The following is a 230686-nucleotide window of genomic DNA, read 5'->3' on the forward strand; positions in this document are numbered from 1 at the left end:
TTTCAGGATGCGAACCAGAATATGCTCACCTTCTCCGTCCGGTTCAAAACCTAAGTCTTCAACAACCACAAAGTCTTCCGGGTTCGCTTTCAGCAGACCGCGACCTTGTGGTTTACCGTGGAGATAAGTCAGATTGTCAAACTCTGTCATTTCGGTGCCTTTATGAGTAACGCCACCGCTTCACAGGCAATCCCTTCCCCCCGCCCGGTAAAACCGAGTTTTTCCGTGGTGGTCGCTTTTACGTTAACATCATCCATATGGCAGCCGAGATCTTCGGCAATAAATACACGCATTTGCGGAATGTGCGGCAGCATCTTCGGCGCCTGAGCAATGATCGTCACATCCACATTACCAAGGGTATAACCTTTAGCCTGAATACGCCGCCAGGCTTCACGTAATAATTCGCGACTATCAACACCTTTAAAGGCGGGATCGGTATCCGGGAAGAGTTTACCAATATCTCCCATTGCTGCCGCGCCCAACAAAGCGTCCGTCAACGCATGTAACGCAACATCACCATCCGAGTGCGCCAGCAGTCCTTTTTCATACGGGATACGTACGCCACCAATAATAATGGGGCCAGCGCCGCCAAAAGCATGCACGTCAAAACCGTGTCCAATTCGCATTATTCATTTTCCTTATGGAGAGTTCGGGTAAGATAAAATTCCGCAAGCGCCAGGTCTTCCGGGCGCGTCACTTTGATATTATCAGCCCGCCCTTCGATAATCTCTGGATGAAATCCTGAATATTCCAGCGCTGAAGCCTCGTCCGTAATAGTCGCGCCTTCGTTTAATGCCCGGGTCAGGCAGTCATGTAACAACTCACGCGGGAAAAACTGCGGCGTCAACGCATGCCATAAATCTGTGCGATCAACCGTATGGGCAATGGCTGCCTTGCCCGGCTCCGCGCGTTTCATCGTATCGCGCACGGGAGCGGCCAGGATACCGCCAGTGCGACTTGTTTCACTGATTGCCAACAAGCGGGATAAATCATCCTGATGCAGACACGGTCTGGCGGCATCATGTACTAATACCCACTGGGCTTCTCCGGCCGCGCGCAGCCCCGCAAGGACGGAATCGGCACGCTCGATGCCACCATCGACCACGGTAATTTGCGGGTGTTGTGCCAAAGGAAGTTGGGCAAAGCGGCTGTCGCCAGGGCTGATAGCAATGACGACACGCGTCACTCGGGGATGCGCCAGCAGCGCATGGACCGAGTGTTCAAGAATGGTTTTATTGCCGATCGAGAGGTACTGCTTAGGACACTCTGTTTGCATTCGGCGGCCAAATCCGGCAGCCGGCACCACGGCGCAAACGTCCAATAAAGTGGCTGCCATGTTAGATCCCTGGAGATGGTTTATCGATTGTTTTGCCCTGCCGTCTGAGCGCGTTTAGACGCGTCAGGTACCAGACGATAAAAGGTTTCGCCCGGCTTAGTCATACTGAGTTCGTTGCGTGCGCGCTCTTCAATCGCTTCCTGACCGCCATTGAGATCGTCAATTTCGGCGAAGAGCTGATCGTTACGCGCTTTAAGCTTCGCGTTTGTCGCTTGCTGCGCGGCCACATCATCGTTGACGCGGCTAAAGTCATGTATGCCGTTCTTACCGAACCACAGCGAATACTGCAGCCAGACCAATAAAGCCAGCAACAGCAACGTTAGTTTACCCATCCTGCCCCCTGAAAAACGGCATCAATATCCCATAACTTCTGTAGGCGACGTTACGTCCACAGGCGGGAATGCCGCGACAACGCGGGCAAATGTACCACATTTGGCCGTTGTTACGTATACCCCGTGTAAGGAGAACATAATCTCATTGTTGGTTACGGTTTGAATTATGACCAGCCCGAATTTCATACTGGTAGTGATAAAAAGAAGGAAGTGAACTTAACCCAGCAGCCACATGTACAACGCCCCAAACATTAACCCTACCACCAGCACCGTCAATGTCGCGCTCAGCAGCAGTTTGCCCTTCACTAACGAATGCAGGGCGATACCCGTTACAATCGCAACGGGCAGCAATGCCAGGAAGAACGGCCAGGTATAAATAAAGAAAAACAGCGTGTTAGGGCCATAAATAAGAAACGGGACACCCAGCGCCAGCAACCACGCAACAAAACCGACCACGGCCCCTGGTAGCGACCAGGTGGTCTCATCATCGGTTTTAAAGGTATCTGATTCTGTAATAGTAATGTTATGGCTGTTACGCATATCTAATCCTGTGACCTTGACTGACCGGGCATGCCTGCTCTCAATCATTCACGTTGTCCAAAAGCGGCAACGTGAAGAATGACGAGTGCTCCGGTGGTGTCTCAGGATCTGATAATATCTTCCTGCCTCAGCAGGTCTAATAATTGAGAGACCAAATTTGTTACTAATTGTTCACCATCCAGGTGAATTTCAGGCGATTCAGGCGCTTCGTACACCGAATCAATTCCGGTGAAATTGCGCAACTCGCCGGCCCGCGCTTTTTTATACAGCCCTTTCGGATCGCGCGATTCACATATTGCCAGCGGCGTATCGACAAACACTTCAATAAAACGTCCATCGCCGACACGTTCACGCACCAGTTGTCGCTCCGCGCGATGCGGGGAAATAAATGCGGTCAGGACGACCAGCCCCGCATCCACCATCAGGTTAGCCACCTCACCAACCCGGCGAATATTCTCCTTACGATCGGCGTCACTAAAACCGAGATCGCGACACAGGCCGTGACGCACATTGTCGCCATCCAGCAGATACGTACTGACGCCCTGCTGGTGGAGAGCTTCTTCCAGCGCCCCCGCCACCGTGGATTTACCGGAGCCGGACAGCCCGGTAAACCACAGCACAACACCACGATGACCGTGGTGTTGTTCCCGCTGTTGCGGCGTGACGGGATGGGCATGCCAGACGACGTTTTCGTCATGCAGAGCCATTATTGCCCTCCCAGCAGATCGCGCGCACCCCAGTGTGGGAAGTGACGACGTACCAGCGCGTTCAACTCCAGCTCAAATGCGCTGAACGAAGAGCCCGTGGCGTGATCCTGCTCGATAGGCTCGCGCACCAGGCCTGCGCCGACGGTGACGTTAGTCAGGCGGTCAATGATAATCAGGCCGCCCGTCACCGGATTGTGTTGATAGGTATCAAGCACCAACGGCTCATCGAAAGTTAAATTGACCAGACCAATCCCGTTGAGCGGCAATGCCTCAACGTCACGATGCGTCAGATTATTGATATCGACCTGATACTGGACACTGTCTACACGCGCACGCGTCTTCTTACCCGCCACTTTGATGTCATAGCTCTGCCCCGGCGACAGCGGTTGTTCCGCCATCCACACGACATCCACGGCGGCGCTTTGCACCGCAGGCAGGGCTTCGCTGGCATCCAGAAGCAGATCGCCACGACTGATGTCGATTTCATCGGTCAGGACGAGGGTAATCGCCTCACCCGCATAGGCTTGCGATAAGTCGCCGTCGAACGTGACGATCCGCGCGACGCTCGACTCAACGCCGGATGGCAGCACTTTAATTCGCTGTCCAACCTTCACGCTACCGGAGGCCAGCGTTCCGGCGTAGCCACGGAAATCCAGATTCGGGCGGTTAACGTATTGCACCGGGAAACGCATCGGCTGACTATCAACCGTGCGCTGGATTTCAACCGTTTCCAGGACTTCCAGCAGTGTCGGGCCGCTGTACCACGGCATACTGTCGCTTTGCGAAGCCACATTGTCCCCTTCCAGCGCCGAGAGAGGGACGAAGCGAATATCCAGATTGCCCGGTAACTGTTCCGCAAAGGTCAGATAATCTTCACGAATGCGGTTGAAGGTCTCTTCGTTGAAACCCACCAGATCCATTTTATTGATCGCCACGACCAGATGTTTGATCCCCAGCAGCGTAGAGATAAAGCTGTGGCGACGCGTCTGATCCAGCACGCCTTTGCGCGCATCGATCAACAAGATTGCCAGATCGCAGGTCGAGGCGCCGGTCGCCATGTTGCGCGTGTACTGCTCATGCCCGGGAGTATCGGCAATAATGAATTTTCGTTTCTCGGTAGAGAAATACCGGTAGGCCACGTCGATAGTGATGCCCTGCTCGCGCTCGGCCTGCAGACCATCGACCAGCAGTGCCAGATCGAGCTTTTCACCCTGGGTACCGTGACGTTTACTGTCATTGTGCAGCGATGAGAGCTGATCTTCATAAATTTGGCGCGTATCGTGCAGCAGACGCCCAATCAGCGTACTTTTCCCATCATCCACGCTGCCGCAGGTTAAAAAACGCAGCAGGCTTTTGTGTTGCTGAGCGACCATCCAGGCTTCGACGCCGCCTTCATTAGCGATTTGTTGTGCGAGTGTTGTGTTCATGGCGGCTCCTTAGAAATACCCCTGACGTTTCTTCAGCTCCATGGAGCCCGCCTGGTCGCGGTCAATCACGCGCCCCTGACGTTCACTGGTGGTTGAAACCAGCATCTCTTCAATGATTTCCGGCAGTGTCTGCGCATTCGACTCAACGGCGCCCGTCAGCGGCCAGCAGCCGAGTGTGCGAAAACGTACCATCCGTTTTTTAATCACTTCACCGGGTTGCAGATCGATACGATCATCATCCACCATCATCAGCATGCCATCGCGTTCAAGTACCGGACGCTCCGCGGCCAGGTACAGCGGAACAATGTCGATATTTTCCAGCCAGATGTACTGCCAGATATCCTGCTCTGTCCAGTTGGAGAGCGGGAACACGCGAATACTTTCGCCTTTATTAATCTGCCCGTTGTAGTTGTGCCAGAGCTCCGGTCGCTGGTTTTTGGGATCCCAGCGATGGAAGCGATCGCGGAAGGAGTAGATACGCTCTTTGGCGCGCGATTTCTCTTCATCCCGACGCGCGCCGCCAAACGCAGCATCAAAGCCGTATTTGTTCAGCGCCTGCTTCAGCCCTTCGGTTTTCATGATATCGGTATGCTTGGCGCTGCCGTGGACGAACGGATTAATCCCCATCGCCACCCCTTCCGGGTTTTTATGCACCAGCAATTCGCAGCCATAGGCTTTCGCGGTACGGTCACGAAACTCATACATCTCGCTGAATTTCCAGCCGGTATCAACGTGCAGCAGAGGGAACGGCAGCGTGCCGGGATAAAACGCCTTGCGCGCCAGATGCAGCATGACGCTGGAATCTTTACCGATGGAATACATCATCACCGGATTCGAAAACTCGGCGGCCACCTCACGAATAATATGGATGCTTTCCGCTTCCAGTTGTCGCAGGTGGGTAAGTCGTTTTTGATCCATAACCATTCCTATGCAATGCCGTTATTTTGCTAACCATACGTAGATAAGCTGACTATAGGGAGGGCTGGAGAGCGAATGAAATTACGAATTGGAATGAGTAGTTCCTCAAAGGAATAACGATCTGGAAAAGCAAATATCAAAAAGTGCTTAAGCTACCGAAATTCGGGCATTTAGGAGCAAATGAAATTGTTTTACCGCGATCACGGTTTCATACTAGCAACTGAAAATTTCTGCTTGGTATTTAAGGACTCATTATGTTTTCCGCATTGCGCCATCTTCCTGCTGCCCTGGCGCTCGGCGTGTGCTTTATCCTTCCCGCTCAGGCAACATCTTCGAAGCCTGGAGAGATTGCAAATACCCAGGCCCGTTATATCGCAACGTTTTTTCCAGGCCGGGTCACCGGTTCGCCAGCAGAAATGTTATCTGCCGATTATATCCGTCAGCAATTTCAGCAGATGGGCTATAGCAGTGACATTCGGACCTTTAATAGTCGCTATATCTACACCGCCAAAGACAACCGTAAAAACTGGCATAACGTCACGGGCAGCACCGTCATTGCGGCACACGAAGGCAAATCGCCACAACAAATTATTATCATGGCGCATCTCGATACCTACGCTGCGCAGAGCGATGCCGATTCCGATGCCAATCTGGGTGGATTAACACTGCAGGGTATCGACGATAATGCCGCCGGTCTGGGTGTGATGCTGGAACTGGCAGAAAAACTGAAAAATGTCCCGACGCAATACGGCATTCGCTTTATCGCCACCAGCGGCGAGGAAGAAGGCAAGCTTGGCGCGGAAAATGTGCTCAAACGAATGAGCGCGGCAGAGAAGAAAAATACCCTGCTGGTGATCAATCTCGATAACCTGATCGTCGGCGATAAGCTCTATTTCAACAGCGGGAAAAAGACACCGGAAGCTGTACGAAAACTCACGCGCGACCGGGCGCTGGCTATCGCGCACAGTCGCGGTATTAAGGCTACGACTAATCCGGGTCTGAACAAAGACTATCCGAAAGGAACAGGATGTTGTAACGACGCAGAGGTCTTCGACAAAGCGGGGATTTCCGTGCTCTCCGTTGAAGCAACCAACTGGAACCTGGGCAAAAAAGACGGCTACCAGCAACGCGCCAAAACTGCATCCTTCCCTGCTGGTAACAGCTGGCATGATGTACGGCTGGATAACCAGCAGCATATCGATAAGGCGTTACCGGGGCGGATTGAACACCGCAGCCGCGACGTCGTACGCATCATGCTGCCGCTGGTCAAAGAGCTGGCGAAAGCAGGCTAATACATAAGCATTGCGCCCGGTAACAGCAGACCTTTACCGGGCATTTTATCGATCAGCCTTCGTGCAGACCGCACTCACGTTTCAGCCCGAAGAAGCGGGTTTCCTCCTCCGCCATCCCCGGTTCCCATTTACGCGTCGTATGCGTATCCCCGACTGACAGATAGCCCTGATCCCATAGTGGATGGTACTTCAGACCATGTTTTTGCAGGTACTGGTAAACCGTACGGTTGTCCCAGTCGATGATCGGCAGAACCTTAAACACGCCGCGCTGAATAGCCAGCACCGGTAAATGCGCACGGCTACCGGATTGTTCGCGACGCAGACCGGCAAACCAGGTTTGCGCGTTCAGTTCTTTCAACGCCCGGTTCATGGGTTCCACTTTGTTGATGTCATTGTATTTCTCAATGCCCTCAACGCCCTGCTCCCAGAGTTTGCCGTAACGCGCTTCCTGCCAGGCAGCGCTCTCGGTCGCGCGATAAACCTTCAGGTTCAGTTTGAGCTTATCGGTTAACGTATCGATAAACTGGTAGGTTTCCGGGAACAGATACCCGGTATCGGTGAGGATCACCGGAATATCCGGGCGGATCTGATTCACCAGATGCAGACTGACCGCCGCCTGAATACCAAAGCTTGATGAAAGCACGTATTCACCCGGCAGATTCTCCAGCGCCCACGCCACACGTCCTTCCGCATCGCGTTTTTCCAGCTGGCTGTTGGTTTCCGCCAGTGCCATCACACGTTCAACTTTCGGTAACTCGTTCAATGCGTTGAGATCGAGTCTGGACATACGTTCCTCACTTTTTGCCTTGCCAGATAGCGCTATGCTTATCAGGCCTACAGCAGTCCTGTAGGCCATGAGATGTTATTCCCAGAGATCACGCGCCGGATCGAGCACCGGGCGAATAATACCCGCACGGATCGTAAAGTCACCGAAGCCTTCACCCGCTTCGCGCTCTTTCGCCCAGCGCCCAATCAGCGCATCGAGAGCCGCCAGAATTTCCGGCTCTGTGATATTTTCTTTGAACATCCGCGGGATACGCGTACCAATACGGTTTCCGCCTAAATGCAGGTTGTAACGGCCTGGCGCTTTACCGACTAAGCCGACTTCCGCCAGCATCGCGCGCCCACACCCGTTCGGACAGCCCGTTACACGCATCACAATATGTTCATCGCTCACGCCATGCTTTGCCATCAGCGTATCGATGTTGTCGATAAACGTCGGCAGGAAGCGTTCCGCCTCTGCCATCGCCAGCGGACAAGTCGGGAACGAGACACAGGCCATCGAGTTTTCACGCTGCGGGGTGACGGCATTCATCAGACCACTCTTCTGCGCAATCTTCTCGATCTTCGCCTTATCACTCTCAGGCACTCCGGCAATGATCAGGTTCTGGTTCGCCGTAATGCGGAACTCGCCCTTGTGGATCTTCGAGATCTCCAGCAGGCCTGTTTTCAGCGGACGCCCCGGATAATCCAGAATACGGCCGTTCTCAATAAACAGCGTCAGGTGCCATTTATTATCGATCCCCTTCACCCAACCAATACGATCGCCACGACCGGTAAATTCATACGGACGAATCGGGTCAAATGTGATCCCCGCACGGCGTTCCACTTCCGCTTTGAAAGTCTCAACGCCCACACGTTCCAGCGTATATTTGGTTTTGGCATTTTTACGGTCTGTACGGTTACCCCAGTCACGCTGGGTCGTCACTACCGCTTCCGCCACGGCTAAAGTATGCTCCAGCGGCAGGTAACCAAACTCGCTCGCGGTGCGCGCGTAGGTTTTCTTGTTACCGTGCTCAATAGACAGACCACCGCCCACCAGCAGGTTAAAACCGACCAGCTTGCCATTTTCTGCTACGGCGACAAAGTTCATGTCGTTGGCGTGCAGATCGATATCGTTCTGCGGTGGAATAACAACCGTTGTTTTGAACTTACGCGGCAGATAGGTTTGCCCGAGGATCGGCTCTTCATCCGTCGTCGCGACTTTTTCCTGATCCAGCCAAATTTCCGCGTAGGCGCGTGTGCGCGGCAGCAGATGTTCGGAAATCTTTTTCGCCCACTCGTAGGCTTCGGCATGCAGCTCGGACTCATACGGGTTGGATGTGCACAACACGTTACGGTTCATGTCGTTGGCGGTCGCCAGTGCGTCCAGCCCAACGGAGTGCAGCATCTGATGCACCGGCTTGACGTTCTTCTTCAGAATGCCGTGGAACTGGAACGTCTGGCGGTTAGTCAGACGAATGCTGCCGTAAATCGTGTTGTCATGGGCGAATTTATCAATCGCCTGCCACTGTTTGGTGGTGATAACGCCACCCGGCAGTCGGCAGCGCAGCAGCATCGCATGACGCGGCTCCAGCTTTTGCTCAGCACGCTCGGCACGAATATCGCGGTCATCCTGCTGATACATACCGTGGAAACGGATCAGCAGAAAGTTGTCACCTTTGAAACCACCGGTGAGACCGTCATTTAAATCTTCGGCAATGGTGCCTCGCAGATAGTTGCTTTCCAGCTTCATACGTTCCGCGTCGGACAGCTTACCTTCGACCACCAGGGGTCCTGGATGTTTTTCGCTCATTAGTAGACATCTCGCTGATAACGGCGCTCAACGCGCAGCTCACTTAAAAATTCGTCCGCCGCTTCGGTATCCATGCCACCGAAATCGGCAATCACTTCCAGTAATGCCTGCTCAACGTCTTTCGCCATGCGATTGGCATCGCCGCAGACATAAATGTGCGCACCGTCGTTAATCCAGCGCCACAGTTCTGCACCTTGCTGGCGCAGTTTATCTTGTACGTAGACTTTTTCTTTTTGGTCACGGGACCAGGCGAGATCGATACGGCTCAGTACGCCCTCTTTGACGTAGCGCTGCCATTCCACCTGATACAGGAAATCTTCCGTAAAGTGCGGATTGCCGAAGAACAGCCAGTTTTTACCCGATGCTTCATCGGCAGCACGCTGCTGCATAAAGGCGCGGAAAGGCGCAATCCCCGTACCCGGTCCAATCATAATCACCGGGGTTTCCGGGTTAGCAGGCAGACGGAAGTTGTCGTTATGCTCAATGAACACGCGCACTTCCCCCTCTTCTTCCACGCGGTCGGCGAGGAAACCGGAGGCGCCACCGGCGCGAGCACGACCTTCCACCTCAAAGCGCACGGCACCGACGGTGATATGCACTTCGCTTTCGACTTCTGCCTGCGAAGAGGCAATGGAGTACAAACGTGGCGTCAGCGGACGCAACAGCGCGATGAAAGCCTCAGCGTCCAGTTGTGCCGGAGAGAAGCGCAGCATATCAACAATCGGCGTGGTCGCGGCGTAATGTTGCAGTTGCGCTTTATCGCCCACCAGCGGCAGCAGCGTTTCACTGCGCGTCAGGGTGGCGTAGTTCTCCACGATATTGGCGGTATTCACCGTCAACTCGAAGTGCCACTCCAGCGCTTCGGCAAGCGGCAATAACGTCCCATCAACCGTGACAGGTTCATCCCCTTTCAGCCACAACAGCTCGACGATCTCTTTCACTAAGGCCGGATCGTTTTGATACCAGACACCCAGCGCATCGCCGGGCTGGTAGCGCAGGCCGGAATCACCCAGGTCGATTTCGATATGGCGTACATCTTTTTGGGAATCACGACCGGTAATTTTCTGGTTCACCGAAAGCGAAGCGGTCAACGGCGCTTCTTTGGTGTATGGGCTGGTGTGGACTTCGTTTACCGCACCGCTCGCGGCGGCCTGTACAGACGTTGCCGCTGGCGCACGCGATTTCAGTACATCAACCAACCTGGCACGCCACTGCGCGGCGGCGGCCTGATATTCAACGTCCGCATCCACGCGATCAAGTAAACGCTCACCGCCCAGCTCAGCCAGTTTCGTATCGAAGTCTTTTCCTGACTGGCAGAAAAATTCGTAAGAGGTATCACCAAGACCAAACACGGCGAACGCGGTGTTATCCAGTTTCGGCGCTTTTTTAGAGAACAGGAATTTATGCAACGCCACGGCTTCTTCTGCCGGCTCACCTTCCCCCTGGGTCGATGCCACCACAACCAGCAATTTCTCGTTAGCAATTTGTTTGAATTTATAGTCGCCAGCATTGATCAGGGTGACATTAAGCTTTGCCGCCAGCAGATCGTCGCGCAGGGCTTCCGCCACGCGACGGGCATTACCGGTTTGTGAGGCAGAAATCAGGGTAATGCCCGGCATTTCAGCCGCAGGTGCCGGAACAACAGCATTGCTGCCTGGCTGCTGATTCAGCACGCCCCAAAAATAGCCAGAAACCCACGCAAGCTGCGAGGGCGTGAGATCGGTCGTGGCCGCCTGAAGGCGTGCCAGTTGCTCCGGGTTAAGCGGAAGCAAAGCGGAAGGTGGGGCCTGTGTCGTCATGCGTTGTCATGTTCCAGTAAGCAAAGCTGTTTTTCGCGCCCAAATGGCACCAAAAAAAGAAATGAAAATACTCTAAATAATTCGAGTTGCATGAAGGCGGCAAGTGAACGAATCCCAGGAGCTTACTGAAGTCAGTGACTGGGATAAGAGAGTGAAGCCAACGCACATGCAGCTCGAAGTATGACGAGTATTAGGGTAACGGCGGTGATAGTAACAATTAAAGAAGGGATGGAAATAACAAATAACCAAATGGACTAACCTGTTTTAGTTATAGTTATTAACGACAAAAGCGATTTAATAAATATTTGATATATAAATGGTTATTAAATACTAACTGTATAAATATGGCGTTCTGATACGCAGCGCCCTTTTAACTAATGATAAAAATTGTACTTTACGGTACCCTACGGCGGTTTTTTTCATTCTTGAGAGTAAATAATGTCCACCACCTTGTTTAAAGATTTCACCTTCGAAGCCGCTCACCACCTGCCGCATGTACCACAAGGGCATAAGTGTGGCCGCCTGCATGGTCACTCGTTTATGGTGCGTCTTGAAATTACCGGTGAAGTCGATCCACATACCGGTTGGATTATGGATTTTGCCGAGCTTAAAGCGGCGTTTAAGCCGACCTATGACAGGCTTGATCACTACTACCTGAACGATATTCCTGGCTTAGAAAATCCCACCAGTGAAGTGCTGGCAAAATGGATTTGGGATCAGGTTAAACCTGTTGTCCCTCTGCTGAGTGCCGTCATGGTGAAAGAAACCTGCACGGCAGGCTGCGTATATCGCGGCGAGTGATGTTGTACATGTGCCGGATGGCGACGCGTCGCATCTTATCCGGCCAACACATATCAACAAGCCCGGCCGGGCAAGCGAACCGCACCCGGCAATATTTATCAGGCGATATTCAGATACTTGTGTGTTTGCATCGACAGACGCCAGTTACGGGCGATACAGGTATCAATACATAAACGCGTGGCATCTTCTTTCTGACTGATGGGCTGCAGAGCAATAATGCGTGGTTTCTCATCGCTCAACGTCGCCAGCAGTTCATCCAGCGCTTCAATATCGCGAACGCGACCTACCGGATGTTTGATTTCATTGGCACGTTCCAGCGCCTGTGACAGCACGTCATAGCCGCCGCGCATATTCACCTTCGGCGATACGGTCACCCAAGTATTCGGCGTACAGCGCACTTCATGTGTGCCACTGGTTTCGATCTGACAACTGAAGCCATTCTTTTCCAGCAAATCGGTCAGCGGCATCAGGTCGTGAATACAGGGTTCGCCACCGGTGATCACCACATGACGCGCGGTATAGCCCTGACGCTGAATCACAGCCAGCAGATCTTCGCTGCTCGCCGCGCCCCATTTATCACTCTCTTTCGTTTTCGCCAGGATGCTGTAGAGGGAGACTTCCCGATCCTCAAGCTTATCCCAGGTGTGTTTGGTATCGCACCAGGCACAGCCGACCGGGCATCCCTGTAAACGAATGAAAATAGCGGGGACGCCGGTAAAGTAACCCTCGCCTTGCAGGGTCTGGAACATCTCGTTAATCGGGTACTGCATAGCATTCTCAATAGGGGGATAAACGATAATTATCGCAGATCCCCGCCAAAGTATCATGCCCCATCGATGCTTTACGAGGCGATCGCCGCGACAAAGCGTGCCGTTATCTGCTGTGGACGTGTGATAGCCCCTCCGACCACCACGGTGTGTGCGCCTAATGCCAGGCATCGTGCGGCACGTTCCGGGGTATCGACGTTCCCTTCCGCCACCACCGGTACGCTGACCGCGGCCAGTACCTCACGTAAAAAACCGCAGTCGTTTTCCGCCAGCACATGTCCGGCGGTTTCTGCTGTATAGCCGTAAAGAGTGGTTCCCACGCAGTCAAAACCCAGGCGCTCAGCGGTAACCGCTTCATCTACGCTGGCGATATCCGCCATCAGCAGCACGGACGGGTAGCGAGCGCGGATCTGCGTGACCAACTCTGCCAGCGTTTGTCCTCCGGGACGCGGACGCGCGGTGGCGTCCAGGGCAATCATCTCCGGCTCAACGGACATGAGTTCATCCACTTCCTGCAACGTAGCCGTGATAAACACGTCACTCCCCGGATAATCGCGTTTGATAATCCCAATGACCGGCAGAGAGACACTCTCTTTGATGGCGCGAATATCCACGACACTGTTCGCACGAATCCCTACCGCACCACCCTGTGCTGCCGCCAGTGCCATACGCGACATAATAAACGGGCTATGCAGGGGCTCATTTTCCAGCGCCTGGCAGGAGACGATTAATTTACCTTTCAGGGAATCCAGTACAGTTTTCATTACGATAAGATCTCTTCAACTTCATTTTTAATGATGGTGACATGCGGGCCATAAATCACCTGAACACCGTTGCCGCGAATAATTACGCCACGCGCTCCTGTCGCTTTCAGCGCCGCTTCGTCTACCTTACTGCCCTCTTTCACCGTCACGCGTAAACGTGTGGCGCAACAGTCCACCTCTTCCAGATTCTCTTTGCCTCCCAGACCAGCGATGACTGCCGCTGCGCGTTCGCTTTGAGGCAGAGCGGATTCCGACACAGTGGCGTTTTCACGACCAGGCGTCAGCCAGCCAAAGCGATTAATCAAATAGCGGAAGGTGAAGTAGTAAAGGAAGAACCACGGTACTCCCACCATGGGGACATACATCCAGTTGGTTTTAGCTTCCCCCTGTAGCACGCCAAAGAGGAGGAAATCGATAAGCCCACCCGAAAAGGTTTGCCCAATGGTGATATTCAAAATATGCGCGATCATAAACGCCAGACCATCGAAGAAGGCGTGAATGACATATAACACCGGCGCGACAAACAGGAAGGAGAACTCAATCGGTTCGGTTATCCCGGTCAGGAATGAGGTCAGGGCTGCCGACAACAGCAGTCCGGCGACTACCTTTTTGTTCTCTGGCTTTGCAGTGTGGTACATCGCCAGACATGCGCCCAGCAGGCCAAACATCATGGTGATAAAACGCCCAGACATAAAGCGCGAAGTGCCCGCATAGAACTGCTGCGTATTCGGATCGGCAAGCTGAGCAAAGAAAATACGCTGCGTCCCTTCAACCAGTTGACCGTTGACGATTTCGCTACCGCCCAGCGCCGTTGTCCAGAACGGCAAATAAAAGATATGGTGTAAACCCAGTGGGCCAAGCATACGCAGAATGAAGCCATACAGCAGCGTACCCAGATAGCCCGTTGCATCAACAAGCCCGCCCAGACCAAAAATAAGTTTTTGGAAATGCGGCCAAATCACTGTCATCGCAGCACCGACGACAATCGCGGCAAGTGAGCTAATAATCGGTACAAAACGCGAGCCGCTAAAAAAGCCGAGGAACTGTGGTAATGAGACCTTATTAAAGCGGCTATGCAGCGCGCACGTTACAAGGCCAATGACGACGCCACCAAATACGCCCGTCTCCAGTGTCTGAATACCCAGCGTCATCCCCTGACCAACGGCACCTGGATTCTCGTGCGCCAGCGTTCCGTTGAGTGTTAGCAACGCGTTGATGGTGGCATTCATCACCAAAAATGCCAGTAATGCCGCAAGCCCTGCGGTGCCTTTATCCGTTTTCGCCAACCCCACCGCGACCCCAACCGCAAAGAGCACTGACAGATTGGCAAACACAATGGAACCCGCACTGGTCATGATAGTGAAGATTGCCTGCAACCAGTCAACATCCAAAAACGGATAAGCCGTCAATGTGTTTGGATTCGATAGCGCCCCACCAATACCTAACAACAGGCCCGCTGCAGGCAGTACCGCAATCGGCAGCATGAACGATTTGCCAAACCGCTGCGCCTTTTCAAACCAGGCGCCTGACGAGGCACCGCTAAATATTTGCATCATTTTTTCATCCCCTCGACTAATGATGAAAATTTTTACCACATTAATTATTAAAAATGAAAATTATCATCAAAATCCAGGAAGCCGATCATACTTTTTTAAAATGACTGGCATCTCTCCCCTGCTTTCCGCCACACTATCAACAGAGAAACGCATTAAGGATTTTGCATGTCAGAAAATGAAAACCTGTTGCTGAGATTGCGCCAGAGCATCGATGGATATAGTCGGACACAACAGAAGTTGGGAGAGTTTGTGCTGAGCAACCCGGCAAACGTTGTCTACCTGACGATTACCGAGCTCGCTCGTGAAAGCGGCACCAGCGAGGCAAGCGTCACGCGTCTGTGCCGCACGCTGGGGTGTAAGGGCTATAACGAATTCAAGATGGCGCTGGCACTTGATCTCCAGCAAGGACAGCCGGTAGAGCACAGCGGTGATGAGATTGACAATGTGGTCAATGAATCAGTGCAAGCGCTGCAGGACACAGCAAAATTACTCGACAGGACATTACTGGAAGCGGCAGCCCTTGCGCTGCATCAGGCCCAGTCGGTACAGATTTATGGCGTAGCGGCCAGCGCCATACTGGGAGAGTATCTGCATTACAAACTCCTGCGTCTGGGTAAACCCGCGCAATTGTTCAGCGACATGCATCGTGCAGCCATGAATGCAACAACGCTGAGCAAAAACACGCTCGTGGTGGCGATTTCCAGTTCAGGCTCTACTCGCGATCTGCTGCATGTCGTAAAACTGGCGCGTAAGCAAGGCGTACGCGTACTGGCGCTGAGCAATACGCCAAGCAGTCCGCTGGCTTCGCTGAGTGATATTCAACTGGTCGCGGCTAAACCAGAAGGTCCACTGAGTGCCGGCGCGCTCAATGCCAAGGTAGGCGTCATGCTGTTGGTAGAATTGCTCACGACTTCGCTTATTGCGCTGGATGAAAACTACAGCGATGTGAGCCAGCAAACCGCCAGCGCTACCCTACCGCTACTGCTTTAACGACATAAAAAAACCCGCCGAAGCGGGTTTTTATTAAGCGTTAAAAGCGGGCGATTATGCCTGGCCTTTAATCTCTTTACGACCGTTGTACGGAGCTTGTTCACCCAGTGCTTCTTCGATACGAATCAGCTGGTTGTATTTAGCAACGCGGTCAGAACGGCTCATAGAACCCGTTTTGATCTGGCCTGCAGCGGTACCAACAGCCAGGTCAGCGATGGTAGCGTCTTCAGTTTCGCCAGAACGGTGAGAGATGACAGCAGTGTAGCCAGCGTCTTTCGCCATTTTGATCGCAGCCAGAGTTTCGGTCAGAGAACCGATCTGGTTGAATTTGATCAGGATGGAGTTAACGATGCCTTTCTCGATGCCTTCTTTCAGGATCTTGGTGTTGGTTACGAACAGATCGTCACCAACCAGCTGGATTTTGTCGCCCAGTACTTTAGTCTGGTATGCGAAACCGTCCCAGTCAGACTCGTCCAGACCATCTTCGATGGACACGATCGGGTACTGTTTGGTCAGTTCTTCCAGGAAGTGAGTGAATTCTTCAGAGGTGAATGCTTTGTTGCCTTCGCCAGCCAGAACGTATTTACCGTCTTTGTAGAATTCAGAAGCTGCACAGTCCATCGCCAGAGTGATGTCTTTGCCCAGCTCGTAGCCTGCTGCTTTAACCGCTTCAGCAATAACAGCCAGCGCTTCAGCGTTGGAACCCAGGTTCGGCGCATAGCCACCTTCGTCACCAACAGCAGTGTTCATACCTTTCGCTTTCAGAACTTTAGCCAGGTTATGGAACACTTCAGAACCCATGCGTACAGCTTCTTTCAGCGTTTTCGCGCCAACTGGCTGAATCATGAATTCCTGGATGTCTACGTTGTTGTCAGCGTGCTCACCACCGTTGATGATGTTCATCATCGGAACCGGCATGGAGAATTTGCCCGGAGTACCGTTCAGCTCAGCGATGTGAGCATACAGCGGCAGACCTTTAGCAGCTGCAGCCGCTTTGGCGTTAGCCAGGGACACAGCCAGGATGGCGTTTGCACCGAAGTTAGATTTGTTTTCAGTACCGTCCAGATCGATCATGATCTTGTCGATGCCAGCCTGATCTTTAGCATCTTTACCCAGCAGAGCCTGAGCAATCGGGCCGTTAACCGCGCCAACTGCTTTCAGTACGCCTTTACCCATGAAACGGGATTTGTCGCCATCGCGCAGTTCCAGTGCTTCGCGGGAACCAGTAGAAGCACCTGACGGAGCTGCTGCCATACCAACGAAACCACCTTCCAGGTGTACTTCGGCTTCAACAGTCGGGTTACCACGGGAGTCGATGATTTCACGACCGATGATTTTAACGATTTTGGACATTAGATTTTCCTCAGTACAAGTTAAACTAAAACTCCAGACAAACAATGCACCCGAATGGGTGCATTGCCGTTCTAACTTTTTTACTTCTTACTTCGCCTGACGCTTTTGATATTCGCTGGCGGCTTTCACAAAGCCGGCGAACAGCGGGTGTCCATCACGAGGCGTGGAAGTAAATTCCGGGTGGAACTGACAGGCCACGAACCACGGATGATTCGGTACCTCAATGATCTCGACCAACTGATCATCACCGGAACGGCCTGCAACACGCAGACCCGCATTTTCAATTTGTTTCAACAGCATATTGTTGACTTCGTAGCGGTGGCGATGACGTTCAACAATGGTCGGCGCGCCGTACATCTGACGAACCAGACTGTCATCGCTCAACTGACACTGCTGCGCGCCAAGGCGCATTGTGCCACCCAGATCGCTCTTCTCGGTACGGACTTCAACGTTGCCGTCTTCATCACGCCATTCGGTAATCAGAGCCACCACTGGGTACTTACAGTCTGGCACAAATTCCGTGGAGTTGGCGTTGTCCATTCCCGCTACGTTACGAGCAAACTCAATCAACGCAACCTGCATACCCAGGCAAATGCCCAGATAAGGAATATTGTTCTCACGCGCAAAGCGCGCCGTCGCGATTTTACCTTCAACACCACGGTAGCCGAAGCCGCCAGGGATCAGGATTGCATCAAGACCTTTCAGGATCTCAACACCGCGCGTTTCGACATCCTGCGAATCAATCAGCTTGATGTTAACGGTGACACGATTCTTCAGACCACCGTGCTTAAGCGCTTCAATCACTGACTTATAGGCATCCGGCAGTTCAATGTACTTGCCGACCATACCGATAGTCACTTCGCCTGCCGGGTTCGCTTCTTCGAAGATAACCTGTTCCCATTCTGACAGATTTGCTTCCGGACAGTTCAAGCTGAATCGTTTACAAATATAATCGTCAAGACCCTGAGATTTCAACAGGCCTGGAATTTTATAAATAGAATCGACATCTTTCATCGAAATAACGGCTTTTTCTGGCACATTACAGAACAATGCAATTTTTGCACGTTCGTTGGCCGGAACCGCACGATCTGAACGACAGATCAGAATGTCAGGCTGAATACCGATAGATAACAGCTCTTTTACGGAGTGCTGAGTCGGTTTAGTTTTGACTTCACCAGCCGCTGCCAGGTAAGGCACCAGGGTCAGGTGCATAAACAGCGCATGCTCACGACCGATATCTACCGCTAATTGACGAATCGCTTCCAGGAACGGCAGGGATTCGATATCACCGACCGTACCGCCGATTTCAACCAGCACGACATCGTGCCCTTCGCCACCGGCAAGGACGCGTTCTTTAATCGCATTGGTGATGTGCGGGATAACCTGAACGGTCGCACCCAGATAGTCGCCACGGCGCTCTTTGCGCAGGACATCGGAGTAGATACGCCCGGTAGTGAAGTTATTGCGGCGAGTCATTTTGGTACGAATGAAACGCTCGTAGTGACCCAGGTCCAGGTCGGTTTCAGCGCCGTCTTCAGTAACGAACACTTCCCCGTGTTGGATTGGACTCATAGTACCTGGATCAACGTTGATATACGGATCCAGTTTCATCATGGTCACGTTGAGGCCACGTGCCTCAAGAATGGCTGCCAGGGATGCTGCGGCAATGCCTTTACCCAGAGAGGATACGACCCCGCCGGTCACAAAAATATAGTTCGTTGTCATGCTGGACCTGAGAAGTTAGGGTGAAACGATGGAATAACCAAGACGGGAAAGTAGTATACCCGAACATGACGAGCGCCACAAACTTTCATTATTCCTCCTCTTCACCAGGCTCACATTAACATCGGGAGTGAGAAAATAGCCCCTTTGAGGTAAATGTTTTTGACGTAAATCAATCGCTTGTTATTTAAAAAATCACACAAATCGCGCTTGACCGACGAAACCCCTTAGAGATCAATTTCCTGCCGTTTTACCTGTTGCCAGACTTCTTCCATGGTTTCCAGATCAATACCTGTCATTTCCAAACCCCGAGCGGCTACAATTCGCTCAACCTCACGAAAACGTCGTTCAAATTTCTCGTTTGCTTTTTGCAATGCAGTCTCTGCTTTGGTGCCCAAATGGCGTGCCAGGTTAACCGTGGCAAACAGCAGATCGCCCATTTCCTCCTCCAGTTTAGCCTGGTCTATAACGGCCTGCTTCGCCTCAAACATCACCTCGTCGATCTCTTCATAGACCTTATCGACGACCGGTCCTAACGTCGTCCAGTCGAAACCGACATTTGAGCAACGTTTCTGGATTTTCTGGGCGCGCATTAATGCCGGTAAACTGCGAGGAATATCGTCCAGCGCTGAATGCTGCGCTTTCTCTGCGCGCTCTTCGGTTTTGATTTGCTCCCAACGAGTCAGTACCTCAGTGCTGTTGCTGGCAGTAACATCAGCAAATACATGGGGATGACGACGTTCGAGCTTATCGCTGATGGCCGCGCAAATATCATCAAAATTAAACCGCCCTTCTTCCTGCGCCATCTGTGCGTAAAACACTACCTGGAACAGCAGATCGCCCAGCTCGCCGCGCAGATCGTCGAAATCTTCCCGCGCAATGGCGTCAAGCACTTCGTAGGTTTCTTCAAGGGTGTAAGGAGCAATCGTGGCGAAAGTCTGCTCTTTATCCCACGGACAGCCGTTTTCCGGGTCGCGCAGGCGCTGCATAATACCGAGCAGTCGGTAGATTTGGTTCATGGGTGTGTCCTGAAAACAATTCAATATGTAGGCCGGAGGATGAGGCAATAGCAGCACCCTCCGGTCTATGAGGAAATATCAATTACCGTGAAGACGACGAGCGTCGATCACATCCGGTACCTGGTTGAGCTTGCCGAGCACGCGTCCAAGCACCTGCAGATTGTAGATTTCGATAGTCATATCGATAGTGGCGAGCTGCTGTTTGGTATCGCTACGGCTGGCAACACCCAGTACGTTCACCTTCTCGTTAGCCAGAATCGTGGTGATATCACGCAATAAACCGCTGCGATCGTTGGCCTGCACGCGAACCACCAGCGAATACCCCGCCGAGTAGCTTTCGCCCCAAACCGCATCAACAATACGTTCCGGCGCATGTGATCGCAGCTCGGCCAGTTGTTCGCAATCGGCCCGATGGACAGAAATACCGCGCCCCTGAGTGATAAAACCGACAATTTCATCACCCGGGATCGGTTGGCAGCAACGGGCAATGTGGTGCATCAGGTTTCCGACCCCTTCCACCACGACACGACCATCGTCTTTGCGACGGTTTTGCGGCGCCTGCGTTTTCTGCTGAAGCTGTTTCAGTGCGGCAGCATCCTGCTCGGCAGCGCTCGGCTTATTGAACTGAGCCTGCAGGAAATTCACCATCTGGTTCAGACGGATATCCCCACCGCCAATCGCGGCCAGCAGCTCATCGAGTTCATTAAAGCTGTAGCGTGGAAGCAGGTGTTTTTCAGCCTCTTTCAGGCTAATCCCCAGATGCGCCAGTTCATCATCAAGGATCTGTCTGCCCGCCAGGATGTTCTTATCGCGATCCTGCTTACGGAACCAGGCGTGGATTTTCGAGCGCCCGCGGCTGGTGGTCACGTATCCCAGGTTAGGGTTCAGCCAGTCGCGGCTGGGGTTTGGCTGCTTCTGGGTGATAATTTCAATTTGATCGCCCATCTGCAGCTGGTAGGTAAACGGTACAATACGCCCACCTATTTTTGCGCCAATGCAGCGATGCCCGACATCACTATGAATGTGGTAGGCGAAATCGAGCGGCGTGGAACCTGCAGGCAAGTCCACCACATCACCTTTTGGCGTAAAGACGTAAACCCTGTCGTCAAAGACCTGGCTACGGACTTCATCCAGCATTTCACCGGAATCCGCCATCTCTTCCTGCCAGGCGATCAGCTTACGCAGCCATGCAATCCGATCTTCATGACCGGAACGCGCGGTACCGGAAGCCGTACCTTCTTTGTACTTCCAGTGCGCCGCAACACCCAGTTCTGCATCTTCGTGCATCTGTTTGGTGCGGATCTGAATTTCAATCGTTTTACCGCCCGGCCCCAGCACCACGGTATGGATTGACTGGTAACCGTTGGGTTTCGGGTTAGCGACGTAGTCATCGAACTCATCCGGCAGATGGCGATAGTGAGTGTGCACTATCCCGAGAGCGGCATAGCAGTCCTGTAAACGCTCCGCCACGATACGCACCGCGCGCACATCGAACAGTTCATCGAAGGCCAGCTGCTTTTTCTGCATTTTGCGCCAGATGCTGTAGATATGCTTCGGACGTCCGTAGACTTCCGCTTTCACGCCCTCGGTTTTCATCTCTGAGCGCAGGTGCCCGACGAACTCTTCGATATAATGTTCGCGATCGATGCGACGTTCGTGCAGGAGCTTTGCAATGCGCTTGTATTCAGCCGGATGGAGATAGCGGAAGCAGTAATCTTCCAGCTCCCATTTTAACTGCCCAATACCTAAACGGTTGGCCAGCGGCGCATAGATATTTGTACACTCTTTTGCCGCCAGTACGCGTTCGTCTTCTGGCGCGTCTTTGACTTCACGAAGGTGAGCGATACGTTCGGCCAGTTTGATGACCACGCAGCGGAAATCGTCCACCATGGCCAGCAACATGCGGCGGACGTTATCAACCTGTTCTGAAGAAACCGAATCGGTGTGCGTTGCCTTAAGCTGGCGTATCGCCGCCATATCGCGCACACCGTGGATCAGATGAACGATAGACTTGCCTACGCTCTCACGCAGAACGTCTTCGCTAACGACATTGGCATCGGCCAGAGGGAACAGCATTGCTGCGCGCAGGGTATCGATATCCATACTCAGCATGGAGAGTATTTCCACCATCTCCACACCGCGCCACAGCAGCAGATCCGCATCCGGATGCCCCTGTGTCTGCAGCAGGCAATACGCCCAGGTTTCGGCTAAGCGTTCACACGACTGCTGGCTGGAGATCCCCAGACTCGCGATCCATTTTTTAGGATCAAATTCGCCAGCTTTATTTATATGTGCACTTCTTACCGCAACCATCGTCCTCTCCTTAAGGGGCCAGGCCTGTCGAAGTCGACAAGCCATACCCGTTGTCTTTCAAGCCCAAATGCAACCCGAAATCCACTGGGTATACGTTTTATTACCTATGCTCAAACAAGACCATCGACTCCAGATGTCCAGTGTGCGGGAACATATCGAGCATCGCCAGTCGTTGAATGGTGTATCCCGCGTTGAGCAACACTTCGCTGTCACGAGCCAGCGTAGCAGGATTACAGGATACATAAACAATGCGAGCAGGGCTTAATTTTATAATATGTTGCATCACACCTGCAGCCCCCGCACGCGCAGGATCGAGTAAGACTTTGTCAAACCCATTCCTTGCCCAAGGCTGGAGCGTCACATCCTCCTCAAGATTTTCATGAAAGAATGTCACGTTGTGCAATCCGTTATTCAGCGCATTTTCCCGGCCTTTCTCCACCAACGCGGGCACACCTTCAACCCCCACCACGCTTGCCGCTTTCGCCGCCAGTGGCAGCGTAAAATTCCCCATGCCGCAGAACAGATCGAGTACGCGATCGTCGGGTTGCACATCCAGCCATTCCAGCGCACGGGCAACCATCTGTTGGTTTACCCCTTCATTGACCTGGATAAAATCGCGCGGGCTGAAGGTTAAACGTAGTCCATTTGAGTCATACCAGGGGGAATCCCCTGACAGAGATTCAAGTATCTCGCTTTGCGGGGCCAGAAACAAAGAGAGTCCCTGAGAATGCGAAAAGCATTCCAGTTTTTCTTTATCGCCTGCACTCAGCGGCGCCGTATGGCGCAGAATCATCAGGGTGCCGCTGCCAGCCTGCACCAGTTCGACATGACCCAGTTGTCGCTGCCCTTGCAGGCTTTCCAGGCAGGCTCTGACCTGAGGCAAAAGCGCCTCAAGTTGGGGCACCAATATGGGGCACTGCATCACATCGATAATGTCACTGGAGCCGGATTTGCGAAATCCCATCTGCAGTTGCTTTTCTTTAGGCCGATAGTTCAGGCTTAAGCGCGCGCGACGACGATAGCCCCACGGCGTATCCGCAATGACTTCTGAAACGTCGCATTTCATTAAACGTGACAGCGCCGCGCTTTTACTACGCTGCTGCAAAGGGATACTGGCGTGCTGCTGCTGACAGCCGCCGCAAACACCAAAATGCGGGCAACGTGGCACTTCACGCTCAGGGCTGTCGTTTAAACGGCGTTTGACTTGCGCTCGGGCAAACTGTTTTTTATCTTCGGTTATGACAACCTCTGCGCTTTCCTGGGGCAGCAATTCCGGTATAAACAGGGCCTTTCCATGATGTCGAGCGACGCCCTGACCAAAGGGATCGAGGTCATTGACGGTAACGGTTATGATCTGACGCGTCGTCACGCGTCGTTTTGCAGAGTAGAATTGCGCCATCGACGAGATGTTTCTCTATTTAACAGTGTGACCCTAATTGTCCCATAACGGAACTCCATGACCAACTACAGCCTGCGCGCACGCATGATGATTCTGATCCTGGCCCCGACCGTCCTGATTGGTTTGTTGCTCAGTATCTTTTTTGTTGTGCACCGCTATAACGACTTGCAGCGTCAACTGGAAGATGCTGGTGCCAGCATCATTGAGCCACTTGCGGTCTCCAGCGAATATGGCATGAACCTGCAAAATCGGGAATCCATCGGCCAGCTTATTAGCGTACTGCACCGTCGCCATTCCGATATCGTGCGGGCAATTTCTGTCTATGACGAACATAACCGACTGTTCGTCACGTCCAATTTTCATCTTGATCCCTCGGAAATGCAGCTTGCGACCGGCTCGCCGTTTCCCCGAAAGCTGAGCGTCACCCGGCTCGGGGATATCATGATCCTGCGTACCCCCATTATATCGGAAAGCTATTCTCCCGATGAATCTGCCGTCAGCGATGCGAAAAATACACAAAATATGCTCGGGTACGTGGCGCTGGAACTTGATCTCAAATCCGTGCGGCTTCAGCAGTACAAAGAGATTTTTATTTCCAGCGTGATGATGCTGTTTTGTATCGGTATTGCGTTAATTTTTGGTTGGCGCCTGATGCGTGACGTCACCGGACCTATCCGCAACATGGTGAATACCGTTGACCGTATCCGAAGAGGGCAGCTCGACAGTCGTGTAGAAGGATTCATGCTGGGCGAGCTGGATATGCTAAAAAATGGCATCAACTCAATGGCGATGTCTCTCGCGGCCTACCACGAGGAGATGCAGCACAACATCGATCAGGCGACCTCTGATCTGCGCGAAACGCTGGAGCAGATGGAGATCCAGAACGTCGAACTGGATCTGGCGAAGAAACGCGCCCAGGAAGCGGCTCGTATTAAGTCAGAGTTTCTGGCCAACATGTCGCACGAGCTGCGTACCCCGCTCAACGGCGTCATTGGCTTTACGCGTCTGACGCTCAAAACGGAGCTCAACTCGACGCAGCGCGATCATCTGAATACCATTGAACGTTCTGCAAACAACCTGCTCGCTATCATCAATGATGTGCTCGACTTCTCCAAACTGGAAGCCGGCAAATTAATTCTGGAAAGCATCCCGTTCCCGCTGCGCAGTACGCTGGATGACGTGGTAACGCTTTTAGCGCATTCCTCCCATGATAAAGGGCTTGAGCTGACGCTCAATATTAAGAATGACGTACCGGACAATGTGATCGGCGATCCGCTGCGTTTACAGCAGGTCATCACTAATCTGGTCGGCAATGCCATCAAATTTACCGAGAGCGGTAATATCGATATTCTGGTCGAGAAACGCGCCCTCAGTAACACCAAAGTCCAGATTGAAGTACAAATTCGCGATACCGGCATTGGTATCCCTGAACGGGATCAATCACGCCTGTTCCAGGCCTTCCGCCAGGCGGATGCCAGTATTTCACGTCGCCACGGCGGCACCGGGCTGGGTCTCGTGATCACCCAAAAACTGGTTAACGAAATGGGCGGGGATATCTCGTTCCACAGTCAGCCAAATCGAGGTTCCACCTTCTGGTTCCACATTAGCCTGGATCTCAACCCCAACGCGCTCAGCGAACGTTCGGCAACCCGCTGCCTGGCCGGTAAACGGCTGGCCTACGTTGAACCTAACGCCACTGCGGCGCAATGTACGCTGGATATATTGAGTGAAACCGCACTGGAGGTGATTTACAGCCCTTCCTTCTCCGCGCTGCCGGCAGATCACTACGATATTTTACTTCTTGGCGTACCGGTGACGTTCCGGGAACCGCTCACCATGCAGCATGAGCGTCTGGCAAGCGCTGCGGCGATGACCGATTTCCTGTTACTGGCTCTGCCTTGTCACGCGCAGATTAACGCCGAGAAATTAAAACAGGGCGGCGCCGCGGCTTGTCTGTTAAAACCACTCACCTCAACGCGCTTGCTGCCAGCGCTGACAGAGTATTGTCACTTGAATCACAGCGCTGAGCTGCCGATGTTCGATGAAAACAAAATCGCGATGACCGTGATGGCGGTGGATGACAATCCGGCGAATCTCAAACTGATCGGCGCGTTACTGGAAGACAAAGTCCAGCATGTTGAACTCTGCGACAGCGGGCATCAGGCGGTAGATCGCGCCAAACAGATGCAGTTTGATCTGATCCTGATGGATATTCAGATGCCCGACATGGACGGCATACGGGCCAGCGAACTCATCCATCAACTCCCTCATCAACAGCAGACGCCTGTCGTGGCTGTGACTGCGCACGCCATGGCTGGGCAAAAAGAGAAACTGCTCAGCGCCGGGATGAACGACTATCTGGCCAAGCCCATTGAAGAAGATAAACTGCATAGTCTGCTGTTGCGCTACAAGCCCGGCGCAGGCGCATCAACCCGGGCAATCGCCATTGCGCCACCGGAACCGGTCGTCAATCCGAATGCGACGCTGGACTGGCAACTGGCGTTACGACAAGCCGCCGGGAAAAACGATCTGGCGCGAGATATGCTGCAAATGTTGATCGATTTTCTGCCAGAAGTCCGTAACAAGATAGAAGAACAGCTGGTGGGCGAAAATCCCGAAGGTCTGGTGGATTTAATTCACAAACTGCACGGCAGTTGCGGCTATAGCGGCGTACCCCGTATGAAGAAACTGTGCCAGCTTATCGAACAACAGCTTCGCAGCGGCACCAAAGCAGAAGCGCTGGAACCTGAGCTGTTAGAACTGCTTGATGAGATGGATAACGTCGCGCGCGAAGCGAAGAAGATGTTGGGATGAGGGATTCATTGCGTGAGTACCAGGCCCGGTAAACTTAGCGTCGCCGGGCACATCGTCGGATAGGGGCATCACCGCCTTATCCGACTTATACGCATGAACATTTAACGTAATTGTTGCCCGACGTTAAGCGTTGCGGCCACATTTCGCGCCGTCATCCTGACGTTGTCGCGCGCATTTTCCAGCGCCTCATCCAGCGTACAAATGGTATAAATCACGCTATAGACGGCATCAATACCGTGTTCATGCACCACGCCTACATCGGCTGTGAGGCTGCCCGCAATCCCGATAACGGGCTTGTTATAACGCTTTGCGACCTTCGCGACGCCGACCGGCACTTTGCCATGAATCGTCTGGCTATCGATACGCCCTTCGCCTGTGATGACTAAATCCGCATCGGCAACACAGGCATCCAGATGCAACGCATCCGTCACGATCTCAATGCCGCAGCGTAACTCTGCACCGCAAAACGCATACAGCGCCGCGCCCATCCCTCCGGCCGCGCCACCGCCAGCCAGCCCTGACACCTCCAGGTTGAGATCACGGTGAATCAGTTGAGCGTAGTGCGTCAGCGCCCGATCCAAACGCTCAACTATTTCCGGCGTGGCTCCTTTTTGCGGGCCAAATACCGCTGAGGCACCTTCTTTACCGGTTAACGGGTTCGTCACATCGCAGGCTACGTCGATACGACACGCCGCCAGACGCTGATCCAACGCCGAGATATCAATCTTTGCGAGCGCTTCCAGGCCTATGCCGCCTTGTGCAATCTCATGACCTTGTGCATCCAGTAACCTTGCGCCCAGCGCCTGCACCATACCGGCGCCGCCATCGTTCGTCGCGCTGCCGCCAATCCCGATGATGATATGTTCAACACCCGCATCCAGCGCGTGGCGGATCAACTCGCCTGTGCCCCAGGACGTCGTTTTTAGCGGATCGCGTAACCCCGGAGGAACCCATTCCAGCCCGCTGGCTGCCGCCATCTCGATAAACGCAGAGCGCTTGTCGCCCGATAAACCATAAAATGCCTGAACACGGGTCCCCAATGGCCCCGTAACATCAACATGCACAAGATGCCCTGCCGTCGCGGCAACCATTGCTTCAACCGTTCCCTCGCCGCCATCTGCAACCGGAATTTTTACATATTCCGCATCTGGCCAAATTTCACGAAAGCCCTGCTCAATGGCCGTTGCGACTTCAAGCGCACTCAAACTTTCCTTATAGGAATCCGGTGCGATCACTATTTTCATAAAGCATCCTTACGCATGTTGACTGTGTTAAGCATATACCAGGAGAAAAACCGCTCCATGGGAGCGGTCCCAGATAGCTTAGCGTACCATGCACGGACGCTTATTATCAAACGTCCAGTTTGGGATCAGGTACTGCATTCCTATCGCATCATCGCGCGCGCCCAGGCCGTGTTTCTGATACAGCTCATGCGCTTTCATCACGTGATCCATATCCAGTTCCACGCCCAGACCCGGTTTTGTCGGAACCTGCACCATACCGCCTTTAATTTCAAATGGCTCTTTGGTCAGACGCTGATTGCCCTCCTGCCAGATCCAATGCGTGTCGATGGCCGTAATTTTACCGGGTGCCGCTGCTGCGACATGGGTGAACATCGCCAGGGAAATATCGAAATGGTTATTAGAGTGAGAACCCCAGGTCAGGCCAAACTCATGACACATTTGCGCCACCCGCACAGAGCCCTGCATGGTCCAGAAATGCGGGTCTGCCAGCGGGATATCCACCGACTGCAGCGATAACGTATGCCCCATCTGACGCCAGTCGGTGGCGATCATATTGGTTGCCGTCGGCAAACCGGTTGCGCGACGAAATTCTGCCATCACCTCACGCCCGGAGAAGCCCTGCTCTGCGCCACAGGGATCTTCCGCATAGGCCAGCGAACCTTTCAGGTATTTACCTATTTTGATCGCTTCATTCAGTGACCAGGCACCGTTAGGATCCAGTGTGACGCGCGCCTGCGGGAAGCGTTTAGCCAGTGCCACAATGGACTCTGCTTCTTCTTCCCCTGCCAATACGCCGCCTTTCAGTTTGAAGTCGTTGAAGCCATATTTTTCATAGGCCGCTTCTGCCAGGCGTACTACGGCATCCGGCGTCATCGCCTCTTCGTGACGCAGGCGATACCAGTCGCAGGCGTCATCCGGCTGACTCTGATACGGCAGTGGCGTCGCTTTACGGTTACCCACAAAGAACAGATAACCTAACATTTCGACTTCGCTGCGCTGTTGCCCCTCACCCAGCAGCGATGCGACGTTTACCCCCAGATGCTGGCCGAGCAGATCCAACATGGCCGCTTCAATCCCGGTCACCACATGTATCGTGGTGCGCAAATCGAAGGTTTGCAGGCCGCGTCCACCAACATCACGATCGGCGAATGTATTACGCACGGCGTTCAGCACGTTTTTGTATTCACCCAGCGTTTTCCCCACCACCAGCGGGATAGCATCTTCCAGGGTCTGACGAATCTTCTCCCCGCCAGGAATTTCACCCACGCCAGTATGACCCGCGTTATCTTTGATAATCACAATATTACGCGTAAAGAACGGGGCATGTGCGCCGCTCAGGTTCATTAACATGCTGTCATGACCCGCGACCGGGATCACCTGCATAGCGGTAACGACAGGGGTAGAAAATTGTGCGCTCATCGTAGTGTCCTTATTCAAAATCAGTGACGGCCGAAAACGGGACGTTTACGGTCAAAAGTCCATCCGGGGATCAGATACTGCATCGGGCCTGCGTCGTTACGCGCGCCGCCAGGCAAGGTTTTATAGGCCTCATGCGCTTTTTGTACCTGTTCCCAGTCCAGTTCCACGCCCAGTCCTGGCGCGTCCGGAACCGCAATTTTTCCATGCTTAATCTCCAGCGGATTTTTGGTCAGGCGGCAATCGCCCTCCTGCCAGATCCAGTGCGTGTCGATGGCCGTCGGGTGACCCGGCGCTGCGGCACCCACGTGGGTAAACATCGCCAGCGAAATATCGAAGTGATTATTCGAGTGGCAACCCCAGGTCAATCCCCAATCATCACATAACTGTGCCACGCGCACCGCACCGGAAAGCGTCCAGAAGTGCGGATCGGCAAGCGGAATATCGACCGAATTCAGCATCACCGCATGGCCCATTTCGCGCCAGTTGGTGGCGATCATATTCGTCGCGACCGGAAGTCCCGTGGCCCGACGAAACTCCGCCATCACTTCGCGCCCGGAGAAACCCTGTTCAGCACCACAGGGATCTTCGGCATAGGTCAGAACATCGTTTAACCCTTTGCATAACGCAATGGCTTCATCGAGCAACCAGGCCCCATTGGGATCGACCGTAATACGCGCATCGGGGAAACGTTTTTTCAGTGCGCGGGCGGTTTCAATTTCCTGCTCGCCCGGCAGCACGCCGCCTTTGAGTTTGAAATCTTTAAAACCGTAACGATCCTGAGAGGCTTCTGCCAGACGCACCACGGCATCGCTGCTCATCGCGTGCTGGTGGCGCAAGCGATACCACTCATGGTTGCCCGGGGTACGTTCCAGATACGGCAGGTCGGTCTTTGTGCGATCGCCCACATAGAACAGATAGCCCAGCACGGTCACCGCATCGCGCTGCTTACCCGGTCCTAACAGTTCGCAGACCGGCACATTGAGCGCTTTGCCCAGCAAATCCAGCAGCGCCGCCTCCAGCGCCGCAACCGCATTGACCCGCAGTTCAAAGGTCCAGGCACCTTTGCCAAAGGTATCGAAGTCAGCGCTCTGATTACCTTTATGCACCCGCTGAACCACTTTATTCAACCGGGCCACTTCCTGACCCAGCACCATCGGCATAGCCTCAACCAGGGTCTGATATATCACTTCACCGCCCGGCGCTTCGCCCACGCCAGTGTTCCCGGCATTGTCAGTAAGAACGACGATATTGCGCGTAAACCAGGCGTTGTGCGCGCCACCGATGTTGAGCAACATGCTGTCATGTCCGGCCACCGGGATGACCTTCATATCGGTAATTACGGGACTCGATTGTGTTGTCATCATCATTGTCCTGCGACAGGTTTCAGTTCGATACGTTTAATATCACCCACCAGCACCAGATAGCTCAGCACGGCAATCAGCGCGTGAACACCAACGTAGATCAGCGCGCCGTTAAACGACCCGGTGGTACCCACGATGTAGCCAATGGCAATTGGCGTCACGATGCCGGAGATGTTGCCAAACATATTGAACAGACCGCCGGAAAGACCACTGATCTCTTTTGGCGCGGTATCGGCCATCACCGCCCAACCCAGCGCACCAATACCTTTGCCAAAGAAGGCCAGCGCCATAAAGCCGATGATCATCCATTCAACGTTGACGTAGTTACAGAAGACCATCACCATCGATAACAGCATTCCCAGCACGATTGGCGTTTTACGGGCAATATTCAACGAACCGGTACGACGCATCAGCCAATCGGAGATAATGCCCCCGAGCACGCCCCCTACGAATCCACAAATGGCAGGTACAGAGGCGACAAACCCCGCTTTCAGAATCGACATGCCGCGTGCCTGCACCAGATAGACCGGGAACCAGGTGATAAAGAAGTAGGTCAGCGCGTTAATGCAGTACTGCCCGATATACACGCCGATCATCATGCGTGAACCCAACAGTTGCTTAATTTGCCCCCACTTCACGCTGAACGGGACTTTCGTTTTGGTCGCAGCCTGATCCATGTTGATCAACGCACCGCCGGCGGCAATGTACTCCAGCTCTTTTTGGTTCACCCCCGGATGCTGGTTCGGTTCGTGGATCACCTTCAACCAGACAAAACTGATCACGATCCCAAGTCCGCCCATAAAGAAGAACACATGCGACCAACCCACTTCATGGGTCAGCCAGCCCATGATTGGGGCGAAGATAACGGTGGCAAAATATTGCGCGGAGTTAAAGATAGCAACCGCTGTTCCCCTCTCCTGCGCCGGGAACCACGCCGCAACGATTCGACTGTTACCCGGGAAGGAAGGCGCCTCAGCCAGACCGACGAGAAAACGCAGGGTAAACAGCGCAACGATAATGCCGAAGCCGCTAAAGATATCGACGAAGCCTTGTAACAGGGTAAACAAGGACCAGATAAAGATTGACCAAAAATAAACACGTTTTGAACCAAAGCGGTCGAGCAGCCAGCCGCCGGGGATCTGGCCGATCACATAGGCCCATGAGAAAGCAGAGAACACATACCCCATACCGACCGCATCAAGGCCAATATCTTTGGCCATTTCTGAGCCAGCAATCGATAAGGTCGCGCGGTCGCCGTAGTTGAAGGATGTGACGATAAACAGCATCACCACTATCCAGTAACGAGCGTTAGTGCGTTTTTCCGCACTGCTCGCTGCCTGACTTAATGAACTCATTGTTGCACTCCTGAATTTTCGCGTTAGCCACGCTCACTCTGAACTGCACAACCGGTAGGGAATCAGAGGTGACGTTTTGTATGTATGCAGCTTTTTATGAGGTCGTTCGCCTTGCATGCTGCGTTTTTTATCACTGGCATGCGCAGTATAAAAAGCGTCCGGCGCGCGCTCACCGTGCAACAACACAACATTTCGGCAACGTATTACGTATGTTTGTGGCAAAAGCCCAGGCCAATGGAAGCGACTTCACGGAAATGAAAAACGACAGGCGGAAAAAGGGGAATTCAGGTTTGAAATGAGAGGAGTGTGAAACAGGTCGCTTGACCCCAGGGAAACGTCCGTAAAATCCCTTATTAATGAAAGGGTTTTACAGGCATTTGCCTAAAGCAAGTGCGGGACTGTTTTATTCGAATAGTGTCAGGTTGTTCTTTTGCTAGCTGGCACAGGCATGACGCCCTCCCGCCAGGGGGAGGGTGAGTCTTAAGACAGGAGGGTTCCCCAGTTTTCTACCCAGGGATTGGATTCGCTTTCCGGCTCAGGGTGCTCGCTGGCATCAATCAGCAACATTTCCCCCACACGCTGGGCACTTTGTTCCTGCAGCAGCGCATCGAACTGTTTGCCACCATTGCAGAAATTAACGTAGCTGCTGTCGCCGAGCGCAATAACGCCGTAACGCAGATTCGGCTGGAATCCGAGGTTATCTTTGATCCCCTGAAACAGCGGCACAATGCTATCCGGCAGATCGCCCTGCCCGGTCGTTGAGGTGACCACCAGGACATATTTATCCTGATACGCCTGCCAGTCCGTCAGTTCTGGATCTTCAAACACGGTGGCTTTATGACCTTGTGCGGTCAGGATAGCCTCAGCCTCTTCAGCGACCAGCAGCGCGTTTCCATACATCGTACCGACAAAAATTCCAATTTCCGCCATAACCTTTATCTCCTGGGACTTAAGAATCTATCTGCTCATCCTGACCTGACAGCGCGCTTAACTCAACCCTTTCATTCTCAGGGAGAAGTCCTCGCCAGCCAAACTGTGATAACGCCTGCATCCAGACATCATCCAGCCCGGCGCGAATCACCAGCGGCTCACCCGTAAACGGATGCGTGAGCGCAAGCTGACTGGCATGCAGCATTAATCGCTGGCAGCCGAAATGCTCGGCGGCACTCCGATTTTGGCGTAAATCACCGTGCTTACTGTCACCTATAATCGGATGACGCAGGTGAGCAAGGTGGCGTCTGAGCTGATGCTTACGACCGGTTTTAGGATCGAGTTCCACCAGTCCGTAGCGGGTCGTTGGATAACGCCCGGTCGCCACCGGCATTTCTACCGTTGCCAGACCGCGATAGTGCGTAACCGCAGGCTGTGGACCTTTATCATCGCGGGCAAATTTATCGGCGATTTTGTCCAGTTCTTCCACCAGCGGATAATCCAGCACCGCGTCATCCATCAGCCAGCCGCGAACAATCGCATGGTAGCGTTTTTGGATTTGATGCTGTTCAAACTGCTGCGAAAGCAAGCGGCCTGCTTCGCTGGACAGCCCCATCAACAGGACACCGGATGTCGGTCTGTCGAGTCGATGTGCGGTAAACACATGCTGACCAATCTGGTCGCGCACGGTTTGCATGACGACCACTTTTTCATCACGGTCGAGCCAACTACGGTGGACCAGCCAGCCAGAAGGTTTATTTACCGCCACCAGCCATTCGTCCTGATAGATAATTTCCAGCATCAGGCGTTATCACTGCTAAACAGCGCATCCAGATCCTGCAAGGCCAGCAGGATCACTTCGCGCTGCGGGTGATCGGCGGACAGCGCCATTTCATAATACGGCGCGATGGCAAACGCCTCTGGAAGCGGCTGCGCATTATCCAGCAAAGCATGCATACGGGGGATCAACACCCACTGCAGCCATTCAACGGGTTCCATGGTATCCATACAAAAAGGCTGCGTGCTGGTAAACAGATGCGCCTCTGGCTCGTCCATCCGCCAGTGATGATGTTCACGCAGCAGCGCTTCAAGCGCATGCAACTGCTCGCGCACACGGTCATGAGTTGTCATGAAATTAACCTCAATGATGAAAAATCTGGCGCGAAGAATAGCACTAGTCGGAAGGAAATAAAAAAAGGGAGCACTGTATAAACAGTGCTCCCGGTTCGTTTCGCAGCATTCCAGCTACTTTTAGTGCTCCCTGCTCATCCATGACAACTTTTCCTGTGGTCTTGCGACCTGTTCATCCTGAACAGTTGCATCCTGCTCACACCACCCCGGTGTGTAAACTTCATCCTGAAGCGTCCTGGCCATCCTGACCCGCCGAACATCCTGACCGGCTCTCGTTCTCCCTCCTGGAGGTGTCCTTTAACGCATCCAGCGTCTTCCACTTTGCTCCATCCTGAAGCCTTTCCTTGCAGCACCGTCCTGGTGTGTCCTGCTGAAGTGTCATCATCCTGATGTTCACTTCGTTGTGCGACTCCTTGTCGACGGAGATAGAATCGCCTTTTTTGCCTTATCTTACAAGACGCTTACAGGCATTACCTTATGGTTTTTTTCATATGAAAGTTGACAATAAATAGATAACAAATTGAATTATATGAGTTTGTTATTTTGTCACTCCCTATAATCTTCCGTTATCACCTGGCAATCTCCTACAGGGTTTGTAAGAGATCTCTCACACGCTCAAGGGCAAACTGGATTACAGAACTGGCTTAAGTTGAGTCAGGAATTCCGCAAGTGAGGCGGCCAGTACCGTTCGTTTGCAGGTTCCGAGTGTTTCTTTGCACACCTCACCAGACAGGTTGCACACCGAAATGACATCCAGTTCATTGTCCTGGGTAGCAATAAAAAGCGTAGGCGATAACTTAAGACGTTTTTGCGTAACCAGGTGGCCAATCAGGTTTTCCTGAACACGGCGGAAGTCATCCTCACTCCAGGTTTGCAGCAGCGTCAGCTTCTCCTCCGCAAACTGTGCATGCATATCCCCGGCGAATTGGCTGGTGTAAAACGCATGAACGGCAGGTTGGATCACCAAATCAAATGCCCGTTCAACCGCGTTTATGTTCGCTTCGCCCACAAAAGGCTGCGGTTGCCAGTACACCGCATCGCTGGTGGAGGAAATAATGCACGGAGAAGGTACGCCATACAGCTCTTCACTGAGCGGCCAGCTGTTGTGTTGTTCATGCCATGCGTCGCAATAGCGTGTCGTAAAGGCTGTTAGCGCCTGCGCAGTCAATTCGTCCACTGATTTCTCTCTTAACAAAAGCCAGGATACACTTGTCGAATAGTGTATCTGGTTTATGACGGTGAAACATGTCTTCTTATGAAAACCATCAGGCGCTTGACGGCCTGACCCTCGGGAAATCAACAGATTACCGGGATAATTACGATGCCAGTTTGTTGCAGGGCGTGCCACGTAGCCTGAACCGCGACCCGCTGGATTTAAAAGCCGATAATCTGCCGTTTCGCGGTGCGGATATCTGGACGCTGTACGAGCTGTCATGGCTGAACGCCAATGGCTTACCGCAGGTTGCGGTGGGTCACGTGGAACTCGATTACACCAGCGTGAATCTGATTGAATCGAAAAGCTTTAAGTTATACCTCAACAGTTTTAACCAGACCCGTTTTGACTCATGGGAGGCGGTTCGCCAGACGCTGGAAACCGATCTACGTCACTGCGCGCAGGGTGATGTCAGCGTTGCGCTTTATCGTCTTGATGAACTGGAAGGCCAGCCGATTGCCCATTTCAATGGAACCTGCATCGACGATCAGGATATCGTTATCGACAATTACCAGTTCAGCACCACATATCTGGAAAACGCCGTTAGCGGCGAGAAAGCGGTGGAAGAGACGCTCGTCAGCCACCTGCTGAAATCCAACTGTCTGATTACCCACCAACCCGACTGGGGCTCCATACAAATTCAGTATCGTGGACGTAAAATCGATCGCGAGAAACTGCTGCGCTATCTGGTCTCTTTCCGTCATCACAATGAATTCCACGAACAATGTGTGGAACGTATTTTCAATGACATCCTGCGCTTCTGCCAGCCGGAAAAACTGAGCGTTTATGCGCGCTACACGCGACGTGGCGGCCTGGACATTAATCCGTGGCGAACCAACACCGATTTCGTTCCGGCGATCGGCAGACTGGTGCGTCAGTAATCTTTTTTCTCAATTTTGCGTGTCGGATTCCGCACACAAGGTTGTGAAAGGTCATAAGCCAGGGCTATTGTAATCAACAGGGAATGACGTGTTGCGTCCCATAAGGAGTTTACTTGATTACACATATTAGCCCGCTTGGCTCAATGGACATGTTGTCGCAGCTGGAAGTCGATATGCTTAAACGCACGGCCAGCAGCGACCTGTATCAACTGTTTCGTAACTGTTCACTTGCCGTCCTGAACTCCGGCAGTTTAACCGACAACAGCAAAGAGTTGCTGTCCCGCTTTGAAAGTTTCGATATTAACGTGCTACGCCGCGAGCGTGGCGTGAAGCTGGAACTGATTAACCCACCTGAAGATGCCTTTGTCGATGGACGCATCATCCGCGCGCTGCAGGCCAACCTGTTTGCCGTGCTGCGCGACATTCTTTTCGTCAACGGTCAGATCCATAACGCCGGTCGTTTCCAGCATCTGGATCTTGAAAGCTCGGTTCACATTACCAACCTGGTCTTCTCCATCCTGCGTAACGCCCGGGCGCTGCATGTCGGTGAAGCGCCAAACATGGTCGTTTGCTGGGGCGGTCACTCCATTAACGAAAATGAGTATCTGTATGCCCGCCGCGTCGGTACGCAGCTGGGTCTGCGTGAACTGAATATCTGCACGGGCTGCGGTCCGGGTGCGATGGAAGCGCCAATGAAAGGCGCGGCGGTCGGCCACGCGCAGCAGCGATACAGAGACAGTCGCTTTATCGGCATGACCGAACCGTCAATCATTGCCGCTGAGCCGCCTAACCCGCTGGTTAACGAGCTCATCATCATGCCGGACATTGAAAAACGTCTGGAGGCGTTTGTGCGTATCGCGCACGGCATTATCATTTTCCCGGGGGGCGTAGGGACTGCAGAAGAACTGCTGTATCTGCTGGGGATCCTGATGAATCCGGCGAACAAAGATCAGGTTCTGCCGCTGATCCTGACCGGACCAAAAGAGAGTGAAGATTACTTCCGCGTGCTGGACGAATTTATCGTGCACACGCTGGGTGAAAGCGCGCGTCTTCACTACCGGATTATCATCGACGATGCCTCAGAAGTGGCGCGGCTGATGAAAAAAGCGATGCCGCTGGTGAAAGAAAATCGCCGCGATACCGGTGATGCCTACAGCTTTAACTGGTCTATCCGTATCGCCCCGGATTTGCAGATGCCGTTCGAACCATCCCATGAAAATATGGCGAACCTGAAGCTGTATCCTGATCAACCCGTTGAAGTCCTGGCGGCAGACCTGCGTCGCGCCTTCTCCGGGATCGTCGCGGGTAACGTGAAGGAAGTCGGCATCCAGGCCATTGAAAAATTTGGTCCGTACAAAATCCACGGTGACCGCGAAATGATGCGGCGCATGGACGATCTCCTGCAGGGCTTTGTCGCCCAGCATCGTATGAAACTACCCGGCACGGCGTACATCCCGTGCTATGAAATCTGCGCGTAGCGTTCGATGCCGGGTCGTTGAGGCGACCACGGTGACAGTTTTGTCCATATTCAAGCCGGGTCAGGCCCTTAAACCTCCCGGCTTTTTTAGTGATACCAGTCACATAGCTCACCTAACTAATATAAACGACGATTATGATTCATAAGAAAGGGCTTAAAACGCAAACGTTTCCCTTTTGAGACTGACCGTGATTTATCGGCATAAAATATCATTAGTCATCAGAATCCACTAAAAACAGCACTTTTCACAGCGCAACACTCGTATCTTCTTGCCTTCGCTTTTATGCCATATGTCGTTAATGGTAGCCTTCGCGCCCGTAAATTCGATTTGGATATTTTTTAACAGATTAATGGTCCGAATTTATCCACATAAAAAGTGGATTATTGCATTTGAGATCGCGATCACTGATACATTCATTACTTAACTGTATCTTTCCGCCCGCAAATTATTACGGCGAAAAATTACATAAAAAGTCGCTAAACGAATTTCATTTTACAGTCAGGTCCTTTTTCATTGGATTGAACCCAAACCTGGCTTTTTAAGCTTCCTCCAGGAGAAACAGATGGAAAACACGCAAACCAGCACTATCGTTACGGGCCAGACCCGCAGCGCATGGCGCAAGACAGACACCATGTGGATGCTGGGCCTTTACGGCACGGCGATTGGCGCAGGTGTATTGTTCCTGCCAATTAACGCAGGCGTTGGCGGCATGATCCCGCTGATCATCATGGCCATTCTTGCCTTCCCGATGACCTTCTTTGCACACCGTGGCCTGACTCGCTTCGTGTTATCCGGTAAAAATCCGGGTGAAGACATCACTGAAGTTGTAGAAGAACACTTTGGTATTGGCGCAGGTAAACTGATTACCCTGCTCTACTTCTTTGCTATCTACCCAATCCTGTTGGTATACAGCGTCGCGATCACCAACACCGTTGAAAGCTTCCTGACCCACCAGCTGGCAATTACACCGCCGCCGCGTGCGATTCTTTCCCTGATCCTGATTGTCGGCATGATGACCATCGTGCGCTTCGGTGAGCAGATGATCGTAAAAGCGATGAGCATCCTGGTGTTCCCGTTTGTTGCAGCCCTGATGCTGCTGGCGCTGTACCTGATCCCACAGTGGAGCGGTGCAGTTCTGGAAACCCTGTCTTTTGACTCTGCAGCAACCACCGGTAACGGTCTGTTGTTGACCCTGTGGCTGGCCATCCCGGTTATGGTGTTCTCCTTCAACCACTCACCGATCATCTCCTCCTTCGCAGTCGCGAAACGTGAAGAGTACGGTGATGAAGCTGAGAAGAAATGTTCCAAGATTCTGGCATTCGCTCACATCATGATGGTGCTGACCGTTATGTTCTTCGTCTTCAGCTGTGTGTTTAGCCTGACTCCGGCGGATCTGGCTGCGGCGAAAGAACAGAACATCTCTATCCTGTCTTATCTGGCGAACCACTTTAACGCACCGATCATTGCCTGGATGGCACCGATCATCGCGATTATTGCTATCACCAAATCCTTCCTGGGCCACTACCTGGGCGCACGTGAAGGTTTCAACGGTATGGTCATTAAGTCTCTGCGTAGCAAAGGCAAAACCATCGAAATCAACAAACTGAACAAAATCACTGCGCTGTTCATGCTGATCACCACCTGGATTGTGGCAACGCTGAACCCGAGCATCCTCGGTATGATTGAGACCCTGGGTGGCCCAATCATCGCGATGATTCTGTTCCTGATGCCGATGTACGCCATTCAGAAAGTACCGGCAATGCGTAAATACAGCGGCCATATCAGCAACGTCTTCGTTGTGATTATGGGTCTGATTGCTATCTCCGCTATTTTCTACTCTCTGTTTAGTTAATCCCCTGCGCCGCCTTCGGGCGGCGCACCTCGTTATACAATGGACGCCTAATGATTAGCGTATTCGATATCTTCAAAATCGGCATTGGCCCTTCCAGTTCTCACACTGTCGGCCCAATGAAAGCAGGCAAACAATTCACGGATGACCTGATTGCACGCGGAATACTCACTGACGTAACCCGCGTAGTGGTTGATGTTTATGGCTCACTGTCTCTGACGGGGAAAGGCCACCACACTGACATCGCGATTATTATGGGCCTCGCCGGCAATCTGCCGGATACCGTAAACATCGACGCCATCCCGGGTTTTATCCAGGATGTGAATACTCATGGACGTTTGCTGCTGGCAGATGGTCAACATGAAGTCGAGTTCCCTGTTGATAAGTGCATGAATTTCCACACAGACAATCTGTCTCTGCACGAAAACGGGATGCGTATTACCGCACTGGCGGGCGAAAAAGCGATTTACAGCCAGACTTACTACTCCATTGGCGGTGGGTTCATCGTTGATGAAGAACACTTTGGTCTACCGAACAATTCACCGGTGACCGTACCGTATCCGTATAAGTCCGCAGCCGATCTGCAAAGACATTGCCAGGAAACTGGCCTGTCGCTTTCCGGCCTGATGATGCAAAACGAACTGGCGTTGCACAGCAAAGAAGAGCTGGAACAGCACTTTGCAAACGTCTGGGAAGTGATGCGCAGCGGAATTGAACGCGGTATCACCACCGAAGGCGTATTGCCGGGCAAACTTCGCGTTCCGCGTCGTGCAGCGGCGCTGCGTCGTATGCTGGTCAGCAGCGACAAAACCACCACCGACCCGATGGCGGTCGTTGACTGGATCAACATGTTCGCGCTGGCGGTTAACGAAGAAAATGCTGCCGGTGGACGCGTGGTTACCGCGCCGACCAACGGAGCGTGCGGCATCGTTCCTGCAGTACTGGCGTACTACGACAAGTTCATCCGCGAAGTAAATGCTAACTCACTGGCACGCTACATGCTGGTCGCCAGCGCCATTGGTTCACTGTACAAGATGAACGCCTCTATCTCTGGCGCCGAAGTGGGTTGTCAGGGTGAAGTCGGCGTCGCCTGCTCCATGGCAGCGGCAGGTCTGGCTGAGCTGCTGGGTGGTAGCCCGATGCAGGTATGTATCGCCGCGGAAATCGGTATGGAACATAACCTGGGGCTGACCTGCGATCCGGTTGCCGGACAGGTTCAGGTACCGTGCATTGAGCGTAACGCCATTGCTTCGGTAAAAGCGGTTAACGCCGCGCGTATGGCACTGCGCCGTACCAGCGAGCCGCGCGTCTGCCTCGATAAAGTTATCGAGACGATGTACGAGACCGGTAAAGACATGAACGCTAAGTACCGCGAAACCTCTCGCGGCGGCCTGGCGATGAAGATTGTCACCTGCGATTAATGCCCTTCAAATTGCCGGATGGCGGTTGACGCCCCGTCCGGCAAAATGTCACTTCCCGATATTCGCCTCGCTTCGCCTTGAATGTTACCCTACACCCTGATTTATAAGGGAGAACACCATGGCCGTCCATCTGCTCATCGTTGATGCACTGAATTTAATCCGCCGCATTCACGCCGTTCAGGGATCGCCCTGCGTGGAGACATGCCAGCGCGCGCTCGATCAGTTGATTGTGCACAGCCAGCCCACGCATGCCGTGGCGGTCTTTGATGACGAGGCGCGTAACAGCGGCTGGCGTCACCAACGACTCCCAGACTACAAAGCGGGTCGTCCACCGATGCCCGATGAATTACATAATGAAATGCCCGCCTTACGCGCCGCATTCGAGCAACGCGGGGTCTGCTGCTGGGTTTCCAGCGGCAATGAAGCCGATGATTTAGCCGCAACGCTGGCGGTGAAAGTCACCCAGGCCGGGCATCAGGCCACCATTGTCTCGACCGATAAAGGCTATTGCCAGCTGCTCTCTCCCACACTGCGTATTCGTGACTATTTTCAAAAGCGCTGGCTGGACGCCCCTTTCATTGAAAAAGAGTTTGGCGTGCTGCCTCAGCAACTGCCTGATTATTGGGGACTGGCCGGGATAAGTAGCTCAAAAGTACCGGGCGTTGCGGGTATTGGCCCGAAAAGCGCCACTCAGTTGTTAGTCCAGTTTCAACATCTGGAAGGGATTTACGCACAGCTTGATGCCGTGCCGGACAAGTGGCGCAAGAAGCTTGAAGCACATAAAGAGATGGCGTTTCTGTGCCGCGATATCGCGCGCCTGCAAACAGACTTACATATTGACGGAAACCTCCAGCAGCTACGGCTGGCCCGATAGGGGAATAACCTCGCTTATCCGGCCTGCATGCCGTACAACGTTGCAGGCCAGATAAGGCGTTCACGCCGTCACCCAGTGCGATTACCAGGCCGTATGGTACAACTCGACGATATCCGCAAGGTTCGCTTCACGCGGGTTCCCGCCAGTACACACATCGTCAAACGCCGCCTGCGCCAATGCAGGAATATCGTCTTTGCGTACACCAACATCACGTAAATGCGAGGGGATCCCCACATCACGGTTGAGCGCAAACACGGCATCAACAGCGGCTTTACGCGCCTCTTCCCGCGTCAGGTTTTCGACTTTCACCCCCATTGCCCGGGCGATATCACGGAACTTCTCTCCCGTATATTCAGCGTTGTACTGCATGACGTGCGGCAACAAGATTGCATTGGCGACGCCGTGCGGCGTGTTATAAAACGCCCCCAGTGGGTGCGCCATGCCATGCACCAGCCCCAGACCCACGTTTGAAAATCCCATTCCGGCAACGTACTGACCCAACGCCATCGCTTCACCCGCCTGGCTTTCACCGGCGACAGACCCGCGTAACGCCCCGGCGATGATCTCGATGGCTTTGATGTGCAGCGCGTCCGTTAACGCCCAGGCCGCACGGGTAATGTATCCTTCAATGGCGTGGGTCAGCGCATCAACGCCGGTGGCGGCTTTGAGTGCAGCAGGCATGCCGTCCATCATATCGGCATCAATAAATGCCACCTGCGGGATATCATGCGGGTCAACACAGACAAATTTACGCCGATTTTCCTCATCGGTGATCACGTAGTTAATGGTGACCTCGGCTGCCGTACCCGCCGTCGTCGGGATGGCCATAACCGGAACGCTCGGTGTGTGCGTCGGCGACAACCCTTCCAGGCTGCGCACATCTTCAAACTCAGGGTTATTGTGAATAATGCCAATCGCTTTACAGGTATCCTGAGGGGAGCCTCCGCCAATGGCGACCAGATAATCTGCGCCACTGAGCTTAAACACCTCCAGCCCTTTCTGCACCACCGCAATGGTTGGGTTAGGGATAACGCCGGAAAAAATGGCCCATTCCAGACCTGCCGCATCCATCCGCGACGTCACCTTATCAACCACACCGCATTGCACCAGATTTTCGTCTGTCACAATCAGTGCTTTTCGGTAACCACGACGGATGACTTCATCGGTTAATGCGCCAACGGCTCCCCGACCAAACCATGCCGTTTCGTTCAAAATCATTCTGTTCGCCATCGCTTTTCCCCTATTCTTCAATACGTAATCCGTAAGATTTGAATTTCTCCAGCACAACGGCGATTTCCTCATCATCCAGTACCGGTACCGGGTCAACGATCGCCAGAGTGCTCAGATAAAGACGGGCAAGGACTTCCACTTCCTGGGCCAGCCACAGCGCTTTTTCCAGATTCACCTCACAGGCAATCAGCCCATGGTGCTGTAACAGCGTTGCTTTACGGTTTTTCAGGGCAACCACGACATGCTCTGATAACTCACGAGTCCCAAAGGTCGCATAGGGCGCACACGGAATCGAGTTACCGCCCGCAGCGGCAATCATGTAGTGGATGGCCGGGATAGGACGGTTAAGAATCGATACTGCGGTACAATGAATCGCGTGATTATGGACGACCGCATTCGCATCGGGTCGCGTCTGGTAAGCCGCCAGGTGAAAACGCCATTCGCTGGAAGGTAATTGTCCCTTATCGTATTTTCCGTCGTTATCTACATAGACGATCATATTTTCCGTGAGCCTTTCGTAAGGAATGCCGCTGGGCGTAATCAGCATGCCGTTCTCATAACGTGCACTCACATTCCCTGCCGTTCCCTGATTCAGCCCCAGGCTGGTCATTTCAAGACAGGTTTCAATGATTTCTCGCGATAAACGCATTCTTTCCATAATAATTCTCCGGGTACAGTTTCCCCTCGTCTTTATTGCGAAAAAGGCAACCGCAGAATAAGACGGGTCAGGTTTCAGATATGAGCAGCCACTGAAAATGTTATTCAGTTTCAGTTGGCCGTATTATTTGTCGCGATGTATTATTGTTGTCTTACACGCTTAATGAGTTTCATCGCTACTTTTACCGTTTCTTTAACGGGATGGTCGTCAATTGCACTCATCATCATATCGAATGCTTTTTCCGCCCAAAGATTTTCATCCTGCTGCATTGACCAGACATTATTGGCAAGGAATCCCAGCATAGGATGTTCATCGAATGTCCCGATATTAATTTCCGGTGGAATCACGCCAAAACGATTACGGATAGCAACAACCGCCCCTTCCAGTACAGGTAATGACGAGGCGATAAATGCCTGCGGGCAACCCTGTTCGTTAATCAGTTTTTCCATCAACCGGTACCCCCCCTCTGGCGTGTTATCCGGCCCTTCCCGCACCCAGTTCTTGTGGTTAATACCGTTATTACTCAATGCATTAATGTAACCTTTTAAACGATCGCCAATACTGGGCAGACCGGTATCGCCCACCAAAAACCAGATGGGTGATTTTCCTGCTTCAAACAAACTCTGTGTGAGCTTTTCGCCCCCCATAATATTATGGCTTTCGACCAACGCGTTATCGGTGTACTTAAAATCACGATCAAGTAACACCATCGGTTTCCTGACCTTACGTAAATGATGTTGCTGATTTTCTAACGTTGAAGGAACAATAAACAGGCCATCAACATTACGTGCAATTAACGCCTTCGTTAATTTATTCTCATAATCAACATCATCATAAGTACAGCTAATCGTTAACTGATATCCGGAACGGCGACAACGTTGTTCCAGTTTTTCAGCAAGCGTCGCAAAAAAGACGTTGGAAATATTAGGCACAATCAGACCCAGCGTGTCTGTTTTATTCAGTTTCAGGCTACGGGCCGAATGATTTATAACATAACCATAACGTTCAACGTATTCATTAATGCGCGTCTGGGTTTTAACGCTGATGCGATATTGCTCAGCTTTCCCATTCAGCACCAGTCGCACGGTCGTCACCGATAAATTCAGATCGCTGGCTATCTGTTCTACTGTTTTAGCCATTTATATGTCCCAGTTCACATCCAAAACGTCCATTCACAATCATAAAAGTATTTTAATCTTTTGTCTTACTGCATGAGTTGGTTAAGCGTCTGCTGTTGATCCCACATGGTCAGATAGGCCTGATACTTGCGAGCATAAAAATCCTGCCGCTGCGGGTTAGCCTTAATGACAGCGCCCGGAACCACCATCGCCTGACAGGCTGCCGGGAAATTTGCCCACATGCCGCTCGCGACCGCCCCCGTAATCGCCGCCCCCAAGGTCACGGCATCCTCTTCTTGCATAAGATGGATATCGCATCCGGTTGCATCGGCATACTCACGCAACCACAGCGGGTTGTGTGTGGCTCCACCGCACAACGTCAACCGCGTAATGGTGTGCCCGTTTTCGCGCATCACCTCCATAATGTGCCGCGTACCGCAGGCAATGGCCTGCAATGTCGCCAGATATAAACGGGCAACCTGCCTCTCCCCTCGTTCAAGCGTCAAACCGTAAACGCTCCCCCGGGCATCGGGTCGCGCGCGCGGTGAGCGGTTACCGTGATGATCGGCCAGCACATGCAGATAGCGCCCCGGTTCTGACTCACTCTCTTCTAACGCGGCAACCCATTCATTGACCAGGACAATAGGATGACACCCACGCGCTTCGGCCTTCTGAAATAACTCAGCGCTGGCACCCGACTCCTGCAGCGTCCAGTCAACTAACGCGCCGGCGGCGCTTTGTCCGCCTTCCGTCAGCCAATACCCCGGCAGCATGGCAGACCAGTACGGTCCCCACACGCCCGGCGTATGAATTTCCTGCTCACTACACAACATGTGGCAATTTGACGTCCCGCTGATCAAGGCCAGCGTTCCCACAGGTTGCGCACCGGCAAGCGCTACGCCGCCCGCATGAGCGTCAATCATCCCGCTGGCGACCACAACGTCAGTCGTCAGCCCCAGCGCCTGTGCGGCCTCCGGGCTCAGCGTGCCAACGGCAGCGCCTGGCGGCAGGATTTTAGACGGAATTTTGTTAAGCAAATCAGTCAATTCAACGGCATCAAGCAAAGCGTGGCTAAAACGTTGCTCATGCGCCAGATAGTTCCATTTGCAGGTCAATGTACACAGACCGGCCACATCGAAATCCGTCGCTTTCCAGACCAGGAAATCCGCCAGATCGTAGAAGCGGTGCGCGCTCTGCCATGTCTCAGGAAAGTGATTCTTCAACCAGAGCACCTTGGGCAGCTCCATTTCCACACTGACTTCGCCGCCGACATAGCGCAGAGCTGGATCCTGCGTGTCATTAATTCTTTTCGTTTCCAGACCAGCACGGTGATCCATCCACATGATGATGTTATGGTCTGGCGACTCACCTGGCGAAACCGCCAGCCCCTTCCCTTGTGCATCCAGCGCAACCAGAGAGCAGGTCGCATCAAATCCCAATGAGCGGATCTCCTCGACGGGAATGCCCGCGGACGACACGGCACCTCTGACGGCATGACAAACCTGTTGCCAGATTTCAGCAGAGGATTGTTCGACCCGCTCTGGACCCGGTCGAAACTGCGAGATGGGGAATGTCGCAAAGGCCAGGCGTTTACCGCTGGCATCGAATACCCCGGCTCTGACGCTAGCAGAACCGACATCCACACCGAGGAAATATCCACTGCTCATAGTAACTCCCTGACGCTGGCTAAAAAGGGGGGCGAGGGTTTCGCCCCTGGAATCTTATTTTTTTCCGAATGGGTGTAACAGCTTCTCGATTTCCGGCGTATTAATGTTCTTCGCATTAACAAATTTCACTGGAATATCAATCTCTTTTGGAACAGATTGACCTGATACCGCCGCATTCAGTGTTTTGATGCCCTGATAGCCGATCTGGTAAGCATCCTGTACGACGAAGCCCTGAATCACCCCAGACTTCAGGAAGGCAATAATCGCTTCGGTGCTGTCAAAACCAATCACCTTAACTTTGCCTTTCAGATTCTGACTGTCGATGGCGTTCGCCACGCCCAGCGTTGACCCTTCGTTGGTTCCATAGATCCCCGCAATATCAGGGTTCGCCTGAACCATATCGATGGTTTTATCCATCGCTTTTTGTGGATCACCATCGCTGTATTGAACAGGCAGTACTTTGATATCCGGGTATTTTTCCTTCATGCGTGCAATAAACCCTTCGGAGCGCTCAATCGCTGAAGAGGTCCCCGCCACATGCGCGATGATACCGACTTTCCCTTTATTCCCCACTTCAGCCGCCAGCGCATCGGCGGCTTCGGCACCGGCTTTACGGTTATTAGTGGCGACAAAGCTGACCGGGATATCAGAATTTACGCCTGAGTCGAACGTTACGACCTTAATACCGCGTGAATTGGCCGTTTCCACCAAAGGCGCCAGCGCATTGGCGTCTAATGCCGCCAGCAACAGCCCATTGGGTTTTTGCGCCATCGCATTTTCAACTAACTGAATCTGCTCAGCGATTTGAGTTTCATCCGCCGGTCCGACATAGCTGGTTTTATCGCCCAACTCTTTCGCCGCAGCCTCCGTCCCCATTTTCACGGTTTGCCAGAACTCATGCTGGAACCCTTTACTGACAACGGGAAGGTTCATATCTTTAGCCAATACGCTGGATGTCATACAAGCCAGCAGAGATAACGCATAGACAAAATTCCTGGTTCTCATTGTTGTACTCCGTTCTGAGTGAGTCACCCTAAACGTCAGGGTTATGATGCCCCGTGACTTCCGGGAGCGTAAATCAACGAATTTTTTTACGTAATGTATCGAGATAAACTGCAGCAATAACCACGACACCCATTGCGACCATCTGCCAGAACTGGGAAACCCCCATCAGGTTCAGGCCATTTTTCAACACGCTCATAATAAATGCGCCAATGATGGTGCCGCCGATGGTGCCAATTCCGCCCATCAGGCTCGTACCACCAATCACGACCGCAGCGATCGCTTCCAGCTCATAACCTACCCCGACGGTTGGTTGTCCAGAGTTCAGACGCGAAGCCAGAATGACCCCGGCAATCCCGGTCAACAGACCGCAGAAGGCGTAGACAAAAATTTTGACGCGCTGGACTTTAATCCCGGACAGGTGTGCGGCAACTTCATTGCTACCGACGGCGTAAACGTAACGACCAATAACCGTTTTCTTCAGGATATACGCGGCAATCAGCGCCACGATGACCAGGTAAAAGACGGGATAAGGCAGCACATCAAATAAGCGTCCCTGAGCCAGCATTTTGAAAGAGGGGTAATCGGCAAAGTAGATAGCACGGCCATCGGTCATCACCATGTTGATCCCCCTGACGGACATCATCAGACCCAACGTGGCGATGAAAGGCGGGATCGTCATTTTGGTGACCAGCATCCCGTTGATATAGCCACATAATCCACCGGCTAACACACCAGCCAGAATGCAAACCGGCAGTGGCAGACCCAGCGTGGCGCATATGCCTACCGCAACACCGGAAAACGCCACCACGGAACCGAGAGAGAGATCGATCCCTGACGTGATGATGACGAAGGTCACGCCAATCGCCATAATGCCAATGACCGACGTTTGCAGAGCAATCGTCATAATGTTTTCAGTATTAAAGAAAAAAGGTGATCCAAAACTAAAAAATATCACCAAAATAATCAGACTAAAAAGCGGCGCAAGGCGCATTAAAAGTTCTTTGTTAATTTTTACTTTCTTATTATTGCTGTCTGAAGAGGTTACAGAGATAGTCATAAATTAGTCCTCTAACGTCGCGTATTGCATGATTTTTTCTTGTGTGGCGTCATCAGAAGCTAATTCCCCGGTAATACGCCCATTCCGCATCACTAAAATGCGATCGCACATACCCAGCACTTCCGGTAATTCAGAGGAGATCATGATTATTGATTTCCCTTTTGCCACCAGTCGATTCATCAATTCATAAATTTCAAGTTTGGCGCCCACATCAATCCCACGGGTGGGTTCATCAAAGATGAGAATATCGGTGTCTTTACATACCCAGCGGGCAATAATGATTTTTTGCTGATTACCCCCGCTCAAATTCAATGCAGCCTGCTCGAGATGTGGCGTTTTAATTCGCAGGGCTTTCACCTGTTCCAGGCTGGTTTTCTGACAACGCTGACTATCAACGTTGCCATAGCGGTCGGAATACTCCGGGTAGTTACCCAGCATAATATTACGCTCAACGGACAGCCCTAATGCCAGCCCCTCTTTTTTTCTGTCCTCAGTTAAATAGCTGATACCTTGTCTGATAGCGTCAGGGATATCTTTAATCACGGTTTCTTTGCCGTTCAGTTTTAGGGTCCCGCTATCGATCGCGTCTGCACCAAAAATCGCACGCGCCAGTTCAGTTCGTCCTGCGCCCATCAGACCGGCAAAGCCTAAAATCTCTCCCTGATACAGGGTAAAGTCGATGTTATTCAATACCCCTTTACGTGTCAGACCGCTCACTTCGAGCACCGGTTTGCGCTGAGCGAGCGCCTCACGGCGGGGGTAGATATTGCCGAGATCGCGCCCAACCATCATGGCGATGAGATCGCTGATTTTGACCGCATCATAATCGACGGTGGCAATAAACTGCCCGTCACGCATTACCGTCGCGCGATCGGCAATCAACGCCAGCTCTTCCAGACGGTGCGAGATATAAACAATGCCGGTGCCCTGCTCTTTCAGTAAACGGGTCACACGAAATAAGCTGTCAATCTCCGTCTCTGTCAGCGCCGCCGTCGGTTCATCCATAATAAGAATTTTGGCATTCACCGATATCGCTTTTGCAATCTCAACCATTTGTTGTTGAGCGACAGTGAGGTCAGCCACCAACGTTTCAGGGGAGATATTCAGGTTTAATTTTTGCAAAATATCGATAGCAGCCAGACGTTGTTGCTTTTCATCCAGACGCCAGCGATTATTTTTGCAAAATTCCCTGCCAATAAAGATATTTTCTTCAACCGTGAGTTCAGGAAACAGATTGAATTCCTGATGGATAATAGTGATCCCCAGATTTTGGGCACTCAACGGGTTTTCGAATGAAACGGATTTATCCTCAAAAATAATACTGCCTTCATCAGGTTGATAAACGCCGGATAAAATTTTCATGAGGGTAGACTTTCCCGCGCCATTTTCGCCAAGCAGCGCGTGAACCTCACCTTTGCGTAAAGAAAAATCCACATTACTCAACGCTAAGGAAGGTGCGAATAAGCAGGTCATTTCTTCCCAAGCTGACTCGCTGATTAAAATTTCGCGGATCTGGGCCGATTTTTTTCCCGCAAACACATCGAATCAGCCTATTTAGGCTATTTTTTCCACCATTTCTGGCGTTATTTCCGGTTTTTACTGAGATCTCTCCCACTGACGTATCATTTGGTCCACCCGAAACAGGTTGGCCAGGGTGAATAACATCGCCAGTTGGTTATCGTTTTTCAGCAGCCCCTTGTATCTGGCTTTCACGAAGCCAAACTGCCGCTTGATGATGCGAAACGGGTGCTCCACCCTGGCCCGGATGCTGGCTTTCATGTATTCGATGTTGATGGCCGTTTTGTTCTTGCGCGGATGCTGCTTCAAGGTTTTTACCCTGCCGGGACGCTCGGCGATCAGCCAGTCCACATCCACCTCGGCCAGCTCCTCGCGCTGTGGCGCTCCTTGGTAGCCGGCATCGGCTGAGACAAATTGCTCCTCTCCATGAAGCAGATTACCCAGCTGATTGAGGTCATGCTCGTTGGCCGCGGTGGTGACCAGGCTGTGGGTCAGGCCACTCTTGGCATCGACACCAATGTGGGCCTTCATGCCAAAGTGCCACTGATTGCCTTTCTTGGTCTGATGCATCTCCGGATCGCGTTGCTGCTCTTTGTTCTTGGTAGAGCTGGGTGCCTCAATGATGGTGGCATCCACCAAAGTGCCTTGGGTCATCATGACGCCTGCTTCGGCCAGCCAGCGATTGATGGTCTTGAACAATTGACGGGCCAGTTGATGCTGCTCGAGCAGGTGGCGGAAATTCATGATGGTGGTGCGATCCGGCAGGGCGCTATCCAGGGATAATCGGGCAAACAGGCGCATGGAGGCGATTTCGTACAGGGCATCTTCCATGGCACCGTCGCTCAGGTTGTACCAATGCTGCATGCAGTGAATACGCAGCATGGTCTCCAGCGGATAGGGCCGTCGGCCATTGCCCGCCTTGGGATAAAACGGCTCGATGACAGCGGTCATATTCTGCCATGGCGGAATCTGCTCCATGCGGGAGAGGAAAATCTCTTTTCGGGTCTGACGGCGCTTAGTGCTGAATTCACTATCGGCGAAGGTGAGTTGATGGCTCATGATGTCCCTCTGGGATGCGCTCCGGATGAATATGATGATCTCATATCAGGAACTTGTTCGCACCTTCCCTAATACGCCGGGAAAACGTTTCGTAATATGGCTCATCTGTAAAAATGTTTCAGACATTGCTGCTTTCCTCAATATACAGAAACTGCAGTCAGTGAATCAGGCGAAAACAGCGTAGTCAGGGAGCCATCGTCACCGTTAATGCGAATACGTCCTAAAAGCTCATATACGTTTTATCAATTTTGCTAACTCGAGTTAGCGATTTGCCTTTTAAAGCTATTTTAGCTGCTAAAAATAGCCAAATCATTTGGTTTAAAATTGTGATACCGGACAGGGAATTTATTGTATCTCACTAATTTAAAAGAATATTAATCAAACTTATGGGTTTTATTTATTTGACGTAGATCGAATTTTAACCAGTTCTCGTGAAGCCTCTCACAGTTCCACAACAAAAAAGTTGTGCAAAAAACTCTCAGAAACCTAAGCTAACTCGAGTTAGCAAATGTGAGCAATTCAGCCAACTGCGGCGGTCGTGTCCTACATCCGCTTCAGCAGCACGGCATCAAGTGAGATGAGGAACCTCGAATGAAGAAAATCAACTTACCGAAAATTGGTATTCGCCCGGTTATCGACGGACGTCGCATGGGTGTACGTGAGTCGCTCGAAGAGCAAACCATGAATATGGCAAAAGCCACCGCCGCACTGATCACCGAAAAACTTCGCCACGCCTGCGGCGCACAAATTGAGTGTGTTGTCGCGGACACCTGTATTGCCGGCATGGCGGAGTCTGCCGCTTGTGAAGAGAAATTCAGCTCGATGAACGTTGGAGTGACCATTACCGTCACCCCATGCTGGTGCTACGGCAGCGAAACGATCGACATGGACCCCATGCGTCCGAAAGCCATTTGGGGCTTCAACGGAACAGAGCGCCCAGGCGCCGTTTACCTGGCGGCGGCGCTGGCTGCGCATAACCAGAAAGGTCTCCCCGCCTTCTCCATTTATGGCCATGACGTGCAGGATGCTGGCGATACCACGATCCCTGCGGATGTCGAAGAAAAACTGCTGCGTTTCACCCGAGCAGGCCTGGCCGTTGCCAGCCTGAAAGGCAAAAGCTATCTGTCCGTGGGCGGCGTATCGATGGGGATCGCAGGATCTATCGTCGATCATAACTTCTTCGAATCCTGGCTGGGAATGAAGGTTCAACCCGTTGATATGACGGAACTGCGTCGCCGCATTGATCAAAAAATCTATGACGAAGCCGAGCTGGAAATCGCACTGGCCTGGGCGGATAAACACTTCCGCTACGGCGAAGACCAGAATGCGCAGCAGTATAAGCGTAACGCAGAACAAAGCCGTGCAGTGCTGAAAGAGAGCCTGCTGATGGCAATGTGTATCCGCGACATGATGCAGGGCAACAAGATACTGGCCGACAAAGGTCTGGTGGAAGAATCGCTGGGCTACAATGCGATTGCCGCCGGTTTCCAGGGCCAGCGTCACTGGACCGATCAATACCCGAACGGCGACACCGCCGAAGCGCTGTTGAACAGCTCATTCGACTGGAATGGCATACGTGAACCGTATGTCGTGGCGACCGAAAACGACAGCCTGAACGGCGTGGCAATGCTGTTTGGCCATCAACTTACCGGCACCGCGCAAGTCTTTGCTGACGTTCGTACTTACTGGTCACCGGAAGCGGTAAAACGTGTCACGGGTCAACCGCTGACCGGGCTTGCTGAGCACGGCATCATCCACCTGATTAACTCCGGTTCTGCTGCGCTGGATGGCTCCTGCAAGCAGCGTGACAGCGAAGGCAAACCAACCATGAAACCACACTGGGAGATTTCCCAGAAAGAAGCGGATGAGTGTCTGGCGGCAACCGAATGGTGTCCGGCCATCCACGAATACTTCCGTGGCGGCGGTTACTCCTCTCGCTTCCTGACCGAAGGCGGCGTGCCGTTCACCATGACCCGCATTAATATCATCAAAGGTCTGGGGCCCGTGCTGCAAATTGCCGAAGGCTGGAGCGTTGAGTTACCGGAAGAGATGCACGATCAGCTTGATGCGCGTACTAACTCCACCTGGCCAACCACCTGGTTTGCACCGCGCTTAACCGGCAAAGGTCCTTTCGCTGATGTCTATTCCGTGATGGCGAACTGGGGGGCGAACCACGGCGTACTGACCATTGGTCACGTGGGTGCAGACTTTATTACCCTCGCCGCCATGCTGCGTATTCCCGTGTGCATGCACAACGTGGAAGAAGAGAAGATTTATCGTCCTTCTGCATGGGCTGCGCACGGTATGGACAGCGAAGGTCAGGATTATCGCGCCTGCCAAAACTACGGTCCGCTGTACAAGCGTTGATACGCCTCTGCCCGGTGGCGCAAGCTTACCGGGCCTACAACGGTGTGTTTTGTAGGCCGGATAAGCACAGCGCCATCTGGCGACGTTTTGGGAAGAGATTATGAAACAAGAGGTCATCCTGGTCCTCGACTGCGGCGCGACCAATGTGCGGGCCATTGCCGTTGACCGTCATGGAACCATCGTTGCCCGCGCCTCAACGCCCAACGCCAGCGAGATCGCCAAAGAAAACAGTACCTGGCATCAATGGTCGCTGGAGGCCATTTTGCAACGCTTTGCCGACTGCTGCCAGCAGATCGCAACCGAACTGGCGACCTGCCATATCCGTGGCATTACTGTCACCACATTTGGCGTTGACGGCGCCCTGGTCGATAAAGACGGCAAGCAGCTTTATCCGGTGATCAGTTGGAAGTGTCCCCGCACCGCCGCCGTCATGGAAACGATTCGTCGCTATATGCCAGCGCAGCAATTACAGGAAATCTCCGGCGTCGGCGCCTTTAGTTTCAACACGTTGTATAAACTGGTGTGGCTCAAAGAGAACCATCCCCAGTTGCTGGAGCAGGCACACGCCTGGCTTTTTATCTCGTCACTGATCAACCACCGCTTAACCGGTGAATTCACAACGGATATCACCATGGCGGGTACCAGCCAGATGCTGGATATCCATCAGCGAGAATTTAGCCCTGACATCCTGCAGGCAACCGGCATACCGCGTCGACTGTTTCCACGCATCGTCGAAGCGGGTGAGCAGGTCGGCATGCTGCAAAACGACACTGCAAAACTGCTTGGGCTTTCGACTGGCATTCCAGTGATTTCGGCCGGACATGACACGCAGTTTGCGCTGTTTGGCGCAGGCGCGCAGCCGGACGAACCGGTGCTTTCTTCCGGCACCTGGGAAATCCTGATGGTGCGCAGTGCGCAGGTTAATACTTCCCTGCTTAGCCATTATCCAGGCTCCACCTGCGAGCTGGACAGCCGAAGCGGATTATGTAACCCCGGTATGCAATGGCTGGCTTCCGGTGTGCTTGAATGGGTACGCAAACTGCTGTGGACGCCACAAACTCCGTGGCAAACGCTGATCGACGAGGCTCATGCCATCCCGGCAGGTGCTGAAGGTGTGAAAATGGAGTGTGACCTGCTGGCCTGCCAGCACGCAGGCTGGCAAGGCGTTACGCTCAATACCACCCGCGGACACTTTTATCGCGCGGCGCTGGAAGGGTTGACGGGACAACTTCAGCGAAATTTGCACACTCTGGAACAAATCGGTCACTTCCAGGCCAGCGAACTGTTGCTGGTCGGCGGTGGAAGCCGCAACGCGCTGTGGAATCAGATAAAAGCCAACGTGCTCAATATTCCCATCAAAGTGCTGGATGACGCAGAAACCACGGTTGCCGGCGCCGCCATGTTCGCCTGGTCCGGTGTGGGCGAATTTGCGACCCCGGAAGACGCCAGAGCGCAGATCAGCTATCAGTATCGTTACTTCTATCCGCAAACCGAACCCGAATTTACAGGAGCCGAGTGAAATGCTAAAAACGATTTCGCCCCTAATTTCCCCCCACCTTTTGAAGGTACTGGCTGAAATGGGACATGGCGATGAAATCATCTTTTCCGATGCCCATTTCCCTGCGCACAGTATGGGACCGCAGGTCATTCGTGCTGACGGTTTGCTGGTCAGCGATCTCCTGCAAGCTATTATTCCCCTGTTTGAACTGGACAGCTATGCGCCACCGCTGGTGATGATGGCAGCCGTAGAGGGCGATGCCCTCGACCCGGATGTTGAAGCGCGTTATCGCCAGGCGCTTTCATTACACGCGCCCTGCCCGGATATTACCCGCATTGACCGTTATGCGTTCTATGAACGCGCACAAAAAGCATTTGCAATCGTCATCACCGGGGAACGGGCAAAGTACGGAAATATTCTGTTGAAAAAAGGCGTCACACCGTAAGCTCTGGTCAGAATGCCCGTCAGGTACGGGCATTCATCAAATAAAAAGGATCAGAAGAATGAAAGCGGCGCGTCAGCAAGCGATAGTCGAATTGCTCATCAGCCATAAAAGCCTGACGACAGAGGCGTTGTCTTTGCAACTGAACGTCTGCAAAGAGACGATCCGTCGCGATCTCAGTGAACTGCAGGAACAGGGCAAAGTGTTACGCAACCACGGGCGCGCCAGGATGATCCATCGGGAAAATCAGGACAGCGGCGACCCGTTTCACATCAGATTAAAAAGCCATTATGCGCACAAAGCAGATATCGCCAGAGAGGCGTTAACCTGGATAGAAGAAGGGATGGTTATCGCCCTGGATGCCAGCTCAACCTGCTGGTATTTGGCGCGCCAGTTGCCGGACATCGATATTCACGTCTTTACCAACAGCCAGCCCATCTGCCAGGAATTGGCCCGGCGCGAACATATCCAGCTTATCAGCTCAGGCGGCCGGCTTGAGCGTAAATACGGCTGCTACGTCAATCCGTCGCTCATCTCACAGCTCAAGCCACTCGACATCGATCTGTTTATTTTTTCTTGTGAAGGGATAGACAGCAACGGCGCTCTCTGGGACTCCAATACGATCAATGCCGAGTTCAAATCGACACTCCTCAAGCGAGCAGCACAATCACTACTGTTGATTGATAAGAGTAAATTTAATCGTTCTGGCGAGGCGCGCATCGGATATCTAAATGATGTAACGCATATTGTTTCAGACGAGGCTGGCCTGATAAGCGTAGCGTCATCAGGCATTTAGCCGCACATACCGGATACGACGCGAACGCCATATCCGGCATGGATGAGATGACTTATCTTTCGTCGCGACGACCGCCGACGGCAGCCCATAAACGACGCACGTGCACGGTCACTTCTTCGCGGTCATGATAAAGCTGACGCGCCTGAATCTGGGCATTCACGCCATGTTCATCCAGTTGCGCCTGGATATAAGCCAGATTCTGCGACACCTCTTCGTAGCGCTTTTTCATCGGCAACTTCAGGTTAAAAATGGTTTCACGGCACCAGCCATTAACCAGCCACTGCGCCATCAGCGCGGCAACTTTCGCAGGCTTTTCCACCATGTCACAGACCATCCACGAGATGTTGTTGCGATTCGGACGGTACTTAAATCCGTCTTCACGTAGCCAGGTCACTTGTCCGGTATCCATCAGGCTTTGCGCCATCGGGCCATTATCAACGGAGTAAACCCACATATTGCGTTTGACCAGTTGGTAGGTCCAGCCGCCGGGGCATGCGCCTAAATCCACTGCATACATCCCATTTGCCAGGCGCTCGTCCCACTCGTCGGCCGGGATAAACACATGCAGCGCTTCTTCCAGCTTCAGCGTGGAACGGCTCGGCGCATCGGCCGGGAACTTCAGACGCGGGATCCCCATGTAAAACGGTGAGTTGTTATCAGGCCAGGAATAGCCGGTGTAACAACAACCCGGTGCAATAAAGAAGACGTGGACGACCGGACGTTTTGGCGTTTCATATTTTGCCAGTACGCCGGCTTCGCGCAGAGCGGCACGCAGCGGTACGGTAAATTTACGGCAAAACTTAACCAGCTCTTTGCTTTCGTTGGTATCAGCCACTTCGACACGCAGATCGCCGCCTTTCTCTACCACGCCCTGCAACATCCCGACAATCGGCGTAATACGGTCTTCCGGGGGTAAATATTGCAGCAACTCACCAACGACAAACATTTGACGAGCAAAAATCAGCGAGCTGAACGGCAGCTCTTTCACTAATTTTTCCGCGTCGTCCTGCTGATAGCACTCAAAAATGACGTAACCCGCGTTATCTTTCACGCGAGCAAAGCCAAAAATTTCCCGACGCCCTGCTTTATCTGTAATTTCTGCAGCGCACTCTTTTTCAAAACCCGGGCGACACAACAATACAACCTTATTCATGGCTAACGCCCTTACGTTTCAAACGAATAGCACCCACTAACATCAACGCCCAGCCTACCAGGAAGCTGAAGCCACCGACTGGGGTAACAAACGCCCACAGGCGTAAATGAGACAATGCGAGGCAATACAGACTGCCGCTAAACAGCACCGTTCCTAATGCCAGAAACACGCTGCTCCAGTAAAACCAAATGCTAATACGTCGCTGCATGGCGACGGCCAGACCAAAGATAGCCAGCGTGTGAAATGCCTGATATTCGAGACCGGTCTGGATCCACCCCATTTCAACGACCCCGAGGGTTTTACTCAGAACATGTGCCCCAAAGGCGCCCAAAGCCACAAAGATAAAGCCACTTACGGCGGCAAAAATCAGCATAAAACGGCTGGTCATGTTAATACCCTACGTAAATTATTGTTCATAACGAAAGCGGAATTTTTCTTGTTCAGTGGCCGCTTTTGCCAGTATCCACTGACGGAAGGCGGCTATTTTACCCAGTTCTGCCTGACTGTCATGACAAACCAGATAAAACGCGTTCTTGCTGACCAGAACATCATTAAAGGGACAGACTAAACGTCCGGCTTCAATTTCGGACTGCGCCATGACGTTATTGGCCAGCGCGATCCCTTGTCCATGAATAGCGGCCTGGAGCACCATGGCGCTATGGCTGAAGATAGGTCCCTGCTGCACATTGATATGATTCAGGCCAAGCTGGCGCGTATAGGCTTGCCAGTCACGCCGTGAAGCATCGTGCAATAACGTGTGTTTTGCCAGATCTTCAGGCGTCTTCAACGGTTTATCACCGGTGAGCAACAAAGGTGAACACACCGGCAGGAGATATTCTGCGTACAATTTTTCAACGCGTAAGCCAGGCCAGTTGCCACGACCGTAAAAAATCGCGACATCGACATCGTCAGCCAGTTTGTCTTCCTGACGGTCTACCGCCTGGATCCTGACATCAATTCCCGGATAAGCTGAGTTAAAGCTAGAGAGTCGCGGCACCAGCCATTGAATCGCAAAACTGGGCAATAAACTAACAGTCAGCGCGCCCTTCGCACTGCGAGCCTGAAGTTTACGCGTCGCGTCGGTTAATTGCGAAAAAATCTCTTTGATGTCGAGGAAATAGCTTTGGCCTTCTTCCGTGAGCAGAAGAGATCGATTGCGCCGACGGAATAGCTTAAGTCCTAAAAAATCCTCAAGGGACTTGATTTGATGACTTACTGCGGCCTGCGTCACAAAAAGCTCTTCGGCTGCGCGAGTAAAGCTCAAATGGCGTGCCGCAGCATCAAAAACACGTAACGCATTTAAGGGTGGTAATCGTTTTGACATGACTTTTTAGGCTTTGATGTTAAAAGAATTTAACAGTTAAATAACAGGCTGTAACCTATTAGTTTTTTTAATCTGAGCCATTATAAATTGTCCGTTGAGGTTCTACCAGCAAATACCTATAGTGGCGGCACTTCCTGAAGCCGGAACGAAAAGTTTTATCGGAATGCGTGTTCTGGTGGGCTTTTGGCTTACGGTTGTGATGTTGTGTTGTTGTGTTTGCAATTGGTCTGCGATTCAGACCATGGTAGCAAGGCTACCCTTTTTCACTTCCTGTACATTTACCCTGTCTGTCCATAGTGATTAATGTAGCACCGCCAAATTGCGGTGCTTTTTTTTGTCTCTATTTCTCTCGATGGCTGACCGACTATTTCTCCAGTTCTACCATCTCTTTCACGTCAGTACGGTTAATCTGCTGTTTGTTGCCGTTAGCGTCTTTATACGAAATCATTCCCGTTTCATCATCGGTCTTTGGCTTACCATCAGACACGATCGTCCTACCATCATTGGTGTGCATTACATAATTCGGACCAGAACAGGCGCTCAGGGCAAAAGTCAGCATACAAGCAGAGATAATGGCGGCAGTCTTTTTCATAGTCTTCTCCTTAAAGCGATTTATGCTAGATAAAACCGATTCCATAACAGGCAAAAATATTTGCCTAACACTATTCAGCATAAGGCACTGGTCGGATTTCGCCAGGATATCCAGAGGATTCCGATGGTTAGGGAACCCCTTGTGTCTGCGCCCTTTTTGCGCCACGATCGGTTTACTGAACTGAGGAATACCATGAACGCTTTTAACCCCGCGCAGTTTCGCGCACAGTTTCCCGCACTCACTGATGCTGGCGTCTATCTCGACAGCGCCGCAACGGCACTGAAGCCACAGGCAGTGATTGAGGCCACTCAGCAGTTTTATAGCCTGAGCGCCGGGAACGTCCATCGCAGCCAGTTTGCCGAAGCCCAGCGTCTGACCGCCCGCTACGAAGCCGCGCGGGAAAAAGCCGCACGCCTGATCAATGCGCCGGATGACAAAACCATCGTCTGGACCCGTGGCACGACGGAAGCGATCAACATGGTTGCCCAAAGCTACGCTCGTCCACGTTTACAACCGGGCGATGAGATTATTGTGAGTGTGGCGGAACATCACGCCAACCTCGTCCCCTGGCTGATGGTGGCGCAACAAACCGGGGCAAAAGTCGTCAGGCTTCCGCTCAACGCCCATTTACTGCCCGATGTCGCGCGTTTGCCCGAACTTATCACGCCTCGCAGCCGCATACTGGCGTTGGGACACATGTCTAACGTGACCGGCGGCTGCCCTGATTTAGCCCATGCCATTACGCTTGCCCATGAGGCAGGGATGGTGGTGATGGTGGATGGTGCCCAGGGCGTCGTGCATTTCCCCGCCGATGTACAGCAACTGGACATTGATTTTTATGCTTTTTCTGGCCACAAACTGTATGGGCCGACCGGAATCGGCGTGCTGTATGGTAAGCCAGAACTGCTGGAGGCCATGTCTCCCTGGCTTGGCGGCGGTAAGATGATCAGTGAAGTCAGTTTTGACGGCTTCACCACCCAATCCGCCCCCTGGAAACTGGAAGCGGGGACACCTAACGTTGCAGGCGTCATCGGCCTGAGCGCTGCGCTTGAGTGGCTGGCAGATATCGATATCGTGCAGGCCGAAAACTGGAGCCGCGGTCTGGCAACGCTTGCTGAAGAGGCGCTGTCAAAACGACCGGGATTTCGTTCCTTCCGCTGCCAGGACTCCAGTCTGCTGGCCTTCGATTTCGCCGGGGTACACCACAGCGATATGGTGACGCTGCTGGCTGAATATGGCATCGCGCTTCGCGCCGGACAGCACTGTGCGCAGCCGTTATTGGCAGAACTTGGGGTATCAGGGACGCTGCGCGCCTCGTTTGCGCCTTATAATACCCAGAGTGATGTGGATGCGTTGGTCACCGCCGTTGACCGCGCGCTGGAAATATTGGTGGATTAATGACAAGCCCTCTGCTCGCCGGACACCCGTTTGGCACAACCGTAACCGAAGAGACATTGCGTCTTACCTTCATTCCGCTCACCCAGTGGGAAGATAAGTATCGTCAGCTTATTCTGTTGGGGAAACAGCTTCCGGTGCTGTCGGAGCCCCTGAAAACGCAGGCAAAAGAGATAGCGGGATGTGAAAACCGCGTCTGGCTGGGGTATACCCAGCTGGAGAATGGCACCCTGCACTTCTTCGGTGACAGCGAAGGTCGCATTGTGCGGGGACTTTTGGCCGTACTGCTCACGGCCATCGAAGGTAAAACCCCAGCCGAGTTACTGGCGCGCTCGCCAATGGAATTTTTTGATGAGTTAGGTTTAAGGGCGCAGCTCAGCGCATCGCGTAGCCAGGGGCTGAATGCGCTTAACGAGGCAATTCTCGAAGCCGCGCGGCAGGTTGCCTAACCGTATTGCCGGATAAGCGCCTGCGCCATCCGGCAACCATTCTTAAGCCTGGCGCGCCGCCTTCGCCATCATCTTCTTCAGCGCATGGGACACCGCCACAAAACCAAACGTCGCCGTCACCATCGTCGCAGCACCAAACCCGGAGGCGCAATCCATACGCTTCGGCCCTTCCGCTGTCGCTTTCATCGCGCAGACAGAGCCATCAGCCTGCGGGTATACCAGCGCTTCAGTTGAAAACACACAGTCCACGCCCAGCTTGCCTTTGCTGTTTTTAACCACGCCAAAGTCGCTTTTCAGCCGCTCACGCAGCTTCGCCGCCAGCGGATCCTGGATGGTTTTTGCCAAATCGACGACCTGAATCTGCGTAGGATCTATCTGCCCACCCGCACCGCCGGTTGTCACCAGTGGAATTTTATTGCGACGGCAGTATGCGATCAGCGCGGCTTTCGGGCGCACGCTGTCAATCGCATCAATGACATACGAGAATCCCGCGCGCATATACTCTGCAACGTTATCCGGTGTGACAAAGTCATCCACAACGTTAACCTGGCACTCCGGGTTGATCTGGCGGATACGCTCGGCCATCACTTCAGCTTTCGCCTGACCCACATTATCGCGCAGAGCATGGATCTGACGGTTAGTATTGGTGACGCACACATCATCCATATCAATGAGCGTGATAGCGCCAATGCCGGTACGTGCCAGCGCTTCCGCTGCCCACGACCCCACGCCGCCAATCCCGACCACGCAAACGTGCGACCGGGCAAACAGCTGCAGCGCATTTTCGCCATACAAACGCGCAGTACCGCCAAAACGCTGACGCCAGGCATCACTTATCACAACAGACATACGACCTCAGAATAGAAAATCTTAAAAGCGGTAATCGCCACATAACGTGGCGACAACACCGTTCTGCGCCGGATAACGCTTCGCTGACCGGGCCTACCCGATAAAGCGATTAACCGCTAAAGACGTTACCCGCACCGGCACCATTTTTCAGTACCCAGACGCGACCGTAGTGATTATACCAGCCTGCGCGGTGTCCGGCATCGGAACCAATTCCCTGGTAAATATCAAAGTGTTGACCTTTGATTGCGCCGCCAACATCTAATGCCACCATCAGGCGCAACTCATACTGGCCGGTAAATTTCCCGTTATTATCCAGCAACGGGACTTCTGCCAGTAACGTTGTACCTGCAGGAATAATGCTGCGGTCAGATGCAACGGATGCGCGGCCAATCAACGGCACGGCGCTGGCACCTTTAACTGGCGCAAAAGATTGCGGTTTAAAGAAGACAAATGATGGGTTCTGCTCCAGCAGCTCACGCACCTCAGCTTCACTGTGTGTTTCACCCCAGTGGCGGATCGCCTGCATCGACATATCTTCTTTCTTCACTTCACCACGGTCGATCAGCACCTTACCAATACTGCGGTAAGCGTGACCGTTTTTCCCGGAATAGCTAAAGAAATTGAGAGGGCTACCGTCACCGAAATCGATGTAACCGCTGCCCTGCACATCCATAATGAAGTTATCCATCAGGGAGTTACTGTACGCCAGAATATAGTTGTCGCTCAGAGCACCGGCGTAGATTTCCGCGCGGGAAGGTAAACGCCCGCGTTTTGGCGGCATGCGATAGATAGGGTACTGAAACTCGCCCTGACGTGTATGACGCGCCTGGATCACCGGCGTGTAGTAGCCCGTAAATTGCACGTTGCCGTAGTTGTCCGCGCCTTCCATTTGCCAGGCATCAATACCAAACTGGCGCATATTGCGCGTATCACCGCCTGCACGCAACCATTCCTGGATAGCGTTATAGACGCTGCTTTGGCTGCCATACAAACGCGGCGAGGCACTGCGAATCTGATTAACCTGCTCGGCGAAATCACCGGCGTTGATAGGGGCGCCAACCGCGTCAGGTTGGTTCACCAGTGAGAAAGGCTGGGTAAATTTCCCGTCTTTATACTGCTGCCCACGATCGGTGGGTTTAGAGGAACACGCGGCGAGCATCGCGACTACGGCTCCCGCCAGAAGATATTTTGCCCAACGTCCTTTCATTATTCTCGTCTTAAGTTGCCTGAATGCGAGATGAAGATAACAAACCCCCGAACCTAATGAAATGCGAATGCTTAACCCAACGCAAATTTTGAACAAAAATAGACCAAAGCGCGTTGTTTTTGTTCATTTTCATCTGAAAACCGTGATCAGGGTGAAAAAAGGGTTGCATGAAAATGTTAGCAGAGTATAGTGCGCATCCACGGACGCGGGGTGGAGCAGCCTGGTAGCTCGTCGGGCTCATAACCCGAAGGTCGTCAGTTCAAATCTGGCCCCCGCAACCAATTAAAATCAGAAGTAACGTTACTCGATGGAAGAGTAATGACGGACGCGGGGTGGAGCAGCCTGGTAGCTCGTCGGGCTCATAACCCGAAGGTCGTCGGTTCAAATCCGGCCCCCGCAACCAATTAAAATCTGATGCACATTTACTCGATGAAGAGTAAAGACGGACGCGGGGTGGAGCAGCCTGGTAGCTCGTCGGGCTCATAACCCGAAGGTCGTCGGTTCAAATCCGGCCCCCGCAACCAATACAATAGACACCCTGACGGGTGTTTTTTTGTTTCTGCAGTCCGTAAAAAAAGCGCTTTTCAGCGCTTTTTTATTATCCCCTTCTCGCCAGCGTTGCCCCATCGGCAAAGTACGCCTTAATCCCGGCCAGAATCGACTCTGCAACTTCCTGCTGGAAAGATGCCGTCTTGAGCTTCCGTTCCTCTTCAACGTTACTGATGAAGGCCGTTTCTACGAGGATAGAGGGAATATCCGGCGCTTTCAGTACAGCAAATCCGGCCTGCTCAACCTGATTCTTATGCAGATTGTTGATCTTACCGAGCTTATTCAGCACGGCTTTACCAAACTTAAGGCTGTCGGCGATCGTCAGCGACTGCACCATATCGAACATCGTGTGGTCAACGTAGCGGTCACCGCTCTTGCTGACACCACCAATTAAATCCGAGGCGTTCTGGGTTTGCGCCAGATATTTTGCCGCGGTACTGGTCGCGCCTTTGGTCGAGAGAGCAAACACCGACGAACCGCTGGGCTGCCGGCTGGTAAATGCATCGGCGTGAATAGAGACAAACAGATCAGCACGCTGCTTCTGGGCTTTCGCCACGCGCACTTTTAACGGAATGAAGATATCTTCATTCCGCGTCATATAGACCTTCATATTGCCTTCTTTCTCGATCAAAGCACGCAGGCGACGGGCGATCTGCAACACCACATCTTTTTCACGCGTGTTGTATTTCCCCACGGCGCCGGAGTCTTCGCCGCCGTGACCGGGATCGAGCATAATAACAATCGGACGGTCGCGCCCTGCTTTACCCGGCTGTGGGCCGCTTTGCGCAGGGGGCACCTGTTTTTCCAGATCGCCCTTGTTGTAGTCTTCAAGCAGTGCCAGAAGAGGATCCTGCACATCCTGCGCATTGGCAGGATACAGATCCATCACCAGACGTTCTTTAAATCCTGCCACGGGTGCCAGAGCAAACAGTTGCGGTTTCACATCCTGTTTCAGTTCAAACACCATGCGCACAGTCTGTGGATCAAACTGCCCGACTCTTGCCGACTTAATGTAAGGATCGTCAGGACGGATCTGTGTCCCAATGCCCTTGAGCACCGAGTTCAAATTCACGTCTTCTATATCCACAACCACACGCTCAGGATTACTCAGGGCAAACTGTTTGTATTTCAGCAGACGGTTGGATTCCACTGTGACGCGGGTATAACTGGACGCAGGCCAGATACGCACTGCAACGACCTGACTCACGGCAGCCAGACCGACCTGGCTGACGCTCAAAAGCCACATAGCACCCGCACCTTTCAGTAAACGGCGACGACTGATTGCTGAATTGGATCCCGACATGCTTCTCCCGAGCAAAAGAAATCTTTATTGAGGTAATACGTAAAACGTCCGAATTGACCGGAAACTTTAGCGAATGACGCATAATCTGTCATCAACAAAAGGGTAAACATTCTTTTTATATTCACGGCATTACTGAGAAAAATCTTCAGTTGGGGTAAAAATTACGCTTGCGCATGACACAAAAACAGAATAAAAATACATAAATTACGAATAATCATGCAATGAGGGTGTGCCGTGGTGAAGGAGCGTAGAACCGAACTGGTACAGGGATTCCGCCATTCAGTTCCCTATATCAATACCCATCGGGGAAAAACGTTTGTCATTATGCTGGGCGGCGAAGCCATCGAGCATGAAAACTTTTCCAGTATCGTCAATGACATTGGCCTCCTTCATAGCCTCGGCATCCGCCTCGTCGTGGTGTATGGCGCGCGGCCGCAGATTGATGCCAATCTTGCTGCGCATCATCATGAGCCGGTGTACCACAAAAATACGCGCGTCACTGACGCGAAAACGCTGGAGCTGGTCAAGCAAGCTGCAGGGTTACTCCAGCTCGATATTACCGCCCGTCTGTCGATGAGCCTGAACAATACGCCATTACAGGGCGCGCACATCAACGTGGTCAGCGGTAACTTTATTATCTCTCAACCGTTGGGCGTGGACGACGGTGTGGATTACTGCCACAGCGGACGTATTCGTCGTATAGATGAAGATGCCATTCATCGTCAACTGGACAGCGGCGCCATCGTCCTGATGGGGCCGGTGGCGGTTTCTGTGACCGGCGAGAGCTTTAATCTGACCTCAGAAGAGGTCGCTACTCAATTGGCTATCAAGCTGAAAGCAGAGAAAATGATCGGCTTTTGCTCCTCTCAGGGGGTCACGGGCGATGATGGCGAGATTGTTTCCGAACTGTTCCCTAACGAAGCCCAGGCGCGCGTTGAAGCCCAGGAAGAGCAAGGCGACTACAGCTCCGGCACCGTACGTTTTCTGCGTGGCGCGGTCAAAGCCTGCCGCAGTGGCGTGCGTCGCTGCCACCTGATTAGCTATCAGGAAGATGGCGCGCTGTTGCAGGAACTGTTCTCACGTGACGGGATCGGGACGCAAATCGTGATGGAGAGCGCCGAGCAGATCCGTCGCGCCACCATTAACGATATCGGCGGTATTCTGGAACTGATTCGCCCGCTGGAGCAGCAGGGTATTCTGGTTCGCCGCTCCCGCGAGCAACTGGAAATGGAGATCGACAAGTTCACCATTATTCAGCGTGATAATCTGACCATCGCCTGTGCCGCACTGTATCCGTTCCCGGAAGAAAGAATCGGTGAAATGGCGTGCGTGGCTGTGCATCCTGATTATCGTAGTTCTTCGCGCGGTGAAGTATTGTTGGAGCGGATTGCGGGGCAAGCCAAACAAATGGGACTCAGCAAGCTGTTCGTTCTGACAACGCGCAGCATCCACTGGTTCCAGGAGCGCGGTTTCACGCCGGTCGATATCGACCTGCTGCCGGAAAGCAAAAAAGAGATGTACAACTACCAGCGGCGCTCAAAAGTGCTGATGGCGGATCTGGCGTAACCGTCGTTGCCGGATGGCGGCATACATGCCTCATCCGGCCAACATCACTACCCGGCAACACCCTCATTAAACAGCGCCGACAGCCCGCTGCGGCGTTCGGTACGGGTGACGACAGCCCCACTCAATATCCGTTCATCGGCGTACAACGACAGCCGACGGCGCGCACGGGTGACGGCAGTGTAAACCAGCTCACGGGTTACGACGGGCGAGTGCTGGGTGGGTAGAATCAATGCTGCATGATCGAACTCAGAACCTTGCGATTTATGCACCGTCATCGCCCAGGTCGTTTCATGCTCTGGTAAACGGCTGGGCTGCACCGACTTGATCGAACCATCCGGCAGTGCAAACCACACTCTCAGCCCCTGTCCCCGATCGAGTGCTACCCCAATATCCCCGTTAAACAACCCCAACGAACTGTCATTACGCGCAATCATCACCGGCCGCCCCTCATACCAACGGGTATGGGCGAAACGGTGAATTTTACGTTTTTGCACCATTGTCTGTTCAATGCGTTCATTCAATCCGCTGACGCCGAATGGACCTTCACGCAGCGCACACAACAGTTGATATTCATTGAATGCCTGAATAATGACATCCGGCTCCGCACGTTCACGCAGCAAGTCCAGATAGCGACCATAGCCCGCCAGTGCGTCGTCCAGCATGGCAGCGTAATCTTCGCCGCTGTGCAGTGTGCGTTTTTCGATATCGCTAAATCCCTGCTGGAAAACCGCTTTTATCCCGGCTTTATCACCCCGATTAATGGCCGATGCCAGTTGGCCAATACCGGAATCACTGCCAAAACGGTAGCTCTTTTGCAGCAAGCAGAGGCTGTCTCGCAGCGAAGCCGCCTGGGTACCCACGCCAGCCGGAATGCTACTCCCGGTCAACCGACTCAGTTGTCTGGCGCGTTCCGGGGTAAATCCGGCATTCACAAAGGCACAAATATCCCCCAGCACCGCCCCCGCCTCAACGGAAGCCAACTGGTCACGATCGCCCAGGAAAATGACCCGCCCGTGCGGCGGTAGTGCGTCGATTAAGCGCGACATCATCGGCAAGTCAATCATCGACGCTTCATCCACCACCAGCACATCAAGGTGCAGTGGATTGCCCGCATGGTGGCGCAGACGCTGGCTACCCGGTTGCGCACCCAATAATCGGTGCAACGTGCTGGCATCATCGGGAATACGTTTCTTCTGCTCATCGGTCAGCGGGAGTTCACGTAGCGCCGCGCCGAGCGATGCCGTCAGACGGGCAGCGGCTTTCCCGGTGGGAGCAGCAAGACGAATACGACAACGCTCGCCGTCCGCCATTTGAATCAATGCCGCCAACAGTCTGGCAACCGTTGTCGTTTTCCCGGTACCCGGTCCGCCGGAAATCACCGATATACGACGGGTTAACGCCACGGCCGCCGCCACTTTCTGCCAGTTTACGTCTTCGGTTTGGGGAAACAGCGACTCAAGCGTGTGGGCCAGTCGCACTTCATCCAGTTCAATGGCCTGGTTTACCTCGCTGAAAAAGCGCGCTACCGTTCGTTCGTTATTCCACATCCGGTTCAGGTACAGGCGATCGTCGTGCAGCACCAGCGGCGTTGGGCGCTCACCCCGACTTACCGCACCGGAGGCCAGTAGGCATTCAGCCCAGTCCTCAGGTTCACCCTCTTCCTTCAGCCAGGCACTCAGCAGCGGATGAGCATCTTCACGCAAGGATAAACGCGACAGCGGCAAACAGACGTGCCCCTCTCCCGTTTCACGGCTGAGCAGCGCCGCTGCCAGCGTCACCGCGGGATTGTCATTGCCGGCAACGGCCAGCGCAAACTGGGCGTCCAGCGGCCGTAGCTGTTTCTGCTCCACCGCCTCCAGTAATCGTTTCTGGATTGTCATGGCATCTCCTCCAGTACCTCACCGGCAAACATCTCGTCCATTAAAGCGATCAATTCTCCATCTGGCCGGGTGGCGTAAATTCCCTGTTGTGGATGTTCACTGTCAACGCCGCGCAGGAAGAGATAAATAACGCCGCCAAAATGGCGTTCATAGTCATAGTCCGCAATGCGATGACGTAAATAGCGATGCAGCGCCAGAGTATAAAGCTGATATTGCAGGTCATAGCGGTGCGCCTGCATTGCAGAGGCCATTGCCTGCTGGGTGTAAGCACTGCTGTCTTCTCCCAGCCAGTTCGATTTGTAATCGAGCAGGTAATAGCGCCCCTGATGGCGGAACACCAGGTCGATAAAACCCTTCAGCATGCCGCGCACCTGCATGAAGTCTAACGGTGGACACCCCGCCGAAAGCGGATCGTACTGGCGAATCAACGCATCAAGTTGGCTCGCCATCAACGGCTGCGAAATGGGCAGATAAAACTCCATCTCGACCTGTTTTTCACGGGCGCTGAGTTGGCTCAGACTCACGCCTGTCTCATTGAGTGGCGCACGTAAGATCGCCTCCAGCCACTGGGTCAGCACTGGCTCCCAGTGCGCGTCATAGCCGCCCAATGTGAGTTTTTCCTGTACCCAAAGCGGCTGTACAGGTTGGGTAAAATCAAGATCTTCAAACAAGCTGTGCAGAAATGTGCCCGGCGATGCGCCACGTGGAAACTGGTGCGGCGTCAGTCCTGGCACTTCAATCGTCTCACCGACCCCTGCAGCATCAATATCCAGGCGAGGAATCAGATCCTGTGCCACACCATGCCCACGCTGTTGCAGGCCGGAATAGCTGGTCACTCGCCAGCTGTCAGCAGGGGTGCGCTGCAGAACTCTCGCACTCAATGCCGAACTTACCGGTTGTGAAATCTGCCAGCGTTCACCATCCGGTGCTTTTGGCGTCAGGCAGGCAATATCGTCGTTGCAAATCGCTTCGATAGCGGCGCGAAGCCCTGCCGCATCCTTCGGCTCACCTTTTTGCAATAAGCGACCCAGCGCGCTTTGATGCACATCGGTATCCCCTTTTTTATCACCACGACGGCGTACCAGCGGCGCGACGCCGAGGCTACAGTGCCATACCGAACGGGTCAGCGCGACGTAAAGCAATCGCAGATCTTCTGCCAGACGTTCAGCTTCGGCCAGTTCGATACTCTCATCGGCTTCGCTGAGATCCAGTACGGCGTCAAAAGAGGCGCGATCGTGGTAGAACGCCTGATCCTGAACGCGGAAATTGGTGATAAAAGGCAGCCAGACCAGCGGATATTCCAGCCCTTTGGATTTATGGATGGTGACGATTTTGACCAGATGCTTATCGCTTTCCAGCCTTAGCTGCTGGCTGGAAGCATTGCTATCAGGTTCCAGAATATGTTGGGAGAGCCAGCGCACCAGCGCATGCTCACTTTCCAGTTGAGATCCTGCTTCCTGTAGCAGCTCACTGATATGCAAAATGTCGGTCAGACGACGCTCGCCCCCCGCCGTTGCCAGCAGGTTTTCCGCAATTTGACGCGCTGACATCAGCGCGCGCAGCATCGGCATGACACCCCGCTTATGCCAAAGCTGGCGATAACCATCGAACTCTTCGACGACGGCATCCCAGGCCTTCTCGTCATTATTCAGCGTTTCGATATCCAGCGCATTCAGCCCCATCATAGATGTCGCCAGCGCACTGCGCAGCGAGTTTTCGCGCTCCGGTGTCATCACCGCCTGAAGCACCCACAACAGTTCCTGCGCTTCCAGCGTTTCAAAAACGCTGTCACGGTTGGAAAGATAGACGGACGGAATTGCCAACTGGGTTAGCGCATCGCGAACCAGCGCGGCTTCCTGGCGGCTACGAACCAGCACACTGATATCCGATGCACGTACCGGATTCGATGTGTTACCGCTCACCAATAGCGCATCACCGGACTGACCGGCTTTAAGCCAGTCACGGATTTGCGTCGCGCAAACCTGCGCCATCTCATTCTGGTAGTCACCCACGCCACAGCTTTCCCCTTCCATCAGCCACATGCTCATCGCAGGCTGGGTCTCTCCGTGCAAAACAAAGCGCAGTGATTGGTTCTTCTCTGCGGATTTCACCGGACTAAAGGGGATTTCGCGAAACATAAAGGCGTCGCTCATCTGGCTGAAGAGCGTGTTCACACTGTTGATCATACCGGGAGCGGATCGCCAGTTTGTATCAAGCGTGTAATGCGCACTCACTTCACTGCGCGCCTTCATATAGGTGAAGATATCCGCGCCGCGAAACGCGTAGATCGCCTGTTTTGGATCGCCAATCAGCAGCAATGCGGTATCCGGCTGATGCTGCCAGATGCGACGGAAAATGCGGTATTGCTGTGGGTCGGTATCCTGAAATTCATCAATCATCGCCACCGGGAAACGGGTACGGATCGCTGCGGCCAACGCATCGCCGCTTTCACTGCGCAACGCCGCATCAAGACGACTGAGCATATCGTCAAACCCCAACTCGCCCCGCCGGCGTTTTTCCTGGGCAACCGCGTCACGGATCTCCGCCAGCGCCCGGGTGATCACCAGATCGCGGATCGTCAGCGGCTCGCCAAGCAGTTCATCAATGGCGTCAAAAAGAGGATGCCGGGGCGTTATGCCACCCGCTTTGGTACGTTCTTCTAAAAACCGTTGGGAAAACTTTTCCAGCGCATCAGGGAGTTGGTAGCTCTGTGTTTCTTCCTGCGCCCAGGCGCTGACCTTCTCGATCCACTTCCCCTGATTGCCACGGTTAAATTTGCGACGGTCGATCCCGGAAGCTTCCAGCAGAGCGTCCAGATCATCAACCGAATCACGCCATTGCTGTTTAATCTGATTAATGCGCGCGAGGATCTTTTCATGACGGGAGGCCAGGGTTTCCTCTGCGGGCGGCGGCGCTTTAATGACCGGCGCTTCACCCTGCAGGTAGCGATCGATATCCCTCAACAGCGCCTGCGGACCTTTCCAGGTTTCAAAAATCACCTGGGCAACGTCACGAGACAACGGGTAACAATGCCGACGCCAGAAGTCCGCGCAAGCCTGATAACGCAGTAGCGATTCATCCTCAATCAGCTGCTGTTCAAACAGCATGCCCGATTCGAAGGCGTTCAGACTCAACATTCGCTGGCAAAAACCGTGGATGGTAAACACCGCGGCCTCATCCATCTGTCTTTCCGCTAACAGCAGCCACTGTGCGGCCTGCTTTTTATCGGCGATTTCATCCAGCAAACGGGCGTACAGCGGGTTATCCGTCGTTTCACGCAGGCAGGCAATACGCAGTTCATGGATGTTGCTACGGATTCGACCGCGTAGCTCTTCAGTCGCTGCCTCCGTAAAGGTCACAACCAACAGCTCTTCGACGGTCAGAGGACGAGGAAAGGCGGCAGAGCCGCCCAGTCCAAGCAGTAAACGTAAATAAAGGGCGGCGATGGTAAAGGTTTTACCGGTGCCTGCGGAGGCTTCAATCAGGCGCTCGCCCGTCAGCGGCAAGCGTAGGGGATCAAGGGACTCAGCGGCATCATTCATTCTTTTCACTCATCAGAGGTAAGGTTTGCTGCAACGCGCTGACGGTCTGCCACACTTTCCAGCCTTGCGGGTGCACATAATCTGCTTTCCCGTTCTGACTGCCGGAAACCTGTGACAGTATCGCCATGCCTTGCGGCTCAACCACCGCCTGATGGAAGAAATCGGCAAGCTTTTGCGGCGTCAGCAGTTTAATCTGAGCCACGATTTTATCACGTGAATCGAAGCGCATATTACCCCGATCAAAATCTTTGCTTAACTGTGACGCCTCAGCCCCAAGCGTTTGTGGCGCCTGCAGCATTTGGGCAATGATAGCCTGCTGAATTTGCGCAAACTCTTCAGGTTTCATCGCCCGCAGCTTCGCTTCCGCCGTCGGGAAAAACGCTTTATAACGTTCCCAGAGGTAAGACGGTTGCTTATCACTGCTTTGCAGAAGGAACCCCATTCCCCACTGACGGCCAACGCTCATTGGGAAGGCAAAGACGGCGTAACCTAACTGTTCTTCAGTACGCAGCTGATTATAGAACCACGGCTGCACAATCTGCCCCAACATGGCGCTATAAGCAGAACCGGCGTATTCGTCATAGCCGGTTGGCACAAAGACTGCCGCCAGTGCGGAATCCGTGCTGCTGCCTGCTTTTTCAAAGATGACAGACTGCTTTTTGTCCACCACAACATCTTTGTTTCGACACCATTCCGACCCGTTCGCACCCAGTTGTTTCTGGATATCCCGCGCCATGGTCATCGCCTGCGCTTCGCTCATGTTGCCAATGACCAGGAACTCAGGACGCGCACCGGTTTTTAAGGCGTCGCGGTAGGCCATCACCTCTTTTAAGGTAATCGAGGGCAGCAGCTTACGGCGTTCATCGCGCGAGAAATACGGCACCTGGGAAAGCATTTGTACTGGCATGATCGCCTGATCGTACGCCTTCCCTTTCTCGGCGGAGTCCATCATCTGAGCGTACCAGGATTTCGCCTGCTCCAGCTGTTCATCCGTTGAGCTGTAGCTGAAATAGCCGGTCAGCAACGCCTGAAACAGCTGCGGTAAACGTTGGGTATAGCCGTTAGCGTTGAGCATCAGGCCGTTGTTCGCGTTGGTTGAAAAACCAATGCCCCCCACCGCGGCCTGGTTGCTTAACTGGTCGAGCGCGATGCCAGCCAGATAATCATTCAGTGCGAACAACACCTGGTTTTTGGCGCTGTCCATCGCTTTCGGGTTACGCAGTATCACGCTGACGTCAGCCTTTGGCTCACTGGCAAAATACTGGCTCGGTGCATACACCACGCGTAAATCAGGCTCATCAACGATCAGATCAGGATGGGCATATTTTTTATCCGGCTTAATCAGTGTGAAATCATCCGGGATATAGGGGTTCAGCTCCGGCAAAGAGAGCACAATGCCCTGGGCTTTTTGCTGCCAGTCGGCGAAAGTTTTTTCGCTAATTTTATCGACCTGGTAAGGCGCATCGACAAAGTATGCGATTTTATTGTGTGGCTCTTTCGGGCTGATATACCAGATACGCGCGTTTTGCGGCGTCATCATCGCCAGTCTTTCCTGAACGGCTTTCGCGTCGTATTGATCGGCAATATTCACCGCATCCAGTGTATGTTCCACCGGGACGCGGATCATGGTGTCTGCCAGCCACTCCACGTAGTCCATATCACGCGTGATGGACGGATAACGGAAGTCGAGATCCAGCACGTGCGCCAGTTCGTCGAAATAGCGTTTATCGACGCCTTTTTCGCGTAACAGGTTGAGATAACTGAAGATAGCAGCAACAACTTCATCGCGATTAGCCAGACCTTTGTCGGTTAATGTCGCTGAAATCGCTAACACACCGCTGTTGCCATTCACCACCGGATCGGAATCCGCACGGATACCTTCGACCAGCCCCTGCTTCTGCAGCCAGTCAGAGAGCGTGCCCGGGCTGCGGTTGCCAATCAGGTAAGTCACCAGCTCATCGGTTTTACTGCGAAACTGCGCGCTGTTGTTATCAATGCGAAACTCAACGCGCAGCACTTTGCGCGGCATTGCCGGGACATAGTGAATAAGGATGCCTTTTTGCGCATCGGTAACCACCGGTACGGTAATTTCCGGTTTTTCGATGCTTCTGTTCGGCACGCGTCCGAAGGTATCAGCCGCTATTTGTGCCAACTCTGGCAAGGGTTTATTACTATAGATAACCGCCTTCATCAGGTTAGCGGAGTAATATTTTTCATGGAATGTCTGTAAGGCCTGCAACACCGGATTACCCGGTTTGTCGCTCAATGTCTGCAGATTTCCGCCAGAGAAGCGTGAACCCGGGTGTGCCGGGTTTATTGTTTCTGCACTGACTTGCGCCATGCGCATACCGTCCCGGGTACGCGCCATCGTCAACTCTGAGTTGACGGCGTTTCGCTCGCGATCGGCATACTTTTTATCGAGCAGCGGCGAAGCAATGGCATCCGCCAGACGATCCACCGCCCCTACCAGCGCATCGTTTTCGACCTCAAGATAGAAGGCCGTACGATAAGGCGCCGTACTGGCATTGTGGCTGCCACCGTGCATTTTAAGGAATTCAGCTAAGCTGTCTGGCTGCGGATATTTTTTAGATCCCATCAGCGACATGTGCTCAAGGTAATGCGCCAGCCCCTGATGATCGTCGGGATCTTCCAAAGACCCAACCGGCACCACCAGTGCAGAGAGTGATTTCACGGCCTGAGGATCGGATACCAGCAAGACGACCATGTCGTTATCCAGGCGCACAGCCTGATACTGACGGGTATCTTTATCGCTTTTACGGATGGTTTCAGCTAAAGGCTGCCAACCGGTATCTGCCTGACTTACGGGCGCCCAAAGGGCGATAAACAACAGTAATGCGCTGAACCAGGTGCTGCGGGGCATTCACAAACCTCATCATTAACGTATTCACCTGTTCACAGCAAACGGCGCATAAATGCGTGGTCTGAACAGGGTAAGACTTTGTGCTGAACGGGTCAGCATCTTCTTTGTGTAAGAATCAGTCCGTGACAGAAAGCGCATCATAGAGGAAGCCGTCGAGTTGCGCAATTTTTATACAACATTCATGACTGATTAAAACGAAACAGCGGGAGCAAATAGCGTTGAGACTGCGACACAATGGCCTCCAGCGTTTCAGGCTCCAGTTGACGCCACAGGCGCTGATACCAGATATCATCACCTTCACCACGTACCATCATGTTGCCTTCATAGGCCTGTAAAAACTTGCTGCGCGCTTTTTGCAATGTCTCGTCATCATCTAACATGGCATCATTTGCCGCGTCATAACAGGTTTTTATCCACGCGCCACCACTTTCCGGTAGCACCAGCAGCGGTGATGACATGCCTTCCCGATAACCTTCAATCAGTTGCGACAGATACCGTAACGCCTGCTCAGCCTCCAGTGGCGGGAAACGCCATTCCCCGTCTTTACGCAGGAACAACCGGCTCTCCCCCGTACCACCACTGGCACAATAGACAAGATGTTCCAGCCAAAGTTGCACGCCCTGAGAAACGCTTATCAAAGATGGGCGCCAGCGCAATAAACCGTCCGCCTGAACCTGTGGGAGCCACCCCGTGATTTGCACCCCGTTGCAGGTCAGATCGACTTCCATGCTCTGACAAGGCTGGCGACACGCGATAATGCGATCCGCCAGTGTCTGCATCTCCTGACGTTGGGTATCCCACAGAATCTCACCGAATGCCCCATAAGGAAGCGAGCCAGCCGCACGAAAGCGGCGGAACAAACGATCATCATCGTGCTCTTCAACCAGGGTATTGAGCAGTTGCTGATTAAGCTGATAGCGAGTTAACCCTTCGAGGATAAACGGTTCCGTTTCCGGGATATCGCTCTCTTCAGAACGGAAATTCACCCGTAACCGCATCTGGAAAAAGGCCCGTACCGGATGAGCCCAGAATCGCTGGAGCGCTTCCAGCGTCAACGTTTCAGGCATGGTGTAAGGCAGCGGTTGAACAAAATCAGTGTGCGCCTTCCCTGCCAGACTCGCCGCCGGCAACCACTCACGGGCGTAACTTTGCTGTTCGCCCGGCTGATAGTTTTGTGCGTCAAAAGGCATACGCGTGTGCATCCGGGTAATGTGCGCTTTTACCCGCGTTTCACTTTCATCACAGGTCAGCGACTCATCGCCCGGGAGATAGTGGCTTTGCCCAATGTAGTCCATCAATTCCTGTACCAGGACCGACGGAAAGCGTTCACTGTTATCCTGGATTGAACGGCCAATGTAGCTGATGTAGAGCGTTTGCTGTGCTGAGATCAACGCTTCCAGAAACAGATAGCGGTCGTCATCGCGACGGCTTCGGTCGCCACGCATCGGCTTTTGGCTCATCAGATCAAAGCCCAGCGGCGCAAGCTGACGCGGATAAACCCCATCGTTCATCCCCAGCAGGCACACCACTTTGAACGGAATGGATCGCATTGGCATCAGCGTACAAATATTCACCGGCCCTGCGAGGAAGCGCTGGCTGATACGCTCCTGATCGAGGCGCTGTGCAAGCTCATCGCGTAACAGTGAAAGCGGTACGGCATCGCCATATTCAGCCCCCAATCCATCGGCAATAATGGCCTGCCATTGCTGTTCGATGAGCGTCATCGCCGCTTCGGTGTCTGCATCCGGCAGGAAGAAATCATTCAGCATGTCACGACAAACGGGTAGCCACTCTTCCAGCGGACGCTCCTGCGCCAGCCCCCGACGCCAGATATTGAGTTGCATCAATAGCGAAGCCAGATGTCCCACCAGCTCGGCAATCAACCCGCTGGACTCATCATATGGCAGAACGGACTGCCACTCGCCCTGCTCGCTCTCCATCGCATAACCCAGCAACATTCGCGTCAGACCAAATTGCCAGGTGTGCTGGCCTGTCGGCGGCAGTTCCAGTTCGCGAACGTTGTCGTCGTCAATTCCCCAACGAATACCTGACTCATTCACCCACAAGCGGAGATAGCGCAGCCCCTCTTCGTTGATATTAAAGCGCGCCGCCAATACGGGAACATCCAGTAAGGCCAGCACATCCTCCGAAATAAAACGACTGTCCGGTAGCGACAGCAGACTAATAAACGCCTGCAAAACAGGATGGGACTGACGCGCACGACGGTCGGAAATCGCATACGGCAGGTAACGTTCGGCTGGCGCGCTGCCAAATACCGCCTGAATAAATGGGCTGTAGCTGTCGATATCAGCCACCATCACGATGATGTCACGCGGGGTGAGCGTTGGATCTGCCTCCAGCATCGCCAGCAGCCGGTCGTGGAGAATTTCCACTTCACGTTGCGGGCTATGACAGACGTGAAAAGTCACACTGGTATCATTCGGCTCAAGCCGTCGTTTGTTGTCGCTGCGCGAATATTCTTCCAGATTAATGCCCGCCACCGCCCTGCTTTGCAGTTCGAGGATATCCGACTGGATATTGTGCAGCAGGTTGTCGGGGGTAATATCGACAAACGCGTCCAGTTCCTGGCTGTTTTCCAGCTCTGAGAGCAGGTAAATATAATCGCGACCCAGTTTGCCCCATGAGGCCAGCATAGGGTTGCCCACATCCTGCTCGCCGTCGCTGTTAAACAATCCTTCAGCATTCTCACTATCACGAAACAGCGGCAGATGACGCTCTTCAAAACTGTGTCTGCGCTGACGTGCCAGCAGCTTAGCCAGATAAGCGGGATCTTTAATGTCGCCCCAGTAATAACGACAAGGGTTGGTAAACAGCAGATGAATGTCGATGTGCTTACCCAGTGCTTGTAACGCCTGCAGATACACGGGCGGTAGCGCCGAAATGCCGCAGATAAAGACGCGTGAGGGCAGCCCCTCCGGGCGGTTTGCGGCCGTTTCCAGCGTCTGAATAAATCGCTGGTATAAATTGGCGCGATGCCAGCGTGGTTGCCCGAGCTCAGCGGTATATTCCACCAACGCTTTCCACAACGGCGCCTGCCAGGCCTGAGACTCCCCCAACCCCTCAACCTGCTTTCCCGCTTCCCACTGCGTTAACCAGTCAGGGCGATAAACCAGATATTGGTCGAAAAGGTCAGCTGCACGTGAAGAGAGCTGGAACAGTTTTCGTTTGTCAGTATCGTCAGTCAGATAGTGTCGCAGTAGCGTAAAGTCATCGTTATCCAGTAATTGCGGCAGCAGCGTCATCAACTTCCAGCTCATGCTCTGCTTACTGAACGCGCTCTCTTTCGGGATATCCGGCAAAACCCGCACAAACATATCCCAGATAAAACTCGCGGGCAGCGGGAATTCAATATTCGCGGCAATACCAAATTTCTGTGCAAGGGTCATTTGTAGCCACTGGGCCATACCGGTGCTTTGAACCAAAATCATTTCAGGTTCAAAAGGGTCGTCCAGACGCTCGCGCTCAACGATAAATTCCATTAACGCTTCCAGCACATCCAGACGATTGGAGTGGTAGACCCTTAACATAGCAACTCCTGACTACTGACGGTTCGGACAGTGCAGACGCGTCATTTGACCCTGCCTGCCCAAGGGTGAAGAAAGTTTAACGTTGATGCTGACACATCCCGCCTGCGTTGTCTGCATTCGGTTGACCTGCCAGCCCAACGGCGGTGAAAACATAGACAACTGCGTTTGCTGCCATGCGTGACGCCAGAGCTGCTGATACTGATTTCTGAGCACAAAACTGTTCATCAGCCCCCGCTGATACCCCGATAATGCGGTCACTATCATGATCATCAGCACCATCGCCAGCATCACTTCCGGCAGACTAAAGCCACGCTGCCTGCTCAGGGGATCTGACATAACGTCTGTTCCCTGAGCGGGCAGAAGTCGCTCCAGCCATGCGCAGAAAAAACGATACGCCCCTCGACAACCTCGCCCAGTCGCCATAATGACATCCCTTTATTGTGAGCAATAAGTAACACGTTATTATCGGCAAGAAGACGCAGGCAAACGTCCGCCTTCGCGATATCGCGTCGGCACTGCACGCCAGGCTGCAACAGCCAGTGCTGCATGCGCCCCCACTCCATCGCCGATTGCACCACCGCCTGGCGTTGCAATGACTGGCTTTCCAGTGCTACACGAGAAGCAAAACTGGCCTCCTGCAAACGCACCCCCTGTAACAACAGACTGCCAAGCACCAACAGCAGCAACACAAGAGATAGGGATGACACACCTCGCTCCCGGTTCACAGATTAAATCCTGTCACGCTGTACAACGCCTCCATCACCCTCTGCGGGTCGGCGTTGTGAGTCGCACGCAGACGCAACGTAAAAACGGGCGCGAACCCGCTCACATTCAGGCGTTCAACCTCAAATGCCTCAATGTTTATGGCTGCCGGATCGGTCATTTTATCCCACCCCTTTCCTTCGCAGGACGTTGCACCACGTAAGGTTTCAAGCACGTTGTCTTGTAAACGAAACCCAATGACATCAGCGTCTTTCGCGGGCGTTGTCTCCCAGACGCCGTTGCTGTTTGCATCCCACCGCGCAATGATGCAATCCCCCTTGCCAGCAATCATCACCCCTTCGCCGGCACAGTTTCCGCGACAATAACCCGCCCGCTGGAGATGTTTCGCCACTGTATAGACTCGCTGCCAGACCTCATTTTCAAGCGCTAAATAGCGTGTGTTACGTAAAATATCGAGTTGTAATGCGGGTAGAAAACGTGTGGCCCCGAGCAGTAAAACACTGCTTATCGCCATCGCAATCAGTACCTCCAGCAGTGAAAAGCCGCGTTCGTTTATCGACATGCTTCTGTTTCTCCACGCGCACAAAGTCTGATTCGACCCGAGCTGGATATCACCAGCCACCACTCGCCCGCGGCATTTTTCAGCCGGATGTGCCCCGCCCATGCCGTGTTGCGCAGGCCAAAGAAAGTCAGTGAAGGCGTGATTTCCACCATCTCAACATCGTCCCAGTGCGGTAAAAACACCTCTGGAGAGACAGGCTGGCATGCTTGCTGAGAAACGGCGGAGCTGACAATGCACCACGACCGCCCTTCTCTGATAACGCTGAGGGCGTGATCGCGGTTATGCCAGTTGGCATCCTCACGCAATTGCAGCAGGTAGTCCCGTACCTGACAGGCGGTTTGCCACAAGCGTTGCTGCTGCTGCCAGTATTGCCAGCCGTACAGCCCTGACGCACCAACAACCGTGACAATGAGCATCACCACCAGGGTTTCAATAAGGGTGTAGCCTTGTTGTTTTTTCATGCTGGCAGTATGGCGTGGACATAAAAAATAACGAGGCTGGAATTCAGCTTATTCGGCGAGCTACGAAGAATATTTATCGCGTTGCATGAGATTGCATTCTTTCAGGAACCCGAGCCGAAGAACTGAATATGAGGTAAAAAAAACCGACGCGCGATGGCGTCGGTCATGGCAGGATGGCTTCGGTCAGATAGCGACCGGCGCTTTAATGCCGGGGTGCGGATCGTAACCTTCAATCTCGAAATCTTCGAAACGGTAGTCGAAGAGAGAGTCGGGCTTACGTTTGATAACCAGCTTCGGCAACGCACGTGGTTCACGGCTGAGTTGCAGGTGAGTTTGCTCCATATGGTTGCTGTACAGGTGCGTATCGCCACCGGTCCAGACAAAATCACCCACTTCAAGATCGCACTGCTGCGCCATCATATGAACCAGTAAGGCATAACTGGCGATGTTAAACGGCAGGCCGAGGAACACATCACATGAACGCTGATACAACTGGCAGGAAAGTTTGCCGTCCGCCACATAGAACTGGAAGAACGCGTGGCACGGAGCCAGCGCCATTTTATCCAGCTCACCCACGTTCCAGGCGGAAACGATAATGCGGCGAGAGTCCGGGTCATTTTTCAGCTGGTTGAGCACCGTGGTGATCTGGTCAATATGGCGGCCATCCGGCGTTGGCCATGCACGCCACTGTTTACCGTAGACCGGGCCAAGGTTGCCGTTTTCGTCAGCCCATTCATCCCAAATTGAGACATTGTTTTCATGCAGGTAGGCCACGTTTGTGTCGCCCTGCAAGAACCACAGCAGCTCATGAATGATTGAGCGCAAATGGCAGCGTTTAGTCGTAACCAGCGGGAACCCTTCCTGCAGATTAAAACGCATCTGATGACCAAAAATGGAAAGCGTTCCGGTTCCGGTACGGTCGTTTTTCTGTGTGCCTTCATCCAGCACTTTTTGCATCAGTTCTAAATACTGTTTCATGGTTCCTCAGGAAACGTGTTGCTGTGGGCTGCGGCGATACGCCCAAACCATCATAATAATACCTGCGACAATCATCGGGATGGACAGAATCTGTCCCATGCTGATGTACTGCACCCATGTACCGGTGAACTGGGCGTCCGGCTGGCGGAAGAACTCGACGATGATACGGAACGCGCCGTAGCCGATCAGGAACAGACCGGAAACCGACCCCATCGGGCGTGGTTTACGAATGAACAGGTTCAGAATGATAAACAGCACAACCCCTTCCAGCGCCATTTCATAAAGCTGAGAAGCATGGCGAGGCAGTGAGCCGTAAGTATCGAAAATGGACTGCCACTGCGGGTTAGTTTGCAGCAGTAGGATATCTTCAGTGCGGGAGCCAGGGAACAGCATGGCATATTTGAAGTTCGGATCAACGCGCCCCCACAACTCGCCGTTGATAAAGTTGCCCAGACGCCCTGCACCCAGACCAAATGGAATCAGCGGCGCAATAAAATCAGACACCTGAAAGAACGAGCGCTTGGTACGTTTGGCGAAGATAATCATCACCAGAATTACGCCGATAAGACCGCCGTGGAAGGACATACCACCGTCCCAGACGCGGAACAGATACAGCGGATTATCCAGGAAGAGCGGGAAGTTGTAGAACAGCACGTAGCCGATACGTCCACCGAGGAAAACCCCAAGGAAGCCTGCATAAAGTAAGTTTTCGACTTCGTTTTTAGTCCAGCCACTCCCTGGGCGGTTAGCGCGGCGCGTCGCCAGCCACATCGCAAAAATAAACCCCACCAAATACATCAGGCCGTACCAGTGAAGTGCGACGGGTCCAATTGAGAAAATGACCGGATCGAAATCCGGAAAATGCAGATAGCTACTGGTCATCTGTCACCACAAGTTCTTGTTATTTCGCTGAAGTCAGACAGCAATTGATAAGCGCGCCTGCATAATGCAGGCGCTCCAAAGGTGCGAATGATAGCACAAGGGGATCGCAGCGGATGCCGATTACAGTTAAAAGATATGTATACCCGTCATACTTCAAGCCGCATGTGCGTTGGCTACGCTCGCTCCCCCCAGTCACATAGTTCGCTATGTGACTGGGGATTCACTCCCTTGCCGCCTTCATGCGGCTCGAATTATTTAGGGTAGATACCTGCTGTTACCAGCCCTGGATTCACAATCCCCCGCGTATTAACCCACCCATGCCACGACGCTCCATAAACGCCGCTACCTGATGACGCACTTCTGTCGCTAACTGCGCCTCCAGGCTACGCTGTGCCAGCGTTTGGGCTTCGTTAAAGTCGATATGCCGCAGCAGGTATTTCACACGCGCCACCGAACGCCCGTTCATCGACAAATGACGAAAACCCAGACCGATAAGAATGGTGACGCACATAGGATCGCCTGCCATTTCACCGCACAAACGCAAATCGATACCGCTTTTCTCGGCTTCCTGCGCAATCATCGCCAACGCACGTAACATCCCCGGATGCAGGCTGTCGTAAATGCTGGCTACCCGCGTATTGTTACGATCGACGGCCAAAATGTATTGGGTAAGATCGTTCGTCCCGACCGAGATAAAATCGATCCGGTTCGCCAGATGGGGCAGCATGAAGACCATTGAGGGGACTTCCAGCATGATGCCGATACGCGGTTTCGGGATCGCATAACCGATCATCTCTTCCACTTCGCGTCCGGCGCGCTCAATCAAACGCCGCGCTTCGTCCACTTCATCAATACTGGTCACCATCGGCAGCAGAATGCTCAGGTTGCCGGTTGCGGCATTTGCACGCAGCATCGCGCGCACCTGGATCAAAAAGATCTCCGGCTGATCGAGCGTAATACGGATCCCGCGCCATCCCAGACAAGGGTTCTCTTCGCTTATCGGCATGTAAGGCAGTTGTTTATCCGCCCCGACATCCAGCGTTCGCAGCGTGACGGGTTTATCGTTAAACATCTGCAGCATGCCCTGATACTGCGCAACCTGCTCTTCCTCAGACGGAAAACCGCTTTGCAACATGAACGGGATTTCGGTGCGATACAGCCCTATGCCGTCGATCCGACTTCCCAACTTCTCTTCATGTTCCGGGCTAAGCCCTGCATTAAGCATCACCTTTACGCGCTCGCCGCTTTTCAGCTGCGCGGGCTGATTAACGTCATCTTCCGCCAGACGGCTCAGTTCAATTTCTTCGCTGATAAGACGCTGATATTCCTGAATCAATACAGGTTCAGGATCGACCAGCAGTTCGCCACGATAACCGTCCACCACCAGCGTACGGCGATGTAACACTGACGGCTGGATATCGGCGCCCATCACGGTGGGGATACCCAGCGCACGAACCATAATCGCTGCATGGGAGTTGGCGGCGCCATCCCTGACGACGACACCCACCAGCCGATCCTGCGGAAGCTCCGCAAGCGTAGTGGCTGAGAGTTCGTCGGCCACCAGAACGAAGCGTTCCGGCCAGGCGTTTGGCCCCTGGATCGAGTCGTCAAGATGGAACAACAGACGTTGACCAAGCGCGCGTAAGTCTCCGGCGCGCTCTTTCAGATAGCTATCGCTTAGCGCAGCGAACTGTTCGGCAAACTTTTCGATGATCGTTTTAACAGCCCACTCGGCCACCGACCCCTTATCCACTTCAGCAAACAGCTCACGGCGCAGGCGGGTATCGGAAAGCAAGTGCGAGTAGAGATCGAAGATCGCCGCGGTTTCTTTTTGTGCCCCGGCGGTAAAACGCTTGCTGTAGCGACGAAATTCGCTCGCCGCTTCTTCCAGCGCGCCGGTCAGTCGTTCACGCTCAAGGGCAGGATCCAGCGTTGAAGCCTGGTAGACCTGCTCCATTAACGGCAGCGTGGCATCCTGCCAGCCTTCTGCAATCGCGACGCCGGGTGCTGCAGGCAGCGCACGGATACGCGTCTGGCGATATTGCCCGAACAACGCGGTTAACTGCGATTGAGAAAGAATGGCGGCCATTTGCGTGGCGAGCGTGACGAGGAAAGACTCTTCGCTTTCATCATACTGGCGCAACTCGCGCTGCTGAACGACCAGCACGCCTAGTAACTGGCGGCGCTGAATGATCGGTACGCCTAAGAATGCGCGGAAACGCTCTTCTTTGACCGAAGGAATATATTTAAAGCTGGGGTGTTTTTGCGCATCAGCGAGGTTGATCGGTTCCGCCAGCCTGCCAACCAGGCCGACGATACCTTCATCAAACGCGAGTGCAACAGTGCGACCACGTGGTTTTTTGAGCCCCCGGGTCGCCATGAGGTAATAACAACGTCGGTCGTGATCGGCCAGATAGACCGAGCAGACCTCTGTATCCATCGCAAGACAGATGTCGGTAACCAGAATATTCAGCGCTTCATTCAGACGCGGAGCACTGGCCACCTTTTCGACTATTTCGCGCAGGCGGGTGAGCATAATTTGCGTAGCTTAACCTCTTTTACGTCTGTACGCAGGTGCGCTCTGCGGCTTCGGGGTACTTTCCTGAAGCGCCATGACAACACTTGCGAATTCTTTCATCACCCTGCGATAGACATCGCGTTTAAATGACACCACCTGTCGAACCGGATACCAGTAACTCACCCAGCGCCAGCCATCAAACTCAGGTGTACTACAGGTTTGCATATTGATTTCGGCATCACTGCTGATCAATTGCAGTAGAAACCACTTTTGTTTCTGGCCGATACAAACCGGCTTCGTGTCCCAACGCACCAAACGTTTCGGTAACTTGTAACGCAACCAGTTACGAGTAGAAGCAAGGATCCGTACATCTTTACGACTGAGACCCACTTCTTCGAAGAGTTCCCGGTACATCGCCTGTTCTGCTGTCTCTCCTGGATTGATCCCACCTTGTGGAAATTGCCAGGAGTGCTGACCAAATCGCCGGGCCCACATGACCTGCCCCTGGCGGTTACAAATTACTATCCCTACATTCGGGCGGTAGCCATCGTCATCAATCACCGGACTACCTCAACATAAACCTTATATACAAACGATTGTTTCACACTCCAGAGAGGCGGTAAACCACTCTGTTAAGGGCGCGGGATTCTAATAACAATTGAATAACTCACAGTTAAGGCCAGAGTTATAAACAGAGAAAGCCCTTCTCTCACGATTTTATTCACCTTTTCTGTGGATATAGTTGTGAAGAAGTACGGAATTACTATGGGAAAACCCAGAACAGTCTGAATAAGACATACGTCACACTTAAAAAATAGTCGTCTATATTCATTAAGTTAAAAGCAAATCCGACAGATAATCACACAGAAACGTGACGATCATCACGCATACGATCTTTGGGCTGATGAAAGATCGACCAGCGTTGGTTTTATCCACAGATTATGCCAATAAGTTAGGCACAATTTGTGTAAAAATTCGATTTTCGTCGCACGTCAAGGCTGTAAATTGAAACAGTAGTCGGGGTTTTTCACAGTTATCCCATCTTTCTGTGGATAACATGGTGTAAGATCCTGTTCATTGTCAGTGACCAGAATTGGAAAACCCGGTTTGCTGTTGCGCAACACGTCGAGTCGAAATCTAAAAACCAATATAAATCATATAATTGAATATAGCATGTGGAAAAAGATAAACTCTGTCCACACGGTATAAAATCATTGTTCATTTTTTCACCTAAGGGTTACCCCGATGCCACAACTCCAGCCATTACTTTCGCCTCCAGAATCAGAGACTCAGTTACTGACTCAGGCACGTCTGCTCTCGGGCTACACGTTGGGTGAACTGGCGGGGATGGCGGGTCTCGTTACGCCAAAGGATTTAAAGCGTGATAAAGGCTGGATTGGCGTGCTACTGGAGATTTGGCTCGGCGCCAGCGCAGGCAGTAAACCCGAACAGGATTTCGCCGCGCTGGGCGTGGAGCTCAAAACGATCCCTGTGGACAGTCTTGGCAGACCGCTGGAAACCACCTTTGTCTGCGTAGCGCCACTCACCGGTAATACCGGCGTTACCTGGGAAACCAGCCACGTCCGACACAAACTCAAACGCGTGCTGTGGATCCCGGTGGAGGGTGAACGCACCATTCCGTTGGCTGAACGCCGCGTGGGTTCGCCGTTGTTGTGGAGTCCGAATGAAGAAGAAGATCGGCAGCTGCGCCTGGACTGGGAAGAATTAATGGACATGATCGTGTTGGGTCACGTCGAACGCATCACCGCCCGACATGGGGAGGTTTTACAGTTACGCCCTAAGGCCGCGAATTCGCGGGCACTTACCGAGGCCATTGGTGCCAGCGGCGAGCCGATCCTTACTCTGCCGCGCGGGTTTTACCTTAAAAAGAACTTTACGCGCGCGCTCCTGGAGCGGCACTTTTTATTCCAGATGCAATAGACACAGCCTGCCCTTTCACCCGTCGCGTTCCAGGCCTATAATTACCGCTTCTTTTTTTTGGCAGGACTTTGTTCGATGTTATTTGCATGGATAACCGATCCTAACGCCTGGCTGGCGCTCGGTACGCTGACGCTGCTGGAGATCGTTCTCGGGATCGACAATATTATTTTCCTTTCTCTGGTCGTCGCTAAACTCCCGACAGCACAACGCAATCACGCACGACGCATCGGGCTGGCGGCTGCAATGATCATGCGTTTGGCATTGCTGGCGTCTATCGCCTGGGTAACGCGTCTGACAAACCCGTTATTCGAGGTATTTGGCGAGGCGATCTCAGCACGTGATCTGATCCTTCTGCTCGGTGGATTGTTCTTGATCTGGAAAGCCAGCAAAGAGATACACGAGTCAATTGAAGGTGAAGAAGAGGGGCTGAAAACCCGTGTTTCCTCTTTCCTCGGCGCAATTGTACAGATCATGTTGTTAGACATTATCTTCAGTCTGGACTCCGTCATCACTGCCGTTGGCTTGTCCGATCATCTGTTTATCATGATGGCCGCGGTGGTTATCGCCGTGGGTGTGATGATGTTCGCAGCGCGTCCTATAGGCGAGTTTGTGGATCGTCACCCTTCCGTGAAAATGCTGGCGCTCTCTTTCCTGATTCTGGTTGGTTTCACCCTGATTCTGGAAAGTTTCGATGTGCATGTGCCGAAAGGCTACATCTATTTCGCCATGTTCTTCTCTATTGCGGTAGAGACCCTGAACCTGTTGCGCAATAAGAAAAATCCTCTCTGATACACCGTTTCGCTCCCTGCAAGGGGAGCGAAACGTGACAGCACCGTCACCTTCTCACAGATTAAGATTTTCCTGCTTTTATCCTGCATAACTTCACGTTATTACTAAACTATTGTCAGACGCAGGCCATGTGAGGGTAAGCAAATGAAAAAATGGGCAGTTTTAATTTCCGCCGTAGGACTGGCTTTTGCCGTTTCTGGTTGCAGCAGTGATTATGTCATGGCGACAAAAGATGGTCGTATGATCCTGACCGATGGAAAACCCGAAATAGACGACGATACCGGTCTGGTGAGCTACCACGATCAGCAAGGCAACGCGATGCAGATTAACCGCGACGATGTCTCTCAAATTATTGAGCGTTGATGGTTGAGGTCAGCAACGCAGCTGGCCTTAACAATTTTGCTTCCCTTTTTCCCTTCCCTCAGCCATTTTTATAATCCTTATGTCGTGATTATAAAAAGGAAACGGCTATGCAATATCACCGTATACCCCACAGCTCGCTGGAAGTCAGTACACTGGGGCTGGGCACAATGACGTTTGGTGAACAAAACAGCGAAGCCGACGCCCATGCACAGCTCGACTATGCCGTCGCGCAAGGCATCAATTTAATTGACGTTGCCGAGATGTATCCGGTACCGCCTCGCCCTGAAACCCAGGGGCTCACAGAAACCTACGTCGGTAACTGGCTTGCCAAACACGGCAACCGTGAAAAACTGATCGTTGCCTCGAAAGTCAGCGGCCCGTCGCGTAACAACGACAGCGGCATTCGCCCCAATCAGGCGCTGGATCGTAAAAATATCCGTGAAGCACTGCACGACAGCCTGAAAAGACTGCAGACCGATTATCTCGATCTGTATCAGGTTCACTGGCCGCAGCGCCCGACAAACTGCTTTGGAAAGCTGGGCTATAGCTGGACAGATTCCGCGCCGGTGGTTTCTCTGCTGGATACGCTGGACGCGCTGGCAGAGTTTCAGCGGGCAGGAAAGATCCGCTACATCGGCGTTTCCAATGAAACGGCATTTGGCGTGATGCGCTACCTGCACCTGGCAGACAAACACGACCTGCCGCGTATCGCCACCATTCAGAACCCCTACAGCCTGTTGAACCGTAGCTTTGAAGTCGGTCTCGCCGAAGTCAGCCAGTACGAAGGGGTTGAGTTACTGGCTTACTCTTGCCTGGGGTTTGGCACCTTAACCGGTAAATACCTCAACGGCGCAAAACCGGCCGGCGCGCGCAATACACTGTTTAGCCGCTTCACGCGCTACAGCGGTGAACAGACGCAAAAAGCCGTGGCGGCCTATGTGGATATTGCGAAACGCCATCATCTCGATCCGGCCCAGATGGCGCTGGCATTTGTTCGTCGCCAGCCCTTTGTCGCCAGCACCCTGCTGGGCGCAACGACAATGGCGCAGTTGAAAACCAACGTCGAAAGCCTGTATCTGGAATTGAGCGAAGAGGTACTGGCGGAGATTGAAGCGGTACATCAGGTTTATACCTACCCTGCACCGTGATGAAGTCATGCGATGTTCCTGCCGGATAAGGCGCAAATGCGCCTTATCCAACTCACGCACTGTAGAGACTAATGGCGGCGTTGCCAGATCCACAGCGCCGTGATCGCCAGCGCGAACAGCGCGCCGAACCCAATACCAATGGCTACCGCCGGTATCCCCACCAGTACCGCCAGTGAGTAAATACCGAGCATTAACAGCATGGCGCTGTTTTCGCCCAGGTTTTGTACAGCAATGGCATTGCCCGCACCGACGCTTTTTTTGCCTCGCTCCTGCAATAGCGCATTCAGCGGCACCACAAAAAAGCCCCCCAGCATCCCGATAAGCATCAGCAGCGCGTAGGATGGAAGCAGCGCATGTTGCAGGGATAAGAACAGCACCCCGACGCCAATTAAGATCCCCGCAGGCATGCAGCGGGACACCGTTTCCAGCGTTACCAGCTTCGCTGCCGCACCCGCGCCTACCACAATCCCGATGGCGACCATGGCATTGAGGTAGGTCGGCGTGGCGTTATCGGTGATACCCAGCGCCACCGGCACCCACAGCACCAGCAGAAAACGTAGCGTCACGCCTGCCCCCCAGAAGAGACTGGTGCCGACTAACGAGAAACGCGTGTCGCCGCTACGCCACAATGAAGATGCCGCACAGAAAAAGCTGCGCGTCATTTTTCCCAGATGCCAGGACTGACCAGGACGAGCCGCAGCCAGCTTAGGGATAAACAGGTTTGCAACAACGGCACCGGCATAAGCCAGCGCGCAGGCAGAGAGCGCGGCGATCACATGCCAGTCGGCCAGTACGCCGCCCGCAACCGAGCCAAGTAAGATAGCCGCAATGGTTGACGCTTCCATCAGACCGTTGGCTTTCACCAGTTTGTCGCCGGTCGTCAGCTCGCCGAGAATGCCATACTTCGCCGGAGAGTAAGCCGCCGCACCAATCCCCACCAGCGTATAGCCGAGGAAGGGGTTAACACCGAAGCAGATGCTCGCTGCACCTAACAGCTTGAGGCCGTTAGCAAACATCATCACCCGACCTTTGGCAAAGCTATCCGCAATCTGCCCCACAAAAGGCGCAAACAGAATGTAAGCACCCACAAACACCATTTGCAGGATCGGCTGACTCCAGTCCGGGTAAAACTGCGCTTTCAGCAACGCCAGCGTGGCAAATAACAGCGCGTTATCGCCAAATGCCGACAGAAACTGCGCAGCAATGACCGACAACATGCCTTTAGACCAGATTGAAGTGTTAGTGTGTACTGACTCACGCATGTTGTTCTTCCGGTTCATCTACCCAGCGTTTCAGCGTCACAAAATCTGGCTTACCGCTACCGAGCAGTGGGAGTTGTTTCAGGTGCCGTATATCACGCGGTACGGCAAGTTCAGGAACGCCGTGCGCTCTTGCGTACTGCAGCAATTTTTCGCGGTTCAGCTCGCTGTCCGTGGTGAACAGCACCAGCGCCTCTCCTTTGCTGGCATCGCTCTTGATGGCCGTGGCGTGCATTTTGTCAGCTGAGACCGCCAGCGCCAGCTGCTCCACCATTTCAAGTGAGACCATCTCACCGGCAATTTTGGCAAAACGTTTGGCGCGCCCCTGAATCTGCACAAAACCGTTCTCATCAAAGCGCACAATGTCACCGGTGTCGTACCAGCCATGCTCGATAACACCCTGGGCATTTTCCGCCGTCGGCACTTCCAGCACGCCCGGTTTTTCAACGCGCAAATAGCCGCTCATAATATTAGGACCTTTAAGCTGTAACCGCCCACCGTCCTCAATACCTGGCACCGCCAGAAGCCGGGCATCCATACCAGGAAGGATGCGCCCTACCGTTCCCGATTTTGCCGCCATCGGTACGTTAATAGACACCACCGGCGCACATTCCGTCACGCCATAACCTTCCAGTACGCGCAGTCCAAATTTTTCCTGCCACAGCTGTTTGGTACTGTCTTGCAGTTTTTCAGCGCCCGCCACCACATAGCGCAGGCGGTGAAAATCATAGGGATGGGCAAACCGCGCGTAGTTACCAAGGAATGTCGAGGTGCCAAACAAAACGGTGCAGTTACGGTCGTAAACCAGTTCCGGCACAATACGGTAATGCAGTGGGCTGGGATAAAGGAAAACCTCAGCCCCGGTCAGTAACGGGGTGAACAACCCGACCGTCAGACCAAAGGAGTGAAACAGCGGCAATGCTGACATAAAACGATCGTCAGCAGTGAAATCAGCAATCGTTTTAATTTGTTCGACGTTCGCCAGAATACTCTTGTGGCTGTGCACCACGCCTTTTGGATTTCCCTCTGAGCCTGAAGTAAAGAGGATCACCGCGGCCTCTTCTGGCTGTTGCTTCACCTGTGCCAGATGCGGCATCAGCAGATGAGAAAAAATCCACAGCTTATCGCCCAGGGTCACATCAGCTTTTAAATCTTCCAGATACACCCAACGCACCTGAGTCAGTTGCTCCGGCAGATGCCAGAGTTTGCCTTTATCAAGAAACTGTCGGGAGGTAAAAATGGTTTTGATTTCAGAGGCCGTAATCGCGCTGGTTAATCCTTTCACACCCGCCGTGTAGTTCATCATTGCCGGGATACGTCGGCGAGCAATGGCACCAAAAATAACGGCAGCGCTGATCCCCGCGTTTGGCAGCATCAGGCCGATTTTCTCGCCTTCCGCGCTGTATTTTTCCAGGATACGGGCAACAAACAGCGTTTTTGTCAGCAATTTGCGATAGCTATCGGGGGTGAAATTAATGTCTTCAATGCAGTTTTTACCGGCGCCAAAGCGGTATTTCGCGGCCAGCAGAGATTCATACAGCGTTTCCCGCGGGCGCACAGCCATACGCGCTTCCATCATGATCTGATGCAGCATTTCACCCGCCATCTTGCGGCGATCGCGGGCGCGCGGCGCTTCTGGCATAGGTAATGTGGTGGGAGGCAAGATGTGAAGCCGGATATGCGGGAAGAGTCGCTGCTTCACCAGACCTTTCAGGCGGCTAAAGCGGGTCAGTTCAGCACCTTCAATGCGTATCGGAACGACCGTCGCTCCCGATTTGGCAGCGACAAATCCGGCACCATCATAGATTTTCATCAGTGAGCCGGTCGTTGAAATGCGTCCTTCCGGGAAGATAACCACCGGGCGGCCCTGCTCAACCAGACGCACCAGATGTTTAATCGACATCGGTTTGGTCGGGTCTAACGGCACGAAATCAATCAGCGGGGTGAGCCAACGCATATACCATTGCTGGCTGATGGAGGTGTAAACGGCAAAGACGGGACGAATCGGTAAAAATAGCGCCAGCAACATCCCATCAATAAATGAGACATGATTGGGCGTGATTAAGACACGCTCTCCCTGTAGCGCACGGATATCGCCCGTGACGCGAACCCGAAAAAGCACGCGAAACAGATTGCGAAAAAACCCTAATAGCATCTCAACTCCCTGTACCATCAATTATCTAAAGATGAATGGTGGCAGATTATACGAGTTGGGGGGTGGGCGCGACAGGTAAATAGAATCCCAAAAAAAACCTGCGCATCCGCGCAGGTTGGTGCAAGAGACAGGGTACGAAATGCGTACCGAATAATCTCACCAATCAATACCTCTGGGATCTTGATTGTGGCTGCCACGTGACAGATACGCCAGTACGAAAACGCAAAGGAATGAACCCAAATGCAACGAGTTGTGTAAATTATTAGTTACTGTTACAGATGCCATTCGGGCAAAAAAAAACCTGCGCATCTGCGCAGGCTGGTGTAATTCTAGTGATCAACTCGAAAGTCGATTTCACCTATCAATACCTCTGGGATCTCAACTCTAGCAATCAGTTCTGTTTTCTCACCAGCGAACAATCGCAACAGGTCATCGCAAAGTGTAAGCAAAGATTTTCATTTTCTATTTTCTGTCTTACTTCGCTCGTGCCCGCTCACATTTGCGAAGTCCTGACGGGCAATCTGCTTGAACAGCCAGCCGTTTTCCGTAACACTGACGGAATGTAAGCGTTTACCCACAACAGGTACTATCATGGCGACCATAAAGGATGTAGCCCGACTAGCTGGTGTATCAGTCGCCACCGTTTCTCGAGTGATCAATGATTCCCCCAAAGCCAGCGAAGCATCGCGTCTGGCTGTAATGAGTGCAATGGAATCACTCAGCTACCACCCCAACGCCAATGCGCGTGCGCTGGCGCAACAATCCACAGAGACCATTGGTCTGGTGGTGGGTGATGTGTCCGATCCGTTCTTCGGGGCAATGGTTAAAGCTGTCGAGCAGGTGGCCTACAACACCGGTAACTTCTTACTGATTGGCAACGGCTACCATAACGAACAAAAGGAACGTCAGGCGATCGAGCAGCTCATTCGCCACCGCTGCGCAGCGCTCGTTGTTCATGCCAAAATCATCCCGGACGCGGATCTGGCGTCATTAATGAAACAGATCCCCGGTATGGTGCTGATCAACCGAATTCTGCCCGGTTTCGAACAACGCTGTGTCGCCCTGGATGACCGTTACGGCGCATGGCTTGCCACCCGACACCTCATCCAGCAGGGTCATACGCGCATCGGTTATCTCTGTTCCAATCACACCATTTCGGATGCAGAAGATCGTCTGCAGGGCTATTACGACGCGCTGGCGGAAAGCAACATACCGGTTAACGACCGGCTGGTGACTTTTGGCGAACCGGATGAAAGCGGCGGCGAGCAGGCGATGACCGAATTGCTCGGGCGTGGTAAAAATTTCACGGCGGTCGCCTGTTACAACGACTCGATGGCGGCTGGCGCCATGGGCGTATTAAATGACAATGGCATCGACGTGCCGGGTGAAATCTCACTGATTGGTTTTGATGATGTGCTGGTTTCCCGCTACGTACGTCCACGGCTGACGACGGTACGTTACCCTATCGTGACGATGGCCACTCAGGCTGCCGAACTGGCGCTCGCGCTGGCAGAAAAGCGCCCTGTGCCCGAAATTACCCACGTCTTTAACCCAACTCTGGTGCGCAGGCATTCCGTTTCAACGCTACCAGAGTCAGGGAATTCTTCGTCAAACGATTAATCAGGGTAGCGTCATGACAACGATGTTGGATGTTTCACGTCATGCTGGCGTATCAAAAGCGACCGTTTCGCGTGTGCTGAACGGAACAGGTCAGGTTAAAGAGAGCACTCGCCAGAAAGTCTTTAAGGCCATGCAGGCGCTGGACTATCGGCCCAATTTTTTGGCGCGTTCGCTGGCAAACCGCACCAGTAACAGCATTGGCCTGGTGGTCTCCACATTTGATGGATTCTACTTTGGCCGTTTGCTGCAACAGGCGTCACGCCAGACTGAATCCCACGGTAAGCAACTGATTGTGACCGACGGCCACGATACGCCAGAACGCGAGCAGGAAGCCGTGCAAATGCTGGCCGACCGGCAGTGCGACGCCATTATTCTCTACACGCGCTATATGAGTGAAAAGGCGATCATGTCGCTGATGGACAGCATTGACATGCCCTTGCTGGTCATCAACCGTGATATCAGCCAGTCTCGCGACCGCGCGATTTTCTTTGAACAGGAAGATGCCGCGTACCAGGCGGTCAATTATCTGATCTCACAAGGGCACCGCGATATCGCCTGTATCACCGTGCCGAATCATACGCCGACCGGTAAATCCCGGTTGCTGGGATATCGTAAGGCGCTGGAAAAAAACGGTATTCCCTGGGATCCCAGTAAGGTCAAATATGGCGATTCAACGATGACACGCGGCTACGAAGCCTGCCGTGAATTGCTGGAGGAAGGGGTGACATTCAGCGCCCTGTTCGCCTGTAACGATGACATGGCACTCGGCGCATCAAAAGCATTACATCAGGCCGGGCTGAAGATCCCAGAGGATATTTCGCTGTTTGGCTTCGACGATGCGCCCAGCGCAAAATGGCTTGAACCGGCATTGTCTACCGTGTACCTGCCGATCGATACCATGATAACCACGGCGATTGACCAGGCCATCCGCCTGGCAAACGGCGAAAACGTAGAGCCGATCCCCCCGTTTACAGGCAAACTGGTATTGCGCGAGTCGGTGATCCACGGGCCGCATTTTACGTAACGTACCGTCGATACCAGAAGAAACGATCAGCCCGAGAAGCGCAACGCCATCGGGCAACCCCTTAAAACAGTTCCAGCGCTAACAGCTCTTCAATGGTCTGGCGGCGGCGAATCAGTCGCGCCACGCCGTTATCAAACAGGACTTCCGGCAGCAGCGGACGGCTATTGTAGTTCGATGACATCGACGCACCGTAGGCTCCCGTGTCATGTAAGACCAGGTAATCCCCCGGAACGACCGCAGGCAACAGGCGAGTTTCCACTTTGCCGCCTTCCTGCTGAGTAAACACGTCACCGGATTCGCACAGCGGCCCGGCAACCACCGTTTCCAGTAACGGAGTCTGTTCCAGCGAACGGCCATCGCCTGCCAGCACGGAAATATGGTGATAACTGCCGTACATCGCCGGGCGCATCAGATCGTTAAAGCCCGCATCGATCAACACAAAGTGACGGCTTCCCATCTCTTTTACGCTGCGCACTTGGGCCACCAGTACACCCGCTTCCGCCACCAGAAAGCGACCAGGTTCAATCTCCAGTTTGACAGGGTGCCCCAGATGACGCGCAATGCGTTCACGCGCGGCGTTCCACAGGCCGAAGTAGTGATCGGTATTGATCGCCTCTTCGCCTTCGCGATACGGGATCGATAAACCGCCGCCAGCGGAGATCGCTTCAAGATCCTGGTCAAACTCAATGACCTGACGCACCATCGCGCCGCACACCTGTTCCAGATGACCATAGTCCACGCCAGAACCGATATGCATGTGAATCCCGACCAGTTTCAGCGCGTAGCGCTGAATCACCTCCAGCGCCGCCGGAAGATCGCTGTACCAGATACCGTGCTTACTGTTCTCGCCGCCGGTGTTGGTTTTCTGGCTATGCCCGTGGCCAAAACCCGGGTTAACACGTAGCCATACGCGGTGCCCCGGCGATACCTGACCCAGTTGTTCAAGCATATCCACCGACCCGGCGTTTACCGGAATGCGCAACTCATGCACTCTTGCTAAGGTCGCGTTATCAATCATATCGGCGGTGAAGACGATCTCATCATTACCCGGCACATAGCCTGCCGCCAGCGCACGTTCAATTTCGCCTAACGATACCGAGTCAACCTTCACGCCCTGCTCGCGCATCAGACGCAGAATATGCACATTCGAACACGCCTTCTGGGCAAAACGCACCACATCAAACTGATTCAGCTTGGCAATCTGCGCGCGAATAATCTGTGCATCATAGACCCACACCGGGCAGCCAAACTCGGCAGGCAGGCGTAGCAGGTTGTCGGCGGTCAGGTCAGTGTCAGTGCTGTTGAGTGGGCGTGGCATGGTGTACTCCGGTATTGGCTTTTTTAGGATTACGCCACAGGCTGAAGAGAATAAAAAATATCGTTTTATCGTGAGTCTATGCAAAAATGATATGGACTGGTTTATTCGAGGATCGCCCATGCCCGCCGTTAACCTGCGCCACATTGAAATTTTCCATGCCATCATGACCGCAGGCAACCTGACGGAAGCCGCGCGGATGCTGCACACCTCGCAACCTACCGTCAGCCGGGAACTGGCTCGATTTGAGAAGGTGCTGGGCTTAACCCTGTTTGAACGCACACGCGGCCGACTGCATCCGACGGTGCAAGGGCTGCGACTGTTTGAAGAGGTGCAACGATCCTGGTATGGCCTTGACCGCATCGTCAGCGCCGCCGAAAGCCTGCGCGAGTTCCGTCAGGGGGAGTTATCGATTGTCTGCCTGCCGGTATTTTCACAATCCTTTTTGCCCACTCTGTTGCAGCCCTTTCTGGCACGTTACCCGGATGTCAGTCTGAACATCGTGCCGCAAGAGTCGCCGTTGCTGGAGGAGTGGCTTTCAGCCCAGCGCCACGATCTGGGGCTGACGGAAACGCTGCATACGCCCGCAGGCACAGAACGCACTGCGCTGCTCACCTTGAATGAAGTGTGCGTCCTGCCATCGGGACATCCGCTGAGCGCGAAAGCGGTGCTGACGCCGGAAGATTTTCAGGGCGAAAATTACATTAGCCTGTCGCGCACAGACAGTTACCGCCAGTTGCTGGACACGCTGTTCAATGAGCATCAGGTAAAACGCAGAATGGTCGTGGAAACGCACAGCGCAGCATCCGTGTGCGCAATGGTCAGAGCCGGTGCAGGGATCTCAATCGTCAACGCCCTCACCGCGCTGGATTATGCGGCCAGTGGCGTTGTCGTTCGACGCTTCAGTATTGATGTCCCGTTTACTGTCAGCTTGATCCGCCCACTCCACCGTCCCGCATCTGCGCTGGTCGATGCCTTCACGGCGCATCTGCAAACGCACCTGCCGCGTTTGATTGCGCCGCTGGATTCGATTCTGGACCCGCTTACGAAAGCATGAATTCGACCGCATCCGCCGCGTGGATCGCGGCCGTATCAAACACCGGCAGCGGACTCAGCGCAGCCGGTACCAGCAGACCAATCTCTGTACAACCAAAAATCACGCCCTGCGCCCCCTGACGCGCCAACCCGGCAATCACACTCAGGTAATAATCGCGTGAAGCCTCACTGAATGTCCCCAGGCATAACTCTTCAAAGATGATTTGGTTAATTTTCTGCCTGTCATCCTGCCCGGGAATCAACGTGCTAATGCCAAATGCGTCCTGCAGACGTCCGCGATAGAAATCCTGCTCCATGGTGTAGCGCGTACCGAGCAGCGCCACATTAGACATGTTCTGCTGGCTGATGGCTCTGCCCGTCGCATCCGCAATGTGCAGGAACGGCACATCGCAGGCCGTTTCTATCGCCCCGGCGACTTTATGCATCGTGTTGGTACACAGGACAATGCCTTCTGCGCCCGCCTGCTGAAGCCCTGTTGCGGCCTGTGCCAGGATCTCTCCGGCCTGTTGCCAGTCACCGCTTGACTGACAGGCTTCAATCTCGTGAAAATCGACGCTATGCAGCAAAATTTGCGCCGAATGCAGCCCGCCCAGGCGCTGCTTCACCCCTTCATTAATGAGCCGATAGTAAGGGATGGTGGATTCCCAACTCATGCCGCCTAACAGACCGATCGTTTTCATTTTTTTTCCTTGTTCGTTGTCATCACTCCAGTGAACCAAAGATGTGATCAACTTTCCACATCTGTAAGTGCACGTTTCTTTTTGAGCACTTCTGATATAAATTTAATGAAACATTGTTTCAACATAATACAGGACTGCCAGATGTTTATTTTTCATAAAGATACGATGCTTGAAGATCTGGGCAATGGCGTGACTCGCCGCATTCTGGCTCACGATGGCAAAATGATGGCCGTTGAAGTGAACTTCGAGCAAGGTGCAATTGGCCCGATGCACAATCACCCGCATGAACAGTTAACCTATGTTTTATCCGGCGAGTTTGAATTTTCCATTGGGGAAGAAAAGCATGTCGTTCGCGCAGGTGACACGCTTTATAAGCAGCCCAATATTATGCACGGCTGCGTTTGTATAAAACCCGGCACATTACTGGATACCTTCACACCGGTACGCGAAGATTTCCTGAAAGCGTAATTTCTCCTGTTCTCGGGCCTTCCCTGTGGGAAGGCTTTTTTTTGCTCTGAATAGAATTGTTAGCCAGTAAACAATATAACTTTCGATGTTTTATCTGCAATTAGCGCTGCCATACATGTCATCACAATCCTGAAAAAACTGGCATGTATTGTCCAAATTTGACGCCCGCCTCACCTATTTGAAACACCGTTTCGACTTTGATCACATTTCCATCATTATCTGAATGACGTAGAAACAAATCGCAATAAAATAAATTAAAACGATGTTTTACAAATTAAGAACAGTGGTTCACCAAACTTAAAAAGAGGTTAACCACCCGTTCAGGAAAGAGATGAAAAACACCATATATCAATAAGTAACAGGGAGCGTTGCTATCGCAAACAGGCACAGAACGCAGACATCCCGGACAACCCAAAAGTATGTCTGGTCAGTTACAACTGAATCCGTATTAAACCATTACTTGCCAGGTAGGTCGCTATGAATGAAAACAGAATGCTGGGGCTGGCGTGGATATCACCCTATATCATCGGGTTGATAATCTTTACAGCTTTCCCGTTCGTTTCATCTTTCTTCCTCAGTTTTACTGAGTACGATTTGATGAGTCCGCCCGTATTTAACGGGATTGAAAACTATCGCTACATGTTTACCGAAGACGCCCTCTTCTGGAAATCAATGGGTGTCACCTTTGCCTATGTCTTTTTAACCATCCCGTTAAAACTGGCATTTGCATTAGGGATCGCATTTGTTCTGAATTTTAAATTACGCGGAATCGGTTTTTTCCGTACGGCTTATTATATTCCGTCCATTCTGGGTAGCTCCGTTGCTATCGCCGTATTGTGGCGCGCGCTATTTGCCATTGACGGCCTGCTAAACAGTTTTATTGGCGTGTTCGGTTTCGACCCGGTCAACTGGCTCGGCGAACCTTCTCTGGCGCTGATGTCCGTTACCCTGCTACGTGTCTGGCAGTTCGGTTCCGCGATGGTTATCTTCCTGGCCGCGCTGCAAAACGTACCGCAGTCTCAGTATGAAGCGGCGATGATCGATGGCGCATCCAAATGGCAGATGTTCATGAAAGTGACCGTACCGCTGATCACGCCGGTTATTTTCTTCAACTTTATTATGCAAACCACTCAGGCCTTCCAGGAGTTTACCGGCCCGTATGTGATAACCGGTGGCGGACCGACCTACTCCACCTATCTGTTCTCACTCTACATCTACGATACCGCGTTTAAGTACTTTGACATGGGTTACGGCGCCGCGCTGGCATGGGTCCTGTTCCTGGTAGTGGCTGTCTTTGCGGCAATTGCCTTCAAGTCTTCGAAATACTGGGTGTTCTACTCCGCCGATAAGGGAGGCAAAAATGGCTGATATCCAAGAAATCTCAGAAGCGCGGAATATCGCTGAGCGTGAAGTGGCCCGCACCCTGCGCCGGGAAAAAATTAACGCCGCTATCCGTTACGTGATCCTGCTGCTGGTCGGTCTGTTGATGCTGTATCCGCTGGTGTGGATGTTCTCGGCATCGTTCAAGCCGAACCACGAGATCTTCACCACCCTGAGCCTGTGGCCTGCACACGCGACCTGGGATGGTTTTGTCAACGGCTGGAAAACCGGTACCGAATACAACTTCGGCCATTACATGCTGAACACCTTTAAGTATGTGATCCCGAAAGTGATTTTGACCATTATCTCCTCCACCATCGTGGCGTACGGTTTTGCCCGCTTCGAGATCCCGTGGAAGAAATTCTGGTTCGCCACGCTCATTACCACCATGTTGCTGCCGAGCACCGTGCTGCTGATCCCTCAGTACCTGATGTTCCGTGAAATGGGCATGCTCAACAGCTATATGCCGCTGTACCTGCCGCTGGCGTTCGCCACGCAGGGGTTCTTCGTCTTCATGCTGATTCAGTTCCTGCGCGGCGTACCGCGTGACATGGAAGAAGCGGCGCAGATTGACGGCTGCAACTCCTTGCAGGTGCTGTGGTACGTGGTGGTGCCGATTCTGAAACCGGCCATTATCTCTGTCGCACTGTTCCAGTTCATGTGGTCCATGAACGACTTTATCGGCCCGCTGATTTATGTCTACAGCGTCGATAAGTACCCGATTGCACTGGCTCTGAAAATGTCCATCGACGTTACCGAAGGTGCGCCGTGGAACGAAATTCTGGCAATGGCGAGCATCTCCATTCTGCCATCCATCATTGTGTTCTTCCTGGCACAACGCTACTTCGTACAGGGCGTTACCAGCAGCGGAATTAAAGGTTAAGAGGGAAATATCATGGCTGAAGTTATTTTCAACAAACTGGAAAAAGTCTACTCCAACGGCTTCAAAGCGGTACATGGTATCGACCTGAAAATCGCAGAAGGAGAATTCATGGTGATTGTCGGCCCGTCCGGCTGCGCCAAATCCACTACCCTGCGCATGCTTGCGGGTCTGGAAACCATCAGCGGCGGCGAAGTACGCATTGGAGAAAAAATCGTCAATAATCTCGCGCCGAAAGAACGCGGTATTGCGATGGTGTTCCAGAACTATGCGCTGTATCCGCACATGACCGTGCGCGAAAACCTGGCGTTCGGCCTGAAGCTGAGCAAACTGCCGAAAGACCAGATTGATAAGCAAGTTGATGAAGCGGCGAAAATCCTCGAGCTGGAAGAACTGCTGGAACGCCTGCCGCGCCAGCTCTCCGGTGGTCAGGCACAGCGTGTGGCCGTCGGCCGTGCGATCGTGAAAAAACCGGACGTGTTCCTGTTCGACGAACCGCTGTCTAACCTTGATGCCAAGCTGCGTGCGTCCATGCGTATCCGTATTTCCGACCTGCACAAGCAGTTGAAGAAATCAGGAAAGCCTGCCACCACCGTTTACGTCACCCACGATCAGACTGAAGCCATGACCATGGGCGATCGCATCTGCGTCATGAAGCTCGGCCACATCATGCAGGTGGACACCCCGGACAACCTGTACCACAAGCCGAAGAATATGTTCGTCGCCGGTTTTATCGGCGCACCAGAAATGAACATCCGTGCCAGCAAGCTGGTTAATGAAGCCGGCCGTCTGGCCTTCGTCATCGGCAATGAAACGATGCCATTAACTGCTGCGTTGCAGGACAAGGTTGCCGACCATCAGGCACAGGAGATTTTCTACGGCATCCGCCCGGAATTTGTCTCTCTTTCTGACGAGCCGTTTGCGCAAGGGGGTTGTAGCGGCGAAATGGTGCGCGTGGAAAACATGGGGCATGAATTCTTCGTGTACCTGAAAGTTGCCGATTATGAACTCACTGCCCGCATTCCTTCTGATGAAGCTAAGCCCATGATTGAAAAGGGTCTTCATCGCAAGGTGTATTTCAAGTTCGACATGAATAAATGTCATATCTTTGACGCAAAAACTGAAAAGAACATCTCTCTCTAATTGGAGTTATAAAAATGAAAAAAGTGCTTTTAAGCGCAGCTATCTCCGCAACTCTGGGCCTGACCGCGCTGCCTTCAATGGCAAAAGATGTTGATTTACGTATGTCCTGGTGGGGAGGCAATGGCCGCCACCAGGTCACACTGAAAGCGCTGGAAGAGTTTCACAAGCAAAACCCGGATATCAACGTCAAAGCCGAATACACCGGCTGGGATGGACACTTATCTCGCCTGACCACGCAAATTGCGGGCGGTACAGAGCCAGATGTGATGCAAACCAACTGGAACTGGTTGCCGATTTTCTCGAAAAATGGCGACGGCTTTTATGACCTGAACAAAATGAAGGATGTTATCGACTTAACCCAGTTCGATGCCAAAGAGCTGCAAACCACGACGGTGAACGGCAAGCTGAACGGCATTCCGATCTCCGTGACCGCTCGCGTGTTCTACTTTAACGACGAGACCTGGAAAAAAGCGGGCGTCGAATACCCGAAAACCTGGGAAGAACTGATGGCTGCGGGCAAGGCTTTTGAAAGTAAGCTCGGCAAGCAGTACTACCCAGTGGTTCTGGAGCACCAGGATACGCTGGCGCTGCTGAACTCTTACATGACGCAGAAATACAATATTCCAGCCGTCGATGAGAAAGCGAAAAAGCTCTCTTACAGCAAAGAGCAGTGGGTCGAGTTTTTCCAGACCTACAAAAAGCTGGTCGATAGCCATGTCATGCCGGATACCAAATATTATGCCTCCTTTGGTAAGAGCAACATGTATGAGATGAAACCGTGGATCGAGGGTGAGTGGGGCGGCACCTATATGTGGAACTCGACCATTAAAAAATACTCCGACAACCTGAAGCCACCAGCCAAACTGGAACTGGGTAGCTACCCGATGATGCCAGGCGCAACGGATGCCGGTCTGTTCTTTAAACCTGCGCAGATGCTCTCCATCGGTAAATCGACGAAAAACCCGGAAGCGGCAGCTAAAGTCATTAACTTCCTGCTGAACAGCAAAGAAGGCGTTGAAACGTTGGGTCTGGAGCGCGGTGTACCGCTGAGTAAAGCGGCCGTCGAGATCCTGACGCAAAGCGGTGCCATCAAAGAAAACGATCCGTCGGTAGCCGGTTTGCGTCTGGCGCAGTCTCTGCCCGCCAAACTCTCCGTGTCGCCTTACTTTGATGACCCGCAGATCGTCGCGCAGTTCGGTACTTCCCTGCAATACATCGACTACGGTCAGAAAACCGTTGAAGAAACGGCTGCTGACTTCCAGCGTCAGGCGGAACGTATTCTGAAACGCGCCATGCGCTAAAGTAAAAAGGCCGGGTCGCGCTCGCGCTTACCCGGCCTGCAGTGTCCGTGAAAACCAGGCCGGATAAGGCGTTACGCCATTATCCGGCATTGATTCAAACGCCAATATTCCTTAACTTTTCTCCCGCCATCAGTCGACGTTCAATATGTTCCAGCGTGACGTTTTTGGTTTCAGGAATCAGCCAGAATGTGATCCCGATGAACGCGACGTTCAGCACGGTGTAAAGCCAGAAAGTACCGGCTGCGCCAATGCTGTCGAGCAGCGTCAGGAACGTGGCACCGATGATCATATTTGACACCCAGTTAGTCGTTGTCGAGCAGGTAATACCAAAGTCACGGCATTTGAGCGGCTGAATTTCGGAGCACAGGATCCATACCACTGGCGCGGCACTCATCGCATAGCCTGCAATACACATCATGGTCATTCCAACCGACAGCCAGGAAAGACCGCTGGAGGCCGTGCCGTTATCAAACTGCATCAGGCAGTAACCCAGCACCAACGTTCCCAACGCCATGACGGTAAAACCGATTTTCAGCGCCGGTTTACGCCCTGCTTTATCCACCGTAAAGACCGCAATAAACGTCGCAAACATAAAGGTTAAACCAACCACCAGCGTGGCGATCATCTGTTGCTCGGTGGTGGTAAAGCCCGCCATTTTAAAAATGCGCGGCGCGTAGTACATGATGATATTCATCCCGGTGAACTGCTGCATCGCCTGGAGCAGCATGCCCAAAAAGACCGCGCGACGCACGTTGCTGTTGGCTTTGAAAAGCGCCCATCCCCCCTGCTTGAGTTTCAGGCTTTCACGAATTTCATTCAGTTCATCACGGGCTTTTTCTGACGTGTCACGCAGCATACGCAACACCTCTTCGGCTTCAATATGCCGCCCTTTTTGTGCTAACCAGCGTGGACTGTTAGGTAAAAACACCACCAGGATAATCAGCACAACGGCGGGTAGCGCCAGCACACCCAACATGGCGCGCCAGTTGCCGGTGTAACTGAACGCCGTATCCGATAGAAAAGCCAGGACAATGCCCAGCGTCACCATCAGTTGATACATACTGATCATTTTGCCGCGCACATTTTCGCTGGCCATTTCGGAGAGATAAAGCGGAGCGGTATACGATGCAATCCCGACGGCAACACCCAGCACCACGCGGGCGAAGATCAGGATCCCGACGCTGGTCGCAAAGGCCGATCCCAGCGATCCGAGAACAAAGAGAATCGCACCGACCATCAGACTGTATTTACGCCCCAGGCGGAATGAGAGCCAGCCGTTGAAAAGCGCGCCAATCGCCGCACCGAGCATCATGCTGCTGACCACCCACTCCTGCAGACGGCTGTTCAGTGCAAAGTGATCGGTGATAAAAGGCAGCGAACCTGAAATCACCCCAATATCCAGACCAAATAACAAACCTGCGACGGCAGCTGAAACCGAGACAAACAGATTCATCCGTCGCGTGTCGCGTAGAGTGCGCGGCGCTAAAGCAGCATCATGATTAATTGAGACCATTTTTTCCTGCCTGATAATGAGTAACCCTGACAGTGAAAGTAAGGGATCCCTTATAGAAGGCGTCAGGCAGGAAACGGCAAAAACATGGATGAAACAGCTACGCTATAGCGTTATGTGATGGATATTCCAATTTTAAAATTTATCAATAAACGATCAATTAAATTTAATTCACTGATATTTAATAGTATTAAATAGAAATCATTGAACCTTGCGGCATTACATATGGATTAATTTATAGACACAATATGGATTAAAATAACAAAGGGCATAAAAAAACCCCGCCAGATGGCAGGGTTGCGTAGAGAGAATAACGAATTAACGCGCCAGCCAGCCGCCGTCTACCGCAACGGTGTAGCCATTGATGTAGTCAGATGCGCTGGATGCCAGGAACACAATTGGCCCTTTCAGATCGTCCGGCAGTCCCCAACGACCCGCCGGGATGCGATCGAGAATTTCTGCGCTGCGCTGCTCATCAGCACGCAGTTGTTGCGTGTTGTTGGTCGCCATATAGCCCGGCGCAATCGCATTGACGTTGATGTTGTGTTTGGCCCACTCGTTGGCCATCAGACGGGTTACGCCCATTACGCCGCTTTTTGATGCGGTGTAAGACGGAACGCGGATACCGCCCTGGAAGGAGAGCATGGAGGCGATGTTAATAATTTTCCCGCCGTTACCCTGGGCGATGAAATGTTTCGCCGCAGCCTGAGACATAAAGAACACGCTCTTAATGTTCAGGTTCATGACGTCGTCCCAGTCTTTTTCACTGAAGTTGATCGCATCATCACGACGGATAAGACCCGCGTTATTGACCAGAATATCAATGTGACCAAATTCTGCCACCGCACGCTCTAGCAGCGCCGGGATACCGTCAATTTGACGCAGATCGGCGGTCAGGCTTAAAAAGCGACGACCCAGTGCGGTAACGCGTTCGATGGTTTCCTTCGGCTCAACGATGTTGATACCGACGATATCACAACCTGCTTCAGCCAGACCCAGCGCCATCCCCTGACCCAGACCGGTGTCACAACCTGTCACAACGGCGACTTTACCTTTCAAAGAGAATGCATTCAAAATCATTATAAGTCCTTATTTTTTATAGTGCCCGTCACAGACAGGCAGGGTTGCCGCCCGCGACTAGCGCAGATCTTTTACTGCAACGTGGTCCATGTCATCAAAGACCTGGTTTTCGCCGACCATGCCCCAAATGAACGTATAGGCTTTTGTGCCCACGCCAGAGTGGATCGACCAACTTGGAGAAATCACCGCCTGCTCGTTGTGCATCACAATATGACGCGTTTCCTGAGGCTGACCCATCATATGGAAGACACATGTGTCTTCTTCCATGTTGAAGTAGAAATACACTTCCATGCGGCGTTCATGGGTATGGCACGGCATGGTATTCCACAGATTACCCGGCGCCAGCTCTGTCAGCCCCATGCTCAACTGGCAGGTTTCCAGTACGTCCGGCACGAAGTATTTGTTGATGGTACGGCGGTTGCTGGTGAGGTCATCACCCAGGGTCACAGGCGCAACGTCTGCTGGCGTCACTTTTTTGGTTGGATAAGTGGTGTGTGCGGGTGCGCAGTTGTAGTAGAACTTGGCCGGTTTTGCCGCATCGATGCTGGCAAAAACCACTTCTTTCGCGCCTTTACCGACATACAGCGCATCGCGATGACCAATCTCATAGCACTGTCCGTCTACGGTAATGGTGCCAGGGCCACCGATATTGATCACGCCTAACTCGCGACGCTCCAGGAAGTAAGAGACGCCCAGCTGTTTGCCGACTTCACCGCCCACGGATACGGTACTGGCCACTGGCATAATGCCGCCCACAATAATACGGTCGATGTGGCTGTAAACCATGGTGTATTCGTCGGCAACAAACACTTCTTCTACCAAAAATTCATTACGCAGCGCCTGAGTGTCCAGGGTTTTAGCATGCGCACTGTGGATACTTTGTCTTACGTCCACATTTACCTCCAGTGATAAATTGACCGTGAATGCTTAAACGGATTACAAAACACCGTTCCGTTTTACCTAATGCGTTAATGATATCCCTCCCGGAACGTGTTTTCAATTACAACTAAAACGTTGTTTCACTTTTTCTGCATCTTATTATCAAAAATGCAGTTGCGATCACGCTAGCGACGATAAATAACGAGAACACATCCGATTAATGCAAATAAAATTCATATAAAACATTAAGATAGAAAAACAACAAAAAACGTAGCTCATTAGAGGTAGAGATAACGCGTTGAAAAAACAGCGGGGTTAAAGACGGACTGACACATCTTATCTTACAAAGTGCGTTATCAATCACACACAATGAAACATTGTTTTGATAAATTAATACCTGTTTTTTAAATCATTCATAAATCTGGGTACTGGCGCAGAGCGTTCACCTCCTGCGCACGGTAAAAGGAGTGCATTATGGCTAAAGGCATGCGGGTCAAACTGAACTATGAAGTCAGTCGCGATCCGGATACAGGCGTGGAAGTCACCCGGCTGACCCCACCGGAAGTCACCTGTCATCGAAACTATTTCTATCAGAAATGCTTCTTTAATGATGGCAGCCATCTGCTGTTTGCTGGGGAGTTTGATGGTCACTGGAACTACTATTTACTGGATCTCGCCAAAGCCGAAGCTGTTCAGCTTACCGAAGGTGCGGGCGATAATACCTTCGGCGGTTTTTTATCCCCGGACGATAGCGCTCTCTATTATGTAAAAAATGACCGTACCTTACTGGAAGTCAATCTAAAAACGCTGGCGGAACGCGAAGTGTATCGCGTGGCGGATGACTGGGTGGGATACGGCACCTGGGTGGCGAACAGCGACTGCACAAAACTGGTCGGTATCGAAATCGCCAAAAGCGACTGGACCCCGCTGAATAGCTGGCAGCTTTTCCACGACTTCTTCCATAAAAACCCGCACTGCCGGTTGCTGCGTGTCGATTTACAGACCGGCGAAAGCGCGGTGATTCACGAAGAGAAAAACTGGTTAGGTCACCCCATTTACCGTCCGTTCGACGATAACACCGTCGCCTTCTGTCACGAAGGGCCGCACGATCTTATTGATGCGCGGATGTGGCTGGTCAATGAAGATGGCAGCCATGTGCGCAAAGTGAAAGATCATGCGGAAGGTGAAAGCTGCACACATGAATTCTGGGTGCCCAACGGCTCTGCGCTGGTGTATGTCTCTTATCTGAAAGGTCAGCAAGGGCGTACCATCTCCAGCTTTAACCCGGACACCGGCGTAAACGAAGCCGTCATGTTGATGCCAGCCTGTTCACATTTAATGAGCAATTTTGATGGCAGCCTGCTGGTCGGTGATGGCTCCGGCACACCGGTGGATGTGAAAGATACCGGTGGTTACACCATCGATAACGATCCGTATCTGTACGGGTTTGATGTAGCGAAGAAAAGTTGTTTCCGTATCGCTCGCCATGATACCTCATGGGCGACGGTGGCAAACAGCCGTCAGGTAACCCATCCGCATCCGTCATTTACACCTGACGATCGTGCGGTGCTGTTTAGTTCAGATAAAGACGGTAAACCGGCGCTTTATATTGCAAAGCTGCCTGAACAACCGGAACTGTTTCAACTGTAGTCCCCGTAAGTGTAATGCCCTGTATTTGAGTTAGTGTTTCTGTTACTGGTCTTGCCCTCCTTACGGAGGGCTTTTTTTATTCCTGGTGAACGTCTGAGTGCTGAATAATAAGCAGCAAAAAACCCCGGCTAACTGCTCCGGGGTATTTCGATAAGGGAGATGCTTTTATTTAGAAGCTATAAGCAACGCCGACACGATAACGGGTTTGACGCTCATCGGTTTTTTGCACGCCGACATTACCCACTTCAACATACGGTGCCCAGTTTTTATCCCACTTATACGCTAACTTGGCATTATATTCATTGGAATAAGGTTTATTATTGTTACGGCTGAAGCCTTCAGAGCTTCGCGCATAAACATAGTTCAGCTCAGTACGCCAGTCACCCAATACGAAGCCTACCCAGGCATCACCACGGTTAACTTTGTCATCTTTTTTGTCCGGGTTTGAAGGATAACGCGTATATTCATAACGATAACGCGTGGCTACGTAGAAACCATTATCAAAGCTATATTGCAGGTGCAGGTTAGGTTTGTAGATGGTACGGCTATCATTGCTTTCAAGCGTAAGACCCGGTGTAACCGCAATATTGCTGGTTGCTTTCCAGCGCCAGTTAATTGAATCTTCATGACCATTACCGACCACATCAGCAAAAGGCTGGTCGGCTTTATCACCGCCTGATTTCCATTTTGCTTCCACGGTAAAACCTAAACCATTTTCAAAACGATGTGACACGGACACACGGTCAGCATTCGCTCCGCTATCAATATATTCATGACGTAAGTCTACGGTTACCGCTTGCGCGGCAAAGGATGCACCAATTAAAGACGCGAGTACCAGAGTTTTTTTAAACATTTGCTATCCTCAAATTAAAATGATGTTTCTTTTTTATGGAATTGCATTTTATTTTTTTAACACCGATATTTTAGTGATCATGATCGTAAATATTTGTTTCAAAAAAAATGGACACTCACGCCGTGATGAATATCAAATAAAATTCGCGATAACGTTCAAAAAAGAGGATAAGGTTCACATTTCATTTTAATTAAAACGCATGGAGAGTAGACCTGTAATGAAAACAAATCATAAAAAACAATGAGTTAAACAATAACGCGCAATAGTGACTACGGTTACCTTAATCATGGTAATAATATTATTGGTTATATAGTTAAGATGAAGAGAAAGAATGACTGGCGAGAGAGTCCGTCAGAATGTTTCAGAGTGAATTTTACTTATTTCAGGATATAACACAGATGCGCTGCCACCTGATTCGCGTCAGCGCAGTGAAAAAATCTCGAGAAGGGAGAAGCCGTTAAGCGGTTTAATCGCGTTCGATAGCCAATGCAACACCCTGGCCGCCGCCGATGCACAACGTCGCCAGACCTTTGCGCGCCTGACGTTTAACCATCTCATGTACCAGTGAAACCAGAATACGGCACCCGGATGCGCCAATGGGGTGACCCAGCGCGATGGCTCCGCCATTGACATTGACCCGACGTTCGTCCCATTCCAGTACTTTTCCCACCGAGAGCGCCTGCGCGGCGAAAGCCTCATTGGCCTCGATCAGATCAACATCCGCCAGTTGCCAGCCGACCCGTTCAAGGCAGCGGCGGGTGGCGTAGACAGGCGCAATCCCCATCAATGCGGGATCAACCCCGACGCTGGCAAAAGCGCGAATGCGTGCCAGCACCGGCAAATTCAGCGCCTGCGCCTTGGCTTCACTCATCATCATGACCGCAGCCGCGCCATCGTTGATGGACGACGCGTTGCCCGCCGTGACCGATCCCAGGCGATCAAACGTGGGATCCAGACGCGCCAGCCCTTCAGCGCTGGCGTCCGTTCTTGGCTGTTCATCGGTATCGACGATGAAAGGTTGTCCGTTACGCTGGGTAATAACCGGTACAATCTCATCTTTAAACCGTCCGGCGTCGATCGCCATGCGCGCTTTATGCTGAGAGCGCAGCGCGTAGGCATCCTGCAGTTCACGGCTAATACCGTATTCCCGCGCCAGGTTTTCGGCGGTGACGCCCATATGATAATCGTTGAAAGCATCCCACAAGCCGTCATGCACCAGACTGTCCACCAGCTGGCTATTACCGAGTTGCGCCCCGGTACGGCTGTCGGTGAGGACGTGCGGTGCGCGGCTCATGTTCTCTTGCCCACCCGCTATCACAATATCCGCTTCACCACACTGGATAGCCTGTGTCGCCAGATGCAGCGCTTTCAGACCAGAACCACACACATCGTTAATCGTGATAGCAGAAACGGTATTGGGTAATCCCCCATTGATGGCGGACTGGCGCGCCGGGTTTTGTCCTGCACCCGCCGTGAGAACCTGACCGAGGATCACTTCATCAATAGCGTGGATGTCCACTCCTGTCCGCTCCATTAACGCTTTGACCACCATACTGCCTAACTCAACGGCAGAGTGACGCGCCAGCGTTCCCTGGAAGCAGCCAATCGGTGTCCTTAACGCCCCCACTATCACAACCTCTTTCATCACCACCTCTGCGCAAAATAACATCGCAATAGTAGATGATTGTTAAAAATAGTTATCATGGTTGTTTAAAAATGGTGATTTTTATCACAAAGGAAATGGGGATCACCGGACCGTCCGCACACCGCTGCCCTGACGTAAATGGTCACGAAGCCAGCTTCCCGCCACGCCAGGCGGCGATTTCTTATTCCACAGCAGATCGATAGAGATAGCCCTTGGCCAGCCGGGCATCTGCAACTGCACCAGCGGTTTTTCTGCCGCAAACTCTTCCACCAGCGCACAAGGTAGCGCACACCAGCCAAATCCCTGAACCGCCATACTGAGCAATAACAAATAGTTAGGAGCAGACCACACGGGTCCACGCGCCACGTTCGTGCTGCTCTCCAGATAGGTATTCAGGCGCAATTCACGCCAGGTATGTAGCTGCTCCCATTGCAGTTTTTCCTGCATCGCCAGCGGATGCGAGGCGGCAACGTACAGTCCCATCCAGCTTTGCATTGGCAGACGGGTGACGCCCATGTCCGTGGGATAATCCTCTCGCGCCTCAATTAACCCAACCTGCGCGCGCCCCTTTTGCAGCAGATCGATCACATCCTCGTCTTCGCCGATCAGGCATTCAAACTCGGTGTGCGGAAACTGTCGGTCAAACTGCACCATCAATTCTTCCAGTACATCCGGGTGCAGCGTGTCCGAAAGCACGAACGTCAGGCGCGCTTCCGTTTCGCCCGACAGTGAAATCGCGGCTTCGTCCAGGCGATCGCTCGCCGACAAAATCGCCTGAACGTAGCCAAGCACCCGCTTGCCTTGTTCGGTCAGCGTCGGCTGGCGCGAGGAACGGTCAAACAGTGCAAAACCCAGATCGGCTTCCAGATGTGCAATCGCCGTGCTGATCGTGGACTGGCTTTTACGCAGCCGCCGCGCCGCTGCCGAAAATGAACCACAGGAAACGGTCTCGACAAATGCCGTTAATGCTTCAGGAGAGTAACGCATGAACTATCTACTTTATCGATGGATACTATCTTTTAGATATCACATAAAACGATAAAATTTCCACCATTCCGTTATCCGGGCATCAAAGAAGGTTTTTACGTTATGCAACACGATACAGTCCAACGTCGCTCGTTAGTGGAGCGCATTTTTCACGCCGTCTGTTTTGAGGGCATTGCCACCGCGATCCTCGCCCCCACCACCGCCTGGCTGATGCAGCGTTCGGTGCTGGAAATGGGCGGATTGACCGTACTTCTGGCCACCACGGCGATGATCTGGAATATCATTTATAACGCCCTGTTTGACCGCCTGTGGCCATCACACCTGGTGAAACGTACGGCAAAGGTACGTGCATTTCACGCCTTAGGGTTCGAAAGTGGTTTTATTGTTATTGGGGTCAGCATCGTGGCGTACGTCCTGAACGTCAGCCTGCTTCAGGCGTTCACGCTGGAGATCGGCTTCTTCCTGTTCTTCCTGCCGTACACCATGTTCTATAACTGGGCTTATGACACATTACGCGCACGGATGGTGAAACGTCGCCAGCAGCGCGTTACTGCCTGATAATTCAGTGAATAGTCGGAATTTTCTCGATTCCGGCTATTCAACTCGCCACTCGCTCCCTTGTTCACGCCTCCCCCAGCCCCTCTCATTTGTGGTAAATTGCGCTTCTTTTTGTTTATTTTATAGTTGATACGTTCACATAATGTCGAAAATTTGGTCAAAAGAAGAGACTCTCTGGAGCTTCGCGTTATATGGTACTGCCGTCGGCGCAGGAACCCTTTTTCTCCCCATACAGCTGGGTTCTGCGGGGGCTGTCGTTCTGTTCATCACCGCTCTCGTCGCCTGGCCGTTAACCTACTGGCCGCATAAGGCGCTGTGCCAGTTTATTCTGTCATCGAAAACCTCTGCAGGCGAAGGCATCACCGGTGCGGTTACGCACTACTACGGCAAGAAGATAGGTAACCTGATTACCACGCTCTATTTTATTGCCTTCTTTGTGGTGGTGCTGATCTACGCCGTGGCGATTACCAACTCGCTCACCGAGCAACTGGCAAAACATCTCACTGTGGATCTGCGTGTCCGCATGCTTGTCAGTCTGGGTGTGGTGCTGGTGCTGAACCTGATCTTTTTGATGGGGCGACAAGCGACCATCCGGGTCATGGGTTTTCTGGTCTTCCCGCTTATCGCTTACTTTTTATTTCTTTCGCTCTACCTGACCGGAAGCTGGCAGCCGACGTTACTGACCGGCCAGATGTCTTTCGATCAGCACACGCTTCACCAGGTATGGATCTCTATCCCCGTGATGGTTTTCGCTTTTAGCCATACGCCAATTATCTCCACGTTTGCCATCGACAGACGCGAGAAATACGGCGAGCAGGCCATGGGTAAATGCAAAAAAATCATGAAGGTCGCCTACGTCATCATTTGCCTGAGCGTGCTGTTTTTCGTCTTCAGCTGTCTGCTTTCAATTCCGGTGAATTACATCGATGATGCGAAAAACGAGGGCGTGACCATTCTGTCGGCGCTGTCGATGATGCCAAATGCCCCGGCGTGGCTGTCGATTTCCGGGATTATCGTGGCCGTTGTGGCGATGTCAAAATCGTTCCTGGGGACTTACTTTGGTGTGATTGAAGGCGCGACGGAGGTGGTCAGAACATCGCTGCTCCAGGTCGGTATCAAGAAAAGCCGGGCCTTTAACCGCGCGCTGTCCATCATGCTGGTTTCTGCCATCACGTTTATCATTTGCTGCATTAACCCTAATGCTATTTCAATGATTTACGCGATCAGCGGACCGCTTATCGCCATGATTTTGTTCATCATGCCAACGCTGTCCACTTACTTGATTCCGGCGCTGAAACCGTACCGTTCAGTGGGCAATCTGCTTACCCTGATTGTCGGGCTGCTCTGCGTTTCCGTGATGTTTTTTGGCTAGAACGTCTCTTCAACGGCTCATTCCCTGGTACGAGGATGAGCCGTTTTCCTGCTTTATTTGATATACGAATCCAGCACTTTCAGGACCACATCCAGATCCTCTTCGCGCTTTATTTCATCGCCCTGATGCACAATATGCTCGGTCAGATGCCCTTTAATCACTTCACGCATTAAGCCGTTTACGGCACCACGAATCGCCGCAATCTGCTGTAACACGGCCGCACATTCATGCGGTTCATCAAGCATGGTTTTCAACGCCGCTACCTGTCCCTGAATCTTACTGGCACGGGCTTTGAGTTTTTGTTTGTCGCGGATCGTATGTGACATAGCTAAATCCCAGCTGCATAAATCATGATTAACTATACCTTGCCGATCTACTGGGGGGTAGTATTTGGTACTGGGGGGGAGTAGAATCAGGCGAAACATAACAACTAAGAATCATTCTCATGGGTGAATTTTCGACGCTTCTTCAGCAAGGTAACGCCTGGTTCTTTATTCCCAGTGCGATTTTATTGGGGGTGTTGCACGGCCTGGAGCCGGGGCATTCCAAGACAATGATGGCGGCATTTATTATCGCCATTAAAGGCACCATCAAACAGGCCGTGATGCTGGGGCTGGCGGCCACGCTGTCGCATACGGCCGTGGTGTGGTTGATCGCGCTGGGCGGAATGTATATCAGCAAAGCGTTTACCGCCCAGGCCGTTGAACCCTGGCTGCAGTTTGTCTCGGCCATCATCATTTTGGGAACGGCATTCTGGATGTTCTGGCGGACATGGCAAGGTGAGCAAAACTGGCTGGCAGAAACGCATCACGACCATGATCACGGGCATCATCATCACGACCATCATCACGACCATCATGACCATCACCACGGTCACGACGACGATCATGACCACCATCATCATCATCACCACCATGAACACGAGCATGACCATGCTGCGCTAAGCGGCTTTGCCGAAGGCTCAAAAGCGTATCAGGATGCACACGAACGGGCGCATGCCACGGACATTCAGCGTCGCTTTCAGGGTAAAGAGGTCACCAACGGGCAAATTTTGCTGTTTGGCCTGACCGGCGGGCTTATCCCCTGCCCAGCCGCCATCACGGTATTGCTGATTTGCATTCAGTTGAAAGCCTTCACGCTGGGGGCAACGATGGTGCTGTGCTTCAGCCTCGGGCTGGCGTTAACCCTGGTCACCGTGGGCGTCGGCGCAGCGGTTAGCGTACAACAGGCGGCAAAACGTTGGAGCGGATTCAACACGCTGGCGCGTAAAGCACCCTATTTTTCCAGCGCGCTTATCGCCATGGTCGGACTGTATATGGGAATTCACGGTTATATGGGGATCGTGGGCTAAGGCAGGAAGTGAACGATGCGCAGCGACGCTCGCCGCTGCGCATAAAACGGGGCTAGCTCGCCACATTCCCCCAGACCAACTGGCCTTTATGGAAAGTCGCAGTCCGCGGTGAAATTCTGGCGACAGCTTCCGCCGAACAGGAGGCATCCACCAGCACAAAGCTGGCTTCATCCTGCGCTTTGGGCCAGACGCGCTCACCTTTATCATTCAGCGGCAGCACATCTCCCGTCGCCAGGAACAACGCCCGCGACAGATTAAGCTCATTCGGACGAATATAAAGCTGTGCGTACAGATTCGCTTTCTCCAGCATATCCCCCAGTCCGTATGGCGACCAGTGGTCGATCACGCTGTCGGTACCGGTAATCACCTCGACACCTTTATCACGCAACTGTTTCAGCGGCATGTGCATCGTGCCAATTGGCACCGTCGAGGCAATGGTAATCTGCTGCGCCACCATGCGGGTCGCCAGTTCATCAACCTGCTGCTCGTTAAGCGTAGACAACGCGAACGCATGACTGATGGTCAGCTTGCCCTTCAGTTGCGGCGTTTTTTCCACGGTTTCCACCATGTAATTCACCGCCGCAACGCCTGCCGGGCTGGTCTCATGCAGATGGATATCCACGCCTTTATTGTAATCCAGCGCAATCTGGAACATGGTGTCGAGGGATTTTTCCATCGCGCCATCCACGCTGGTCGGATCCAGACCGCCAACGTAGTGCGCCCCCGCCTGCATCGCTTCGCGCATCAGCGGTTCAGACTTCGATAACAGCAGGCCATGCTGCGGAAACGCCACGATTTCACAGGCGAACCCCGGCTGGCGGCGCGCCAGTACCGCTTGCAGGTTCTCGAGGTTTTTCAGCCCGGAAACCGGCTCAATATTGCAATGGCTGCGGGCGATGGACGTCCCTTTTGACTGCAACAGATCGATGAGCTTTTCCGCGCGCTCCTGCGTATAAGGCTGGAGTTCAGGCAGCAGCTTTTGCTCAAGGCGGATCATATCCTGAATGGTGGTGCCCGCCGGACGGTTCAGCGAACGCCATGGCCCCCCGTAAAACGTTTTATCCAGATGAATATGCATATCGCGCATGGCGGGCAACATCAGCTTTCCGCCGGCATCGTAATGCGGCAGCGTCGCATCCGGGTGCTGCTTATTTTCACGCAGCGCAACGATTTTCCCGTCCTGAATTTCAACGGTTTGCAGCGCGGTACGGGTATGTACCACCACCGCGTTTTCGTAATCGAACCCCGCCTCCAGCAGGACGTTATCCAGGTAATAATGTTTATCGTTAATCGTCATCGTGCTTTTTTCACCACGGGTTGTCCCGACAGGATTAGCAGCATACGCGACCGGAGCGACTGCGCCAAACAACGCGGCAGCCGTCACCATTTTTCCGCTCTGACTTAAAAACTCACGGCGGCTGTTATTTTCCTTCATTCACATATCCTCTCAGGAATGGACAATATGGGTGCCCGTTTCGCCGCGCAATGCGGCAGGCAGGCACTCCGGCGTGGTAATGATGACCCGCTTACCGCCACGCGCCAGGAACGTCAGACTGGCGACAATTTTGGGCAACATGCTGCCCGGCGGGAAATGCCCTTCCTGCATATAGCGGGTCATCGTCGCAACATCCACCGTATCCAGCGCCTGCTGGTTAGGTTTACCAAAGTGAATACAGACCCGTTCCACGCCAGTGGTGATCACCAGGATGTCAGCGCGGATCTCCTGCGCCAGCAGCGCTGTAGAGAGATCTTTATCAATCACCGCATCCACGCTCTGGTAATCGCCCTGCTCGCTACGCACCACCGGGATCCCGCCGCCACCTGCGCCAATCACCACAAAACCTTGTTGGGTCAACGCTTTGATCGCCTCAGCTTCAACGATTCGCTTTGGCTCCGGAGAGGCGACCACCCGACGGTAGCCGCGCCCGGAATCTTCAACAAAACGCCAGCCCGGATTGACCCGCTGGAGCTCATCACGCTGCGCTTCGCTAAAGAATGCGCCGATGGGTTTGGTCGGGTGAGCAAACCCCGGATCGTTTTGATCCACTTCAACCTGGGTCACCACCGTCACCGCTTTCTGTTCGCCGCGACGCGCCAGACGGTTATTCAGCGCCTGTTGGATCAGATAGCCAATGCCGCCCTGGGTGTCAGCCACACAGTTGGCCAGCGGCGTGAGCGGCAACCCCTCACGCTCATGGGCAATTTCCGCACGCCGCAGGTCGAGTCCCACCTGCGGCCCATTACCGTGCGTCAACACGATGTTGTAGTCCGATGCCAACATCTCCAGCACCGTATCCGCGACCGCTTTCACCGCCTCAGCCTGGTGCTCAATCGACTGACTGGCGTTATCTTTGATAATGCTGTTGCCGCCAATGGCAACGACCACAAGTTCTTTCATAGTGTTATCTTCCGCTTGCAGGCGATTCAGGTGGTTTTTGTCGGTTCCTGCTCAGGGGCAGTCACCGCTTCACGGCTGTCGAGCACATGTTTCAGAACAAACATGCCGCTCATCATCAGGTAGGCCGTCACAAACATCAGCGAACTGCCTTCGGCAAATCCCACCGCCGGGGAGTGGATCACGCCAAACAGCGATAACAGCGCGCCAAAGGCGGCGGCAATGGCCCCACGCAGCGGTTTGTTCATAATGGCGAAGATGGCAACACAGCCCCACAGCATACTGGCCAGCGGCGCGCCGCTACCAAGGTGCACCAGCCCGTCGTAATAGACGCCTTTGCTGTGCAGCAGATCGCTACCCAGTTTCCCCGCAGATGTGCCGGCGGCGCCCATCACGCTATTGACGATGGTCAGCGCCCAGTTGGCAATCCACGGGAACAAACAGATAAAGATGACGGGAACCTCGACTTTGGGTGTTTCTCGCACCACCTGGTTGGCGGTCACCACGCCGATGAACACCAGAATCGGTACTATCGCGGTCATCGGAATGATGGCGAGCATAAACGCCCCCAGACCAAACAGCGGCACCAGGAACATGGTGATACCCGACGCCAGGGTATAACCGATACTGGCGCCCATCGCTTTCCAGCCTGCGTGTCCGACATAGACGGTCACCGGGAACGGGTTACCGAGCATGCAGCCGAGCATGGAAGCAAAACCGTTCGCCATCATGACTTTACGGGTGTTGTATTCATCACCTGCCGCGTGCGCACTTTCAATATTCTCAAGGTCAAAAATATAGTTCGCCAGCCCCAGCGGTACCGCAGAAGCCAGATACGGCAGCGCGTGCGGCAATCCCTGCAGGAAGCTATCCACATGCACTTCCGGTGGGTTGAAGCCAAAGGAGGACATCGAGGCTTTAATGGCTTCCGGGCTTTGCAAACCGGAGATCCACGCCAGCGCCGTACCGGCAATCAACAACAGCAGACCGGTGGGAATGCGGGCAAAAATCGGTTTCTTACCGAACCAGTTAATAAAAATCAGCAGCAGGACGATGAAAGAAACGGTAGGCGCTTCAAAGGCCTGCAGCATCGGGTTCATTGCCAGCAACAGCAGGCCAAGACCGGATAAACAAGAGAGCAGTACCGTGCGCGGGATCATCTTGCGAATGGTTTCGCCAAGGAAAGAACCGCCCACCAGGATCAACGCTTCCACAAAGCACCACACCAGGGCTATCTGAATGGCGAAGTTGGCATCTTTGGTCTGCTGATACACCGGCATCAGCACCAGGAAAGTCACGGTAAAGATCGACGGCGCACTTGGCCCGGACGGCAGCGCCGTCACGTCGCTACGCCCGGTTTGTTTTGCCATCTGCAGGCCAAACCAGGCATAGCAGATACTGGCCACCAGCACCGCCAGACCGAAAGCGGGCGCTATCCGGCCGTAAACAATTTCAACAGGGATCCCGACAACAAAAATGAGCAGCCCCATCATTGTTAGCAGGTTAGTCAGGTTGTTGGTCATCAGCCCGAAATAAGCCGCCCAGTCACCACGTTTCCATTCTAGTTTTATGCTGTTCATGGAATATCCTTTACAGGTTAAGCATCATTTGCGATCCCAGAGATCGCCCGGCCCTGCAGGTAAGCAACGTTTTCGCTTCGCTACCGTGGGGCTAACGGCGTTAGCCCCTGTGGTTGTTATTGGCAGTAGCGGTCGCGCCAGTTGAGGATCGCCTTTTCAAAACAGGCGAACGGCGGATGTACGATCCCGGCGCCGATCATGCCGATCCCCGCGTCTTTATGCGCAATGGCGGTGTTGATGACCGGCAAAATGCCGGTGCTGCCCACGCGCGTAATGTCGATAGCGGTCGGTACGCCCATAAAACCGAGCAGCGGAATGGTGACGTTCGGGTTTTCGCCCAGGGTGATTTCTCGCATTTGACGCGAAAAATCGACCGCTTCTTCAACCGTTCCGCCCACCAGCGCCACAATGGCTGGCGCCGTCGCCATCGCAAATCCGCCAATGCCGTAGGTTTCCGTAATGGCGCTGTCGCCAATATCGCGCCCGGAATCTTCCGGCTTATAACCCGCAAACATCGGACCGATAACCTGTTGCGCCGGACCGGTAAACCACTGCCCCGGTAATCCGCTGATGCGCAGGCCAAACTCGACGCCGTTACGCGCCATCGTTGTCACCACGGTGCTGTATTCAATCCCGTGCGCAGCATCCATCGCGGCTTTACACATCGCCATCCACGTAGGACCAGAGAAGTAGTCGCTGCTCAGGACGAATTCGAAGACTTCACGCTGCTGTTCAACCGGATAGCCGGTCTGGATGATCCATGGCGTCAGCGCCTGAATCAGCAGCGCCGTCCCGGCGTTGTTGCGGTTATGGCACTCATCGCCCATGTGCAGCGCCTGCGCCAGCATCAGACGCAGATCGATTTCGCCCGCCAGTTTCATCGCATCACGCAGCATCGGCCCCATCACATCGCGCATCCAGTTCAGGCGATCGATAACGCTCTGATCGTTCGCCCCCATGCGCAGGATTTTCGCCATCTGCTCGCTCATATTGGTATATGCGCGGTTACCGTAGGTTTTGTTCTCCACGATATGCATGAACATGGAAGCCGACGTCACGCCCGCCATCGATCCCACACAGTCGTGCTCGTGGCATGGCGAGAAGATAATGTCGCCAGACGCGGCCAGTTCGGCGGCCTCATCCAGATCTTTCGCCAGCCCTTCAAATACCAGCGCGCCGGTGACGGCACCTTTCATCGCGCCGCACATTTTTTCCCAACGGATGGGCGGCCCGGCATGCAGAATCGTGTTACGGGTCATCCCCGGCACCACGTTGATCGCCTGGTCATAGCCAATCAGAACCGGATGCGACTGAATAATCCGTTCCAGCGCCAGTTGGTTGGCGGCGGCAATTTTGTCGGCCAGCGGTGAATCAGCAATCTGATCCAGCGCGTCAACCACCTGCATATTGCCCTGACCCGGTGGTGTCCAGTCGAGCTGGGTCACGGATACGTTCTGCTTTTTCAGGTCATCGCTGAACATCGCGATACCGACGTTAATCACATTCAGCGGCTGGTTAAACAGTGTCTGGCTCATCAGGCTTCCTCCCCTTTACAGATAAATTCACGCGCCAGCAATCCGGTGTTGGTGCTACTGCTTGCCCAGATAACACCGGCATCGGTCAGCATCTGGCACTGTTTTTCCAGCGACGGCGTATCCTGATCGGTTCCCAGCACATAGCCGAGAATTTCCAGCGGACGACCGTCTGCGGCAGCGATGGCTTTCGCTTCATTGATCGCGTCGATCATCACGCCTACCGGATCGTCATGCGATCCAAAACCGAGGACAAAATCCATCACGATCACCCCCACTTCAGGATCCCGTGCTTCCTGCAACAAACGGCTGATGCGGTTGGTCGGGTCGATCATCGGATGCGGTTTACCGTTGGTGAAATCGTCATCACCAAAATCGAGGAAGGTATTCGCCACGCTACGATTGAGATCTTTCAGGCGAAACGCCGGGTCCGGGTGGATGTTGCTGTACACCTCGGCATGTTTTTCCATGGCGGCAAACATCGCCTCATCGCACAGCGTGCCGCCGCAAAACAGACCGCGGATATATTTTTGCTGCGGCGTCAGACGCGCGCGGACTTCTTCAATCAACGGCCAGTTGAGCGGATGCAGGTCAAGGCTCTCTTTTTTGATACCGCTCAGTAATACCGCTCGCAGCGCGGCATCTTTGGTGCCACGCGCAAACTGCAGACCGGGTTCATCCGCAGGTGGCGCTTCGCGTCCCAGGAAGCAGACCACCACCGGTTTATGGCAGGCGCGTGCACGATCCAGCACTTTACGCGCCACCGCAGGCGCAGGGGGTTTGGAGATCAGAGCAATGATCTCGGTTTGCGGATCGGCTTCCAGCATGCCAATCGCATCGAGCATCATCAGGCCACCGATTTTCTCACTCAGATCGCGTCCACCGGTACCGATCAACTGGGAAATGCCGCCACCAAACTCATGAATACGCACGCTGAGCTCCTGGCTACCGGTACCGGATGCCCCGATAATACCGATATTGCCGCGGCGTACCGCGTTACCAAAACAGAGCGCCGCGCCGTTGATAATGGCGGTGCCGCAGTCTGGTCCCATCATCAACAGCCCTTTTTCGTGCGCCAGCTGTTTAAGCGCCAGTTCATCCTCAAGGGATACGTTGTCAGAAAACAACATCACGTTGAGGTTGTTTTGCAGCGCCTGACGCGCTTCACGCGCCGCGAACAGACCGTTGACCGAGATCACCGCCAGGTTGCTGTCAGGCACGTGCTTTTTCGCACTGGCGAGCGTGGCATAGCGCGCTTCGTGCTGACCACTCTGCTCTTTATGTGTAAACAGATCTTCAATCGCCGCCAGCGTTTGTTCGTTTGCCGCCTCGCTCGCGCCTTTAATGACAATCATCAGATCGCCACTCTTCGCCTCTTCTAACTCCGACGTCAGAAGACCCAGGTTCTTCAGTACGCCTTTGTTCATTTCCGTTGCCATCGCCACAAACGCCTGCTCAACGCCATCAAGCTTATTGGCGCGCGTTGAGATAGACATCAGTGAGACAGAATCAAAATACGTGTTCTTTTTAACAACTATCCTGATCGACATAATTCCCTCCGGACCGGTGGCTCAGGGCGCAGGCGTCCGCCATGCCATACAGCATGTCGCAGCCAGAACTTGAGCCAATATTTTTAATGTCAGTAATAAATTGCGTAGCAACGTGTTGTTGCTCAGTAATAATATGGGTCACCAGTCGCGTGACACTTTCCCGATAACGCTGATGAAATGCTTCTTCCAACGTTATTTTGCTCAGTAACGTCGTATTATTTCCGGCAGTTTGTAATGCCGTTAAAAAACGCTTCCGATATTGACTCAGTGGATGTCCATTAATAAAAATAATCGTACTCAGACCCACTAAATAATCATCGGATGACGGTGTCAGTCCAATGCCTAACCCGATTAAATCGCGGACGGCTGCTGAGATATTTTCTCCCGTGAGTAGCGCCGTGATTAATATTTGGCGACGCCGTTGTAATTCACGGGCAATCTCCTGGTAAAACGGATTATCCCCCTGGTACAGAAATAATGTGTCGTCATGATGAAGCTGTTGGTGGATAACCTCTGCCCAGTGACGCCAGCAGACGGCGGCGAAGCGCTCTGCATCTGGCGTCCATTGCGGCATTTGCCACTCCTGACTGCAGGCGGTCTCTATCCATTTATCATTGCCAACAACAATCCCCGACTGCGTAAAACTGACCCGCTCACCGGGGCGAAACAGGTCTTCACAATGCGTCAGTGCCAGCCGACAGCTGTTGGGCGCGTTATCGCAGCACTCGCTCAGTAACGTAAAAAGTCGCTGCTGCTGCGGTATCAACAGGTTTACCGCGCGGGAAAAAACCTGTTCAACTCGCCCTGTTCCCCGGTATGCGAGAAACGCGCCGTCAGCGGTGAGCGCCCGTACGCATCGCCGTGATGGCGTCGCGATAGTGCGCTCCTCTGTCAGGCTCCGGCGGCAATCAGCAGCTCGGCAATTTCGTGGTAGCCTTTCTCCCGCGCCAGTTCCAGCGGGGTCTTGCCATATTTATCCGTCATGTGTGGGTTAGCGCCGTTATCAAGCAGCAGTTTGACGATCTCTTGCTGCTTCGCGCCGCCATCATTCAGGACAATCGCTTCCAGCAGCGGCGTCCAGCCGACAAAATTGGTGTGGTTAACGTTGATTTCGGTACGCTGCACTAATTCACGCACAATCTCCACATGACCTTTTTCGCTGGCAGGCGTAATACCCACACCGCCAAAACGGCTCAGTCGATCAAGATCAGGGTTGGCAGGTAATACTGTACGCAGTAGTGTTAAATCGCCGGTCAGGCAGCTAATCAGGAAGGGATTAAAACACGTTTGATCCTGTTTATTAATATCAGCACCCGCAGCAATCAATAAAGAAACGCAGTCGTAATGTTTATTCAGGCTGGCAATAATAATAGCGGTACGCCCCTGACGATTAGTGGCATTAATATCCACATTTTTTGCCAGACAGGATTTTAATCCCTGCGCGTTACCCTGTTCTGCCGCCAGCAGAAATTCAGTAATAAGTTCTTTCTCTGACATCATCCCTCTCCTGCAATTTTCAGACTTTATAAAATTCCGATAACCTGAGAATAGCAACAGAGTGCGGAGAAAAACATCCGCTTAAATTTCATTCATCGTAAGCGAGTCAATTATTGAAGCAAATTTAACAATGAGGACAAAATGTGCTGTAGTGCAATCTTTCCCTTATGGCTGGCGGTATTTTGGCCTTTAATCATAAGTAAAGGAAATCAGGCGGTATGCAGCACGGGTAGCGGCCTGCAACTAAAAGCCAGAAGTGTGATTGCCTTCAAATCAAATGTAACTTTAGTGTTAAATCTTGTTCAAAACTGATTGCCCTGCATAAGGATTACAAATACATTCAACAATCATCGCATCGCGGGTTGTGGTCTTATGGCCTGAGGGGAGAAAGGATGAATTCAATTTTTACCGAGGAAAACCTGCTGGCGTTTACCATGGCTGCACGTTATAGCAGTTTCAGTAAAGCCGCTGAAGAGTTGGGTTTGACCACTTCAGCCATCAGCTACACCATTAAGCGAATGGAGACAGGGCTGGACGTGGTGCTGTTTACTCGCAGTACCCGCAGCATCGAACTGACCGAGTCCGGGCGTTATTTATTTCGTAAAGCCACCGACCTGCTGAACGACTTCCACGCCATTAAACGCAGTATTGATACCATCGCCCAGGGCATCGAGGCCCGGGTGCGGATTTGTATTAATCAGTTGCTGTATACCCCGCAGCACACGGCGAGATTGTTGCAGGTGCTCAAAAAGCAGTTTCCCACCTGCCAGATAACCGTCACGACGGAGGTGTATAACGGTGTCTGGGATTCGATCATCAATAACCTCGCCAATATCGCCATTGGCGCACCCGACACGCTACTGGACGGCGGCGGGATTGATTACACCGAAATTGGCGCGATCCGCTGGTCATTTGCCATCGCCCCGGATCATCCGCTGGCGTTTATGCCCGAGCCGATCTCCGAAAGCCAGTTACGGTTGTATCCCAACATCATGGTGGAAGATACCGCGCACACCATTAACAAGAAGGTCGGCTGGCTTCTGCACGGACAGGAATCCATTCTGGTGCCCGATTTTAATACCAAATGTCAGTGCCAGATCCTCGGCGAAGGGATTGGTTTTCTCCCCGACTATATGGTGCGCGAAGCGATGGAGAAATCCTTACTGGTCACGCGCAAGATCCACAACCCGCGTCAGGATTCACGCATGTTGCTGGCAACCCAGCACTCGGCTACCGGCCGTGTGACCCAGTGGATAAAAAAAGAGTTTGGCCCACAAGGGGTACTGACCGGGATTTATCAGGATCTGCTGCATCGGGAGTGATGCGCTGAATGAAGAACCGACCGGATGCGCATTGCGCCATCCGGTGGGAAATCACGCCTCAGGCACGAATGTCGTCGTACTCGCGGGTTTTGTCGAACTCATGTTTGGCAAACGGGCACAGTGGGATCACTTTACGGTTTTCGCGGCGCATTTTTTCTACGACCTTCGCCACCAGTTGCTTCCCTACCCCCTGACCTTTCAGGCTGGGATCAACATCTGTGTGTTCAATAATGCTCAGGTGCTCACCCGTCGGCACGAAGACAATCTCAGCAACCTGATTGCCCTGGGCATCATTCACGTAAAATTTGTTGTGGCCTTCAAGAATGTCCATGGTTCCCTCACTCATTTCTGGCGATATTTCAGCGCACCGCTTGGACAGGTATCGATGACCCTGATGACCGTCGCAACATCGACTTCATCGGGGATGATCCACGGTTTACGTTTCAGGTTGAACAGCTTCGCGCTTCCCCGCACGCATTTCCCCGAATGCTGGCATATTCCCGTGTTGAAGTAGACATCGATCTTTTCGCCGGTATAGGCCCGGTAGCCAGACTCCAGTAACGCTTTATCCATGACATTGCCTCGCTATTTTTATTGTCCTGGGTCTAATCATAGACCCAGGCGAGTCTGAAGGCTGCTACTGACGGCAGAAAAACATCACTCAGGCATTGTCTGCAACGCCGGCTCTGGATTTGGAGATAAATACTCAAGCATCGCAGGCGTCGGCGGTGGCAGGCGGTTATCGGCAATGTGCCTGTCCACATCGATATGACTGATTTCACCACTTTCATGGTGGTGAACCGTCAGTACCCTCGCTTTGTTCAGCTCCATCACCAGTTCCGGGGTAATACGCAAGCTCTCTGCCAGTTCATGATCTTTAAGCCCAGGACGGCGGCTGCGGCGTTCTACCCGAAAACGATACTGGTTATATTTCGCCCAACCAATCAACACCAGACCGTTTATCAAGGCGATAAGGATGTAGAACGTCACGGTATCCAGGGTGGTGAAAAAGGGGCGTACACCCATATAAGGTGAATGAGCCAGAGCCGTGATGAGACCTTTATAGATCAGATACAGAAACCCAACCCAGGCCAACAGCGTCAACAGTACGTCGATCACGCGGGGCAGCAGGCGTCGTTCGGTAAAGATAAGTGGCTGGCTCATGGTTCTATCCTCCCAATTCCGCGGTCAGGGCTGACCCAGCGCGCTCGCCCACGTTTGCGTTTGAGCATCACTTTGGGGAAAGCCACCAGCGTGGTAAACAGGCTCAACATCCAGTAGACCACCGGGAACCAAATAATCCAGAACAACGAGGCGCCAATGCCTTTTTCATAGCGTCGTTCAATCATCAGGCTCACCGCAAACTGCAACAGGCAAACCACGCCGAGTATTAAGCCGGTAAAGGCTGGCGGGAACAGGTTTTGCACATACAGCGCCTCTGGCATGGGGAAAAGCAGCCCACAAAGAAACAGCACAATACTGACCGCATAAGCGAACGACCAGGCGGTAGAAAAACAGAACTCAAGGAACAGCGGCCACATGCGACGGAACTCCCACGACCACAGGCGGCGCATATTGACAATAAACACTTCTGCGCCACCTTGTGCCCAGCGCAGACGCTGTTTCCACAATCCCTTTAACGTTTCCGGCATCAGGATCCAGCACAGTGCCCGTGGCTCAAAGAATACCGACCAGTGGCGCAATTGCAGCTTCCAACTGATATCGATATCTTCGGTGATCATGTCCGGGCTCCAGTAACCGACCTCAGCCAGCGCGCGACGACGAAACGCCGCCACCACACCGGAAACGGTAAAGATCTGCCCATAGACGCGCTGGGTCCGCTTAATCAGACCGATAATTGAGGAGAACTCCCCAACCTGTACGCGGCCAATAAGTGTGGAACGGGTGCGAATGCGCGGATTCCCGGTGACGGCGCCAACACGCGGGAACTGGATCAGCGGCGCCACAATATAGGCAACAGCATCACGATCCAGTAACGCGTCACCATCAATGCAGACGAGGTAGTCACTGCGAGCCGCTGCCGCACCGGTCTTGAGCGCCAGGGCTTTGCCCTGGTTCTCAGCTAAATGGATCACGCGCAGACTGGGGTTCTCTATCGCCAGCTGTTCCAGAACGTCATGGGTGTTATCGGTAGAGCCATCATTGATGGCAATCACTTCAATATTTTTATAACGCTGCGCCAGCGCTGCGCCGATTGTTTCACGCGCATTAAGCCCTTCGTTAAAGCACGGGATCAAAATCGACACCAGCGGATTTCCCTCCAGTGTCGGAGGCGGCGTGTCATCTCCCCATTTCCAGTGGCGCTCACGGTAGAACCAGAAATAGACCCCACCGCTTATCCATAAGGCAGACATAAACAAGGGCCAGAAGAAGACGAAGTTCAGCATCACTTCACCTGTAAAGACGACAGCCACGCCAAACGGCAGGCTGAACATCAGGCAAAGTATCAGGAAAGCAATAATGCGATCGGTCATTTTTGCGGGTACCAGTATGATGAGAACGTCGAGCGAATCTCTGACATCTCGGGTTTGTCGCTGATGAAATCATCCGGGTAATAGCCATAGTTACCTGCACCGCTTAATTTAAGCTGGCGCATCCACTCGGCGATTTGTTTACCACTGATTTCGGCTTGTTCCCCGGACTTACGCCAGTCGCGTGCTTGCAGTTCAAACACGGTCTTATCCAGCGCGCCGGGGGTCTGTGCAACGGCATTCACCAGTCTGTCCAGCCAGGCGTTAGCATCATTGGCTGGGATCTTCTCCATATAGGGCATCGCCATCGGAGCAGTCCAGTCATAGGTATTCAGAAAATCATTCAGGTTCTGTGCAAACCAGGCTTCACTTTCAGGCTCCAGCACCGGCATGGCGTAGATATTACGGGCGGTTTGTACCTGTGGACCACGAATATCACGTACCGAGCGGGTCAGTTGCTTCGTGAAGTCGATCAACATCTTACTTTTCAGGCGAGTCCAGCGTTCGAACGCCTGAGGGTCATTACGAATTTGCTCAATGCTGCCCGGTAAACCGGCGGCGCGGTATGCCGCTAAGGCCTCTGGTGAAGCATCTTCAAAGTCCGTCAGGAAAGCATCATCATGAAACAAAATGCCTTTGAAGCTGGCATGCTTCGCCAGGTCTTCATAGATTTCGGTGATGCGCTGACGCGCTTCGCTGCTCCACGGAGAAAGACGAACGTACTGTTCATGATCAATCGCGGTGCGACCCGTTTTCGGGTTCCATGCCGTGACGCGAGGAATAGAGGCGTCGAGATCGAAAGCCAACACCGGCATCCAGGCATAGACAGTAACCCCGGCCCGCGTTTGTAACTGCCAGGAGATATAGTTAAAGAGATCGGCACGCATCGGCAGCCAGCGGTTAGGGAAATAAAGCTCGCGGATGTTCCCGTCACCTTCTGGATCGGCGTACGCCTGCAGGAAGACATGAGAGATACGCATGTCATAGACACGCTGGATCAGCTTATCGATGTTTCGCTTCTGCTGAGCAGGGTCTTTGTCATACACATAATCCAGATCGACATGCATCACGCGCATCGTCTGAGGTTCACGCACCTGAGCAACCTGGCTGGCAAAACGCTTCAGAGAGGGGTTATCAGAGATCAGCACACGCGGGATATCATCCAGGAATGCCGCATTCGCCAGACCCTCGTTGAGGGTAAACGCCATTTTATAACCCTGCTCTTTTGCCAGACTTAAGGTCGTGCCATTCGCTGCACCGTATGGCCAGACCCATGCGCGCGGCGATTTCCCTGTCACAGACTTTATTTTGTTGGTGATCAAAGAGATATCGGTGTTAATACGGCGAGTATACTGCTCGTCGGTTTCGTAAGTTCCCGTTTTGCTATCGTACAGACGGTTCGCCACCGCAGGTTCTTTACTTCCCTGCGGGTTCGCCTCGCCACCGAAGTGCGATGCCCAGGTGTGAGCGCCCACTTCAACCAGCGGCGATTTCCCCATCTCCTCGACCATTTTCCAGGTCGCGAATTTATCTCGCGCCGTCATCAAGCCGCCAAAATCAACTTTCTTATTGGCAGGCGCATCCACCCAGCTCCCGACCGGCGCCCAGAGTGCCGGCCAGTTGTACGCTTTCAGCAGCGGCCAGACGCGGGTATAAAAACTGCTATAGCCGTCATCAAAGGTGAGCAGTACCGCTTTTTCCGGCAGCACGATTTTACCGTCATGCGCATCAAGAATTTGCTGCACGCTGATCGGGTTATAGCCATTATCCCGCAGCCAGCCCATTTGATCGCTCAGCGCACTGGTTCGCACCGAGAGATAGCGCTGATCGGCCGCGCCATCTTCAACGTCGTGATAGCCCAGCACCAGGAAGCTATTTTTCGGCCATGGATGATCGGCCGCAAGCGGTGCGCGCTCTGACGGTGGCACATAGCGAGGTGTGGTATTGTGCGCGCTGCTGCACGCGGTAATCATCATCCAGCCAGCGATTAACGCGCTAACCCATAGACATCTTTTCAACATAAACAGTCCTTAAAACCTGACATTCAAATCGAAAGCGAGGGAGATATTCCGCTCACGTTTACCGTCATAGGGACGTTTATCCCACATCAGCATGACCCCGCCATCGACGACGTTATTCCATTTGAGCCGTTGCCCATATCCAAGCTGAACTATCGCGCCGTTATCTTCACCTTGCTGCCAGTAGCTACCCACGCCAGCCACACCTTGCTGCGTCCACACGGTGTCGTAGTGTCGGTAAAGAACCTGTTCCGCAGTCAAGCCAGGTACAACAGAGAAATCGCTTTTCGGGTTGTAATACGGCACATTTTCTTTGGTGTTGGTGCTTCCGCCGATTCCCGGGGTGAAATCCAGCGTGAAGCGCGGCGTCGTCCATAAGCGTTCTTTTCCGCTAAGTCCGTACTCGATGCGATCGTTTCCATCCGAGAAATGTGATGCGGCAAACGACAATTGATACTCTCGCCGTTCGTTTTGATACCAGCGGACAAACATATCACCGCCGTTTGCATACACACCGCTACGTAGCGCACGCAGAGGGGTGTTGCGAGAAAGGCGCTCCGCCGAGCCACCGACGCGCCAGTTGTCATTGAAATCATGCCACCCGGAAAGGCGTCCGCCGATCTTCTGACCGTCGCCATAATTACGACCGGAAACTTCCATTTCCGCCCAGTAATCGCGTGATGTCCATTCGGCACCCGCAGCCAGATCCCGGCTGATTCCTTTTCCTTCTTCAAATTCACCGGTGGCGAAGTTGAAGCCGGTAAACAGTCGCCAGTTGTCATTGATGGGCGGGCTGTAAATGGCAGTATTGATGTTGAAGTCGTTCTTACCGCTGACCGGGCTATCCGAGGAGATCCCCTGGGTTCCGCTGATCCTCAGTTCTGACATTTTGTGCACATCGCGCATACGGGCAAGGCGCAACGTCGCTTCATCATCCGGGCTACGGGCAATGACGTCATCGGTCAGCTCATCAGCCTGTTTCCATTCCTGAAGATCCAGCGCCACATAAGCCTGTTGGCGTTCCAGTTCCAGATTGCTTGGCTCAATCACTTCCGCAAGTTTAAGCTCTTTCTCGGCCGCGCGCGGCAATCCACGCGCTTCCAGCACGGAAGAATAGGTGATGCGCAGTCCCTGGTTGCCTGAACCGGTACGCGCCAGATGTTCTGCCAGTTTTTCCGCCTCGGGCAGTTCATTGGCCGCAATGTGGTATTGCGTGAGCATGGTCTGAGCAAGCAGCCAGTTATCATTCGGCTGCGGCGTTGGCGAGCCATAGATCCGCCGTAAATACGGGCTCTCTTTGATGAGCGCATCGACCTGTTTTTTTGCCGCATCAAAGTTTTCATTATCCAGATGCGCGTAAAACAGATCCTGTTGATCCTCTGGCGTCAGAGGGGTGACCGGAATCGGCCCGTTTGGATAGTAGATGCTCGCCAGCATCGCTTCGGTTTTTTCCGGCTGACGTTCGCTCAGCCATGCGGAAGCCACCCAGCGTTTCGCATAGTTTGGCACTTCGCCGCTCGCAGAAAGGGATTCATATTCCTGAATCACTTCGGCCGTCCGTTTACGTACCAATAAGGCACCCATCCGGTCAATTCTGGCGCGGCGGACATCATCCTGGGCAGACGGTTCATCTCTCCAGGCCGCAAGCAGTTGGGCGTAGCGGGCAAGGGCTTTATCCGCCACGATAAAACGTTCCTCTTCATTACGTGCGGACGTATAAGAGGAACGAACGATTTCTGCTGCCGCATCAAGCTCAAGACGGCGTTTCACCGGATCAGTGGTCGGAACAACCTCCGCCAGCCCCAGCGCCGGGCCAGAAACGCGGTTAGCAGACAAAGCAGACAACAGCGTGGATTGCGCATTCTTGTTACCCGGGTCAACGTCATCCGCCTGACTGGCAACTAACAGCGCATCCCAGTTTTTACCTTGTGAATGATAAACATAGGCCAGCAGTGCATCAGAGTCCGCCCCGGGATGCGCCCTCGCCCATTTGTTCGCTTCAGTCAGGGCTTGCTGATTGTAACGCGCATCGGCAAGCGTCATGATCCAACCGGTACGTATATCAACGTTGTCAGGCTCTTCCTGCAAAACGTTTTCCCAGATGGCCAACGAATCGTCCCACTTTTTCTGATTACGAAAAGCGCGAGCCGCCGCGACTTTCCCACGTGCAGGCACATCCATCTGTCCGCGATAGCGCTGCCAGATATCAATCGTTTCTTTATCGCTATTATTGGCCCAACTGGTGACTTGCAACCAATCAGCCACCTGATTAGGTGTGAGTGAGGCTTTCTTTTCTTGCTCCTGAAGATAGCGCAATAGCGGCGCGCTATTCCCTTCACGGGCCTCAATAATCAAACCGTCATAATCAGAACCGACTGCAGAGGCTTGTAGAGGAAAAAGAACACTGACCGTAAATAAACAGGTTACAGACTTAAAGCGTTTAATGAATTTTGCATGTCGACGCATACTGAACATATCTGCCCTTATATCTTACAACAGAGTAAAAATAAGCGTTATCAATAAGTTATCGTCATTCCGTGACGGGTGCCGATCATGTAAGATGCATTTCCGCTTATTTCGTAATAGGGTTGGAAACCATTTAGTTCTTTAGTCTTATTGACCACCCGTACTTCATTATCTACTAACTGGAAGTCGGGCAGAGACTGATGAATATTAACATCCCGTTCACCTTGTGGCTATCCGATAAGAAAACACTTAGGCAAAAAAAGAATTTTAGACCAGATAATCCTAATACTCTTAGGATTGAAGACTGGACTTTCATCAGAGTCAGTCGAAAAAATTATGTAACTCTGTTTATTATTAAATAAAAGTATAAAAACACAACGTAATTGTACGCCTGTTAACGATGTTAAGAATAAACCGAATTCACTACAAAAAATAAGGATTATACGCTCAGAATTTATGGCTGAATTATAAATAAAAACGCATTCAATTTGCATAAATTCGCTATGACAATTAACGATGGAAACTGACCAGAGCCTGGAGTCAGTAAGCCAAAAAGACAATCACCATTAAATCAAATGGTTACATATTTAATCCCACCTCAATACCGCTCTCTGTAACATTATCCTGGCGTTTTGCCCGCATCGTTAACCGTTCCTGCAGTCGCCACAAACACAAAGACAGTTTGATCTGACGAAAAATCGGCGTGGGGATGACGGAAAGGGTTTTCATTGTCGTAAAACGAGCGAATAAAAAAACACCAGACAGAATACAAAAAGGAGAATGCAATGATATTGATGACCATCCAGGAATTTTCTTTAATAATAAAGAACCCCCTCCTTTAAATAAAAATCACACAGAAAAAGACAAGTATCAATATTCATAATAATCACACAAGCATTGTCTGTAAAATCGAAGGGGATTGAACATCTAAAACCACAGCATTCAATAATATTTAATTTTATTCAAACAATGATGTTATTTAAAACAATTCGCATAACAAAACATTTTAAACTTACACAAACAATCGCATGTTACTGATTAGCATGTACTTTTAAAAAGCACACCCTATCTACATCCAATCATCAAAGTCTCTATATCGTTAATGGCTTTACCTGATGATAAATTATAGTAGAGTGTTATTTTTCCGAAGAAAAAAATAGGGAAATTAAGATTAAGATCTTAATAAACGTTCTTTTCAACACATGTCAGACAATATCGCGGAGTAGCGAAGGTCGTCGTGTACGTTTAAACAATTACCCAATTTGGTACCGCTTTATATAGCAGCGTAATGATAACGCTATAAAGCGGTTCGCATATGGTGTAGAGGTAATATCATGCCGTTTGGTCTGTTAAAAAAGCGTCGCTTCAGGCATCGATTAGTCCGCGCCATTCTTGCGAGTTTGCTTTGCATCCTGCTGGGGTTAATCAGCACGATCTGGCAGGCAGCATCCAACCTCAAGCTTACTACCCATATTCGTATGATGAACGCCCGCCAGCTGGTAGAAAACACGTTGGATAGTGCCAACCACGCCGCGTCTGTCGTCAAAGAACATCTGGGCAACCCCTGCCTTGAACCTGTAGAGCTGCAGCTCAGAATGCAGGTGGCTTACTCCCAGGATGTGCGCAGCGTAAATCTGGTCCGGGGAAATAAAATCTATTGTTCATCGCTGTACGGTAATCATGAAGAGAATATCCACGTGGATGGTTACACCAACGGCATGCTCTACCTGATGAGCGACACGCTGATCAGAAAGGGGCAACCCTTGATTATCTACCGGATGGTCGTTGGCAATGACAGTATTGTCGTCAGGCTATATGGCGACCATATCCTGTCTGAGCTGAACGTCATGAGCATCAATCTGCCTCTCGGTCTGGCGGTGGGGAATCAACAGTGGCAGGCGCATGCGGTTCCCCCCTTTTCTCCCGACATGCCTGGTTATCTGGAGCTGGCATCGGCCCGTTATCCTTTTCGGATTGTCGCCGCGATCGCGCCTGCCGATTACGCCCATTACTTCTGGGTCTTCTCCCGGTTTTCGCTTATCGCCTGGCTTTTGCTGGCCACGATTATTGGTTGTGCCGTATTCCGCTGGTCGGGTCGTCTGATTACTGCCGAACATGAATTACGTGAGGCGCTGGAGCTGCAGGAATTTATTCCGTACTTCCAGCCCGTGGTCTGTGGGGAGACCACACACTGGACGGGTTGTGAGGTTCTGATGCGTTGGTCACATCCCACCCTCGGGATCCTTCCACCGGACAGTTTTATTCCTTTGGCTGAAAACTGTAACCTGATTATGCCGATGACCCAGGCATTAATGATTCAGGTGCGTAAGCAGTTCGTGCCTTTAGCCCATTTGCTGCCGAAGGACTTTCATTTCGCTTTCAATATCAGCGCCAGGCACTTTAAGGACTTCAACCTGGTGGAGGACTGTCGGGTATTTATTCAGGCGTTCAGCAGCAACCCGATTCGGCTGGTACTGGAGTTAACCGAACGGGAACTCCTGGTGGCAGATGACACGACGGAACGACTTGTCGCAGAACTGCACAAACTGGGGGTACTGATTGCCATTGATGATTTTGGTACAGGTAATTCCAGTCTGAAGTATTTGCAAAACTTCAATGTCGATGCGCTTAAAATCGACAAAAGTTTTGTCAGCAATATTGGTATTGACGCGCACTCCGTCCATATCATTGACAATATTATTGATCTCGCTTCCCGTTTAAATCTGCAAACCGTCGCGGAAGGCGTCGAAAATGAGGCTCAGGCGACCTATTTAAAAGAACACAACGTGACGTTTCTGCAAGGATATTTATACGGCAAACCTATCCCTATGGAGGATTTCGCCAGACAATTTTATTCCTGAAGGTAAAGCGTAAACGCGTCGCTCAACCACCATCCTTTTATGGAGACATTTTCGAATATATTAACTATCGCGTTTTTGATAGGGGTAAAGACAGATGAAATGTTCAAAAAATAATTCTTTTACAAAAGAAGTGTCACACCAGTTGATAGCATTTATTAATGAGAATCGCGAAGAGAGATTACAGATTGATGATTTGGCCGCTATTTCTGGTTTTTCAAAATTCTACCTGCAATCTTTTTTTAAAGCCCACATGGGCATTTCACTGGGTCGTTTTGTTAAAGAGACCTACCTGAATTACGCTGCCCTTGAATTAATACATACCCAGAATAGTATTCTGTCCATTGCATTAAATGCCGGATATAGTTCTCAGCAATCATTTTGCCGAGCCTTTCGGCAAAAATTTAATACGACGCCTAATGCGTTAAGGAAATCCGGGAAAGAACATAACCTGGTCGCCAACCACACCCGGATAATGTGAATAGCATGATACTCGCATGACTTAACCCTGTTATTTCAGAAGCGCACTGTGATCAAGGCATAAAAAAAGACCGCACGGGGGGCGGTCAACATGATGCTTCAAAAATAATAATTATTAATCTCTCTCTCTCAGACACATTGGCGCACGTTCCATAAATCACAGAAAGTCAGGTTCTTTTCTCTGGGACTTAAGAGGTTTTATGAAACAATTTCAATATAGAGGCTAAAATCTCACCACGCAATTTATTTACAGAGATTAAGTTTTATATAATAAAATCATTACGTAATGCTAAACGATTAATACTAGCAGGACCAGGTGAATAAGGTATCCTACCTTCATTATGGATTTAACAAGGCGTTTTTAAATAAGTGGAATTAACAAAACCATCACTAAAACGGCACTAAATAAAAACAACACATCCGGTTTTATCACTTTGTGAAGCATAACCACGCAGTCCCCCATCGTATTATTCCCTCAAGACACCACTACGGGGTAATAGGTCAATAAAAGCGATGGGGCGATCTTCGTTTTACCAACCCGACGGAGGCAGGAGGAATCGATGTTCCTTAATTATTTTGCACTTGGTGTTTTAATCCTGGTGTTCCTGATCATTTTTTACGGCGTCATTATCATTCATGACATTCCGTATGAAATCGCTAAAAAACGTAACCACCCGCACGCCGATGCTATCCATGTCGCCGGATGGGTAAGCTTGTTCACGTTACATGTTCTGTGGCCGTTTCTGTGGATCTGGGCCACGTTGTATCGCCCGGACCGTGGGTGGGGAATGCAGACCACACCGCAGCCACAGTACGAAAACCTGTTGTTACGGGTTGCCGAACTTGAACGGCAATTGAAAAAACAACCACACGCTGATTCTGATAACACTCAAGGTAATTAATTGTGGATTTATTAATTATTCTGACTTACGTGGCTCTGGCCTGGCTGGTCTTTAAAATTTTCAAAATACCTGTCAATAAATGGAGTATCCCAACTGCCGCACTGGGCGGGATCTTTCTGGTTGGCGCATTGATTCTTTTAATGAACTATAACCACCCTTACACCTTTAAGGCGCAAAAAGCGGTGGCATCGATTCCTATCACCCCGCAAGTGACAGGGATTGTTCGTTCAGTTACCGATAAACCCAACGAACTCATTAAAAAAGGTGAAGTTCTGTTTGAACTGGACCCGACGCGCTACCAGGCGCGTGTGGCGAGACTTGAGGCCGATCTGGTTACGGCGATTCATCATTCTGAATCACTGCAATCGCAACTGGATGAAGCCGTCGCCAATACCGCCACGGCAACCGCGCAGCGTGACCGCTTGTACCAGGATTACCAGCGCTATTTGCAAGGTAGCAAAGCGAAGGTGAATCCGTTCTCTGAAAGCGACATCGATCATGCCCGGCAGAACTATCTTGCGCAGGATGCGGCGGTTAAGTCATCCGTAGCTGAACAGGCGCAGATCAAAAGCCAGCTTGATAGCATTCTCAACGGTGAACAATCGCAAGTCGCGAGCCTGCGCGCCCAGCTTGCTGAAGCAAAATACGATTTAGAACAAACCGTTGTCCGCGCACCCAGCGATGGCTATGCCACTCAAGTGTTGATTCGCCCAGGTACGTTTGCCGCGGCGCTGCCGCTGCGCCCGGTCATGGTGTTTATTCCCAAACAGAAGCGACAGATCGTGGCGCAGTTTCGCCAGAACTCATTACTGCGTTTAAAAGCCGGTGATGAGGCGGAGATTGTCTTTAACTCTTTGCCCGGACAGGTCTTTACTGGAAAACTGGCCAGCGTTCTGCCGGTGATTCCAGGTGGGTCGTATCAGGCACAAGGCGCACTGCAATCGTTGACGGCAACGCCGGGCAGCGAGGGTGTGCTTGCCCTCATTGATCTGAGCCCGAATGCCGATATTGATGCTTTACCGGACGGCATCTACGCGCAAGTGGCTATCTACTCTGATCATTTCTCTCATGTGGCCATTATGCGTAAAGTTTTACTGCGTATGACCAGCTGGATGCATTACCTCTATCTGGATCACTAAGCGGTTCATTGTGCCCTGTTGAGATCGGGCAATTATTTCAGACCGTAGATCATCTACACTGAAAGCAGGGCACAATGTTTACAGAACAGACATAATGAAACAGTTGAAAATCCGAGATTTAAAAATCCTCCTGGATCTTGTTGAAACCAAAAGTTTCAGCCTGTCTGCGAAAAATGCGGGTCTGACCCAGGCCAGCATCAGTAAAAGCATTGCGGCGGTGGAGGACACGTTAGGAATCAAAATCATTGACAGGGAAAGCCGTCCGGTAAAACTCACGGCCTTTGGCGAAACGCTGCTGCCTCGCATCAGGAAGCACATTATTGACAATGATGAGCTGTTTGAACTGGTCGAGCATTACAAGAAAGCCCCTTCAGGCGAGGTGAATATATTTTGCCCCTCGGGTATGCAGGTTTATCTTGCAGAGAACATCTTGCAGCCGTTGTTTCAACGGTTCCCGGAATTGAATGTCACCATCACCACATCCAATCACTATAATGCAGACTATTTTAAAGGAGTGAGTTTTAATCATTCCTGTGACATGCTTATTTCTTATTCCCCACCGCATAACCAGAACCTGATTGCCCGTAAGGTTAAGCGGATCAGAATGGATGTGTTTGCCACGCCGGAGTTTCATGAACGTCACCCCTTCACGACACCAGAGACGTTATCTCAGCACCCGTTCATTTTATTAAGTTCAATGGCAAATAACAGCTATGAAAATACGCTGGAGTTTACCCATGATAAAACGGCTGAAGTAAAATCGGTCACCGTAACGGGAAAACTAAAATTCGACAATGTCTATACGGCTATCAACTGTTGTCGAAATGGAATGGGCTACATGGTCACATCCCATTTACTGCTTAAAGAAACCACCGGGATAGTGTCAGTCCTTCCTCCCGAATGGGGCGTTTATATTGATTGCTACGTTATTTATCGCAGCCGAAAGAATCTACCGCTCCGTGTACAATTGTCGCTGGACTATATTATCGAACTGATGTCCCAGGAAAAGTAAGGCCTCACGGCTATAGAAATCACTTCATTCATGACTGACTTGTCATGGCGGATAAACAAAGTCTGACTTATTTAAATACGTTAATTTTTGGTGATTCATCACTCATCGCGATAGAGAACTTGAGGAATGTTTCGCCAATCATTTTATCCAGTTCTATCGCATATTTTGTTGGGCTCAGGCAACGCCCTTCCCGCTCAAAAAGCGGAACAGGAAAGTAAGAACAAAAACGCTTTAGCATAATACTCACTGTCGGTGCTGAGCAGTTTAATACTACACTGGCATTAAATATTGTTTTATAATTCATCACCGCTGAAAAGTAGAGTGCAGAATTAAAATCAATATTTTTAATACATTCATAATCATGTTTTTCAAGCATATTATTATTCTCGGTGCTATCAATATTCACTTAATCAGTCTCTCATATGGCAATACGAAATATAAGTGTTTTAAATTATTAATCAAACAATCACTTACACCACAAACACTATAAATTTAAACGACATTACGCCAGATAAAGTTATATAAGCCGGTGATTTATTTCAAATATAACAGTGCTGTCAAACAATAATTCCGACACTTTAAGCGGATTAAAATGTTTTATAAATAAAAATAATATTTATATTACTAACATTTTTCAGGAAAGTTCCAGAATCAAATGCAGTCCACGAAGATTATCAAAACTACAAAAAAGATAAACAATTAAAAGATACGAAACAGTGAATACTATTATTCCAAAATTATCATAGCGCCAGCCTGATAACGGATTCGCTTTCCTGCGCAGTGCGCAGCTATCGTGTTACACCTCAAACTGAGAACAACGTAACGGGCAAAGCCGTGCAATCCTTCGCACGGCTTTGCAACGGCTTTTAGTACTGGTGATCCGGTCTGCCGAGCAGATGATCCAGCGAATGTACGCTCATGCTGTGATCGCCATGCCCAGCGTGCGTTTCCACCGGCGCACCTGACTGCTCGGCTTTCACGTGCTGAGCCGGTTGCGGAGCGTTGCCTCTGACAGGGTCATCACTGCCTGCAATCATGCTGGTGATGTCGCTTCCATGATGAAGCTCGTGATACAGCGTACTCAGATCGATGCGCTCTCCCGTGCCGCCCTGCATATGCTCCCCTGCATGTGCACCGTGATGCCCGGCATGATTCGGATGATTCAGTGAGTTAAAAGAGAGCTGTTCATGGCTACTATCAAACAGATTATTCAACGCATGTAACTGCGCCCCACCCGCATGATGACCGGGCTGCCCGTGTTGATCGTAGGGACCATGATGACCGTGTGGCCCATGCTGTTCTGGCGGCGCGACCGTCACATCCACATGCTGCGATTGCTGGGTGATGTTACCGTGCTGATCACGCGCATCCACCGTCACTTTCACGTCGTTAAGCCCGGGGTGGAAGTCGTCGGCTAATACAGAAATGTCGTAGGTCAGATGACCATTAACATTGTGCAACTGCCCGGTATAGTCCTGATCACCAACCGTCACCGTTACGGAATCATTGTCATGAACATCTCCGTCCATGCTTCCGGTAATGTGGATCTGATCATGATGCAGTTCCCGATGGCTGAGATGGTTATCCCCGGTGACCTTATCAATCACGATATGTGCATCCGCATGGGAATCCAGCGTCACCTGGTGAGTCTGCGTCGCGGTGAAGTGGTTGTGCGCATCATCCGACACCAACACGCTCACTTTCACATCATTCACACCTTCGTGTAGCCAGGATTTATCAAGACTGACGTCATAGCCCAGGTGGTTATTCACTATCGCCACTTTAGTGGTCACTTCATGGTTATTGACGTTCAGCGTGACGGTATCACCCAGTTTTGCATCGCCATCAACCTGCCCGGTCACGGAAATATGTTGTGACTCAAGATCATTGATAACATCATCACCAGCCACGGCGTTGATGATGACAGATGCATCCGCATGGGAATCCAGTGTCACCTGGTGAGTCTGCGTGGCGGTGAAGCGGTTGTGCGCCTCATCCGACACTGACACACTCACTTTCACATCATTCACACCTTCATGTAGCCAGGCTTTGTCAAGACGGACGTCATAGCCCAGGTGGTTATCCACCATCACGACTTTAGTGGTCACTTCGTGGTTATTGACGTTCAGCGTGACGGTATCCCCCAGTTTCGCATCGCCATCAACCTTTCCGGTCACGGAAATATTTCGCGACTCACGACCATTGATAACATCATCACCGGCCACAGGATTGATAGTCACAGACGCATCCGCATGGGTATCCAGCATCACCTGATGGGTCTGTGTGGCGGTGAAGTGGTTGTGTGCATCGTCCGACACCGACACACTCACTTTCACATCATTCACACCTTCATGCAGCCAGGCGCTGTCAAGACGGACGTCATAGCCCAGATGCCCGTCAACCGATACCACTTTTGTCGTAACAGTATGGTTATTGACTTCAAGGGTAACCCTGTCACCTTCCCGCGCATCTCCCGTCACCTGTCCGGTAATGGAAGTCATGCCTGCCGACTCTTTGGAGTTGATAATGTTATCCTGGGACACGGCATTGATGCTGACAGCCGCGTCAATATGCGTATCGACAGTAATAATATGCGTTTCGGTCGACGTTGCAGTGTTACCCGCCGCATCTTTTCCAGTAACGGAAACGGTAATACTATTATCACCTTCGGTAAGGTCTTTATTATCAACCGCAATATCGTAAGTCAGCGTGCTATGGTGCTTGTCAGTATGCTCAGCAACAGTACCTTGATAGGTGTGGCCGTTTACAACGAGCGTCACCTTATCACCCGCATGTACATCACCGTGAACAGTGCCTGTTACCTGCGTTTGTCCTGAAGCAAACTCCGCAATATTGACTCGGTTATCTCCAGCAACCGTATTAACGTGAATGCTATTTTCTGCGTGTTGATCGAGAATTAATTTATTATTTTCGGTGATAGTCACGGTATTCCCTACCGCATCAACGCCTGTCACTGTGTAAGTAATTTTAGGATCTTGCAGGAGCTCCGAGGTATTAACGGATACTTTGAAGGTTAATTCACCATTCGGACCGTTTTCTATTTTCGCATTCAAATCATTGCCGTTGACGTGCACAATAACATTATTACCCGCATGCACATCACCGGTGACAGTACCACTGATCTCCGTCATCGCTTTATGGCTATCGTCCAGACTCAGCACATTGTCGTCAGAGACGTTATTAATATGCAAAGCGACATCGGCATGATCATCAATAGTCAACGGTCTGGATATGCTTTGACTAAAGGTATTCCCCGCATCATCGGCTCCAGAAATGGTCACTGTGATCGTTGGTTTATCGCCGGGATGCGCTTTTAACTGCGCATCCAATTCTGCGTTAAGATCGACAGTGTTAACCTTCATCGAATAGCCTAACTGCCCATTCATATTAGGCAATTCTATCACTTTTACGGTGGTAGCATGACCATTGAGTGAAACTTTTACCTCATCTCCCACTCGCGCGTCGCCACCCACTACACCGCTAATTTCAGTTTGAGGTGCGCTAAGATCTTTCGCACTGAGAATGTTATCACCTGAAACCGTATTTATAGTGATGGTACCCGCAGCAGTGGTATCGACAGTAAAGGCATGTGATTCTGTGTGCGTAATACTGTTTTGCGCAGCATCATACCCGGTGACTTGCGCAACAATGTTATGATCAGCTTGCAGATCGGCGGTTTTAATCTCTGCTTTATAACTAAGATCGTCAGCCACCACGGCGTGATACTTATGACCATTAACCATGAGCGTCACAGAGTCACCCGCGTGAACATCACCACTCACTTTACCGGTGATTTCGGTTATTGGATTTTTTGTTTCATCCAAATTCAGGGTGTTATCTGATGTCACCTTATCAATGGTGACATGCGCTGAGACATCGGTATCAACGTTAACTTTCGTGTGATCCGAAACGGTCACCACGTTCCCTTTGTCATCATTCCCGGTAACACTCACGGTTACCGTTGGATTTTGGCGCAGATCATCCACGCTGACCTCTTTGCTGAATTTCAAATCACCATGAGTATCTGCAAAGACCTGCGTTGTAATATCATGACCGTTAACATTGATGGTCACGTTGCTGCCAACGTGCACATTGTCGCCACTTACCGTTCCACTCACGATAGTGGTGCCTGATTGTGACTCGACAATGTTGATTGTGTTATCGCCTGCAATGTTATCGAGCTGGATATGTGCGTTCACATCGGTATCAACATCTACCGTTTTCAGCGCGTTAAACTCGTGAGTCACGGTACCGCCGTTATGCGCCGTTACGCTTGTGGTGATGTCCGGATGGTCCATGAGATTTTGCGTATCCACCCTGACTTCATAGCTCAGTTCACCCGGTAGATTTGGTCGTGCAGAGACAATAGCGTCATAGTCTTTATTGCCAACATGCACTGTCACATGATCGCCCGCATGTACATCACCCGAGACCGTTCCACGCACGAGCGTAGTCGGCGACGCAGACTCGGTTTTGTTAATCGTGTTGTCACCGGCTACCGTGTTAATCGTGATAGTGGCGTGAGGATCAGCGTATTGCGGTGGATTCGTATTGCTACCGTTATGGTGCGTACCACTGTTATCCGTTGGCCATGGCACATTTGCATGCAGGTGAGCGCTTGCCGTTTCATGGTTACCATACGGGTCTGTGCTGGTTATTTGCACAGTAACATCCGCATTATTGTCAAGATCGTGAGCATTGATGTAGACAGGGCTGCCGGTAACGGGGTCTGTTAATTTATCGCCACTAAACCCAAGATGCCCATCAGGATATGCATGAACGGTCGTTTCATAGGTTTTTCCACCGGCGAATATTTTAACGACATCCCCTACTTTCGCATCACCACCAACGGTTCCTTCAATAACCCAAAAATCTCTGGAGCCGTTAAGTTCTAATGAACCTATTTTTATCTCTGCATCTGCACGTGTATCAATATTCACAACGCGATCAAACTCAGCCAGAACGGTATTCCCTGCCGTATCAGAACCGGTCACCGATGCATGAATCACCGGCTTATTGTTGCCTGAAATCAAATCAGCGGTGCTGACATCAATTTTATATCCCAGACCATTCTCTTGATGACTCACGCTACCGTAGTAATGTTGCCCGTTGACGACCAGATCAACCTGATCACCGATGTGCACATCTCCACTCACATGGCCCGTGATGGATGTAAAATCTTTGTGGGCTTCATCATTGTTAATCGTGTTGTCATCCGTCACACGATCGATGGTGATTTTGGCTACCGCACCGTCATCACGCGAAACGTCGTGCGTCGCCCCGGCCGTTATCGTATTACCCGCCGCATCTTTTGCATCAACCGTTGCCACTATGTGCGGGTTGTTTAGCAAGACTTGTGTTTCTACAGGAATGGAGTAACCCAGACCACCACCGAGGAAAGTCTGCGGCTCAACGACTGCATGATAAACATGGTCGCCGACCTTCACGTTGACCACATCACCATTTTTAACATCGCCGCCAACTCGGCCATTAATGATGGTCGTATCCGACAACTGATCATTATGATTAAGAATATCGTCACCAGAAACGATGTTGATTGTCAGTGACGCATTTGCATGATCGTCAATAACCACCGCATGGTGGTCAGTAGCGACAACATTGTTGCCCGCTTCATCCGTCACGCTAATACTGGCGTGAATGGTAGGATCGGCATGGATATCCCTGGTTTCTACCAGCACCTGGTAGCCCATAGAGCCATCCGCGTGAAGTTCTACCGTTCCGTTGTACTCATGCCCGTTGATCTTCAGCGTCAGTGGATCGCCCGCATGCATTTCACCAGAGACTTTACCCGTTACCAACGAGTAACGATGGTTCAATTCCTCGCCGTTCAGGGTGTTATCGTCAGTAACGGAATCAACCGAGATATGCGCAATCGCTTTGGTATCGACGATAATAAGTTGTGTCGCCTGAGCCATTGCTGCGTTATTCGCCTGATCGGTTACGTGCACTGTCGCTGTGATGTGCGGATCGGCCATGAGATCATGCGTACTGACGTTAATACTGTAATGATGATTAGCGTCCACTTTCCCCGTCAGGTCGATGCCATTGACATGCAACGTAACCAGATCGCCTTCTTTTGCATCACCGCCTACCGTACCCGTTACAACGGTAAACTCATTTTTCGACTCTTCACCATTGATCATATTGTCATGGTTAGTCGTGACAGGATCGATAGTGATAGACGCATCGGCTTGCAGATCGATAATTAAATCTTTCGACGCTTCCGCTACGTGTTCGTTACCCACGCTATCTTTGCCTGTGATACTCGCCGTTACAGTGTGAGTTGGATCAGCCAGCACATCTTTGGTGAGGACATCGACGTTATACCCCAGCGCCCCATTTTGATGAGGTAGCAACACAACGGTCGTTTCATAATCATGCCCATTCACCGTGACAAACACTTTATCGCCCAAATGAACATCGTCACCGTTCACGGTTCCTGTAACTTTGGTAAGGTGTTCCCTTGATTCTGTATGGTTAATGGTGTCATCACCCGTCACCAAATCCACAGTGATATGCGCGTCCGCATGGTTATCTATATGGACAGTATGTTCGGAAATCGCCGTCACAACGTTATTCAAATGGTCTGACGCAATGACAGAAACAGTCACTTTGACATCTGTATCAATATTGCCGCGATTATCGCTAAACGCGTAAGAATCAACCGCGATACTGTAGCCTAATTGTTTATTAGGCAACTCAATGACCTGTCCTGGATATTTATATCCATTAATCTCAATAACAACGACATCACCCACTTTTGCATCACCGCCAACGCTTCCGGTAATCACTTGTTTTGGCGCATCCAGCTCAGTATGGTTTAGCGTGTTGTGATCGGTGAATGGATTGATGGAGATAGTGGCCTGTGCCTGAGTATCCACGGTGACATGATGAGTCAGCGAAGCATGTGCAACGTTACCCACGCCATCACGGCTGGTCAGCTTCACATCAACAGCATTATCCCCCTCAACCAGTATCCCGCGCGGAACGGCGACTTCATAGTGTAGGTTACCGTTGGCATCTGCAAACACGGTTCCGGTATAGGTATGGTTCTGAACCTTGACCGCCACGGCGTCACCCACTTTTGCATCCGGCCCGCTAACATCCCCGGTAATGAATGTTGGGCGGTTTGATTCAGCAGCACTGACCCAATCATCACCGGATATTGCATCGATCGTTAACGCGTTCTCAGCATGGTTATCGATATGCGTCGTATGTTCGGCGGTGGCAATGGTCGGGTTGCCATGGATGTCGGTCGAGATCACCGACACGGTGAACTTCACGTCCGTATCAATTTTGCCCTGATTATTGCTGAAGGCGGAAGGCGGCACATCAATGCTGTAGCCGAGCTTGCCATTGATCACCTTCACTTCATCATAATAATCATGGCCGTTGATCTGCACATGCACAGTGTCATGCAGCTTGGCATCACCGCCAACGGTGCCGGTAATGGCCTGTTTACCCGCACTCAGTTCACTGTGATTAAGCGTGTTATCCAAAGTGACATCGTTAATGGTGATGGCCGCTTTGGCATGGGTATCCAGAAGCACCGTTGTGTGGGAGTGTGATTCACTGGTATTCCCCACATTATCGTGGCTGTAAATCGAGACCCCGACTTTATTATGACCTTCTTTCAGGACACCGACCGGGACAGCAATATCATAGCCAAGCTGACCACCCGCCCCTTTCACCACTTCACCGGCAAACTCCTGCCCCTGCACGCGCACCACTACGCGGTCGCCCTCACGCGCATCGCCGCCGACGTCGCCCTGAATGTGCGTCGCCATACGGTTTTCCGCACCGTTAACCACGTTATCGCCTGCCACGTCGTGTATATGGATCAGCGTATTTGAATGGTTGTCGATATGGGTGGTGTGTTCCGTGGTGGCAATCACCTGATTGCCGTGGTTATCGGTGGAGATCACCGACACGGTGAACTTCACGTCCGTGTCGATTTCGCCCTGGTTGTTGCTGAAGTCGGCAGATTTTACGTCAATGCTGTAGCCGAGACGGCCTTTGCCCAGTGGGATCACTTCACCGTAATAGTCATGGCCGTTAATCTGCACATGTACCGTGTCGTGTATCTTCGCGTCACCGCTGACGTGCCCGGTAATGGTCTGTGTATCCGTCGTCAGTTCATTGTGGTTGAGCGTGTTGTCCGGGGTGACATCGTTAATGGTGACATCCGCTTTGGCATGGGTGTCCAGGGTGACCACCGTTTCGGTGTGCGCCTTGGTTTCGTTGCCCACATCGTCATGACTGTAGACGGTCACGCCCACGGTGTTGAGCCCCTCTTTCAGCCCACCGACAGGCACCGCCACGTCGTAGCTGAGATGACCATTGAGGCCTTTCACCACCTCGCCGGTATATTCCTGCCCCTGCACGCTAACCACCACGCGATCACCCTCGCGCGCATCGCCGCCAACGTCGCCCTGAATATGCGTCGCCATGCGGTTTTCGGAGCCGTTGACCACGTTGTCACCCGCCACGGTATGCACGCGGATCTGCGCATCGGCGTGGTTATCGATATGGGTGGTGTGCTCGGAGGTGGCGATCACCTGATTACCGTGATTGTCGGTGGAGATCACCGACACGGTGAACTTCACATCCGTGTCGATTTCGCCCTGGTTATTGCTGAAGTCGGCAGATTTTACGTCAATGCTGTAACCGAGACGGCCTTTCCCCAGCGGGATCACTTCACCGTAATAGTCATGACCGTTGATCTGCACATGTACCGTGTCGTGTACCTTCGCGTCACCGCTGACGTGCCCGGTAATGGTCTGTGTATCCGTCGTCAGTTCATTGTGGTTGAGCGTGTTGTCCGGGGTGACATCGTTAATGGTGACATCCGCTTTGGCATGGGTGTCCAGGGTGACCACCGTTTCGGTGTGCGCCTTGGTTTCGTTGCCCACATCGTCATGACTGTAGACGGTCACACCCACGGTGTTGAGACCCTCTTTCAGCCCACCGACAGGCACCGCCACGTCGTAGCTGAGATGACCATTGAGGCCTTTCACCACCTCACCGGTATATTCCTGCCCCTGCACGCTAACCACCACGCGGTCGCCCACGCGTGCATCGCCACCGACGTCGCCCTGAATGTGCGTCGCCATGCGGTTTTCGGTGCTGTTAACCACGTTGTCACCCGCCACGGTATGCACGCGGATCTGCGCATCGGCGTGGTTATCGATATGGGTGGTGTGCTCAGAAGTGGCAATCACCGGGTTGCCGTGGTTATCGGTGGAGATCACCGACACGGTGAACTTCACGTCCGTGTCGATTTCGCCCAGGTTGTTGCTGAAATCGGCAGATTTTACGTCGATGCTGTAACCGAGGCGGCCTTTGCCCAGTTGAATCACTTCGCCGTAATAGTCATGACCGTTGATCTGTACATGTACCGTGTCGTGTACCTTCGCGTCACCGCTGACGTGCCCGGTGATGGTCTGTGTATCCGTCGTCAGTTCATTGTGGTTAAGCGTGTTGTCCGGCGTGACATCGTTAATGGTGACACCGGCTTTGGCATGGGTGTCCAGGGTGACCACCGTTTCGGTGTGCGCCTTGGTTTCGTTACCCACATCGTCATGACTGTAGACGGTCACACCCACGGTGTTGAGCCCCTCTTTCAGGCCACCGACAGGCACCGCCACGTCGTAGCTGAGATGACCATTGAGGCCTTTCACCACCTCACCGGTATATTCCTGCCCCTGCACGCTAACCACCACACGGTCGCCCACACGCGCATCGCCGCCGACGTCGCCCAGAATATGCGTCGCCATGCGGTTTTCGGAGCCGTTGACCACGTTGTCACCCGCCACGGTATGCACGCGGATCTGCGCATCGGCGTGGTTATCGATATGGGTGGTGTGTTCCGTGGTGGCGATCACCTGATTGCCGTGGTTATCGGTGGAGATCACCGACACGGTGAACTTCACATCCGTGTCGATTTCACCCTGATTGGTGCTGAAGTCGGCAGATTTTACGTCGATGCTGTAACCGAGACGGCCTTTGCCCAGTTGTATCACTTCACCGTAATAGTCATGGCCGTTGATCCGCACATGTACCGTGTCGTGTACCTTCGCGTCACCGCTGACGTGGCCGGTGATGGTCTGTGTATCCGTCGTCAGTTCATTGTGGTTAAGCGTGTTGTCCGGCGTGACATCGTTAATGGTGATGGCCGCTTTGGCATGGGTGTCCAGGGTGACCACCGTTTCGGTGTGCGCCTTGGTCTCGTTGCCCACATCGTCGTGGCTGTAGACGGTCACACCCACGGTGTTGAGCCCCTCTTTCAGGCCACCGACCGGCACGTCGTAGCTGAGATGACCATTGAGGCCTTTCACCACTTCGCCGGTGTACTCCTGCCCCTGCACGCTAACCACCACGCGGTCGCCCTCGCGTGCATCGCCACCGACGTCGCCCTGAATGTGCGTCGCCATGCGGTTTTCGGAGCCGTTGACCACGTTGTCACCCGCCACGGTATGCACGCGGATCTGCGCATCGGCATGGTTATCGATATGGGTGGTGTGCTCAGAAGTGGCAACTACCTGATTGCCGTGGTTATCGGTGGAGATCACCGACACGGTGAACTTCACATCCGTGTCGATTTCGCCCTGGTTGTTGCTGAAGTCGGCAGATTTTACGTCAATGCTGTAGCCGAGACGGCCTTTGCCCAGTGGGATCACTTCGCCGTAATAGTCATGGCCGTTGATCTGTACATGCACCGTGTCGTGCACCTTCGCGTCACCGCTGACGTGCCCGGTGAGGGTCTGCGTATCCGTCGTCAGTTCATTATGGTTGAGCGTGTTGTCCGGGGTGACATCGTTAATGGTGATGGCCGCTTTGGCATGGGTGTCCAGGGTGACCACCGTTTCGGTGTGCGCCTTGGTTTCGTTGCCCACATCGTCGTGGCTGTAGACGGTCACGCCCACGGTGTTGAGACCCTCTTTCAGGCCACCGGTTGGGACCGCCACGTCGTAGCTGAGATGACCATTGAGGCCTTTCACCACCTCACCGGTATATTCCTGTCCCTGTACGCTAACCACCACGCGGTCGCCCACGCGTGCATCGCCACCGACGTCGCCCTGAATGTGCGTCGCCATGCGGTTTTCGGAGCCGTTGACCACGTTGTCACCCGCCACGGTATGCACGCGGATCTGCGCATCGGCATGGTTATCGATATGGGTGGTGTGCTCAGAAGTGGCAACTACCTGATTGCCGTGGTTATCGGTGGAGATCACCGACACGGTGAACTTCACATCCGTGTCGATTTCGCCCTGATTGTTGCTGAAGGCTGAGGAATCCACGTCGATGCTGTAACCGAGCTTGCCATTGATTTCCTGCACTTCACCATAATAGACATGGCCGTTAACCTGCACATGCACCGTGTCATGCAGCTTCGCATCACCGTCAACGTTGCCGGTAATGGTCTGTTTTCCTTCGCTCAGCTCATTGTGATTGAGCGTGTTATCACGAGTAACATCATTAATCGTGACGCCAGCATCTGCGTGGGTGTCGAGCAGAACGGTGGTTTGCGTATGCGCACTCGCCGTGTTACCCGCCTTATCCTGGCTGAACACCGTAACATCGACCGTATTCTCGCCTTCTTTCAGCCCACCTACGGGGATGGAAATGTCATACCCCAGCTTTCCGTCACTGCCTTTAATGACTTCGCCGGTGTAATCCTGCCCCTGAATTCGTACGACGACCCGGTCGCCGAGCTGAGCATCGCCGCCAACGTCACCGGTAATATGTGTCGCCATGCGGTTTTCAGTACCGTTGACCACATCATCGCCCGCCACGGTATGGACGGTTATCGTATCCTGCGGCCCAGTCACATCAATGATCGCGGAGGTCGTGCTATGCGCAACCCGACCAGCGACATCCGTGGCGGTCGCTTCAACGGAAATATGCCCTTCAGCAAAGGCGCTTAAATCTAACTGAGTTTCCCAGTGCCCATTGATGACAGGCACCTCTACCGTCAGGGTGTGATTCTGGCTGTCGGTAAACTGCAGAACCACATGATCCTTGTTACTGGTGCCTTTAATGTCCGCATGATGAATTTCGTCCCGGTTAACGTAGTTATCGTTACCGGCAAAGAAATCGATATGCACCAGCGGAGGAAGTACAGAAGAAGTGTGGTCGCCCTGGTCACCGACGGGCAAATCGTGCCGCCAGCCAGGTTCACCAATGCCTGTGGTTTTAAATCCTGCATTCGGATCGACAATCAGTCCGGTTAATTCCGTCTGGACAAGCGTATGACCACCGCCGCCACCTTCAAGGTGCAGCGGAGGCTCATTGCCCGCCGCAGTGGCTTCCAGTGTTTTTGTCGGGTCAGCGCCGTCGGCAATCGCTTTTTGCAGAGCAGCGACATCCTGAGACTCGGTGTGCTGCGGTGCAACTGTATTCAGCCCGTGCTCGCCCCAGTGGCTGCTTCGACCAATATCCACCGTTTTACCATCAGGCAGGGAGAGGCTCACCGCGCCGTTATCGCTGGTGACAACCTCTTCTCCGGTATAAATTCTGTCCCCTTCTTTCAGAAGACGCTGCGAGCCATCGGGTTCCACGACATATACCAGTCCAATGACAGCTTTAACTACACCGAGTAAATTGCTCACAGCATCCTCTCCTGAATATCATCATTATTTTATTGCAGCCGCCACCAGGGTTTAAAAACGAATTACATTAGGGAAGGTGCGAATAAGCAGGTCATTTCTTCCCAAGCTGACTCGCTGATTAAAATTTCGCGGATCTGGGCCGATTTTTTTCCCGCAAACACATCGAATCAGCCTATTTAGGCTATTTTTTCCACCATTTCTGGCGTTATTTCCGGTTTTTACTGAGATCTCTCCCACTGACGTATCATTTGGTCCACCCGAAACAGGTTGGCCAGGGTGAATAACATCGCCAGTTGGTTATCGTTTTTCAGCAGCCCTTTGTATCTGGCTTTCACGAAGCCGAACTGCCGCTTGATGATGCGAAACGGGTGCTCCACCCTGGCACGGATGCTGGCTTTCATGTATTCGATGTTGATGGCCGTTTTGTTCTTGCGCGGATGCTGCTTCAAGGTTTTTACCTTGCCGGGACGCTCGGCGATCAGCCAGTCCACATCCACCTCGGCCAGCTCCTCGCGCTGTGGCGCTCCTTGGTAGCCGGCATCGGCTGAGACAAATTGCTCCTCTCCATGAAGCAGATTACCCAGCTGATTGAGGTCATGCTCGTTGGCCGCGGTGGTGACTAGGCTGTGGGTCAGGCCACTCTTGGCATCGACACCAATGTGGGCCTTCATGCCAAAGTGCCACTGATTGCCTTTCTTGGTCTGATGCATCTCCGGATCGCGTTGCTGCTCTTTGTTCTTGGTAGAGCTGGGTGCCTCAATGATGGTGGCATCCACCAAAGTGCCTTGGGTCATCATGACGCCTGCTTCGGCCAGCCAGCGATTGATGGTCTTGAACAATTGACGGGCCAGTTGATGCTGCTCGAGCAGGTGGCGGAAATTCATGATGGTGGTGCGATCCGGCAGGGCGCTATCCAGGGATAATCGGGCAAACAGGCGCATGGAGGCGATTTCGTACAGGGCATCTTCCATGGCACCGTCGCTCAGGTTGTACCAATGCTGCATGCAGTGAATACGCAGCATGGTCTCCAGCGGATAGGGCCGTCGGCCATTGCCCGCCTTGGGATAAAACGGCTCGATGACAGCGGTCATATTCTGCCATGGCAGAATCTGCTCCATGCGGGAGAGGAAAATCTCTTTTCGGGTCTGACGGCGCTTAGTGCTGAATTCACTATCGGCGAAGGTGAGTTGATGGCTCATGATGTCCCTCTGGGATGCGCTCCGGATGAATATGATGATCTCATATCAGGAACTTGTTCGCACCTTCCTTAGGTTTTCAGGCGCGCATTATCCTCGCACACGAAAAAATGCCCATTAATGGACATTTTTCTTGCGGGTGATTTTAAAATTGTAGAAAAAAATACATTTATTAAGCCTCTGCGTCGCATAAGCTCAACTCTGCATTAAATATAATTAAAAAAGGCCAGGAAGTGAACATTATCACCAAAACAAGACTTCTTTCTCCGAATGAAACCGCTCAGGTTTATTGATATTATTTTGTTAATCACAGACATTATTTGTTAAAACACAAAGACTCGATTTCCTACAAACTTTTTTCATTCTGAATGATGACGTGTTATCCGCTTTCTGAAAAAAGTATACAGGCCTGAATATCGCGCTAACTTTGCAGTCGCCCGGCTATCCCGCCTGTGCGTCATGCAACACACATCATCGATGAGTAACTTATTCTTTATCTTTAATACATTGATATATCACCGAATCTATTCCTTCTATAGCCCCGCCATTTTCCCTATACGCACTGTCATCTAAAGGCCGTGCTGAGTCAAACGCCCATCCCTGACATATTACGCTTGCTCGCTGCTGCGCCTCTTCACCAAATTTCGGACTCCACCATACTGGAGTGGATGAGGTATAATGGTAAGCCATCGTCACAGTACCTTCCGATTTGCTTGCATTCGCTGTATACAGAGAGGGATTCATATTACATCCTGATAAAGCTAACAAAGACACTGCAACAACAGCAATGTTGACATTCATTTTATCACCGTGAAGTTTGAATTAAATAAAACAGGTTTGCACTGTTTCCAAAGACCTCAACATCCGTTAATACAGAAGTAACCAAAACGACGACCACCACAAAAGTCGTTTGATACTTTTTAGTATCGCTGATGAAAGGATCGTGGGTCATTTTACGCAGTGTAACCCGTACCAAAAATAAAAAACTCACCTTTATTTGATCAAGGCAGGCAAACCGCTAGCAGACATCCCTTCAGTTGGATTAGCAATTCGTGCGATAATTTTTGTAAATATATTACATATAAACATTCACGCTATGAATTCATCCTCTGTGCGCGCCTTTGCGGCGTTACTCCCTCTGTGGTTCTCTCTGAGCATTGTTGCGGCTGTTAACATGCTGTTTTCACCCATGCATGTGATGTTTCAGCGCTTATTCATCTTTGCATTACTTATGCTTTCATTTTCACTCATTAAGCGACGCAGTGTGCGTTTAGCCATTGCGGCTTTGCCAATGATGGTGGTCGCATGGGATGTGATGTTGTCTTTGTATGCGCATGCAACATTTGACAGCGCTTTTAGCTATGGTTTTGCCATGAGCGTGCTGGAAAGCTCCACCCACGAAATGATGGCTATGCTTGGCTTGTATATCCAGTATGGGCTGGGATTTATCGCCTTAACGGCCCTGTTACTCAGCGCGGTCTGGTACACGCCGAGGCTCCCCGGCAAGTGGCGTCCGCGTTTACCACTGTATTGTCTGGTGCTCACGCTGACGGTCAATGTCACTCAGGCGGTGGCGCACAGTGTGCGGAAAAACAGCCACGGCAGCATCTCCGTGCGGGTCATTAACTACACCCCGATCAGCAACCTGAAATACTTCGTGCAGGCCTGGAATGATAAGCAGCTGATTGCCCAAATTTCACGTACGATCCCGGATTACCCGATCCGCACATGGGATACCGGCATTGATACCTACGTCGTGGTGGTGGGTGAGTCAGCCCGATCAGAGAACATGCATTTTTACGGCTATCCGAAAGAGACCACGCCAGTGCTTGATAGCCAGCGAGCGCAGGTGCTCTCGTGGAATCAGGCGATCAGCCCCGCTCCGGTGACCATCACGGCCGTTCCTCTCGCACTGAGTGTGGATTTCGTCATCGGTCACGACCAGAAACATTATTCGGACAATATTATCAATCTTGCGAACCGCGCGGGTTATTACACCTCCTGGTTTAGCAAGCAAGGCATTATCGGAGACTACAACAATGCCATCACCGGCATTGCCACCAATGCCCGGGATAAAAAATGGCTGACCAGTGATTACGACGATACCTTGATTCCAGAATTAAAACAGGCGCTTAACCGAAGCGGTAAGCAGGTCATTGTGTTGCATCTTTATGGTAGTCACGAACCGGAGTGCGTGCGTTTCCCACAGCAAGAAGCCGTCTTTGATCAGAAAGATAGCGGCATTGATGCCTGCTATGACAACTCGATTCGTTATACCGACAAACTTCTTGGGCAGATGTTTTCCTTGCTTGAAGGGCGTCGTGCTTCGCTGATTTACTTTTCCGATCATGCCCTTGAGCGCGATCCACAAAAACGCGTGGTCTATTATCACGGCGGCGTTAAGCCAAGCCAGCACGCCTACCAGGTACCGATGTTTGTTTGGTACAGCAAGCAGGTCGCAAAACCTGAAACTGGCGAGGTGAAGGCGCTTTACTCAACGGCGAATAATTTCCAGCTAATGCGCTACTGGTTAGGAATAAGCCTGCCAAATGAACCCCTGCCGGGAACGTTAAAAGCACGCGCATCACAGCTCACAGGTCAGGTTCCGGTGCTGGACACCACCAACACCGTTTATGACTGGAAAACGCTTCGTCGCTGAAGACCTGAATAACTGAATAGACCCAAATCTATTCAGTTTGACTTAATTCTGTAATGGGTTACTGAATTTGATCACCTGAACAGAGGTGATATGCACGTAGGTCATATCAGGGTTACAGTCATCGACTATCAGGAGGCGCTAAGCCATATCCCTTAGGATTCAGTAAGTTGGAATGCTTTAAGAAGTGTCATGGAGCGGGCGAAGGGAATCGAACCCTCGTATAGAGCTTGGGAAGCTCTCGTTCTACCATTGAACTACGCCCGCATTGAAGTGCGTAAGGGATTATAAACCTTACGCTATTCTTGGCAAGGTGCAGGGCGACTGACTGGCGATTAATTCACCGTCAGCATTTGGGTTTACTGCCCTGCGGGGGTAAATAACGCAGCGGATCGATAGCCGTCGCGCGATAGCGAATCTGGAAGTGAAGACGCACAGAAGCCGCATCTGAGTTACCCATCGTGGCAATTTTCTGCCCCGCCTTCACGCTTTGCCCATTATTGACCAGCAAGGTGTCGTTATGTGCGTAGGCGGTGATGTAGTCCTCACTGTGTTTGATCATAATGAGGTTGCCGTATCCTCGCAGCTGATTGCCGACATAGACCACCTTCCCGGCACCGGCCGCATAAATTGGCGTGCCGCGCGCAGCAGAAATATCAATGCCTTTGTTGCCGCCGTCTGCGGTGGAATAAGGCAGTATCACCTTACCGCTGGCGGGCCACTGCCAGCAGCGTTGCCCCACTGGCGGCCAGGATGACTGAGGCACCGATGAAGACGGTCTGGCTGCTGCCGTTTTGGTGGAGGATTTCGTTTTTGTTTTGCCAGCTGTCGTACTGGTTTTCGCTCCGCCGCTGACCTTCAGCTTTTGCCCCACTTCGATGGTATAAGGAGGCGAAATGTTGTTCAAACGGGCGATCTCTTTTACGCTGGTCCCGGTGGCGCGTGAAATACGATATAGCGTATCTCCCCGCTTCACGGTATACACGGAGCCGGAATAACTTCCTGTATCAGACGACTGACTCCCGGAGCAGCCTGCTAACAGCAGACCCGCACTCAGCAGCATCGCAATACCTAAGCCATTTTTCTTCAGGCGTCCTGCACTCAAAACAATTCCTCGCAACATTTTCAGACGCTTTATCATAGCAGCCAGAGGCCGGATGCCAAATCATATCGCGACACGGCCCACCGTCCCGGGCATATCATCCCCCGCACGTGGCGTATCATAATGAGTTGATGAGGCTCATTATGATACGCCGTATCCTCTTTTTTCAGGACGTTAGCGTGCTGACGGGCCCACATTTATTAACAGCGTCACAATTCCACGACTCCCCGCCGCTGATTTCCGCTTCTGGCGTAATTATTGCCTGATCCCGGTATTCGCTTAAAAGGCAAATCTTCATATCAGGGGGACAACTATGGAAGCGCGGAAAGCAACCGCCACCGGTGAATCATGTCTGCGCGTGGATGCCATCGCCAAGGTGACAGGGCGAGCTCGATATACCGATGATTACGTGATGGCGGGAATGTGTTACGCGAAATATGTTCGCAGCCCTATCGCCCACGGTTACGCCACCCACATCAACTGCGACGAGGCCAAAAATTTGCCCGGCGTGCTGGCGGTGTTTACCTGGGAAGATGTACCGGCTATCCCCTTTGCGACGGCCGGTCACGCCTGGACGCTGGAGGAAGGAAAGCGAGATACCGCCGACCGTTACCTGTTGACTCGCCATGTACGCCATCATGGCGATGCGGTGGCCATCGTGGTGGCAAGGGATGAACTCACGGCCGAAAAAGCCGCGCAGTTAGTCAGCGTCGAGTGGCAATCGCTGCCGGTTATCACGACCCCGCAAGCCGCGCTGGCCCCCGATGCTGTCGCGATCCACGCCGGTGGCAATCTGCTTAAACAAAGTGAAATGTCCACCGGCAACGTTCAGCAGGCCATCGATGCGGCAGATTACCAGATTCAGGGGCATTATCAGACGCCGGTGATCCAGCACTGTCATATGGAAAGCGTCACGTCGTTTGCGTGGATGGAGGATAGCTCGCGCATCTCCATTGTTTCCAGTACGCAAATTCCCCATATCGTGCGTCGTGTCGTGGGTCAGGCGCTCGGGATCCCCTGGTCGTGCGTACGCGTCATCAAACCCTACGTCGGCGGAGGTTTCGGTAATAAACAGGACGTACTGGAAGAGCCGATGGCGGCGTTTCTGACCAGTAAACTCGGCGGCATTCCGGTAAAAGTCTCGCTCAGTCGCGAAGAGTGCTTTCTGGCATCACGCACGCGCCACGCGTTCTCGCTGGACGGAAAACTGGGCATCAACCGTGATGGCACCTTAACAGGCTACAGCCTGGATGTGCTGTCGAATACGGGCGCATACGCGTCGCACGGACACTCCATTGCCTCGGCGGGAGGCAATAAAATCGCCTACCTTTACCCCCGCAGTGCATATGCTTATCGCTCAACAACGGCCTACACCAATCTGCCTTCTGCCGGTGCGATGCGCGGATACGGCGCGCCACAAGTGGTCTTCGCCGTAGAATCAATGCTCGATGACGCCGCAGCTGCGTTAGGACTCGACCCGATTGATGTGCGTTTACGTAACGCTGCCCGCGAAGGGGATACCAACCCGTTGACCGGCAAAACGATCTACAGCGCAGGGTTGCCGGACTGCCTGCAAAAAGGCCGTGAACTGTTTGAGTGGGATAAACGCTACGCGGCATGTCAGAGCCAGCAGGGCAACATGCGCCGGGGCGTGGGCATCGCCTGCTTCAGCTATACCTCCAACACCTGGCCGGTAGGCGTCGAAATCTCCGGTGCGCGTCTGCTGATGAATCAGGACGGAACCATCAATGTTCAAAGCGGCGCCACGGAAATTGGTCAGGGCGCCGATACCGTTTTTGCGCAGATGGTGGCAGAGACCGTCGGCGTACTGGTCAGTGATGTGCATGTGATTTCAACGCAGGATACGGATATTACCCCTTTTGATCCTGGCGCATTCGCCTCGCGCCAAAGCTATGTTGCCGCGCCTGCGTTGCGGAAAGCCGCTCAGCAGTTAAAAGAGAAAATCCTTGTTCATGCGGCGCAGATGCTGCACCAGTCCGCGATGAGCCTGACGCTTATCGCTGGCAATATCGTCCTTGCCGACCGCCCGACAACCCCGCTGTTAACGCTAAAAGATCTGGCGATGGACGCGTTTTACCATCCAGAGCGCGGGGGGCAATTGTCGGCGGAAAGCTCAGTGAAAACCACCTCCAATCCCCCGGCCTTTGGCTGCACGTTTGTTGACCTCAGCGTCGATCTTGCCCTGTGTAAAGTCACGATCAATCGCATCCTCAATGTCCACGACTCGGGTCATATTCTTAACCCGCTGCTGGCAGAAGGACAGGTTCATGGCGGCATGGGGATGGGTATTGGCTGGTCATTGTTTGAAGAGATGATAATTGACGAACAAAGCGGCGTGGTGCGCAACCCCAACCTGCTCGACTACAAAATGCCAACCATGCCGGACCTTCCGCAACTGGAGAGCGCATTCGTCGAAACCCTGGAGCCGCAATCTGCCTACGGCCATAAATCGCTGGGTGAACCGCCCATCATTCCCGTCGCCGCCGCCATTCGTAATGCGGTGAGAATGGCAACCGGCGTCGCGATCAATACGCTGCCGTTAACGCCAAAGCGTCTCTACGAGGAGTTTCACCAGGCGGGACTGATTTAAGGATAACATCATGTTTGATATTGCGACTTACCATCGGGCCACGGATATCGCCAACGCCATTGAACTGCTGGTTAAGCACCCGCAGGCAAAACTGCTCGCCGGTGGAACCGACGTATTGATTCAACTTCATCATCACAACGCCCACTATCGTCATATCGTGGATATTCACGGTCTGGCCGCACTGGGCGGCATCACGCTCACCGATGACGGCGGTCTGCGTATCGGCTCCGCCACCACCTTCAGCGAACTGATAGAACACCCTTTAGTCCAGCGCCATCTTCCCGCGCTGAGCGCTGCCGCCGCGTCCATTGCCGGGCCACAAATCCGCAATGTCGCGACCTACGGCGGTAATATTTGTAACGGCGCGACCAGTGCCGACTCCGCCACGCCCACGCTCATTTATGACGCCATGCTGGAAATCCACTCCCCGGCCGGCGTGCGCTTCACCGCCATGAACGGGTTTCATACCGGTCCAGGGAAGGTCTCGCTCGAGCACGATGAAATCGTGGTGGCGTTTCACTTTCCGCCCCAGCCGACAACACACATCGGCAGCGCACACTACAAATACGCCATGCGCGATGCCATGGATATTTCGACTATCGGCTGCGCGGCGCGTTGCTGTCTGGAGAACGGTCATTTCCGCGATCTGCGGTTGGCCTTTGGCGTCGCCGCGCCTACCCCTGTTCGCTGCCAGCACGCCGAGCAAACCGCGCGCAGTGCGCCATTGACCCAGCAAACGCTGGAATCCATCAGTGAAGCCGTATTACAGGACGTTGCGCCGCGGTCGTCCTGGCGCGCCAGTAAAGCGTTTCGTCTGCATCTCATCCAGACGATGGCCAAAAAAGTGATTAGCGAAGCCGTTATCGCGGCAGGAGGAAAACTGCTATGAATCACACCGACAGAATCGCACTCGAATGCCAGATTAACGGTCTGCCTTTTCAACTGAGCATTTCTCCGGGCATGCCCCTGTCCGAGCTGCTGCGCGAGCAGGGGTTACTGAGCGTAAAACACGGCTGCTGTGTCGGGGAATGCGGGGCATGCACGGTGCTGGTCGATGGAACGGCGATTGACAGCTGCTTATATCTGGCAGCGTGGGCGGCGGGAAAACATATCCGCACGCTGGAAGGGGAATCGCAGGGTGGACAGCTTTCTCCTGTTCAACAAGCCTATGCCGAATCCGGCGCTGTCCAGTGTGGGTTTTGCACGCCAGGACTGATCATGGCGACAACCGCTATGTTAGCGAAGCCACGCAGCCAGCCCCTCACCGTGCTGGAGATTCGTCGCGGGCTGGCGGGGAATCTGTGCCGCTGCACCGGCTATCAAATGATCGTTAACACGGTGCAGGCCTGCGACTCACAGGAGTAATGCAGTTTCTCCCTTATCCGGCCTGAAGTCTGGCCGGATAAGGCAAACATCACATCCCCATCAGCTCATATTTTTTAATCTTGCGATACAGCGTGGCAATCCCGATCCCCAGTTCATCCGCGGCCTGCTTTTTATTATTGTGCCGGGATAAGGCTTCGCGGATCATCTGCTTCTCCATCTCCTCAAGCGCCGTGCCATTCGCATCATCGGTTAGCGTAGACATCATGTTCACAACGGGCATATCCCGCTCTGGCGCTTTCGCGTTGTTGATCAGGTTCGGCGGTAAAAGCGTACTGTCGATCACCTCGCCGGAAGGCACAACGTTAACCAGATACTCCATCAAATTACTTAACTCGCGCAGATTACCGGGCCAGCGGTGTTGCTTTAACAGCGCCACGACGTCGGGTGTCACGCCTGGATACACCAGCCCTAATCGACGGGTGTGGAGATGCAAAAAGTAATGCACCAGCAGTTCAATATCTTCCAGACGTTCTCGCAGCGGCGGTAGCGTCAGCGGGATCACATTCAGCCGATAGTAAAGATCTTCGCGGAATTTTCCCTCGGCAATAAACTGCGCCAGGTTCTGGTTCGTCGCTGAAATAATACGGATATCCACCTGAATGGGGCTGCTGGCACCAATCGGCAAGACTTCCCGGGCTTCGATAGCGCGCAGTAATTTCGCCTGCAGCATCAACGGCATGTCGCCAATTTCATCCAGAAATAGCGTCCCGCTGTTCGCCGCCTGGATCAGGCCGGTTTTCCCATTGGCCGACGCGCCGGTAAACGCGCCCTTCACATAGCCAAACAGCTCGCTTTCCAGTAATTGCTCAGGGATCGCCGCACAGTTGATGGCGATAAAGGGTTTATTTTTGCGCTCACTTAGCTTGTGAATGGCTCGCGCAACCACCTCTTTACCGGTGCCACTCTCACCAACAATCAGCACGCTGGAAGGACTGGGCGCGATGCGGCTAATGAGCCGTTTAAGCTGGCGCATCACCCGGCACTCGCCGACCAGTTGTTCAATATGCGGTTCGTCCGTTGCAAGCGACACCGCAGCACTGGTGTGCGACTGGTGAAATGCCATCAGGAATAACTGCCGGCCCTGCACATTGTGTAACTGGCCGATAATCAATTCGCTTTTATCATCCCAGGAAACGATATGCTGCATATGGCCATGTGTGAAATTGCTCTCAAAAGTTAATGGCCGGAATTTAACGGACTTTCCCGTCATGGTGTTCTGCGCCACACCAAGAATTTTTAGCGCCGTCTGGTTAGCAAATTGCACGCGATTATCTTCATCAATCACCAGGACGCCCTGATCCATATTCTCAATCATGGTCGAGAATATTTTACTGATGTTGTCATTGCCGCCCTGATCCTCCAGTAACTTGGAGACAAAAATAGTGGATATATGGCGGACGTAATCAGAAAACTCGCGCAGATTATCATTAATATGTTCTTGTTGTTCATGCGTTACGGCAATCAAGCTAATCACTCCCACGCAGCGTTCCTGAAAAATAACGGGGGTACCGAGAAACGCCTTTTCCCGGCAATTATCCTTGCTATCGCAGCCTTCGCACAGGGGATCGAAACGGGAGTGCGTAACGACTTTTTCTTGTTTTGTTTCTAATACATGCCGTAATAATCGTGAATTGCTGCTCAACTGTCGCCCGAGAAATTTGCCGTATGCGCCGGAACCGGCAACGCGGCACAGGTTCTCATCCACAATTTCCACTTCGAGCTGTAACACGCTGGCAAGCATTCTGGCAAAACGCTGGATAGTCGGCTGAATCTGCATCAAAACGGATTGCGTAGTTGCAAGTACCATATACTCACCTTTCAATATCACTTAAGTAGTTGATCATTTAAGGTATTGATACCGTATGAACGATAATGATATTACCCTGTGAGAAAAGCGCTTTGATAAAAACACGGACTCTTTATCATTTTCTAATGGAATTATGGAAGAGAAGTCACATTTCTATATCAATATGAGAATGAGCCGAGCCGATTTATCAAATTGGCGAGTTTTTACAGGCACAGCAATTTTATTACCGACAACATACTTTTCGCGAATAGGAATATTTAATAAGCCAAACGTTTTCGTTTATTAATCACCTTCAAATATCGCATTATTTTGTGATCAACGCCGCATAACACTCCAGCAAAATATCACTTCCCGGCCTCTGAATTAATCCTGGCATACTTATTGTTAGTCCTTGGTATCGCTGTGATATGGAAATCTCTGTCATAGCCATTCGCTACCTTGCCTGTCATTCCACTACCAGGACCTAACGATGAAAACTGTTAATGAGCTGATAAAGGATATCAATTCGCTGGCCTCTAACCTCCATGAGAAAGACTTTTTGTTAACGTGGGAGCAGACACCGGATGAACTGAAACAAGTACTGGATGTTGCCGCCGCGCTGAAAATGCTGCGCGATGAAAATATCTCGACCAAAGTCTTCAATAGCGGTTTAGGTATCTCCGTTTTCCGCGATAACTCCACCCGTACCCGCTTCTCCTACGCTTCTGCGCTGAACCTGCTTGGCCTCTCCCAGCAGGATCTCGACGAAGGTAAATCACAAATCGCTCACGGCGAAACCGTGCGCGAGACCGCCAATATGATCTCGTTTTGCGCCGATGCCATTGGTATTCGCGATGATATGTATCTCGGCGCAGGCAACGCCTATATGCGCGAAGTGGGCGCTGCGCTGGATGATGGCTACAAGCAGGGCGTGCTGCCGCAACGTCCGGCGCTGGTCAACCTGCAGTGTGATATCGACCACCCAACCCAGTCTATGGCTGACCTTGCCTGGCTGCGCGAACACTTCGGCTCACTGGAAAACCTCAAGGGCAAGAAAATCGCCATGACCTGGGCTTATTCACCAAGCTATGGCAAACCGCTCTCTGTCCCGCAGGGCATTATCGGCCTGATGACGCGTTTTGGTATGGACGTCACGCTGGCGCACCCGGAAGGTTACGACCTGATCCCTGATGTTATCGAAGTGGCGAAAAGCAACGCCAGCGCCTCCGGCGGTAGCTTCCGTCAGGTGACCAGCATGGAAGAAGCCTTCAAAGACGCCGATATCGTCTATCCGAAATCCTGGGCGCCATACAAAGTCATGGAAAAACGCACCGAACTGCTGCGTGCCGACGATCATGCTGGCCTCAAAGAGCTGGAAAAACAGTGCCTGGCGCAGAACGCCAACCACAAAGACTGGCATTGCACAGAAGAGATGATGGAACTGACCCGCAATGGCGAAGCATTGTATATGCACTGCCTGCCAGCCGATATCAGCGGGGTTTCCTGCAAAGAAGGGGAAGTCACAGAAGCCGTATTCGAAAAATACCGCATTGCCACTTACAAGGAAGCGAGCTGGAAGCCGTACATCATCGCCGCGATGATCCTCTCACGTAAATATTCCAAACCGGGCGTACTGCTGGAACAACTGCTGAAAGAGGCGCAAAAGCGCATTAAATAAAGACCCAGGCCGACCACCCGGTCGGCCCTCCGTTCCCGGAGGCCATGAAGGATAAGGATAGGATATGTCCGTTTTCTCATTGAAGATCGATATTGCCGATAACCGCTTTTTTACCGGAGAGACCTCGCCACTGTTTTCACAGCAACAGGCTAAACAGGCGCGTCAGTTTCACCAGCAAATTACAGGGTATCGACCGACCCCGCTCTGCGAGCTGGATGAGCTTGCCAACCTTTTTGGCGTGAAAAAAATTCTCGTCAAAGATGAATCAAAACGCTTTGGGCTTAACGCATTCAAGATGCTCGGCGGTGCCTACGCCATCGCACGATTGCTGTGTGAAAAATACCAACTCGATATTAACGCCCTCTCCTTCGAGAGCCTGAAAAAGGCCATCGGCGAGAAAATGACGTTCGCCACCACTACCGACGGGAACCATGGACGCGGCGTGGCGTGGGCAGCCCAGCAACTGGGGCAAAATGCGGTGATTTACATGCCGAAAGGCTCCGCCCAGGAGCGTGTCGATGCCATTCTTAACCTCGGCGCAGAGTGTATCGTCACCGACATGAACTACGACGACACCGTGCGTATGACCATGCAACAGGCGCAGCAAAACGGCTGGGAAGTGGTGCAGGACACCGCCTGGGAAGGCTATACCAAAATCCCCACCTGGATCATGCAAGGCTATGCCACGCTGGCCGATGAAGCGGTTGAGCAGATGCGCGCGCTTGGCGTCACCCCGACCCACGTTCTGCTGCAGGCAGGCGTCGGCGCGATGGCCGGCGGCGTACTGGGTTATCTGGTGGACGTTTACGGCCCGAAAAACCTGCACAGCATTATCGTTGAGCCAGATAAAGCCGACTGCATCTACCGCTCTGGCGTCAAAGGCGACATCGTCAATGTCGGCGGCGATATGGCCACCATCATGGCCGGTCTGGCCTGTGGTGAGCCAAACCCGCTCGGCTGGGAAATTCTCCGTAACTGCTCCACACAATTTATCTCCTGTCAGGACAGCGTTGCCGCCCTGGGAATGCGTGTGCTCGGCAACCCGTTGGGCGATGACCCGCGTGTGATCTCCGGCGAGTCCGGCGCCGTGGGCTTAGGCGTGCTGGCGGCAGTCCACTACCACCCGCAGCGTGAAGCCCTAATGAACACCCTGGCTCTGAACCGCGACGCCATCGTGCTGGTGATCAGCACCGAAGGCGATACCGACGTGAAGCACTACCGCGAAGTCGTCTGGGAAGGCAAACATCCGGTTGCACCATAACCCTCAATACCTTACCGGTTCCGTCATTGATACGGAGCACGAAAAATGGAGAAGGAAAACAATGGCTAAGCATATTCCATTCAAACTGATTCTGGAAAAAGCAAACGACTATAAAGACGATATGACGCGTTTTCTGCGTGATATGGTCGCCATCCCCAGCGAAAGCTGCGATGAAAAACGCGTGGTTCACCGTATCAAGCAGGAAATGGAAAAAGTCGGCTTCGATAAAGTCGAAATCGACCCAATGGGCAACGTGCTGGGCTACATCGGTCATGGTCCTCGCCTGGTCGCGATGGACGCCCATATCGATACCGTTGGCATCGGCAATATCAAGAACTGGACCTTCGATCCGTACGAAGGCATGGAAACCGACGAGCTGATTGGCGGACGCGGTACGTCAGACCAGGAAGGCGGGATGGCGTCGATGGTTTACGCCGGGAAGATCATCAAAGACCTCGGTCTGGAAGATGAATATACGCTGCTCGTGACCGGTACCGTACAGGAAGAAGACTGCGATGGCCTGTGCTGGCAATACATCATTGAACAGTCCGGCATTCGTCCTGAATTCGTGGTCAGTACTGAGCCAACCGACTGCCAGGTCTACCGTGGACAGCGTGGCAGGATGGAGATTCGCATCGACGTACAAGGGGTCAGTTGCCACGGCTCAGCCCCGGAACGCGGTGATAACGCCATTTTCAAAATGGGGCCAATTCTCAACGAATTGCAGGATCTGTCCCAGCATCTGGCCTATGACGAATTTCTCGGTAAAGGCACGTTGACCGTATCGGAAATCTTCTTCACCTCACCAAGCCGCTGTGCGGTCGCCGATAGCTGCGCCGTCTCCATTGACCGTCGTTTAACCTGGGGCGAAACCTGGGAAGGCGCGCTGGATGAAATCCGCGCATTGCCTGCGGTACAAAAAGCGAATGCGGTGGTGTCGATGTACAACTACGACCGCCCATCCTGGACCGGGCTGGTTTATCCGACCGAATGCTACTTCCCGACCTGGAAAGTGGAAGAAGATCACTTCACCGTCAAAGCGCTAGTGAACGCCTATGAAGGACTTTTCGGTAAAGCACCGGTCGTCGATAAGTGGACCTTCTCCACTAACGGCGTCTCCATCATGGGTCGTCACGGTATTCCGGTGATCGGTTTTGGTCCAGGTAAAGAGCCAGAAGCGCACGCCCCGAATGAGAAAACCTGGAAATCGCATCTGGTCACCTGTGCCGCCATGTATGCCGCCATTCCACTGAGCTGGTTAGCGACTGAGTAATCATCCCCCTGTCTCCCTCCGGTACGCCGGAGGGAATTTGGAGTCTGCTATGCGCGTGCTGATTAAAAACGGAACCGTCGTGAATGCCGACGGCCAGGCTAAACAGGATTTGCTGATCGAGAACGGCATTATTCGCCAACGGGCTGACAAAATTACCCCTCAGCTCCCCTGCGAAATCATCGATGCGACGGATTGCTATGTCATGCCCGGCGGCGTGGACGTGCACACCCATTTCAATATCAACGTCGGCATTGCCCGCAGCTGTGATGATTTTTTTACCGGTACCCAGGCGGCAGCGTGTGGCGGTACAACAACCATTATTGACCATATGGGATTTGGTCCGACGGGCTGTCGTTTACGCCACCAGCTTGATGTCTATCACGATTACGCGGCGCATAAAGCGGTGATCGACTACAGCTTTCATGGCGTTATCCAACATATCAACCATGCGATCCTTGATGAGATCCCCATGATGGTTGAGGACGGTATCAGCAGTTTTAAGCTGTACCTGACCTATCAGTACAAACTCAATGATGACGAAATACTGCTGGCGCTGCGCCGTCTGCATAGCGCCGGCGCGCTCACCACCGTGCATCCAGAAAACGACGCGGCTATTGCCAGCAAACGCGCTGAATTTCTTGCCGCAGGCTTCACGTCCCCGCGCTATCACGCCTTAAGCCGACCGCTGGAGTGCGAAGCCGAAGCCATCGCCCGCATGATCAACCTTGCACAACTCGCCGGAAATGCGCCGCTGTACATCGTCCATTTATCGAATGGCCTGGGGCTGGATTATCTACGCCTGGCTAAGGCGCAGCACCAGCAGGTGTGGGTTGAAACCTGCCCGCAATATCTGCTGCTGGATGAACGCCGTTATGACGGCGAAGACGGTCTGAATTTTATCCTCAGTCCGCCACTGCGCAACGTACGCGAGCAGGACAAATTGTGGTGCGGCATTAGCGATGGCGCGATTGATGTCGTGGCGACCGACCACTGCGCCTTCTCAATGGCGCAACGTCAGCAACTCTCCGGGGGCGATTTCAATCGCTGCCCGAACGGGTTGCCAGGGGTGGAAAACCGCATGCTGTTGCTGTTCTCCAACGCAGTGATGACCGGGCGCATTACGCCAGAACGCTTCGTGGATTTAACCAGTGCAATGCCGGCAAAACTTTTCGGTCTGTGGCCGCAGAAAGGGCGGCTGGAAGCGGGCGCAGATGGCGATGTGGTGATTATCGATCCCCGACGGACCACGGTGATTCACCATGCCGATCTGCACGATAACGCCGACTACTCCCCGTGGGAGGATTTTCACTGTCTGGGCGCCATCGTCAGAACGTTATCACGCGGTGAGACCCTCTTTTGCGAGGGGAAATTTACCGGCAAACCCGGACGTGGTCGCTTCCTGAGGCGAAAACCTTTTACCCCTCCCACTCTTTAACCTCAGCCAGGGAATCGGTGGGTCATACATTTTCACAACATGAGTGAGGAAAAATGAGTAAGAAAATTGTGCTCGCATTGGGCGGGAATGCGCTGGGTGAAGATCTTGCCGGGCAGATGCAGGCCGTCAAAATTACCGCTCAGGCGATTGTGGATCTCATCGCACAGGGTCATCAGGTGGTGGTTACCCATGGCAACGGACCTCAGGTCGGCATGATCAATCTGGCGTTCGAAGCCGCGGCAAAGACCGAAGCGCATACGCCGATGCTGCCGATGTCGGTTTGCGTCGCACTCAGCCAGGGCTACATTGGGTACGATCTCCAAAACGCGCTGCGCGAAGAGTTGTTGTCCCGCAATATGCATACCCCGGTTGTCACGCTGGTCACCCAGGTCGAAGTTGACGCTAACGATCCCGCGTTTCTGAACCCGACTAAACCTATCGGATCGTTCTTTAGCAAAGAAGAAGCAGAACATCTGGAGAAACAAGGCTATACATTGAAAGAAGATGCTGGACGGGGCTATCGCCGTGTTGTCGCCTCGCCAAAACCCATCGATATTATTGAGAAAGAGACCGTCAAAACGCTGGTACAGGCGGGACAGGTAGTGATTACCGTCGGTGGCGGCGGGATCCCGGTGATCCGCGAAGGCAATCATCTGCGCGGCGCCAGCGCGGTGATCGACAAAGACTGGGCCAGCGCCAGACTGGCGGAGATGATTGACGCCGATATGCTGATCATCCTGACCGCCGTTGAAAAAGTGGCCATCAACTTTGGCAAGCCTGGCGAGCAGTGGCTGGATCGCTTATCTCTGAGTGACGCCCAACGTTTTATTGATGAGGGGCATTTTGCCAAAGGTTCAATGCTGCCAAAAGTGGAAGCAGCGGCCTCTTTTGCCCGTTCCCGCGCCGGACGTGAAGCGCTGATTACGGTTCTGAGTAAGGCCAAAGAAGGTATCGAAGGAAAAACCGGTACGATTATTTGCCAGTAGTTCGATTGCCCGGTAGCGACTGCGCTTACCGGGCAACGTGGTATCAGGCAACCTCAAGGACATCTTTCGTCGATTTCACACCCTGATGCATCAGCATCATTAACGCCTCCAGAACGCCACCGCCAATGGCGCGGGCTTTGTCAGAAACGCTGGTAAAGTCCGCCACCTCGCCGCGCGGATCGATATCGCCAATTTTAAAGCCGCCCACGACCGCCAGTCCGTCGTTAAGTAATCCGCGAACCATGCCGGACAGCGGTGCTTTAATTTCATGCTCACCAATCCAGGCAATTACATCCCCCTCTTCCACCAGGTCGCCGAGCTGAACCTTCGCACGCATAATGCCAGCGGCCGGCGCGCGTATCACCCGCAGCGAAGTATGCCCCATAATATTTCCCGGAACGCCGGTGTTTTCCTGTGCACAGCCCGCGTAAATAATCTGTCCTAACCAGTGTCCGCGATTGGTTTCGATGACCGCATGACAGTCCTCTCCGGCCGTAAAACCGGGCCCAAGCGCCAGCGTAATCGGAGCCATATCAATACGCGTACCCAGATTCTGCTTCGCCAGAATCGCATCCACCACGCAGCCGGGTTTTAGCGTATCCAGCAAGGTGCAAAACGGATCGACCAGTACCGGGATCATCCCCCGATCCGCCAGTTCGATGGCCTCTTCCGCCGTTGCCGCCAGCCGCGCGGTAACGCCTTCAACCGTCATTTCGCCATCAAAGACCGCCTGGGCGAATGCCACGCTACGGCGGATCACCGTCGGTTTTTCGACCTCAACCATAAAGACCTTGAAACCGGCATGGAATAACCGTAACGCAACGCCGCTGGCGATATCGCCTGCACCGCGAATCACCACACGCTGATGGCCAGAAGGGTGCGCCGCCGTGGTCATCAACCCGCCTGGTGCATGATTTTTAATTTGCAGAATTTCTGCCAGTACGCTCACCGCAATCTCCTGCGGCGTTTCAGCACCGATGTTGTAACCCACCGGCGCATGCAGGCGGGAAAGATGCGCTTCACTGATGCCGCTTTCCCGCAGTTGACGTAAAAAGACCTGGACCTTACGGCGACTCGCCAGCAACCCAAGCCACGCCACCGGGCGCTCGATAAGCTTGTTCAACGCCTCACGATCCTGGTTATTGGTGGCGATAAGGACAAAGTTATCCGGTTGGATCTCAAGGGCATCAATTGCCGCCGAAAAGGAGTCCTCATGCAGAAGTTGCACGGCAGGGGGAAACACGTCCGGGTTTAAGCTCTCACGATAAATATCCGCCACGGCAATATCAAAACCCAGTAACGCCGCGCCCTGCGCAATGGCCCGGTTGACGTGCCCGGCGCCGATTAATACCAGCCGGGGGCGCAGGCCATGCACGCTGATAAAGACAGACATCGCGCCGCCGCAGTCCGACCCAACCGCATCGTTGCCGCTGCGCGCCATCCGTCCATGAAACAGTCGAGGTTTTCGTTCCTGCAGCGCCTGCAGCGCCTCCTCAATCACCTTGCGCTCCACCATGCCACCACCAATCGTACCCACGATAGAACCATCACGATGTATCAGCATCTGGGCCGAATGCCGCGGCGTTGACCCACGGCTATCGATAATTTGCGCCATCGCAAACGGACAGTTTTGTTCTTCGAGTCTTGCAGCTTCTGTGAAAATATTCATAAAAACCTCAATGGATATCCTTTCGGTAACTCGGTTTCCCGGAGTCGCTATCTCACAAATCGGTGCGTAATCGGAGGGCATTCCTGTACGGCGCCTAACCAGATGGCATCCACATCGCCGTTAAGCAGTAGCGGGGTCAGGTTCTGCTCAAGCGCCATATTCTCAGAATGAGAAAAACGGTTGATAAACCAGACCCGGCGAGACGTCGGAGACACGTTTTTAAACGCGCCCTGCGGGTGTTGAATCAGCCGGATAAGATGTCTGAGCGCCAGAGGTTCACCCTGCGCCAGGCCAGTGATATCAGCAAACCGCGGCCAACGATGCACACTTTCCGGCCCGACAGGCATCCCCAGCATGTGCCCGCCCGTTATCGCAATCACGCAGCAACTGCTTTGAGGTATGCAAGGTTCGTGCTCATCTGGCGCTTTGAGGGGATATCCATGCGCGCCGTCGGCTTCAACCAGAATCACATCGCATTCTGGCCTCGCCGCCAGCGCATCAATCGCAGGGGGTGAAAAGCCGCGAGCCTTACCCGCCGGCGCTTTCCAGGCGTGAAAACAGGCCAGCATTGGCTGCATTAATATGGCGTGAGGTAACCGTGCAGGTTCACGGCAAAACAGAACCGGACAGGCGTCATCGGGGAGAAACATATGTGTGGTCGTGGTGACAATAACGCGCCGCCCCTGGGCACGAAACCATTTTGCCAACCAGAATAGCGTACTGGTTTTTCCTCCCGCGCCCACCACAGAAATAATAGCGGGTCGGTGATGCCCGCCTAAATCAAAGAACAAGGCGTCACTATCCGGTATATTTTTTGTGATAACCATCAACCACCATAAATAATGGAATAACGATGCCCGCTGTTGACTGCATTATTACGGCCGCAGGACTTTCATCCCGAATGGGGCAATGGAAAATGATGTTACCCTGGGGAGAAGGAACGATACTTGATACAAGTATCAAAAATGCGCTTCAATTTTGTCAGCGAATTATTCTGGTCACCGGCTTTCGCGCCAGTGAACTGCATGAACGCTACTCGGATAATCCTGACATCATTATTATTCACAACCCGGATTATACCGGCGGGTTATTTACATCCATCAAAGCAGCAGCGCAGGCCGTGAGCAGCGAATACTGTTTCATTACCCACGGTGACATGCCCTGTCTGACAAAAGAAATATTCAATGAATTATGGCAGTTACGCACAGAAGGCGCGTTACTCCCTCATTATCGCGGCACGCCCGGCCACCCTATTTTGTTGACCAAAATGTGCCTGATGCAGGCTGCCGCCGATCCGCATGCCCGCAGTATGCGTCAGGCCTTGCGGGCGCAAGCGAATTATCCGGTGGCGATGGATCACGCAGAAATAATTTTTGATATCGATACCCCTGAAGATTTCATCAAAGGCAAAAACAGGCAGTAAATATTAACGTGCGCAGTTAAACGATTGCGTTCAAATATTTATTTAATCCCCGTTTTATCCTTATCATAATGATACAAACTCACCATTTTTGAGAAAACCAATCATCCTTGCAAAACGCGTGAGACATTACACAGCCAGAGTGATTTTAATTCTCATTTGCCCGATGTGAGATATTTCACAAAGCCAGGTTAAGATTAGAAGCTACTCACAAAATTTTATTTTTAAATCCCACTCTCACAATAGTGGTGCGATTGTTGCTCTATCTCTCCCAGACCACCGGTTTATCGCTACCGGTTAATCACGATATCTGTATACGCTAAGGAGAGGGTTATGGGGGATATTATGCGTCCTGTTCCGTTTGAAGAACTATTGACGCGCATATTTGATGAATACCAACAACAACGCTCCATCTTTGGTATTCCTGAGCAACAGTTTTACTCACCCGCAAAAGAGAAGCTGACCAACGTCTTTGGTGAAACCTGCGCCACTCCCGTCGGCCCTGCGGCTGGCCCGCACACCCAGCTTGCCCAGAATATCGTCGCTTCCTGGCTGACCGGCGGTCGCTTCATTGAACTCAAAACGGTCCAGATCCTCGACAAACTGGAGCTGGAAAAACCCTGTATTGATGCCGAAGATGAGTGCTTCAACACGGAATGGTCGACCGAATTCACGCTGCTGAAAGCCGGGGATGAATACCTCAAAGCCTGGTTTGTGCTGCATCTGCTGGAGCAGATTTTCGAACCTTCCGCCGAACGCACCGGGAAATCCTTTATCTTTAATATGAGCGTCGGCTACAACCTTGACGGTATTAAACAGCCGCCGATGCAGCAGTTTATCGACAATATGATGGATGCATCCGCGCATCCGAAATTTGCTCAGTATCGCGATATTCTCAGCCAATGGTTACAGGATGACGCTTTCCTGGCGCGCCACGGCCTGAGTCAACACCGGGAGCGTCTGCAGGCGCTGCCAGACCGTATTCCCGCCACGCTGGTTCACGGCGTCACGCTCTCCACCATGCACGGCTGCCCACCGCACGAGATCGAAGCCATTTGCCGCTATATGCTGGAAGAAAAAGGGCTCAACACCTTCGTGAAGCTCAATCCAACGCTGCTGGGCTATGCGCGGGTACGTGAAATTCTCGACAGCTGTGGCTTTGGGTATATCGGATTAAAAGAAGAGTCGTTCGATCATGACCTTAAACTGGCGCAGGCACTGGAAATGCTGCAACGGTTAATGTCGCTGGCGAAAGAAAAATCACTGGGTTTCGGTGTGAAACTCACCAACACGCTGGGCACGATCAACAACAAAGGCGCATTACCCGGTGAAGAGATGTATATGTCAGGGCGCGCCTTGTTCCCGCTGTCCATTAACGTCGCTGCGGTTCTGTCCCGCGCATTCGACGGCAGGCTGCCCATCTCCTACTCCGGCGGCGCCAGCCAGTTAACCATCCGCGATATCTTCGATACCGGTATTCGCCCCATCACTATGGCAACCGACCTGTTGAAACCGGGCGGCTATCTGCGCCTGAGCGCCTGCATGCATGAGCTGGAAGCCTCAGACGCCTGGGAGATGAAGCACGTCGATGTCGCCCGCCTGACCCGGCTGGCAGAAGAAGCCGTCACCATGGAGTACACGCAAAAACACTGGAAGCCGGAAGAACGCATTGACGTGGCAGAAGGTCTGCCGCTGACCGACTGTTACGTTGCTCCTTGCGTCACGGCCTGCGCCATTAAGCAGGATATTCCTGAGTACATCCGTCTGCTGGGCGAGCACCGCTATGCCGATGCGCTGGAGCTGATTTATCAGCGCAACGCCCTGCCCGCCATTACCGGCCATATCTGCGATCACCAGTGCCAGTACAACTGTACCCGCCTGGATTACGACAGCGCCCTGAACATCCGCGAACTGAAAAAAGTCGCGCTGGAAAAAGGCTGGGACGAATACAGGCGGCGCTGGCATAAACCGGCCGGTTCCGGCTCTCGCCATCCGGTTGCCGTGATTGGCGCGGGTCCGGCGGGTCTGGCGGCAGGTTACTTCCTTGCCCGCGCCGGACACCCGGTGACCGTGTTCGAGCGGGAAGCCAACGCCGGTGGGGTGGTGAAAAATATCATTCCTCAATTCCGTATACCGGGAGAGTTAATTCAGCACGATATCGATTTTGTCGCCGACCACGGCGTGAAATTCGAATATGGCTGCGATGCCAATTTGACGGTTGAACAGCTAAAAAACCAGGGATATCAGTACATTCTGGTCGCAACAGGCACAGACAAAAACAGTGGCGTGACGCTACGTGGCGACAACCCACATGTCTGGAAATCGCTCCCCTTCCTGCGTGAATACAACCAGGGTTCGACGCTGAATCTCGGCAAACATGTGGTGATCGTCGGGGCGGGCAATACCGCGATGGACTGCGCACGTGCGGCGCTGCGTGTGCCCGGCGTAGAAAAAGTCACGGTGGCGTACCGCCGTTCACTGCAGGAGATGCCTGCCTGGCGAGAAGAGTATGAAGAAGCCCTGCAGGATGGCGTTGAATTCCGTTTCCTGAATAACCCGGAACAGTTTGATGCTGACGGCACGCTGACGCTGCGCGTCATGTCACTCGGTGAGCCGGATGCGAAAGGCCGCCGTCGCCCGGTGGAAACTGATGAAACCGTCACGCTGCATGCAGACAGTTTGATCACCGCCATCGGTGAGCAGCAGGATACTGAGGCGCTGAATGCAATGGGCATCCCGCTGGATGAGAAAGGCTGGCCGGACGTGAAGGCAACCGGTGAAACCCGCCTTGCCGACGTCTTTATGATTGGCGACGTCCAGCGGGGTCCTTCGTCTATCGTTGCCGCCATTGGCTCTGCGCGCCGCGCAACGGATACCATTCTTGAGCGTGAAAATATTCGCACTCACCACGGCGATAAACACTGGAATAACGTCAATCCGGCGGAGATTTACCAGCGAAAAGGGACGATCTCCGTGATGGCGGTAGACAAAGACGACCGCGACGCGTTTGTGGCGCAGGAAGCCGCACGCTGCCTCGAGTGCAACTATGTGTGCAGCAAATGCGTCGATGTGTGCCCGAACCGCGCCAATGTCTCCATCCCGGTTCCCGGCTTCGACAATCGCTTCCAGACGCTGCACCTGGATGCTTACTGCAACGAATGCGGTAACTGCGCTCAGTTCTGTCCGTGGCAGGGGAAACCCTACAAAGACAAAATCACCGTCTTCAGCCTGCCGCAAGACTTTGACGGTAGCAGCAATCCCGGTTTTCTGGTTGAGGATGACCGCGTGCGTGTCCGCCTCGATAACCAAAGCTGGGTGCTGAGTATCGACAACGAAGGTCAGTTCGCCAGCGTACCACCGGAGCTGAATGACATGTGCCGCATTATCAGCCATGTCCACCAGCATCACCATTACCTGCTGGGCCGGGTGGAGGTTTAACCATGTTGATTTTAAAGAACGTCACCGCCGTACAACTCTATCCGGCGAAAGTGCTGGAAGGCGTTGATATCGCCATCGAAAATGACGTGATCGTCGAAGTGGGAGATGTCCTGACGCACCGCTATCCCGCTGCGCAATGGAAAGAGATGCATGGGCGCATTGTGATGCCGGGTATGGTGTGCGCGCATAACCATTTTTACTCGGGGTTATCGCGCGGCATTATGGCTAACATCGCCCCTTGCCCGGACTTCATTTCTACCCTGAAAAACCTGTGGTGGCGGCTGGATCGCGCGCTGGATGAAGAATCTCTTTATTACAGCGGTCTGATTTGCGCCATGGAGGCCGTGAAGAGCGGGTGTACCGCCGTCATCGATCACCACGCTTCCCCGTCGTATATCGCCGGTTCACTCTCCACGTTACGCAATGCTTTTCTGAAGATTGGATTGCGTGGGATGACCTGCTTTGAAACCACCGACCGCAATGACGGTATTAAAGAGTTGCAGGCTGGCGTCGAGGAAAATATTCGCTTTGCCCAGCTTATCGACCGCGCAAAACACGCCAAAACGGAGCCTTATCTTGTCGAGGCGCATATTGGCGCGCACGCGCCGTTTACCGTGTCGAACGCCGGGCTGGAAATGCTGCGTGAAGCCACCAAAGCGACCGGACGCGGGTTACATATTCATGCCGCAGAAGACCGTTACGACGTCTCCCACAGCCACCATATCTATGGCAAAGATCTGCTGGCAAGGCTGGCTGAATATGATCTCATTACCGACAAAACACTGGTGGCGCACGGCCTGTATCTCTCAGCTGAGGATATTGCCCTGCTGAACGAACAGGATGCGTTTCTGGTGCACAACGCCCGTTCCAACATGAACAACCATGTCGGCTACAACCCTCACCTGACCCACATTCGTCATCTGGCGCTCGGCACAGACGGCATCGGTTCTGACATGTTTGAAGAGATGAAGTTTGCGTTCTTTAAACACCGCGATGCTGGCGGCCCGCTGTGGCCAGACAGCTTCGCGAGGGCATTGGTTAACGGTAACGAACTGCTCAGTCGCAACTTTGGCGCCCAGTTCGGTCGACTGGAACCGGGGTATAAAGCCGACCTGACTATCTGTGATTACCCTGCGCCTACGCCGCTGCTGGCTGACAACATCGCCGGACATATTGCCTTCGGTCTTGGTTCGGCAAGTGTGCACAGCGTCATGGTTAACGGGGTGATGGTCTACGAAGACCGTCAGTTCAATTTCGATTGCGATTTAATTTACTCGCAGGCCAGAAAAGTCGCCGCCGAGATGTGGCGTCGTATGGACTCACTGGCATAGCCCATACCCTCTCCCGTCACGGGAGAGGTGTTGATGAGGAAAGATTATGATCGAACAATTTTTCAAGCCAGACTCGGTTGAACAGGCGTTAGAGCTTAAACGCCGCTATCAGGATGACGCGGTCTGGTTTGGCGGGGGCAGCAAGCTTAACGCGACGCCGACACGGACAACCCGGCGCATCGCCATTTCCCTGCAGGAACTGGAGCTGGAATGGACGGACTGGGACAACGGCGCACTGCGCATCGGGGCGATGACGCGCCTGCAAACTCTGCGAGATAGCCATTATATTCCCGCGGCTTTACACGACGCGCTGGGCTTTGTTTACTCCCGTCATCTTCGTAATCAGTCAACCCTCGGGGGAGAAATCGCCGCCCGACAAGAAGAGTCTGTCATCGTGCCGGTGCTACTGGCACTGGACGCCCAACTGATATGCGGCGATGGTGAAATCCTGCCGCTGGAAGCGTATCTGGCCAATCCAGGCGATCGTCTGCTGACCGAAATCGTCATTAAAGAACCCTTCCGCCCTTGCGCGACCCGCAAGATCAGTCGTTCACAAGCCGGGTTAACGGTCGTCACTGCCGCCGTCGCCATCACGGAGCACGATGGCATTCGTATCGCACTGGATGGCGTAGCCGACAAACCTCTGCGTTTGCGCGATGTGGAAACACAAAAATTAGAAGGCAGCGCGCTGGAGCAAGCGGTCGCTGACGCGATTTTCCCTCAGGAAGATATCCGGGGCAGCGTGGCGTATAAGCGCTATATCACAGGCATCGTGGTCGCCAGTCTGTATGCCGACTGCCAGCAGATGGGGGAGGAAGTCGTATGATCGTTCACTTTACGCTAAACGGCGTGGCACGCGAGATAAAGAGTCATCCCGGCGAAAACGTGCAGAAAATGCTGTTTGATCTTGGCATGCACTCCGTACGCAACAGCGATGATGGCTTCGGCTTCGCCGGTTCTGACGCCATTCTTTTTAACGGCTGCGTAGTCAACGCATCCCTGCTCATCGCCGCCCAGTTGGATCACGCCGAGATCCGCACGGCGGAGTCGTTGGGGAAATGGAATGCGCTGAGCCTGGTGCAACAGGCGATGATCGATGTTGGCGTCGTACAATCCGGTTATAACGATCCTGCCGCGGCGCTGATTATCAGCGATCTGCTCGATCGCATCGCAAATCCGACGCGCGAAGAGATCGATGATGCGTTCTCGGGTCTGTTCAGCCGTGACGCTGGCTGGCAGCAGTATTATCAGGTTATCGATCTGGCGGTTGCCCGCAAAGCCGATCCGCAGACGAACATCGACATTGCCCCTACCTTCCGTGACGATCTGGCGGTCATCGGCAAACTCTATCCGAAGACGGACGCCGCCACTATGGTGCAAGCGAAACCGTGCTACGTCGAAGACCGTGTGACGCCGGATGCCTGCATCATTAAAATGTTACGCAGCCCGCATCCCCACGCGCTGATTACCCGTCTTGACGTCAGCAAAGCGGAAGCGTTGCCCGGCGTGGTTCACGTCATTACCCATCTCAACTGCCCTGATATTTATTACACCCCGGGCGGTCAGAGTGCCCCGGAACCCTCACCGCTTGACCGTCGCATGTTTGGCAAGAAATTGCGCCACGTCGGCGATCGCGTGGCTGCTGTTGTCGCGGAAAGTGAAGCGATCGCGCTGGCGGCGCTGAAACTGATTGACGTGGAATACGAGGTGCTTAAGCCGGTGATGTCAATCGACGAAGCGATGGCGGAAGATGCGCCGGTGGTCCACGATGAACCGGTGGTCTATGTCGCAGGCGCGCCCGATACGCTGGAAGAGGATAACCAGCATGCGGCACAGCGCGGCGAGCATATGATCATCAACTTCCCGATTGGCTCACGTCCACGGAAAAATATCGCCGCCAGCATCCATGGTCATATTGGCGATATGGAAAAAGGTTTTGCCGATGCCGATGTGATCATCGAGCGTACCTATACCTCGACGCAAGCCCAGCAATGCCCGACAGAACCCCATATCTGCTTTACCCGCATGGACGGCGATCGTCTGGTGATCCACGCTTCAACTCAGGTGCCGTGGCACCTTCGCCGCCAGGTCGCGCGCCTTGTCGGTATGAAACAGCACAAAGTCCACGTGATTAAAGAGCGCGTAGGCGGCGGCTTTGGCTCCAAGCAGGATATCCTGTTGGAAGAAGTCTGCGCGTGGGCGACCTGCGTCACTGGCCGTCCGGTCTACTTCCGTTACACCCGTGAAGAAGAGTTTATTGCCAACACCTCTCGTCACGTTGCCAAAGTGACGGTGAAACTTGGCGCGAAAAAAGATGGACGCCTGACGGCGGTGAAAATGGATTTCCGTGCCAACACGGGTCCTTACGGCAACCATTCACTCACCGTGCCATGCAACGGTCCGGCGCTGTCGCTGCCGCTGTATCCTTGTGATAACGTCGATTTCCAGGTCACCACCTACTACAGCAATATCTGTCCTACCGGGGCATATCAGGGCTATGGCGCACCGAAAGGTAACTTTGCTATCACCATGGCGCTGGCGGAGTTGGCCGAGCAGCTACAGATCGATCAACTGGAGATCATTGAACGTAACCGCGTCCATGAAGGCCAGGAACTGAAGATCCTGGGCGCAATCGGCGAAGGTAAAGCCCCGACATCGGTTCCGTCCGCGGCCAGCTGTGCGCTGGAGGAGATCCTGCGCCAGGGACGCGAAATGATCCAATGGTCATCCCCGAAACCGCATGACGGCGACTGGCGGGTCGGTCGCGGCGTCGCCATTATTATGCAGAAATCCGGGATCCCGGATATCGATCAGGCAAACTGCATGATCAAGCTGGAATCTGACGGTACCTTTATCGTTCATTCCGGCGGGGCTGATATCGGAACCGGGCTTGATACGGTGGTGACCAAACTGGCGGCTGAAGTCCTGCACTGCCCGCCTCAGGATGTCCATGTTATCTCCGGCGACACCGATCACGCGCTGTTCGATAAAGGCGCTTACGCCTCGTCCGGGACCTGCTTCTCGGGTAACGCCGCGCGTAAAGCAGCGGAAAATCTGCGCGAAAAAATCCTCTTCCACGGCGCGCAAATGCTGGGTGAGCCGCTGGCCGATGTCGCGCTGGCCGCACCGGGATTCGTGCGCGGTAAGCAGGGGCAAGTCAGCTTTGGCGATATCGCCCATAAAGCCGAAACCGGCACCGGATTCGGTACGCTGGTGGCGACAGCCAGCTATATCACCGCCGATTTTGCCTTCCCGTATGGCGCTAACTTTGCCGAGGTGGCGGTGAACACCCGCACCGGTGAAATCCGCCTGGATAAGTTCTATGCGCTGCTCGACTGCGGCACGCCGGTCAACCCGGAACTGGCTCTTGGGCAAATTTACGGTGCCTCCATGCGCGCCATCGGTCACAGCCTGACAGAAGAGATTATCTACGACGCCGGAGGCCATCCGCTGACGCGCGATTTACGCAGCTACGGCGCACCGAAAATCGGCGATATTCCGCGAGATTTCCGCGCGGTGCTGGTACCGAGCGATGACAAAGTGGGTCCCTTTGGTGCGAAGTCGATCTCTGAAATTGGCGTCAATGGCGCAGCCCCGGCGATTGCTACCGCCATTCACGATGCCTGCGGCGTCTGGCTGCGCGAATGGCATTTTACACCGGAGAAAATACTCAACGGCTTAGGAAAAATATAACCACAACAAGCAGGCCGCTGCGGCGGCCTGTCTCAGTGATTCAATAATTATTAAATTGCCGTCTGCGAATTGAGATATGCATTTCTCAGGGCGTCCTGCGTCCAAAATTCCCAGAATTTTATTCTGCTGAATCAGATGATCAAATTTGCTTTAGAGGAGTAAAGGGATGTCTGATATAACCCGTGCAGGTTCCGATCTGATTTACGAACTGGAGGATCGCCCTCCTTTTCATCAGTCGCTCATTGGGGCAATCACCCACTTACTGGCGATTTTCGTTCCCATGGTCACGCCCGCGCTGATCGTCGGGGCCACACTGCAACTTTCCCCTGAAACCACGGCTTATCTGGTTTCAATGGCCATGATCGCCTCGGGAATCGGCACCTGGCTACAGGTCAATCGCTACGGCATTGTCGGTTCCGGTTTGCTGTCGATACAGTCGGTTAATTTCTCCTTTGTCACGGTGATGATCGCACTGGGCAGCAGCATGAAAAGCGATGGCTTCCATGAAGAGTTGATCATGTCCTCGCTGCTTGGCGTGTCATTCGTCGGCGCGTTTCTGGTGGTGGGATCGTCTTTTGTTTTGCCTTATCTCCGCCGCGTGATCACCCCAACCGTCAGCGGCATCGTCGTGTTGATGATCGGCCTGAGCTTAATCAAAGTCGGGATTATTGATTTTGGCGGCGGCTTCGCCGCGAAGAGCAGCGGAACCTACGGCAACTACGAAAATCTTGGCGTCGGCTTACTGGTGCTGGTGGTGGTGATTGGCTTCAACTGCTGTCGCAGTCCGTTGTTACGCATGGGGGGCATCGCCATTGGGTTGATGGTCGGCTACGTGGTTTCACTGTTTCTGGGGATGGTGGATTTTCGCAGTATGCAAAACCTGCCGCTTATCACGATACCGATCCCGTTCAAATACGGCTTTCACTTCAGCTTTCACCACTTTTTGGTTGTCGGCACCATTTACTTACTGAGCGTACTGGAAGCCGTCGGCGATATCACCGCAACGGCGATGGTCTCCCGACGCCCGATTCAGGGCGATGAGTATCAGTCTCGCCTGAAAGGCGGCGTGCTGGCGGACGGACTGGTCTCGGTTATCGCATCGGCTCTCGGCTCGCTGCCGCTCACTACCTTCGCGCAAAACAACGGCGTGATCCAAATGACCGGCGTCGCTTCTCGTTATATCGGCCGTACCATCGCCGTCATGCTGATCATCCTCGGACTGTTTCCGATGATTGGCGGCTTCTTTACCACCATTCCTTCTGCGGTGCTCGGCGGCGCCATGACGCTGATGTTCTCGATGATCGCGATAGCCGGGATACGCATCATTATTTCGAACGGATTAAAACGGCGCGAAACGCTGATTGTCGCCACCTCTCTCGGACTGGGACTCGGCGTGTCGTACGACCCGGAAATTTTCAAAATATTACCCGCATCAATTTATGTGCTGGTGGAGAACCCCATCTGCGCAGGCGGGCTGACCGCAATTTTGCTGAATATCATTCTCCCCGGCGGTTATCGGCAGGAAGACGTCCTGCCAGCCATAGCCTCTGCGGAAGAAACGGATTAAACGTTAAAGGAGCTCACAATGGCCGGAGAAAACACGCTAAAAGCCGTGCGTGGTAGTTTTATCGACATTACGCGCACCATCGAACATCCCGAGGAGATCGAGTCAGCGCTGCGGCATATCGAAGACGGACTGTTATTAATCCGTCAGGGAAAAGTCGAGTGGTTTGGTGAATGGGAGAAGGGAAAACATCTGGTTCCCGACTCCATTCGTATCCGCGATTATCGCGGCAAGCTGGTGGTGCCCGGTTTTGTCGATACCCATATCCACTATCCGCAAAGCGAAATGGTGGGGGCGTACGGTGAACAGCTGCTGGAGTGGCTGAACAAACACACGTTCCCCACCGAGCGGCGTTACCAGGATCTGGAATATGCTCGCGAGATGTCGTCCTTTTTCCTGAAACAGTTGTTACGTAATGGCACCACCACGGCTCTGGTTTTCGGCACGGTGCATCCGCAGTCGGTGGATGCGCTGTTTGAAGTCGCCAGCCATATCAATATGCGCATGATCGCAGGCAAGGTGATGATGGATCGTAATGCGCCGGACTACCTGCTGGACGATGCCGAAAGCAGCTATCTGCAAAGCAAGGCGCTGATACAGCGCTGGCATAAAAATGGACGACTACTGTATGCCATTACGCCGCGCTTCGCCCCAACCTCCTCACCAGAGCAGTTAGCCATGGCTCAACGTCTGCGGGAAGAGTTTCCAGATACGTGGGTGCATACCCACCTGTGTGAGAACAAAGAGGAGATAGCCTGGGTAAAAGAGCTGTATCCCGACCATGACGGCTACCTTGACGTATACCACCAGTATGGGTTGACCGGTAAAAACTGCGTCTTCGCCCACTGTGTGCATCTGGAAGAAAAAGAGTGGGATCGCCTGAGTGAAACCGACTCCACCATCGCATTTTGCCCGACCTCTAACCTGTACCTCGGCAGCGGCTTGTTTAACCTGCAAAAAGCCTGGCGTAAGAAAATCAAAGTGGGATTGGGAACCGACATCGGTGCGGGCACCACGTTCAATATGCTGCAAACGCTGAATGAAGCCTACAAAGTGGTGCAACTACAGGGCTACAGACTCTCCGCCTATGAAGCGTTTTACCTCGCCACACTCGGTGGTGCAAAAGCACTGGGTCTGGATGCACTGATAGGTAACTTCACCCCGGGCAAAGAGGCCGATTTCGTGGTGCTGGAGCCAACGGCGACGCCGTTGCAGCAACTACGCTACGACAACTCGGTCACCCTGGTCGATAAGTTGTTCGTGATGATGACGCTGGGCGACGATCGTTCCATCTATCGCACCTATATCGATGGTCGCCTGGTTTATGAACGTACCTGACGAAACATTAACACTCTGCTGAGGACATCATTATGTCTGGAGATACTTTGCATACCCCCGACGCATCGCAACCCCGCGGTGCGCTGGATGCTTATTTCAACATCTCGGCTCGCGGCAGTACGGTTCGCCAGGAAGTTCTGGCGGGGCTCACCACCTTCCTGGCAATGGTTTATTCGGTCATTGTGGTTCCCGGAATGTTGGGCAAAGCGGGCTTCCCCCCCGCCGCCGTGTTTGTCGCAACCTGTCTGGTGGCAGGCTTCGGTTCGCTGCTGATGGGGCTATGGGCGAATCTGCCGATGGCGATCGGCTGCGCCATCTCATTAACGGCCTTTACCGCCTTCAGTCTGGTGCTGGGGCAACATATTAGCGTTCCCGTTGCCCTTGGCGCGGTATTTCTGATGGGGGTCATCTTCACGGGGATTTCGGTGACCGGCGTTCGTACCTGGATATTGCGCAATCTGCCGATGGGGATCGCACACGGTACGGGCATTGGCATTGGGCTGTTTCTACTGCTTATCGCGGCAAACGGCGTGGGAATGGTGATCAAGAACCCACTGGAAGGTTTGCCGGTCGCGCTCGGCTCGTTTACCTCTTTCCCGGTCATCATGAGTCTGCTGGGTCTGGCGGTCATATTTGGCCTGGAAAAAAGCCGCATTCCCGGTGGGATCTTGTTGGTGATTATCGCGATCTCCATCATCGGCCTGATCTTTGACCCTGCCGTCCAGTTTCACGGTCTGGTCGCCATGCCCAGCCTGAGTGGTGCAGACGGTAAGTCACTGATATTTAGCCTTGATATTATGGGGGCGCTACAGCCGACCGTACTGCCCAGCGTCCTTGCCCTGGTCATGACCGCCGTATTCGATGCCACCGGTACGATCCGCGCCGTCGCCGGACAGGCCAACCTGCTGGATAAAGATAATCAGATTATCAATGGCGGCAAAGCCCTGACCAGCGACTCCATCAGTTCTGTCTTCTCCGGCTTAGTCGGCGCGGCCCCCGCCGCCGTGTATATCGAATCTGCAGCCGGGACTGCTGCCGGTGGTAAAACCGGGTTGACGGCGGTCGTCGTCGGCGCGCTGTTCCTGTTAATCCTGTTCTTATCCCCTCTTTCCTATCTGATCCCCGGCTACGCTACCGCTCCGGCACTGATGTATGTGGGATTACTGATGCTGAGTAATGTGTCGAAACTCGACTTCAACGACTTTATCGACGCCATGGCAGGCCTGGTTTGTGCCGTATTCATCGTTCTGACCTGCAATATCGTCACTGGCATCATGTTAGGTTTTGTCACGCTGGTCGTCGGGCGCGTCTTTGCCCGTGAGTGGCAAAAACTGAATATCGGGACGGTGCTGATTGCCGTCGCGCTGGTGGCATTCTATGCGGGAGGTTGGGCGATTTAAACGCCCGGCCAGATGGGATTTGAGATTCCCATGTTAACACCCGGCATCCGCGTGTTGCGCGTGCCGGGTTAAGGAGAAAATGCATGAGCGCCATAGATTCTCAGGTTCCCCCTCCGGCGGGGAAAGGTCATGCAGTTGATGAGGTCGATCAGATATTATCCCCGGGAAAGCTGGTCATTCTGGGGCTGCAACATGTGCTGGTGATGTATGCGGGCGCCGTCGCCGTCCCGCTCATGATTGGCGACAGTCTCGGGTTGAGCAAAGAGTCGGTTGCCATGCTGATAAGCTCAGATCTATTTTGCTGCGGCGTGGTGACTCTGCTGCAATGTATTGGCATCGGTCGCTTTATGGGGATCCGCTTGCCGGTCATTATGTCCGTGACATTCGCGGCGGTGACGCCAATGATCGCCATCGGCATGAATCCCGATATTGGCCTGTTGGGCATTTTTGGCGCCACGATTGCCGCAGGGATTATTACCACGCTGTTGGCCCCGCTGATCGGACGCTTAATCCCGTTATTTCCACCGCTGGTGACCGGCGTTGTGATTACCTCTATTGGCTTGAGTATTATTCAGGTTGGCGTTGACTGGGCCGCCGGAGGAAAAGGCAACCCGGAGTACGGTAACCCAGTGTATTTGGGCATCTCATTTGCAGTACTGATTTTTATTTTATTGATCACCCGCTACGCCAAAGGTTTTATGTCCAACGTCGCCGTCCTGTTGGGCATTATTTTCGGCTTTGCGCTGTCGTGGATGATGAACGAAGTCAACCTGTCCGGTCTGCAGGACGCTTCGTGGTTCGCTATCGTTACCCCCATGGCCTTCGGCACGCCCGTCTTCGATCCCGTATCCATTCTGACGATGACCGCGGTATTGATTATTGTCTTTATCGAATCGATGGGGATGTTCCTTGCGCTCGGTGAGATTGTCGGTCGCAAACTTTCGCCTCAGGATATTATCCGCGGGCTGCGGGTCGATGGCATTGGTTCCGTGATTGGCGGGCTGTTCAATAGCTTTCCGCATACGTCCTTCTCGCAAAACGTCGGACTGGTGAGCGTGACGCGCGTGTATAGCCGCTGGGTATGCATCGCTTCCGGTATCATTCTGATTTTATTCGGCATGGTGCCCAAAATGGCCGTACTGGTCGCCTCGATCCCACAGTTTGTGCTCGGCGGCGCGGGACTGGTGATGTTCGGAATGGTGCTGGCAACGGGGATTCGCATTTTATCCCGCTGCAACTACACGACCAATCGTTACAACCTCTACATTGTGGCAATCAGTCTGGGTGTCGGCATGACGCCGACGCTTTCGCATGATTTCTTTTCCAAACTGCCTGCGGTGCTACAACCGCTGCTGCATAGCGGCATCATGCTGGCAACGGTCAGCGCGGTTGTCCTTAATCTCTTCTTTAATGGCTATCGGCATCACACCGAACTGGCGCAAGAAACCACGCATACAGGTGCCAAAGTTCGTACGGTTCGCATGTGGTTACTGATGCGAAAACTGAAAAAAAGCCAGCGGGATGAATAAGATGAGCCTGTTACTGCGTAGTATTATTAGCCTTCTGCTGCTAATGCTCATGGCAATACCCGCCGTTTCTGAGGGTATCGCCCTGGGCATAGAGAGTCGGTTTCATTTTTTGATGCTGCTTTTTTAACGCTCCACTTTGACTGGCATTCTTGCGCGGCAGTGAATGCCAGTTTCCCACGCCTCAAGCACACCCCCGGTTAATCAATCTCTCACAATTAAGCATATAATAGAGTGCGCTTATGATTGATGGTGGATGCGATGCGACAGGAACATGTCATTTTATTGAATGAACAGGGTAAGCCCTGCGGAACACTGGAAAAATACGCGGCGCATACCGCCACAACCCCTTTGCACTCCGCCTTCTCGTGCTGGCTCTTTAACGACCGCGGACAACTGTTAGTGACCCGCCGTTCGCTGCACAAAAAAGCCTGGCCAGGCGTCTGGACTAACTCTGTTTGTGGCCATCCGCAGACGGGTGAAACAACAGAAGATGCCATTATCCGCCGCGCCCATTTCGAACTGGGCGTCGAAGTTTACGCACTCACGCCCGTGTATGCTGATTTTTATTATTGTGCCACCGATCCCAATGGCATCGTGGAAAACGAAGTTTGCCCTGTCTATGCGGCACATGCCGCCAGCACGCTACAGTTGAACGCGGATGAGGTGATGGACTACCAGTGGAGTGAGCTTGAGGATGTACTGCGGGCTCTGGACGCTACGCCGTGGGCGTTCAGCCCGTGGATGGTGTTGCAGGCCGCCAACGCCACGGCCAGAACGTCCCTTCTGGACTACAGCCGCCGATAATAAAAAACCCCGACGCGAAGGTCGGGGTTTTGTTTTCATTGCTTCAGGCTGAGTGTAAACCCTGGCGTGAAACTTATTTTACCGGGCGCATTGCCGGGAACAGGATGACGTCACGGATGGTGTGGCTGTTCGTGAACAGCATGACCATACGGTCGATACCAATACCCAGACCCGCAGTCGGCGGCAGACCGTGTTCCAGCGCGGTGACATAGTCTTCGTCGTAGAACATCGCTTCGTCGTCGCCCGCATCTTTCGCGTTAACCTGATCCTGGAAACGCTGCGCCTGATCTTCTGCGTCGTTCAGCTCGCTGAAGCCGTTACCGATTTCACGTCCACCGATAAAGAATTCGAAACGGTCAGTGATTTCCGGGTTCTCGTCATTACGACGCGCCAGCGGAGACACTTCAGCCGGGTATTCAGTAATAAAGGTCGGTTGAATCAGGTGCGCTTCCGCCACTTCTTCGAAGATCTCCGTTACGATACGGCCCAGACCCCAGCTCTTCTCAACTTTAATACCGATGCTTTCCGCAATCGCTTTTGCAGAATCGAAATTATCCAGATCCGCCATGTTGGTTTCCGGGCGGTATTTCTGAATGGCTTCACGCATGGTCAGTTTTTCGAACGGCTTACCAAAGTCGAAGACTTCATCGCCGTAAGGCACTTCGGTCGTACCCAGCACGTTCTGCGCCAGCGTACGGAACAGAGATTCGGTCAGTTCGATCAAATCTTTGTAGTCCGCATAAGCCATGTAGAGTTCCATCATGGTGAACTCTGGGTTATGGCGAACAGAGATGCCTTCGTTACGGAAGTTACGGTTGATTTCGAATACGCGTTCGAAACCGCCCACCACCAGACGCTTGAGGTACAGTTCCGGCGCAATACGCAGGTACATGTCCAGATCCAGCGCATTATGATGGGTGATGAACGGACGCGCAGCAGCGCCGCCTGGGATCACTTGCATCATTGGGGTTTCGACTTCCATGAAGCCGCGACCCACCATGAACTGACGGATACCCGCCATGATCTGTGAACGCACTTTAAACGTGTTACGGGATTCATCGTTAGAGATGAGATCCAGATAGCGCTGACGATAACGCGCTTCCTGATCCTGCAGGCCGTGGAATTTGTCGGGCAGCGGACGCAGCGCTTTGGTCAGCAGACGCAGTTCGGTGCAGTGAATGGACAGTTCGCCGGTCTTGGTCTTGAACAACTTACCTTTCGCGCCGAGGATATCGCCCAAGTCCCATTTTTTGAACTGCTCGTTGTAGACGCCTTCTGGCAGATCGTCGCGTGCAACATACAGCTGAATACGACCACCCACATCCTGCAGCGTCACGAATGATGCTTTACCCATAATACGGCGGGTCATCATACGGCCAGCAACAGAGACCTCAACGTTCAGCGCTTCCAGCTCTTCGTTTTCTTTCGCGTCGAAGTCAGCGTGCAGTTGGTCTGAGGTATGATCGCGACGGAAATCGTTCGGGAACGGGATCCCCTGCTCGCGCAGGCTAGCCAGCTTCTCGCGGCGCGTTTTCAGTTCATTGTTAAGGTCGGCTACCGCGTCAGCGCCCTGTGCGTGTTGTTCAGACATGTTGGTTCCTCATAACCCTGCTTTCAAACTTGCTTCGATAAATTGATCCAGGCTGCCATCCAGCACCGCCTGCGTGTTACGGGTTTCAACCCCGGTACGCAGGTCTTTAATGCGGGAGTCATCAAGGACGTAAGAACGAATCTGGCTACCCCAGCCGATGTCGGATTTGTTGTCTTCCATCGCCTGTTTCTCGGCATTCTTCTTCTGCATTTCCAGTTCATAAAGCTTCGCTTTCATCTGCTTCATGGCCTGGTCTTTGTTTTTGTGCTGGGAACGGTCGTTCTGGCACTGCGTCACAATCCCGGTCGGAATGTGGGTAATACGCACCGCAGATTCTGTACGGTTAACGTGCTGACCACCTGCACCCGACGCGCGATAAACGTCAATACGCAGATCTGCCGGGTTGATATCGATATCAATATCGTCGTCAACTTCCGGGTAAACAAACGCAGAACTGAACGACGTATGGCGACGACCGCCGGAGTCAAACGGACTCTTACGTACCAGACGGTGTACACCGGTTTCGGTACGCAGCCAGCCGTAAGCATATTCGCCAGCAATGCGGATGGTCACGGATTTAATACCCGCCACCTCACCTTCTGACTCTTCAATAATTTCAGTCTTAAAGCCGCGCGCTTCAGCCCAACGCAGATACATACGCATCAGCATGCTTGCCCAGTCCTGCGCTTCAGTACCACCAGAACCAGCCTGAATATCGAGATAGCAATCTGCGCTGTCATATTCGCCGGAGAACATACGACGGAATTCCAGCTGCGCCAGCTTGTCTTCCAGGGTATCCAGTTCTGCAACGGCTTCGTTAAAGGTTTCTTCGTCGTCGGCTTCTACAGCCAGTTCCAGCAGGCCGGAGACATCTTCCAGGCCCTGGCTCATCTGGTCGAGCGTATCGACAATCGCTTCCAGAGAGGAACGCTCTTTGCCCAGCGCCTGTGCGCGTTCGGGTTCGTTCCAGACGTCCGGCTGTTCCAGCTCGGCGTTTACTTCTTCCAGACGCTCTTTCTTGGCATCATAGTCAAAGGTACCCCCTAAGAACGTCAGAGCGTTCCGTGAGGTCCTGAATGCGGTTATTTACAGGATTAATTTCAAACATGGTCTGATTTCTTTTATTGGACTAGTCAAAATGCGGTGATAAGAGCGGGATTGTACCCAATCCACAGCACTTTTTATACACAAAATCATTCAAGATGCGTCAAGTCAGCAAGCCCGAAAATCCCCAGGCGCAGAGTTTACTCTGTGACTGGGGGTTGAGGGTGAAGCCAACACACAGACCGCTTTAAGAATGATGTGTATCGCTAAAGTGGCCAGATATTATCGATAATAATTTGCAGACTGCGATTACCGCGGAACTCGTTAATATCCAGCTTGTAGGCCAGTTGCACTTCGCGCACGCCGTTGTCCGGCCAGCAGCTGGTATCGACATTAAATGCAATGCCGTCCAGCAACGGTCCACCGCCCACCGGTTCCACCATCACCTTCAGATGACGTTCGCCCACCAGACGTTGCTGAAGCAACCTGAAGTGCCCATCAAACAGCGGTTCCGGGAACATTTGCCCCCACGGCCCGGCATCGCGCAACATCTGCGCGACTTCCATGCTCATTTCCGCCGCGCTCAGCGGCCCATCAGATACCACCTCACCTTGCAGTAAAGCGGGGTCGAGCCACTCGGTCACCAGTTCACCAAAACGCTGCTGGAAACGCTCAAACTGCGCCTCTTCCAATGACAGACCTGCCGCCATCGCATGACCACCAAACTTAAGGATCATGCCGGGATAGAGGGTATCCAGGCGTTCCAGCGCATCACGCATGTGCAGCCCCTGAATCGAACGCCCGGAGCCTTTTAAGGTTCCATCACCGGCAGGCGCAAAGGCAATCACCGGACGGTGAAAACGCTCTTTGATACGGGAAGCCAGAATGCCGACAACGCCCTGGTGCCACTCAGGGTGATACATCGCCAGCCCGCCGGGAAGGGTCTCGCTGCTACGCTCAAGTTTTTCGCATAGCGTCAGCGCTTCCGCCTGCATGCCCTGCTCAATCTCTTTACGCGTCTGGTTAAGCGCATCCAGTTCATTGGCGAGCACACGCGCTTCACCAATGTTGTCGCACAGCAATAACGCCACGCCGACGGACATATCATCGAGGCGACCGGCCGCATTCAGCCGTGGTCCCAGCGCAAAACCTAAATCACTGGCAGTCAGCTTTTGCGGGTCGCGATTGGAAATCTCAAGCAGCGCTTTAATGCCGGGACGGCACTTTCCGGCGCGAATACGGCTTAATCCTTGCCATGTCAGAATACGGTTATTCGCATCCAGCGGAACAACGTCCGCCACGGTGCCTAAGGCGACTAAATCGAGCAAATCCGCCAGGTTCGGCGGGGCGATACCGCGCTCATCAAACCAGCCCTTATCACGCAGGAAGGTGCGCAGCGCCAGCATCAGATAGAAGGCGACACCAACGCCTGCCAGCGATTTCGACGGAAATTCACAATCGTGCAAGTTAGGGTTAATGATCGCTTTGGCGCCAGGCAGCGTCTCCCCGGGCAGGTGGTGGTCGGTCACCACGACCGGAATATCCAGCGCTCTGGCATGTTCAACACCGGCGTGGGAAGAGATGCCGTTATCCACGGTCACAATCAGTTGCGCGCCGCGAGCATGCGCCTGATCTACCACTTCCGGGCTTAAGCCATAACCATCTTCAAAACGATTGGGCACCAGATAGTCGATGTTACTGCAACCCAACGCACGCATCGCCAGGATGCTCAGCGCCGTACTGGTCGCGCCATCGGCGTCAAAATCCCCGACCACAATAATGCGTGTGTTCTCGCGAAAGGCGTTATAGAGGATCTCAACCGCTTTTTCGACGCCATTCAAATGCTGCCACGGCAACATCCCTTTCACGCTGCGCTCAAGCTCTTGCGCACTGCGCACGCCCCGACTGGCGTACAAACGACGCAGTAAAGGCGGTAAATCCGCAGGCAGTTCCGCTGTCTCGTCGGCTTCACGCCGACGAAGTTGTATCTGTTGTTTCACGCGAATTATTTACCACTGGTCTGTTTTTGGTGCGCATCCAGGAAGGCTTTCATCTCTTTCGGTCCCTGGTAACCCGGAACGACATAGCCGTTGCTCAGGACAATCGCCGGAGTGCCGCTCACGCCAAACTGCACGCCCAGCGCGTAATGGTTAGCAATATCCACATCGCAGGTCGCCGGTTTCACACTTTTGCCAGCCATCGCATCATCAAACGCTTTGTTTTTGTCTTGCGCGCACCAGATGGACTTCATGTCCTGCTCGGCCTGGCTTTCCAGTCCCTGACGTGGGAAGGCCAGATAACGGACGGTGATGCCCAGCGCATTGTAGTCTTTCATCTCTTCATGCAGCTTGTGGCAATAGCCGCAGGTGATGTCAGTAAAGATGGTGATAACGTGTTTTTCCTGCGGCGCTTTATAGACAATCATCTCTTTTTCGAGCGCGTTCAGGTGTTTCATCAGCAGCTGGTTGGTGACGTTCACCGGGCTTGCGCCACTGACGTCATACATTGGACCCTGAATAATATGTTTGCCGTCTTCGGTGACATACAGCACACCGCTGTTGGTCAGTACGGTTTTCATGCCCGCAATCGGAGCGGGTTGGATGTCGGTGCTTTGTACGCCCAGCTTAGTTAATGACTGGCGAATAGCCGCATCGTCTGCATGCACCATGCCTGAAAACGCCGTAGCCAGCAGGGTGAGCATCATAAAACGTTTCTTCATAACCTATCCTTTCCTGTCAGCACTCACGCTCGCGGGTGATGCTGTTGATGTAATTGACGCAAGCGCTCCGTTGCGACATGGGTATAAATCTGTGTGGTAGAGAGATCGCTATGCCCAAGCAGCATCTGCACCACGCGCAGGTCAGCGCCATGATTAAGCAAATGCGTGGCAAAAGCGTGTCGCAATACGTGCGGTGACAGCTTTTCACTGTCGATCCCCGCCAGCACAGCATAGTGTTTAATTCGGTGCCAAAAGGTCTGTCGGGTCATCTGCTGGGCTCGCTGGCTGGGGAACAGCACGTCAATCGACACGCCGTTTAGCAGCCACGGGCGACCATGTTCCAGGTATGTTTCCAGCCAGTACACAGCCTCTTCACCCAGCGGGACGAGCCGCTCTTTGTTGCCTTTACCAATCACCCGTACCACGCCCTGGCGCAGACTCACGTCACTCATCGTCAGTCCCACCAGCTCAGAAACGCGCAACCCTGTAGCATATAGCACTTCCAGCATCGCTTTGTCGCGTAGCTCCAACGGCTGATCAATAAGCGGAGCCTGCAACAACCGTTCGACCTGAGCTTCACTCAGATCTTTGGGTAGACGTTGCGGAAGTTTCGGTGAGGCAAGCGAAGCGCTGGGATCATCATCGCGAAATTTTTCACGGTACAGATGCTGAAAAAAACGCCGCGTTGCGCTCAGCAAGCGTGCAGAACTGGTGGCTTTGTATCCGCCATCCATCCGCTCAGCCAGGAGTGCCTGCAGGTCATCACTCTGGGCTGTCGCCAGCGATACGCCGCGATGGTGTAGCCATTCGACAAGCATCGTCAGATCGCGACGATACGCACTTAACGTGTTTTCCGCCAGATTTCGTTCCAGCCACAAGGCATCAAGAAATTGCTCGATGCGCGCCAGATCCTGTTCCACTCGCGCCCCTCTTCTACTCTCATTTTTGATGCATTATGCCTCATTGCGCCTCTTTGTGCCGAGAATGCAACGATTCTGGTACACTATCCGCAACGCGACAACAGAATTGAGATGTTAACGTAATGAACATGGGTCTTTTTTACGGTTCCAGCACGTGCTACACCGAAATGGCAGCAGAAAAAATCCGCGATATCCTTGGTCCCGAGCTGGTGACATTACACAACCTCAAGGATGATTCCCCGGCCTTAATGGAGCAGTACGATGTGCTCATTTTGGGCATCCCAACCTGGGATTTCGGTGAAATTCAGGAGGACTGGGAAGCGGTCTGGGATCAGCTGGATAACCTCAATCTGGAAGGCAAAATTGTCGCGCTCTACGGCATGGGCGATCAACTGGGATACGGCGAATGGTTCCTGGATGCGCTGGGGATGCTGCACGATAAACTCGTCACCAAAGGTGTTAAGTTTGTCGGCTACTGGCCAACTGAAGGCTATGAATTTACCAGCGATAAACCTGTCATTGCCGATGGACAACTATTTGTCGGCCTGGCGCTGGATGAAACCAACCAGTACGATCTGAGCGATGAACGTATCCAGACCTGGTGCGAGCAAATTCTTGGCGAAATGGCCGAGCACTGGTCCTGAATCTCTTGTGACTGACGGTTAAGGTGCGCAACCTTACCGTCAGTGCTACTTCTGCGCCGCCTGCTGTAACATTAACCGACGCAAATCCCGCCACTCAGCGTCATCCATACTGTCCGCCGCCAGCCACAAATGATGGCGTTTTCCGGCTTCTGAACGCAAACGTAGCATCATGCCCGTTTTAACCATCCAGGGTGCGCTAACGATCGTCCACTCTTGCCCTTGCCAGCGTAAACGCCCATCCATCAACAGTCTGATTTCACCCTGACAGGCGTTAATGCGGCGCTGACTACGGACGCTATCAAACACCACCAGAGAGAGCAGAACCAGCCATAATGGGGTGTAGCTCAACGGCCACGGCATTAATAAAATAAACACCGCCACCAACCCGTGGATGAGCAGCGAAAGCCACTGTGCGCGCCATGAAACGCGTAAATCAGATTGCCACTGGACCACGTTCCCGATTCCGTGTCTGGATGAGCCGTACCATCTGTTCCAGCTGTGCATCAGCCGGTTTTCCGTGGTTCATCAACCAATTAAATAAATCCGGGTCATCGCATTCAAGCAGACGGATAAAGATGCGTTTTTCGTCATCACTTAAGTTGTCATACTCGTGTTCGAAGAACGGCATGATAGAAATGTCCAGCTCACGCATACCGCGACGGCATGCCCAATGAATACGTGCTTTGTTGTTAATATCCATGTTCTTTTCCCTGTCTCGCGAAAACGATGTATCCAGCTATTGTAACGTGTTTTTCACGCACTTTTACGGGAATATCAGTAAACGGAAGCGCGATCGCTAAATAAATCCCCACTAAGTCAAAGGGATCATCTTTTTTGGATCTCTCCTCGCAAAGCGTTACATATGGCACAAATCGGATGTTTAAACCGCTTGCAATGGGCTATAGCTCTTTTACCATTAGTCATTATCACTGCGTTAAGCAAATCAGGACATTATTATGGCTTTTACATCTTTTCCTCCTCGTCAGCCTTGTGCGTCACCCCGTTTGCCTCTGACGCTGATGACGCTTGATGACTGGTCACTCGCCACCATTACGGGTGCTGACAGTGAGAAGTATATTCAGGGTCAGGTCACCGCGGATGTCAGCCAGTTGACCGAGCACCAGCACGTACTGGCCGCCCATTGTGATGCCAAAGGCAAAATGTGGAGCAACCTGCGTCTGTTCCGTCGCGGTGACGGATTTGCATGGATTGAGCGCCGCAGCCTGCGTGACGCCCAACTGACCGAACTAAAAAAATACGCGGTTTTCTCAAAAGTGGTGATTGCGCCTGACGACGAGCATGTGTTGCTGGGTGTCGCGGGATTCCAGGCACGCGCGGCGCTGGCTAACCTTTTCAGCGAACTGCCAACCCGCGAAAAGCAGGTGATTACCGAAGGCGCTTCCACGGTATTGTGGTTTGAACACCCGGCAGAACGTTTCCTGTTAATGACGGATGTCGCAACGGCCGAAACACTGGTTGGGAAGCTGCGTGGTGAAGCAGAGTTAAACAATAGCCAACAGTGGCTGGCGTTGGATATCGAAGCGGGTATCGCGGTGATTGATGCAGTTAACAGCGCACAGTTTATTCCGCAGGCCACTAATCTCCAGGCGCTGGGCGGAATCAGCTTTAAAAAAGGCTGCTATACCGGTCAGGAAATGGTTGCCAGAGCGAAATTCCGTGGCGCTAACAAACGTGCGCTATGGTCTCTGGCAGGCACTGCCAGCCGGGTGCCAGAAGCCGGTGAAGATCTTGAACTGAAAATGGGCGAGAACTGGCGCCGAACGGGTACCGTTCTTGCCGCCGTACAGCTGGCGGATGGCCAGGTACTGGTACAGGTCGTGATGAATAATGACATGGAACCCGACAGCGTGTTCCGCGTTCGCGACGATGCCAATACACTGCATATCGTGCCGCTGCCGTATTCACTGGAAGAGTAAGTCACCGGGGTCGCGGCCACCTTACCGGGTCTACGATTTTTGTAAACCCGGTACGGGCAATGACGACTACGCCTGCCCCACGTACAGATAGATTGCCAGGAAGTGGCAAACGCTACCTCCCAGCACAAACCCGTGCCAGATAGCATGGTTGTAAGGAATGCGTTTGCATACGTAGAAAATGACGCCCAGCGAATAAACGACACCGCCAACCGCCAGTAATGTTACGCCTCCCGCCGCCAGTTTGACCGCCAGTTGATACACCACAATCAGCGACAGCCAGCCCATTGTCAGATAAGTGACCAGCGAAAGAACCTTAAATCGGTGCGCGATAGTCAGTTTGAATAAAATACCGAGTAACGCCAGGCTCCAGATAACGATCATCAGGCCACGCGCCAGCGGAGAATCCAGCCCCACCAGCAAAAATGGCGTATAGGTCCCGGCAATGAGCAGATAAATAGCGCAGTGGTCGAACTTTTTCAGCCAGATTTTTGCTTTTTGATGGGGAATGGCGTGATACAACGTCGAGGCGAGAAACAGCAGGATCATGCTGCCGCCATATAAGCTATAACTGGTAATGGCCATCGCGCTGGCGTTGGTGTCCACAGCCTGAACCAGTAACAGCACCAGCCCGACAATCCCAAACACCAGCCCGATACCGTGACTGATGCTGTTGGCTATTTCCTCAGCCAGTGAATATCCCTGTGCGATTAATGGCTTCTGAACCATAATTTACTCCGGAGAACGAACACTTTCGTGATTGCGCCTCTAGCGTAACTGAGAATGGTTCCAGTGAACACCTGTTAGCTAAAATAAATCCACATTTAAAAATACTCTTTTAAAATCATGTAATTAATTTTAATTTTTCAGCTAACACATGTACAAAATAAATCAAAGGCATTTAAAATCAATCACATAAAACTGTGTCTGGTTCGGATAGATCTCTGAAATCACACGCTTGAGTTCGTCGAGTGTCATATTTTCCTGCCGGGCATGTGTCTCTGTCAGCGTATCCAGCGTGATGGTTGATGTGCCGACAACTTCGATTGTGCAGAAGTAACCGTCATCTTCGAAGCGACCAACCCGCAAAATGTCGCCCGCTTTAAAATGTGATTCGGCTTCATCGCGTATAGTGATGGTTTTGCGTCCGGCCAGAATGTTATCCTGGAAACGCTGAAAAAAAGTGATGTCATTTGGCTGCATGTTATTATTCCTTGTAGATGAAGTCTGATGAGTGAGTTTCGCCATTGTGAGTATGTTCTCCCACGCTGCCATCGCCAGTCTCAACAATCTTGAGATGCTGGTCTATAACTATGTCATCAAAAACCGTGACAAAGTCATGTACATGACCATCCGCGAACTGGCCGATGCTGCAGGCGTTTCCACCACCACCGTGCTGCGCTTTTGTCGCAAGCTGAAGTGTGAGGGGTACTCGGAATTTCGTGTACGCTTCAAATTATATTTAGAACAAAATGAACCACAACAGAGTAATTTCGGTGCCAGCGAAATAATCAGCTTCTTTAAAGGCGTGAATAACGACGAGTTTGATCATTTGCTCGATCAGGCGGTTGATATCATATTATCTTCTGAGCGCATTATATTTGTCGGTGCAGGCACTTCCGGTGCCCTGGCAAAATATGGCGCACGCTTTTTCTCAAACGTCGGTAAATTCAGTAACCACATTGATGATCCTTATTTCCCAGTCACCAATGATATGGCCAGAAACGCATTAGCGATTGTCCTTTCTGTCTCCGGTGAAACCGAAGAGATCCTGCGTTTCGCCAGCCAGTTCAGCCTGCACAACTGTAAGGTACTCTCTGTCACCAGCCATGAGCATTCACGACTGGCGAAACTGGCCGACTTCAATATATCCTGGCATGTTCCCCAGACCCGTATTGCGGGCGTATATGACATCACGACACAGATCCCCGTCATTTATATTCTGGAGTCGCTTGGCCGTAAGCTGGCGAAAAAATTAGCGTAAAAAAAACAATCTGTTTTTTCGAAGTAACAAATCACTTTCACGCTATTTTGTTATATCGTGACATTTATCTCGCCTTTGTTAGACTCAAAATCAGATTGTATTTATTTGAGACTGAGCGCAGATGAAAAAACTAACCTTACCGAAAGATTTTTTATGGGGCGGCGCGGTTGCGGCGCATCAGGTTGAAGGTGGCTGGAACAAAGGCGGCAAAGGCCCGAGCATATGTGACGTTCTGACGGGCGGCGCGCACGGAGTTCCACGTGAAATCACTCAGGACGTTGTGCCTGGCAAGTACTACCCGAACCATGATGCGGTCGATTTTTACGGCCATTACAAAGAAGACATTAAGCTGTTTGCCGAAATGGGCTTCAAATGCTTCCGTACGTCTATCGCCTGGACCCGCATCTTCCCGAAAGGTGATGAAGCCCAGCCAAACGAAGAAGGGCTTAAGTTCTACGACGACATGTTCGATGAACTGCTCAAGTACAATATTGAACCGGTTATCACTCTCTCCCACTTTGAAATGCCGCTGCATCTGGTACAGCAGTACGGGAGCTGGACCAACCGCAAGGTTGTCGATTTCTTTGTTCGCTTTGCTGAAGTGGTTTTCGAGCGCTACAAGCACAAGGTCAAGTACTGGATGACCTTCAATGAGATCAACAATCAGCGCAACTGGCGTGCCCCGCTGTTCGGCTACTGCTGCTCCGGCGTGGTCTACACCGAACATAAAAACCCGGAAGAGACGATGTATCAGGTGCTGCATCATCAGTTTGTTGCCAGCGCACTGGCCGTAAAAGCGGCTCGTCGCATTAACCCGGAAATGAAAGTCGGTTGTATGTTGGCGATGGTGCCGCTGTATCCGTTCTCTTGTAAGCCGGAAGATGTCATGTTCGCTCAGGAATCCATGCGTGAGCGTTATGTTTTCACCGACGTCCAGTTACGCGGCTACTACCCGTCCTATGTGCTTAACGAGTGGGAGCGTCGCGAATTCAACATCAGGATGGAAGATGGCGACGCGAAAATCCTGCGCGAAGGGACCTGTGATTATCTTGGTTTCAGCTACTACATGACCAATGCCGTGAAAGCGGAAGGCGGCAGCGGCGATGCCATCTCCGGTTTTGAGGGCAGCGTTCCAAACCCGCACGTAAAAGCATCCGACTGGGGCTGGCAGATTGATCCCGTTGGTCTGCGCTATGCCTTATGCGAGCTGTATGAGCGCTATCAAAAGCCGCTGTTCATCGTCGAAAATGGCTTTGGTGCTTACGATAAAGTAGAAGAAGATGGCAGCATCAATGATGACTACCGTATCGACTATCTGCGTGCCCACGTCGAAGAGATGATGAAAGCCGTGACCTATGATGGCGTGGATTTGATGGGCTACACACCATGGGGCTGCATCGACTGCGTCTCGTTCACTACCGGTCAATACAGCAAGCGCTATGGTTTTATTTACGTGAATAAGCATGACGACGGCACTGGCGATATGTCACGTTCGCGCAAGAAGAGTTTTAACTGGTACAAAGAGGTGATCGCCAGTAACGGCGAGAAGCTGTAATTCTGCCGAATACTGTGACGGCGCTGCCCCCACAGATAAACCATTTGGGGGCAGCGTGAGCATGCTTTTACATCATTTTTGCAGATAGATCGCGACAGGCATTCATAATCAATATCGAGGTTTCCACTATCTTGTCCTCCGGGAGTTGGAGCTGAACACCACTCACACTGATCGCAGCAATGACCTGTTTTTTATGATCAAATACAGGCGCCGCAATACAGAAAACACCCGGGCAATCCTCTTCATCATCGTAAGCCCAGCCTTTGCGTCTGATTTTGGCAAACTCAGCCATCAGATCACTTTTTTTCGTTATCGTTTTTTCGGTATAACGGGGAAGATTCTCATCCGGTAGCAACGCGTCAATTGTCTCCTGTGGCAGCCAGGCACATAATGCCTTCCCAATCCCGGAACTGTGTAATGGAAGCTTCTTACCTTCCCACGTCCGAATGCTGATAGGATGATGACTTTCCAGTTTAAGTAGATAGATTGGCGATAACTCCTCCAGCACCCCTAAGTGGCAGGTTAACCCGGTCTGATCGCGCACGCGTTCCAGTATGGGGAGCGCAATATTACGAATATCGAATTGCTCCAGGGATTTATTTCCCCACTCATATAATTTAAGTCCCAGGTAAAAACGACCTTTTTCCTGACGGAGGATACGGTGAATGGTGAGCGCATTGAGAAGCGAAGATGTACTGCTTTTCGGCAGTGCAAGATCTTGTTGGATCTGACTGAATGTTGCGCCTGGAGATGTAAACAGGTAGTTGCAGATCTTAATCGTCTTATCAAGCGCAGGCACTGAAGTTGTTGAATTTGTTAACATAATTAAGTTCAATGGCTGGCCAAAAGAATGGGGGGATTATACCTCAATTGGCAAGCATAGTAATACTTGCCTGGGGGCGACATAAAGAATCAGCCACAGATGTGATCTATGGCTGATTTAAGGGGTTACATCTTCAATTCAATGTGTTGGAAGCGTGATTTATGCACCTATAACCGCCCCCAGAGCAAGTACACACACTAACCCGACAATTGACTGTACTGTCACTAATAAACTCCATGTGCGCAGTGTCTGCGGAACAGTCAATCCAAAGTACTCTTTGAACAACCAAAAAGCACCATCGCTTACATGTGAGAAGAACATAGCACCAGTGGTGGTGGAAAGGACTAACAACGCGACGTTCGTATGCGGATTCGCCGCCAGCAACGCTGCCACAATACCCCCAGAAGCAGAAACTGCGACCGTACCAGATCCCAGAGCGATTCGGAACACCACTGCGATGAGCCAAGCAAAAAGCAGCGGGGGAATAGACCATTCAGTTGCCAGATGGCTGACAATGTCGCTCAGGCCAATAGCGGTAAGCATATCCTTAAGTCCGCCGCCGCCGCCGATAATAAGCAGCAGGCCCACAATCGGAACAATACTCTTCTTACAAATAGCGAGGATGTCTTCAGTCTGGAATCCACAACCGCGCCCCAGGAAAATCATCGCATAGGCCAGCGCCAGGCTGAGTGTAATGATTGGATTACTGATTGCCTGCAAACCGTCTTGTAACAGGCCCGCTTGTGAAACAAAGTTAAGCCCAATGGTCCCAACAATCATCAGCGCTGGAGCAATTAGCACCGTGGCTAATGCCGAACCTAATGAAGGTTGTGTTCTTTCTCCATCCAATTCACCAGACGAATGGGCTGGGCCCGTCAAATCAAGTGGTGTTCCTACCGCCAGATGGCGATGCATCAGACGTGGGAACAGGTAGGCACCAACCAGGAGCACAGGAATGCTGATAATCACCCCGTATAGTGTAGTCTCACCAATATTCGCATTGTAAGCCGTTGCCGCAATGATCGTTGCCGGTCCTGGCGGAAGCAGCGCGTGAGCCGTCATCAGCCCGGCAGACATCGGGATTGCAACGGCAAGGACTGGAAGTTTCAGACGTTTGGTGATGGAAAAAACCAGCGGAACCATCAGCACAAATGTCACCTCGAAGAGGTTCGGTAAACCGATGATCAGGGAGACCAGCCCCACACTCAGCGGCATCCACACCATTTTCCGGTTGCCAATGATGATATCGGCAATTTTGTCGCCGCCGCCTGACTGAACCAGCAAGCCGCCAAGCATTGCGCCAAGCCCAATGACCACGCCAGTCACGCCCAGCTGTCCGCCAAAACCATGGGTAAACGTTTTGACCGTTTTTGCGACACCAATACCATTAACCACCCCAAGGAAGATTGACGAGATCAACAACGCAAAAAAGGGGTGTAATTTCAGTTTAGTGATCAGGATAATCAGCAAACCTATCGCGACAACCCCACTGGTAACGACATACGGGGTTGAGTGGATAGAAATGCTAAATATACTGGCGATAATCGGCATACCAACAAACAAAATTAATATAAACAAGGAAATGTAAGTCGTTATAATATTTCCTTTCTCTTTTGATGGGAGAGATAATTGCGCCATTTCTCGATTATTCATGATAGCGTTCCAATAATGATATAAGGTATTATTTATGCTCTTTCGTTCAACACTTATACTTTCTCGTTCTCGACGATAACAACGTTGATAACAAATAAGGCTAATAGCACAGCAATTATATATAGCTTACGTCAGGAAGTATTTTCATAGCGGCCTGTAGGGTGTGGAACCTTAAATACTTTCCTGAACGTTAATTAATACCAATAATTGCTATTTGGTTTTATTTGTTAAGGCCATATTGGCCGCTACGGCGATTGCCCTTTCCGTAGCCAGTGTTTTGGCTATCCCTTTCCCGGCAATATCAAAGGCAGTGCCATGCTCAGGTGTCGTAATGGCATACGGCAAACCACCGGCCACGGTAACACCAACATCAAATGAGTGAAGCTTTGTCGCTATCTGTCCCTGATCGTGAAACAAAGTAACAACCGCATCATATTCATGATTAAAGGCATGAATAAACAACGTATCCCCGGGTACAGGACCATAGATATCCATCCCTTTGGCTCGATATTCATCAATAACTGGGATCAGAACATCGATTTCTTCCGTGCCACACGTACCACCATCACCGGCATGTGGATTCAGTGCTGCTACGGCAATGCGTGGATTGTCATAGCCAGCCATACGCAGAGTGTCATAGCACAACTGAACGGAACGCCCTACATTCTCTGGGGTGATATATTTCACAATATCACGGAATGGAACATGCCCCGTTACGCGGAATACCCAGAGATCGTCCAGCACATTCAGTAAGCCGCGCGGTCTGTCCAGGCATCCCAATTGTTCTGCGAATAAATAGTGTTCATCCTCAATATGCCATCCTCCTTTTTTGAAGGCCTCTTTGTTCAGTGGAGCAAAGACGAAACCGTCAATTTTGGCGGACTTAAGTAATTCCATACAGATAATCAGAGAATCTCCGGTCGCATGTCCTGACACGGTATCAATTGCCCCCATAACAAGGTCAGTAGGGTCATAGTTTTTAAGGTCGATGAGCGGGACTGCGCCATTATCCCAGTTAGCCTGGGATGGATCTGTAATGGTTTCACACGGGAAACTTACGCCTGCGATTTTTTGCCCGAGTGCCAATACTCTGGCATCGCCAATAATAATCGGTTTGCAATATTGATACGCAGTACCATCAGCAATCACTTTTGCAACTAATTCAGGGCCAATACCTGCGGCCTCACCTAAGAAAATACCCAGCACAGGTTTATTTTTCATTATTCACCTCGGAATAAAACTCAATAATTAAGAATGTAATCTCATATATATGCTACTGGCATCGATAAAGATGAGCGTTCATTTTCTTGACCGATGTCTCATATAAACAAATATGTACGCCAACTACATAATGGCATTCATTGTCCACGGCACGAATTCCAGGCTGCCATAGCCAAACTTCTCACTTTTTGTTTTTTGCCCTGAGGCCATTGCCAAGACATGGGCATAAAGTCGCTCACCCGCATGAGCGATAGTTTCAGTACCTTCCGCTACATCGCCGCAGTTAAGATCCATATCTTCCTGCTGGCGTTGCCATAACGCATTGTTGGTCGCGATTTTCAGCGAGGGGGTCGGCTTACTGCCAAACGCAGAGCCTCGGCCGGTGGTAAAGCAGAGCAAATTAGCCCCTCCGGCAATTTGACCGGTCACCGCCATGGGGTCATACCCTGGGGTATCCATAAACACCAATCCTTTCGCCGTAACAGGTTCCGCGTATTCATACACTTCTACGAGGTTTGACGTGCCGCCTTTAGCAATACCGCCCAATGATTTTTCCAGAACGGTTGTTAATCCTCCCGCTTTGTTACCTGCTGAGGGGTTGTTATTCATTTCGCTTTTCGTTCTGCCGCAATAGTCCTCCCACCATTTAATGCGAGCGATGAGCTTCTGACCCACTTCAGGGGTGACAGCCCTGCGCGTCAATAAATGCTCTGCGCCGAAAATCTCTGAAGTTTCAGACAAAATGGCCGTGCCGCCCTGCTGAACAATTTTGTCGGCCACATACCCAAGCACAGGGTTGGCGGAAATACCGGAGTAGCTATCAGAACCCCCGCACTCTAATGCCAGGATTATCTCACTCACTGGCACAGGCTCGCGGGTAATATTGTTGGCTTCGGGCAACATGGCATCGATGATCGCGATCCCTTTATCGATCGTTTTTTGCGTGCCCCCCGTCTCCTGAATCGTCAAACTATGCAGTAACTTGCCCTCCTCAAGTCCTTCCGTCTGGATGAGGTCTTTAATCTGGTTTGACTCGCAACCAAGGCCAATAATTACAACACCGGCGAAATTCACATGCCGCGCATAGCCGCTCAGTGTACGGCGCATAACTGCCATAGTTTCACTGTTAAATCCAAATGCACAGCCAAAGCTTTGTGGCAAGGCAACAACGCCATCAACCTGAGGGTATTTATCCAGCCCGACTTTCTTATAGTGATCTTCAATTGCTCTGGCGACGGTGGCGCTACAGTTAACAGAAGTCAGAATGCCAATGAAATTTCGTGTTGCGACACGACCATCCCGCCGACGAATACCCATGAAGGTGTCAATTTTTTCAGCAGCTGGCAGCACAACTGTGTCTTTGCCAAAGGCGTAATCGCGGGTAAAGTCCCCCATACTTAAATTATGCGTATGGACATGATCGCCCTGCCTAATTTCTTGCGAAGCAAAACCAATGACCTGGCCATAACGTTTTACTGCTTCACCAACGGCGATATCACGTAGTGCAATTTTATGCCCCGCAGGAATATCTACATTCACCGTAGTCTCCTCGTGCGCCAGCCAGGTGCCTCCCGTCACAGGAAAGCGGGCAACGACAACATCATCATTGCTGTTTATTTTAATCACTGGATAAGCCGTATTCATCTTAATAAAGCCTCAAGAATCCTGTAATGATTGTGCTTCAGGCTAGCGGGAAACCATAGCCTGAAATCCTCCGGAGCAACTACCGGTTAGTCAGCGATAACCTCTGCAGCCCGAAGAATACTTCTGGCTTGTTCGATTTTTTCTGCCGATAATTTCAACGTCGGCGCAATGACCTCAGTAGATATATTCATCCCGGTTGCTTTAATACATTCTTTAATAACGCCAAAGAAAGGAGACTCAATCGCATAAAGCGAGGACAGTTTCGCCAGCACGCGTTGTTTCTTAAACGCCTCTTCATAATCCTTTTCCATGAAGGCCTTATATATGCCCCCGGTAATCTCTGGCGCAATATTAAACGTTGCCGGGATACCGCCATTTCCCCCGAGGATCAGGGTATCAAGCATATATTCGTCGTATCCTGAAAACACAATAAAATCGCGGCGAAATGCATGTACGCGGTTAATTACTTCTCGCGTATGGCTGATGTTATCAATCGTGTCTTTAATACCGACAATATTAGGCACGTCGCGAGCAAGGCGTTCAATCACCTCCAGACCAATATCCTGTCCCGTTAACGCTGGAAAGTTATACAACATAACAGGGGTCTTCAGGTTTTCGGCAACGGTACGATAGTGTTGATAGATATAATCAGCATTTAAGATGGCATAGTAAGGATTCACAACCAGTACCGCATCTGCTCCATGTTGTTGAGCATGTAACCCATATTCAATGGTTTCGCGGGTGCCTGGCGCTGCAATACCTATCATCACCGGAACGCGCCCGTTCACATAGTTCAGCGCAAATTCAGTGACATCCAATCGCATCTGATATGCCATGTGACAAAACTCGCCACCGCTCCCAAGAATGAGTACACCGTGAGCGCCATCATTAATGACTTTATCAAGCATGGCCCCCATTCCAATGCGATCCAGTTGACCTTCAGAAGTCACAATCGTCGGAACGGGAGGGAAAACCCCTTTAAACTTATCAAGATTCATTTTATCACGCCTTGTTCCATATACAGAACCAATGTTCTACCCAGAGAATTATTCTCCCATTCAGATGCAGAATCAACCGCTATTTGCAATTGCCAGATAATAGTGCGTGTTTATGTGATCTTCCCCACCTTATTTATAAAATGTTAATAGTTACATATTCGCAACAATTGATATGGGAATAATTTCATGTCGCCACTCGCTAAATAAATATTACATTCTTATTAATTCAGCAGTTGACGACATCACGATATAGGATAACTATAAATACAACCCAGAACTAATGTTCCATGTATGGAACTTCTATTTTATAAGGAAACATTATGATTACTACTGCTATTTTCCCCGGACGCTACGTACAAGGTGCAGGTGCTATAGAACACTCTCTAGCCGACGAAATCCTTAGGTTGGGTAATAAAGCATTGATACTGCAGGACCCTATCGTTAACAAGAAAATGGGAGACGAAATTAATAATGCACTGGCAGGAAAACTTAGTTATCACGTTGAGATTTTTAATAGTGAATGTTCAGATGAAGAAATAAATCGGGTCTCTCATCTTGCAGAGAATTGCGGGGCAGAAATTATTGTCGGTATTGGTGGAGGCAAAACGCTGGATACTGCGAAAGCGACTGGTGCATCATTAAAACGACCTATTGTTATTGTCCCCACACTGGCCTCTACCGATGCCCCGTGCAGTTCTCTAGTGGTTATTTACACATCAGAAGGGCAATTTAAGCGTTATCTGATGATCCCGCGTAATCCAGATGTGGTGTTGGTCGATACGGCTGTTATTGCACAGGCTCCGGTACGATTTCTGTTGTCCGGGATTGGTGATGCACTGGCGACCTGGTTCGAAGCGGAAGATTGCCGGATCAAGCAAGCAGGTAATATGACCGGACACCAGGGCCCTATGACAGCATTCAGTCTGGCCCGCCTGTGTTTTGATACGCTACTGAAGTATGGTGTACAGGCCAAAAATGCCTGTGAGCAGCAAAAAGTCACGCCAGCACTTGAGCATGTTATTGAGGCCAATACGTTACTTTCCGGTCTCGGGTTTGAAAGCGGAGGTCTGGCAGCCGCTCATGCTATTCATAACGGGCTAACAGTATTACCGCAGACGCATCACTACTGGCATGGTGAAAAAGTCACATTTGGTACGCTTGCCATGTTAATGCTGACAGATCGCGATCCAGAGCTCATTTCCACGGTATATAATTTCTGCCTTGATCTGGGACTACCGACCACGCTCGAGGATATTGGTTTGCAGGATGTCAGCGATGAAGAACTATTCAAAGCGGCGGAAGCAGCCTGTCTGCCTGGTGAGACAATGCATAATGAACCCTACGAGGTGACACCGACCAACGTCTTGGCGGCAATGCGTGCGGCCGATGCGGAGGGGCGTCGTCTGAAAACTCTACGCTAATCGTGACCTGTTGTGATCCTTTTCGCGATAGCATTCAAAAATGAACAGCCGGAAACGATATGTCCCGGTTGTTCATTAAAAGATTACTTACCCCCCGCAAGTTCAAGAAAACTTCCGGTGACATAAGACGCCTTGTCGCTTAACAACCACACTATCGCCTGCGCCACCTCTTCTGGCTGCCCGCCGCGCTGCATGGGTAGCATCGACTTCACGCGATCGACTCGACCTGGCTCACCGCCAGAGGCGTGCATTTCTGTGTAGATAAGACCAGGACGTACGCAGTTTACACGAATACCTTGCGCCGCCACTTCCAGCGCCAGTCCGGTCGTCAGTGTATCAACCGCCCCTTTCGACGCCGCGTAATCGATATACTCAAACGGTGCGCCAAGCCGCGATGCCGCCGAGGAGACATTCACAATCGCCCCGCCCTGACCGCCGTGCTTTAAAGACATCCGCTTTACCGCTTCCCGACAACAGAGAAAGTACCCCGTAACGTTGGTCGCCAGTACCCGATTAATTCGCTCGGCAGTGAAATTTTCGACTGTACTTTGTTCAAATAAAATACCGGCATTATTCACCAGCGCAGCCAGTGGTTCGCCTTGCTGGTCGATGGCTTCGAACATCGCCATAACCTGGCGTTCATCACTGATATCCGCCTGCAGCGCAAATGCCTTACCCCCTGCGGCAACTATCGCGTTCACCACCTCGGTTGCGGCACGAATGTTGTGATGAAAGTTAACCGCGACCGTATACCCTTCTGACGCCAACTGTAATGCCGTTGCGCGCCCGATCCCCCGACTCCCGCCCGTCACCAACGCAATTGCCATAAATGTTCCCCAATAAAAAAGCCGGGTGCGCATGCGCGCACCCGGCCTACGTTGAATACACTAAGTATTACTGATATTCGCTCATTGGCACGCAGGAGCAGAACAGATTACGGTCACCGTACACGTCATCAAGACGTTTCACTGTTGGCCAGTACTTGTTCGCGACGCCCGCCGGGAAGACCGCAATTTCACGGCTATAGCCATGATTCCACTCGGCCACCAGCTCGTTCTGCGTATGCGGTGAGTTAACCAGCGGGTTATCTTCCAGCGACCATTCACCGGCTTTCACGCGATCGATCTCTGCACGAATAGCCAGCATCGCATTGATAAAGCGATCCAGTTCGACTTTGCTTTCAGACTCCGTCGGCTCCACCATCAGCGTACCCGCGACCGGGAAAGACATGGTCGGCGCGTGGAATCCGTAGTCGATCAAACGCTTGGCAATGTCGAGCTCGCTGATACCGGTCTCTTCTTTCAGTGGACGAATGTCGAGAATACACTCGTGCGCCACACGACCATCGCGACCGGTATACAGCACCGGATAAGCATCTTTCAGACGGCTGGCAATGTAGTTGGCGTTAAGAATCGCCACCTGGCTTGCCTGCTTCAGCCCTTCTGCGCCCATCATGCGGATGTACATCCAGCTGATTGGCAGAATAGAGGCGCTACCGAACGGTGCGGCAGAAACCGCGCCCTGACGGGTGAGCATCCCTTCAATCTGTACCACGCTGTGGCCCGGAACAAACGGCGCCAGGTGCGATTTAACACCGATCGGCCCCATACCCGGACCGCCGCCGCCGTGCGGAATGCAGAAGGTTTTATGCAAGTTGAGGTGCGAGACATCCGCGCCAATAAAGCCCGGAGAGGTGATACCCACCTGGGCGTTCATGTTTGCGCCGTCCAGGTAAACCTGGCCGCCAAACTGGTGCACGATTTCGCAGACTTCACGAATGGTCTCTTCATACACACCGTGAGTAGACGGGTAGGTCACCATGATGCAGGAGAGGTTTTCGCCTGATTGCGCTGCTTTCTCACGCAGGTCAGCCAGGTCGATATTGCCGTTCTTATCGCAAGCTACGACCACCACCTGCATGCCCGCCATCTGTGCGGAAGCCGGGTTGGTACCGTGAGCGGACGCCGGGATCAGGCAGATATCGCGATGACCTTCGTTACGGCTTTCGTGATAATGACGAATCGCCAGCAGACCCGCGTATTCCCCCTGTGCGCCGGAGTTCGGCTGCATACAGACGGCGTCGTAACCGGTCAGTTTTACCAGCCAGTCAGAAAGCTGACCGATCATCTGGTGGTAACCTTCTGCCTGCTCTGGCGGGCAGAACGGATGCAGTTCAGCGAATTCAGGCCAGGTAATTGGGATCATCTCCGCAGCCGCGTTCAGCTTCATAGTGCACGAACCCAGCGGAATCATCGCCTGGTTCAGCGCCAGATCTTTACGCTCCAGCGAGTGCATATAGCGCATCATCTCGGTTTCGCTGTGATAGCGATTGAACACCGGGTGGCTGAGGATCGCATCGTCACGCAGCATGCAGTCCTGAATGGAACGGCTGTCGAGCGCCACGTCTTTATCCAGTGCATCGATGTTCAGGCCATGGTTGTCACCCAGCAGAACATTGAACAGCTGCACCACATTTTCACGGGTGGTGGTTTCGTCGAGCGTGATACCTACCGCGTTATGAATATCACTGCGCAGGTTGATTTCTGCCGCTTCAGCACGCGCCAGCACAGAAGCTTTGTCCGCCACTTCGACACAAAGGGTGTCGAAGTAGTGCGCATGACGCAGCTTCAGCCCTTTCTGTTGTAAGCCCGCCGCCAGAATATCGGTCAGGCGGTGGATGCGGTTGGCAATGCGTTTCAGACCAACCGGACCATGATAAACGGCATACAGGCTGGCGATGTTGGCCAGCAGAACCTGCGAGGTACAAATGTTGGAGTTCGCTTTCTCGCGGCGGATGTGCTGCTCGCGAGTTTGCATCGCCATGCGCAGTGCGGTATTCCCCGCAGCATCTTTGGAAACACCGATAATACGGCCTGGCATGGAGCGTTTGAATTCGTCTTTTGCAGCAAAGAATGCCGCATGCGGGCCACCGTAGCCCATCGGTACGCCAAAGCGCTGGGCAGAGCCGAAGACAATGTCTGCGCCCTGTTTGCCCGGGGCAGTCAGCAGCACCAGAGCCATGAAATCAGCGGCTACGCTAACAACGACTTTACGAGATTTCAGCTCAGCAATCAGCTTGCTGTAGTCATGAACTTCACCGGTGGTGCCAACCTGCTGCAACAGCACGCCGAAGACGTCCTGGTGCTCCAGCGCTTTTGCAGCGTCATCGACGATGACATCAAAGCCAAAGGTTTCCGCACGGGTGCGTACGACATCCAGCGTTTGCGGATGAACATCAGAAGCCACGAAGAAACGGTTAGCATTTTTCAGTTTGCTGACGCGTTTTGCCATCGCCATGGCTTCAGCGGCAGCGGTTGCTTCATCCAACAGAGAAGCAGAGGCCATGTCCAGACCCGTCAAATCCAGCGTGACCTGTTGGAAGTTCAACAGTGCTTCCAGGCGCCCCTGGGAGACTTCTGGTTGATACGGCGTATACGCGGTGTACCAGCCCGGGTTTTCCAGCATGTTACGCAGAATAACCGGCGGCAACTGCACGGCGGTATAGCCCATGCCAATGTAGGACGTGAAGCGCTTGTTACGCCCGGCGATGGCTTTTAATTCAGCCAGCGCAGCGTATTCGGTCGCCGCCTCGCCCACCTGCGGCGGAGTGTCGAGCTGAATGTCTTTCGGCACAATCTGGCCGATCAGCGCGTTTAACGACTCGGCGCCAACTGCATTCAGCATCTCTTGCTGCTGCGTGGCGTCCGGTCCGATGTGGCGTTCAATGAAAGCGCCGCTGTTTTCAAGCTGGCTTAACGTCTGTGTCATGGGCGATGGTTCCTGAAACGTGCAGTGAATCGTGATTGTCTCTGTCTGCGTGCCCGGTGGCGCTTACACTGACCGGGCCTACGCTCTGTAAGCCGGATAAGCACAACGCTATCCGGCATAAGCGTATTTATTCGTCTTCTAACAAAGCTTCGTATGCGGTCGCATCCAGCAGCGACTCAATTTCGCTTTCATCGCTGGCTTTAATTTTGAAGATCCAGCCGCCGGCATACGGTTCGCTGTTTACCAGTTCCGGGGAGTCGCTGAGCGCGTCGTTCACCGCAACAATCTCACCGCCTACTGGCGCATAGATGTCAGAAGCCGCTTTGACGGATTCTGCAACGGCGCAGTCATCGCCCGCGCTGACGGTGGCGCCGACTTCCGGCAGGTCAACGAAAACCATATCGCCCAGCAGCTCCTGAGCATGTTCGGTGATACCAACGGTGTAGGAACCGTCAGCTTCTTTACGCAGCCATTCGTGTTCTTTGCTGTATTTCAGTTCTGCAGGTACGTTGCTCATTAATCAATCTCCAAAAAGGATGAATCACGCGACGGCTTTGCCGTTACGCACAAAAACAGGTTTAGTCACGTTTACCGGCATTTCACGGTTACGGATCTGCACGATTGCGGTCTCGCCGATACCCGCCGGAACACGGGCCAGCGCGATGCTGTAACCCAACGTCGGGGAGAACGTACCGCTGGTAATAACGCCTTCCTTCAGGTTGCCCTGGGCGTCGGTGAAACGTACCGGCAGTTCATTACGCAGGACACCTTTCTCCGTCATCACCAGGCCAACCAGTTGTTCGTGGCCTTTTTCACGCTGAGCTTCCAACGCTTCGCGACCAATGAAGTCACGGTCAGCGGGTTCCCACGCAATGGTCCAGCCCATATTAGCGGCCAGCGGAGAGATACCTTCATCCATCTCCTGGCTGTACAGATTCATCCCCGCTTCCAGACGCAGCGTATCGCGCGCGCCCAGTCCGCAGGGTTTGACGCCTGCTTCTACCAGCGCACGCCAGAAATCCGCGGCCTTTTCGTTCGGCAGCGCAATTTCATAACCCGCTTCGCCGGTATAACCCGTGGTCGCGATAAACAGATCACCGGCCTGCACGCCGAAGAAAGGTTTCATACCTTCTACCGCATGACGCTGCACGTCATTAAACAGCGTGGCGGCTTTCGCCTGCGCATTCGGCCCCTGCACGGCAATCATCGACAGGTCATCACGCACGGTGATGTCGATGGCATAAGGTTCAGCGTGTTGGGTAATCCAGGAGAGGTCTTTTTCGCGGGTGGCGGAGTTTACAACGAGGCGGAAGAAATCTTCAGTGAAGTAGTAGACGATCAGGTCATCTATCACGCCGCCCGAAGCGTTGAGCATACCGGAGTAAAGGGCTTTGCCGGTTTTCGTTAGTTTCGCAACGTCGTTGGCCAGTAGATAACGCAAGAACTCCCGGGTGCGGCTACCGCGCAGGTCAACGATGGTCATATGCGACACATCGAACATACCGGCGTCGGTGCGGACAGCATGGTGCTCGTCGAGTTGAGAACCGTAATGCAGGGGCATCATCCAGCCATGGAAATCAACCATGCGCGCGCCACATAGCGTGTGTTGTTCGTACAAAGGAGTCTGTTGAGCCATCTTTTCCTCGTTGAATAAGCGGGGCTATCAACTCTTTCGTGGTGAATTCTTCGCCACGAAACCCAGCATCGCAGCCGCTCCAGGAGGCCGCGACGCAAACGTTCTCTTTGCCTTGAACTTACCACCGAAACAGACGCTAAACCATAAGGCAAAATTAACCATCACATTAGCTTATGACTAAAAATGGCGAAATCGTCGTCAGAATAAAAAACCAGACAATTGGCAAATAAGAAGAACAAACAACAATAAGGCAGTAAATTAACCGGCACATTTCCACATTAAATGTGGAAAAAATGTCAAAAATGGCGTTATTGAAAAACAGTGATATTAGAATAACTAATGCGAAAAAAGGTGTGGAATTAGATTATTTCAAATGAGATTGGCATCCCGGCGCGCAGGCCGGGAGAGGAAAATGTGACGGGTCTCAAACTCTTAAAATTGTCCTTTCGGACGGTTAGCGCAACCACTCAGGAAGATCGTTTAACCCCATCGCCTGACGGATGAGTTGTGGTTTAACACCTGGTAGGGTATCGGCCAGTTTCAGACCAATATCACGCAGCAGTTTTTTAGCTGGATTCTCTCCGGCGAACAGTTCGCGGAACCCCTGCATTCCGGCCAGCATCATCGCCGCACTGTGCTTACGGCTACGCTCATAGCGGCGCAAATAGAGGTACTGACCAATGTCTTTCCCCTGACGCTGCAGGCGCTTAAGCTCGTCAATCAGCTCTGCGGCATCCATAAAGCCGAGGTTAACGCCCTGGCCCGCCAGCGGATGGATGGTATGCGCCGCATCTCCCACCAGCGCCAGACGATGCGCCGCAAACTGGCGCGCATAGCGCCCTGTCAGCGGAAATACCTGACGTTCGCTCTCAACGCGGCATAATCCCAGACGATTATCGAAGGCGATGTTCAGCGCTTGGTTAAACTCGTCTACGCTGGCCTGCTGCATACGCTCAGCGTCTTGTGGCGAGAGCGACCAGACGATAGAACACAGATGCGGGTCGCTGAGCGGCAGAAATGCCAGAATCCCCTCCCCATGAAACGCCTGGCGAGCCACGGCGCCATGTGCTTCCTGGGTACGAATCGTCGCGACCAACGCGTGGTGGCGATAATCCCAGAACGTCAGCGGAATATCAGCTTTATTGCGCAACCAGGAATTAGCGCCATCTGCGCCAATCACCAGACGTGCGGTCAGCATTGAGCCATCCTTCAGGGTCAGAAAAGCGTCATTCTCACCCCAGGCGACCTGCTGGAGTGCTGCCGGCGCCATCAGCGTAATATCTGCCGACTGCTGCGCCTTTTGCCACAAGGCGTGGTGGATGACCGTATTTTCTACAATATGCCCTAAATGGCTGTACCCCATGCTTTGATCATCAAATTCGATGCGCCCGAAACTGTCTTTATCCCAGACCTCCATGCCGTGATAGCAGCAGGCGCGGCGGGCGACAATGTCAGACCACACGCCGAGGCGGGTAAGCAGCTTTTCGCTGGCAGCATTAATGGCCGACACACGAAGCTGAGGCGGCGCATCCGTCGCCAGCGGCTGCGGAACATGCTGTTCTAACACCGCCACGCGCAGCCCGCTGCCTTGCAAACCGCAGGCAACCGCCAGCCCGACCATGCCACCACCGACAATTGCTACATCAACACTTTGCACTGTTTAATCCTCAAAACCTGTAATCCGTAGGCCCGATATGCACAGCGCCATCAGGCATTTTTGCGGGTAACCCTGCCGGAAGGCCATATTTATCGCGCAACCCAACCCAGGGTCCGCTCCGCCAGAACATCACGTGCCGGGGTAAATAATTCCATCGCCATGAGGCCGACATTACGTCCAACGACCAGCGGTGCCCAGCGATTAGCAAACAGATGCACCAGAATGTTCGTGACGCCAATCGTCGCCTCACGATCGGCCTGACGACGTTGCTGATAGCGCAATAGCACGGTGTAATCACCCACGTCTTCGGCGTTGCTTTGCGCCTGCGTCAGCGTTTCAGCAAGACTCATCGCATCGCGCAGACCGAGGTTAAAACCTTGCCCAGCGATAGGATGGAGCGTCTGTGCCGCATTGCCAACCAGCACGGTGCGATGCGTCATCGCCTTCACTGCGGTGGTTAACGCAAGCGGATAAGCACTGCGTTTACCGGCTTGCGTGATCCGCCCCAGACGCCAGCCAAATGCGGCTTGCAGTTCGCGGCAAAACTGTTCATCTGACCAGGCCATGATCTCATCGCGCTGTTCAAGCGGATGGCACCACACCAGCGAACAACGGCCATCAGACATGGGCAGCATCGCCAGCGGACCAGACGACGTGAAGCGTTCAAACGCACGTCCGTCATGCGGGACGGACGTCGCAACGTTGGCAATCACCGCCAGTTGTTCGTAAGGCTCTTGCTGCCAGTCAACCCCACATGCGGTCGCCAACGCCGAGCGAGTACCGTCAGCGGCAACCAGTACGCGACCGGTGATCACCTCGCCATTTTCCAGCGTCACGTTAACCTGCTCCTGAGTACGTGACACGCTCGCAACGCGCTCGGGACAATGCAGCGTTACGCCTGGCGCTTTACGCAGCAGCGCAAACAGACGCAGCCCGACATCGTGAAGTTCAACCACCTGCCCCAATGCCGGAATGCGGTATTCCTGCGCATCAAGCGTCACAAATCCCGCATGCCCACGATCGCTGACGTGTACCGTTTTGATCGCCGTAGCGCAATCATCAATCGCCTGCCATACGCCAATGCGCGCAAGCTGCTGGCATGTACCCGCCGCCAGCGCTATCGCCCTGGCATCAAACCCAGGATGGCTATCAGAGTCAGGTTCGCTCGCTTCGATCAGATGCACTGGCAGCGTCCCATGGCTAAGCTGGGAAATGGCCAGCGCCAGCGTCGCGCCCACCATGCCGCCACCCACGATAATCACGCTCATTGCAGTCTCGCCGCAGCCATTAAGGCTTCAATCTCATCCGCCTTCTTGACCACGCTGGCGGTCAGGTTTTCATTACCCTCTTCGGTAATGAGAATGTCATCTTCAATACGAATCCCGATGCCGCGATACGCTGGCGGTACGTCGGCATCCGGTGCAATGTACAATCCGGGTTCGACGGTAAGCACCATCCCCGGTTCGAGGATGCGTGAGCGATCCTGCCCGTAAGCACCAACATCGTGTACATCCAGCCCCAGCCAGTGGCTAAGGCCATGCATAAAGAAAGGACGGTGTGCGTTCTCGGTAATCAGTTGCTCAACGTCACCCTGCAGAATGCCGAGTCTTACCAGACCCGTAATCATGATACGGACCACCTCACCAGTTACCTGCTGAATGGTCGTTCCCGGACGATACAGGCGCAGGCTGGTTTCCAGCGATTCCAACACAATGTCATAAATCTCACGCTGTGCAGGCGTGAATTTGCCGTTGACCGGGAAGGTACGGGTAATGTCGCCTGCATAGCCTTTGTACTCGCAGCCCGCATCAATCAGCACCAAATCGCCATCGCGCATTTCACTTTCATTTTCGGTGTAATGCAGGATGCAGCCGTTTTCACCGCTACCGACAATGGTGTTATAGGAGGGGTAGCGTGCACCATGACGCGTGAACTCGTGGTGAATTTCCCCTTCCAACTGGTATTCGAACATCCCCGGACGGCATTTTTCCATCGCACGGGTATGTGCCAGCGCGGTGATTTCTCCGGCGCGACGCATCACAGCAATCTCTTCTTTAGATTTGAACAGACGCATCTCATGCACCATCGGCCGCCAGTCGATAATCGCGGCAGGCGCTTTCAGATTTTGTCTGGAGCCTTTGCGCAGTTTTTCCAGGGCGGTGAAAACGACTTCATCGGCGTATGCATATTCGCCCTGCGCGTGATAAACCACGTCCAGACCATTAAGTAACTGATGCAGTTGTTGGTTGATTTCACTGTAGGCTAACGCCCGATCAACGCCCAGTTTTTCCGGGGCGGCTTCCTGACCCAAACGACGACCAAACCAGATCTCCGCCGTCAGGTCACGAACCCGATTGAACAAAACGCTGTGGTTGTGAGTGTCATTACTTTTAATCAGCACCAGCACGGCTTCAGGCTCGTTAAAACCGGTGAAGTACCAGAAGTCGCTGCTCTGGCGGTACGGATATTCACTGTCCGCACTGCGTGTGGCTTCAGGTGCGGCAAAAATCAGCGCGGCGCTACCTGGCTGCATTTGCGCCAGTAAAGCCTGGCGACGGCGGAGATACTCTTGCTGCGTCATAACACTCTCCTTGGCGTTTCGTTCTTAGTGCAGAGTCGGTTTACGGACTTCCGGGGCGGTCGGCTGCTGACGCGTAAAGGTGTCATGGCACAGCAATGCCGCAACACGCACGTACTCGATGATCTCTTCGAGCGACATTTCCAGCTCTTCCTGATCTTCGTCTTCGTCATATCCCAGTTGGGCGATGTTGCGCAGGTCGTCAATAGCTTCACCGGTTTCGCCGGTGACTTTGTCGAGTTTAGGCTGCGTGACGCCCAGGCCCAGCAGAAAATGGTTTACCCAGCCGGCCAACGCATCGGCGCGATCGAACACGCTGACGTCATCGCCTTCAGGCAGATAAAGCTGAAAAAGGAAGCCGTCATCTTCCAGAGCATCGCTGGTGGCAGCATGCATTTTCAGCAGCGCCTGGGCCAGCTCATGACCGAAGGCCAGGCCTTCGTTTGTGAGGTCGTGCAACAGCGGCTGCCAGGAGCTGTCGTTGTTGCCACCGCAAATCATCCCGCTGATCAATCCGTGCATTTCCGCGGGGGTCAATCCGGCCCCTTGTTGGTTCAAAAACTGGCTCACTTCGTTGTAGCCAGGCATTTCGTTCTGTATAGACATAAGCATTCGTCATCAAAGGGAGGAATATTCATGGTATGCTACCACTTTGGCCCCTGGTGAACCAGAAAAGGGCTTGTATCTTGATCCCAGGGTAGCTATAGTGTCGCCCCTTCGCGGACCCCAGGTCTGAAGACGAAGGCAGCGCAGTCAATCAGCAGGAAGGTGGCATGTCTGCACAACCCGTCGATATCCAAATATTTGGCCGTTCACTGCGCGTGAATTGCCCGCCTGAACAAAGGGATGCGTTGAATCAGGCAGCGGACGATCTGAATCAGCGATTGCAAGATCTGAAAGTTCGCACTAGAGTCACAAATACTGAGCAGCTGGTTTTCATCGCCGCGTTGAACATCAGCTATGAATTAACTCAGGAAAAAGCGAAGACGCGTGAGTACGCGGCGAGCATGGAACAACGTATTCGGATGCTGCAACAAACCATTGAACAAGCGTTGCTTGATCAGGGTCGCATAACCGAAAAAACGAGCCAAAACTTTGAATAACACTTTTCGGTTTACTGTGGTAGAGTGACCGTGAAGACAAAATTTCTCTGAGATGTTTGCAAGCGGGCCAGTCCCCTGAGCCGATATTTCATACCACAAGAATGTGGCGCTCCACGGTTGGTGAGCATGCTCGGTCCGTCCGAGAAGCCTTAAAACTGTGACGACGCATTCACCTTGAACCAAGGGTTCAAGGGTTACAGCCTGCGGCGGCATCTCGGAGATTCCCTTCTACCTGGCAACAGCCATGACACTACTTTCTGAACTTCCTTTATCCCGGCAAGAAATTCGTCAACTGATTCGCCAGCGTCGTCGCGCGCTTACCCTCGATCAGCAAATCCACTTTGGTCAGCAAGCCGCAGCCAGAATGCTGAGCTTTCCTCCCGTGGTTCTTGCCCATACCGTGGCACTGTTTCTCTCCTTTGATGGCGAACTCGATACCCAACCCCTGATCGAACAGCTTTGGCGTGCCGGCAAGCGAGTCTACCTTCCGGTTTTGCATCCGTTCAGCCCCGGTAATTTATTGTTTCTGCATTACCATCCGCACAGCGAGCTGGTGACAAACCGGTTAAAAATTCAGGAGCCTAAACTGGATGTGCGCGACGTATTGCCGCTGTCAAAACTGGATGTGCTGATCACGCCGTTGGTCGCGTTTGATGAAGACGGACAACGTCTGGGAATGGGTGGTGGTTTTTATGACCGCACATTACAAAACTGGCAGCAACATAACATCCAGCCCGTAGGTTATGCGCATGATTGCCAGTTAGTCGAAAAACTGCCTGTCGAAGAGTGGGATATCCCGCTACCTGCAGTGGTGACGCCGTCAAAAATATGGGAATGGTAGCCGTTTTTTGCCAATTGACAGCGTCGTTTTTTTGACCTAAATTCCTCGGTGAAGGGTGAGGGAGGCGAACCTCCCTCCTGCGTACTCTCTGTTAATATGCTGGCCAAGCGATGATTAACAGGATCAGCAGCATGATGACGTATCTCATCATCGTCCCTTTCCTTTTTAAAGCCCCTGCTTCGGTAGGGGCTTTCCCGTTTCAGCACTCTGCTGAGCCCCTATCGTAAATTCCTTTTATTGCTGTACAACATAGAAAGCAGCCTTTAGTTACCAATTGCGGTAAGGCTCGAAAACAGAATGTATGCGTTACAGTAAGAGATAGTGAGGCAGGGAAATCAGAGGAAAGATGGGCAGGTCAACCGCCTGCCCATAGAGAGGAAATCAGTACAACAGACGCGCGCGAATAGTACCCGGCAGCGCTTTCATTGCCAGCAGCGCTTTCTCCGCCACATCTTCATCCGCCTCAATATCAATAACCACATAACCGACCTGGGCGGAGGTTTGCAGATACTGCGCGGCAATGTTGACGCCCTGCTCAGCAAAAATCTGGTTCAGCGCCGTCAGCACACCCGGACGGTTTTCGTGAATGTGCATCAGACGACGACCGCCGTGCAGCGGCAGGGACACTTCCGGGAAGTTAACGGCGGACAGCGTAGAGCCGTTGTCGGAATACTTGGTCAGTTTACCGGCCACTTCCAGACCAATGTTTTCCTGCGCTTCCAGCGTTGAACCACCAATGTGCGGCGTCAGGATCACGTTGTCAAAATCACATAGCGGAGACGTAAACGGATCGCTGTTGGTTGCCGGTTCCGTTGGGAAAACGTCGATTGCCGCGCCCGCCAGATGTTTGGTTGCCAGCGCGTCACACAGTGCCGGAATATCGACAACCGTGCCGCGCGCGGCGTTGATCAACAACGCACCCGGTTTCATCAGGGCAATCTCTTGCGCGCCCATCAGGTTTTTCGTTGAGGCATTTTCCGGTACGTGCAGGCTAACCACGTCGCTCATATTCAGCAGATCGGAAAGATGCTGTACCTGGGTGGCGTTACCCAGCGGGAGTTTATTTTCAATATCGTAGAAATAGACGTGCATCCCCAGCGATTCCGCCAGAATGCCCAACTGGGTACCGATATGACCGTAACCGATAATCCCCAGTTTTTTACCGCGCGCTTCAAAAGAACCGGTAGCCAGTTTATTCCAGACGCCACGGTGCGCTTTGGCATTGGCCTCTGGCACACCACGAAGCAGCAGCAGCAGCTCGCCAATCACCAGTTCAGCCACGGAACGGGTGTTAGAGAATGGCGCGTTGAACACGGGGATCCCGCGTTTGGCGGCGGCACCAAGATCAACCTGGTTGGTGCCAATACAGAAGCAGCCAATCGCCACCAGTTTCTCTGCTGCCTCAATCACATCTTCAGTCAGATGGGTACGGGATCGCAGGCCAATGAAATGGGCATCACGGATGGACTCTTTCAGTTGTTCAGTGTCCAGAGCGCCTTTATGAAACTCGATGTTGGTGTAACCTGCCGCACGAAGGCTTTCCAGTGCTTTCTGATGCACGCCTTCAACCAGCAGAAATTTAATCTTGTCTTTCTCCAGCGATACCTTTCCCATTTACCCGACCCTGTCTTTTTTTGTTCAAACTGATGTGTTGTGTGTGGGATTTTCATCCTCCTCTTCAACATATCAAAAAATAATATTGCGGCAATATGAACGTTTGCGTCGACATTCTGAGGAAATGTTATTCAGCGGGAAATGTCAGAGGAAAATACTGGTGATAACTTTTTCTTTGGAGGGATCGGCAGGACAAGATTGAAAACGTGACAGAAGTCACCAAATTTGCCCTGCCAAAATTTTTTTAACGGCAGAAGACGCTTCCGTCAGATCATTTTACGATAGTTTTCACGCCATCAGCCGTACCGATCAGCGCCACGTCCGCACCACGATTGGCAAACAGGCCTACGGTCACAACGCCTGGGATCGCATTAATGGCGTTTTCCATCGCAATAGCGTCGAGGATCTCCAGACCATGCACATCGAGGATCACATTGCCGTTGTCCGTCACCACACCCTGACGGTATTCAGGACGACCACCCAGTTTCACTAACTGGCGAGCAACGGCGCTACGTGCCATCGGAATCACTTCTACCGGCAGCGGGAAGCTACCGAGAATATCGACCTCTTTAGAGGCATCAGCGATGCAGATAAATTTCTTTGCCACTGAAGCGATGATTTTTTCACGGGTCAGCGCCGCGCCGCCGCCTTTGATCATCTGCATGTGGCCGTTAATTTCATCTGCGCCATCAACATAGACGCCCAGGCTGTCCACTTCGTTAAGATCGAACACGTGGATACCGAGGCTTTTAAGTTTTTCGGTCGATGCGTCCGAGCTGGACACTGCGCCTTCAATCTGACCTTTCATTGTGCCCAGCGCATCAATAAAGTGTGCGGCTGTTGAACCTGTACCTACGCCCACAATGGTACCGGGCTGTACATACTGAAGTGCCGCCCATCCTACTGCTTTTTTCAGTTCATCCTGCGTCATGATCGTTTCGCCTGTGGTGTGAAAATTCACGCGCATTATAGAACATTGTGCAGAAAAATGTCCCCACACCCGCTTGCTGGCGGCGGATTTCATCTTTACCCAACCTAAATTTATGTCATAGTGCAGAACAAATAAAAATTTCAGGAGTGCGTCAGAGCAATGAAACGTCCGGACTACAGAACACTACAAGCACTGGATGCGGTTATTCGTGAACGAGGATTTGAGCGCGCTGCGCAAAAGCTGTGCATCACGCAATCCGCGGTTTCACAACGCATAAAACAGCTTGAGAATATGTTCGGACAACCGCTGCTGGTACGTACCGTCCCTCCTCGTCCTACAGAACAAGGGCAAAAACTGCTGGCGCTTTTGCGTCAGGTGGAACTGCTGGAAGACGAATGGCTCGGTGATGAACAAACGGGCTCTACGCCGCTGCTGCTCTCGCTGGCGGTCAACGCCGACAGTCTGGCCACCTGGTTACTGCCAGCGCTGGCCCCGGTGCTGGCAAACTCGCCGATTCGTCTGAACCTGCAGGTTGAAGATGAAACGCGCACCCAGGAGCGTCTGCGTCGCGGTGAAGTGGTCGGTGCGGTGAGTATCCAGCACCAGGCGCTGCCAAGCTGCCTGGTGGATAAACTCGGCGCGCTGGACTACCTGTTTGTCGGTTCTAAAGCCTTTGCCGAACGTTATTTCCCCAATGGCGTCACGCGTTCAGCCCTGCTGAAAGCGCCAGCGGTTGCGTTTGACCACCTCGACGATATGCACCAGGCCTTCTTGCAACAAAACTTCGACCTGCCGCCGGGCAGCGTGCCGTGTCATATCGTTAACTCGTCTGAAGCCTTTGTGCAGCTGGCGCGTCAGGGCACCACCTGCTGTATGATCCCGCACTTACAGATTGAAAAAGAGCTGGAAAGCGGTGAGCTTATCGACTTAACGCCGGGGCTGTTCCAGCGTCGTATGCTTTACTGGCACCGCTTTGCGCCAGAGAGCCGCATGATGCGCAATGTCACCGATGCGCTGCTGGAATACGGACACAACGTGCTGCGCCAGGATTAAACGCGCTATTACCGCTGAGTGCCGGACAAGCTTCGCTTATCCGGCCTACATGTTCCCTACCGCCTTCTCCATTTCCCCAGCCACTTCCTTGAAATAAATCACAAAATTAAAATCTTTCACGCGGCAAAAAACGACGCCCTGTTGGCTATTTTTTGCTGGCGACAAGCCGAATGAAAAAGCTCACCGTAATCGCAAAGATTCAACTAATTGCGTAATACGGAGCAAAAAATGGCAAACGTGCAGGATTGGCAAACACTCGCCAATAAAGAACTCAGCAGACGGGAAAAAACCGTCGAATCACTGGAACGACAAACGGCAGAAGGGATTGTCATCAAGCCGCTGTACACCGAAGCAGACCTCGATAATCTGGAAGTGACTGGCACCCTACCCGGCCTGCCGCCTTACGTACGTGGCCCGCGCGCAACCATGTATACCGCGCAGCCGTGGACAATTCGCCAGTACGCCGGTTTCTCCACCGCCAAAGAGTCCAACGCCTTTTACCGCCGCAATCTTGCCGCAGGGCAAAAAGGGCTTTCCGTTGCCTTCGACCTCGCCACCCACCGTGGCTATGACTCTGACAACCCACGCGTAGCGGGCGATGTGGGTAAAGCCGGTGTGGCGATTGATACCGTCGAAGATATGAAGGTACTGTTTGACCAAATCCCGCTGGATAAAATGTCCGTGTCGATGACCATGAACGGCGCGGTGTTGCCGGTGATGGCGTTTTATGTTGTGGCGGCAGAAGAGCAAGGGGTATCCCCCGAAAAACTGACCGGGACAATCCAGAACGATATCCTGAAAGAGTACCTGTGCCGCAATACCTATATTTACCCACCGAAGCCCTCAATGCGCATTATCGCCGACATCATCGCCTGGTGTTCAGGCAATATGCCGCGCTTTAATACCATCAGCATCAGCGGTTATCACATGGGCGAAGCGGGAGCCAACTGCGTTCAGCAGGTGGCATTTACGCTCGCCGATGGTATCGAATACATTAAAGCGGCGCTTTCTGCCGGGCTGAAAATCGATGATTTTGCCCCACGCCTGTCGTTCTTCTTCGGCATTGGCATGGATCTGTTTATGAACGTCGCCATGCTGCGCGCGGCTCGCTATCTGTGGAGCGAAGCGGTCAGCAGTTTTGGCGCATCCGATCCAAAATCATTAGCGCTGCGTACCCACTGCCAGACCTCAGGCTGGAGCCTGACAGAGCAAGATCCCTACAACAACGTGGTACGCACTACCATCGAAGCCCTCGGCGCCACGCTCGGCGGTACACAGTCGTTACATACCAACGCCTTTGATGAAGCCCTCGGTCTGCCAACAGATTTCTCCGCACGTATCGCGCGTAACACGCAGATCATTATCCAGGAAGAGTCAGAGATCTGCCGCACCGTAGATCCGCTGGCAGGATCGTATTACGTCGAATCGTTGACCGATCAAATCGTGAAGCAGGCGCGCGCCATTATCCAGCAGATCGATGAAGCAGGCGGGATGGCCAAAGCGATCGAAGCAGGATTGCCAAAACGTATGATCGAGGAGGCTTCCGCGCGTGAACAATCCCTGATTGATCAAGGCAAGCGCGTCATCGTTGGGGTTAATAAGTACAAACTGGATAAAGAAGACGAAACGCCAGTACTGGAAATCGACAACGTTAAAGTCCGCAACGAACAGATCGCCTCACTGAAGCACATCCGCGCCACCCGTGACGAGGCGGCGGTCAACGCGGCACTCAATGCGCTCACCCACGCCGCACAGCACAATGAAAACCTGCTGGCTGCCGCCATCAGCGCTGCCCGCGTTCGCGCCACCCTTGGTGAAATCTCTGACGCGCTGGAAGCCGCCTTCGACCGCTATCTGGTGCCAAGCCAGTGCGTCACCGGGGTTATTGCGCAAAGCTACCACCAGTCCGACAAATCCGCCGGTGAGTTTGATGCCATCCTTGCGCAAACCGAACAATTTCTGGCGGAGAACGGACGTCGCCCTCGTATTCTGATCGCCAAGATGGGTCAGGATGGTCACGATCGCGGCGCAAAAGTGATTGCCAGCGCCTACTCCGATCTGGGGTTCGATGTTGATCTCAGCCCGATGTTCTCCACACCCGAAGAGATCGCTCGTCTGGCCGTTGAGAATGATGTGCACGTGGTTGGCGCATCTTCGCTGGCTGCAGGTCACAAGACGCTGATCCCGGAACTGGTTGCCGCACTGAAGCAATGGGGACGCGAGGACATTTGCGTCATTGCGGGTGGCGTCATTCCGCCCCAGGACTATGCCTTCCTGCAAGAGCGTGGCGTGGCCGCGATTTATGGTCCGGGTACGCCAATGCTCGACAGCGTCCGCGATGTGTTAAACCGGATCAGTCAGCATCATGATTAACGCCGCCACGCTGACAGATAGCGTCCGGCGCTTGCGCCTGGGTGAACGCGCCACGCTCGCTCAGGCGATGACGCTGGTTGAGAGTCAACTTCCACGTCACCAGGCGCTGAGTACGCAATTGCTGGACACCATCATGCCGTTTACCGGTAATGCCTTGCGCTTAGGGATCACCGGTACACCGGGCGCCGGGAAAAGCACGTTTCTGGAAGCCTTCGGTATGTTGCTGATCCGTAAGGGTCTGCGGGTGGCGGTGATCGCCGTCGATCCCAGCAGCCCGGTCAGCGGCGGCAGCATTCTGGGTGACAAAACCCGGATGACGGAACTGGCGCGCGCAGAGGCGGCGTTTATTCGCCCGGTACCATCCAGCGGTCATTTAGGGGGCGCCAGCCAGCGCGCTCGTGAATTGATGCTGCTGTGCGAAGCCGCAGGGTTCGATGTGGTGATTGTCGAAACCGTCGGCGTCGGGCAGTCCGAAACCGAAGTGGCGCGCATGGTCGATTGCTTTATCTCACTGCAGATCGCCGGGGGCGGCGACGATCTGCAGGGGATCAAAAAAGGGATCATGGAGATGGCCGATCTGATTGTCATCAACAAGGATGACGGTGATAACCGGGCCAGCGTTGCCATCGCCTGCCATATGTATGAATCCGCTCTGCATATTCTGCGGCGCAAGTATGACGAGTGGCAGCCTCGGGCACTGGCCTGTAGCGCCCTCGAGAAACGTGGCATTGAAGAGATCTGGCAGGCCATAACCGACTTCAAAACATGCCTAACCACCAGCGGTCGACTGGAAAAAGTCCGTCAGCAACAAGCGGTAGATTGGTTACAAAAACAGGCCGAAGAAGAGGCACTGCATCTGTTGTTTGCCCGTACTGATTTTGAGCGTTATTTCCAGCAAACACTGCAGTCAGTCAAAAACAGTGATCTTTCGCCGCGCACCGGTCTGCGAAATATCAGCGAATTTATCCAGCATCATTACTTTAAATAAAGAGAACATTATGTCTTATCAATACGTCAACGTTGTCATCATCCAGAAAGTTGCGGTCATTGAGTTCAACTATGCTCGCAAACTCAACGCCCTCAGCAAGGTGTTTATTGACGATCTTTTGCAGGCATTGAGCGACCTCAATCGCCCGGAAATTCGCTGCATTATTCTGCGCGCGCCGAGCGGAGCAAAAGTGTTCTCTGCCGGGCATGACATTCATGAACTCCCTACCGGACGCCGCGATCCGCTCTCCTATGACGATCCGCTGCGTCAGATCACCCGCATGATCCAAAAATACCCGAAACCGGTGATCTCCATGGTTGAAGGCAGCGTCTGGGGCGGTGCGTTTGAGATGATCATGAGCTCCGATCTGATCATCGCTGCGGAAACCTCCACCTTCTCAATGACCCCGGTCAACCTTGGCGTCCCGTACAACCTGGTGGGCATTCACAACCTGACCCGCGATGCCGGGTTCCACATCGTGAAAGAGCTGATTTTTACCGCCTCGCCCATCACAGCGCAACGAGCCATGGCAGTCGGGATTCTCAACCATGTGGTCGCGGCCGACGAACTGGAAGATTTCACCTTACAAATGGCGCACCACATCTCGGAAAAAGCGCCCCTGGCGATTGCCGTCATCAAAGAAGAGCTGCGCGTGTTGGGTGAAGCGCACACCATGAATTCCGATGAATTTGAGCGGATCCAGGGTATGCGCCGTGCGGTGTATGACAGCGAGGACTATCAGGAAGGGATGGCCGCGTTTATGGAAAAACGTAAACCTAACTTTGTCGGTCATTAATCACTCCCGCAGACAGGAGATCGCCATGAAACGGATGAGTGCCGAAGCCGCGGCAGAAATTATCCAGCACGATGATATGGTTGCGTTCAGCGGTTTTACGCCAGCAGGCTCACCAAAAGCGTTGCCTGCCGCGATGGCTCAGCGTGCCATTGAGCTTCATCAGACCGGGCAGCCTTTTCAGATCCGACTGCTGACGGGAGCATCAATCAGCGCAGCCGCAGACGATGCATTATCCGAGGCTGATGCCGTTTCCTGGCGTGCGCCTTATCAAACCTCTTCCGGCCTGCGACAGAAAATCAATCAGGGCCAGGTGCGGTTTGTCGATCTCCATCTGAGTGAAGTGGCGCAGATGGTCAATTATGGCTTTTTTGGCGATATTGACGTTGCCGTCATTGAAGCCTCCGCGATTGAGCCGGATGGTCGGATTTGGCTTTCCAGCGGGATTGGTAATGCCCCCACCTGGCTGCTGCGGGCGAAAAAAGTCATTATCGAGCTGAACCACTACCATAATCCACGCGTGGCGGAGTTGGCGGACATTGTTATCCCTGGCGCGCCGCCACGCCGTAACAGCGTTCCCATTTTCCATACCATGGATCGCGTGGGCAGCCAGTTCGTACAGATTGACCCGCGTAAAATTGTCGCGGTGGTCGAGACCGACCTTCCCGACGCCGGAAACGCGTCAGATAAGATGAACCCGGTCTGCCAGCACATTGCCGATAACGTGGTGATCTTTCTGCTTGAAGAAATGGCGCGTAAGCGTATCCCGCCGGAATTCTTACCCTTACAAAGCGGCGTCGGCAATATCAACAACGCAGTGATGGCGCGGCTTGGCGAGAACCCGGACATTCCGCCTTTTATGATGTACTCAGAGGTGTTGCAGGAGTCGGTGGTACATTTGCTGGAGACCGGCAAGATTGTGGGCGCCAGCGCCTCCAGTCTGACGATTTCAGCCGATTCGCTGAAGAAGATTTATGACAACATGGATTTTTTCAGTAACCGGATCGTGCTTCGCCCGCAGGAGATCTCCAATAACCCGGAGATCATCCGCCGTCTTGGGGTCATCGCACTGAATGTGGGGCTGGAGTTTGATATCTATGGTCATGCCAACTCCACGCATGTTGCGGGAGTGAACCTGATGAACGGTATTGGCGGCAGCGGTGATTTTGAGCGCAACGCCTATCTGTCCATCTTTATGGCTCCGTCGATTGCCAAAGACGGGAAAATCTCAACGATCGTTCCTATGTGCAGCCATGTTGATCACAGCGAACATAGCGTCAAAGTGATCATTACCGAGCAGGGTATTGCCGATTTGCGCGGCTTATCGCCGCTACAACGAGCGCGAACCATTATCGACAATTGCGCGCATCCGCTTTACCGGGACTACCTGCACCAGTATCTGGAGAAGGCGCCCGGCGGGCATATTCATCATGATCTCTGCCATGCGTTCGATCTGCATCGCAATTTGATCGAGACCGGATCCATGTTGGGTTAATCTGCCTTACCGTCACGATCTTCAGCAATATGCTGCAGCATCGTGGCGGTATAGCGATGATTTTTCAGCGAATAGAGAAATTCCTGCATATACATTGGGTTGCCAGGCGCATCAAAATATTTCAGCGTCGCCGGATTCACCAGCCGCCAGGCAAAATGGGGGATCACCGTCAGAAACTGACCGCGCTCAACGGCGCTTATCTTGGCCATAAAGCTGTACGGGCGATAGATAATCGTCGGATTGATCCCACAAGGCTGCATGTAGGCATCCAGCATTGCCTCAAAGTTCGCCCGATTCTGAAAGCGCATCTGTAGCCAGGGTAACTCGCGCAGCAGATCCTGCGGCTGTCTTTCTTCGTAACGCCGGGAAACCAGAAATCCAAGGCGCAACGGCGGCAACTCGCTGATCGCCAGATTTTCCAGCTCCTGTACGCGCGGCGAAACGTGCTGTGGCGAAATAATAAAATCGAGCTGCCGGTCAAACAGGTTATCAATCACCCCATTCTCACTGAACTCAACAGCCTGCGCCGTCACGCCATCGTACTTGTCACCAAGGCTTATCAACTGGTCGAAAATAATCGTGGGATAGGTATTGTCGATGCCGATGACTACGTTTCGCGAGCGGCGAGAGGAATTATGGATTTCGTTATCAATGGCAGAGAGCCGTTGATAGACAGGGAACAGTTTTTGATACAGCTCCTGCCCCGCTTTGTTCAGACTGATGTTGTTATCTTTACGGGTAAACAGCGTATAGCCAATTTGATCTTCCAGTGCAGCAATGCTTTTGCCAAAGGGCGATGCGGTCATATGTATTTTTTCTGCCGCTCTGGCGATGTTATTGGTCTGTGCCAGCAGAATAAAATTACGCATCTTTTTCGAGATAAAAATATCCATAGTCGCCTCATAAAGTCACTATGGATATCCTCTTGCAGGCAAAAAAAAAGACTCGCGACGCGGTCTCATTTTTACAGTTGCTCACAGAAAAAACCCGGCTGGATAAGCCGGGTCTGAAAGATTACTGCGTTTTGGCAGGCGTTGCTGCCGGCTGACCCGCTGCAGGCTCAATCTGGAAGACCACATCAACCTGATCATCAAACTGAATAACCGGCTGCTCATAGGTTTCCTGCGCTGACGGTGCAGGCGCAGCGTCGGCTTTCATCATACGAACCATCGGGCTCGGCTGATAGTTAGAGACATGGTAACGCACGCTGTAAACCGGACCCAGCTTGCTGTTGAAACCGGCTGCCAGCTCCTGTGCCTGATGAATGGCATCATCAATCGCCGCTTTACGCGCTTTGTCTTTGTAAGCATCCGGTTGGGCCACACCCAGCGATACCGAACGAATCTCATTCAGACCTGCTTTCAGCGCGCCATCCAGCAGTGCGTTGAGTTTATCCAACTGACGCAGTGTCACTTCAACAGTACGCACCGCGCGATAACCTTTGAGTACGCTTTTACCATTCTGGTAATCGTAATCCGGCTGCGTGCGCAGGTTGGCGGAGCTGATGTCCTTCTTCGCTATCTGATTCTGCTCAAGGAAGGAAAGATATTGCGCCACGCGATCGTCAGCCTGCTTCTTCGCTGAAGCGGCGTCCTTCGCTGCCACGTTGACTTCAATCGCCAGAGTAGCGATATCAGGCGTTGCGTCCACGCTTGCCGTACCTGAAGTCACGATGTGCGGTCCATTCGGCAATTCATTTGCCTGTACCGATAGTGCACTGAATCCGACTAATGCCGCCAGGGCCATCACTTTAAACTTCACTGTCGTTCCTCCATGTTACGTAAATCACCCCAACACTCAGGGCGCATGCAGGCAAGCTTAGCCGATCTCACTCCATTGTCCATCAGACAACGCTTAGTTGAACAGCGCATAAACATGCCCAACCCCTTCTTTTGCCAATTGAAAAGCGATAAACCACATCACCACGCCGACCAGCGTATTAATGATCCGCTGCGCTTTCGCCGTTCGCAGACGCGGAGCCAGCCAGGCCGCCAGCAGCGCCAGGCCAAAGAACCACAGAAACGATGCGCTGACAGTTCCCAGCGCAAACCAGCGCTTAGGCTCTACGTCCAGTTGACCGCCCAGGCTACCGAGTACCACGAAGGTATCCAGATAGACATGCGGGTTCAGCCAGGTCACCGCCAGCATCGTGGCGATGATTTTCCAGCGCCCCTGCTTCATCACCTCAGCGCTGGCCAGTTCCAGGTTGCTGCTCATTGCCGTTTTTAATGCGCCAAAACCGTACCAGAGTAAAAATGCCACCCCGCCCCAGGTGACCAGCGCCATCAGCCACGGTGATTGCATCAGCAATGCGCTACCGCCAAATATCCCCGCGCAGATCAGCAGTAAGTCGCTGACGGCGCAAAGTAAGGCAATCATGATGTGATACTGGCGGCGAATGCCCTGGTTCATCACGAAGGCATTTTGTGGACCAAGTGGAAGTATCATTGCCGCGCCAAGCGCAAGACCTTGAAAATAATACGATAACACGTTAATCATCCCGAGCTGTTTCTCTTAAGCGCAGACTATAGCGCGGGAAAATCATTAGCGGAAATTGATAATTTTAATTGGGTATAAGAGCAGCTAATGTAGAGGGCAAAAAGAAAGGCCGGCATGCCGACCTTATCCTGATTACTCAGCCGTATTTTCTTTCATACGCTTGAAATTCACATCCATCTGCGGATACGGGAAGCTGATACCGTTGGCATCAAACTCGCGCTTAATGCGCTCCAGCACGTCCCAGTAAACGCTTTGCAGATCGCTGCTGTTGCTCCAGACACGTACCACAAAATTAATTGAGGAAGCCCCGAGCTCATTCAAACGTACCGTCATTTCACGATCTTTCAAAATACGATCGTCAGACTGAATAATATCGGTGAGAATTTTTTTCACCTGATCGATATCGGAGTCATACGCGACACCGATGATAAATTCGTTACGACGAACCGGCTCACGGGAAAAGTTAATGATATTTCCGGCAATGATTTTACCGTTCGGGATCACCACAATCTTGCCGTCTACGGTGCGCATGGTGGTGGAGAAAATCTGCACGTTGAGTACGGTTCCGGCGACACCGCCGAGATCCACATACTCACCCGCACGGAACGGACGGAACATTACCAGCAACACACCCGCAGCCAGGTTAGACAGAGAGCCTTGCAACGCCAGACCCACGGCTAAACCTGCGGCACCGAGAACGGCGATCACAGAGGCCGTCTGCACCCCGACACGCCCCAGCGCAGCAATCAGCGTAAAAGCGATAATACCGTAGCGCACCAGCGCAGAGAGGAAGTCCGCAACGGTTGCGTCAATTTGACGCGCAACCATCACACGGTTAATGGTGTTAGACACAACACGCGCCACAATCATCCCGACGATGATGATAGCAATAGCCGCAACGATGTTAACGGCATAACTCAGCAGCAGCGCCTGGTTACGTACCAGCCAGGTGCCTGCACCATTTATGCTGTCGACAACATTCAAATCTTC

General features: G+C 52.7%; 188 protein-coding genes, 4 tRNA genes and 1 other RNA gene (2 of these 193 only partly in view). 75 read left to right on the plus strand and 118 right to left on the minus strand.

The annotated features are described in order from the left end of the window. The 8 genes from truD to cysD form a co-directional block, all read right to left on the minus strand. Positions 1-150 carry the beginning of a tRNA pseudouridine(13) synthase TruD gene (gene truD / locus N7268_RS00585; protein WP_260861431.1) on the minus strand. The gene continues 900 nt to the left of window position 1, outside the view, so the window shows 150 of its 1050 coding nt (coding positions 1-150); its start codon is at positions 148-150; its stop codon lies beyond the left edge, outside the window. Then, positions 147-626: a 2-C-methyl-D-erythritol 2,4-cyclodiphosphate synthase gene (gene ispF, locus N7268_RS00590; RefSeq protein WP_260861432.1), complete on the minus strand. Its 480-nt coding sequence runs from the start codon at positions 624-626 to the stop codon at positions 147-149. The genes truD and ispF overlap by 4 nt, the downstream gene beginning before the upstream one ends. After that, positions 626-1336 carry a 2-C-methyl-D-erythritol 4-phosphate cytidylyltransferase gene (gene ispD, locus N7268_RS00595; RefSeq protein WP_260861433.1) on the minus strand — a complete coding sequence of 237 codons (711 nt, stop codon included), beginning with the start codon at positions 1334-1336 and terminating at the stop codon, positions 626-628. The genes ispF and ispD overlap by 1 nt, the downstream gene beginning before the upstream one ends. Before the next feature lie 20 nt (positions 1337-1356). Further along, positions 1357-1668, minus strand: a complete 312-nt coding sequence (gene ftsB / locus N7268_RS00600; RefSeq protein WP_198906084.1) for a cell division protein FtsB — start codon at positions 1666-1668, stop codon at positions 1357-1359. Between the two features lie 216 nt (positions 1669-1884). Next, positions 1885-2208 (minus strand): DUF3561 family protein, encoded by a 324-nt coding sequence (locus tag N7268_RS00605; protein WP_260861434.1) that lies wholly within the window; start codon positions 2206-2208, stop codon positions 1885-1887. A 101-nt stretch (positions 2209-2309) separates the two neighbouring features. Beyond that, on the minus strand, positions 2310-2915 hold the full coding sequence (gene cysC, locus N7268_RS00610) for an adenylyl-sulfate kinase (protein WP_260861435.1): 606 nt from the start codon (positions 2913-2915) through the stop codon (positions 2310-2312). Then, the gene (gene cysN / locus N7268_RS00615) at positions 2915-4342 is read right to left on the minus strand and encodes a sulfate adenylyltransferase subunit CysN (protein WP_260861436.1); all 1428 of its coding nucleotides are present in this window, start codon (positions 4340-4342) and stop codon (positions 2915-2917) included. Before cysN ends, cysC begins: the two co-directional genes overlap by 1 nt. A 9-nt stretch (positions 4343-4351) precedes the next feature. Next, positions 4352-5260, minus strand: a complete 909-nt coding sequence (cysD, locus tag N7268_RS00620) for a sulfate adenylyltransferase subunit CysD (protein WP_260861437.1) — start codon at positions 5258-5260, stop codon at positions 4352-4354. 254 nt (positions 5261-5514) lie between these two features. Here cysD and N7268_RS00625 point away from each other — a divergent pair, with 254 nt between their 5' ends. After that, complete coding sequence (locus N7268_RS00625) at positions 5515-6552, plus strand: aminopeptidase (protein WP_260861438.1); 1038 nt, start codon at positions 5515-5517, stop codon at positions 6550-6552. Between the two features lie 52 nt (positions 6553-6604). On the opposite strand, the gene cysH is transcribed toward N7268_RS00625, so the two are convergent. The 3 genes from cysH to cysJ form a co-directional block, all read right to left on the minus strand. Further along, a complete protein-coding gene (gene cysH, locus N7268_RS00630) occupies positions 6605-7339 on the minus strand; it encodes a phosphoadenosine phosphosulfate reductase (protein WP_260861439.1) in 735 nt (244 codons plus the stop codon). Between the two features lie 75 nt (positions 7340-7414). Beyond that, complete coding sequence (gene cysI, locus N7268_RS00635; protein WP_260861440.1) at positions 7415-9127, minus strand: assimilatory sulfite reductase (NADPH) hemoprotein subunit; 1713 nt, start codon at positions 9125-9127, stop codon at positions 7415-7417. Beyond that, positions 9127-10926, minus strand: a complete 1800-nt coding sequence (gene cysJ, locus N7268_RS00640) for an NADPH-dependent assimilatory sulfite reductase flavoprotein subunit (RefSeq protein WP_260861441.1) — start codon at positions 10924-10926, stop codon at positions 9127-9129. Before cysJ ends, cysI begins: the two co-directional genes overlap by 1 nt. Before the next feature lie 438 nt (positions 10927-11364). On the opposite strand from cysJ, the gene queD reads away from it, so the two are divergent. Further along, entirely contained in the window at positions 11365-11727 is a 363-nt protein-coding gene (gene queD / locus N7268_RS00645; protein ID WP_198906073.1) for a 6-carboxytetrahydropterin synthase QueD, read from the plus strand. A gap of 98 nt (positions 11728-11825) precedes the next feature. Here the strand turns inward: queD and queE are convergent, their stop codons facing one another. The 3 genes from queE to N7268_RS00660 all read right to left on the minus strand — a co-directional run bounded on the left by queE (position 11826) and on the right by N7268_RS00660 (position 14814). Next, positions 11826-12497, minus strand: a complete 672-nt coding sequence (gene queE, locus N7268_RS00650) for a 7-carboxy-7-deazaguanine synthase QueE (RefSeq protein ID WP_048213069.1) — start codon at positions 12495-12497, stop codon at positions 11826-11828. A gap of 71 nt (positions 12498-12568) precedes the next feature. Continuing rightward, positions 12569-13258 carry an N-acetylmannosamine-6-phosphate 2-epimerase gene (locus tag N7268_RS00655; RefSeq protein WP_260861442.1) on the minus strand — a complete coding sequence of 230 codons (690 nt, stop codon included), beginning with the start codon at positions 13256-13258 and terminating at the stop codon, positions 12569-12571. Beyond that, positions 13258-14814, minus strand: coding sequence for a maltose/glucose-specific PTS transporter subunit IIC (locus N7268_RS00660; protein ID WP_260861443.1), 1557 nt, complete (start codon positions 14812-14814; stop codon positions 13258-13260). Before N7268_RS00660 ends, N7268_RS00655 begins: the two co-directional genes overlap by 1 nt. A 165-nt stretch (positions 14815-14979) precedes the next feature. Here N7268_RS00660 and N7268_RS00665 point away from each other — a divergent pair, with 165 nt between their 5' ends. Continuing rightward, positions 14980-15804 carry a MurR/RpiR family transcriptional regulator gene (locus N7268_RS00665; protein ID WP_260861444.1) on the plus strand — a complete coding sequence of 275 codons (825 nt, stop codon included), beginning with the start codon at positions 14980-14982 and terminating at the stop codon, positions 15802-15804. A 54-nt stretch (positions 15805-15858) separates the two neighbouring features. Here N7268_RS00665 and eno read toward each other — a convergent pair whose 3' ends face one another. From eno to rlmD, 5 genes are all read right to left on the minus strand, one after another. Next, on the minus strand, positions 15859-17157 hold the full coding sequence (gene eno, locus N7268_RS00670; RefSeq protein WP_198906069.1) for a phosphopyruvate hydratase: 1299 nt from the start codon (positions 17155-17157) through the stop codon (positions 15859-15861). 87 nt (positions 17158-17244) lie between these two features. Further along, positions 17245-18882, minus strand: a complete 1638-nt coding sequence (gene pyrG, locus N7268_RS00675; RefSeq protein ID WP_198906067.1) for a glutamine hydrolyzing CTP synthase — start codon at positions 18880-18882, stop codon at positions 17245-17247. Positions 18883-19106: 224 nt separating this feature from the next. Continuing rightward, on the minus strand, positions 19107-19898 hold the full coding sequence (mazG, locus tag N7268_RS00680) for a nucleoside triphosphate pyrophosphohydrolase (protein ID WP_260861445.1): 792 nt from the start codon (positions 19896-19898) through the stop codon (positions 19107-19109). Between the two features lie 78 nt (positions 19899-19976). Beyond that, a complete protein-coding gene (relA, locus tag N7268_RS00685) occupies positions 19977-22211 on the minus strand; it encodes a GTP diphosphokinase (RefSeq protein WP_260861446.1) in 2235 nt (744 codons plus the stop codon). Between the two features lie 100 nt (positions 22212-22311). Further along, the gene (rlmD, locus tag N7268_RS00690) at positions 22312-23610 is read right to left on the minus strand and encodes a 23S rRNA (uracil(1939)-C(5))-methyltransferase RlmD (RefSeq protein ID WP_260861447.1); all 1299 of its coding nucleotides are present in this window, start codon (positions 23608-23610) and stop codon (positions 22312-22314) included. A gap of 57 nt (positions 23611-23667) precedes the next feature. On the opposite strand from rlmD, the gene barA reads away from it, so the two are divergent. After that, positions 23668-26424 carry a two-component sensor histidine kinase BarA gene (gene barA / locus N7268_RS00695; RefSeq protein WP_260861448.1) on the plus strand — a complete coding sequence of 919 codons (2757 nt, stop codon included), beginning with the start codon at positions 23668-23670 and terminating at the stop codon, positions 26422-26424. A 101-nt stretch (positions 26425-26525) separates the two neighbouring features. Here the strand turns inward: barA and N7268_RS00700 are convergent, their stop codons facing one another. From N7268_RS00700 to gudP, 4 genes are all read right to left on the minus strand, one after another. Continuing rightward, on the minus strand, positions 26526-27668 hold the full coding sequence (locus N7268_RS00700) for a glycerate kinase (RefSeq protein WP_260861449.1): 1143 nt from the start codon (positions 27666-27668) through the stop codon (positions 26526-26528). A gap of 78 nt (positions 27669-27746) precedes the next feature. Further along, complete coding sequence (gene gudD / locus N7268_RS00705; RefSeq protein ID WP_260861450.1) at positions 27747-29087, minus strand: glucarate dehydratase; 1341 nt, start codon at positions 29085-29087, stop codon at positions 27747-27749. A 20-nt stretch (positions 29088-29107) separates the two neighbouring features. Continuing rightward, positions 29108-30448 carry a glucarate dehydratase family protein gene (locus tag N7268_RS00710; RefSeq protein ID WP_260861451.1) on the minus strand — a complete coding sequence of 447 codons (1341 nt, stop codon included), beginning with the start codon at positions 30446-30448 and terminating at the stop codon, positions 29108-29110. A 2-nt stretch (positions 30449-30450) separates the two neighbouring features. Further along, positions 30451-31803, minus strand: coding sequence for a galactarate/glucarate/glycerate transporter GudP (gene gudP, locus N7268_RS00715; RefSeq protein WP_260861452.1), 1353 nt, complete (start codon positions 31801-31803; stop codon positions 30451-30453). Positions 31804-31883: 80 nt separating this feature from the next. Here gudP and N7268_RS00720 point away from each other — a divergent pair, with 80 nt between their 5' ends. After that, positions 31884-32102 carry a hypothetical protein gene (locus tag N7268_RS00720; protein WP_260861453.1) on the plus strand — a complete coding sequence of 73 codons (219 nt, stop codon included), beginning with the start codon at positions 31884-31886 and terminating at the stop codon, positions 32100-32102. Positions 32103-32283: 181 nt separating this feature from the next. On the opposite strand, the gene N7268_RS00725 is transcribed toward N7268_RS00720, so the two are convergent. From N7268_RS00725 to syd, 4 genes are all read right to left on the minus strand, one after another. Continuing rightward, complete coding sequence (locus N7268_RS00725) at positions 32284-32733, minus strand: flavodoxin (RefSeq protein ID WP_135324490.1); 450 nt, start codon at positions 32731-32733, stop codon at positions 32284-32286. 19 nt (positions 32734-32752) lie between these two features. Further along, a complete protein-coding gene (truC, locus tag N7268_RS00730) occupies positions 32753-33535 on the minus strand; it encodes a tRNA pseudouridine(65) synthase TruC (protein ID WP_260861454.1) in 783 nt (260 codons plus the stop codon). Continuing rightward, entirely contained in the window at positions 33535-33864 is a 330-nt protein-coding gene (locus N7268_RS00735) for a YqcC family protein (RefSeq protein ID WP_260861455.1), read from the minus strand. The genes truC and N7268_RS00735 overlap by 1 nt, the downstream gene beginning before the upstream one ends. A 631-nt stretch (positions 33865-34495) precedes the next feature. After that, positions 34496-35041: a SecY-interacting protein gene (gene syd, locus N7268_RS00740; RefSeq protein WP_260861456.1), complete on the minus strand. Its 546-nt coding sequence runs from the start codon at positions 35039-35041 to the stop codon at positions 34496-34498. Between the two features lie 68 nt (positions 35042-35109). Between syd and queF the strand changes: the two genes are divergently transcribed. The 5 genes from queF to xni all read left to right on the plus strand — a co-directional run bounded on the left by queF (position 35110) and on the right by xni (position 41580). Further along, positions 35110-35958: an NADPH-dependent 7-cyano-7-deazaguanine reductase QueF gene (gene queF, locus N7268_RS00745; protein WP_260861457.1), complete on the plus strand. Its 849-nt coding sequence runs from the start codon at positions 35110-35112 to the stop codon at positions 35956-35958. Between the two features lie 113 nt (positions 35959-36071). After that, the gene (ppnN, locus tag N7268_RS00750) at positions 36072-37436 is read left to right on the plus strand and encodes a nucleotide 5'-monophosphate nucleosidase PpnN (protein ID WP_260861458.1); all 1365 of its coding nucleotides are present in this window, start codon (positions 36072-36074) and stop codon (positions 37434-37436) included. Positions 37437-37998: 562 nt separating this feature from the next. After that, positions 37999-39288, plus strand: coding sequence for an HAAAP family serine/threonine permease (locus tag N7268_RS00755; RefSeq protein ID WP_260861459.1), 1290 nt, complete (start codon positions 37999-38001; stop codon positions 39286-39288). Positions 39289-39338: 50 nt separating this feature from the next. Beyond that, positions 39339-40706, plus strand: a complete 1368-nt coding sequence (locus tag N7268_RS00760) for an L-serine ammonia-lyase (protein WP_198906043.1) — start codon at positions 39339-39341, stop codon at positions 40704-40706. Positions 40707-40824: 118 nt separating this feature from the next. Continuing rightward, a complete protein-coding gene (gene xni, locus N7268_RS00765; protein WP_260861460.1) occupies positions 40825-41580 on the plus strand; it encodes a flap endonuclease Xni in 756 nt (251 codons plus the stop codon). An 81-nt stretch (positions 41581-41661) separates the two neighbouring features. Here xni and fucO read toward each other — a convergent pair whose 3' ends face one another. The 9 genes from fucO to N7268_RS00805 all read right to left on the minus strand — a co-directional run bounded on the left by fucO (position 41662) and on the right by N7268_RS00805 (position 50892). Next, the gene (gene fucO / locus N7268_RS00770; RefSeq protein ID WP_260861461.1) at positions 41662-42810 is read right to left on the minus strand and encodes a lactaldehyde reductase; all 1149 of its coding nucleotides are present in this window, start codon (positions 42808-42810) and stop codon (positions 41662-41664) included. Between the two features lie 10 nt (positions 42811-42820). Further along, positions 42821-43468: an L-fuculose-phosphate aldolase gene (gene fucA, locus N7268_RS00775; protein WP_198906037.1), complete on the minus strand. Its 648-nt coding sequence runs from the start codon at positions 43466-43468 to the stop codon at positions 42821-42823. A gap of 140 nt (positions 43469-43608) precedes the next feature. Then, positions 43609-44607, minus strand: coding sequence for a LacI family DNA-binding transcriptional regulator (locus tag N7268_RS00780; RefSeq protein ID WP_260861462.1), 999 nt, complete (start codon positions 44605-44607; stop codon positions 43609-43611). A 65-nt stretch (positions 44608-44672) separates the two neighbouring features. Further along, positions 44673-46253 (minus strand): FGGY-family carbohydrate kinase, encoded by a 1581-nt coding sequence (locus N7268_RS00785; protein WP_260861463.1) that lies wholly within the window; start codon positions 46251-46253, stop codon positions 44673-44675. A 54-nt stretch (positions 46254-46307) separates the two neighbouring features. Then, positions 46308-47258, minus strand: coding sequence for an ABC transporter substrate-binding protein (locus N7268_RS00790; RefSeq protein WP_198906032.1), 951 nt, complete (start codon positions 47256-47258; stop codon positions 46308-46310). Positions 47259-47331: 73 nt separating this feature from the next. Beyond that, positions 47332-48315, minus strand: a complete 984-nt coding sequence (locus N7268_RS00795) for an ABC transporter permease (RefSeq protein ID WP_260861464.1) — start codon at positions 48313-48315, stop codon at positions 47332-47334. Positions 48316-48318: 3 nt separating this feature from the next. After that, entirely contained in the window at positions 48319-49788 is a 1470-nt protein-coding gene (locus N7268_RS00800; protein ID WP_260861465.1) for a sugar ABC transporter ATP-binding protein, read from the minus strand. Next, positions 49751-49930, minus strand: a complete 180-nt coding sequence (locus N7268_RS25115) for a hypothetical protein (RefSeq protein WP_313958363.1) — start codon at positions 49928-49930, stop codon at positions 49751-49753. The genes N7268_RS00800 and N7268_RS25115 overlap by 38 nt, the downstream gene beginning before the upstream one ends. Further along, the gene (locus N7268_RS00805) at positions 49912-50892 is read right to left on the minus strand and encodes an IS5-like element ISKpn26 family transposase (protein ID WP_016241585.1); all 981 of its coding nucleotides are present in this window, start codon (positions 50890-50892) and stop codon (positions 49912-49914) included. Before N7268_RS00805 ends, N7268_RS25115 begins: the two co-directional genes overlap by 19 nt. A 591-nt stretch (positions 50893-51483) precedes the next feature. On the opposite strand from N7268_RS00805, the gene fucI reads away from it, so the two are divergent. The 4 genes from fucI (at position 51484) to fucR (ending at position 55995) form a co-directional block, all read left to right on the plus strand. After that, on the plus strand, positions 51484-53259 hold the full coding sequence (fucI, locus tag N7268_RS00810; protein ID WP_260861466.1) for an L-fucose isomerase: 1776 nt from the start codon (positions 51484-51486) through the stop codon (positions 53257-53259). A gap of 100 nt (positions 53260-53359) precedes the next feature. Next, positions 53360-54778: an L-fuculokinase gene (fucK, locus tag N7268_RS00815; protein ID WP_260861467.1), complete on the plus strand. Its 1419-nt coding sequence runs from the start codon at positions 53360-53362 to the stop codon at positions 54776-54778. Position 54779: 1 nt separating this feature from the next. Next, positions 54780-55202: an L-fucose mutarotase gene (fucU, locus tag N7268_RS00820; RefSeq protein WP_198906024.1), complete on the plus strand. Its 423-nt coding sequence runs from the start codon at positions 54780-54782 to the stop codon at positions 55200-55202. Between the two features lie 58 nt (positions 55203-55260). Further along, positions 55261-55995: an L-fucose operon activator gene (gene fucR, locus N7268_RS00825; protein ID WP_260861468.1), complete on the plus strand. Its 735-nt coding sequence runs from the start codon at positions 55261-55263 to the stop codon at positions 55993-55995. Between the two features lie 52 nt (positions 55996-56047). On the opposite strand, the gene rlmM is transcribed toward fucR, so the two are convergent. The 4 genes from rlmM to N7268_RS00845 form a co-directional block, all read right to left on the minus strand. Further along, positions 56048-57148: a 23S rRNA (cytidine(2498)-2'-O)-methyltransferase RlmM gene (gene rlmM, locus N7268_RS00830; protein WP_003034040.1), complete on the minus strand. Its 1101-nt coding sequence runs from the start codon at positions 57146-57148 to the stop codon at positions 56048-56050. Further along, a complete protein-coding gene (locus tag N7268_RS00835) occupies positions 57141-57536 on the minus strand; it encodes a DUF423 domain-containing protein (protein WP_003034037.1) in 396 nt (131 codons plus the stop codon). The genes rlmM and N7268_RS00835 overlap by 8 nt, the downstream gene beginning before the upstream one ends. Positions 57537-57554: 18 nt before the next feature. Next, positions 57555-58472, minus strand: a complete 918-nt coding sequence (gcvA, locus tag N7268_RS00840; protein WP_151218271.1) for a glycine cleavage system transcriptional regulator GcvA — start codon at positions 58470-58472, stop codon at positions 57555-57557. Positions 58473-58836: 364 nt separating this feature from the next. Beyond that, on the minus strand, positions 58837-59064 hold the full coding sequence (locus N7268_RS00845; RefSeq protein ID WP_260861469.1) for a YgdI/YgdR family lipoprotein: 228 nt from the start codon (positions 59062-59064) through the stop codon (positions 58837-58839). A 192-nt stretch (positions 59065-59256) separates the two neighbouring features. Between N7268_RS00845 and csdA the strand changes: the two genes are divergently transcribed. Next, positions 59257-60462: a cysteine desulfurase CsdA gene (csdA, locus tag N7268_RS00850; RefSeq protein WP_260861470.1), complete on the plus strand. Its 1206-nt coding sequence runs from the start codon at positions 59257-59259 to the stop codon at positions 60460-60462. Further along, complete coding sequence (csdE, locus tag N7268_RS00855; protein ID WP_260861471.1) at positions 60462-60908, plus strand: cysteine desulfurase sulfur acceptor subunit CsdE; 447 nt, start codon at positions 60462-60464, stop codon at positions 60906-60908. Before csdA ends, csdE begins: the two co-directional genes overlap by 1 nt. A 42-nt stretch (positions 60909-60950) precedes the next feature. Here the strand turns inward: csdE and tcdA are convergent, their stop codons facing one another. Both tcdA and mltA read right to left on the minus strand, forming a co-directional pair. Further along, positions 60951-61757, minus strand: a complete 807-nt coding sequence (gene tcdA, locus N7268_RS00860) for a tRNA cyclic N6-threonylcarbamoyladenosine(37) synthase TcdA (RefSeq protein ID WP_198906015.1) — start codon at positions 61755-61757, stop codon at positions 60951-60953. A 109-nt stretch (positions 61758-61866) separates the two neighbouring features. Beyond that, positions 61867-62964: a murein transglycosylase A gene (gene mltA, locus N7268_RS00865; RefSeq protein ID WP_198906013.1), complete on the minus strand. Its 1098-nt coding sequence runs from the start codon at positions 62962-62964 to the stop codon at positions 61867-61869. A gap of 204 nt (positions 62965-63168) precedes the next feature. Here mltA and N7268_RS00870 point away from each other — a divergent pair. From N7268_RS00870 to N7268_RS00880, 3 genes are all read left to right on the plus strand, one after another. After that, positions 63169-63245 (plus strand) — tRNA-Met (locus N7268_RS00870). Between the two features lie 45 nt (positions 63246-63290). Beyond that, a tRNA-Met gene (locus N7268_RS00875) sits at positions 63291-63367 on the plus strand. Positions 63368-63411: 44 nt separating this feature from the next. Then, a tRNA-Met gene (locus tag N7268_RS00880) sits at positions 63412-63488 on the plus strand. 74 nt (positions 63489-63562) lie between these two features. Here the strand turns inward: N7268_RS00880 and amiC are convergent. After that, on the minus strand, positions 63563-64816 hold the full coding sequence (amiC, locus tag N7268_RS00885; RefSeq protein ID WP_260861472.1) for an N-acetylmuramoyl-L-alanine amidase AmiC: 1254 nt from the start codon (positions 64814-64816) through the stop codon (positions 63563-63565). 234 nt (positions 64817-65050) lie between these two features. Here amiC and argA point away from each other — a divergent pair, with 234 nt between their 5' ends. Next, positions 65051-66382 carry an amino-acid N-acetyltransferase gene (gene argA / locus N7268_RS00890; protein ID WP_198906010.1) on the plus strand — a complete coding sequence of 444 codons (1332 nt, stop codon included), beginning with the start codon at positions 65051-65053 and terminating at the stop codon, positions 66380-66382. A 47-nt stretch (positions 66383-66429) separates the two neighbouring features. Here the strand turns inward: argA and recD are convergent, their stop codons facing one another. The 12 genes from recD to rppH form a co-directional block, all read right to left on the minus strand. Beyond that, positions 66430-68262, minus strand: coding sequence for an exodeoxyribonuclease V subunit alpha (gene recD / locus N7268_RS00895; RefSeq protein WP_260861473.1), 1833 nt, complete (start codon positions 68260-68262; stop codon positions 66430-66432). Then, the gene (gene recB / locus N7268_RS00900) at positions 68259-71804 is read right to left on the minus strand and encodes an exodeoxyribonuclease V subunit beta (protein ID WP_260861474.1); all 3546 of its coding nucleotides are present in this window, start codon (positions 71802-71804) and stop codon (positions 68259-68261) included. Before recB ends, recD begins: the two co-directional genes overlap by 4 nt. After that, the gene (ptrA, locus tag N7268_RS00905) at positions 71797-74685 is read right to left on the minus strand and encodes a pitrilysin (RefSeq protein ID WP_260861475.1); all 2889 of its coding nucleotides are present in this window, start codon (positions 74683-74685) and stop codon (positions 71797-71799) included. The genes recB and ptrA overlap by 8 nt, the downstream gene beginning before the upstream one ends. A 179-nt stretch (positions 74686-74864) precedes the next feature. Beyond that, complete coding sequence (gene recC / locus N7268_RS00910) at positions 74865-78233, minus strand: exodeoxyribonuclease V subunit gamma (RefSeq protein ID WP_260861476.1); 3369 nt, start codon at positions 78231-78233, stop codon at positions 74865-74867. Positions 78234-78245: 12 nt separating this feature from the next. Further along, complete coding sequence (locus N7268_RS00915; protein ID WP_260861477.1) at positions 78246-78569, minus strand: prepilin-type N-terminal cleavage/methylation domain-containing protein; 324 nt, start codon at positions 78567-78569, stop codon at positions 78246-78248. Continuing rightward, on the minus strand, positions 78554-78958 hold the full coding sequence (locus tag N7268_RS00920; RefSeq protein WP_260861478.1) for a DUF2509 family protein: 405 nt from the start codon (positions 78956-78958) through the stop codon (positions 78554-78556). The genes N7268_RS00915 and N7268_RS00920 overlap by 16 nt, the downstream gene beginning before the upstream one ends. Beyond that, positions 78955-79518 (minus strand): prepilin peptidase-dependent protein, encoded by a 564-nt coding sequence (locus N7268_RS00925; RefSeq protein ID WP_260861479.1) that lies wholly within the window; start codon positions 79516-79518, stop codon positions 78955-78957. The genes N7268_RS00920 and N7268_RS00925 overlap by 4 nt, the downstream gene beginning before the upstream one ends. Continuing rightward, on the minus strand, positions 79509-79979 hold the full coding sequence (locus N7268_RS00930) for a prepilin peptidase-dependent protein (RefSeq protein WP_260861480.1): 471 nt from the start codon (positions 79977-79979) through the stop codon (positions 79509-79511). Before N7268_RS00930 ends, N7268_RS00925 begins: the two co-directional genes overlap by 10 nt. 183 nt (positions 79980-80162) lie before the next feature. Further along, entirely contained in the window at positions 80163-80957 is a 795-nt protein-coding gene (thyA, locus tag N7268_RS00935; protein ID WP_198905997.1) for a thymidylate synthase, read from the minus strand. A gap of 6 nt (positions 80958-80963) precedes the next feature. Then, positions 80964-81839, minus strand: a complete 876-nt coding sequence (gene lgt, locus N7268_RS00940) for a prolipoprotein diacylglyceryl transferase (protein ID WP_260861481.1) — start codon at positions 81837-81839, stop codon at positions 80964-80966. A gap of 289 nt (positions 81840-82128) precedes the next feature. After that, positions 82129-84375: a phosphoenolpyruvate--protein phosphotransferase gene (ptsP, locus tag N7268_RS00945; protein ID WP_260861482.1), complete on the minus strand. Its 2247-nt coding sequence runs from the start codon at positions 84373-84375 to the stop codon at positions 82129-82131. 12 nt (positions 84376-84387) lie between these two features. After that, entirely contained in the window at positions 84388-84918 is a 531-nt protein-coding gene (gene rppH / locus N7268_RS00950; protein ID WP_198905991.1) for an RNA pyrophosphohydrolase, read from the minus strand. 684 nt (positions 84919-85602) lie between these two features. On the opposite strand from rppH, the gene mutH reads away from it, so the two are divergent. The 4 genes from mutH (at position 85603) to N7268_RS00970 (ending at position 88598) form a co-directional block, all read left to right on the plus strand. After that, positions 85603-86298 (plus strand): DNA mismatch repair endonuclease MutH, encoded by a 696-nt coding sequence (gene mutH / locus N7268_RS00955; protein ID WP_260861483.1) that lies wholly within the window; start codon positions 85603-85605, stop codon positions 86296-86298. A gap of 75 nt (positions 86299-86373) precedes the next feature. After that, complete coding sequence (locus N7268_RS00960; RefSeq protein ID WP_198905986.1) at positions 86374-87087, plus strand: TerC family protein; 714 nt, start codon at positions 86374-86376, stop codon at positions 87085-87087. Between the two features lie 144 nt (positions 87088-87231). Beyond that, positions 87232-87450, plus strand: a complete 219-nt coding sequence (gene ygdR, locus N7268_RS00965; protein WP_000758660.1) for a lipoprotein YgdR — start codon at positions 87232-87234, stop codon at positions 87448-87450. Between the two features lie 107 nt (positions 87451-87557). After that, on the plus strand, positions 87558-88598 hold the full coding sequence (locus N7268_RS00970; protein WP_260861484.1) for an NADP(H)-dependent aldo-keto reductase: 1041 nt from the start codon (positions 87558-87560) through the stop codon (positions 88596-88598). Positions 88599-88666: 68 nt separating this feature from the next. Here N7268_RS00970 and lplT read toward each other — a convergent pair whose 3' ends face one another. Together lplT and aas are read right to left on the minus strand one after the other, a co-directional pair. Further along, entirely contained in the window at positions 88667-89860 is a 1194-nt protein-coding gene (gene lplT, locus N7268_RS00975; protein ID WP_260861485.1) for a lysophospholipid transporter LplT, read from the minus strand. After that, positions 89853-92012 (minus strand): bifunctional acyl-ACP--phospholipid O-acyltransferase/long-chain-fatty-acid--ACP ligase, encoded by a 2160-nt coding sequence (aas, locus tag N7268_RS00980; RefSeq protein ID WP_260861486.1) that lies wholly within the window; start codon positions 92010-92012, stop codon positions 89853-89855. The genes lplT and aas overlap by 8 nt, the downstream gene beginning before the upstream one ends. 591 nt (positions 92013-92603) lie before the next feature. Here aas and galR point away from each other — a divergent pair. Both galR and N7268_RS00990 read left to right on the plus strand, forming a co-directional pair. Further along, on the plus strand, positions 92604-93632 hold the full coding sequence (gene galR, locus N7268_RS00985) for an HTH-type transcriptional regulator GalR (protein ID WP_260861487.1): 1029 nt from the start codon (positions 92604-92606) through the stop codon (positions 93630-93632). Positions 93633-93645: 13 nt separating this feature from the next. Beyond that, entirely contained in the window at positions 93646-94656 is a 1011-nt protein-coding gene (locus N7268_RS00990; protein WP_260861488.1) for a LacI family DNA-binding transcriptional regulator, read from the plus strand. 61 nt (positions 94657-94717) lie between these two features. Here the strand turns inward: N7268_RS00990 and lysA are convergent, their stop codons facing one another. Further along, positions 94718-95974 (minus strand): diaminopimelate decarboxylase, encoded by a 1257-nt coding sequence (gene lysA / locus N7268_RS00995; RefSeq protein WP_260861489.1) that lies wholly within the window; start codon positions 95972-95974, stop codon positions 94718-94720. Between the two features lie 118 nt (positions 95975-96092). Between lysA and N7268_RS01000 the strand changes: the two genes are divergently transcribed. Further along, the gene (locus N7268_RS01000) at positions 96093-97028 is read left to right on the plus strand and encodes a LysR family transcriptional regulator (RefSeq protein WP_260861490.1); all 936 of its coding nucleotides are present in this window, start codon (positions 96093-96095) and stop codon (positions 97026-97028) included. Here N7268_RS01000 and N7268_RS01005 read toward each other — a convergent pair. After that, entirely contained in the window at positions 97015-97707 is a 693-nt protein-coding gene (locus N7268_RS01005) for an aspartate/glutamate racemase (RefSeq protein WP_260861491.1), read from the minus strand. The two genes, N7268_RS01000 and N7268_RS01005, sit on opposite strands and share 14 nt — an antisense overlap. 141 nt (positions 97708-97848) lie before the next feature. Between N7268_RS01005 and N7268_RS01010 the strand changes: the two genes are divergently transcribed. From N7268_RS01010 to N7268_RS01030, 5 genes are all read left to right on the plus strand, one after another. Next, positions 97849-98175, plus strand: coding sequence for a cupin domain-containing protein (locus N7268_RS01010; RefSeq protein WP_260861492.1), 327 nt, complete (start codon positions 97849-97851; stop codon positions 98173-98175). Positions 98176-98652: 477 nt separating this feature from the next. Next, positions 98653-99543: a carbohydrate ABC transporter permease gene (locus N7268_RS01015; RefSeq protein ID WP_064542927.1), complete on the plus strand. Its 891-nt coding sequence runs from the start codon at positions 98653-98655 to the stop codon at positions 99541-99543. Next, on the plus strand, positions 99536-100438 hold the full coding sequence (locus N7268_RS01020; protein WP_260861493.1) for a carbohydrate ABC transporter permease: 903 nt from the start codon (positions 99536-99538) through the stop codon (positions 100436-100438). The genes N7268_RS01015 and N7268_RS01020 overlap by 8 nt, the downstream gene beginning before the upstream one ends. Before the next feature lie 12 nt (positions 100439-100450). Beyond that, on the plus strand, positions 100451-101578 hold the full coding sequence (locus N7268_RS01025; RefSeq protein ID WP_260861494.1) for an ABC transporter ATP-binding protein: 1128 nt from the start codon (positions 100451-100453) through the stop codon (positions 101576-101578). Between the two features lie 14 nt (positions 101579-101592). Further along, complete coding sequence (locus tag N7268_RS01030; RefSeq protein ID WP_260861495.1) at positions 101593-102879, plus strand: ABC transporter substrate-binding protein; 1287 nt, start codon at positions 101593-101595, stop codon at positions 102877-102879. Between the two features lie 94 nt (positions 102880-102973). Here N7268_RS01030 and N7268_RS01035 read toward each other — a convergent pair whose 3' ends face one another. The 3 genes from N7268_RS01035 to kduI form a co-directional block, all read right to left on the minus strand. Next, on the minus strand, positions 102974-104392 hold the full coding sequence (locus N7268_RS01035; protein ID WP_260861496.1) for a sugar porter family MFS transporter: 1419 nt from the start codon (positions 104390-104392) through the stop codon (positions 102974-102976). A gap of 315 nt (positions 104393-104707) precedes the next feature. Next, on the minus strand, positions 104708-105469 hold the full coding sequence (kduD, locus tag N7268_RS01040; RefSeq protein WP_260861497.1) for a 2-dehydro-3-deoxy-D-gluconate 5-dehydrogenase KduD: 762 nt from the start codon (positions 105467-105469) through the stop codon (positions 104708-104710). Positions 105470-105526: 57 nt separating this feature from the next. Beyond that, the gene (gene kduI / locus N7268_RS01045) at positions 105527-106363 is read right to left on the minus strand and encodes a 5-dehydro-4-deoxy-D-glucuronate isomerase (protein WP_260861498.1); all 837 of its coding nucleotides are present in this window, start codon (positions 106361-106363) and stop codon (positions 105527-105529) included. A gap of 459 nt (positions 106364-106822) precedes the next feature. On the opposite strand from kduI, the gene N7268_RS01050 reads away from it, so the two are divergent. Beyond that, complete coding sequence (locus N7268_RS01050; protein WP_260861499.1) at positions 106823-107998, plus strand: oligogalacturonate lyase family protein; 1176 nt, start codon at positions 106823-106825, stop codon at positions 107996-107998. Between the two features lie 169 nt (positions 107999-108167). Here N7268_RS01050 and N7268_RS01055 read toward each other — a convergent pair whose 3' ends face one another. The 3 genes from N7268_RS01055 to N7268_RS01065 form a co-directional block, all read right to left on the minus strand. Then, positions 108168-108851: an oligogalacturonate-specific porin KdgM family protein gene (locus tag N7268_RS01055; protein ID WP_260861500.1), complete on the minus strand. Its 684-nt coding sequence runs from the start codon at positions 108849-108851 to the stop codon at positions 108168-108170. A gap of 466 nt (positions 108852-109317) precedes the next feature. After that, positions 109318-110496 carry an acetyl-CoA C-acetyltransferase gene (locus N7268_RS01060; protein ID WP_198905967.1) on the minus strand — a complete coding sequence of 393 codons (1179 nt, stop codon included), beginning with the start codon at positions 110494-110496 and terminating at the stop codon, positions 109318-109320. Between the two features lie 102 nt (positions 110497-110598). Next, on the minus strand, positions 110599-111483 hold the full coding sequence (locus tag N7268_RS01065) for a LysR family transcriptional regulator (protein WP_260861501.1): 885 nt from the start codon (positions 111481-111483) through the stop codon (positions 110599-110601). 102 nt (positions 111484-111585) lie between these two features. On the opposite strand from N7268_RS01065, the gene N7268_RS01070 reads away from it, so the two are divergent. Both N7268_RS01070 and N7268_RS01075 read left to right on the plus strand, forming a co-directional pair. Beyond that, the gene (locus N7268_RS01070) at positions 111586-112041 is read left to right on the plus strand and encodes a multidrug/biocide efflux PACE transporter (protein ID WP_260861502.1); all 456 of its coding nucleotides are present in this window, start codon (positions 111586-111588) and stop codon (positions 112039-112041) included. 142 nt (positions 112042-112183) lie between these two features. Beyond that, on the plus strand, positions 112184-113413 hold the full coding sequence (locus N7268_RS01075; protein ID WP_260861503.1) for an amino acid permease: 1230 nt from the start codon (positions 112184-112186) through the stop codon (positions 113411-113413). 53 nt (positions 113414-113466) lie between these two features. Here N7268_RS01075 and rcnR read toward each other — a convergent pair whose 3' ends face one another. Beyond that, positions 113467-113739 (minus strand): Ni(II)/Co(II)-binding transcriptional repressor RcnR, encoded by a 273-nt coding sequence (gene rcnR / locus N7268_RS01080; protein ID WP_016154292.1) that lies wholly within the window; start codon positions 113737-113739, stop codon positions 113467-113469. A gap of 119 nt (positions 113740-113858) precedes the next feature. On the opposite strand from rcnR, the gene N7268_RS01085 reads away from it, so the two are divergent. After that, the gene (locus tag N7268_RS01085) at positions 113859-114764 is read left to right on the plus strand and encodes a nickel/cobalt efflux protein RcnA (protein WP_260861504.1); all 906 of its coding nucleotides are present in this window, start codon (positions 113859-113861) and stop codon (positions 114762-114764) included. A gap of 52 nt (positions 114765-114816) precedes the next feature. Here N7268_RS01085 and N7268_RS01090 read toward each other — a convergent pair whose 3' ends face one another. The 7 genes from N7268_RS01090 to N7268_RS01120 all read right to left on the minus strand — a co-directional run bounded on the left by N7268_RS01090 (position 114817) and on the right by N7268_RS01120 (position 123318). Beyond that, on the minus strand, positions 114817-116199 hold the full coding sequence (locus N7268_RS01090) for an amidohydrolase family protein (RefSeq protein ID WP_260861505.1): 1383 nt from the start codon (positions 116197-116199) through the stop codon (positions 114817-114819). 12 nt (positions 116200-116211) lie between these two features. Continuing rightward, the gene (locus N7268_RS01095; protein WP_260861506.1) at positions 116212-117162 is read right to left on the minus strand and encodes a carbamate kinase family protein; all 951 of its coding nucleotides are present in this window, start codon (positions 117160-117162) and stop codon (positions 116212-116214) included. Positions 117163-117188: 26 nt separating this feature from the next. Then, positions 117189-118739: a xanthine permease gene (locus N7268_RS01100; protein WP_260861507.1), complete on the minus strand. Its 1551-nt coding sequence runs from the start codon at positions 118737-118739 to the stop codon at positions 117189-117191. Positions 118740-118855: 116 nt separating this feature from the next. Beyond that, on the minus strand, positions 118856-120274 hold the full coding sequence (locus N7268_RS01105) for a DUF1116 domain-containing protein (protein ID WP_198905957.1): 1419 nt from the start codon (positions 120272-120274) through the stop codon (positions 118856-118858). Further along, positions 120274-121821 carry an acyl-CoA synthetase FdrA gene (gene fdrA, locus N7268_RS01110; protein ID WP_260861508.1) on the minus strand — a complete coding sequence of 516 codons (1548 nt, stop codon included), beginning with the start codon at positions 121819-121821 and terminating at the stop codon, positions 120274-120276. Before fdrA ends, N7268_RS01105 begins: the two co-directional genes overlap by 1 nt. After that, the gene (locus N7268_RS01115; RefSeq protein WP_260861509.1) at positions 121799-122587 is read right to left on the minus strand and encodes a DUF2877 domain-containing protein; all 789 of its coding nucleotides are present in this window, start codon (positions 122585-122587) and stop codon (positions 121799-121801) included. Before N7268_RS01115 ends, fdrA begins: the two co-directional genes overlap by 23 nt. A 125-nt stretch (positions 122588-122712) precedes the next feature. Continuing rightward, the gene (locus N7268_RS01120) at positions 122713-123318 is read right to left on the minus strand and encodes an ankyrin repeat domain-containing protein (protein WP_260861510.1); all 606 of its coding nucleotides are present in this window, start codon (positions 123316-123318) and stop codon (positions 122713-122715) included. 392 nt (positions 123319-123710) lie between these two features. On the opposite strand from N7268_RS01120, the gene N7268_RS01125 reads away from it, so the two are divergent. Continuing rightward, on the plus strand, positions 123711-124640 hold the full coding sequence (locus N7268_RS01125) for a LysR substrate-binding domain-containing protein (RefSeq protein WP_198905954.1): 930 nt from the start codon (positions 123711-123713) through the stop codon (positions 124638-124640). A 58-nt stretch (positions 124641-124698) separates the two neighbouring features. Here the strand turns inward: N7268_RS01125 and N7268_RS01130 are convergent, their stop codons facing one another. From N7268_RS01130 to N7268_RS01160, 7 genes are all read right to left on the minus strand, one after another. Next, a complete protein-coding gene (locus N7268_RS01130) occupies positions 124699-124971 on the minus strand; it encodes a GNAT family N-acetyltransferase (RefSeq protein ID WP_198905953.1) in 273 nt (90 codons plus the stop codon). 11 nt (positions 124972-124982) lie between these two features. Beyond that, complete coding sequence (yjdI, locus tag N7268_RS01135; protein WP_260861511.1) at positions 124983-125213, minus strand: 4Fe-4S mono-cluster protein YjdI; 231 nt, start codon at positions 125211-125213, stop codon at positions 124983-124985. An 84-nt stretch (positions 125214-125297) separates the two neighbouring features. Further along, on the minus strand, positions 125298-125804 hold the full coding sequence (gene pgaD / locus N7268_RS01140; protein ID WP_260861512.1) for a poly-beta-1,6-N-acetyl-D-glucosamine biosynthesis protein PgaD: 507 nt from the start codon (positions 125802-125804) through the stop codon (positions 125298-125300). Beyond that, positions 125801-127135, minus strand: a complete 1335-nt coding sequence (gene pgaC / locus N7268_RS01145) for a poly-beta-1,6-N-acetyl-D-glucosamine synthase (protein WP_260861513.1) — start codon at positions 127133-127135, stop codon at positions 125801-125803. Before pgaC ends, pgaD begins: the two co-directional genes overlap by 4 nt. After that, positions 127132-129153, minus strand: coding sequence for a poly-beta-1,6-N-acetyl-D-glucosamine N-deacetylase PgaB (gene pgaB, locus N7268_RS01150; RefSeq protein ID WP_260861514.1), 2022 nt, complete (start codon positions 129151-129153; stop codon positions 127132-127134). The genes pgaC and pgaB overlap by 4 nt, the downstream gene beginning before the upstream one ends. 9 nt (positions 129154-129162) lie before the next feature. Next, complete coding sequence (gene pgaA / locus N7268_RS01155; protein WP_260861515.1) at positions 129163-131625, minus strand: poly-beta-1,6 N-acetyl-D-glucosamine export porin PgaA; 2463 nt, start codon at positions 131623-131625, stop codon at positions 129163-129165. A 610-nt stretch (positions 131626-132235) separates the two neighbouring features. Further along, positions 132236-132418: a hypothetical protein gene (locus N7268_RS01160; RefSeq protein ID WP_260861516.1), complete on the minus strand. Its 183-nt coding sequence runs from the start codon at positions 132416-132418 to the stop codon at positions 132236-132238. A gap of 532 nt (positions 132419-132950) precedes the next feature. Here N7268_RS01160 and N7268_RS01165 point away from each other — a divergent pair. From N7268_RS01165 to N7268_RS01185, 5 genes are all read left to right on the plus strand, one after another. After that, the gene (locus N7268_RS01165; RefSeq protein WP_260861517.1) at positions 132951-134477 is read left to right on the plus strand and encodes an EAL domain-containing protein; all 1527 of its coding nucleotides are present in this window, start codon (positions 132951-132953) and stop codon (positions 134475-134477) included. Between the two features lie 94 nt (positions 134478-134571). Beyond that, entirely contained in the window at positions 134572-134955 is a 384-nt protein-coding gene (locus N7268_RS01170) for a helix-turn-helix domain-containing protein (RefSeq protein WP_260861518.1), read from the plus strand. 559 nt (positions 134956-135514) lie between these two features. After that, complete coding sequence (locus tag N7268_RS01175; RefSeq protein WP_198905941.1) at positions 135515-135856, plus strand: DUF3302 domain-containing protein; 342 nt, start codon at positions 135515-135517, stop codon at positions 135854-135856. A gap of 2 nt (positions 135857-135858) precedes the next feature. Further along, positions 135859-136995 (plus strand): HlyD family secretion protein, encoded by a 1137-nt coding sequence (locus tag N7268_RS01180; protein WP_260861519.1) that lies wholly within the window; start codon positions 135859-135861, stop codon positions 136993-136995. A 94-nt stretch (positions 136996-137089) separates the two neighbouring features. Further along, a complete protein-coding gene (locus N7268_RS01185; protein WP_260861520.1) occupies positions 137090-138007 on the plus strand; it encodes a LysR family transcriptional regulator in 918 nt (305 codons plus the stop codon). A 67-nt stretch (positions 138008-138074) separates the two neighbouring features. Here the strand turns inward: N7268_RS01185 and N7268_RS01190 are convergent, their stop codons facing one another. The 5 genes from N7268_RS01190 to N7268_RS01205 all read right to left on the minus strand — a co-directional run bounded on the left by N7268_RS01190 (position 138075) and on the right by N7268_RS01205 (position 152657). After that, positions 138075-138383 (minus strand): LysR family transcriptional regulator, encoded by a 309-nt coding sequence (locus tag N7268_RS01190; RefSeq protein ID WP_260861521.1) that lies wholly within the window; start codon positions 138381-138383, stop codon positions 138075-138077. A gap of 490 nt (positions 138384-138873) precedes the next feature. Then, positions 138874-150660 carry a retention module-containing protein gene (locus N7268_RS01195; protein WP_260861522.1) on the minus strand — a complete coding sequence of 3929 codons (11787 nt, stop codon included), beginning with the start codon at positions 150658-150660 and terminating at the stop codon, positions 138874-138876. 51 nt (positions 150661-150711) lie between these two features. Next, on the minus strand, positions 150712-150897 hold the full coding sequence (locus N7268_RS25120; protein ID WP_313958364.1) for a hypothetical protein: 186 nt from the start codon (positions 150895-150897) through the stop codon (positions 150712-150714). Further along, on the minus strand, positions 150879-151859 hold the full coding sequence (locus tag N7268_RS01200) for an IS5-like element ISKpn26 family transposase (RefSeq protein WP_000019445.1): 981 nt from the start codon (positions 151857-151859) through the stop codon (positions 150879-150881). The genes N7268_RS25120 and N7268_RS01200 overlap by 19 nt, the downstream gene beginning before the upstream one ends. A 483-nt stretch (positions 151860-152342) precedes the next feature. After that, positions 152343-152657, minus strand: a complete 315-nt coding sequence (locus N7268_RS01205) for a hypothetical protein (RefSeq protein WP_260861523.1) — start codon at positions 152655-152657, stop codon at positions 152343-152345. Positions 152658-152952: 295 nt separating this feature from the next. Here N7268_RS01205 and N7268_RS01210 point away from each other — a divergent pair, with 295 nt between their 5' ends. Next, positions 152953-154515, plus strand: a complete 1563-nt coding sequence (locus tag N7268_RS01210; RefSeq protein ID WP_260861524.1) for a phosphoethanolamine transferase — start codon at positions 152953-152955, stop codon at positions 154513-154515. 190 nt (positions 154516-154705) lie between these two features. On the opposite strand, the gene N7268_RS01215 is transcribed toward N7268_RS01210, so the two are convergent. Continuing rightward, positions 154706-154779, minus strand: a tRNA-Gly gene (locus tag N7268_RS01215). 79 nt (positions 154780-154858) lie between these two features. After that, the gene (gene actS, locus N7268_RS01220) at positions 154859-155617 is read right to left on the minus strand and encodes an amidase activator ActS (RefSeq protein ID WP_260861525.1); all 759 of its coding nucleotides are present in this window, start codon (positions 155615-155617) and stop codon (positions 154859-154861) included. Between the two features lie 310 nt (positions 155618-155927). On the opposite strand from actS, the gene xdhA reads away from it, so the two are divergent. The 3 genes from xdhA to xdhC are packed head-to-tail and all read left to right on the plus strand — an operon-like array spanning position 155928 to position 159590. Further along, positions 155928-158225 (plus strand): xanthine dehydrogenase molybdenum-binding subunit XdhA, encoded by a 2298-nt coding sequence (gene xdhA / locus N7268_RS01225; protein ID WP_260861526.1) that lies wholly within the window; start codon positions 155928-155930, stop codon positions 158223-158225. A 10-nt stretch (positions 158226-158235) separates the two neighbouring features. Then, entirely contained in the window at positions 158236-159114 is an 879-nt protein-coding gene (xdhB, locus tag N7268_RS01230; RefSeq protein WP_260861527.1) for a xanthine dehydrogenase FAD-binding subunit XdhB, read from the plus strand. After that, positions 159111-159590, plus strand: coding sequence for a xanthine dehydrogenase iron sulfur-binding subunit XdhC (gene xdhC, locus N7268_RS01235; RefSeq protein ID WP_198905915.1), 480 nt, complete (start codon positions 159111-159113; stop codon positions 159588-159590). The genes xdhB and xdhC overlap by 4 nt, the downstream gene beginning before the upstream one ends. 49 nt (positions 159591-159639) lie before the next feature. Here xdhC and N7268_RS01240 read toward each other — a convergent pair whose 3' ends face one another. After that, positions 159640-161418: a sigma-54 interaction domain-containing protein gene (locus N7268_RS01240; protein ID WP_260861528.1), complete on the minus strand. Its 1779-nt coding sequence runs from the start codon at positions 161416-161418 to the stop codon at positions 159640-159642. A 469-nt stretch (positions 161419-161887) separates the two neighbouring features. On the opposite strand from N7268_RS01240, the gene ygeW reads away from it, so the two are divergent. The 5 genes from ygeW to arcC all read left to right on the plus strand — a co-directional run bounded on the left by ygeW (position 161888) and on the right by arcC (position 168030). Next, positions 161888-163075, plus strand: a complete 1188-nt coding sequence (ygeW, locus tag N7268_RS01245; RefSeq protein ID WP_260861529.1) for a knotted carbamoyltransferase YgeW — start codon at positions 161888-161890, stop codon at positions 163073-163075. Positions 163076-163139: 64 nt separating this feature from the next. Then, a complete protein-coding gene (dpaL, locus tag N7268_RS01250; protein WP_260861530.1) occupies positions 163140-164336 on the plus strand; it encodes a diaminopropionate ammonia-lyase in 1197 nt (398 codons plus the stop codon). Positions 164337-164397: 61 nt separating this feature from the next. Then, positions 164398-165609 carry a YgeY family selenium metabolism-linked hydrolase gene (locus tag N7268_RS01255; RefSeq protein ID WP_260861531.1) on the plus strand — a complete coding sequence of 404 codons (1212 nt, stop codon included), beginning with the start codon at positions 164398-164400 and terminating at the stop codon, positions 165607-165609. 49 nt (positions 165610-165658) lie between these two features. Continuing rightward, positions 165659-167044, plus strand: a complete 1386-nt coding sequence (gene hydA / locus N7268_RS01260; protein ID WP_260861532.1) for a dihydropyrimidinase — start codon at positions 165659-165661, stop codon at positions 167042-167044. 53 nt (positions 167045-167097) lie between these two features. Continuing rightward, positions 167098-168030, plus strand: coding sequence for a carbamate kinase (gene arcC / locus N7268_RS01265; protein WP_260861533.1), 933 nt, complete (start codon positions 167098-167100; stop codon positions 168028-168030). A 43-nt stretch (positions 168031-168073) separates the two neighbouring features. Here arcC and yqeB read toward each other — a convergent pair whose 3' ends face one another. Beyond that, entirely contained in the window at positions 168074-169699 is a 1626-nt protein-coding gene (yqeB, locus tag N7268_RS01270) for a selenium-dependent molybdenum cofactor biosynthesis protein YqeB (RefSeq protein WP_260861534.1), read from the minus strand. 47 nt (positions 169700-169746) lie between these two features. Beyond that, positions 169747-170526, minus strand: coding sequence for a selenium cofactor biosynthesis protein YqeC (yqeC, locus tag N7268_RS01275; protein WP_260861535.1), 780 nt, complete (start codon positions 170524-170526; stop codon positions 169747-169749). 26 nt (positions 170527-170552) lie between these two features. Between yqeC and N7268_RS01280 the strand changes: the two genes are divergently transcribed. From N7268_RS01280 to idi, 11 genes are all read left to right on the plus strand, one after another. Beyond that, positions 170553-171122: an NTP transferase domain-containing protein gene (locus N7268_RS01280; protein WP_260861536.1), complete on the plus strand. Its 570-nt coding sequence runs from the start codon at positions 170553-170555 to the stop codon at positions 171120-171122. A gap of 330 nt (positions 171123-171452) precedes the next feature. Further along, positions 171453-174557 carry a putative selenate reductase subunit YgfK gene (gene ygfK / locus N7268_RS01285; RefSeq protein WP_260861537.1) on the plus strand — a complete coding sequence of 1035 codons (3105 nt, stop codon included), beginning with the start codon at positions 171453-171455 and terminating at the stop codon, positions 174555-174557. A 2-nt stretch (positions 174558-174559) separates the two neighbouring features. After that, positions 174560-175888 (plus strand): putative aminohydrolase SsnA, encoded by a 1329-nt coding sequence (gene ssnA, locus N7268_RS01290; RefSeq protein ID WP_260861538.1) that lies wholly within the window; start codon positions 174560-174562, stop codon positions 175886-175888. 46 nt (positions 175889-175934) lie between these two features. Next, positions 175935-176714: a molybdopterin-dependent oxidoreductase FAD-binding subunit gene (ygfM, locus tag N7268_RS01295; RefSeq protein WP_198905901.1), complete on the plus strand. Its 780-nt coding sequence runs from the start codon at positions 175935-175937 to the stop codon at positions 176712-176714. Beyond that, a complete protein-coding gene (locus N7268_RS01300; protein ID WP_260861539.1) occupies positions 176711-179581 on the plus strand; it encodes a molybdopterin-dependent oxidoreductase Mo/Fe-S-binding subunit in 2871 nt (956 codons plus the stop codon). The genes ygfM and N7268_RS01300 overlap by 4 nt, the downstream gene beginning before the upstream one ends. A gap of 166 nt (positions 179582-179747) precedes the next feature. Beyond that, positions 179748-181148 carry a nucleobase:cation symporter-2 family protein gene (locus N7268_RS01305; RefSeq protein ID WP_260861540.1) on the plus strand — a complete coding sequence of 467 codons (1401 nt, stop codon included), beginning with the start codon at positions 179748-179750 and terminating at the stop codon, positions 181146-181148. Positions 181149-181166: 18 nt separating this feature from the next. Then, a complete protein-coding gene (guaD, locus tag N7268_RS01310) occupies positions 181167-182483 on the plus strand; it encodes a guanine deaminase (protein ID WP_198905898.1) in 1317 nt (438 codons plus the stop codon). A 32-nt stretch (positions 182484-182515) separates the two neighbouring features. Beyond that, positions 182516-183883, plus strand: coding sequence for a guanine/hypoxanthine transporter GhxQ (gene ghxQ, locus N7268_RS01315; RefSeq protein WP_260861541.1), 1368 nt, complete (start codon positions 182516-182518; stop codon positions 183881-183883). A gap of 83 nt (positions 183884-183966) precedes the next feature. Next, a complete protein-coding gene (locus tag N7268_RS01320; RefSeq protein WP_260861542.1) occupies positions 183967-185412 on the plus strand; it encodes a nucleobase:cation symporter-2 family protein in 1446 nt (481 codons plus the stop codon). Position 185413: 1 nt separating this feature from the next. Continuing rightward, positions 185414-185539 carry a hypothetical protein gene (locus tag N7268_RS01325; RefSeq protein WP_260861543.1) on the plus strand — a complete coding sequence of 42 codons (126 nt, stop codon included), beginning with the start codon at positions 185414-185416 and terminating at the stop codon, positions 185537-185539. Between the two features lie 131 nt (positions 185540-185670). Then, a complete protein-coding gene (gene idi / locus N7268_RS01330; protein WP_260861544.1) occupies positions 185671-186216 on the plus strand; it encodes an isopentenyl-diphosphate Delta-isomerase in 546 nt (181 codons plus the stop codon). A 73-nt stretch (positions 186217-186289) separates the two neighbouring features. Here the strand turns inward: idi and lysS are convergent, their stop codons facing one another. From lysS to xerD, 5 genes are all read right to left on the minus strand, one after another. Next, positions 186290-187807, minus strand: coding sequence for a lysine--tRNA ligase (gene lysS, locus N7268_RS01335; RefSeq protein ID WP_198905894.1), 1518 nt, complete (start codon positions 187805-187807; stop codon positions 186290-186292). A gap of 9 nt (positions 187808-187816) precedes the next feature. Continuing rightward, positions 187817-188915 (minus strand): peptide chain release factor 2 gene (prfB, locus tag N7268_RS01340; RefSeq protein WP_100194817.1). Its coding sequence is split into 2 segments (ribosomal slippage): positions 187817-188839 and positions 188841-188915, totalling 1098 coding nucleotides; the frame shifts between segments, so codons are not numbered across the junction. Between the two features lie 202 nt (positions 188916-189117). Next, the gene (gene recJ, locus N7268_RS01345) at positions 189118-190851 is read right to left on the minus strand and encodes a single-stranded-DNA-specific exonuclease RecJ (protein WP_260861545.1); all 1734 of its coding nucleotides are present in this window, start codon (positions 190849-190851) and stop codon (positions 189118-189120) included. 5 nt (positions 190852-190856) lie between these two features. Then, positions 190857-191570, minus strand: coding sequence for a bifunctional protein-disulfide isomerase/oxidoreductase DsbC (gene dsbC, locus N7268_RS01350; RefSeq protein WP_198905890.1), 714 nt, complete (start codon positions 191568-191570; stop codon positions 190857-190859). Positions 191571-191593: 23 nt separating this feature from the next. Then, positions 191594-192490 (minus strand): site-specific tyrosine recombinase XerD, encoded by an 897-nt coding sequence (gene xerD / locus N7268_RS01355; RefSeq protein WP_260861546.1) that lies wholly within the window; start codon positions 192488-192490, stop codon positions 191594-191596. Positions 192491-192612: 122 nt separating this feature from the next. Here xerD and fldB point away from each other — a divergent pair, with 122 nt between their 5' ends. Continuing rightward, entirely contained in the window at positions 192613-193134 is a 522-nt protein-coding gene (gene fldB / locus N7268_RS01360; protein WP_260861547.1) for a flavodoxin FldB, read from the plus strand. Between the two features lie 45 nt (positions 193135-193179). Here the strand turns inward: fldB and N7268_RS01365 are convergent, their stop codons facing one another. Continuing rightward, positions 193180-193587 carry a protein YgfX gene (locus tag N7268_RS01365; RefSeq protein WP_198905887.1) on the minus strand — a complete coding sequence of 136 codons (408 nt, stop codon included), beginning with the start codon at positions 193585-193587 and terminating at the stop codon, positions 193180-193182. After that, a complete protein-coding gene (gene sdhE / locus N7268_RS01370; protein ID WP_096755798.1) occupies positions 193568-193834 on the minus strand; it encodes an FAD assembly factor SdhE in 267 nt (88 codons plus the stop codon). Before sdhE ends, N7268_RS01365 begins: the two co-directional genes overlap by 20 nt. 256 nt (positions 193835-194090) lie before the next feature. On the opposite strand from sdhE, the gene ygfZ reads away from it, so the two are divergent. Continuing rightward, complete coding sequence (ygfZ, locus tag N7268_RS01375; RefSeq protein WP_260861548.1) at positions 194091-195071, plus strand: tRNA-modifying protein YgfZ; 981 nt, start codon at positions 194091-194093, stop codon at positions 195069-195071. A 66-nt stretch (positions 195072-195137) separates the two neighbouring features. On the opposite strand, the gene trhA is transcribed toward ygfZ, so the two are convergent. Next, the gene (gene trhA / locus N7268_RS01380; RefSeq protein ID WP_260861549.1) at positions 195138-195797 is read right to left on the minus strand and encodes a PAQR family membrane homeostasis protein TrhA; all 660 of its coding nucleotides are present in this window, start codon (positions 195795-195797) and stop codon (positions 195138-195140) included. 162 nt (positions 195798-195959) lie between these two features. Beyond that, complete coding sequence (gene yqfB / locus N7268_RS01385) at positions 195960-196271, minus strand: N(4)-acetylcytidine aminohydrolase (RefSeq protein WP_260861550.1); 312 nt, start codon at positions 196269-196271, stop codon at positions 195960-195962. A gap of 52 nt (positions 196272-196323) precedes the next feature. Between yqfB and N7268_RS01390 the strand changes: the two genes are divergently transcribed. Further along, positions 196324-197052 carry a MurR/RpiR family transcriptional regulator gene (locus N7268_RS01390; RefSeq protein WP_260863514.1) on the plus strand — a complete coding sequence of 243 codons (729 nt, stop codon included), beginning with the start codon at positions 196324-196326 and terminating at the stop codon, positions 197050-197052. Between the two features lie 121 nt (positions 197053-197173). Next, the gene (gene bglA, locus N7268_RS01395) at positions 197174-198607 is read left to right on the plus strand and encodes a 6-phospho-beta-glucosidase BglA (protein WP_260861551.1); all 1434 of its coding nucleotides are present in this window, start codon (positions 197174-197176) and stop codon (positions 198605-198607) included. 67 nt (positions 198608-198674) lie between these two features. Here the strand turns inward: bglA and N7268_RS01400 are convergent, their stop codons facing one another. The 5 genes from N7268_RS01400 to N7268_RS01420 form a co-directional block, all read right to left on the minus strand. Beyond that, positions 198675-199430, minus strand: coding sequence for an IclR family transcriptional regulator (locus N7268_RS01400; RefSeq protein WP_260861552.1), 756 nt, complete (start codon positions 199428-199430; stop codon positions 198675-198677). 159 nt (positions 199431-199589) lie between these two features. Beyond that, entirely contained in the window at positions 199590-201083 is a 1494-nt protein-coding gene (locus N7268_RS01405) for a GntP family permease (RefSeq protein WP_260861553.1), read from the minus strand. A gap of 210 nt (positions 201084-201293) precedes the next feature. After that, a complete protein-coding gene (locus N7268_RS01410; RefSeq protein ID WP_260861554.1) occupies positions 201294-202304 on the minus strand; it encodes a PdxA family protein in 1011 nt (336 codons plus the stop codon). A 123-nt stretch (positions 202305-202427) separates the two neighbouring features. Further along, positions 202428-203948, minus strand: coding sequence for a UxaA family hydrolase (locus N7268_RS01415; RefSeq protein ID WP_260861555.1), 1521 nt, complete (start codon positions 203946-203948; stop codon positions 202428-202430). An 86-nt stretch (positions 203949-204034) separates the two neighbouring features. After that, positions 204035-204946 (minus strand): dihydrodipicolinate synthase family protein, encoded by a 912-nt coding sequence (locus N7268_RS01420; protein WP_260861556.1) that lies wholly within the window; start codon positions 204944-204946, stop codon positions 204035-204037. 320 nt (positions 204947-205266) lie between these two features. On the opposite strand from N7268_RS01420, the gene N7268_RS01425 reads away from it, so the two are divergent. Further along, positions 205267-206367: a glycerol dehydrogenase gene (locus N7268_RS01425; RefSeq protein WP_260861557.1), complete on the plus strand. Its 1101-nt coding sequence runs from the start codon at positions 205267-205269 to the stop codon at positions 206365-206367. An 83-nt stretch (positions 206368-206450) separates the two neighbouring features. Here the strand turns inward: N7268_RS01425 and N7268_RS01430 are convergent, their stop codons facing one another. From N7268_RS01430 to N7268_RS01465, 8 genes are all read right to left on the minus strand, one after another. Further along, the gene (locus tag N7268_RS01430; protein ID WP_260861558.1) at positions 206451-207194 is read right to left on the minus strand and encodes an SDR family oxidoreductase; all 744 of its coding nucleotides are present in this window, start codon (positions 207192-207194) and stop codon (positions 206451-206453) included. Between the two features lie 67 nt (positions 207195-207261). After that, complete coding sequence (gcvP, locus tag N7268_RS01435) at positions 207262-210135, minus strand: aminomethyl-transferring glycine dehydrogenase (protein ID WP_260861559.1); 2874 nt, start codon at positions 210133-210135, stop codon at positions 207262-207264. 127 nt (positions 210136-210262) lie between these two features. Then, positions 210263-210652: a glycine cleavage system protein GcvH gene (gene gcvH / locus N7268_RS01440; RefSeq protein ID WP_003026965.1), complete on the minus strand. Its 390-nt coding sequence runs from the start codon at positions 210650-210652 to the stop codon at positions 210263-210265. Between the two features lie 24 nt (positions 210653-210676). Further along, the gene (gene gcvT / locus N7268_RS01445; protein WP_260861560.1) at positions 210677-211771 is read right to left on the minus strand and encodes a glycine cleavage system aminomethyltransferase GcvT; all 1095 of its coding nucleotides are present in this window, start codon (positions 211769-211771) and stop codon (positions 210677-210679) included. A gap of 454 nt (positions 211772-212225) precedes the next feature. Beyond that, complete coding sequence (ubiI, locus tag N7268_RS01450; protein ID WP_260861561.1) at positions 212226-213428, minus strand: FAD-dependent 2-octaprenylphenol hydroxylase; 1203 nt, start codon at positions 213426-213428, stop codon at positions 212226-212228. A gap of 89 nt (positions 213429-213517) precedes the next feature. Continuing rightward, complete coding sequence (ubiH, locus tag N7268_RS01455) at positions 213518-214696, minus strand: 2-octaprenyl-6-methoxyphenyl hydroxylase (RefSeq protein ID WP_260861562.1); 1179 nt, start codon at positions 214694-214696, stop codon at positions 213518-213520. Next, positions 214693-216009, minus strand: coding sequence for a Xaa-Pro aminopeptidase (pepP, locus tag N7268_RS01460; RefSeq protein ID WP_260861563.1), 1317 nt, complete (start codon positions 216007-216009; stop codon positions 214693-214695). Before pepP ends, ubiH begins: the two co-directional genes overlap by 4 nt. A gap of 24 nt (positions 216010-216033) precedes the next feature. Next, positions 216034-216612, minus strand: coding sequence for a YecA family protein (locus N7268_RS01465; protein WP_260861564.1), 579 nt, complete (start codon positions 216610-216612; stop codon positions 216034-216036). 167 nt (positions 216613-216779) lie between these two features. Here N7268_RS01465 and zapA point away from each other — a divergent pair, with 167 nt between their 5' ends. The 3 genes from zapA (at position 216780) to N7268_RS01480 (ending at position 217950) form a co-directional block, all read left to right on the plus strand. Next, on the plus strand, positions 216780-217109 hold the full coding sequence (zapA, locus tag N7268_RS01470) for a cell division protein ZapA (RefSeq protein ID WP_042322090.1): 330 nt from the start codon (positions 216780-216782) through the stop codon (positions 217107-217109). A gap of 41 nt (positions 217110-217150) precedes the next feature. Beyond that, positions 217151-217334: non-coding RNA, 6S RNA (gene ssrS, locus N7268_RS01475), on the plus strand. Between the two features lie 19 nt (positions 217335-217353). Further along, positions 217354-217950, plus strand: coding sequence for a 5-formyltetrahydrofolate cyclo-ligase (locus N7268_RS01480; RefSeq protein ID WP_260861565.1), 597 nt, complete (start codon positions 217354-217356; stop codon positions 217948-217950). A 381-nt stretch (positions 217951-218331) separates the two neighbouring features. On the opposite strand, the gene serA is transcribed toward N7268_RS01480, so the two are convergent. Further along, on the minus strand, positions 218332-219564 hold the full coding sequence (gene serA, locus N7268_RS01485; protein ID WP_198905870.1) for a phosphoglycerate dehydrogenase: 1233 nt from the start codon (positions 219562-219564) through the stop codon (positions 218332-218334). 271 nt (positions 219565-219835) lie between these two features. Continuing rightward, on the minus strand, positions 219836-220495 hold the full coding sequence (rpiA, locus tag N7268_RS01490; protein WP_260861566.1) for a ribose-5-phosphate isomerase RpiA: 660 nt from the start codon (positions 220493-220495) through the stop codon (positions 219836-219838). A gap of 159 nt (positions 220496-220654) precedes the next feature. Between rpiA and argP the strand changes: the two genes are divergently transcribed. From argP to N7268_RS01515, 5 genes are all read left to right on the plus strand, one after another. Next, on the plus strand, positions 220655-221548 hold the full coding sequence (gene argP, locus N7268_RS01495) for a LysR family transcriptional regulator ArgP (protein ID WP_198905867.1): 894 nt from the start codon (positions 220655-220657) through the stop codon (positions 221546-221548). 228 nt (positions 221549-221776) lie between these two features. Beyond that, complete coding sequence (scpA, locus tag N7268_RS01500) at positions 221777-223921, plus strand: methylmalonyl-CoA mutase (protein WP_260861567.1); 2145 nt, start codon at positions 221777-221779, stop codon at positions 223919-223921. Next, positions 223914-224909, plus strand: coding sequence for a methylmalonyl Co-A mutase-associated GTPase MeaB (gene meaB, locus N7268_RS01505; RefSeq protein ID WP_260861568.1), 996 nt, complete (start codon positions 223914-223916; stop codon positions 224907-224909). Before scpA ends, meaB begins: the two co-directional genes overlap by 8 nt. 10 nt (positions 224910-224919) lie before the next feature. Beyond that, on the plus strand, positions 224920-225705 hold the full coding sequence (scpB, locus tag N7268_RS01510) for a methylmalonyl-CoA decarboxylase (RefSeq protein WP_260861569.1): 786 nt from the start codon (positions 224920-224922) through the stop codon (positions 225703-225705). Beyond that, positions 225632-227197: an acetyl-CoA hydrolase/transferase family protein gene (locus N7268_RS01515; protein ID WP_260861570.1), complete on the plus strand. Its 1566-nt coding sequence runs from the start codon at positions 225632-225634 to the stop codon at positions 227195-227197. Before scpB ends, N7268_RS01515 begins: the two co-directional genes overlap by 74 nt. Here the strand turns inward: N7268_RS01515 and srsR are convergent. The 4 genes from srsR to N7268_RS01535 all read right to left on the minus strand — a co-directional run. Next, positions 227194-228090 (minus strand): LysR family transcriptional regulator SrsR, encoded by an 897-nt coding sequence (srsR, locus tag N7268_RS01520; protein ID WP_260861571.1) that lies wholly within the window; start codon positions 228088-228090, stop codon positions 227194-227196. The two genes, N7268_RS01515 and srsR, sit on opposite strands and share 4 nt — an antisense overlap. 121 nt (positions 228091-228211) lie before the next feature. Continuing rightward, on the minus strand, positions 228212-228958 hold the full coding sequence (locus tag N7268_RS01525) for an oxidative stress defense protein (RefSeq protein WP_260861572.1): 747 nt from the start codon (positions 228956-228958) through the stop codon (positions 228212-228214). A 93-nt stretch (positions 228959-229051) separates the two neighbouring features. Then, complete coding sequence (argO, locus tag N7268_RS01530) at positions 229052-229687, minus strand: arginine exporter ArgO (RefSeq protein WP_260863515.1); 636 nt, start codon at positions 229685-229687, stop codon at positions 229052-229054. 141 nt (positions 229688-229828) lie between these two features. After that, positions 229829-230686, minus strand: the 3' portion of a protein-coding gene (locus tag N7268_RS01535; RefSeq protein WP_260861573.1) for a small-conductance mechanosensitive channel MscS. Its footprint extends 3 nt past the window's final position; 858 of the gene's 861 nt are visible here — the last part of the coding sequence; its start codon lies off the right edge, out of view; it ends in the stop codon at positions 229829-229831.

Origin of the sequence: Citrobacter sp. Marseille-Q6884, assembly GCF_945906775.1 — a bacterium.
In the GTDB taxonomy this organism is placed as follows: domain Bacteria; phylum Pseudomonadota; class Gammaproteobacteria; order Enterobacterales; family Enterobacteriaceae; genus Citrobacter.

What these genes read in the sequence shown, in the direction of transcription:
- ispF (WP_260861432.1), bottom strand. Translation starts at nt 626, where the DNA reads ATGCGAATTGGACACGGTTTTGACGTGCATGCTTTTGGCGGCGCTGGC.
- ispD (WP_260861433.1), bottom strand. Translation starts at nt 1,336, where the DNA reads ATGGCAGCCACTTTATTGGACGTTTGCGCCGTGGTGCCGGCTGCCGGA.
- ftsB (WP_198906084.1), bottom strand. Translation starts at nt 1,668, where the DNA reads ATGGGTAAACTAACGTTGCTGTTGCTGGCTTTATTGGTCTGGCTGCAG.
- N7268_RS00605 (WP_260861434.1), bottom strand. Translation starts at nt 2,208, where the DNA reads ATGCGTAACAGCCATAACATTACTATTACAGAATCAGATACCTTTAAA.
- cysC (WP_260861435.1), bottom strand. Translation starts at nt 2,915, where the DNA reads ATGGCTCTGCATGACGAAAACGTCGTCTGGCATGCCCATCCCGTCACG.
- cysN (WP_260861436.1), bottom strand. Translation starts at nt 4,342, where the DNA reads ATGAACACAACACTCGCACAACAAATCGCTAATGAAGGCGGCGTCGAA.
- cysD (WP_260861437.1), bottom strand. Translation starts at nt 5,260, where the DNA reads ATGGATCAAAAACGACTTACCCACCTGCGACAACTGGAAGCGGAAAGC.
- N7268_RS00625 (WP_260861438.1), top strand. Translation starts at nt 5,515, where the DNA reads ATGTTTTCCGCATTGCGCCATCTTCCTGCTGCCCTGGCGCTCGGCGTG.
- cysH (WP_260861439.1), bottom strand. Translation starts at nt 7,339, where the DNA reads ATGTCCAGACTCGATCTCAACGCATTGAACGAGTTACCGAAAGTTGAA.
- cysI (WP_260861440.1), bottom strand. Translation starts at nt 9,127, where the DNA reads ATGAGCGAAAAACATCCAGGACCCCTGGTGGTCGAAGGTAAGCTGTCC.
- cysJ (WP_260861441.1), bottom strand. Translation starts at nt 10,926, where the DNA reads ATGACGACACAGGCCCCACCTTCCGCTTTGCTTCCGCTTAACCCGGAG.
- queD (WP_198906073.1), top strand. Translation starts at nt 11,365, where the DNA reads ATGTCCACCACCTTGTTTAAAGATTTCACCTTCGAAGCCGCTCACCAC.
- queE (WP_048213069.1), bottom strand. Translation starts at nt 12,497, where the DNA reads ATGCAGTACCCGATTAACGAGATGTTCCAGACCCTGCAAGGCGAGGGT.
- N7268_RS00655 (WP_260861442.1), bottom strand. Translation starts at nt 13,258, where the DNA reads ATGAAAACTGTACTGGATTCCCTGAAAGGTAAATTAATCGTCTCCTGC.
- N7268_RS00660 (WP_260861443.1), bottom strand. Translation starts at nt 14,814, where the DNA reads ATGATGCAAATATTTAGCGGTGCCTCGTCAGGCGCCTGGTTTGAAAAG.
- N7268_RS00665 (WP_260861444.1), top strand. Translation starts at nt 14,980, where the DNA reads ATGTCAGAAAATGAAAACCTGTTGCTGAGATTGCGCCAGAGCATCGAT.
- eno (WP_198906069.1), bottom strand. Translation starts at nt 17,157, where the DNA reads ATGTCCAAAATCGTTAAAATCATCGGTCGTGAAATCATCGACTCCCGT.
- pyrG (WP_198906067.1), bottom strand. Translation starts at nt 18,882, where the DNA reads ATGACAACGAACTATATTTTTGTGACCGGCGGGGTCGTATCCTCTCTG.
- mazG (WP_260861445.1), bottom strand. Translation starts at nt 19,898, where the DNA reads ATGAACCAAATCTACCGACTGCTCGGTATTATGCAGCGCCTGCGCGAC.
- relA (WP_260861446.1), bottom strand. Translation starts at nt 22,211, where the DNA reads ATGGTTGCGGTAAGAAGTGCACATATAAATAAAGCTGGCGAATTTGAT.
- rlmD (WP_260861447.1), bottom strand. Translation starts at nt 23,610, where the DNA reads ATGGCGCAATTCTACTCTGCAAAACGACGCGTGACGACGCGTCAGATC.
- barA (WP_260861448.1), top strand. Translation starts at nt 23,668, where the DNA reads ATGACCAACTACAGCCTGCGCGCACGCATGATGATTCTGATCCTGGCC.
- N7268_RS00700 (WP_260861449.1), bottom strand. Translation starts at nt 27,668, where the DNA reads ATGAAAATAGTGATCGCACCGGATTCCTATAAGGAAAGTTTGAGTGCG.
- gudD (WP_260861450.1), bottom strand. Translation starts at nt 29,087, where the DNA reads ATGAGCGCACAATTTTCTACCCCTGTCGTTACCGCTATGCAGGTGATC.
- N7268_RS00710 (WP_260861451.1), bottom strand. Translation starts at nt 30,448, where the DNA reads ATGACAACACAATCGAGTCCCGTAATTACCGATATGAAGGTCATCCCG.
- gudP (WP_260861452.1), bottom strand. Translation starts at nt 31,803, where the DNA reads ATGAGTTCATTAAGTCAGGCAGCGAGCAGTGCGGAAAAACGCACTAAC.
- N7268_RS00720 (WP_260861453.1), top strand. Translation starts at nt 31,884, where the DNA reads ATGTATGCAGCTTTTTATGAGGTCGTTCGCCTTGCATGCTGCGTTTTT.
- N7268_RS00725 (WP_135324490.1), bottom strand. Translation starts at nt 32,733, where the DNA reads ATGGCGGAAATTGGAATTTTTGTCGGTACGATGTATGGAAACGCGCTG.
- truC (WP_260861454.1), bottom strand. Translation starts at nt 33,535, where the DNA reads ATGCTGGAAATTATCTATCAGGACGAATGGCTGGTGGCGGTAAATAAA.
- N7268_RS00735 (WP_260861455.1), bottom strand. Translation starts at nt 33,864, where the DNA reads ATGACAACTCATGACCGTGTGCGCGAGCAGTTGCATGCGCTTGAAGCG.
- queF (WP_260861457.1), top strand. Translation starts at nt 35,110, where the DNA reads ATGTCTTCTTATGAAAACCATCAGGCGCTTGACGGCCTGACCCTCGGG.
- N7268_RS00755 (WP_260861459.1), top strand. Translation starts at nt 37,999, where the DNA reads ATGGAAAACACGCAAACCAGCACTATCGTTACGGGCCAGACCCGCAGC.
- N7268_RS00760 (WP_198906043.1), top strand. Translation starts at nt 39,339, where the DNA reads ATGATTAGCGTATTCGATATCTTCAAAATCGGCATTGGCCCTTCCAGT.
- xni (WP_260861460.1), top strand. Translation starts at nt 40,825, where the DNA reads ATGGCCGTCCATCTGCTCATCGTTGATGCACTGAATTTAATCCGCCGC.
- fucO (WP_260861461.1), bottom strand. Translation starts at nt 42,810, where the DNA reads ATGGCGAACAGAATGATTTTGAACGAAACGGCATGGTTTGGTCGGGGA.
- fucA (WP_198906037.1), bottom strand. Translation starts at nt 43,468, where the DNA reads ATGGAAAGAATGCGTTTATCGCGAGAAATCATTGAAACCTGTCTTGAA.
- N7268_RS00780 (WP_260861462.1), bottom strand. Translation starts at nt 44,607, where the DNA reads ATGGCTAAAACAGTAGAACAGATAGCCAGCGATCTGAATTTATCGGTG.
- N7268_RS00785 (WP_260861463.1), bottom strand. Translation starts at nt 46,253, where the DNA reads ATGAGCAGTGGATATTTCCTCGGTGTGGATGTCGGTTCTGCTAGCGTC.
- N7268_RS00790 (WP_198906032.1), bottom strand. Translation starts at nt 47,258, where the DNA reads ATGAGAACCAGGAATTTTGTCTATGCGTTATCTCTGCTGGCTTGTATG.
- N7268_RS00795 (WP_260861464.1), bottom strand. Translation starts at nt 48,315, where the DNA reads ATGACTATCTCTGTAACCTCTTCAGACAGCAATAATAAGAAAGTAAAA.
- N7268_RS00800 (WP_260861465.1), bottom strand. Translation starts at nt 49,788, where the DNA reads ATGACCTGCTTATTCGCACCTTCCTTAGCGTTGAGTAATGTGGATTTT.
- N7268_RS00805 (WP_016241585.1), bottom strand. Translation starts at nt 50,892, where the DNA reads ATGAGCCATCAACTCACCTTCGCCGATAGTGAATTCAGCACTAAGCGC.
- fucI (WP_260861466.1), top strand. Translation starts at nt 51,484, where the DNA reads ATGAAGAAAATCAACTTACCGAAAATTGGTATTCGCCCGGTTATCGAC.
- fucK (WP_260861467.1), top strand. Translation starts at nt 53,360, where the DNA reads ATGAAACAAGAGGTCATCCTGGTCCTCGACTGCGGCGCGACCAATGTG.
- fucU (WP_198906024.1), top strand. Translation starts at nt 54,780, where the DNA reads ATGCTAAAAACGATTTCGCCCCTAATTTCCCCCCACCTTTTGAAGGTA.
- fucR (WP_260861468.1), top strand. Translation starts at nt 55,261, where the DNA reads ATGAAAGCGGCGCGTCAGCAAGCGATAGTCGAATTGCTCATCAGCCAT.
- rlmM (WP_003034040.1), bottom strand. Translation starts at nt 57,148, where the DNA reads ATGAATAAGGTTGTATTGTTGTGTCGCCCGGGTTTTGAAAAAGAGTGC.
- N7268_RS00835 (WP_003034037.1), bottom strand. Translation starts at nt 57,536, where the DNA reads ATGACCAGCCGTTTTATGCTGATTTTTGCCGCCGTAAGTGGCTTTATC.
- gcvA (WP_151218271.1), bottom strand. Translation starts at nt 58,472, where the DNA reads ATGTCAAAACGATTACCACCCTTAAATGCGTTACGTGTTTTTGATGCT.
- N7268_RS00845 (WP_260861469.1), bottom strand. Translation starts at nt 59,064, where the DNA reads ATGAAAAAGACTGCCGCCATTATCTCTGCTTGTATGCTGACTTTTGCC.
- csdA (WP_260861470.1), top strand. Translation starts at nt 59,257, where the DNA reads ATGAACGCTTTTAACCCCGCGCAGTTTCGCGCACAGTTTCCCGCACTC.
- csdE (WP_260861471.1), top strand. Translation starts at nt 60,462, where the DNA reads ATGACAAGCCCTCTGCTCGCCGGACACCCGTTTGGCACAACCGTAACC.
- tcdA (WP_198906015.1), bottom strand. Translation starts at nt 61,757, where the DNA reads ATGTCTGTTGTGATAAGTGATGCCTGGCGTCAGCGTTTTGGCGGTACT.
- mltA (WP_198906013.1), bottom strand. Translation starts at nt 62,964, where the DNA reads ATGAAAGGACGTTGGGCAAAATATCTTCTGGCGGGAGCCGTAGTCGCG.
- amiC (WP_260861472.1), bottom strand. Translation starts at nt 64,816, where the DNA reads ATGTCGGGATCCAATTCAGCAATCAGTCGTCGCCGTTTACTGAAAGGT.
- recD (WP_260861473.1), bottom strand. Translation starts at nt 68,262, where the DNA reads ATGACAATCCAGAAACGATTACTGGAGGCGGTGGAGCAGAAACAGCTA.
- recB (WP_260861474.1), bottom strand. Translation starts at nt 71,804, where the DNA reads ATGAATGATGCCGCTGAGTCCCTTGATCCCCTACGCTTGCCGCTGACG.
- ptrA (WP_260861475.1), bottom strand. Translation starts at nt 74,685, where the DNA reads ATGCCCCGCAGCACCTGGTTCAGCGCATTACTGTTGTTTATCGCCCTT.
- recC (WP_260861476.1), bottom strand. Translation starts at nt 78,233, where the DNA reads ATGTTAAGGGTCTACCACTCCAATCGTCTGGATGTGCTGGAAGCGTTA.
- N7268_RS00915 (WP_260861477.1), bottom strand. Translation starts at nt 78,569, where the DNA reads ATGTCAGATCCCCTGAGCAGGCAGCGTGGCTTTAGTCTGCCGGAAGTG.
- N7268_RS00925 (WP_260861479.1), bottom strand. Translation starts at nt 79,518, where the DNA reads ATGTCGATAAACGAACGCGGCTTTTCACTGCTGGAGGTACTGATTGCG.
- N7268_RS00930 (WP_260861480.1), bottom strand. Translation starts at nt 79,979, where the DNA reads ATGAAAAAACAACAAGGCTACACCCTTATTGAAACCCTGGTGGTGATG.
- thyA (WP_198905997.1), bottom strand. Translation starts at nt 80,957, where the DNA reads ATGAAACAGTATTTAGAACTGATGCAAAAAGTGCTGGATGAAGGCACA.
- lgt (WP_260861481.1), bottom strand. Translation starts at nt 81,839, where the DNA reads ATGACCAGTAGCTATCTGCATTTTCCGGATTTCGATCCGGTCATTTTC.
- ptsP (WP_260861482.1), bottom strand. Translation starts at nt 84,375, where the DNA reads ATGCTCACCCGCCTGCGCGAAATAGTCGAAAAGGTGGCCAGTGCTCCG.
- mutH (WP_260861483.1), top strand. Translation starts at nt 85,603, where the DNA reads ATGCCACAACTCCAGCCATTACTTTCGCCTCCAGAATCAGAGACTCAG.
- N7268_RS00960 (WP_198905986.1), top strand. Translation starts at nt 86,374, where the DNA reads ATGTTATTTGCATGGATAACCGATCCTAACGCCTGGCTGGCGCTCGGT.
- ygdR (WP_000758660.1), top strand. Translation starts at nt 87,232, where the DNA reads ATGAAAAAATGGGCAGTTTTAATTTCCGCCGTAGGACTGGCTTTTGCC.
- N7268_RS00970 (WP_260861484.1), top strand. Translation starts at nt 87,558, where the DNA reads ATGCAATATCACCGTATACCCCACAGCTCGCTGGAAGTCAGTACACTG.
- lplT (WP_260861485.1), bottom strand. Translation starts at nt 89,860, where the DNA reads ATGCGTGAGTCAGTACACACTAACACTTCAATCTGGTCTAAAGGCATG.
- aas (WP_260861486.1), bottom strand. Translation starts at nt 92,012, where the DNA reads ATGCTATTAGGGTTTTTTCGCAATCTGTTTCGCGTGCTTTTTCGGGTT.
- galR (WP_260861487.1), top strand. Translation starts at nt 92,604, where the DNA reads ATGGCGACCATAAAGGATGTAGCCCGACTAGCTGGTGTATCAGTCGCC.
- N7268_RS00990 (WP_260861488.1), top strand. Translation starts at nt 93,646, where the DNA reads ATGACAACGATGTTGGATGTTTCACGTCATGCTGGCGTATCAAAAGCG.
- lysA (WP_260861489.1), bottom strand. Translation starts at nt 95,974, where the DNA reads ATGCCACGCCCACTCAACAGCACTGACACTGACCTGACCGCCGACAAC.
- N7268_RS01000 (WP_260861490.1), top strand. Translation starts at nt 96,093, where the DNA reads ATGCCCGCCGTTAACCTGCGCCACATTGAAATTTTCCATGCCATCATG.
- N7268_RS01005 (WP_260861491.1), bottom strand. Translation starts at nt 97,707, where the DNA reads ATGAAAACGATCGGTCTGTTAGGCGGCATGAGTTGGGAATCCACCATC.
- N7268_RS01010 (WP_260861492.1), top strand. Translation starts at nt 97,849, where the DNA reads ATGTTTATTTTTCATAAAGATACGATGCTTGAAGATCTGGGCAATGGC.
- N7268_RS01015 (WP_064542927.1), top strand. Translation starts at nt 98,653, where the DNA reads ATGAATGAAAACAGAATGCTGGGGCTGGCGTGGATATCACCCTATATC.
- N7268_RS01020 (WP_260861493.1), top strand. Translation starts at nt 99,536, where the DNA reads ATGGCTGATATCCAAGAAATCTCAGAAGCGCGGAATATCGCTGAGCGT.
- N7268_RS01025 (WP_260861494.1), top strand. Translation starts at nt 100,451, where the DNA reads ATGGCTGAAGTTATTTTCAACAAACTGGAAAAAGTCTACTCCAACGGC.
- N7268_RS01030 (WP_260861495.1), top strand. Translation starts at nt 101,593, where the DNA reads ATGAAAAAAGTGCTTTTAAGCGCAGCTATCTCCGCAACTCTGGGCCTG.
- N7268_RS01035 (WP_260861496.1), bottom strand. Translation starts at nt 104,392, where the DNA reads ATGGTCTCAATTAATCATGATGCTGCTTTAGCGCCGCGCACTCTACGC.
- kduD (WP_260861497.1), bottom strand. Translation starts at nt 105,469, where the DNA reads ATGATTTTGAATGCATTCTCTTTGAAAGGTAAAGTCGCCGTTGTGACA.
- N7268_RS01050 (WP_260861499.1), top strand. Translation starts at nt 106,823, where the DNA reads ATGGCTAAAGGCATGCGGGTCAAACTGAACTATGAAGTCAGTCGCGAT.
- N7268_RS01055 (WP_260861500.1), bottom strand. Translation starts at nt 108,851, where the DNA reads ATGTTTAAAAAAACTCTGGTACTCGCGTCTTTAATTGGTGCATCCTTT.
- N7268_RS01060 (WP_198905967.1), bottom strand. Translation starts at nt 110,496, where the DNA reads ATGAAAGAGGTTGTGATAGTGGGGGCGTTAAGGACACCGATTGGCTGC.
- N7268_RS01065 (WP_260861501.1), bottom strand. Translation starts at nt 111,483, where the DNA reads ATGCGTTACTCTCCTGAAGCATTAACGGCATTTGTCGAGACCGTTTCC.
- N7268_RS01070 (WP_260861502.1), top strand. Translation starts at nt 111,586, where the DNA reads ATGCAACACGATACAGTCCAACGTCGCTCGTTAGTGGAGCGCATTTTT.
- N7268_RS01075 (WP_260861503.1), top strand. Translation starts at nt 112,184, where the DNA reads ATGTCGAAAATTTGGTCAAAAGAAGAGACTCTCTGGAGCTTCGCGTTA.
- rcnR (WP_016154292.1), bottom strand. Translation starts at nt 113,739, where the DNA reads ATGTCACATACGATCCGCGACAAACAAAAACTCAAAGCCCGTGCCAGT.
- N7268_RS01085 (WP_260861504.1), top strand. Translation starts at nt 113,859, where the DNA reads ATGGGTGAATTTTCGACGCTTCTTCAGCAAGGTAACGCCTGGTTCTTT.
- N7268_RS01090 (WP_260861505.1), bottom strand. Translation starts at nt 116,199, where the DNA reads ATGAAGGAAAATAACAGCCGCCGTGAGTTTTTAAGTCAGAGCGGAAAA.
- N7268_RS01095 (WP_260861506.1), bottom strand. Translation starts at nt 117,162, where the DNA reads ATGAAAGAACTTGTGGTCGTTGCCATTGGCGGCAACAGCATTATCAAA.
- N7268_RS01100 (WP_260861507.1), bottom strand. Translation starts at nt 118,739, where the DNA reads ATGAACAGCATAAAACTAGAATGGAAACGTGGTGACTGGGCGGCTTAT.
- N7268_RS01105 (WP_198905957.1), bottom strand. Translation starts at nt 120,274, where the DNA reads ATGAGCCAGACACTGTTTAACCAGCCGCTGAATGTGATTAACGTCGGT.
- fdrA (WP_260861508.1), bottom strand. Translation starts at nt 121,821, where the DNA reads ATGTCGATCAGGATAGTTGTTAAAAAGAACACGTATTTTGATTCTGTC.
- N7268_RS01120 (WP_260861510.1), bottom strand. Translation starts at nt 123,318, where the DNA reads ATGTCAGAGAAAGAACTTATTACTGAATTTCTGCTGGCGGCAGAACAG.
- N7268_RS01125 (WP_198905954.1), top strand. Translation starts at nt 123,711, where the DNA reads ATGAATTCAATTTTTACCGAGGAAAACCTGCTGGCGTTTACCATGGCT.
- N7268_RS01130 (WP_198905953.1), bottom strand. Translation starts at nt 124,971, where the DNA reads ATGGACATTCTTGAAGGCCACAACAAATTTTACGTGAATGATGCCCAG.
- yjdI (WP_260861511.1), bottom strand. Translation starts at nt 125,213, where the DNA reads ATGGATAAAGCGTTACTGGAGTCTGGCTACCGGGCCTATACCGGCGAA.
- pgaD (WP_260861512.1), bottom strand. Translation starts at nt 125,804, where the DNA reads ATGAGCCAGCCACTTATCTTTACCGAACGACGCCTGCTGCCCCGCGTG.
- pgaC (WP_260861513.1), bottom strand. Translation starts at nt 127,135, where the DNA reads ATGACCGATCGCATTATTGCTTTCCTGATACTTTGCCTGATGTTCAGC.
- pgaB (WP_260861514.1), bottom strand. Translation starts at nt 129,153, where the DNA reads ATGTTGAAAAGATGTCTATGGGTTAGCGCGTTAATCGCTGGCTGGATG.
- pgaA (WP_260861515.1), bottom strand. Translation starts at nt 131,625, where the DNA reads ATGTTCAGTATGCGTCGACATGCAAAATTCATTAAACGCTTTAAGTCT.
- N7268_RS01160 (WP_260861516.1), bottom strand. Translation starts at nt 132,418, where the DNA reads ATGGTCATCAATATCATTGCATTCTCCTTTTTGTATTCTGTCTGGTGT.
- N7268_RS01165 (WP_260861517.1), top strand. Translation starts at nt 132,951, where the DNA reads ATGCCGTTTGGTCTGTTAAAAAAGCGTCGCTTCAGGCATCGATTAGTC.
- N7268_RS01170 (WP_260861518.1), top strand. Translation starts at nt 134,572, where the DNA reads ATGAAATGTTCAAAAAATAATTCTTTTACAAAAGAAGTGTCACACCAG.
- N7268_RS01175 (WP_198905941.1), top strand. Translation starts at nt 135,515, where the DNA reads ATGTTCCTTAATTATTTTGCACTTGGTGTTTTAATCCTGGTGTTCCTG.
- N7268_RS01185 (WP_260861520.1), top strand. Translation starts at nt 137,090, where the DNA reads ATGAAACAGTTGAAAATCCGAGATTTAAAAATCCTCCTGGATCTTGTT.
- N7268_RS01190 (WP_260861521.1), bottom strand. Translation starts at nt 138,383, where the DNA reads ATGCTTGAAAAACATGATTATGAATGTATTAAAAATATTGATTTTAAT.
- N7268_RS01200 (WP_000019445.1), bottom strand. Translation starts at nt 151,859, where the DNA reads ATGAGCCATCAACTCACCTTCGCCGATAGTGAATTCAGCACTAAGCGC.
- N7268_RS01205 (WP_260861523.1), bottom strand. Translation starts at nt 152,657, where the DNA reads ATGAATGTCAACATTGCTGTTGTTGCAGTGTCTTTGTTAGCTTTATCA.
- N7268_RS01210 (WP_260861524.1), top strand. Translation starts at nt 152,953, where the DNA reads ATGAATTCATCCTCTGTGCGCGCCTTTGCGGCGTTACTCCCTCTGTGG.
- xdhA (WP_260861526.1), top strand. Translation starts at nt 155,928, where the DNA reads ATGGAAGCGCGGAAAGCAACCGCCACCGGTGAATCATGTCTGCGCGTG.
- xdhB (WP_260861527.1), top strand. Translation starts at nt 158,236, where the DNA reads ATGTTTGATATTGCGACTTACCATCGGGCCACGGATATCGCCAACGCC.
- xdhC (WP_198905915.1), top strand. Translation starts at nt 159,111, where the DNA reads ATGAATCACACCGACAGAATCGCACTCGAATGCCAGATTAACGGTCTG.
- N7268_RS01240 (WP_260861528.1), bottom strand. Translation starts at nt 161,418, where the DNA reads ATGGTACTTGCAACTACGCAATCCGTTTTGATGCAGATTCAGCCGACT.
- ygeW (WP_260861529.1), top strand. Translation starts at nt 161,888, where the DNA reads ATGAAAACTGTTAATGAGCTGATAAAGGATATCAATTCGCTGGCCTCT.
- dpaL (WP_260861530.1), top strand. Translation starts at nt 163,140, where the DNA reads ATGTCCGTTTTCTCATTGAAGATCGATATTGCCGATAACCGCTTTTTT.
- N7268_RS01255 (WP_260861531.1), top strand. Translation starts at nt 164,398, where the DNA reads ATGGCTAAGCATATTCCATTCAAACTGATTCTGGAAAAAGCAAACGAC.
- hydA (WP_260861532.1), top strand. Translation starts at nt 165,659, where the DNA reads ATGCGCGTGCTGATTAAAAACGGAACCGTCGTGAATGCCGACGGCCAG.
- arcC (WP_260861533.1), top strand. Translation starts at nt 167,098, where the DNA reads ATGAGTAAGAAAATTGTGCTCGCATTGGGCGGGAATGCGCTGGGTGAA.
- yqeB (WP_260861534.1), bottom strand. Translation starts at nt 169,699, where the DNA reads ATGAATATTTTCACAGAAGCTGCAAGACTCGAAGAACAAAACTGTCCG.
- yqeC (WP_260861535.1), bottom strand. Translation starts at nt 170,526, where the DNA reads ATGGTTATCACAAAAAATATACCGGATAGTGACGCCTTGTTCTTTGAT.
- N7268_RS01280 (WP_260861536.1), top strand. Translation starts at nt 170,553, where the DNA reads ATGCCCGCTGTTGACTGCATTATTACGGCCGCAGGACTTTCATCCCGA.
- ygfK (WP_260861537.1), top strand. Translation starts at nt 171,453, where the DNA reads ATGGGGGATATTATGCGTCCTGTTCCGTTTGAAGAACTATTGACGCGC.
- ssnA (WP_260861538.1), top strand. Translation starts at nt 174,560, where the DNA reads ATGTTGATTTTAAAGAACGTCACCGCCGTACAACTCTATCCGGCGAAA.
- ygfM (WP_198905901.1), top strand. Translation starts at nt 175,935, where the DNA reads ATGATCGAACAATTTTTCAAGCCAGACTCGGTTGAACAGGCGTTAGAG.
- N7268_RS01300 (WP_260861539.1), top strand. Translation starts at nt 176,711, where the DNA reads ATGATCGTTCACTTTACGCTAAACGGCGTGGCACGCGAGATAAAGAGT.
- N7268_RS01305 (WP_260861540.1), top strand. Translation starts at nt 179,748, where the DNA reads ATGTCTGATATAACCCGTGCAGGTTCCGATCTGATTTACGAACTGGAG.
- guaD (WP_198905898.1), top strand. Translation starts at nt 181,167, where the DNA reads ATGGCCGGAGAAAACACGCTAAAAGCCGTGCGTGGTAGTTTTATCGAC.
- ghxQ (WP_260861541.1), top strand. Translation starts at nt 182,516, where the DNA reads ATGTCTGGAGATACTTTGCATACCCCCGACGCATCGCAACCCCGCGGT.
- N7268_RS01320 (WP_260861542.1), top strand. Translation starts at nt 183,967, where the DNA reads ATGAGCGCCATAGATTCTCAGGTTCCCCCTCCGGCGGGGAAAGGTCAT.
- N7268_RS01325 (WP_260861543.1), top strand. Translation starts at nt 185,414, where the DNA reads ATGAGCCTGTTACTGCGTAGTATTATTAGCCTTCTGCTGCTAATGCTC.
- idi (WP_260861544.1), top strand. Translation starts at nt 185,671, where the DNA reads ATGCGACAGGAACATGTCATTTTATTGAATGAACAGGGTAAGCCCTGC.
- lysS (WP_198905894.1), bottom strand. Translation starts at nt 187,807, where the DNA reads ATGTCTGAACAACACGCACAGGGCGCTGACGCGGTAGCCGACCTTAAC.
- dsbC (WP_198905890.1), bottom strand. Translation starts at nt 191,570, where the DNA reads ATGAAGAAACGTTTTATGATGCTCACCCTGCTGGCTACGGCGTTTTCA.
- fldB (WP_260861547.1), top strand. Translation starts at nt 192,613, where the DNA reads ATGAACATGGGTCTTTTTTACGGTTCCAGCACGTGCTACACCGAAATG.
- sdhE (WP_096755798.1), bottom strand. Translation starts at nt 193,834, where the DNA reads ATGGATATTAACAACAAAGCACGTATTCATTGGGCATGCCGTCGCGGT.
- ygfZ (WP_260861548.1), top strand. Translation starts at nt 194,091, where the DNA reads ATGGCTTTTACATCTTTTCCTCCTCGTCAGCCTTGTGCGTCACCCCGT.
- trhA (WP_260861549.1), bottom strand. Translation starts at nt 195,797, where the DNA reads ATGGTTCAGAAGCCATTAATCGCACAGGGATATTCACTGGCTGAGGAA.
- yqfB (WP_260861550.1), bottom strand. Translation starts at nt 196,271, where the DNA reads ATGCAGCCAAATGACATCACTTTTTTTCAGCGTTTCCAGGATAACATT.
- N7268_RS01390 (WP_260863514.1), top strand. Translation starts at nt 196,324, where the DNA reads ATGTTCTCCCACGCTGCCATCGCCAGTCTCAACAATCTTGAGATGCTG.
- bglA (WP_260861551.1), top strand. Translation starts at nt 197,174, where the DNA reads ATGAAAAAACTAACCTTACCGAAAGATTTTTTATGGGGCGGCGCGGTT.
- N7268_RS01400 (WP_260861552.1), bottom strand. Translation starts at nt 199,430, where the DNA reads ATGTTAACAAATTCAACAACTTCAGTGCCTGCGCTTGATAAGACGATT.
- N7268_RS01405 (WP_260861553.1), bottom strand. Translation starts at nt 201,083, where the DNA reads ATGAATAATCGAGAAATGGCGCAATTATCTCTCCCATCAAAAGAGAAA.
- N7268_RS01410 (WP_260861554.1), bottom strand. Translation starts at nt 202,304, where the DNA reads ATGAAAAATAAACCTGTGCTGGGTATTTTCTTAGGTGAGGCCGCAGGT.
- N7268_RS01415 (WP_260861555.1), bottom strand. Translation starts at nt 203,948, where the DNA reads ATGAATACGGCTTATCCAGTGATTAAAATAAACAGCAATGATGATGTT.
- N7268_RS01420 (WP_260861556.1), bottom strand. Translation starts at nt 204,946, where the DNA reads ATGAATCTTGATAAGTTTAAAGGGGTTTTCCCTCCCGTTCCGACGATT.
- N7268_RS01425 (WP_260861557.1), top strand. Translation starts at nt 205,267, where the DNA reads ATGATTACTACTGCTATTTTCCCCGGACGCTACGTACAAGGTGCAGGT.
- N7268_RS01430 (WP_260861558.1), bottom strand. Translation starts at nt 207,194, where the DNA reads ATGGCAATTGCGTTGGTGACGGGCGGGAGTCGGGGGATCGGGCGCGCA.
- gcvP (WP_260861559.1), bottom strand. Translation starts at nt 210,135, where the DNA reads ATGACACAGACGTTAAGCCAGCTTGAAAACAGCGGCGCTTTCATTGAA.
- gcvH (WP_003026965.1), bottom strand. Translation starts at nt 210,652, where the DNA reads ATGAGCAACGTACCTGCAGAACTGAAATACAGCAAAGAACACGAATGG.
- gcvT (WP_260861560.1), bottom strand. Translation starts at nt 211,771, where the DNA reads ATGGCTCAACAGACTCCTTTGTACGAACAACACACGCTATGTGGCGCG.
- ubiH (WP_260861562.1), bottom strand. Translation starts at nt 214,696, where the DNA reads ATGAGCGTGATTATCGTGGGTGGCGGCATGGTGGGCGCGACGCTGGCG.
- pepP (WP_260861563.1), bottom strand. Translation starts at nt 216,009, where the DNA reads ATGACGCAGCAAGAGTATCTCCGCCGTCGCCAGGCTTTACTGGCGCAA.
- N7268_RS01465 (WP_260861564.1), bottom strand. Translation starts at nt 216,612, where the DNA reads ATGTCTATACAGAACGAAATGCCTGGCTACAACGAAGTGAGCCAGTTT.
- zapA (WP_042322090.1), top strand. Translation starts at nt 216,780, where the DNA reads ATGTCTGCACAACCCGTCGATATCCAAATATTTGGCCGTTCACTGCGC.
- N7268_RS01480 (WP_260861565.1), top strand. Translation starts at nt 217,354, where the DNA reads ATGACACTACTTTCTGAACTTCCTTTATCCCGGCAAGAAATTCGTCAA.
- serA (WP_198905870.1), bottom strand. Translation starts at nt 219,564, where the DNA reads ATGGGAAAGGTATCGCTGGAGAAAGACAAGATTAAATTTCTGCTGGTT.
- rpiA (WP_260861566.1), bottom strand. Translation starts at nt 220,495, where the DNA reads ATGACGCAGGATGAACTGAAAAAAGCAGTAGGATGGGCGGCACTTCAG.
- argP (WP_198905867.1), top strand. Translation starts at nt 220,655, where the DNA reads ATGAAACGTCCGGACTACAGAACACTACAAGCACTGGATGCGGTTATT.
- scpA (WP_260861567.1), top strand. Translation starts at nt 221,777, where the DNA reads ATGGCAAACGTGCAGGATTGGCAAACACTCGCCAATAAAGAACTCAGC.
- meaB (WP_260861568.1), top strand. Translation starts at nt 223,914, where the DNA reads ATGATTAACGCCGCCACGCTGACAGATAGCGTCCGGCGCTTGCGCCTG.
- scpB (WP_260861569.1), top strand. Translation starts at nt 224,920, where the DNA reads ATGTCTTATCAATACGTCAACGTTGTCATCATCCAGAAAGTTGCGGTC.
- N7268_RS01515 (WP_260861570.1), top strand. Translation starts at nt 225,632, where the DNA reads ATGACAGCGAGGACTATCAGGAAGGGATGGCCGCGTTTATGGAAAAAC.
- srsR (WP_260861571.1), bottom strand. Translation starts at nt 228,090, where the DNA reads ATGGATATTTTTATCTCGAAAAAGATGCGTAATTTTATTCTGCTGGCA.